The organism is Herbaspirillum sp. FG34, from assembly GCF_057809315.1.
This window is the reverse complement of record NZ_JBMDJS010000003.1, coordinates 113,791-340,876: the sequence shown is the minus strand read 5'-3', so window position 1 is coordinate 340,876 and position 227,086 is coordinate 113,791. Positions and strand designations below refer to the sequence as shown.

The window sequence follows — 227,086 nt, the reverse complement described above, 5'->3', positions numbered from 1 at the left end:
TCGACCTGCCTGCGCTGGTGGTAGTGCCGACCTCGCTGTTGTTCAACTGGCAGCAGGAAGCGCAGCGCATCGCCCCCACCCTGCGCGTGAGGGTGCTGCATGGCCAGCAGCGTGCGCAGCATGTCAGCGCCGTTGCCCAAGGACAGGCTGACCTGGTCCTGACCACCTATCCCTTGCTGTGGCGCGACCTCGACCTGTTGCTGTCGCTGCGCTTTCATCTGCTGGTGCTGGACGAGGCGCAGACCATCAAGAATGCCTCCGCCCGCAGCACCGCCGCCGCGCGTCGTCTGCATGCGCGCCATCGTCTGTGCATGACCGGCACACCACTGGAAAATCACCTGGGCGAATTGTGGAGCCAGTTCCATTTCCTCATGCCGGGCTTTCTCGGCGATGCACGCAGCTTTGCGCGACTGTGGCGCAAGCCCATCGAGCAACAGGGAGAAACCGTGCGCGCGCGCCTGCTGGCCCAGCGCGTACGTCCCTTCATCCTGCGTCGGCGCAAGCAGGATGTGTTGCAGGAGCTGCCCGCCCGCATCGAGATCGTCGAGCGCCTGCAATTGCAGGGGCGCCAGCGCGACTTGTACGAGAGCGTACGCATTGCCGCCGACAAGCAGGTACGCCGCGCGCTGGAGCGGCGCGGTCTGGGCAGTAGCCAGGTCACGGTGATGGATGCGCTGCTCAAGTTGCGGCAGGTCTGCTGCGATCCCTATCTGTTGAAGCAGGGCCGCATGCCGCGCGGACTGGAACGCGCCAAGATCGAGTGGCTGTGCGATACCCTGCCGTCCTTGGTGGAGCAGGGGCGGCGCATCCTGGTCTTCTCGCAATTCACCAGCATGCTGACATTGATCGAGGCGCAACTGCAGACGCTGCAACTGCCTTGCCTGATGCTCACCGGTGACACCGAGCCGGCCGCCCGCAGCGGTGTGATCGCCCGCTTCCAGCGCGGTGAGGTGCCGCTGATGCTGGTGAGCCTGAAGGTCGGCGGGGTCGGCCTGAACCTGACTGCCGCCGATACGGTGGTGCTGGTCGATCCGTGGTGGAATCCTGCCGTCGAAGAGCAGGCCATTGCCCGCGCGCACCGGCTCGGGCAGACGCGCCAGGTCGTGGTCTACAAGCTGGTCATCGAGGGCAGCATCGAAGAACGCCTGCTCGAACTGCAAACGCGCAAGTCCGCCTTGGCCGATGGCATGCTGGGCCGCGATGACACCGCCACCATCAAGTTCGGTGAAGAGGAATTGCAGGCCTTGCTGGCACCGCTGGGAGCGGGCATTGCGGAAAAAATCCTGTCATAAGCTCGGCTGATGACAGGATGGCTTTCTCATCAGCTCAGGTTTTCCATTCCGCCACCTCTTCGAGCGTGCGCCTTTCCGCATCCACCGCAAAGCGCAGCGCGCACCCCCCGGCCAGCAGCGCCAGACATGCGCCCAGCGCATAGCCTGCGGCCACCGCATGGCGGTCTCCACTGGCGATGAGCCAGCCCAGCAGCACCGGGGCAAGGAATCCGCCTACGCCGGTGCCGATGGCGTAGAAGATCGAGATGGCCATGGCACGCATGCGCAGCGGGAATACCTCGCTGGCGGTGAGGTAGGCCGAACTGGCCGCCGCCGAGGCGACGAAAAACACCGCACTCCAGCACAGCGCCAACGAGCGCGCATCCAGCAGCCCGGCATTGAAGGCCCAGGCCGTGGCGGCCAGTCCGGCACCGGAGAGCAGATAGGTGGCCGCGATCATGCGGCGACGGCCGATGCTGTCGAACAGATGGCCCAGCAACAGCGGCCCGAGCACATTGCCCAGTGCAAAGGGAAAGATGTAGAGCGCCACGCGATGGTCCGGCACCTGGAAGAAGCGCGTGAGCACCAGCGAATATGTAAAGAAAATGGCGTTGTAGACGAAGGCCTGGGCCACCATCATCAGCGCCACCATCACGCTGCGTTGGCGATAGCGATGCAGCAGCACGTGGGCGATCTCGCGCCAGGGCAGCATGCCGCTGCCTGCCGCGCCACCTTGGGCTGCTGCGCCGGGCGCGTGGTCCACGGCGGGCAGGGCTCCGTGTTGCTGCTCGACCTGCGCTTCGATGCTGCGCACCACGGCTTCGGCTTCGGCGTGGCGGCCGTGCATGAGCAGCCAGCGCGGGCTTTCCGGTACATGCCGGCGCACCAGCAGTACCGCCACCGCCAGCACCGCGCCCAGCAGGAAGCATGCGCGCCAGCCCAGTGCGGGGCCCATCACCTGCGGATCCAGGATCACCAGCGACAAGCCTGCACCCAGCGCCGCCCCGATCCAGAAACTGGCGTTGATGATGAGGTTCACCCGTCCACGCACACGCGCGGGCACCAGCTCATCGATAGCCGAGTTGATGGCCGCATATTCGCCGCCGATGCCCAGGCCGGTCACGAAGCGGCACAGTGCCAGGAACAGAAAATCCTGCGCAAAGGCGGTGGCCAGGGTGGCCGCCATGTACAGCATGAGCGTGAGCATGAAGAGCCGCTTGCGTCCCAGGCGGTCGGTGAGGCGGCCGAAGATGAGTGCTCCCAGCACGGTACCGGCGATGTAGAGCGAGCCGGTCCAGCCGACCTGGGCCGCATCCAGCGCCAGGGTATCGCTGCGCTCCAGCACGCTGCCCAGCGAGCCGACCAGGGTCACTTCCAGCCCGTCCAGCACCCAGGCCACACCCAGGGCGATGACCACGCGCCAGTGCCAGCGCGACCACGGCAGGCGGTCGAGGCGGGCAGGGATGTTGGCGGACGGGGTGGCAATCATCGGGGGCTCCGTGGACGGGGAATACGGGTCGGGTGCATCCTGCAGCCCGGGCCTGAACGGCAGACCGTGTGCCGGCGGCGCCGGTTCCTGTGGATGAGCTTGGCCGCCTGTCGCGCCGGGTGTCTCAGACATTTCCTGATGGGCACCTGCGAGGCCGCGCGCTACCATCGCCGCATGACCTGAGACAACGACGACGGGGAGGACATGGACTGGTTCGACGACATCATGCAGTACGCCATCTATGCCGCCCTGGCGCTGTGTTCGCTCGGGCTGGTCGCGGCCATTGCGCTGTTCATCGCGCTGGAACGCCGCTGGCAGGAGCGCGTGACGCAGGATGTGGAGGACCTTGCCGCCCGCTTGCAGTCCGGGCCCCGCGATGACAACCTGCCCATTCATCCCTGGGAGGAGTTGCGCAACCGCATCGGCGAGATGCAGATCGTGGACGAAGAGGCTGACCGGCCCAGTCCCTACAAGAACGTCGCCTGACGCTCCCGCGCTTTCTTTCCCGGCACCGCCCGGGCCCTAAGGCGTCCCTTTCTGCTGGCGGTAAGCCAGCTGTGCCCGCGTGATTCCCAACAGACGTGCCGCCGCAGAGAGGTTGCCTCCGGCGCGGGCGATGGCCTCGGCGATCAGGGTTTGCTCCAGTGCGGGCAGGGACAGTGGCGCATCGGTCTCCTTCTGTGTGCCGCGCCATTGCTGCACCGTCTCCAGCAGGCTGCCTGCGGGAGACGCTGAGGTCGATGCCGGATCGCGGCCCCGGCCATGCCGTCCCGCCAGCGTGCCCCGCTCGCTTTCGCCCTCACCCTGCAGGGCCAGGGACAGCACCTCGTCATTGAGCGTTTCGCCGCTGATGAACATGTGCGGCAAATCCAGTGGATGCCCTTGGGCCAGGATCACGCCGCGCTCGATCAGGTTCTGCAATTCCCGGATGTTGCCGGGAAAGCTGTAGTTGAGCAGGGCCTGCACTGCGCGTTGCGTGAAACCGCGCACTGCCACGGCATGGCGCTGACCGTAGAACTTGAGGAAGTGATTCATCAACAGCGGAATGTCGTCGCGTCGCTCGCGCAGCGGGGGCAGGTGGATCGGGAACACGTTGAGCCGGAAGAACAGATCCTGGCGGAAGCGTCCCTCACGTACCGCCAGCGCCAGGTCTTCGTTGGTGGCGGCCACCACGCGCACCTTGACCTTGAGTGGACGGCTCGAGCCGACGCGCTCGAATTCTCCCTCCTGCAACACGCGCAACAGCTTGCCTTGCGCCACCAGGCTCAAGGTCCCCACTTCATCGAGGAAGAGCGTACCGCCATCGGCCAGTTCGAAGCGGCCAGCGCGTGACTGCGTGGCCCCGGTGTAGGCGCCGCGTTCCACACCGAACAGTTCGGTTTCGATCAGAGTCTCGGGAATGGCGGCGCAATTGATGGCGACGAAGGGTTGGCGTTCGCGGCGACCGATCTGGTGCAGCATGCGCGCAAAGCGTTCCTTGCCCACGCCCGACTCCCCCGTGAAGAGCACCGTGGCATCGGTGGCGGCTACGCGATTGAGCAGGTGGCAGGCGGCGTTGAAGGCCGAGGACGTGCCCACCAGCGCGCGGGTCAGATCAGCCTCCATGGCCTCGATATCGGGCCCGGCTGTACCTTCGCCAGCCATCTCGCCATCGGTGGCCAGCATCCCGCTGCCGACGAAGTCCTGGGCATTGAGGTAGCGCAGGTCATCCTCTGCATCGCTCCACAGTTCGGCCGATTTGCCGATCACGCGGCAATGCGGCGTGCCCATGGCGCGACATTCGACCTCCCGGAAGATCACCAGATGCCCCAGCAGCGTGCTGACGTAGCCGATGGCATAGCCGATCTGCTGCCAGCAGGAGGGTGCGGTGGCTACACCATAGGCGGCCAGGTGTTCATCGGCTTCGCTGGAGTTGTGCCAGAGGAACTGGCCCTCGTAGCGGCCAGTCTCGGGGTCGTAGCTGAAGCTGACCGGGACCACCTTCACCACGCCCTCCAGGGTATGCAGCCGCGTCCCGGCCATGAGGATGGTGGAGGGGTCAGCCTCGGGCCAGCGTTCGCGCACCAGTTGCGCATCCCGCGCCCCCGAGATGTAGCCGGCGCGGGTCAGCAGGCCGCGCGCCTTGTCGATGCCGAGATTGTCGATCAGCTCGCGCCGCAGCGTGCCCATGCTGCGACTGTGGATGAGCAGCATGCGCTGGTCATTGAGCCAGATGCGGCCATCGCCCGGAGAGAAGAACAGGCATTCGCTCAGGTCCGACAGGGTCGGATGGGCATCCACGCTCCAGCGGTCGGTACTGGCCGAACTCAGCTGGACCGGGGACGCGGCCGTGCCCTGGCTGCGCACCATCTCGGCAAGGGAAATACGCTGGGATGGCGGCATGGACGGGCTCCTGGCAAGGGTTCGGCAAGCGCGCGCCGCGATGGCGCAGTTCATCAAATGATGAAATTCAGTGGGCTGATGGTTGGTGAATTTGTGCAAATGCGCAAGCTGCAGTGCATCAAGAAACCGCTTCCGACGCAGCAATTTTCCGCCCCGAAAAACCCATCCGACAGCAAGGGGTGCGGATGGATGAGCTTGCTGCAAAGCCGCATGCAGTGGCGTATCGCGCGGTGGCACAGGCTTTGCAGAATGGCCGCTGATCCGGATTGACCGGCCATTACCAAGGAGACCTGCATGTCCAAGCCATCCACCCCTTTGCTTGATCCTGCCCGCTGGCAGCGCCACCTGTTTCGTGGTCGCTGGGAAGAAACCGCCCACGGCACCACCGTCATCGAACCCGCGACCGGCGCGCCGCTGACCGACGTCGGCCTGGCCGGTGCCGACGATGTGGCCGTCTCGGTGCAGGCTGCCGTGGCGGCCCAGGCCGACTGGCTGGCGCGGCCGCCACGTGAGCGCGCCGAGATCTTCCGGCGTGCCGCTGCGCTGTTCCAGCAGCACTTCGATGAGCTGGCGCGCATGGTCGCGCGCGAGACCGGCGGCGTGCTCTTCAAGGGCGAGCACGAGGTACGCGAGGCCATCACCCTGTGCCATCTTGCCGCCGCCATGCCCTTGCAGGCCCAGGGCCAGCTGCTGCCCGGCAGTCCCGGACGACTGAGCATCGCGCGGCGCGCGCCGCTGGGCGTGATCGGGGTGATCTCGCCCTTCAATTTCCCGCTGATCCTGACCTTGCGCACGGTCGCGCCGGCGCTGGCGGCGGGCAACGCGGTGGTGGTCAAGCCGGATGTGCGTACGCCGATTTCCGGCGGTTTCATGCTGGCCCGCGTCTTCGAGGAAGCGGGTTTGCCCGCCGGACTGCTGCACGTTCTGCCCGGTGGCGCACAGGCGGGCGAGGCGCTGGTGACGGCGCCCCAGGTGGCGATGATCGCCTTCACCGGTTCGCCCGCCGTGGGCCGTCGCATCGGCGAACTGGCGGGGCGACATCTCAAGAAGGTCTCGCTGGAACTGGGCGGCGCCAATGCGCTGGTGATCCTCGACGACGCCGACCTCGATATCGCAGCCAGCAACGCCGCCTGGGGCGCCTGGCTGCACCAGGGCCAGATCTGCATGGCGGCCAATCGCATCCTGGTCCATGCCTCGCTGGCCCCGGCTTTGCTGGAGCGACTGGTAGACAAGGCGCGCCACCTGCCCGTGGGCGATGGCGCCGGCGGCCAGGTGGCCCTGGGTCCGCTGATCGATGCGCGCCAGCTGCAGCGCGTGCATGGACTGGTGCAGGACAGCGTGGCGGCAGGCGCGCGCTTGCTGGCTGGAGGCGCATATGAAGGTTTGTTCTATCAACCGACCGTCCTCTCCGGCGTACGACCGGGCATGCGCGTATTTGATGAAGAAATCTTTGGTCCGGTGGCCAGCGTCATCACCGTCGGTTCCGAGGACGAGGCCATCACCCTGGCCAACCAGAACCAGGGCGGACTGGCCGCCGGCGTGATCTCCGGTTCGCTGGCGCGGGCCATGCGGGTGGCCGCGCGGCTGCGCCAGGGCATGGTCCACGTCAACGATCAGACCGTCAACGACGAATGCGTCAATCCCTTCGGTGGCCCCGGCATCGCCGGCAACGGCACCAGCGTGGGCGGACCGGCGGACTGGGAAGAATACACGCAATGGAAGTGGATCACGGTCAAGGAGCAGGCCACGCCGTATCCCTTCTGAAGCCATTGCATGGATGCAGCAGCAAGAAGTTGAACGATATAAATCATTATCCAAGGAGACCAGCATGACACTGCAAGACAAGACCATCGTCGTCACCGGCGTTTCTTCCGGCATCGGTGCCGAGACCGCCCGGCTGCTGCGGGGACAGGGCGCCCGCGTGATCGGGGTAGATCGCAATGCGCCCATGATCAGCATGGCAGCCTTCGTGCAGGCCGATCTCTCCAGCGCCGATGCCATCCATGACGTCGTCGCGCAACTGCCCGAGCAGATCGATGGCCTGTGCAACGTGGCCGGCGTGCCCGGCACCGCGCCGGTGGACTTGGTTGCGCGCGTGAACTATCTCGGCTTGCGTCATTTCACCGAACTGCTGATCCGTCGCATGCCGCCCGGCAGTGCCATCGTCAACGTGGCCTCCATCCTTGGTGCCGAGTGGCCCAAGCGGCTGGAACAGCACAAGGCGCTGGCCCAGACCGCTGGTTTTGCGGCGGGCGCCGAATGGCTGGCGCAGCATCCGGTCGCGCAGGAGAACTGCTACCAGTATTTCAAGGAGGCGCTCATCGTCTGGAGCATGGCTCAGGCCCAGCCCTGGTTCCTCCAGCATGCGATCCGCATGAACAGTGTCGCCCCCGGTCCGGTGCTCACCCCCATCCTGGGTGACTTCGTGACCATGCTCGGGCAGGAGCGCGTGCAGAAGGATGCCCACCGCATGAAGCGCCCGGCCTATCCGGACGAGATCGCCGCGGCCATCGTCTGGCTGTGCGATGACGGCAGCCGCTGGATCAATGGCGTGAACCTGCCGGTCGATGGCGGGTTGGCGTCGACCTATCTGTGAGTCGCTGCAACGGGGCCCGAACGACAACAACACAACAACACAAGGAGACAACATGAGCAACAAGCGACAACCCGCCCGCCGACGTGCGGCGTGGCTGGCACTGACCTTGAGCCTGCTGCCCGCGCTGGCCAGCGCCTACGACCAGCCCGCCGTCAACCTGGGCGGCACCAGCTTCTTCGATGGCGCACCGCTGCCCGGCGGTCCCGGTTTTTATTTCGTCGAATACCTCACCTACACCAAGGCCACCAGACTGCTGGACAACAACGGCAAGCGGCTGGGCCTTCCTGCCACCCAGGACATCAGCGTCTTCGCGCCCATCAGCCAGTTCATCTACGTGCCACCGGGAGCGAAATTCGGCAACAAGCAACTTGGCTTCCAGGTACTGGTGCCGTGGGTGGCCCATGCCAAGGTCGACGATGGCGCCAGCAATGCCATCCTTCGCGGCAATACCGGCGTGGGCGACATCAGCGCCGGCGTGTCCGTGCAGTTCGACCCCGTCATGGGGGCGCAAGGGCCGCGCTATGCGCAGCGTTTCGAACTCCAGTTCATCTTGCCGACCGGTGCCTATGACCGCAATGCCTCCGTCAATCCGGGCAGCAATGCCTGGTCCTTCGATCCTTACTGGGCCGGCACGCTGTGGGCCAGCCAGAACCTGAGTTTCAGCTGGCGCCTGCACTATCTCTGGAACGCCCGCAACAACTCGCCCAATGCGGCCTTTGGCAACAACGTCAGTTCCACCCAGGCGGGGCAGGCGGTGCATGCCAACTTCTCCGCCGAGTACGTGCTCAATCCGAATCTGACCATCGGTGCGGCGGGCTACTGGCTGCAGCAGATCACCGATACCCAGGTCAACGGCAGCGATGTGGCGGGGCGTCGCGAGCGCGTAGTCGGACTGGGGCCGGCAGCGATGGTGAAATTGTCTGATCGCGATCTGCTGTTCTTCAACGTGTACCAGGAATTTGCCGTACGCAACCGGGCCGAGAACAGCAAGTTCCAGATCCGTTACGATCACCATTTCTGATCCGGCGCATCTGGCTCCCTGGTCCGCTGCGGCTCTGCCTGCTTTCCTACAGCAGGCAGAGCCGTTGTCCGCTTAACGGCAAGCCTTTCCGGCGTGATACTGGTCTCGACAATGACAACGCGGCACGCTTGCTTGCCGCGACAAGACGGGAGATCCGCACCATGCCAGCCACCACCCCATCCACTACCGACCAGCCCGCGCGCCTGCGCAAGTCTCTCGGGGGTGGACGCCTGCCGCCGGTGGAGCGTCCGCCGCAGCTGCCCATGCCCCCTGCGCGGATATCCTCGCAGCCTGGCTCACCGACGTCCCGTACTGCGGCCGAGGCCGATCATGCCAAGCCCGTAGTCAGGCAAGCGCAGCACGAGGAATACACCCGGCCCCTGCGCGCAAGCCAGCGTCAGTGGACCTGATGTCGCGGCTTTGTTTCATTTCCGGACTATCGCTCTGATAGGCAATGACGATTGTTCCAGAACCCGGAACACTCAATTCTCTCCAGCATGGTTTTTCTCCTTCGCGCTCTTCCGTAGACTTCAGTCCATCGATGAACCACATCGCAACGCAAGAAACGATGCGCTTCTAGAGAGTGGTATCGGCCGACCGACATCCCGGCCAGGTGCTCACTGAACTGTAATGAACCTGACTCAAGTCCACTTAACGCATTCAAGGAGAAACATCATGTCCGCAAAGACCATCATCGCCGCTGTCCTGGCCCTGTCCGCTTCGTCGGTCGCTTTCGCTGAAGCCCAATACCCGGTCGACCAGCCTTTCGTTTCGCACACCACCCGCGCTGCAGTGAAGGCTGACCTGGCCCGCGCCCAGGCACAAGGCATCGCCAACCAGCCTGACTCGGTGTTCCCGGTTCTCGGCAACGGTCCCGTCAAGAGTGAAGTGCAGACTGCTGACAGCACCGCCGATTCGACCTACGCTGGTGCCTGATGCAGGGCCATCCGATGCGTGGGCCGGCTTGATCGGCCACGCATCGCGGTTCGCTGCATCGTCACTGGTGTGACGCAGGAACCCCGGCACGTAAAACAAGAAAGAGGAATTCATCATGCTGCATCAACTGTTCTCGCGTAGCCTCTCCGTGTATCCACGGATCTACCTGCAATTTGCCGCTCTGGTCGGTTTGCTCATTGCCGCCGAGTTCAGCTTGAGTACGCTATCCATGATGCTGACCCAGCGCGCCGTCTATCGCGTCTCGCAGCGCGTGCGCCACCGCCGTGAATTGCAGCGTCGTGAACGCTGTGCCGATACCGGCGGCAATTGCTGTGCCTGAGCCTGGCTCAAGAATTTCGCTATGAAAAAAGCGGCGCACCTGTTGTGGGTGCGCCGCTTTGTTTTTTGGCGCCGATGCCGATGGCGGTTTTCGGGGGGAGGGCTGTTGTCGATGGATGGGTTCTGGACATTCGCTCAGTGTGATTCGTCCCAATGCGGAGGCGGCGGCATTGACGAATGGCTGCATGTTCAAGAATCGAGCAACTTTTCAATATCGATTCCCGCGAATGGCAGTTCCGGCTCTGCGAACTGGCGGAGAATCGTCAGGTGCACGTTGGCATTCACCTTGACCAAATTTTCGAGGAGGATTTTTCCTCCTAGCACGATGGCAGGCTCGAATCCATAGATCTCATGCGGCTCAAGCGGGCCTAATTTGGATCTGGCGCGTTCGAAGAGCGGCTGTCCGTTCTCGTCTTCCATTTCAAACCGATCTGGATCGCTGAACGCAAAAAAACAGCGGATCGAAAAATCCAGGTCCTCCTTGGTTTTTTCCTTCAATTCATGTTCTAAAGCAGAGATCATATTGACGGCACAATCAATCGTGACGCTACGCCCCGTCTTCTCACCGCATAAATAAAGACCACCAAATGCAGACCTTGCAATCACGTGGAATGCGTCAATCTCGTCCAACCCTGTGTCTGCAAGCCACTCATCAACGAGGTCTTCATAGTCATCAGGGTCAACTGTGAAAAATAGACCATTTGCGTATTCGCACCATCCTTCTTGCTCCCAGTATGTCAATAACTTATCTGGCAGCTTACCGCGCCACTTTTCAAGGCTTGCGGCGGGTACCGGGGAGGTTTTGGTTGCTTCGCCAAAGTTACTAATAAAATATTCGAAGTCTTCGTCTCTCATCATCATCGCCTTGGCTTGATTCACTTCACCGCGGGAGTGGCTACATCTATGAATGGCTGGATGTTGGCTTGCTCTCTCACCACGAGACGTTTCAAGAGTCGAGCAACTTTTCAATATCGAATCCCGCGAATGGCAATTCTGGCTCCGCGAACTGGCGGAGTATCGTCAAGTGCACATTGGCATTCACCTTGGCTAAATTTTCGAGGAGGATTTTTCCTCCTAGCACGATAGCAGGCTCGAATCCATAGATCTCATGCGGCTCAAGTGGACCTAATTTGGATCTGGCACGTTCGAAGAGCGACTGCCCGTTCTCGTCGTCCATGTCAAGATTGGCCCGCTCACTGAACGCAAAGAACGAACGGACTGAAGAATCCTGGCGTTCCTTAGTTTTTGTTCTCAATTCATTCTGGAGAGCAGTGACCATATTGAGCGCACAATGAATCGTGGTGCTGCATCCGGTTTTCTCGCCACACAGGTAGAGTTTGCCAAATGCAGTCCTTGCAATTACGTGGAACGCATCAATTTCGTCCAATCCTGTGTCGGCTAGCCACTCATCAACGAGGTCTTCATAGTCATCGGGATCAACTGTACAAAAGAGGCCATTCGCATATTCGCACCATCCTTCTTGCTCCCAGTATTTCAATAACTGATCTGGCAGCTTCCCGCACCATTTTTCAAGGCTTTCAGGGGGAACCGGTGAGCTCTTGGTAGCCTCGCCAAAGTTACTAATAAAATACTCAAAGTCTTCGTCTCTCATCTCATTCCCTTGCCACGGCAAGGTTCCAATTTGACATTCATTTTTTGATTTCCACGACCGTTATCAATCGCATGCTGGGCTTCTCGATCCATCTCCTGCACCCTGGTTAGCGGCTTCTGCCCTGAATTCCGACTTCCAGGCGGCGTGTAAGCTTGGTTCCAGCTTGCTCCAATTGACTTGTTCACGTCAGCGCGGCCAATATTCGCAGTCTTGTGTTGCATCCAACCCCCGGCGACCATGTCTGGCTCATGTAAAGCGGCTAACTTCTCCATCAATTCTTTTGCACGAGTTCCGGCCCGTGTTTTCGCTTCGGTCGGGTGCATGCCGTCGTCACGCAGGCTGTTGCCAATACTCTGCGACATTTGTTCAAGGAACCCTTTCCGATGAATTTCTTGCGCCGCGCTGGCTGCCGGATTACGCTTCATTTTCTTAAACGCGTCCCTGGCCATCGCGTATTCGCTAACCGTCAGACTATTGATTGCCTCCTCTTGACGTCTAAGTTGCTCCGCCATTTCCTTCAGAAACGCCTTTTGTTCTTCCTTGCTCATCCGCATGAATTGTTTCTTGTCATACGGATGGAAGCAAGGCACTTTGAACGGCCGGGCCTTGACGGTGACATCCTTCTTCGGGTCCTTGGGCTTTTGGGGTCCAGGCGCAGCTTCTCTGGCGACCTTGGCTTCGCGGGCAACCCTGGCGGCTTCCTCTGCTTCCTTTGCCGACTTGGCCGCTTTGGCAAGTTCTTCTGCCTCATGCGCCCCCTTTCCGACTCGGGATGCCGTTCCTGCACCCTTTGCCATACCAACTGCGCGTTTGGCGACCTTGCCAACGGTGGTGACCACCTTCCCGCCCGGTATCATGCTCGCCGCAGCAATCCCGGCTTCAACGTAGTCGCCCTCGGCGGTATAGATGGCGGCATCGATCGCACCCGTGATGATCGACAATCCAGGAACGAAACTGGCAACGCCCAGCACGCCGTGCACCCAAGGACCGGACTTCTGCCAAAACGTTTTCTCGGCCGCAGTCTCTGCCTTGATGGCTGCGTTGGCTCCGCCACCGTGCGGCTCGATGTGCGTGAACGACCTGTCAGCCTGTTCGAGGATGACGTCTTTGGTCGTCATGACACTGCAGCCCGCGTCTTATCGACCGGGTTGCAGGGCAAGTCGTTGAATTCAAGCCAGGTCTGATCGGCCAAGTGCGCAAGAGCAAGCGCGAAGTCGCGTGACAAGCTCTCGCCGTCGCAAGCTGGTTGACTAACGGTTCATTTTGGGAGACGGGGTGATACGGAAAAGCCCGCCGCAGAATGCGGGCGTAAGGATGGTCCGGAAGCAGCTGTTCCAGACCCGGGGATGCTTTGGGCATGCGAAGATCCTGTGCTCATCAAGTATCCCTCCCTGATGCAACACTGGCCCGCATTGTAATGTTTCCTTGTGGAAACGAGCAACTCCCGAATGATGACTGCGGCTACGAACTGCTGAAGATACGACCAATGAGCAGTCCACCCAGCGATGTCCCTGGGCCGCTCACGTTGCGGCTTGCCATCCTCAAAGCCCGCGCTCCAGCAACTGCAACTGTTCACGGAAGGCGGGCTTCAGGCGATACAGCTGCGCCGGACGATGCGCCCCGCTCTCGAACTGGCCATCGACCGGTTCGAGCATGTCCATCTCGGTCATCTTGCGGCGGAAGCTCACCTTGTTGATGCTCTCGCCCATCAGCACTTCATAGACCCGCTGCAACTGCGGCAAGCTGAAGACATCGCCCAGCAGATGGCAGGGCAGGGACGAGTACTGGCTCTTGCTGCGCAGGCGCGAGACCGCCATCTCGATGATGTCCCCATGATCAAAGGGCAGGGGCGGCAGCCGGTCCACGCTGTGCAGGCGAATCTCGTCCCGCTCGGCCTGGGCGATGGTGCTGGCCGGCACCAGCGCGTAATACGCGATCGATATCGACCAGCCGCGCGGATCACGCGCCGCGCCGGAGAAAGTGGCCAGTTGTTCCAGATAGGGCGCGGCGATGCCGGTCTTGTCCAGCAGCACGCGGCGCGCGGCATCGCGCGCATCGACGTCAGTGCGCGCATGGATATAGCCGCCCGGCAGCGCCGCTACCCCCTTGAAGGGCGCATGTTCGCGCTTGAGCAGTGCTACCTCCAGTCCCTCGGCTGTGAGCGTGAGCAATGCCACATCGACTGTACAGATCACCGGATCCATTTTTATCCTCGCCTTGTCCAAGTGGGGGAAGTCTAAAGGTACTTAGTGTCATTGTGAATCTATTTGTTGTAATTCGAATCTTGGATGGCCTGTAAAGGCCATTTAAAGGGAAAATAAAGAAAATTCACGAAATCTTTGTTAGTTGCAAAAGTAAATTAAGTGGTCTACACTGGCCTCACCGTAACCCGACGCACTCCGAAAGGTGGACACCATGAAGCGCTCCCTGCATCTCCTCGTGATCGATCCGCAAAACGATTTCTGCGATCTGCCGGCGCACTGGTTGCCGGTGGACCCGGCCACCGGCGGGGTATTGCAACCAGCGCTGCCGGTGGCAGGCAGCCATGCCGACATGCAACGCGTGGCGCGTCTGATCGACCAGGGCGGTGAGGGCCTCTCGGCCATCAGCATCACCCTCGATGCGCACCACAGGCTGGACATCGCTCACCCCACGTTCTGGCAGCAAGCCGATGGCACGGCGGTCACGCCTTTCACCCAGATCGAGGCCGCGCAGGTGCGTGCCGGCATTTACCTGCCACGCGATCCACAAGCGCTGCCGCGCGCACTGGCCTATCTCGATGCGCTGGAAACCGCCGGACGCTATCGCCTCATGGTCTGGCCGGTGCACTGCGAGATCGGCAGCTGGGGCGGGGCGGTCCACGCCGATGTGCGCGCCGCCTACAACGGCTGGGAAGAACGCACGCTGGGCGTGGTCACCAAGCTGGGCAAGGGCAGCAACCCGTGGACCGAGCACTATTCGGCCGTGATGGCCGAAGTGCCGGATGACGATGATCCCGCCACCCAGCTCAACCGTGGCTTCATCGCCACCCTGGGCGAGGCCGATACCGTCTACATCACCGGCGAGGCGGGCAGCCACTGCGTGCGCGCCACCACCGAGCACATCGCCGCCAACCTCGATGCCGCCGGCCGTGCCCGGCTGGTGCTGGTGACCGATTGCATGAGCCCGGTGGCCGGCTTCGAGGCGCAGTACCAGGATTTCCTGGCCGCCATGTCACTGGCCGGTGTGCGCCTGGCCACTTCCGAGCAGGTGCTGCAGGAACTGCAAGCCAACGCCTGATCCATTCACGTCTGAAAGGAGTGCCCATCATGGCACCCGTCGTTCGCAGTCTGCTGGAAACCGATCTCTACAAGTTCACCATGTGGCAGGCGCTGCTGCACAGCCATCCCGGTGCCCAGGCCGAGTACACCTTCGTGTGCCGCAACCAGCCGCAATTCCCGCTGGCCGAACTCAAGGCGGACGTGGAGCGCGAGCTGGATCACCTCTGCAACCTGCACTTTGGCAGCGATGAACTGGACTACCTCGCCCAGCTGCGCTACATGAAAAGTGACTTCATCGATTTCCTCGCCCTGTTTCGTTTCCAGCGCAAGTTCATCGAGGTCAGCACCGAGGGCGAGCGCCTGTGCATCGTGGCGCGCGGTCCGCAGGTGCATGTGATGGGCTTCGAGATCTTCGTGCTCTACATCGTCAACGAGCTGTATTTCCGCCGCGTCGGATCGGCTGCGGCACTCGGGGAAGCAAGCCGCCGCCTGCGGGACAAGATCGGGCTGCTGCGGGCCTTCGCTGCCGAGCCGCCTCGCCGTCATCCCTTCGAGTTCTTCGACTTCGGCGTGCGCCGCCGCTACAGCGCTGCGTGGCAGGAGGAAGTGGTGGCCACGCTGGCGCGCGAGCTGCCGCAGTATTTCAAGGGCACTTCCAATGTCTGGCTCGCCAAAAAATATCAGCTGGTGCCCATCGGCACCATGGCCCACGAATACCTGCAGTCCTATCAGTCCTTCGGCGTGCGCTTGCGCGATTTCCAGAAGGCTGCGCTGGAAGACTGGGTGCAGGAATACCGCGGCGACCTCGGCGTGGCCCTGACCGACGTGGTCGGCATGGATGCCTTCCTGGCCGACTTCGACCTGTACTTCGCCAAGCTCTTCGACGGCCTGCGGCACGACTCCGGCGATCCCTTCGAATGGGGCGAGAAGGCGCTGGCGCACTATCGCAAGCTACGCCTGGATGCCAATACCAAGCGCCTGGTGTTCTCCGATGGTCTGGACCTGCCGCAGGCGCTGCGTTTGTATCGTCACTTTTCCGACCGTGCCATGACCGGTTTCGGCATCGGCACCAACTTGAGCAACGACACCGGCATCGCGCCGCTGAACATCGTCATGAAGCTCTCGTCCTGCAACGGCCAGGCCGTGGCCAAGCTGTCCGATTCGCCGGGCAAGACCCTGTGCAAGGACGAAACCTTCCTGGCCTATCTGCGCCAGCTGTTCGGCATCGCCGTGCCGGCCACCCCTGCCTGAGCCGCTGCGGCGGCAGAAAGGACACATCATGCTTCGCATTGCCATCGCCCAATGCAATCCCACCATCGGTGACTTCACCGGCAACCTGGCGCTCCATCTCGATGGCCTGCAACGGGCCGCCCAGGCCGGTGCCGACCTGCTGGTCTTTCCCGAACTCTCGATCTGCGGCTACTACCCCGGCGACCTGCTGGAAGAACCGCGCTTTCTGGCGCAGGCCGAACTGGCGCTGCAAGAGCTGACAGACGCTACACGCCAGCTGCCGGGACTGACTGTCGTCATCGGCGCGCCGCGCCGCAATCCCGGCCCCGGCAAGCCGCTCTTCAATGCCTTGCTGGCCGTGCGCGAGGGTGCCATCGTGGCCGAGTATCACAAGCAATTGCTGCCCGTGTATGGCGTCTTCGATGATGGCCGCCATTTCGAGGCCGGTCCCGAGACCGCCTGTGTGTTGCCCATCAAGGGCCTGCGGGTCGGCTTCCTGATCTGTGAAGATGGCTGGAACGACGACCTGCGCAGCTACCGCGTCAATCCCTTCGAAAAGCTGGCCCAGGCCGATGCGCAACTGGTGGTCTCCATCAATGCCAGCCCGTCGGACGTGGGCAAGCGCAGCCAGCGCCACGCCCTGTTCCAGGCCGCCTGCCTGCGCCGTCAGATGGCGCTGCTCTACGTCAACCAGGTCGGCGGGCAGGACCAGCTGGTGTATGACGGCGGCTCCTTCGCCATGTCGCCGCTGCAGGGGCTGGCCTTCGAGGCGGCGCGCCTGGCCGAGGATTTCCAGATCATCGCCTTCGAGAGCGGACGCTTCCTGCGCAGCGACGGTGTGGGCGAACCGATCCGGGAGGACCAGACCCTGGCCACGCCCGAATTCCAGCGCCGCCAGATCCTGCTCGGCCTGCGCGACTACGCGCGCCGCTGCGGCTTCGGCAAGGTAGTGGTCGGTTCTTCCGGTGGCATCGATTCGGCGCTCACCATCGCGCTGGCGGTTGAGGCACTGGGTGCGCAGAACGTGGTGGCGGTGACCATGCCGTCGATGTTCTCCAGCACCGGTTCGGTCGATGACTCCGAAGCGCTGTGCCAGGCCCTGGGCGTGACCCTGTTCCGCCACCCCATTGCCGACCTGGTGCGCGAATTCGAGGATGGCTTCGCCCGGGCCTTCGGCGCACCCCTGCGCGGGCTGCCGCTGGAAAACCTGCAGGCGCGCGTGCGCGGTGCCATCCTGATGGAATACTCCAACGGCTATGACGCCCTGCTGCTGACCACCGGCAACAAGAGCGAGATCTCGGTAGGCTACTGCACCCTGTACGGCGATACCAACGGTGGCCTGGGCCTGATCGGCGATCTCTACAAGACCGAGGTCTATGCCCTGGCGCGCCACCTCAACGCGCAGGCCGGTCGCGAGCTTATCCCTGCTGCCATCATCGACAAGGCGCCCTCGGCAGAACTGGCACCGGACCAGCGCGATACCGACAGCCTGCCGCCTTACGAGGTGCTCGACGAGATTCTCAAGTGGCACATCGAAGGCAGCCGCCTCCCTGTCGAGCAAGCGCAGGCCGCCGCCAGCGCGGTAGAACAGATCAGGGGAACCGACACCGGGGCGGCGCTGGTCGAACGCATCTGTCGCATGGTGGCGCGCAACGAATACAAGCGCCGCCAGTCGCCGCCGGTGATCCGCCTGCGCGCACGGGCCTTTGGCAGCGGGCGGCAGATTCCCATCGCGGTGCGCTATTGACTCGCACCGGCTGCGACGATGATCGGCAGCCTTTGATCCTGTTGTCAGCATCATCAAGGAAAGCACATGCCCATCCTGAATCCGCAATACGACGCCGCCGTGGTCATCGGTCGCTTCCAGCCCGTGCACAACGGCCACCTGCATCTGCTGCATCACGCGCTGGAGTGCGCTGCCACGGTCATCGTGGTACTGGGCTCGGCCTTCCATGCGCGCAACACCAAGAATCCCTTTACCTGGGAGGAACGCGCCGCCATGATCGCCGGGGCCATGCCGCCCGGGCAACGTGAACGCCTGCGCTTTGTCGCCACCCGTGATTACTACGACGACCGCCGCTGGTCAGCCGAGGTGCGCCGCCTGGTCGCCATCCGGACCGATCCCCAGGCCAGGGTGCTGCTGGTCGGTCATTTCAAGGATGCCTCCAGCTACTACCTGCACCACTTCCCGCAATGGCAGCTGGAAACCCTGCCGCGCGCCGGTGACATCGATGCCACCGATATCCGCAAGGTCTGGTTCGAGGCCGAGGACCTGGAGGTCAGCCTCGACGTGCTGGCCCCGCTGGTACCGTCCAGCGTACGCCACTATCTGCGTGCCTGGTCGCTGCTGCCGCATTACGCGGCGCTGGTGGAAGAACATCGCCAGCTGCGCAAGTATCATGCGGCCTGGGCGGCGGCACCCTATCCACCGGTCTCCACTACAGTCGATGCGGTCATCCGGGCGGCGGACCATGTACTGCTGGTGCAGCGCAAGGGCTTTCCGGGGCGCGGCCTGTGGGCCATTCCCGGTGGCTTCCTGGACCAGCGCGAGCGCCTGATGCAGGCGGCCCTGCGCGAACTGGCCGAGGAAACCAACCTGGCCGTGCTGGACGTGACGCTGGAAGAGGCGCTGGTGGACGTCAAGATCTTCGACCATCCTGACCGCAGCGCGCGCGGGCGCACCATCACCCACGCCTACTATTTCGACCTGCGGCTGGAGCACTTGCCGGAAGTGGAGGCCGCCGATGATGCAGCCCAGGCGGTGTGGACGCCCATCGACCAGCTGGCCGCGATGGAGGCGAGCTTCTTCGATGATCACTTCCATATCCTCGATACCTTCCTGGACCTGACCGGCGGGCATTGACCCTGGCGCTCGTTGCGGCAGCCGTTGCGCAGAGGAAAGCATTGCCTTTGCATCTTCATTTTCATCCTGTCGTGGCAGGCTCCATGCCAAAATGGCATGGGGCGCTGTCGATGCCGTTTCGGTATAGTGGCTGGCGTTCCAAGGGAGGGCGACCGCCACGCACAACATGGCCGGCGCCATAGACAAGCCGCCGGACCAGCGCGGCAAGCCAACGGGGTAGGGAAGATGGAAATCAAATGGGTGGAGGACTTCCTCTCGGTCGTCGATACGCTGAACTTCAGCCGTTCAGCCAAGCTGCGCAATGTCACGCAACCGGCCTTTGGCCGCCGCATCCGCTCGCTGGAGACCTGGCTGGGCGCAGAACTGTTCGACCGCTCGTCCTATCCCTGCACGCTCACGCCGGCCGGCGAGTCCTTCGTACCGATCGCCAAGGAAATGCTCAACCAGTCCATGCAGGCGCGGCTGGTACTGCGCGGCCAGCTGGCCGGTGCGCAGTCCTCGGTGCGTTTTGCCATGCCGCATACGCTGCTGCTGACGGTCTTCCCCAAGCTGCTGTCGGAAATCGAAAAGACCATCGGCGCCATCGCCACCACCGTCATGGCGGGCAACGTGCACGATGCCGTCATGGCCCTGGTGGAGCGCAACTGCGACCTGCTGCTGTGCTATGACCATCGCCAGCAGGGCATCGCCCTCGATACCGAGCGCTATGACGTGCTCTCGCTGGGCAAGGAGCCGTTGCGCCCCTACGTCAAGACGCTGCCCGGCGGATTGCCCAAGTACGTCTTGCCGGGCACGCCCAATGATCCGCAACCCTTCCTGAGCTATTCCCCGTATTCCTCGCTCTCGCGCATCGTCGAGAAGGCCCTGCATTCCAGCCCGCGCCGCGTGCATCTGTTCCGTCGCTTCGAGACCGATCTCGCCGAGGGTTTGAAGAGCATGGCCGTCGAAGGCCATGGCATCGCCTGGCTGCCGGCCAGCGCGGTCGCGCGCGAGATCGCCGAGGGCAAGCTGACCCTGGCCATCGCCCCGAACGACAGTGAGGCGCTGGAACAAGGGCTGTGGTGCGACGAGATGGATATCCGCGTCTATCGCCGCCTCGATGGCGCCAATCCGGACATAGACCGGATTTGGAACTATCTCAAGGCCGAGCACGGTACGCCGTAATTACTCCTGCATTTTTTGAAGCCAAGGTCCCCAATGAAATTTCTTGCCAACCAGCAGGTCAGCGAACTGCTGACCACCGAAGACGCCATCGCCTCCATGCGCGAGGCCTTTGCCCACGCCGCCGAGGGCGCGCACCAGGGGCGCGTACGCACCAGTGCCGCCAATGGCGTGATGCTGTCGATGATGGGCGCGGTCATCCCCTCCGCCGGGATTGCCGGGGCCAAGGTCTACACCACCATCAAGGGCCAGTTCAAGTTCGTCATCCAGCTGTTCTCCAGCCAGACCGGCGCACCGCTGTGCACGCTGGAAGGCGATGCCATGACCGGCCTGCGCACTGCGGCCGCCACGGCGGTGGCCTGCGACGCGCTGGCCCGCAAGGATGCCGTCACCCTGGCCGTGATCGGTACCGGTGTGCAGGCGCGCTCGCACATTCCGGCGCTGCTGCAGGTGCGGCCCTTCAAGGAAGTGCTCATTGCCGGCTTGTCGGGCCGCGAAGCCCTGGCCGAGGAGGTCACGCGCAACCACGGTGTGTCGGCGCGCGTGGTGAGCATTGACGAAGCTGCGGCGGCAGCGGATGTGCTGGTCACCGTGACCCGCTCGGCCACGCCGCTCTTTGATGGCAAGCTGCTGCGCCCGGGCGCCTTCGTGGCGGCTGTCGGTGCCTCCAAGGCCAACGTGCGCGAGCTGGACGATACCGCCATCGGTCGTGCCGCCGCCCTGTTCGTGGAATGGAAGCCGCAGGCGCAGCAGGAGGCCGGCGACCTGGTGCAGTGTGCGCCGGGCGTGTTCGACTGGGAGCAGGTGATGGAACTGGCGCAGGCCGTCGATGGCAGCCTGCCCTACCAGCGCCGGGAAGAGGACATCGTCATTTACAAGGCCATCGGTATCGGCCTGGAAGATGTGGCGCTGGCGGGACTGGCGTATCGCAAGGCGTGCGCGCAGTACGGCTGGTAAGCCGGACCCGGGTGGCATGAAAAAAAGGCGCTGCGGATTTCCCCGCAGCGCCTTTTTATTTGGCCCAGCCTGGAATCAGGCCGCCACTTTCTTGTCACTGGCGGCGGCTGCCGGTTTGGCCCGCAAGGCGGTGGCGGTGGCGATGAGCACGATGGCGATGCCCGCCACGGTACCCGGGGTGACCGGTTCGTTCAGCAGCAGCCAGGCCCACAGTGAGGCCGTCATCGGCACCAGGAAGGTCACGGTGATGGCCTTGGTGGCACCTTCGGCGGCAATCAGTTGGAAGAACAGTGCATAAGCGATACCGGTACAGACCACGCCCAGCACCAGTACAGAGAGCAGGGCCGGCAGCGTACCCGCTTGCAAGGCATGCGGCAGCGAGGGTGCGGCCAGCGGCAACAGACAGAGGGCTGCGGCGAACTGGCTGCCGGTGGCCATGGCGATGGGCGGGATGCCACCGGCGCGCATGCGCGTGAAGGTGGCGGCGAAACCATAGCTGACCGCCGCCCCCATGGCCGCCAGCACACCGGCGACCACCAGCGCGTCGACTGGCGCCGGACCGATGCCGACCAGCACTGCCACACCCACCAGACCCAGCACGAAGGCGCCGGTACGCAGCAGGCTCAGACGCTCGCCCAGCAGCAGGAAACCGAACATGGCCGTGAAGATCGGTGCCAGCGAATTCATGGTGGCCATGTAGGCCGAGGGAATGTGCAAGGCCGACCAGGCAAAGAGTGCAAAGGGCAGGGCGGTATTGAAGATGCCGATGACCAGGTAGGGCAGCCAGTTGCGCCGCCATTGCAGCGATACCCCGCGCATGCGCGCAAAGGCCAGCAGCGAGAGCGTGGCCAGCGAGGCGCGGCCGAAGGTGGTCAGCATGGGACCGAAGACCGGCGCGGCAATGCGCATGAGCATGAAGCTGGTGCCCCAGATGGCAGCCAGCAGCAACAGCTTGGCGATGTTGGAGGAGGACATGGAAGTGGGCGGTACCGCAATGCGGTGTCGGGATGGCCAGTCGGATGATGATTGTACGGCCACTTCCGAAAGCCGTCCCGGTACAGTTGGCAGCTTTGTACCGGGCCACTTGGCTGCAGCGCAACAGACACCGGGGAGAATGAGGAAGAACTGTGCATGGCACCGTACCGGGCCACTTGCTAGACTTGCCAGCCTGACACTTACTGTACAGGAGCCTGCATGCTGACGATTTACGGCCGTGACAATTCCATCAACGTACGCAAGGTCCTGTGGGCCTGTAGCGAGCTGGGCATTGCCTTTGAGCGGCAGGACTGGGGCATCGGTTTCAGGGCGACCAGCGAGCCGTCCTTCGTTGCCATGAATCCCAATGCGATGGTGCCGGTGATTGATGATGATGGCTTCGTGCTGTGGGAGTCCAACAGCATCTTGCGCTATCTCGCCGGGCAGTACGGCGGCACCGCGCTGTATCCGCAGGCGCCGCGCCTGCGTGCGCGCATCGACCAGTGGATGGACTGGCAGGCCAGTGACCTCAATCGCAGCTGGAGTTATGCCTTCATGGCGCTGGTGCGCAAGTCGCCCGAGCATGGCGACGCGCAGCAACTGGCGGCCTCCATCGCTGGCTGGACGCGCTTCATGCAGGTGCTGGAGCAACAGTTGCAGCACAGCGGCGCTTTCGTGGCGGGGCCGACATTCACGCTGGCCGATATTCCGGTCGGGTTGTCGGTCAATCGCTGGTTCGGCACGCCCTTGGACCATGCGCCCTTGCCGGCCGTGGCAGCGTATTACGAGCGCCTCAGCGAGCGGCCTGGCTTCCGTGCCTACGGCCGCAACGGCATGGCCTGATGACGGCGGGCGCGGTACACTGCGGCCTTGCGCATGCGCCCATTTCCGTCTTGCAGGTTCACCATGGCCACCCGAAAGAAAAAACTGCTCTTCCTTGCCGCCTTCCTTGGCTGTCTGCTGCTGGCCAGCGTTCCCTTGTGGACTTTGCTGTTTTACTGATTTGTTTTGATCGCTTGCGCCTGCCTCGAAAAGGTATCAGGCGTTACTAAAAATACTTCCATAATTCGCTCTTCTTTTCTGCCCCATGCGGGCCGACGCGTCTTGCCCCGGCATGATGTGCGGCCTTGCTGCGGCACCGGCTGAAGGTTTTTCCGGATTCTCTTCTTCGCGCTGCGGCTGACGTCATCACTGCAGAGGAGGAGCGTATGCCACAAGCCTTCATCACCATCGGGGACAAGACCAGCCACGGCGGCACGGTCATCTCCGGCGATCTCACTTTCATGGTTCATGGCAAGCCGGTGGCACGCGTGGGCGACCAAACGGTCTGCCCCCGGTGCGAGGGGACCTTTGCCATCACTACCGGCGCAGGCGACATGTTCTCGCTCGGCGCGGCCGTTGCACGCCACGGTGACCGCACCGCCTGTGGCGCCACACTCATCGCCAGCCAGGCTACCAGCACGCATGCCGGGCCGCAGCGAGGTAATCCGGCGCATGCGCGAGGCCTATGAGCATGGTTTGTCGCTGGGCTTCGGTGCGCTGTCCCACCTGATCTACATGATGTATCTGTCGGCCGATTGGCCGGGTCTGTTCCGTCGTCCGGGCACCGTGCGCTATCTTCGCCGTCCGGGCGCCACGCCCGAACAAAGGCTCGATGACATGATCGCCGTCCTGCACAAGCTGGCTGCGCCGCAAGATGGGGAGCGCAAATCATGATCGCTCCCGTCGTGGCGGTACCGCTGCTCAGCAGCGAGATTCTTGGATGGATAGGGCTGGGTGCATCGGCGGCTGCAGCCGGTGCCGGGGCGGCCATTTACAGCAGTTCGCGCAGGGCTGAAGAGGCCAAGTCTTCTCCTTTGAGCCAGGCCGATGTGTTGAAGAAAGATCAGTCCTGCAAGCGCTGTCCGCCCGCAGCGGGGACCCTGGTACCGCGCAACTGGAACATGTCTGAAGAGGCGCGGGCCTATCAGGCGCGCGTGACCGGGTTTGCGCCCTATACCGAGTGGGCCTTCGATGACATTGATTTCGATGGATTCCAGCTCGGCCCATGTCTTCTGCAAGAGGCCAAGGCACGGTATGCGCAGTTTTTTGACAGAAAGACGGGTGAGCCCAAGTTCTTCTATGGATTGAAGGGGTACCCGAATCTGTTGAAACAAGCCGCCGCGCAGAGTGCGACGGTATTGAAGTCCAGTCCTGCCCACTTGTGCTGGTACGTGCAGGATCATTTGGTCTTTCGTCATCTGAACGAGGTCTTTCCTGCCAACAAGCTCCCCATCCAACTTTTCCATAAGCCATGATCATGTATCTTGTCATCAACTTTGCCTTTGCTTCAACGCTCGCCACCTTGCCCAGCGCATCCGAACATTTCTCCATACTATGGAAAGTCGCGCTTCTTTTGGACGCCGTGGGCATGCCGCTGGACGACTGGTGCCCTCCAGCTGATACGCCGGAAGATGCCCGGCGCATCCAGGCATTTGAAAGAGACGGTCCTACACGCGCTGCACTGGCCATTGTGGAAGAGGAGGAGCGCTGTGATCCTGCCAACGGCTTTCGTTATCTTGGTATCTGGAACGGCTATGAAGAAGAAGGCGGCTCCGCCATCTTGCTCGGATTGCAGCAGGCCGATGGACCCGGCAATTCCACTTTCCGCCTGCAGGCGCAGGGGGTGCCATCCTTGAGTCGGAAGGCCAATCTGATCAAGGTGCTGACGGGGCTCTCGTTGCAATGGCAGCCTCCCTTCATCGCTGTCGACCCTGACGGATATGGCATGCGCCACAAGGTCTTCGCCGATCGCCCCGGCGCCGGATGGCTGCTGTATCTGCCAGGCAGGATCACGCGCGCCCAAGTCCCCGAGGCTGCCGAGCTGCTGCCGGTATTGAACGAGGACGGACAGCAACGCGGCACCATCATCGTCTCAGTGGCGGGCGATGCGTTTGACGATGAAAACCCCGATCACATCCAGGCCGCCAACGCCATTGAAATTCGCCTCGCCGACCAGGACCTGTTGCCGCGCTACTCTGCCCTGTAAGGCCGGCGCAAAAAAAATCCCCCGGGTCCGACGACCAGGGGGCCAACATCATTTCATCGCGATTCAGGCAGACACACACCAGGCGGCATCCACAGAGGAACCGTCCCGCTCGCTCAATACGGCAGCCGCCGGGGCGGCAGGCTGGCGCTGCGGGCCAGCGGATGATGCCGCCAGCGGGCTTCGGCCAACAGATAGATTCCCGTCGCCGATATCGCGACGACGACCAGGGTAGAGAGAACGGCAGTCAGCAGGAAGGTGGTGAACATGATGATCTCCTCAAGACGACTTCATCTTAGGAGAAAGCACCTTGCCTGGCTCTAGTGATTTTCCCTAGAAAACACACAAGCCGCTCAGGCAATCCCTGAGCGGCTTGCAGGCCGGCAATGCTGTCATGCTGCCAAGGCAGCGAGTCGCCGCATCAGCTCATCAATAACGTTCCAGCCAGTGCGCGTAAGGTGCCGGCAGCGTCCAGGAGGGGCGCTCCACGCCCAGTTCCTTGGCGGCCTGGTAAGTCCAGTGCGGATTGACCAGGTGCGAGCGGCCCACCATCACCAGGTCGAGCTGGCCCTCCTTGACGGCGCGCTCGGCCAGTTCCGGCGTGCCGAAGCCCCAGGCCGACGACACCGGCACGCCAGCTTCCTCGCGCACGCGCTTGGCGATCGGGCCAAGGAAGGCCGGCCCCCAGGGGATCTGCACTTCCGGGATCGTGAAGCCCATGGTCACGCTGATCATGTCCATGCCGATCTCCTTGAACTGGCGCACCACACCGATGGAGTCAACCAGCGTCTGCTCGTCGCGGCCATCGTATTCCAGCACGCCGAAACGCACCGTCAGGGCCAGGTGTTCCGGCCACACTTCACGCACGGCACGCAGGGTTTCCAGCAGGAAGCGGGCACGGTTTTCGACGCTGCCGCCATAGATGTCGTCACGCTGGTTGGAATGCGCCGAGAAGAAACTCTGGCCCAGGTAGCCATGGGCGAAGTGCAGCTCCAGCCATTCGAAGCCGGCGTCGCGGGCGCGGATGGCGGCATCGACGAAGTTCTGGCGCACACGTGCGATGTCGTCCAGGCTCATGGCCTTGGGGACCTTGGGCAAGCCCTTGCCGAAAGCAATCGCGGAGGGGGCGATGGTGTCCCAGCCGCGGGCATCGTCGGCAGCGATATGGTCGTCGCCTTCCCAGGGACGATTGGCGCTGGCCTTGCGGCCGGCGTGACCGATCTGGATGCCCGGCACGGCACCGGCTGCCTTGATGGCTTGCACGACCGGCACGAAGGCTTGCGCCAGCTCGTCCGACCAGATGCCGGTGCAGCCCGGCGTGATGCGGCCTTCCGGGGCAACGGCAGTGGCTTCCACAATCACCAGACCGGCACCGCCACGGGCGATGCTGGCGTAGTGCGACAGATGCCATTCGTTGGCCTTGCCATCCACTGCCATGTACTGGCACATGGGCGGGACGGCGATGCGGTTGCGCAGGTTCAGGTCCTTGAGCTTGAAGGGAGTAAAGAGAGCAGACATGGGTGGCTTCTTGTCAATGATGAAGATGAAATCAACAAGCGCTGCACTGGCACAGCACTCGCTTCGGTTGTTCGTAAATATTCGAACTATGGAAGGATTATAACCCAAGGTGTATCATTCTGCAGATGCGTCCCTACAAACATCCCGAGATTGCCGAGTTCGTGCTGGAGCGCGTGCTCTACGCGCTGAGCGATTCGATCCGCCTGGAGATCGTGCGCCACCTGGCGCGCGTGGAATGTGCGACCTGCGGCGAGCTCGATGGCGGTCGTCCCAAGTCCACCGTCTCGCATCACTTCAAGGTCTTGCGCGAAGCCGGCCTGGTGCGCACCGAGAGCAATGGCACCACCCACATCAACACCTTGCGCAGCGCCGATATCGAGCAACGCTTTCCGGGTTTGCTGTCGGCCATCCTGGCCCAGCACGACAAGCTGCCGAGCCGCCGCAAGAAAGCGGCCTGAAGCTGCCCCATCCGCTCAGAGCTTGCCGGCCTTGACCTCGGCGTCCACTGCCACGAAGGCCGTGGCCATTGCATACTGTTCTGCCTCTACCGAAGTATTGCCACGAAAGTCCTCGCACACCACGCGCCGGAATGCGACCGGGTTGTCATTGCGATGCAGCTGGTAACTGCCGACCCAGGTGCCGTCGATCTGTTCCCTGCTGCTGACCCGGATGAAATAGCCGTGATGCTCGGCCACGTCATTGTCGAGCTGCGTATCGATCACCGCCCGCGCGTAACCCACGCCGGCCACTTGTGCCGATGCCACCGAAGCGAAGGGATTGCCGCGCAGGCCGGGGGCCGGTTCGCCGTCGATCTGCACGGTGCAAAGGACGTCGCCATCACGTTGCTGCGTGCAGGAGACGCTGATGTGCTTGCCGCGATAGGTGGCGCCATAAGTGGGGAGCATGCGTGCTTTCAAGAAGAAGTGCCTGGGCGCTATAGTGGCGCGATCGTTCATCGTGGTCAATCGTCGTGCGGCCGGCATGGCGTGAGCGCGGCGTAAAAAAGGCCCGCATGTTGCCATGCGAGCCTTCTCCTTCACAGCGGCAATGGGCTCAGGAAATCAGGACCCGTGCTTGGCGAGGCCTTCCCGCATCCGCTTCACTTCCTTCTCCGACACCGCCCCTGCCTGGTTGCTCCAGCCCTGGCGCACGAAGCTGGCCAGTTCTGCCGCTTCCTTGTCCGAGAGGCGATGGGCAAAGCCCGGCATGACCAGGATCGACGGTGCCTTCTCGGTGGAGGGCGTGCGCGCGCCAGCCAGGATCACGTGCAGCAATGCGCTGGGATTGTCGGCATTGACCACGGTCGCGCCATCGAGCACCGGGAAGATGCCCGGCGCGCCCTTGCCGTTGACGAAGTGGCAGGCCGCGCAATTGTCCAGGTACAGGCGCTCGCCCAGGCTCAGGTCCTTGGCGGCCGTGAGTTTCTTCGTGGTCGCCTCGGCCCCTTGCGGCGTGACGCGGCCGCTGCTGGCCGAGGCCACCGGCGAGAGCGTCTTGAGGTAAGCCGCGATGGACTGCAGGTCTTCCGGCTTCAGGTGCGCGGTGCTGTGTTCCACCACCAGGCTCATCTCGCCGGCCACCGAGGCGGTCTTGTTGCGGCCGGTCTGCAGGTAGTCGACGATGTCCTGCGCGCTCCAGTGCGGCATGCCGCGCAGCGACGGTACCGCCCAGCCGTTGAGGTCGCCGCCCGAGAGGAACTGCGCCTGGCTGCTGTCGCTGGCCTTCTCGTTCATGGCGAACCCGCGCGGGGTGTGGCAGCTGCCGCAGTGGCCCAGGCCCTCAGCCAGATAGGCGCCGCGCTTGATCTCGGCGCTCCAGCCGTCCTGCTCCTTGAACGGTTTGTCATTGGCGAAGAAGACATTCCACAGCTTCATCCCCCAGCGGATGTTGAAGGGGAAGCTCATGCTGCTGGCCGGCGGCGTGGAGGCCACCGGCTTCACCCCTTGCATGAAGTAGGTGTAAAGGGCATGGATGTCCTCGTCACTCACCTTGGCATAGCTGGGGTAGGGCATGGCCGGATAGAGCTGCGTACCATCGGCACGCACGCCATGGCGCACGGCAGCGGCGAACTGTGCCTCGCTGTAGTTGCCGATGCCGTGTTCCTTGTCCGGCGTGATGTTGGTGGAATAGATGATGCCGTGGCCGCTGTCGATGGCCAGTCCGCCCGAATAGGCCGGCTTGCCGGCGGCGCTGTGGCAGGCCATGCAGTCGCCGGCGCGGGCCAGGTACTGGCCGCGCGCCACCGCGTCCTGGTCGGCCGCGTGCGCCGGATTGAGCGCACCCAGCGTACCCAGCGCAGCCAGCGACAGGACCAGGGCGGCAAACGATGAAGTCAGTTTTTTCATGTTCTCTCCCCCCTTACACCTGGACCAGCGGGCCGGGGTTCTTCAGGTACTGCGTCTTGATGGCTTGCGCCGCCATGAGCGTGATGGCGCCGATGGTGTCGGTCGGATTGGCCTGGAAGTTCTGCGGGAAGGCATTGCCGCCGGGGACGAAGACGTTGTGCACGTCCCAGGATTGCAGGTACTTGTTCAGGGCCGAGTCGCGCGGCGAATCACCCATGATGGCGCCGCCCACGTTGTGGGTGGAGACGTACTTGGTGATGTCCCAGTGCGAATCCAGGGCCAGGAAGCTTTCCGACATGTGATCGGGATTGAGCTCCTTGGCGATCTTGAGCACGATGTCGCGCAGGTAGCGCTGCAGCTTCAGTTCGTTCTGGCGCCAGTCGAAGGTCATGCGCAAGAGCGGCTGGCCCCAGGGGTCCTTGTAGTTCGGATCGAGGTCCAGGAAGTGGCCACGATAGGACATGCAGGTGGTGGTGATGCTGATCTTCATGGAATGGTCGTACCAGTCGATCATGCCCTCCTTCCAGCCGCGCCCCCAGCTCGGCGTACCCGGTGGCAGCGCCGTGCCGATCGGCGCGCCCGAGGCTTGCGAGCTGTGGATCTTGGCGCCGCCGATGAAGCCCAGCTTGATGCCATCGTCGAAGTTGCCCGGGGAGATATCGTTGAACATTTCGCCGCTGGCGCCGGCCGTGGCGAAGGAATTGAAGTGCTTGTCCTTGAAGAACAGCGTCGCGCCACCGTTGGAGAGGAAGGCATAGTTGCGGCCGATGACGCCGGTCTCGGTGATCGGGTCATAGGGCTTGCCGATCCCCGAGAGCAGCATCAGGCGCACGTTGGCAAACTGGAAGCCGGAGAGAATCACGATCTTGGCCGGCTGGAACACTTCCTTCATGTTCTCGTCGATGTAGGTCACCCCGCGCGCGGTCTTCTTGTCGGCGTGCAGATCCACGCGGATGACGTTGGCGTTGACCTTGTAGTCGAAGTTGGGCATGCGCTTGACCACATCCAGGATGGTGGTCTGCGGCGACGCCTTGGAGTAGTTCAGGCAGGGATACTTGCTGCAGAAGCCGCAATAGTTGCAGGGGGCGATCTGCGCGCCATATGGATTGGTCCAGGCCTGCGAAACATTGGCCGAGGGATTGGGAAAGGGGTGGTAACCCATCTTGCGCGCCACGTCGGCGAACAGGCTGCTGTTGTAGGTGTCGTGCAGCGGTGGCAGCGGATAGGGGTTCGAGCGCGGTCCTTCGAAGGGATCACCGCCCGGCTGGATCTGGCCGTGCAGGTTGCCGGTCTTGCCCGACTGGCCGCACACCTTCTCGAAGAAATCGAAGTGCGGCTCGATCTCGTTCCAGGTGAACGGGAAATCCTTGATGCGCATCTCCGGATCGAGCTGGCCGTGCTTGTAGGCCTGGTCGGCGTAGGTCTTGAGCTTGAGGTCGGTGGGCGTGGGACGGATCAATACCGCCGTCCAGTGCAGGCCCGAGCCGCCCACGCCGGTGCCGGGCGCAAAGGCGCCCCACTTGCGGGTCGGCAGCGCCTGTTGCGCGGTGTTGTAGCGCACCGTCAGGGCAGCATCGCGCGGCATGGCGAAGACTTTGTTGCGGGTTGCGTAGCCATACTGGTCGGCTGGCTTGGGATAGGCGAAGTCCTCGGGCGGACGGTCCGGGCCGCGTTCGAGGGCGCGTACCTTCAGGCCGGCCTGGGCCAGTTCGATGGCCATGAGGGAGCCGGCCCAGCCGAGGCCGACGATGACGACGTCGACGTTGTCGTTGGTGATGTCAGGCATGGAGATCAATCAGTAAGAGGTTGCAGGCGAGGGCGTTGAGATGGCGGGCCGCACGCATCAGGCGCGCTTGCCCGACAGGCTCACGGGGCCCAGCGGATATTTCACGTTGTGCTGGTCCACCCATTCGGTATAGGCCGCACGCGCGCCTGGGAAGCCGATGGCGACCCAGGCTTTCATGTCCTTGTTGCCGCCATACATGGGATCGGCCAGATAGCCGTTCTTGGTATCGCCCAGCAACTGACCAAAGAATTGCGATGGCTTCATCGCCTTTTCGCCCAGCGCGCCAAAATCGACAGCGTTCTTTTGCAGTGCCGTCAGCAGGGCATCCTTGTCCCTGGCGTCCAGCTGCTCGAAGCGCTTGCCGTGCTGCTGCTGGCTGAGTTGCTGGGTCAGGTCGATGCCGATGCGATAGACCTGCTGCGGTGTGTAGGGAATCTGGAAACCCAGCGTTGCAGGCGCGTCCGTCTGATGCGGACCTTGCTGGTAGATGTCGTTGCCCAGGCCGGCGTGCAGTTGCTGGTCGATGAAGACCGGCACATTGGTTTCCAGCGCGCCCGGTCCACGCCCTTCGGCGGGGATCAGGCGGTCGCAGGCGGCCAGGATGAAGAGCCATTGCGCGGCATTGAAGAACACCGGCTGGTAGTGCTGCAGCTCGATGCCTTCCAGGCCATCGGCCCGGGCCTGCTTGAGTATTGGCAGCGAGACTAGCGGCACTGCCGCTGCGGTGGCCGCAAGGACGGCACGCCGCGAGGGACTGAACTTGGTGGTCATGATGGGAGCAAAGTGGAGTGGGTGGAAAACAGGCTGCACAAGGCGCCGGAGTCTGCGCGCACCGTGCAGGACCGCGCCCGCCGCCACCGAGGCCACCCCCGCGCGCAGGCACCGGCAGCGCCGGAAGCGGCTTGCGCAAGGTGTGATGTCGGGGCAATGGAATCGGTCATGGGTCGCAATCTCAGAGTGGGTCAACTCGTCTCCGATCTTGCGTCCAGCCTGCGGGGCTGGCATTTCTTGTCATTCCCGGTCCTGGCCATCATCAATCAGGCAAGGCGGGCGCTCTATGGATGAGCGCACGCATTCTAACACTTCTAGTTGTCAGATGTCTTAAGACGCTGCCGCAGGGCAAGATCATCCCGTCGCCGTCTTCGGCTACACTGCTCACCCTGATCGTTGTTGCCGTTGAACTTCATAACCGAGACCTGAGACCCGAGACACCATGCAGATTCGCGACGCCACTCCCGCCGACATCCCCGCCATCACCCTGATCTTCAACGACGCCGTGGTCAACACCACCGCCATCTGGAGCGACACGCTGGTGGACGACAAGAACCGCCAGGACTGGCTCGCTGCGCGGCGCCAGCTGGGCTATCCGGTACTGGTGGCCGTGGAGGATGACAAAGTGCTGGGTTATGCCAGCTTCGGTGACTGGCGGCCCTTCGATGGCTTCCGTCATTCGGTGGAACATTCGGTCTATGTCCACAAGGATCATCGTGGCGCCGGACTGGGCATCGCCTTGATGGAGGCCCTGATCCCCCGTGCCCGCGCTGTCGGCAAGCACGTCATGGTGGCCGCCATCGATGCCAGCAATGTCGGCTCCATCGCCTTGCACAAGAAGCTGGGTTTCGAGCAGGTCGGTCACATGCCGCAGGTCGGTACCAAGTTCGGCAAGTGGCTGGATCTGGTCTTCCTGCAGCTGACGCTGGACCAGCGTACCGATCCGGATCGCATCGGCCGCTGATGGCCGTAGCGTCGAACACCAAGGGCCGCATTGCAGCGGCCCTTGGTGTTGGTGCTCAGCGATGACAGGGGGAGGGGCGACTTCAGCCGTTGTGCTTTTCTCGCTCTTGCTTCTCGCCTTCGTGTTTCTCGTTGGCATGCTTGTCCTGTTCGTGCCTGGCGGGCTCGTGCCTGGGTTCTGCGTGGGCTTGCTGTGCATGCGCCGCCGCTTTTTGCTCGTGCTGCTGCTGTTGCGCGCGGTCTTCATGCCGCGCTGTTGCAGGGGAATGCGCCGGCAGCGGAGGATGCGCATTTTCGTGCTTCATCGCCTCTGCCTTTCTTTCTTCGGCCTGCTCACGTTCATGCGCGGCCTGCTGTTCCTTCTGCACGTGCTGCTCCTGCTGTTGCTGCTGTTCGCGCCGGGCCTGCTGCGCCGCTTCCTGATGCTGGCGGGCGGCCTCGTCCTGCACGGCTTGCTGGTGCGCAGCGGCCCGGTTGGTCAACTCCATTTTTTGCTGCGCGGGCTGCGCGTGCGGTGAGGGCATCGCACCGGGGCGGGCGTCGCTGGTCGTGAAGTGCGGCATGCTCATGGCAGCGGGGGCTACCGCTTCGCGGTGATTGTCGATGCGGGTCTGGTTGTTGACATTGTGTTCGTCGACATTGCGCACGTTATTGACGTTGTTCACATTGTTGTTCACCACCCGCGTATTGTTGACCGTCACATTGTTGTTGGTCACGCGATTGATCACCGTCGTCGAGCGGGAGACATAGGTGGTGTTCTTGTACACCACGGCTGGCCGCTGCCAGTTGCCCGAGGAGCCACCGTCACCACCGGAACCGCCCCAGTGCATGCCCCAGTCATGCCAGCCCCAGCCGGCATGGTGGCTGACGGCTTCACCCACGAACACGCCCACACCGAAGGACAGGGCGCCGACCACGACTTCATTGGCCACCGGGCTGGGCGGACGGTACGCATAGCCCGGATAGACCGGCACCGGCGGACCATAGACCACCGCCGGATTGTAGGCCGGCACATAGACCGTATCGGGCTGGCTGGATTCGATCACGATGGTCTGCGGCGGCGGCGGGATCACCGGAGCGCCGGCATAGACAGTGCGTGGCGCGGGTGCATTCTCCACGCGGACCGTCTCGCTGCTGCGTGCGGTACTCACCACCTTCAGCTGCGAGGACGTCTTGAGATTGCCGGCCTGCTGCGCGCGCAGACGCAGGGCCTGGATGGCATTGAACACATCGTTCGGGTCATTGACGAAGGCCTCGCCCAGCGAGCGGGTCCAGTCCACATTGGTGGCCATCTGCGAGAGCACCGCCGGGAACAGGGTGAGCGACTTCACGCTGACATCCCAGGGCTGCTTGTCCTCGGCCGCCTGCAGGATGTCGCCCTTGAGCGCGCCATTCTGACCCAGCCACTGGTTGGCCGCGACGATCTGGTCCGGATAGGTGGCCCCGGCCAATACCTGCGCCACCAACTTGTCCGGGAAGAGAGCGATGGGTGCCACCATCTGCGAGAGTTGTTGGGCCGTGGGCGGCGTATAGGGTGGGGTGGCCGGCGCCGCCGGCGCGGCCGCTGCCGTGGACGGAGCGGCATCCTGCTTCTGGCAGGCGGAGAGGGCCAGCACTGCGCCCAGCAGCGAGGCGGAGAGGATGATGGCGGAAGATCTGTTTCTTGTTGTCATGATGTAAGTCCTCGATGCGTAGCGCAGCAGGGAAACGACGTGGCGATAGTCTGGCTAACGGCATATCGCGCTGCCCAGTTGACGTCGGAATTGTGATGGGATGTAACTGCGCGATGACTGGCTAGACGTCGTACAGTATTAGGATTCGAGCACGGACCTGCTGAAAGGTTCGAAACGGATGATCCGGCAGTGCGCACATCGCGGTATGCGGGAAGCTGACAAAGTACTGACCGGAAGTCCGCACCACAAAAGCCCATGCGGGCGATAGCCCTTGTCAGCAATTTGCAAGAAAGCGGTGCGCCGTCCGGAAAAGGAGCGCAGAGATTGATCGTCATGAAAAGAAAAAAACTTAGTTTTTAATGCGATGGAGAATGGCCTGACGATCATCCGAATCGACTTGCCAAGGCAAGATGTCGTCCAGATGCACACATGACATAAAATGATGGAATCACCACAAACCATGAGTTTGATTCAACATCATGCTGGACCGCATCCATCTCTCCATCGTGCAGGAAGTCGAGCGTCAGGGCTCGCTCACGGCTGCGGCCGGCGTACTGCATGTCACTCAATCTGCCCTGAGCCATAGCATGAAGAAGCTGGAGCAGCAGCTGGGCACCGACATCTGGCTGCGCGAAGGGCGCCATCTGCGTCTCACGCAGGCGGGCCAATACCTGCTGGCCGTGGCCAACCGCGTGCTGCCGCAACTGAGTCTGGCCGAGGAACGCCTGCGCCAGTTCGCCCAGGGCGAGCGCGGCGCGCTGCGCATCGGCATGGAATGTCACCCCTGTTACCAATGGCTGCTCAAAGTGGTGTCGCCCTATCTGGCTGCGTGGCCGGACGTGGATGTGGACGTGAAGCAGAAATTCCAGTTCGGTGGCATTGGCGCGTTGTTCGGTTACGAGATCGACCTGCTGGTCACGCCCGATCCGCTGGACAAGCCGGGCCTGGTCTTCGAGCCGGTGTTCGATTATGAACAGGTGCTGGTGGTGGCTGCCGATCATCCGCTGGCGCAGGCCGATTACGTCAAGCCCAGGCAGTTGAACAATGAAGTGCTGGTGACCTATCCGGTGCCGGTGGACCGACTGGACATCTATACCCAGTTCCTGGCCCCGGCAGGCGTCGTCCCCCGTCGCCACAAGACCATCGAGACGACCGACATCATGTTGCAGATGGTGGCCAGCGGACGCGGCGTGGCAGCGTTGCCGCGCTGGCTGGTACTGGAATACGCCGAGCAGATGGCGATCGTGCCGGTACGGCTGGGCAAGCACGGCATCGCCAAGCACATCTATCTGGGCGCGCGAGAAAGCGACGTGGAAACTGATTACCTGCGGGCTTTCATCGAAGAGGCGCGCCGGGCGCAGGCATGAGAGCTGCTCGGGCCGCACCGGCGTCAGGATGCCCGTTGCGTCACCACGTCTGTGGACAAGACAGGCAGGCCCAGGCGCAGTCCAGTCGCAAATTGCACAATGACAGTCACCCGGCTATAGTCTGTTCCGGTTTGGAGACAGCATCCCCCATGATAAAAACGAAACGGTCCGCGAATGTACGTGTCGGTCCGGCCCGCTGCGGGCTGGCCGTGCTGTGCCTGTTCGCGCTGACGCTGTGGCTGGGATTGCTGCCGGCCCGCGCGCAGTCGCAGTCGTCGTCGCCGGTGCCGCCCCCCGGTGGCGGCGGGTCGCTGCAGGTGCTGCACTGGTGGACCTCGGCCAGCGAACGCGAGGCCATCAACGTGGTGGTCAATCAGCTGGCCAGACAGGATATCCAGTGGCGCGACGTGGCCATTCCGGGCGGTGCCGGCATGGGGGCGGCCAAGGTCTTGAAGAGCATGGTGCTGGCCAATCGTGCACCCGAAGTGACGCAGTTGAATGGCGTGGTCTTCGGTGAATGGGCCGACCTCGGTCTGTTGCTGGCGCTGGACAATGTGGCCGCGCAGGGCAACTGGGAAAAGCTGATGTTCCCTACAGTCTGGTCGCTGCTCAACAATCACGGTCACGTGGTCGCTGCGCCTCTGGGTATCCACCGCATCAACTCGCTGTTCTACAACACGGCCATCTTCAAGCGCTACAAGCTCACACCGCCCAAGACCTGGGATGATTTCGACCAGATCGTCAAGAAGCTCCAGGGCACCGGCATCGTCCCGCTGGCACAGAGCGCCGAAGCCTGGCAACTGGCGTCCCTGTTCGAGAACCTGACGCTGGCCGAGAGCGGCCCCGCCTATTACCGCCGCCTGTTCGTGGACATGAACCCGGACGCCTATCTCGATGCGCGCATGCTGCACATCCTCCAGCGCCTGCGCAGCCTGGCCGCAGCCATGCCGCAACCCCTGCGCGAGCGACCCTGGACCGAAATGGCGCGCAGCATGGTCAGCGGCGAGGCGGCCATGCTCATCATGGGGGACTGGGCCAAGGGCGAGCTCAATGCCTGGGGCATGGAGGTGGACCAGCAGTTCGGCTGTGCGCCGGCACCGGGCACGGGCGAGTTCCACCTCTACAGTACCGATACCCTGGCCATGTTCGCCGGCAACCATGCGCACCAGTCGATGCAGGAAACGCTGGCGCGGCTGACCATGTCGCCGGCGGTCCAGTCCGAATACAATAGGATCAAGGGCTCGATTTCCGTGTTGCGCGCAGCCGATCCGCACATGGACCGCTGCGCACGCGATTCCTGGCGCACCTTCAGCAAGGGCCCGGCCTGGCAGGCCCCCAGCCTGGTGCATCGCATGGCCACCGACGATACGACCAAGGACGCCATCGTGGCCGAGGTGCAGCGCTTCTTCCTCGACCGCAACATCAGCGAAGAACAGACCCAGAAACGACTTGCGGCGATTGCGCGTACACTCGCCCGCAATCGTAACGATTAAGAATTTCGGAGATGGAGCAGCAACATGACGCGCAAGATATTGATCGTCGACGATGACCTGAAGACCCGTACCCTCTTGAAAGCCTATCTGGAGAAGAACCAGTACGAAGTCCGCCTGGCCGAGGATGGCGCGGCCTTCCTGAGCGAATTCCAGCGCTTTGCCGATGAGCTCTCGCTGGTCATCCTCGACGTGATGCTGCCCGACACCGACGGCTTCGCCCTGTGCAAGGCGGTGCGGCGCAAATCCAACGTCCCCGTCATCATGCTCACGGCCAGTTCGGACGAGACCGACCGGGTGGTGGGGCTGGAGCTGGGCGCGGACGACTACATCGCCAAGCCCTACAGCCCGCGCGAACTGCTGGCGCGGATCAAGGCCATCCATCGCCGCACCGGCATCGACAACAGCGCTGCACCGCGCTACTACCGCTTCGCCGGGTTCGCGCTCGATACGGTCGAACGCACCCTGACCGACAGCGCCGGCCAGATCGTGCCCCTGACCGGCATGGACTATCAGTTGCTGAAGTATTTCGTCGAACATCCCGGCGACGTGCTCGATCGCAACGTGCTCTGTGAAGAAACCCGCGGCCGCGACGCCGGTCCGCTGGACCGCTCGCTGGATGTGCAGATCAGCAAGCTGCGCCTGCGCCTCAATGACGGCGGTCGCCAGCCGCACCTGATCAAGACCGTGCGCGGTGCCGGTTATGTCTTCTCGGCCGACGTCAGTGCCGCAGCCGCCTGATACCGCGGCGCCGCCGCCGGCCCAGGCTGAGGCCAGCCGTCCATCCGGCCTGCGCCATCGCCTGGCGGCCTTGCTGGACTGGATGTTGCCGGATTCCCTGCTGGGTCGCCTGTCGGTGGTGATGATCTTCGGCGTGCTGGTCACGCAGGTGGCCGGTGGCCTGATCTGGTCCGTGCAGCTGCGCATCAAGTCCGAGGCCGAGACCCGCGTGGCCGCGCAGCATCTGGCCCATAGCGCCGCCTCGGCAATCCGCTACTTCATGACCCTGCCGCCCAACTATCGTCCGCTGATGATCCAGCAACTGCGCGAGATGGGCGGGACGCGCTTCTTCATCAACGCCAACAGCAGCGCCGTACCGGTCCGCTCCATCGGCGCCAGTCACCTGGCTGACCTGGCCATCGACGTGACCGCCCAGACCCTGCGCGAAGACCTGCCCTTCCTGCCGCAAGCGCGGCTCGCCTTCGCCTGGCCGGATGGCCTGCCGGTGGCCAGCGACGGTCTCACCGTCAACGACCTGCCCGACAACTGGGTGCAGCACATCCTGCTGACCAAGCCCAACTCGGCCCCGGTCCTGGTGATTCAGATGCCGGTCGAAAGCGGCCGCTGGATCTACCTGGCCGCGCTCATGCCCAACCCGTATTTCCTCGACAGTGACAATCCGTTGTGGCTGGACCGCCTGGTGCTGCAGGGCATGTCGCTGGCCGCCATTCTCTTGCTGACCATCCTCGTGGTGCGCTGGACCACCCGTCCCCTGGCCGCCCTGGCCGATGCCGCCGAAGCCTTCGGCAAGGGCGAGACCGTGCCCAGCCTGCCCGAGACCGGCAGCCGCGAATACGTCAAGACCGCGCGCGCCTTCTCCGGCATGCGCGAGCGCATCAAACGTTATCTGGAAGATCGCGAGCGCCTATTCGTCTCCATCTCGCATGACCTGCGTACGCCCATCACGCGCCTGAAATTGCGCACCGAGCTCATGGATGACGATGCCATGCGCACCGATTTCCATGACGATCTCGATGAGCTCGACATGATGGTCAAGGGCGCCCTGCAATCGGTGAAGGACAGCGACATCCACGAGAACCGTACCGAAGTGCGGCTCGATGCGCTGGTGCTGCGCATGATCCGCGATGCCCGCCTGGCCGGCCACGAGATCGCCTTCACGCCCTGCGGCATCAACGTCATGGCCAAGCCGCTGGCCTTGAAGCGCGCCATCGGCAACCTCTTCGACAACGCCCTCCATTACGGGCAGAAGGTCGAGATCAGTATCCGTCCCTCGGCCGGTGCCGGCGGCGACCTGGTGGAAATCGAGATCCGCGACCACGGCCCCGGTGTGCCCGAAGACGCCATGCGTACGCTGTTCCAGCCCTACGTGCGACTGGAACATGGTCGTGCCAGCAATAGCGGTGGCATGGGCCTGGGGCTGGGCATCTCGCGCAACATCGTGCAAGCCCACGGCGGCGAGCTGCTGTTGCGCAACCATCTGGAAGGCGGCCTGATCGCCACCATCATCCTGCCGGCACGATAAGCCAGTACCGGGAACGGGCCTGACGATTCATCTGTCAGACAGATCAATCGCATCAAAATTTTGCATTTAATGAATCAATGAGAGAAGCGTAGACTTCAGCACACCACCCAGGAAGTGGCTGTTCCAGCAGTTCCCCCTCGATTCTTCCCGCAGAACACTTCTCCAAGGAGACCCATGAGCTATATCGCCGAACCCTCCCGCTACGATGGCCGCATGCCGTATCGCCGCACCGGTCGCAGCGGCCTCTTGCTGCCCGCCGTCTCGCTGGGACTGTGGCAGAACTTCGGTGGCGTCGACAACTTCGAGACCGGCCGCGCCGTCCTGCGCCGCGCCTTCGACCGTGGCGTGACCCACTTTGACCTGGCCAACAACTACGGCCCGCCGGCCGGCTCGGCCGAGGAAAACTTCGGCCGCTGGATGGCCAAGGATTTCCTGCCTTACCGTGACGAGCTGGTCATCTCCAGCAAGGCCGGCTGGCAGATGTGGCCCGGTCCCTATGGCGGCCCCAGCGGCGCGCGCAAGCATCTCATCGCCAGCTGCGAGCAAAGCTTGAAGCGCATGGGCCTGGACTATGTGGATATCTTCTACTCGCACCGCGTCGATGCCGATACCCCGCTGGAAGAAACCATGGGCGCGCTGGCCCACCTGCATCGCCAGGGCAAGGCGCTGTACGTGGGGATCTCTTCCTACTCGCCCGAACTGACGCGCAAGGCGGCGGCCATCCTCAAGAGCGAGGGTGTGCCGCTGCTGATTCACCAGCCCAACTATTCCATGCTCAACCGTGCCATCGAAGGCGGCCTGCTGCCCGCGCTGGAAGAACTCGGTGTGGGCTGCATCGGCTTCTCGCCGCTGGCGCAGGGCCTCTTGACCAGCAAGTACCTGGGCGGCGTACCGGAAGGTGCGCGCGTGACACGGGCGCCGTCGCTGCCGCAGCGCATGCTGTCGGACGACAATCTGGCACGCATCCGTGCATTGAACGAGATTGCCACCCGGCGTGGCCAGACGCTGGCACAGATGGCCATCGCCTGGGTACTGCGCGATGCCCGCGTGACGTCGGCGCTGATCGGTGCGCGCACCGTCGAGCAACTCGATGATTCGCTGGATGCGGTCAGGAAGCTGGACTTCACGCAGGAGGAACTGGCCAGCATCGACAAGTACGCCACCGATGGTGATGTCGATCTGTGGAAGGTGTCATCCTCGATTACCTGAGGTCGCATGGAGGAGAAAGAGCCTGTACCGTGGTTGCCGGTACAGGCTTTTTTCATGAGCGCTCGCCCGGCTCGGCGTCTTCCACCCGCTCCGGGCGCGACCACATCCAGGCCGCACCGGCGGCCATGCCCAGCGTTGCCAGCACGATCACCCAATGGCGCTTGACGGTAAAGAGCATGATGACCAGGCACAGGCTCATCATGAGGGAGGCACTGATCTTGGCGCGTCGTGCCACCACCCTGCCATGGCGCCAGTTGTGGATCATGGGGCCGAACAGGCGGTGCTGTTCCAGCCAGCGCTGCAGGCGCGGCGATCCCTTGCCGGCGGCCCAGGCGGAGAGCAGCACGAATTCGGTCGTGGGCAGGCCGGGAATGAAGATTGCCAGGATGCCGATGCCCAGGCTCGCATAGGCCAGCAGCAGCCACAGCCAGCGCGTGCGGCGCGGCGCCAGGCGGCTGGCTGGCACGTCATTGCACGGGCTCGCCAGGGGCGGCTTGCGTGGACCGTCCGTCATGGTTTCAGTCCAGAGCGAAGTGCCGTTTCAACAGCACCCCGAAGCGATGGAAGGCCGCGCTCGCACCGGCCACTACGGCATCCTGTTCCTGTGTCGACAGGCCGGGAGCGTCGAGGAAGCTGACGAAGCGGCGCCAGACCAGCGCGCGTCCTTCCGGATAGGCCGCCAGGTTGCGCGCACCGAAGGTTTCGGTCAGACCCAGCTTCTCCTTGACCTCCTTGAGCAGGAAGGCCGCGCCCAGCGTCGAGCCTTCCGACACGTAGAGCCAGCCCAGCGCCGCAGGCATGACGACGTCATGGGTCGCGACGGCGATGTCGCCCGGCACCGCATCAAGATCGGCGAAATCAGCGAGATCAACGAGATCGGCCAGGGCAGCGGCTTCGCGGCCACGCACCTGCAGATCGGGCACGGCGGCCTGGATGGCCGGATCGTCGAAGAGATGTTCGACATCGCGCTGGAAGTGATACTGGGCCGTCACGAAGCGCAGGTATTGTGCGCGGCTGGCAAAGGGTTGCGCCTGTTCCATCAGGGCGTGCATCTGCTCGTGCAGGGGCGCCGTCTCATTCTTGAGGCGGGTCGAGAGCAGGGCGGGGGGATGGGGCAGAGGATTCATCATGGTCGGGACGGGTCATCGGGTTGCCACCCTGGAGATCCGGTGGACGCATCATGCAGATGGTCCAGGGGCGGCGCGGCTGGCAGACCCGTCCTGCGGGAGGACGGAAGAGGCTGACTGCGTCGGCCATTTTAACGCAAACGGCCCGGCCCGCTTGCGCGCGGCCGGGCCGTGAAGGTGCGGGGGAGGCCGACTACATCTTGAAGCCGCCGACCAGCACCGACAGGCGGTGTGCCTCGTCCTGCAAGGACTTGGCGGCGGCCGCCGCCTGTTCGACCAGCGCTGCATTCTGTTGCGTGCCTTCGTCGATATGCGTGATGGCCAGGTTCACTTCCTGGATGCCGCCATTCTGTTCGCCACTGGCGTGGGCGATCTCGCTGACGATGACGCTCACGTCACGGATGCTGGAGACGATCTGTTCCATGGTCTGCCCGGCCTTGGCCACCAGCACGCCGCCATCGGCCACCTTGGTGACCGAGTTGTCGATGAGCTGCTTGATTTCCTTGGCGGCCTGGGCGCTGCGCTGGGCCAGCGAACGCACTTCGGAGGCCACCACCGCGAAGCCGCGTCCCTGTTCGCCCGCGCGCGCCGCTTCCACGGCCGCGTTCAGGGCCAGAATGTTGGTCTGGAAGGCGATGCCGTCGATGACCGTGATGATGTCGGCGATCTGGCGCGACGAGGCATTGATGGCTTCCATGGTCGAGACCACGTTGCCCACCACTTCACCGCCCTGGGCCGCGATCCTGGAGGCGTTGCCGGCCAGTTCGTTGGCACGGCGCGCATTTTCCGAGTTCTGCTGCACGGTCGAGGTCAGCTGTTCCATGGCCGAGGCAGTCTCTTCCAGGGCACCGGCCTGCTGCTCGGTACGGGCCGAGAGGTCCTGGTTGCCGGTGGCGATCTCGGTGGACGAGATCTTGACGGTATCGCTGCTGCGGCGCACGTCCTGCAGGATGCCGGTGATCTGGTTGACGAACTGGTTGAAGGAGCGCGAGATCTGGGTCACTTCGTCGTGACCGTCCTCGGCTAGGCGCAGAGTCAGGTCGCCATTGCCGGAGGACAGGCTGTCCATGGCCCGACGCACCCGCGAGAGGCGCTGGAACACGGCCGTGGTGATCACGCTCATGATGCCTGCGGCCACCAGTGCCACCAGCACCAGGGCGATGAGCGCCGAGCGGGTGGCATTGCGCATGCCGGCGGTGACGTCGGCCTTGTCCATGGCCAGCATCAGGGTCCACTCGGTACCCTTGATGGGGATGCCCTTGATGAGCTTGGCTGCACCATCGAGTTCCAGTGCGCTGACCTTGTCATCGGCGCCCAGCGCTTGCAGGCGTTCCGGGGTCAGCTCGGCATTCCACTCCCGGGCCGGCTTGTTGACCCACTTGCCGTCGGGGTGGGCCAGCATCAGGCCGTCACGGTCCACCAGGAAGGCGTAGCTGGCCGGGGTCGGGTGAATGGCACGCACCACGTCGGAGACGCCGTCCAGAAACATGGCCGCCGCCACCACGCCCGCGCGCTGGCCGTTCTGCATCACCGGAGCGGTAAAGGACACCATCGGCTTCTTGGTGGCCACATCGGTATAGGGCTTGGTCAGCACTGGCTTGCCGGCCGCCACCGCCTGTTTGTACCAGGGCCGTGCGGTCGGGTCATAACCGGCCGGCAGACCCTGGGGGTCGGAGGTGAAGGCCGTCTTGTCCTCGCGCCCCAGGGTGGTGACGTAGAAGCCGCCACTCTGTTGCAGCATCTTGATGACGAATACCGGATCGGCACCCTGCACGCCTTCAGCGGCAGCGACCGTCATCGCCGTGCGGGTCGCCACCCATTCATCGATGGTGGAGCCGAAACCGCTTGCCACCGCCTGGGCGTTGCGCTCGATGGTGCTGTCGTTGTCGGTCTTGATGATGAAGAAGGAGACCGTCCCGACCACCGCCAGGCTGGCGACGAGCAGGAGGATCGTATAGAACAGGATGCGGGCCTTGATGGAGTTGAGCATGTGGAATCCCTGAAATCATTCTTGTTGGTGTTCTGTTCCAGCCCTGTTGACCCTGTGTGGACGGCATCCGGACCGGTGCATGAGTGTGGACCGCGCGGGCGTGTGGGAAACCGTCGAATACAGCGGGATTTCACCGTCTGATGCGGGCTTGGCCGATACCTGGGCGGTGGCGGGCCGACATGAAGAAAACTTAGTCCATGTCCGATCAGACCACCCGCTATCCCTTGCAGACAGCAGCTTGATGTGAATGAAAATGAATTTTTACTAAGTTTTTCAAGATCCGGTCAGCGCTTCCTGACGAATTCATGACAGCAGTTCGCGCAGCAGATCCTTGCGCGGGCCGGCCTTGGGTTCGAAGGCCAGCGCCTGTTCCACATGCAGCAGGTGGTGCTCCATCAGTTCCACCGCCCGTTCGACATCACCGGCCCGGGCGGCGGCGATGAAGGCGCCGTGTTCCTCGCTGGAGCAGGCGGCGTCCCGGGTGGACTGGTAGAGCATGGTGATGAGGGCGCTGCGGCCGGCCAGCTTTTCCAGGATGTCGGTGAGCACGTCGTTGCCCACGATGCGCGCCAGCAGGATGTGGAAGTCGCTCAGCAGCGAAGAGCGCATCTGCATGTTGTCGTCCTTGACGGCCTGGCGTTCCTGTTCCAGATGCGCTTCCAGGCGGGCATAGTCCTCTTCGGTGGCACAGGCCACGAACTGGCGCACCATGGCCGCTTCCAGCGCGCGGCGCACGAAGAACAGGTTGCGCGTTTCTTCCACCGTGGGTTTGCTGACGAAGGCGCCCTTGTCGGGGACCAGGTCCACCAGCTTGTCCTTGGCCAGCATCACCAGCGCTGCGCGGATCTTGGTGCGGCTGACCTGGTAGACCCGCGCCAGCGCTTCCTCGGGCAGCTTGGCGCCGGGCGGCAGGCGCTGCGCGGCGATATTGGCCGCGATATCGCTGGCGATGGCGTCGGAACTGTCGGGGGCGGGCGCGGAATCGGTCATGGTGTTGGGGGACGAGTAGCCAGGAAGCCGCCATGCGGCGGCGCCCTATTGTAACCAGTAGCCAGCTCAGCCATCGCCGTTTCCCGCGCGCCAGTGCTGCCGGTCAGGCCCGCCCCGGCTTGCCGGGCACGCCCAGCAGGTCCAGCGTGGGCAATTCCTCCACCAGCGGTGCCACGTGTTCACCATTGAGCACGGCGCGGGCACGTTGCTTGTCGATATCCTTTTCCCAACTGGCGATGACCACCGTGGCCACGCAATTGCCCAGCAGATTGCCCAGCGCGCGGGCGATGCCGATGAACCAGTCGATGGACAGCACCAGTACCAGCCCCACGACCGGAATGGCCGGAATGGTGGTCAGCGTGGCCGCCAGGATCACGATGGCCGACCCCGGCACCCCGTGCGCACCCTTGGAGGTGACCAGGGCGATGGCCAGGATCGCCGCCAGGTCGCCCCAGGACAGATGGGTATTGGTGGCCTGGGCGATGAACAGCGCCGCCATGGTCAGGTAGATCGAGAAGGCATCCAGGTTGAAGGAATAGCCGGTCGGGATCACCAGGCCGACCGTGGATTTCTTGATGCCCATGTGCTCGAGCTTGCGCATGATCTGCGGCAGCACGCTGTCCGAGGAAGTCGTGGCCAGCACCACCACCAGCTCTTCACGCAGGTAGCGGATCAGCTTGAAGATGGACAAGCCGCTGGCGCGCAGGATGCTGCCCAGCACGACCAGTACGAAGAACACCACCGCACCGTAGAACAGCAGTACCAGCAGGGCCAGTTGCTTCAAGGAGCCGATGCCGTACTTGCCGACCGTGAAGGCGATGGCGCCCAGCACGCCCAGCGGCGCCAGGCGGATGAAGAAGGACATGCACTTGAAGAAGGCATCCGACAGCGACGACACCAGCGCCACGACCGGCGCGCCTTTCTCGCCGATGAGCAACAGGGCGCAGCCGAAGGTCACAGAGATCAGCAGTACCTGCAGCACATCCCCGGAGGTAAAGGCGCTCACGGCGGTGGCCGGGATCAGCTTCATGATGAATTCGGCAAAGCCGGCTTCCCTGACCTTGCCGGCATTGGCCATGTAGCCCGACAGACTGCTGGCGTCCAGATTGCTGGGGTCGATGTTCATGCCCGCGCCGGGATGCACCACGATGGCCAGTACCAGGCCCAGCAGCAGGGCGATGGTGGTCACCACCTCGAAATAGATGATCGCCTTCACCCCCACACTGCCGACCTTCTTGAGGTCGCTGGCCCCGCAGATGCCCTGCACCACCACGCAAAAGACGATGACCGGAATGATCATCTTGATCAGCTTGATAAAGCCGTCGCCCAAGGGCTTCAAGCTCTGGCCGAAGTCGGGCCACAGCAGGCCGATGACGATGCCGGCCACCAGCGCCAGTACCACCTGCCCGAACAGGGATTTGAATAGTTTGCTCACCGTTGTCTCCTTGACTTGTCTTATTGAAATGTTGCCAACGCTGGTGATCTTTTTTGTCGCGGTGGCGCCAGATCACTATATTGCATACAATTTTTGAATACAATAAAAAAGACGAAATTTTTCGAGTCCTGCTCCATCCCGGAGCCGGTCGAGCAGAGGAGACGCGATGAAAGCCATGGACCCGTCCAGCCAGCAGGCCGGCCAGCAAGCGATGCAGTGGGCCGAGCTGCTGGCGCAGCACAGCGAGGCGCCCGGCATGCTGACCCGGACCTATCTCACGCCCACGCACCAGGCCGCCGCCGCCGAGCTGATGCGCTGGATGGAGCAATCCGGTCTGCGCGTGCGGCGTGACAACGCCGGCAACGTGATCGGGCGCTACGAGGCCGCGCCCGGCCATGAGCACCGACCGGCCCTGGTGACCGGTTCGCACTTCGATACCGTGCGCAATGCCGGCAAGTACGACGGCAACCTGGGCATCGTGCTGCCGCTGGCCTGCATTGCCCAATGGCATCGCGCGGGGCGGCGCTTTGCGTTTCCCATCGAGGTGATCGGTTTTGCCGAGGAGGAAGGTGTGCGCTTCAAGGCCACCCTGCTGGGCAGCCGCACCGTGGCCGGCACCTTTGACCAGGCCGTGCTGGAGAATCTTGATGCCGGGGGCATCAGCATGCGCCAGGCGATTGCGGCCGCCGGGCTGGACCCGGCGCGCATCGCCGGGGATGCGTGGTCGCCCGCCTCGGTGGCGGCCTTCGTCGAGGTCCACATCGAACAGGGGCCGCTATTGCTCAATGAGGGCTTGCCCGTGGGCGTGGTCACGGCGATTTCGGGTGCCAGTCGCTTCATGGCCGAGGTGCGCGGCCTGGCCGGACATGCCGGGACAGTGCCCATGCACCTGCGGCGTGACGCCGCCATGGCGGCCGCCGAGGTCGGTTTGTACATCGAGCGTCGCTGCGGCATCAAGCCGGGGCTGGTCGGCACCATGGGCATGCTGGAAGTGAACCAGGGCGCAGCCAACGTCGTGCCGGGGCTGGCGACCTTCTCCATCGACATCCGCGCCGAGGAAGATGCAGACCGCCTGGCCGCCGTGGCCGACGTGCGCGCCGAGATCGCGCGCATTGCCGCGCGACGTCAGGTGGAGATCGACCTGCGCCAGACCCACGAGGCCGCCAGCGTCCCCTGTGCCCCGCGTCTGCAGGCGGCGCTGGCCAAGGCCATCGAGAAGGCCGGTTTGCCGGTACGCCACCTGCCTTCCGGAGCCGGTCACGACGCCATGGCCATGGCGCCGCTGGGCGAAGTGGCGATGCTCTTCGTCCGTTGTGGCAACGGCGGCATCAGCCATCACCCCGACGAAACCATGACCGTCGAAGACGCCTGCATCGCCGCCCGGGTCTTCGGCCATCTGGTCGAACAATTCCAGCCCTGAGTCCGCGCTCAGGCTTATCACTGAAGGATTACGGAGTTTCCATGTCACTCATCACCATCGACGGCTTCAACCTCACCGCCGCGCAAGTCCTCAGCGTGGCCCGCGCCCCGCACCTGAAGGTTGCACTGGCCGATTCCTCGCGCAGCGCGCTCAAGCAAAGCCGCGACTACATCGAATCCACCTGGATGCACGATGAAGCCCCCATGATGTACAGCTTCAACACCGGTGTGGGCTTGCTCAAGGACACGCGCATCAAGGTCGAGCACATCGAGCTGTTCCAGACGCAACTGATCCGCGCGCACAGCGCAGGCATCGGCGAGCCCTTCTCCGAAGAAGTCAGCCGCGCCACCATGCTCTTGCGTGCCAATGCCTTCGCGTCGAATTATTCCGCGCCGCGCGTGGAAGTGGTGGATCGCCTGCTGGCCTTCCTCAATGCCGGTATTCATCCGGTCATGCCGCAGAAGGGTTCAGTCGGTGCCTCAGGAGATCTCGCGCCGCTGGCTTATCTGGCGGCGGCCATTGCCGGATTCGATGAGGCCGAAGTGATGTATCGCGGCCAACGCATGCGGGCCACGCAAGCGATTGAGCAAGCCGGTATCGCTCCGGTGAAATTCGACCTCAAGGCCAAGGATGCTTCGGCCCTCATCAATGGTTGCACCGCCTCGCTGGCCGTGGCCATCCTGGCGGCCCACGATGCACGCCACCTGCTCACCGACGCCTGCCTGTCGCTGGGGCTGACGCTGGAAGCGATGCGGGCCGAGATGTCGGCCTTCGATCCGCGCATTCAGATGGCGCGTCCGCATGCGGGGCAGATCAAGACGGCCGAAGTCATCCGCACTCTGCTCAAAGGCTCCACCCGTACCACGCATGAAGCACGTGCGGTGCAATTGCCCGATGAACTGCGTCGCACCGATATCGCTTATACCGCGCGCATCCAGGACGTCTATTCGTTGCGCTGCGCACCGCAAGTGTATGGACCGGTCTTCGATGCACTGGACTACATCGATACCATCATCGGGAAGGAGATCAACTCTGCCACCGACAATCCGCTGATCTTCAACAAGGAAGAGGGCGAAGGTTTCGAAATCATTTCCGGTGGCAACTTCCACGGCCAGTATCTGGCGCAGGCCATGGACTTGCTGGCCATGGCCATCACGGACCTGGGCAGCATCTGCGAGCGCCGTATCGCGCGGCTGATCGATCCCACGCTGTCGTGGGGTCTGCCCCGCAACCTGATGAGCGGCGTGCGTGGTGTCAACACCGGTTATCCGGTGGTGCAATGTTCGATGAGTTCGCTGGTGATGGAAAATCGTACCCTCTGCATGCCGGGCAGCGTCGACAGCATCCCCTCCAAGGGCAATAGCGAAGATCATATTTCCAATTCGACCTGGTGCGCGCGCAAGGCCATGACGGTGGTGCAGAACACGCAATACATCGTCGGCGTGGAAATGCTGTTGGCCGCGCAGGCGCTGACCATGACCGAAGAACTGCTCAAGGACTTCACGCTGGGGCAGGGCACGCAGGCGGCGTATGAGGAGATCCGTCGACAGATTCCGGCCTGCCTGGAGGGCGATCGCTGGTTCCATGATGATGTGCAGGCGGCGCATGACTTCGTGGTCAGCGGGTCGGTGCGGCAGGCGGTCATTGCAGCCATCGGCAACTTTGTGTGAGAAGCTTGCGAGCCAGGGGATGAGAATCCGATGGCGCAGGCTCAAGTCTGAGAAAAAGCTGACGTTCAGGAATACTGAACGGCAGCTTTTTTTTTGCGCGCGACGGCAAGATGCGCTTGCCATGAAGCAATGAAGCCTGGGTGCTGTCAGTCGGGCGCATCAGGATCTGCCTGATGGCGTGGCCGGGGCGGTTACCTCACACTGCTCAGCGAGCATTATCACAATCCATCGGGGGAATAGGAATGAACATCAAGAACATCAGGATCAGCGCGCGCCTGGCGGCCTGCTTCGGCATACTGGTCGCGGTCATGTGCCTGATCACGGGGGTGGGCATGCAAAGCCTGCACAGCATCAGCAAGGCCTCGCGGGTGGTGGTCGAGGATCGCTATGTGAAGATCGCGCTGGTCATGGAGATCCGCGAGAACGTCAATTCGGCCGCGCGCAACCTGCGCAATGCCTTGCTGGCGCGCAATATCGACGAGGCCAGGCGCTATCTCGACCGTGGTGCGGCCAACAGCGCCAAGACCACCGAGGCGCTGGGAAAGGTCGAAAAGCTCATCAGCACACCGCGCGGCAAGGAATTGTTGAAGGCCATCCAGGAGGCGCGCGCCGCCTACAACACCCCGCGTGACAAGTTGCGCGAACTGATCAGCCAGCAAAAGAAGGACGAGGGTACCGAGCTGCTCTTCAATGAAGTCATTCCCAAGCAGGATCGCTACTTCGAGGTGCTCGACAGCTTCGTTGCCTTCCAGAAGTCGCTGATGGATGACAGTGTGGTCGACGGCCAGCAGATCAGCGATTCGGCCATCGCCCTGATGCTGGAACTGTCGGCTGTGGCCATCCTGCTGTGCGTGCTGGCAGCATGGTGGGTCACGCGCTCCATCACCCGTCCGCTCAATGAAGCGGTGGACGTGGCCAGCGCCGTCGCGCAAGGCGATCTGACGATACAGATCGGCGAGACCACCAAGGATGAAACCGGCATGCTGCTGGCTTCGCTCAAGGCCATGAACCAGAACCTGCACCGCATCGTCAGCGAGGTACGTACGGGCAGCGATACCATCAATACCGCCTCTTCCGAAATCGCCACCGGCAATCTGGATCTGTCCTCGCGCACCGAGGAACAGGCCGGTGCCCTGGAAGAAACGGCCTCCGCGATGGAAGAACTGACCTCCACCGTCAAGCAGAATGCCGACAATGCCCGCCAGGCCAACAGTCTGGCCACCACTGCGTCCGAAGTGGCGGCGCAGGGCGGCAACGTGGTGGGGCAGGTGGTGCAGACCATGGGGGAGATCAACGATGCCTCGCGCAAGATTGTCGACATCATCAGCGTCATCGATGGCATCGCCTTCCAGACCAACATCCTGGCCTTGAATGCCGCCGTCGAAGCGGCGCGTGCCGGTGAGCAGGGACGCGGCTTTGCGGTAGTGGCGTCCGAAGTGCGTACCCTGGCCCAGCGCAGTGCTTCGGCCGCCAAGGAGATCAAGGCCCTGATCGATGATTCGGTCAGCCGCGTGGACAACGGCAGCCGTCTGGTGGAACAGGCCGGCGCCACCATGAGTGAAGTGGTGGCCAGCGTGCGCCGCGTCACCGACGTGGTGGCCGAGATCTCGGCGGCCAGCAACGAGCAGAGCGATGGCATTGAGCAGATCAATCACGCCATCGTGCAGATGGATGAGGTCACCCAGCAGAACGCCGCGCTGGTGGAACAGGCCGCTGCTGCCGCGCAGTCGCTGCAGGAGCAGTCGGGTCGTCTGGTGGAAACGGTGAGCATCTTCAAGCTCGGCAGCCACGAGGCCTCGCGCGCGCGGCCCGTGCCCACGCCGGTACCGCCCAAGTCGGCCAGCAAGCCGACGGCGGCTACGCCGGTCATGTCGGCCAAGGCCGCCGTGCCGGCTCCGGGCACCGCAGCCAAGGCCTTGCCGGCCAAACCGGTGCCGGCTTCCAGTGCCAGGAGCGGCAGCAAGGCCATGCCAGCCGATGAAGGCGATTGGGAACAGTTCTGAGACCTGGCGGGCTCAGGCCCGCATTTCCACGACACCCGCAAACGCGATGCGCACCAGCAGCCCGCTGCCTCGCGGCGGGGCTTCCAGCGTCACGGTAGCGCGGTGCAGAGCGGCGATCTCGCGTACGATTGCCAGCCCCAGTCCGGTTCCGCCCGGATTGACGTGCTGGGTGGCACCGGCGCGGTAGAAGGGTTCGAACACTTTTTCGCGTTCGGCCTCGGCGATGCCGGGGCCGTTGTCTTCCACCTCCAGCAGCGCGCTGGTCGGGTGGCCCGGCTGACTCAGGGCCCGTACGCGCAAGGTGATCTGGCCGCCGCGTGGCGTATAGCGGATCGCATTGTCCAGCAGGTTCACCATCAGTTCATGCAGCAGCAGTGCATTGCCCTCGATGGCAAGATCGCCTTCATCCTCGAACGCCAGCCCGATGTCGCGGGCCACGGCTTGCTGTGACAGTTCCAGCGCGACCTGGCGCGCCGCGTCGGTGAGCCGTACGCGCATGGTGCCGCCTTCGGCCGCTCCATGTTCGGCCCGTGCCAGCGTGAGCAGGCGATTGGCCAGGTGCACCGCCGAATCGGTAGTGCGCGCCATGCCTTCCACCAGCTCACGCAGCTCGGCGGGATCGAGCCGCGTGCGGCGCAGTTCGCGCAGGGTCAGCTCGGATTGCGTCTTCAATACCGTCAGGGGGGTACGCAACTGGTGCGAGGCATCGGCGATGAAGCGCCGCTGGGCGCTGATCAGGGCCTGCAGCCGACCCATGTAGCCATTCATGGCCTGCACCAGCGGGCGCATTTCCTTGTGCACCAGCGCCGGATCGAAACCGGAGAGATCGGTGGGCGCGCGCGACTCCACCTCGCCCTTCAACTGCATCACCGGACGCAGCACGAAGCGCACCGCAAACCATACCAGCAGCGCCGCCACCGTCACCAGCGTGCCCTGGCGCCAAAGTGTATCGAAGAGGATCTTGCGCGTCATGCCGTTGCGTGCCTCCATGGTCTCGCCGACCTGGATCAGGGCGATGCCGCGCATGCTGTCGTCATACACCGGCTGCAGCAACGCGGCGATGCGGATGGGCTGGTTGTGATAATCGGCCTGGTAGAAACGCACCAGCGCCGGATAGGCTTCCGAGCGTTTGACATTGGCCGGTACCGGCGGCAGGTCGTCGTAGCCTGAGACCAGCTCGCCATTGAGTCCGGTGACCTTGTAGTAGATGCGGCCCAGGGTATCGGTCTCGAAGCTGTCCAATGCCACGTAGGGCACATCGGCCGTGACATGCCCGTCGACGATGGAGACCCGTTCGGCCAGTGCGCGGGTGGACGCCAGCAGCGAGCGGTCGTAGGCGAGGTCGGCCACCTCCAGTGCATTGGTGTAGACCGAGACCGCATCCAGAGCCACCAGCAGCGTCAGCGGAATGATCAGCCACCGCACCAGCTGGCTGCGCAGGTTGCCCAGTCGCCGCGGGGCTTGCGTCATTACGCCGCCTGCAGCAGATAGCCCAGGCCGCGCAGGGTGGTGATGCCGACCCGGCCCGCCGCCTCGTGTTCCAGTTTCTTGCGCAGACGGTGGATGTAGATTTCGATGGCGTCCACGCTGGCGTTGTCATCCAGCGAAAACACCTGCTGGAACAATTTGTCCTTGGGTACGGTGTGGCCCTGGCGCATGATCAGCACTTCCAGCACCGCATGTTCGCGCGGGGTCAGCGCCAGCAGTTCGCCGTGATAGGTGAAGGTGCGCGAGACGGTATCGAAGCACAGCGCACCGCAGGCCACGGTGACCGCTTCCTGGCTCTGCGAACGGCGCAGCAGGGCCTTCACGCGCGCTTCCAGTTCTTCCAGCTCGAAGGGTTTGGCGAGGTAGTCATCGGCACCCATGTTCAGGCCGCTGACACGATCGGCCAGGCCGCCGCGCGCGGTCAGGATCAGGACCGGTGTGCGGCTGCCGCGCGCGCGCATGCGCTTCAAGACTTCCAGCCCATCCATGCGCGGCAGGGTCAGGTCCAGGATCACCAGAGCATAGTCTTGCGTGAGCAGCAGGCTGTCGGCATCGGCACCGTTGTGCGCACACTCCACCGTGAGGTGGGCGTCGCGCAGGGCCTTGGCCAGCCAGCGGGAAAGTTCGATATGGTCTTCGACCAGCAGGATGCGCATGATGCGGCCTTTATATTTTTTACAGTGCGGTACGGCTTGTCTCCAGCGCGGATGCTAACAGATGGCCCGCCGCCTTTGAAACGTCCGGCCCGGCCATTGTGGAAACTGCGTAGCTTCGATCCCACACTGACAGCCTGGCTGAAAGCCGGCTGAAAGCCTTTTCTTGTACGATGCGCCCATATCAAGAATTCCAAGCTGGAGACACCACATGACTGCCCCCGGGTCCGGCCGCGCCGGTACCGTTGTTCCCATATTGTTGTTGCGCTGCTGCTCTCGGCCATGAAGGCCGGATGCCTGCATCGCTGGTATCACCGTCTGGCCGCATGCCTGCTGGCGTGTGCGCTGCCGTGCGCCGGGGCCACCGAGTGCATCGTTCCGGCCAAGCCGGGCGGCGGCATGGATGCCTCGTGCAAGCTGTTGCGCCGGGTGATGCAGTCCGAAGCGGGCCAGCAGGACTTCAAGGTGGCCTACCTGCCCGGTGGTATCGGTGCGGTGGCCTGGAGTTCGGTGGTCTCGCAGCGGCGCGGCGGGCCGGAAACCCTGGTGGCCTTTTCGGGTGGCTCGCTGCTGAGCCTGGCGCAAGGCAAGTATGGTCGCGCTGACGTGGGCGACGTGCGCTGGGTGGCTGGCATCGGCATCGATCACGGCATGATTGCGGTGCGCGGCGATGCACCCTGGCACAACCTGAAGCAGTTGCTCGAAGCGATCCGCAAGAATCCGTCGGCGGTTACCGTGGGCTTGTCCGGGACCGTGGGCAGCCAGGACTGGCTGAAGATGGCGCTGCTGGCGCAACACGCCGGCTTCACGCCGAGGCAGTTCCGTTTCGTTGCGCTGGAAGGCGGCGGTGATTCCTTTGCCGCATTGCAGGCCGGACATGTGCAGGTGATCTCGGGCGATACCTCGGAGGCCGCCTACTTCATGGCCGATGGCAAGGTGCGGATCCTGGCGGTGCTGTCCGAGCAACGCCTGCCGGGTCCGCTGCATTCGGTGCCGACTGCGCGTGAACAGGGCTATGACGTGGTCTGGCCCATCATTCGCGGCTTCTACATGAGTGCGCATGCGTCGCAGGAGGATTACCGGCGCTGGGTACAGTATTTTGACCGTGCACTGGCCGATCCCGCCTTCGATCGCCAGCGCAGCATTGGTGGCTTGCAACCCTTTGCCATGACCGGCAAGCCGCTCTCGGATTACATCGCGCAGACCGTTGCGCGCTATCGCAGGCAGTCCCAGGAGTTGGGCCTGGTGCGCTGACAAGCCCGGTTGCACACGCCGTCAGGCGTGCTCTGCAACCGGGCCGGCGCAAGGTCCGTTTCATCATCAAGGAGAACCCATGTTGCACAAACGTCGCCTGAGCATTGCGCTCGGCCTGGCCCTCGCTTTGCCCGTCACTTTCAGCAGTGTGGCCCATGCCGACACTCCCGCCGGCTATCCGGCCGATTACGCCAAGGTCATTGAAGGCGCCGGCAAGGAAGGCAAGGTCGTGATCTACAGCACCACCGATTCCAAGGCGGCCGAAGCGCTGATCAAGGATTTCGGCGCGCTCTATCCGGGCGTCAAGGTCGAGTACAACGACATGAATTCCACCGAAGCCTACAACCGCTTCATCTCCGAAGCCGCCGCCGGCGGCGCCACCGCCGACGTGATGTGGTCCTCGTCGATGGACTTGCAGGTCAAGCTGGCCTCCGAAGGCTATGCGGTCGCCTACAAGTCGCCCGAAGCCGCTGCCCTGCCGGCCTGGGCCAACTGGAAGGACACCGCCTACGGCACCACCTTCGAGCCGGCCGCCATCGTCTACAACAAGCGCCTGGTGAGCGAGGCCGAGGTGCCGAGCTCCCATGACGAGTTCACCAGGCTCTTGGTCAGCAAGCAGGACAAGTTCAAGAACAAGGTCACCACCTACGACATCGAGAAGTCCGGCGTGGGCTTCAGCCTGATGACCTATGACCTGAAGCACAATCCGCATTTCTGGGACTTCGCCAAAGCCATGGGCGGCGTGGCCGCACGCGTGCAGTCCTCCACCGGCACCATGCTCGAACGCATCTCCTCGGGTGAAAACCTGATCGGCTACAACATCCTCGGCCCCTATGCCCTGGTGCGCGCCAAGAAGGATCCGTCCATCGGCGTGGCCTTCACCAAGGATTACAACCTGGTGCTCTCGCGCGTGATCTTCATCAACAAGGCCGGCAAGAACCTCAATGCCGCCAAGCTGTGGGTGGACTACATCCTCTCCAAGCGCGGCCAGACCATCATCGCCAACGATGCGCAGCTCTTTGCCATTCGCGGCGATGTCACCGGGACCACCACCTCGGCGGAACTGACCAGGCAACTGGGCGCGTCCTTGAAGCCCATGCCGGTCTCCACCGAACTGCTGGACTATCTGGACCAGAAGAAGCGCCTGGACTTCCTGAAGCAGTGGAAGGAAGCCACCAAGAAGTAAATCATTTCCGTCCCGGGCCGGGTAGCGCGCAGGTCAGAGGCCGTCACGCCTTCGATACGACCCTGCTGGTCTACTCAGTCCGAACGGGGGTGTTCGTTCATTACATCGTGTCATCGCTTTGCGGAGTTCGGCTCTGGCCGTCTCCGTGGGCGGCGCATTGCCGTCGCCCGGCCTGTTCTGTTCCATCTGCCCACTCATGAGGCGCACCATGCAAACCACCACAACGCTGCCGCGCAGCGAGCAAGCCCTGCCGGCCCGCCGTTTCCGGCTGAACTGGCCGCGCGGCCTGGTCGTGCTGCTGGCAGCCCTGGCCATCTTCGTGCCGCTGCTGCTGATCTTCTATCAAAGCTTTCTGTCGGCACCCTTCTTCGCGCCGGTCAAGACGCTGACCCTGGATTCCTATCGTTTCATCTTCGACGATCCCGACTTCCGCCAGGCCTTCATCAACGGCCTGACCCTGGCCACCGGCCTGGCCCTGATCGCCGTCCCGCTGGGGGGCATGCTGGCCTTCCTGATGGTGCGCACCGACCTGCCGGGCCGCAGCTTCATCGCGCCGGCCCTGATGGTGCCGATCTTTGTCTCGCCCATGGTGATCGGTTTCGGCTATGTGGTCTCGATGGGCCCGGTGGGCTTCTACACGGTATGGGTCAAGAACCTGCTGTCGGTGGTCGGCTTCGAGGGCGATCCGTGGAATATCTATTCCTTTACCAGCATCGTCATCATCGCCGGCCTGACCCACGTGCCGCACGTCTACCTGTATGCCTCGGCGGCCCTGCGCAGTCTCGGCTCGGACGTGGAAGAAGCGGCCCGCGTGGCCGGGGCGTCGCCGCTGCAGGTGGCGCTGAACGTGTCGCTGCCGATGATCACGCCCGCACTGGCTTACTCGGGCGTGCTGGTGTTCTTCCTCGGCTTTGAAGTGTTCGGTCTGGTGCTGGTGCTGGGCGATCCGGAAGGCCACCTGGTCCTGCCCACCTATCTCTACAAGCTCACCAACAAGCTGGGTACGCCTTCGTATCACCTGATGGCGGCAGTGGCCGTGTGCCTGGTGGCGGTGACCATGCCGCTGGTGATGCTGCAACGCTGGCTGCTGCGCTCGGCCAACAAGTTTGTCGCCATCAAGGGCAAGGGTGCGCGCCAGAAGGCGCTGCCGCTGGGCAAGTGGCGCTGGGTGGCCTTCGCCCTGATTGCCGGCTGGCTGCTCTTTACCGTCATCATTCCGCTCTCGGGTATCGGCCTGCGCACCTTCGTCTCGCACTGGGGGGATGGCGTCAATCTGCTCGACGTGCTGACTTTCGAGAACCTGTTGAACGTCTGGGACCAGCCCTCGCTGGTGCGCGGCATCATCAATACGGTCTTGATCGGCGTCATCGGCGGCGCCCTGGCGGTGGCCTGCTATACCGCCATTGCCCTGGCCATGCACCGCAAGCAGGATGGCGTGACGCGCTTTCTCGACTACAGCGTGCTGGTGCCGCGTGCGGTGCCGGGCCTGCTGGCCGGCCTGTCCTTCCTGTGGGTGTTCCTGTTTGTGCCCTCGCTGCTGGATTCGGCCTTGAAGGGCATCGACAACCCCGTCGCCCTGTGGCTGGTGGACAGCTTCATCCCCGCCCTGCGCGCCCTGCGCTCGACCATCTTCTCGGTCTGGCTGGCCTACTCGGTGGTGTGGATGGCTTACGGTCTGCGCCTGATCAATACCGCCCTGCTGCAGGTCGGCCCGGAGCTGGAAGAGGCAGCCCGCGCCGTCGGTGCCTCGCGTTCCCGCGTCACCCGCGACGTCACCCTCCCGCTGGTGCGCTATGGCCTGGTGGGGGCCTGGCTGATGGTGTTCCTGATCTTCGAGCGCGAGTACTCCACCGGCGTCTATCTGCTCTCGCCCGGTACCGAGGTGATCGGTTCGATGATCGTCTCCATGTGGGCCGCCGGCGCCGTGGAACTGGTAGCGGCGCTGTCCTTCATCAATATCACGCTGGTGGCCGTGGGCCTGGGCATTGCGCTGCGCTTCGGCGTCAAGCTGCACGACTGAGCGGCACCAGCCTCCCTAAAGAGCATCCTGAGGAATCATCATGACCGAACTTTCCGTCAACGACCTGCACCTGGACTATGGTAGCGGCGCCTCCGCCAATCCCATCCTGAAGGGTGTTTCCATGCAGTTGCAACGCGGTGAAGTGGTGGCCCTGCTGGGCCCCTCCGGCAGCGGCAAGACCACGCTGCTGCGCGCCGTGGCCGGGCTGGAATCGCCCAAGGCCGGCACCATCGACATCGGTACCCGCCGCGTTTTCGAGGGCGCGCGCAACTTCGAGATGCCCGCCGAAGAACGCAATCTGGGCCTGGTGTTCCAGTCCTATGCGCTGTGGCCGCACAAGACCGTGGCTGACAACGTCGCCTATGGCCTCAAGCTGCGCAAGACGCCCTCGACCGAGATCGCCAAGCGCGTCAAGGAAGTGCTGTCGCAGCTGGGCCTGGGCCACCTGGGCGAGCGTTATCCGCACCAGCTTTCCGGTGGCCAGCAACAGCGCGTGGCCATCGCCCGGGCGCTGGTCTACAACCCGCAGGTGATCCTGCTGGACGAGCCGCTCTCCAACCTCGACGCCAAGCTGCGCGAGGAAGCCCGCGCCTTCCTGCGCGAACTGATCGTGCGCCTGGGCCTGTCGGCGCTCATGGTGACTCACGACCAGGGCGAGGCCATGGCCATCTCCGACCGCATCCTGCTGCTCAACAATGGCCGCATCGAACAGCAGGGCACGCCGCAGAGCATGTACCAGACCCCCGATACCCTGTTCACCGCCGAGTTCATGGGCAGCAACAACAAGCTGGCCGCCGAGGTGGTCAGCCGCGAGGGTGAGCGCGTGACCGTGAAGCTCGATGGCGGCATCGCCGTGGCCACCCTGCGCGGACGCGACGACGCCCGCCCCGGCGAGCAGCTCACCGGCATCATTCGCGTGGAGCAGGTGCGCATCTCGGGCGAGCAGACCGGCAATGCGATCCGCCTGCCGCTGTCGACCTGCATGTACCTGGGCGACCGCTGGGAGTGCCTGTTCAAGGTCGAGGGCGGCCCGGCCGGTTCGGTCGGCCTGCGTGCCTACGCGCCGCAGCGCCTGGAGCAGGGCGAATACTGGCTGTCGCTGCCGGAACAGGCCCTGTGGGCATTCTGAAAAACTAAGTTGGCCGTTCCGGACAACTAAGTTTTCCGGACGGCGACACTTAGTTTTTTGACGATTCATCTCATCGATGAAAACCAGTGAGGAAGGCCACCCGCCATCGCCTCGCTCACCCGGAAAACCACATCACGAAAAGACCGGGTGCATGACCAGAAGACGTCGCGCGGCGGGGCCGCGCCGACGCTATCCAACGTTCTCAATCAAGGAGACCTCAGTGCAAAAGACTCATCTGGCGGCCAGCATGCTGGCCGCATTCGCCGCGTTCGCCACGACCTCGGTCCAGGCGCAAACCTCCGTCACCATCTATGGCCTGGTCGATTCGGGCGTGGAATACCTCACCAATGCCAACGCCGCCGGCAACGGCCTGGTGCGCCTGAATTCGGGATCCATGAACACCTCGCGCATCGGCTTTCGCGGTACGGAAGACCTGGGCGGCGGCCTCAAGGCCATCTTCCAGCTGGAAAACGGTTTCAAGCTGGATAACGGCGCCCTCGATGGCGATGCCAACCAGCTCTTCAACCGCCAGTCCAATGTTGGCCTGGAAGGCGGCTTCGGCCGCGTAGTCGTGGGTCGTTCCTTCTCCACCACCTATGACTTCATCCTGCCCTTCGACCCCATGGGCTACTCGGCCAACTATTCGTGGGTGACTTCGGCCGGTGCTACCGGTAGCCGCAAGGATGGCATGCTCACCGGCGTGTCCAACCTGGTCAAGTATCAGGGCCAGTTCGCGGGCGTGAAGCTGGGCGCGACGGTCGGCTTCGGTGAGGTGGCCGGCGAGACCCGCAACGGTGCCAAGTATGCCGTCGGCCTGGGTTGGGGGACCGGCCCATTCAGCGTGGCTGCGACCTATGACCGCAACAACAGCACCAGCACCGCCAATACCCCCTATGACCGTGCCACCAGCGCCCACCTGGCCGCGGGCTACCAGCTCTCCGATGCGTGGAAGTTCAACCTCGGTTATCGCTACTACAAGAAGTCTCTGGCCACCGGCGCGACCGATCTGCGCAGCGACTTCTACTGGGGTGGCGTGACCTGGAAGTTCACGCCGGCCATGAGCGTGATGGGGGCGATCTACTACCAGAACATCAAGAACGTAGCCAACGATGCCGATCCCATCATGTATTCGCTGCGCTTGAAGTATGCGCTGTCCAAGCGCACCGACCTGTACCTGAGCACGGCCTATGCCAAGGCCAGGAACAACCAGCTGGTGGGCCTGTCGCGTGATGATGCCGGCTTCGGCAGCAGCCAGTTCGGTACCACCCTGGGCATGCAGCACCGCTTCTGATGCAACGGTAATGCCCAGGCCCGGCACGCGCGCCAGGCGTGTCGGGCCACGATAGTCTTGAGCCGTCCTTGACCGGCGCACCCCTGCAAGTTGCAGGCGTGCGCCGTTTTTTCATCTGGACCAGGGGGACGGGGCATGCAGTTGCAGGCGATCGAGCAGGTCTTCATCGCAGGCTGCGCGGTTGCAGTCGGTGAGACTGGCCACCAGGTGCGCCCCCACCATCAGCAGGAAGAGGGTGCTCACCACGATCCTGCCCCAGGGGATGCGACGCGGTTCATCTTGCCGTTCCGCGCTTTGCAACAGCAGCAGCGTGGCCGGATATTCCGCGCTCTTGACGCACAGCAGCAAGGCGATCACCAGGATGGACACCAGGGCAAACAGGGCCGTCCAGGTATAGAAGTGCATGCCCTGGAACATCGGTCCTTGCGGCGTCTGCCCGGCCAGGGCCTCCAGCGAGATCTGGCGCAGCGCGATCAGCCCGGTCAGTAGCGCACCCACCAGCGCGACCCCATAGTGCGCGCTCTTGACCCCGAAGCGCAGATTGCGCATGAAGCCGATGCCGGTCAGGATGATGCCGGTGCGCTGCAGCAGGCACAGCGGACAAGGCGCTACCAGCAGTACCCACTGGTAGTACAGCAGCAGGCCCAGGTAGGCAGTGACGGCCAGCAGGCACAGGCAATTGAGAAAGATCCCGCCCGGCAGGACGGGTTCGCGCGGGGTGAAGACGACGGAACGATCCATGAGACGGTGCCATTACAGGACGAAACCCAGGTGACCCTGGGTGGTTTGACTGAACCACCACAGGGTGACGCCGGTGCTTGCCAACCATAGCTTGTTGCTCAATGATTTCCAGCCCAATGCAATGCCGAGGACGGTCAGGAAGGCCAGCAGAAAAGGAAGATAGAGGAACATGGGATGACCCGGAGTTGATCCCGATTCATATCCGGGAGTTTGTCTGTGTGCTTTGATACCAATCGTAGCCGAATGCCCGCGCAAATCTCGCACCGAAACATCGAATAAAATCGAGATTTACCGAGAATATTCAGCTTCAGCGCGATTTCACTGAAGCCCATCAATAGAGGAGACAAGCATGCAGGTATCAGCAAGCGGCCCCTGGTCCGGTCATCAGGAGGTACGGCGGGTGGCGGTGGTGGGGACGGGCGTCATCGGCGCCAGCTGGGTGGCCTATTTCCTGGCGCGGGGGCTGGAGGTGTCGGCCACCGACCCGATGCCGGGCGCGGAGGAAAAGCTGCGGGCCGCCGTGGCGCGCCACTGGCCCAGCCTGGAAGAGCTGGGCCTGGCGCCGGGCGCCTCGCCGGAGCGACTGCGCTTCTCGGCGTCGCTGGAAGAGGCGTTGCAGGGGGCGGACTTCGTGCAGGAAAACGGCCCCGAGCGGGAAGATCTCAAGATCGATCTGTTCCAGCGCATGGATGCCGTCCTGCCGACCCATGTGGTGCTGGCGTCGAGTTCGTCGGGCCTGCTGATGAGCAAGGTGCAGGCGGCCTGCCGCCATCCGGGTCGGGTGGTGCTGGGCCATCCTTTCAATCCCCCGCACCTGATCCCGCTGGTGGAAGTCATCGGTGGCGCGCAGACCTCGCCGGAGGCGGTGCAGGCCGCGCTGGCGTTCTATACCGCCATCGGCAAGAAGGCCATCCATGTACGCAAGGAGGTCAAGGGTCACATCGCCAACCGCCTGCAGGCCGCGTTGTGGCGCGAGGCTTTCCACCTGGTCGAGCAGGGCGTGGCCAGCACCGAGGACATCGATACGGCCATCGCCTATGGCCCCGGCCTGCGCTGGGCGCTGATGGGGCCGTATCTCAACCTGCACATGTCGGGCGGGGAGGGCGGCATCGGGCATATGCTCGATCACCTGGGGCCACCCATCGAGAGCTGGTGGGCCGACCTGGGAGCGCCAGCCATCACGGATGCACTCAAGGCGCAGATTGGTGCGGGCGTGGCACAACAGATGCGCGGCAAGACCTCCACCGACCTGGCCGCCGAGCGTGACCAGTTGCTGGTGCAGTTGCTGGCGGCCAAGAGCAAGACCCAGGTCATTCCTTGAAAACTAAGTATTCGGAATTCTTTCTCTAAGTCGGCTTTCCTTAAAAACTTAAAAAAATTGATCGATGTTCATTCGGTTTTCATTGTGAAAATAACCAACCATTCGGACTGAGTAGCGGCCACGCCGCGTATCGAAGACGCTGTGCAGCGTGATGATGATTTTGCCCCGCGTAGCGCCTTCGAGTCGGCCCTGAGGGACTTGCTCGGTCCGAACGGTTTCCGGTTTCTGATGAGCCCCATTCATTTGTGCGACCGCTTGCGCCGGCTCGGCGCCATTTCCCGCATCAGTGCAATGAAGCGTTGCGCCCCCAGCCCCAGCGGCTGATCCTTGTTCCACACCACATCCACCCACATGCGCTGCTGGTTGCTGATGTTGTCGAAATCGATGACCACCAGCGTACCGGCCTCGATCTGCGCCTGCACCAGGCTGTGCGGTAGATAGGCCCAGCCCAGGCCCTCGCGTACCAGCGAGAGTGTGGCCAGGTGATTGTCGGTGCGCCACAGATGCCGTGCCAGGAAGAAGCGCGGGTCCGAGATGCTGGCATCGCGGCTGGCCACGGCGATCTGACGGATGTCATACAGGTCCTCGTAGCGCAGCTTGCGCTTCTTGCGCAGCCGTGCGGGATGATCAGGCGCGATCACGGCCACCATCATTTCGCTGCTGAATTCCTGGAAGGCTTCGCGATCATTGCCGGCGTGGCGCTCGAAGACCAGCGCCAGCTGCGCCGTATTGTCATAGAGCATGCGCATGGCATCGGCCTGGGGCGAGGACAGCACTTCCACCTCCAGCGAGGGAAACTCCCCGGCCAGCACCGCCAGCGGTTTGGCCCAGGGCACCGACAGCAGTTCCGGGGCGACCGCCAGAGTCAGCTTGCGCTCCAGCCCCTGGTGCATGGCCAGCGCATGCGCATCGAGCTGGCGCAGGGTGCTGGCCAGCAGGCGTGCATCCGGCTCCAGGGCGCGCGCCAGTTCGGTAGGGCGGGCATCGCGCGCGGTACGGTCGAACAAGACCAGGTCCAGCTCGGCTTCCAGCTGGCTGATGGTCATGCTGACCGAGGACGGCACCCGGCCCAGCAGGCGCGCCGCCGCCGAAAACGAGCCACTGTCGAGCACTGCCAGAAAGACCCGGACGTTGTCACTGGAGAAAGCCATGGCATGTTCCTTCTGCAAGCCGGTCGGCCACCTGTCAGAAAAACTGAAAGAAGCCGACTTCATTCATCAAAAACTTCATCATAGAATGCTTTCCATCGCGCGGCCAGTCCGGGTCCGCTTCCGGGGGGCAAAGGGAGCTGGCGCGCTGCTGTTTTCAGGAGCACATCATGCAGGGATTCAAACGCAAGCTGGTCTATGCCTGCCTCTTCGAGGGCCTGGCCATCATTTTCACGACGGTCGGGCTGACCGTCTTCGCCGGCCATGACGGTGCGCATTCATCGGCGGCTGCGGTGGCCTCGTCGACGATAGCCTTCGTCTGGAATTTCATCTTCAACGGTCTGTTCGAGCGCTGGGAAGCCCGCCAGCCGCGCCGTGGCCGCAACTTCGCGCGCCGTGCGGCACACGCCCTCGGTTTCGAAGGCGGCCTGGTGGTGATGCTGGTGCCGCTGTTTGCCTGGTGGCTGGACATGAGCCTGTGGGATGCGCTAGTGCTGGACTTCGGGCTGATCGTCTTCTTCATGATCTACACCTACCTGTTCAACCTGGGCTTTGATCGCGTTTTCGGTCTGCCGAGCTCGGCCATGCCGGTCAACGCGCAGGCCGGTCCGGCACGCTGAGTCGGCGCGCTGCGGCGTTCCCGGCGGGCCTTGCCTTACAATGAGGCAGCTCACCCACTTGCCAGGAAACGCATGTACATCCCCGCCCATTTCGCCGACAACGACACCACCAGCCTGCACCAGCTCATCACCGCCCATCCCTTCGGCGTGCTGGTCTCGCACACCGCCAGCGGACTGGATGCCAATCACCTGCCCTGTCATCTCGATGCTACTCAGGGCGCGCTGGGTACGCTGCATCTGCATGTGGCGCGCGCCAATCCGCTGTGGCGCGAACTGGCCGATGGCGATGCGGTACTGGTGGTGTTCTCGGCCGGCGACGCCTACATCTCGCCGAGCTGGTATCCCAGCAAGCACGAGGCACATCGCCAGGTGCCGACCTGGAACTACAGCGTGGCGCATGCCCACGGGCGCGTCACCATCCGTGACGACGAGCGCTATCTGCGCGGTGTGGTGGCGCGCCTGACGCGCACCCATGAGGCCGGAGAGACAAGGCCGTGGAAGATGTCCGATGCGCCCGCCGACTTTACCGATACCCTGCTCAAGGCCATCGTCGGCATCGAGATCGAGATCACGCGCCTGGAAGGCAAGCGCAAGCTCAGCCAGAACAAGGACGTGCGCGACATCGACGCTGCCGGCCGTACGCTGCTCGAGCGTGGTCAGGCAGAGGTCGGCGAGGCCATGCTGCAGGAGGCTGCCCGCAAGCCATCCTGAGCGGCGGCAATGAAACTGAGCAATCCTCACGTCGTATCGCGCACCTGTGTAGAATCCGGGAACCGGGCCGCTGTGCGCCCTTATCGGATTTTCTGATGTCATCGCGCTCACCCATGACTGCCCTGACCGCTTCCCCCACGTCCTCCTTGCGCAGTGATTCGCTGGGCTGCTCGGCCACTCGCCTCAAGCAGAGCCAGGAACTGCAGGGCAGTTACTTCAGCTTCTATCGCAAGCGGGTCGAGGGTGGCGAGGTCTCCCAGGTCCATACCCCGGCCTCCGATCGTGGTTTCCTGGTGGGTATCTCGATGGCCCCGCAACACCGCCGCAACATCTTCCGCGGCCGCCAGGGGGCGCAGTTCGAGTTCGGGCGCGGTGCCGTCTACATTCGTGATTTTTCCGAAGACTACCGGGCCGACCTGCAGACGCCCTTCGATTTCCTGCTGGTGGAGCTGCCGCTGTCCTGGTTCGCCACGGTCAATGAGGATCTGCGGGCAGGCAAGGCCAGTGGCCTGGCCACCGTCACCGGTCATGACGATCCGGTGCTGGCTCATCTGGCCGCTGCCCTGGCACCGGCACTGGCGCAGCCCGATGCCGACCAGCGCCTGTTCGTGGACCAGCTCGGCCTGGCCATGGGAACCCATCTGCTGCGGCGCTATGGTGGCGTCAGCCCGCCTGGTCAACGCCATATGCGGCTGTCGCGGCTGCATGAAGAGCGCGCCAAGCAGATGCTGTTGCAGAAGTCCAGGGACGCCCTCTCCATTGCGGACATCGCGCGCGAGTGCAACATGTCGGCCAGCTACTTCCTGCGCGCCTTCAAGGCCAGCACCGGTCACACGCCGCACCAGTGGCTGCTGATCCAGCGCGTCGACATGGCGCGCCATTACCTGCGCCTGACCCAGCTCTCGCTGGCCGACATCGCTGTGGCCTGTGGTTTCTACGACCAGAGTCATTTCACCCGTGTGTTCTCACAGATCGTCGGCAGCAGTCCGGGCGCATGGCGCCGTCGGCTGGGCTGACGGCCGGCCCACATCGCATCACGGCACGCGTGGCAGGTCGAAACCGAACGCGCTGCCTTGCGGCGAGGCCGCCGTCACGCGCAAGCGGCCGCGATGGGTCTCGATGATGGAGCGGCAGATGGCCAGACCCATGCCCATGCCGTTTTCCTTGGTGGTGTAGAAGGCGTCGAAGATGCGCGGCATGGCCTCGGGGGCGATGCCTGCACCGCTGTCCTGTATCGTCACCTTGACCCGCTGCTCATTGCAGCAGGTGGTGCTGATGCTCAAGGTGCGCGCGTTTTCCGGCACGCCGGTCATGGCATCGATGGCATTGACCACCAGGTTCAGCAGTACCTGCTGCAACTGCACCGTATCCCCCAGCACATGGACCTCGGCAGGGGAGAGCGAGAGGACCAGATGCACGTCGCGCTGCTCCAGTTCGCTGCGCGAGAGCGTCAGGATATGGCGGATCAGTGCGTGCAGGTCGATACGTTCGAATTGCGTCGCGTGCTTGCGGGTCAGGTTCTGCAGCCCGCTGATGATGCCGGCGGCGCGCTGGCCTTCGCTGATGATGTCGCGCAGGCTGGCACGCGCATGCTCCAGTTCCGGCGCGCTTCGGTCCAGCCAGCGCAGGCTGGCGCCGGCATTGGAGACGATGGACATGAGCGGCTGGTTGATCTCATGGGCGATGGAGGCCGTCAACTGGCCCGCCGTGTTGGCGCGCGCCACGCGCTCCATGTCCACCTGGGCGGCGCGGATGGCGTACTCGGCCTGGCGCCGCACGGTGATATCGGTGGCCGTGCCCATGTATTCGGTAAAGGTGCCGTCGACCCACACCGGCTTGCCGATGCCGGAGAGCGTACGTACTTCGCCGGTATCCTGGCGGCAGATGCGGTGCTCCACGCGGATGGTGCCACCCATGGCGACGGCGGCGTTGACGGTGTCGATCACTTCCTGGCGGTCATCGGGGTGCATGAGCGCTGCGAACTCGTCATAGGTGATGCAGTTGCGGCCGGGCGGCAGGCCATAGATGCGACACAGTTCGTCGGAGCAGAACATCAGGTCTTCGCGCACCAGGTAGCGCATGCTGCCGGCGTGGTTGAAACGTTCGCCCTGCTTGAGCAGTTCCTGGCTGGTGCGCAGCTCGCGCTCGGCGCACAGCAGCATTTCCTTTTCCAGCAAGGCCCGGGCATGGTCGGCGGCATTGCTCAGCAGCACGGCGGCATGTGCTGCGATGTGGCGGGCGCAGCGTGTCATGGCCTGGCCGGGCGCATCGTCATAAAACAGCAGCAGTGCGCCATGCGACTGGCCATGATGACTCAGGATCAGCGTCAGTGCCGCCTGCAGATCATCCGGTCCGGCAATGCAGTAGCGCTGGCTGTTGCAGACCTCCAGTCCGTCACGCCGTGCTTCGGCCTCGATCAGATCCAGGCCTGCTTCATGGCGCACCAGCAGGCAGCGCCGCGCGCCGGCAAGCTGGCAGAGGGCACGTGTGATGGCCGGCTTGAGCAGGACAGGATCGAGCAGCGCCGACAGTTCGCACAGGGTTTGCAGCAGGGCATCGTCGTCGGCGGGACGCGGGTCGGACGGCAAGGGATTCTCCTGGCAAGAATGTGGGCTCAAGGGCGCATTGTGCCGCATTGCCGGTCAGGGTGTCAGGGTGGTCCGTAGAGCCGGGTGGCCGTCAGGAGTACCAGCAGGGTATCGGCATCGACCGGCTTGGCCAGCAGTGCGATCCCCATGGTAGTGGCGCGCTGTTGCTGCAGTGCCGTGGCCTGCGCCGACAGCAACAGCAGCGGCAGGTCCGGTCGCAGCAGGCGCAATTGCTCGGCCAGTTCGAAACCGCTCATCCTCGGCAGGTTCAGATCGACGATGGCGCAGCCCGCCATGGGCAGGCAGGTACTGGAGAGGAAATCCTCGCCGCAATCGAAACTGCAATGACGGTGGCCGGCGGAGTCCAGCAGGTTGCACAGCGCGGTGCGAACGCCGGGATCGTCGTCGATCACGGCGATGGGGCGGTGTGATGCGGGCATGGTCTCCCCCTGGCTCATCATCGTCAGCGCTGTGGCCTGCGATACCTGGCCTACTGCTGGTCCGGCGGTGGCGTGCCGGTGATCTTGGGCATGCACTCGCGGTGGAACCAGGACGCCGTCAGCGCTTCCCCGGCCAGCTTGCGACGCGCGATGGGGACCAGTTGTTCGCCGATGAGCATGCCCAGCAAACCGAGCAGGGCGATGATGGGCGGAGCCGGCGACTGCACGTGCAGGGCGGCATAGATCAGTCCGGCCAGCAGGCCCATCAGGAGGGAGATCAGATAGGGTTTCATGCGTACTCCAGGAATCAATGGCCCAGCAGGGGGCCCAGACCGTTGACCAGGCGCTCGGCCAGCACCATGCCCAGCAGGCCGATCAGGGCGATGCCCGGTGGCGCCGGTGAGCGCACCTTGAAGAGCGCATAGACGACACCGATCAGGATGCCGGCCCCCAGTGAAATCAGATAAGCGGACATGGCCCGGCTCCTCATGAAGGTGGGGCGCCGCCGCCTCCGTCCGATCGACGGCTGCAGGGCGGCGGCGCCAGTGGCTGCGGGCGCTTACTTGGCCGGCACCGGGGCCAGGGTCTGCTGGTTGCCGTGCGGGCGCTGTTCGGCCTTGTGCACCATGGTGTAGGCGTAGTCCACACCCATGCCGTAGGCGCCGGAGTGCTCGCGCACGATGTCCATGACGGCGCTGTAGGTTTCCTTGCGGGCCCAGTCACGCTGCCATTCCAGCATCACCTGTTGCCAGGTCACGGGGATGACGCCGGCCTGGATCATGCGCTGCATGGCGTAGTCATGGGCTTCCTTGGAGGTGCCGCCGGAAGCGTCGGCCACCATGTAGATCTCGTAGTCGCCTTCGGCCATGGCGCACAGGGCGAAGCTGTTGTTGCAGACCTCGGTCCACAGACCCGCCACGACCACCTTCTTCTTGCCGTTGGCCTTGAGGGCGTCGCGCACCTTCTGGTCGTCCCAGGAGTTCATGGAGGTACGCTCCAGGATGTCGTGCTCGGGGAACACCGACAGCAGTTCCGGATAGGTGTAGCCGGAGAAGCCCTGGGTTTCCACGGTGGTGATGACGGTGGGGATGTTGAACACCTTGGCCGACTTGGCCAGGGCGACGACGTTGTTCTTCAGTGCCTGGCGGTCCATCGATTGCACGCCGAAAGCCATCTGCGGCTGATGGTCGATGATGATGAACTGGCAGTTGGTCGGGGTCAGCACGTCGAGCTTGGTATTGGTGGTCATGATGATTCCGTAGGTGGATGATGGTGGAGGAGTGTGCCGGCCTGGTGGCGGGGAGCGGCGAAGCAGACCGGTGGACAGCGGGAGCGAGGCTGCCGGAGGCGATCATAGGCAAGCGGGGGGAGCGCTGCCATTATCTGTTCGTATAGCTAGACGCTGGCTGTACGTTTTTGCACACTGCAAGCACCAATAAAAGCGTCAACAAAAGCGCAGGGGATGAGCAGTCCGCGGCAAGCGGCCTCACTACCTGCGCAATTCGCCCTCTCCATCGCCTTAGTCCATGCCCGGAGCCTCCATGATGACCGCAACCAGCGTGACCCCTGATCTGATCCTGTTGAACGGCAAGATCCACACCGTCGACAAGCAAAACCCCATCGCCGAGGCCCTTGCCATCGGCGGCGGAAAATTCCTCGAAGTCGGCAGCGCCGCCGACGTGATGCGTCTGAAACAAGCCACCACCCAGGTCATCGACCTGGGCGGGCGCACCGTCATCCCCGGCCTGAATGACTCCCACCTGCACCTCATTCGCGGTGGCCTGAACTACAACCTGGAACTGCGCTGGGAAGGCGTGCCCTCGCTGGCCGATGCGCTGCGCATGTTGAAGGACCAGGCCGCGCGTACTCCGCATCCGCAATGGGTGCGCGTGGTGGGCGGCTGGACCGAATTCCAGTTCGCCGAAAAGCGCATGCCCACGCTGGAAGAATTGAACGCCGCCGCGCCCGATACCCCGGTCTTCGTGCTGCACCTGTATGACCGCGCCCTGCTCAACCGTGCCGCGTTGCAGGCCGTCGGCTACACCAGGGACACGCCCAATCCGCCGGGCGGCGAAATCGTGCGCGATGCCTCGGGCAACCCGACCGGCATGCTGATCGCCCGTCCCAATGCCATGATCCTGTATGCCACCCTGGCCAAGGGACCGACCCTGCCTCAGGAATACCAGGTCAACTCGACCCGCCAGTTCATGCGCGAGTTGAACCGCCTGGGCGTGACCAGCGCCATCGATGCCGGCGGCGGTTTTCAGAACTACCCGGATGACTACCAGATCATCAACAAGCTGGCCGCTGACGGCCAGTTGACCATCCGCATTGCCTACAACCTGTTCACGCAGAACAAGGGCGGTGAGCTGGCCGATTTCCAGAAGTGGACCGGCCTGGTCAAGCCGGGTGACGGCGACGATTTCCTGCGCCATAACGGCGCAGGTGAAATGCTGGTGTTTTCCGCCGCCGACTTCGAGGACTTCCTGGAGCCGCGCCCCGACCTGGCCGAGGGCATGGAAGAGGAACTGGAGCGCGTGGTGCGTCATCTGGTGTCCAATCGCTGGCCATTCCGCCTGCATGCCACCTATGACGAATCGATCGCGCGCATGCTCGACGTGTTCGAGAAGGTCAACCGCGACATTCCCTTCGATGGCCTGCACTGGATGTTCGACCACGCCGAGACCATCACCGAGCGCAACATCGAGCGCGTCAAGGCGCTGGGCGGCGGCATCGCCATCCAGCATCGCATGGCCTTCCAGGGCGAGTACTTCATCGACCGCTACGGTAGCGATGCTGCCGAGCACACGCCCCCGATCGCCAAGATGCTGGAGATGGGCGTGCCGGTCGGCGCCGGTACCGATGCCACCCGGGTGGCCAGCTACAACCCCTGGACGGCACTGTACTGGTTGGTCTCCGGCCGTACTGTTGGCGGCACCCAACTGTACCGGTCAACTGGCAGGTTACCTCGCGAAACTGCACTGGAACTGTGGACCGCAGGCAGCGCCTGGTTCTCCAGCGAACAGGCAAAAAAAGGCCGCATCCGGGCCGGCCAGCTGGCCGACCTGGCGGTGCTGTCGGCGGATTTCTTCAGCGTGCATGAAGACCAGATCAAGGCCATCGAATCGCTCATGACCGTGGTCGATGGCAAGGTGGTCTATGGTGCCGGGCCGTTCTCCTCCTACGGACCCGGCGAGATCCCGGTCTTGCCCGAGTGGTCGCCGGTGGCCAAGGTGCCGGGGCACTACCGCGCCGTTGCCGGGGGCGATGCCGCCCGCCAGAAGAAGACCGCGCTGCCGCATGCCTGCGCGGGCTCCTGTGGTGTCCATGGACATGCGCATGACGTGGCGCGCAAGTCCAGCGTTCCGGTGTCCAATTTCGCCGGATTCTGGGGCGCGTTGGGTTGCAGTTGCTTTGCGTTCTGACGGGAGCCGATCATGCAAACGCGCCATCCCGCCCGCCGGCCGGGTTTGCCGGTCCCGCCCCTGGACGTGGGGCTGTTGTTCCTGCGCGTGGCGGGCAGCTTCATGCTCTTCTACGTGCATGGACTGCCCAAGCTCACCCATTACGCCCATGAGCTGACCGTCATCGAAGACCCCTTCGGCCTGGGCCCGACGGTCTCGCTCTGGTCGGCCATCCTGGCCGAGGCGCTGTGCCCGGTGCTCATCGCCCTGGGCCTCGTCACCCGCCTGGCCTGCCTGCCCGTCATCGGGGTACTGCTGGTGGCCATGCTGGCAGTGCATCCTGACTGGAGCATTGCCGAGGGCCAGTTCGGCTGGCTGCTGCTGGTGATCTTCACGGCCATCGCGTTGTGCGGTCCCGGCCAGTGGCGGCTGGGCCAGGCTGCGGCGCAGCCTTAGGGGCTGCCCGGCCACGGCGGTCGGTGTCGTCCCATCCCTGTTCTCAAGCCGCCCTGCATGCAGGGCGGCTGCTGTCCCCCTGCACGCTGGCCGCGCAAGCGGCAACGTCCACATTACTTCACAAGGAGTCACACCATGAGCACCCTCACCACCCGCGACGGTACTGAAATCTATTACAAGGACTGGGGCAGCGGCCAACCGGTCGTCTTCGGCCACGGCTGGCCGCTGGATGGCGACATGTGGGAATACCAGATGAACTTCCTGGCCGAGCGCGGCTATCGCGTCATCGCCTATGACCGCCGTGGTTTCGGCCGTTCCGGCCAGCCCTGGAGCGGCTATGACTACGACACCTTCGCCGACGACCTGGCCGAGCTGATGAACAAGCTGGACCTGCAGGGCGCCACCCTGGTCGGCTTCTCCATGGGCGGTGGCGACGTGGCCCGCTACATTGGTCGCCACGGCAGCCAGCGCGTGGCCAAGGCGGCACTGCTGGGCGCGGTGACGCCGATCTTCGGCCAGGCCCCGGACTTCCCGCAGGGCGTACCGGCCGAGGTCTTCGCCGGTATCAAGGAAGGGCTGTTGAAGGATCGTGCGCAATTCATCAGCGATTTCGCGGCGGTCTTCTTCGGCACCAATCGTCCCGGCAAGGCCAATGCGGTCAGCGCGGGCGTGCTGGCACAGACCTTCAACATCGCCATGCTGGCTTCGCTCAAGGGCACGCTGGATTGCGTGACGGCCTTCTCCGGTACCGATTTCCGGGCAGACATCAAGAAATTCAACTTCCCGACCCTGGTGATCCACGGCGACGACGACCAGGTCGTGCCCTTCCAGACCACCGGCAAGCTGGTGGCCGAGATGGTGCCGGGGGCACAGTTGAAGATCTACGGCGGTGCACCGCACGCCCTGTGCGCCACCCACAAGGATCAGATCAACGAAGACCTGCTGGCCTTCCTGAAGGGGTGAGCACCATGAGCCTGGACGCAACCCAACGCCAGCAGCTGGAAAAGCGCCGGCTGGCGCCGCTGGCCACGCCCGGCGCACTTTCGGCGCTGGCCACGCAGGAAATCGGCGGGGCGCTGACCATGTTGCTGGCGGATATCTTCGCGCTGTACCTGAAGACCAAGAATTTCCACTGGCACATGTCCGGCCCGCACTTCCGTGACTACCACCTGCTGCTGGACGACCAGGCGCAGCAGATCATCGCCATCACCGATGCGGTGGCCGAGCGGGTCCGCAAGATCGGCGCGACCACGCTGCGTTCCACCGGCCATGTCGGCCGGCTGCAGCGACTGGCCGACAACGATGCCGATTTCGTCACGCCCTCCGACATGCTGGCCGAACTGCGCGAAGACAATCTGCGCCTGGTCGGTTTCATGCTGGCCACCCACGCGCTGTGCGACGAGCATGGCGACGTGGCCACGGCCAGCCTGCTGGAGAACTGGATCGACGAGGCCGAGCAGCGGGCCTGGTTCCTGTTCGAATCGGGGCGGACTTCGATGTGAGTCCTGTACGCCGGGACTGGAAAAAGGCAGAGCTTGACGGCTCTGCCTTTTTTGCGTTTTCCTTCACCCAGCTTCGGATGCGCCGGCCTGTGAGCGGCAGCTGGAGCGGACCGTTGCTTTTTTATTCAACTTGACCGTTTTTTCGCGTGATCCAGCCCATCTCCCAGCGATTCATGAAGCGCATTCGTCTGCAGGACGACATTCTCCTGGCACGTGCGACCCAGTCGCCTGCCGGGGGCGTGCCGGCAGGTATCGCGCCGGTGATCGACATTCCCGGCGAGGATGCCTTTTCGGTCATCGTGCAGTTGCAGGATTTTCGCCATCACAAGCTCTGGCGCGCCGGACAGCTGGTGCATGCCGGTGGCCACCGCCTGGGGGAGATGGCCATTACCGACCTGCGCGAGCAGTGGCGTTGCCAGCATCTCTCGGGTTACGACAACGTGCGCCTGCAGTTGCCGCGTACCACGCTGGAGCGCTGGAGCGAGGAGCACGGTCGGCGCATTGGCCTGCTGCAACAGCGGCAGGGCGTACGCGATCCGGTGGTCTGGCATCTGATCCAGGCCATGTTGCCGATGCTGGGGGAGACGGCCGAACAGGTCGAGCAGGGCGAACAGGGTGATACGGTCTTTGTCGACAGCGTCATGCTGGCCCTGCATACCCATCTGGCGCAGCGTTACGGCGGCCAGCCCTTGGCGCGCAGCGGCGGCCGCCTGGCCGGGTGGCAGCAGGTGCGGGTGCGCGACTACATGCTGGCGCATCTGGGGCAGCCGGTGCGCCTGGCCGAGCTGGCGGCGCAATGCGGGCTGTCGCGCGCACATTTCTCGCGCGCCTTCAAGCTCAGCTTCGGCTTGCCCCCGCATGCCTGGCTGCAGCGCCAGCGCATCGCTCTGGCCTGCCGTCTGCTGCGCGAGGGCGACAAGAGCATGTCGCTCGTTGCGCTGGAATGCGGGTTTGCCGACCAGAGTCACTTCAGCCGGGTGTTCAAGCAGGTGATGGGGGTGGGGCCGATGGGGTGGGTGAGGGGACGAGATCGGTCAGAAGCACACCCCCAATGAACTGAGAACGCATCTCATGTCTGTTGACGCAATGGGTTCTCAGTGCGAACAGGCATCAAGGCCTTTCGCGCAGCCTGCAATCTCAACGATGCTGCGCAAGCCATTCACGCAATGCGCCGTTCATCCGGCTTTGCCAGCCTGCGCCCTGGCTCTTGAAAGCCTCCAGTACGTCGATATCGAAGCGCATCGTCACTTGGACCTTCGTCCCGCTGCCGGCGGGGCGGCCGCGGCTGCGTGCCGGCTGCATGGCTGCAAAATCCTTGGCCGTCAGGGGGGGATTGTCGGGATCCGACAAGGCCGCCGCAGTGATCGCGGCATCTTCCGCATCGTCAGGGGGAAGCGCCCCTTGTTTAATTTTCGGCATACAGTTGAAACTCCCTTTGATTGGCCTTGCGCAGGCTGATCATGCGCCGCCGGTCATCGGTCCTGATCAGCGCATCGTCCCAATCCATCTCTGCGGCCAGCGCAAGTGAGACGCCATGTTTGGCAAGGTTGGCCGCATCTTTGCCGGGGTCGAATACGATGTCCATACATATTATCGTAGCTACGATAAATATGCGGGGCAAGGATGATCTGCCGCTACCCATAAAGTCGGCACCATAACGCTGGACGAAGTCGAAGGACTTCGAGCCGTCTCGCCTGAGGTGACCGATGGGTGGCCGGAAGGGGGGAGGCGAACCCTGTTCGCCTAGCGCTGCCGCGCCGATTGAATCTGCAAGCGCTCCGCTGCGCGCACCAGGTCGGCCAGGGTTCTGGTCTGCATCTTGTCCATCACGCGACGCTTGTGGACCTTGACGGTGATTTCACTGATGCCCAGCTCGGTGGCGATCTGCTTGTTGAGCAGCCCGCCGATGGCCAGTTCCAGCACTTCGCGTTCGCGCGGCGTGAGCTTTTCCAGGCGCGAGGTGTTGGCGGCCTGCTCCACCCGTTGATGCAGGTTGCGCCCGGCGATGGTCAGGGCATCCTGCACCGCACCCAGCAGACGTTCGTCTTCGATGGGCTTGGTGAGGAATTCATGCGCGCCCGCCTTCATGGCCTGTACCGTGACGGGGATAGTGCCGTAGCCCGAGATGAAGATGACCGGAATGGCATCACCGCGCTGTTCCAGACGCCGTACCACCTCGAAGCCGTCCGAGCCCGGCATCTTCATGTCCAGCAGCAGGCAGCAGGGTGTGCCCGGCAGGGTTTCCCGCAGGAATTCATCGGCCGAGGCAAAGCCGCGTGCCTTCAGACCGGCCGAGGCCAGCAGTCTCAACAGGGCGGTCCTGACCATGCCATCGTCATCAACGACGTATACGGTGCTTTCCATAGTGCCATCCGTCTTGCCGGTTGCAAAAATCCTGGGCCGAACAGGTGCGCGGACCCGCCCGCATCCGCGGGCGCCACAGGCCATGTCGTGCCGTTGTTCAGTTCGCATCATCGGCATTCCGGCCAGGCTTGGATTGTACAAACGTGCTGTTTTTTGTAGAAAATGCCTTTGCCGCATCCCGGCAGACGACCTTGTTGTCGGTCAGGCAAGGAGTCGGTCCCGGTCAGGCTTGTCTTATCCACAGGGATAATGGGCGCACGGCCGCAGCGGTGCTAAGGTGTGCGGCCTGGCTCCCCGCCTCACCACTGCGAGATCCCCATGCAAGCCGCACAACGCAACCGCCTCCAGTCCTCGGGACTGGCCTTTCTCGCCGCCTATGTCGATACCCTGGGCTTCATCGCGCTGTTCGGCCTGTTCACGGCCCACGTGACGGGCAACTTCATCCTCATCGGTGCCGCCCTGGCCGACAGTGCGCAGATGTCCATCCTGCTCAAGTTCCTGGCCTTCCCGGCCTTCATTGTGGGGGTGGCGGTGGCGCGCCTCTACATCGCCGCCATCCAGCGCCGCGCGGGTCGGGCGCTGGGCTGGTCGCTGCTGCTGCAACTGCTGCTGCTGACAGGCTTCATGCTCTGCGGTATCGCCGCTGCCCCGGTGCAATCGCCCACGGCAGGCTGGGTGATGGCCGCCGGCCTGCTGGGTACGGCGTCCATGGGCGTGCACAGCGCCATCAGTCGCCTGTTGCTGGCGCACCTGGCACCGACTTCGCTGATGACCGGCAATGTCACCCAAGTGGTGATCGATGTGGTGGACATGCTGCGCGGTGCCGCCGATGCCGGGACCACCGAGCGCTGCATCAAGTTCGTGTGGCCGGTACTGTCCTTCGGCGCAGGGGCCATCGCCGCCGCCTTCGCTTATCACGCCATCGGCTTTGCCGGGCTGATGGTGCCGGTGCTTATCCTGGTGGCGCTGGTGGTGTGGGAATTCCGCCAACCGCTGCCGGCCAAGGCGGCAGGGCTGTGAACAAGGCGCGGCTGGAAGCCTTCAGCGATGGCGTCATCGCCATTGCGCTCTCGCTGGCAGCACCGCTGGGCGCCACCGCCATCTACGTGCTGCTGGCCCTGTTGTGGTTCCTGCCGGATCATCACGTGGGGGCGGCGCGTCCCGACTGAGGGCGCGGGATCAGCCGCCGAGCTTGTCCCACAGCGGCTGGCCGTTGAAGTCGCGGATCACCGCATGGGCGCCGGCCGCACGCAGGCGCGCTTCATCCAGCCCGCCCAGCATGCCGAAGGTCCACACCCCGGCGCTGCTGGCGGCTTTCACACCCGAACTCGAATCCTCGAAGGCCACCGCCTGTTGCGGTGTTCCGCCCAGCAGTCGTAACGCGGTCAGGTAGGGCAGCGGATCGGGCTTGGCACGTTCCAGTTCATCGCCAATGACCAGCGTATCGAAACGACCGGCCAGGCCGGTGGCGTTGAGCATCAGCTCGGCATTGGCGCGCGGTGCATTGGTGACCACCGCCGTGCGCGCGCCGATGCGGGCGATATGGTCGAGCAGGCGCTCAATGCCGGCCGTAGGGACGACCTGCCGCTCCAACTGGGAACGGAACAGGTATTCCTTCTCTTCGGCCAGCGGTTGATATTCCGAGGCCGGCATGCCGGGGAACAGGTGACCGAAGATCATGGCATTGGAGGCACCCATGATGTGGGTCTTGTAGTAATCGAGATCCACCGAGCGGTTCCAGCGCGAGAGGATGGTGTTGAAGGCAGCGTGGTGCAGGGCATCGCTGTCCATGAGCGTACCGTCGAGGTCGAACAGGAAGTGGGTGATGGGAGTCGTGATCATGGGATCCGTAGCAGTGTGAAGCGGCTGTGCCGCGCGGGTGAGCCGCCCATTCTATAAGACCCGGCGCGCCCATGCCGTGCAGTTTTTCGTGGCGAGCCCGGTACGCCTGCATGGTCCGTCTCCTGCATGCCGACTACCGGTATGCCTGCTCTCCTACGCCACCTGCCGAACTGCGCCGATGGCGTCACCGCCGCCGCGCCCCTACAGTCTTCCCGTGGCAATGCCGCCCGGCCCTGCGCTCGCCGCAGAGATCAATCCATCCAGAATCCACCGAGAATTGCGAGCAGACTCATGACCACCTCAAGCATTCATTCCCTTCCAGCGGCCAGTGTCGAGGCCGTCAACAACAACGGTTCCGGCGTCTCCTGGGGCGCCATTCTGGCGGGCGCCTTCGCCGCCGCCGCGCTGTCGTTCATCCTGGTGATGCTGGGCTTCGGCCTGGGCTTCTCCTCCATCTCGCCGTGGTCCGGCCAGGGTATTTCGGCCAAGGCCATCGGTTACTCCACCGCCGGCTGGCTGCTCTTTACCCAGATCGCGGCCTCGGCCATCGGCGGTTTCCTGGCGGGCCGCCTGCGCGTGAAATGGGCGGGTCTGCATACCCGTGAAGTCTATTTCCGCGATACCGCGCATGGCCTGCTGGCCTGGGCCGTGGCCTCGCTGGCCACCGCCGCCCTGCTGGGTTCGGCCGTGGGCAGCGTGATCTCGGGCGGTGCCAAGACCCTGGGTGCCGCCGGTGGCGCGCTGGGGACCGGTGCTGTCGCGACTGCGGCGGCCATTGGTCCGGACGGCGCGCAACAGGCAGGCAACCTGGCCGATCGCGCCTCGGGATATTTCATCGACTCCATGTTCCGCACCGATACCAACCCGACCGCTGCCCCCAACGCTGGCGCTGCACCTGCTGCCCCGCTGGTCGCACCGACCCCCGCTGATGGCCGTGAACTGAGCTCGGCCCAGCGCATGGAAGTGGTCCGCGTGTTCGGCTATTCGCTGGCCAACCAGCAACTGGCGGACAACGACAAGCGCTACCTGGGCCAGTTGGTGGCACGCCATACCGGCCTGTCGCAAGCCGATGCCGACAAGCGCGTGGCCGATACCTTCGCCGCCTACCAGCGCAACCTGGAGCAGGCTGCCGCCAAGGGCAAGGAAGCCGCCGATGCCGCCCGCAAGGCGGCGGCCTATGCCTCGCTGTGGATGTTCCTGGCGCTCTTGTGCGGGGCCTTCGTCGCCAGCCTGCTGGCCACTTATGGCGGCCGCCTGCGTGACCGCAACGAACTCTACGGCGAACCGGTCCTGCATCACGAGCGCCATGCTCACCGCGTCGCCGAGCCCGAGCTGCGCTGAAGCGGCGCGACCGGAAACACATCCGCATCCCAACTTTCAAAGGAGACTGACATGGGCGCCATTCTGCTCTGGCTCTTGGGGATTCCCATCCCCATCATCCTGCTGCTGATCCTGTTGTTCTGAGGGTTTCGGCTCGCATGAAGGAAAATGACAAAGGGCGGCCTGGGGCCGCCCTTTGTCGTGGGGTACTACGATTGCCGCTCAGGGCGGGTGAAGCTTTCTGTCAAATTCCCGACCCCGCCCCGACCCGCCTCACAGGCCGAAGATGCTGGCCGTATTGGCGCTGTTGTACATCACGTTCTGCAGCATCAGCGTATAGGTCAGCGTACCCGGTCCGGCCCCGTCCAGATCGATCGTCAGGCGCGTGTCGTTGGCATTGGCACCGGCCGAGGCCGTCACGAATCTGGACAGGTTGGCCAGAGTGAGGGTCTGGTTGAAGACCTCCACCTTGTCCACGCCCAGCGTGAAATCGCCCACGGTCGCGGACAGGTTGTCGTTGCGGCCAAAGGACCCGACGATGATCTTGTCCTGACCGGCGCCGGTCTGCACGAAGGTCGCCGCACCGAGGCGGGTAGCGCCGATGGCGATGTCGTCATTGCCGTTGCCGCCCGCGATATCCCCGGCCGATTGCGCCGCCCAGTACCAGCCCAGCTTCAGACCCTGCACCGCGGTCGTCTGTCCGGGGTCGCTGCCGCCCACGCGCGAGGCCGTGATGGTGAGATCACTGTACAGACCCGGCGCCAGCGACCCGGCCGGCAGCCTGATGGCGAAGTCGCCTGCGGCCACTTCGTCGAAGGCCAGCACCGTGCCGCCCATCGAGATGGTCACCACGTAACGGTCGCCAGCGTTGGCGCCACCGACCTTGCCGGAGAACAACGGCCCCCCCGCGGTATGGCCCGAGGCTTGCGTGGCATCGAGGTCATTGACCACGGCATAGTGGTTCTCCGAGGCATTGAGCGCCTGCGCCGACGCCGGTGCCTGATTGCTGCTGCGTACGGCCAGGTCGGTGAGTGTCACCGCATCGCGACCGGCGGCCACCGAGACATGCTGCGCCGGTCCGCTCACGGTATTGCCCGCCGTATCGGTATAGCGCGCCACGATGTCATGCTCGCCCGGTGCCAGGCTCTGCGCCACCGTCAGGCTCACGGTCTTGTTGCCGGCGCCGACATCGTCACGGGTGAGGACCTTGCGGGCCAGCAGGGTATTGCCCTCGAAGAGCGCCACCACATCGCCTGCGGCAGCACGGCTGCCGTCGTAGCCGACCTGGATGGTCGGGGTCTTGTTGGCCCTGCCGGTATCGATCTGGTACAGCAGGCCGATGTTGGCCAGGTCGATGCCGGTGCTGCTCTTGTCCCGGGCGGTCTCGGAGCGGTAAAGGTCCAGGTTGTTCAGGACGTAGCTGCCCAGATGGTTGATGAACACATCATCGGCCTGCTTGCCCGCTTGCCTGACCAGCGTGAAACTGAGCCAGCTGCCCAGCACGCTGGTGCCCCCGCCCTGCTGCATGACGGCCAGTTCCTGACCGGGGTTGGGCGCCTGGCTGAACATTGTGTAGCTCTTCAGGTTGGGGTTGCTCCGGTTGGGATCGCCCATGATGGCGGTGCCGCCCCATTCAGCCGAGATGCCGCGGATGGCCGCCAGGAAGCTGGCCGCACTGGCAAAGCCCGAGGGCAGGGGAGTTGCGACCCCTTCGGACTTGGACAGGTTGTGCGGGTTGGTCGTGGGGAAGAAGACATTGCCGAAGATATCTTCCATCTTCGCCACCCCGTAGGCTTTCTGCGACCCCGACAGCAAGGTCGTGCTCAGCTGGGTCGGCACGATGTTGTCCAGCGACAGCACCACGTCGCCCCGGCCCACGTTGTTGGCCCGGTCCACCACTTCGATGGGGATGGTGCGTCCCACCGCCGGTGGCACGAAGCTGTACCTGAGCGATTCCAGGATGGCCTTGACCTGCAGGCCATCGAGCGCTGCCCCTCCGGTGCGGCTGATGGTGGCCAGGCGGGTGCCGGCCACGTAATGCAGTTCCACCCCGTCCACACCGCCCAGGCTGCCGCTGAAGTCGATGTTGCTGCGCGTGGTGTAGCGCGTGGTGCCCAGGATCAGGTTGTCGTTGCTGGCGTCGTTGCCGCCAGGCAGGGTCAGGCGCACCATGGCGATGTCGTTGGCCATGGGCGCCGCCATCGCGCCCTTGATCAGCGGCACGCCGCTGGTGGCTTGCTCCAGCGTGACGGACTGGCTGCGCTGCGCCTGGATGCCGGGAGTGTTGGCGTCCAGGTCCAGCACCGGCGCGGCGGTATCGAGTACCAGCGTGGCGCGCGATGTCGTGCCTCCCAATGCAGCTCCGCTCGAGGTGGCACTGACCAGGGTGATGTCCATGCTGCGTTCCAGACCGTTTTCCGGGTTGAGGCTGCGGATCTTGATGGCTTCCAGGATGGCCTTGACTTCCGCACCGGTGAGCGTGGCCCCGGCCTGCTGTTTTCTGATCACGGTCAGTCCGGGTTTGTCGGCCGGCAGGAACCAGAGGATGCCCGTCACCCCGCCGATATCGCCGTAGAAGACATTGGGCCGAGCCGGGCTGGTGGTGGTGGAGTCGGCGAAGATCACGCGATCCGTACTGCTATTGAAGTCGGGGAAACGCAACTGGATCTCGGCCGTATTCGCTGCCGAGGGCGCCACCATGTTCTCCACGAAACGCTCGCCCCCGGCCATATCGGAGAGGAGCTTGGCGCTCGAGTTGACATAGCGGGTCCCAGCCGTCTGCACCCCAGCCTGAAGGGGGTTCAGGTCGACCGACAGTCCGGTGCCATCGGTGCGCACCGTCACCCGGTTCAGGTCCACGCTGCGATGACCGCTGCCGTCACCCAGCGCGATGTCGATGCTGCGGCTCCTCACTTCGTTGCTCAAGCCGATGTTCTGCAAGCGCAGGGCTTGCAGAACATCGTGCACCTGGTCACCGGTGAAGGCGCTGCCATCGGTCTTGGTGATGGTCACCGTGCTCTTGTTGGCGATCGTCACGAACTTGTAGCTCAGGCCCGCTACCCCGCCAATGCTCCTGTTGTCGACCTGTGCCAGGTTGTTGTTGATGCCGACCGGGCGATCCAGGATCAACGAGTCCACCGGCGAGGCACCGGCATTGTCGGAGACCAGCTCGATGAAGCGGATGTCGTTGGCCTTCACGGCGGCCAGTTGCGGCATCAGGGACACGCCGTTGCCGGTGGCCACTTCGGAGCTGGTGACGGTCATGCTGCGGCTGGCCTGTACGCCCTCGGTGAAGGCGTCCAGGTCCAGTTGCGGCGGCAGGTTGGTGACCATGCGCAGCTTGAGGTCGGCCACTTCGCTGCTCCTGCCCTGGGCATCGATCTGCTTGACCTTGTAACCCCAGGCCGCATCGCGCGTGCCGTTGGCATTGACCAGGCTTACCCCGTCGAGCCGGCTCTGGTGGCCGGAGACCCCATTGTTGCGCAGCAGATCGTCGGCCAGCAGAGTGGCAGGGCGATTGAGCGCCAGCCAGGTCGCTACCGTCTCCGGGGTCTGCGCCGACTGGCTGGAGGGCGCTTCGCGGAACCATTCGTTGGCATCATTCCTGCGCGAGATCACGTAGCCACCGCCGATGGCCGACCAGACGAACCAGTCGCCGGCGCCGTTGCCGGTACTGTAGACCGGTCTGCCCGGATCAATGGCAGCCGCACCGGTGGCCAGATAGATCGCGCTGAAGGGTCCGGTACCGCTCTCGCGCAGCGAGCGCACATCGTCCGAAGACAGAAGCGTGTACACGGCATTGGCCGTGGTATTGCCGCCGACGACGGTCTTCAGGCCGCTCACCGTGAGGCTGCGATTGAGATTGAAGCTGGCCTTGCCGAAGTTGTCGACGTTCTTGCGCTCGATCTCGGTGCCATCGTCGCGCGTCAATACCGCCACGCTGCCGCGACGTCCGGCAACCTCCAGCGTCACCGTCTTGTTGGGACCGTTGGCCGCATCCACGATGACCGTACCATCGGCCAGGGTCTTCAATGGCGAGACCACGTTCACCGTGGGCGCTTCGATACGGGTGACGAGATTGAACTGCAGCACGTCGCTCTCGCTGGCGTTGCCGGCCTTGTCGAGCTGCCGCACCTTCACGCTCTTGGCGCCGTCGGTGTTGCCGCTGCCATCGATGCTGCCCTTGACCTTGAAGCTGTCGCCACTGCCGGCGCTCCAGGTGGTGCCGCCATCCACGCTGTATTCCCAGCGCGACCCGGCTTCGAGGTTGGCCACTCTCACCGTGCCGTCATCGGTGCTGCCACCGACCGGGGGTTTGACCATGGCCAGGGTCGCCTTGGGGGGCGGCGTCGTGTCCAGCGTGAAGCTGAAGACATCGCTGGGCTCGCTGACGTTGCCGGCTTTGTCCTTGATGCGCAGGCGCACGTTCTTGAGACCGTCCATGCCGCCGTCCTTGCTGCCCTTGATGGGGTTGGACAGACTGCCCCATTCACCGCCGTCGACGCTGTATTCGAAACTCGCCGTCGGCTCGACCGGACCGCTAGGCACGATCTGGCCATTGCTGGTAATGCCGTCGCTGCTGGAGTCGCCCGTGTCGCTCGCCAGTCTCGGTGCCAGCGGCTTGTCCGGTGCGCGCGTATCGAGCGTGAAGCGGAACACATCGCTGGACACACTGATGTTGCCGGCCGCGTCGCGGCTGCGCAGGAGCACACTCTTCTCGCCATCGTTGCCGCCCTGCTTGACGCCCTTGACAGGCTGGCTGATGTCGCTCCAGGTGAGGCCGCTGTCAACGCTGTATTCATAGCGCAGACCGGCTTCGCTGGGGACCGGTGCCTGCAGGCGACCGTCGTTGGTGAGCAGGTCATTGCCGAGCGTGCCGCTGTCGTTGACCAGCGAAGCTGTGCCCGGTTTGACCGGGGCGACGGTGTCGAGCTTCATGGTCAGCACCGCGCTGGTGCTGGTGTTGCCGGCCACGTCGGTCTGCCGTACCCGCAGCTGCTTGTCGCCATCGCCGCTGACGGTGAAGCTGCTGCCGACGCCATCGCGCCAGGTGGTGCCACCATCGGTGCTGTATTGCCAGGTGCTGCCCGCATCCAGGTCCAGCACGTTGATGGTGCCGTTCCTGGTCAGGCGCAGCAGGTCGTCGCCGCTGGTGTTGTCGGCCAGCACCAGGCGCGGGTTGCGCGGCGGCGTGGTATCGATGGTGAAGTCCAGTTTGGCGCTGGCAGCGCTGACGTTGCCGGCACGGTCGATCTGGCGCGCCAGCAGGCTTCTGCGGGTGCCGTTGTCGGTCAGGCTGAGCGTGTTGTCGCTGGCGATGTCCTGGGAGGACCAGTTCAGGCCCCCGTCCAGGCTGTATTCCCAGGTGGCGCCGTTCTCCAGGCCTTCGATGTGGATGGTGCCATCGTTGGTGATGCCATCGCTGTTGCTGCTGCCGGAATCGGTGCGCAGACGCAGTGTCGGGGCATTGGGCCTGATCGTATCCAGCGTAAAGTTCAAGGCAGCGCTGTCGGTGCGGTTGCCCGCCAGGTCGAACTGACGCACGATGACCGTCTTCTGGCCATCGCCGGCCGGCAGGGTCAGTCGGCTGCCGCTGCCGGCGGTGAAGCTGGCGCCGCCATTGAGCGAATATTCCCAACGGCCCAGCGCTTCCAGACCCTCGATGTCGATGTTGCCGCTATTGCTGAACAGGCCCGTGCCAGCGTCTCCGCGCGCACCGGCCAGTACCAGCCGGGGTGCGGCCGGTGGCGTGGTATCCAGCGTGAAGCTCAGGCGGCTGACATTGCCGGCGTTGCCGGCCTGATCCAGCTGGCGTACTTCCACGTAGAGGTTGCGGTTCTGGTTGGCAGCGGCGCCGCCCGGGTTGAAGCTGTCGCCGGTACCGTTGATCCAGTCCGGATTGTCGGTGAAGTCGTTGCGGTTGACGCGCCATTGCCAGCTGGCATTGGGCTCCAGACCGGTCACGCGGATGGTGTCGCTGTTGGTCACCGGCAGTTCATTGATGGTACCGCCAATGGTGGCCAGGGCGATCGCCGGTGCAGCCGGGGCCGTGGTGTCCAGCGTCATGTGCAGGCTCTGGGCGGTGCTGCGGTTGCCGGCGCTGTCGATCTGCCGCACGCTGATGGTGTGCGGTCCCTGTTGGGTGACCAGGAAGCTGTTGCCCGAACCGGTCTGGAACGGACCATTGTCGATCTGGTACTCCCACTGCGCATCCGCAGCGACGTTGGTGACGGTGACCTTGCCCTGGTTGGTGATGCCATCGGTGGCCGAGCTGCCGGTGTCCTGCTCCAGCCTGACCAGCAGGTTGGCCGGCGGGGCCACGGTGTCGATGCTCAGCTTGTGGGCCACCCTGATCGAATCCACCCCGGTGCTGGTGTTGCGGGCCTGCAGATGCAGGATCTTCTCGACGCCATCGGCGTTGTCGGCATTCAGGCGCGCCCAGTCGCTGCTGGTGAGGCTGTAGCTCCAGATCCAGCGGTTGTTGCCATCGTTGGTTACGGTGATGCCGCTCTTCATGACCGTGCCATCGGGATAGAGCAGCGTGAGCACATCGTTTTGTCCGGCGCTGCCGCTCAAGGTCACGCCGGCCAGGCGTTCGGCCAGGTTGATCACGTCGTCGCCGGCCACCACGTTCCAGGTCGGTACACCGGTCACGCTCAGCACCAGGGTGCGCAACTGGCCGAAGCTGGTGAGGGCGCTGCCGTTGTCGGGCAGGTTCTCCAGCTGCTGGCGGATCGAGGCGAGGGCGGCGGCGTCCACCGTCAGGCCGATCAGGGCGAAGTCGGCCACTTGCAAGGGGTCGGCATTGCGCCCCTGTTCGGCCAGCGCGAGTTTGTTCACCAATGTAACTAACTGCTGGATTTCCTGCGGGGTATCGACCGCACTGGCGGTGCGGCTGTCCACCAGCGAACTGAGCAGTTGCACCGCATTGCCGGTGGTACCGGGGGTGATGGTGTCGAGCGCCTTGAGCGCACTCATGTCCACCCCGATGTGCTCGAAGTCTTCCAGCTTGGCCAGATTGGCCGCAGGGGTGTTGTCGGCCGTGCCATCGGCCTGTTGCAGCAGCAGCCGGTAAGAGTCCACCACGGCTTGCAGGGCATTGAGCCTGGCGATGGTCGTGCCGGTGACGGCGCCCGTGGCCAGCGCGGCATTGACGGCCTCGCGGTGGCCGGCATTGTCGCTGATGCCGGTGATGGCCAGGTCCTGGTAATCGGCCAGGGTGGGGGCTGCGCCGCCATTGTTGTCGGCATAACTGCGCACACGTCCATAGGCGGCGCGGACGCTGGTGGCCAGCGCCTGCAGTTCGCCCAGGGTGTCGAAGTCGGCAACCCCCTTGGTTTGCAGCACGGCCACGAAGGCATCGCGTTCTTCCGTGCTCAGGGTGCGCACGCCGAAGGTATCGAACTCGCTGACGGCGGGCGCGTTCATGACCGGTTGGTTGCGCGGCTGTCCGGCCAGGCCGATCAGCCTGGTCACGCTGGCGCCGAGGGCCTCGAGCCTGGCCGGAGTGGCGACCTCGGCGGCCTGCACGCTGTCGATGAGCGAGGTGAACAGCGAGAACACGGCTGCGTCCTTGGCCTCGCCGCTGCCGCTGGGCTGGGTCACGCCGGCCATGTTGAGGCCGATGTCGCGGAACTGCTGGGCGGTGAGCGCCACGCCGGTGTCGCCGGCGTGGCCATTGGCGCTGTCGAGGATGGCGTTGTAGGCCACGACGACGCGCTTGATCTCGGCCGGGGTATCGGCCTGGGCGGCACTGATGCCGGGACCATGCAGGGCAGCATTGATGGCCCCCACGCGCTCGGCGGTGACCAGGGCGGCACGTACGCCACCGGCATCGGCCTCGCTCTTGACCAGGCCGATGGCGCGATAGTCCTCGGCCGTGGGGGCCGGGGCGCCGGGCTGGCCGGTTTCATCGGCGTAGAGCCGGATCTTTTCCTGTGCTGCACCGGCCCGCGTGGCCAGGCTCTGCAGGCTGCCCAGGCGACTGACTTCGCTGCCGTCGGCGCGGCTGGCGGCGATGGCCGCGAGGATGGCCGGCAGATGGTGACCGGCCACGCCGCTGGCATCGGTGTAGGGCGTCAGGGTCACGCCCAGTTCCTGCAGTTCGGCGGCGTTCAGGCCAGTGCCGACGATGCCGGTGGCTGCCAGCATGCGCAGCGCACCGATCACGTCCAGCAGGTGGCTCAGCTTGGCCGGCAGGGGCAGTGTGGTACCGGCGTGATTGCGGCCCAGGTCGACGAAGGGACGGGCGGTGATGCTGTCGATGAGCAGTTCCATGGCGGCCGGGCCGGCATTGACCACTTCGCTGTGCGGCAGGCCCAGCGCTTCCAGATCGGCGGCGCTCGGGCGAGCGCTGGCCAGCGGCGTGTGACCGGCCGTGTTGTCGACCACGTGCTGGGCGGCATCGATGATGGTCTGCAGCAGCGCCGGGGTGTTGGCGCGGCTGGCATCGATGGCCGTCGATTGCAGGGCCTCGTTGACCAGCTTGAGGTATTCGGCGCTGCTGTTGCTGCCGTTGACCGGCAGGCTCAGGCCGACCGCTTCCAGATCGACGGCACCGAGGGGCTCGCTGCCGTTGTCCTGGGCCACTCTGACGATGCGGTTGCGCGCAGTGGCAGCGGCATCGGCCAGCTGTTGCAACTGACTCAGCGACACCAGGGCGCTGCCGTCATTGGGCGTGCTTTGCAGCTTGTTGAGCAGGAAGGGGAGGTTGTCGGCATTGACCGCGTTGATCCCCAGCCATTGCAGCTCGATGACGCTGAGCGCACTGGCCGGCACCGGGTAATGCGGCGGCGTGCTGCCGGGCAGCGGGCTCACGGCGGCCACCTGCATGAGCTGCTCCACCGTCAGCGCCAGCCGGTTCAGGCCGGCGATCGTGTTGATCTTGACCGAATCGGGCTGGGCGTGGATGACGCTGTTCAGCAGTTGCAGCGCCTGAGGCGCATTGACGGCCGGCAGCTGCACGCCGATGTTGAGGTAATCCTCGCTTTGCGGGGCGGTGCCGGCGGCATTGCGCACATAGGCCATCACTCTGGCATAGCTGCTGGCGATGGCGGCCAGTTCCTCGATACTGTTGACGCCGTTCACGTCGTGGGTGGCGGCGCTGTCCTCCGAGCGCGGTGCGCGGGTGACCGGATCGACGCTGTTGCCCTTGACCCGCACCGCATCCAGGAAGGCCAGCCGGGTGGCCTCATCGGCGATGTCCGCCAGCCCCAGGTTCTGCAGTCGGGCCAGGCTCAGGGTCACGCCCTGCTGCGGCGAGACCGGATCGGTCGCGCTTTCGCGGGCCAGGCGGATCAGGTCGCCCACGGTGGCGGCCAGGCTTTCCAGACGCTCCGGCGTACTCACGCCCAGCCTGGTCTGTGCACCGACCACGCTGTTGAACAGGGCCAGCTTGTCGACATCGATGGGACTGGTCGGGGTGGTGCTGGCCAGGTTGTCGAGGTTCACGCCGATGGCGCGGTAATGGCTGGCCTGCAGTGCCGCGCCCGAGTCATCGCCCCGCACGCCATCGGCAGCGGCCAGGATGGTGTTGTAGGACTGGACCACGGTACGCAGTTTGCTGCGCGTATTGACATCCGGCCCGGTCAGTCTGGCGACCGCGGCATTGATGCTGGACAGATTGTTCGCATCCACCATTACCGCGCCGGTCCCGGCGGTGATGCCGGTGGCGGCATAGTCGGCCAGGGTCGGCGCCGGGTTGGCGGTGTGGTTGTTGGCATAGGCGATGATGGCGGCCAGTGCGTCGTTGCTGCCATCGAGCAGGGCTTGCAGCTCGGCCACCGTATCGATCTGGTCGGTGTTCCTGCTGCGCAGGGCCTGTACCAGCGTCTCCAGATTGCCGCCTTCGGCGCTCACCACCAGATTGCGCAGACCCAGGAGATTTGCGGCCTCGGCCCACTTCTGGCGACCGGCATCATCAAGCGTGCTCACGCCCTGGCCATCCAGGAACAGGGCCACGGCCGCGCCCAGCGCTTGCAGCTTGGAGAGGCTGTCGACCTGGTCGCGGCTCTTGCGCTTGAGGGTGTCGTTGAGCAGGCTCAGGTGTTCGGCCAGCTTGTTGTTGGGACCGTCGGGATCGTTGATGCCCCACAGGGTCAGGCCCAGTGCGTTGTAATGCGCCAGCAGCGGATCTCTGCCCGGCGAGGTATCGGTCACCAGGTCCAGATTGGCCGCTGCCAGACCACCACTGGCCGGGACTTCGTTGGCTTCGGACAGGATGCGGGCGAAGGCATCGACGATGCCCTGCAGCAGTTCCGGAATGGCCACCTGAGCGGCACCGATCTTGTTGCCCGCGAGGATGGAATTGAGCGCGTTCACGCCCACCTGGTCCGCGCCGGTGATGCCCATGCCGGTGTAGTCGGCCAGGGTGGGCGCGGCTTGCGTGGCGTCGTCGGCATAGGCCTTGATGCGGTTTTGCGCGGTACGGGCGGCGTCGGCCAGTGCTTGCACTTCAGCCAGCGTATCGACGCCGCTGCCGTCATCCTTGCTGGCGCGCAGCGCCGCCAGCACCGCCGCCATGCTGTCGCTTTGCAGTCTGCTCACACCCAGTTGCGTCAGCGCGCTCTGCAGAGCGCTCGCGCGTTCGGCGGCCGTGGCCGGCAGGTCGCCGAGGTTGTCGGCGACGATGTGGATGATGGTGTCGCTGGCGCGGATGAGCGGCAGCAGTTTGCTGACCGTGTCAATTTCTTCACGTCGCTTGCCGCCGTTGGCCAGGACCGAATTGAGCAGGCCCAGACTGGCGGGGGTTTGCGGCGCAGTGACGCCAATGGCTTCATAGTGGGCCGCCAGCGGCGCGGACTGGGGGGCATTGCTGTTGCCGATCTGTCCCAATATGACGCGATAGGCATTGACGATGCCCTGCACCTGCGAAGGCAGACGCACCTGGTCGGCACCAATGGCCGACGTGGCCAGGGCGGAATTGATGGCGCCCACCAGCTGGTTGTCGTCCACGCCGGTGACGCCGATGTTCTTGTAGTCGGCCAGGGTGGGGGCGCTGTTGCTGGTGTCATCGGCATACAGGCTGATGCGCTGGGCGCTGCCCAGGGCATTGCCGATGCGGGTCGACAGGGCGGCCAGCGTGGTGACTTCGCTGCCGTCATCGGCGGTGGCGGCGATAGCCGGCAGGACGATGCGCAACTGCTCGGTGTTCAGTTCCGGGTTCACGTGCAGGCGCTTCCACTCGTCGGCGCTGAGGGTGTCGGGCTGGCCGGCGGCAATGCGGATGACGCGACTGACGATGTCGGCCAGGCTGTCGAGCTCGGCGACGGTATCGACTTCCTCGCGGCTGCTGCGGTCGATCACATTGCCCAGCAGGGTGGCGGCGTTCTGCCGTGCTGCCGTATCGGCTACGCCGGGCAGGCGCGCCTGCAGGCTCTTGACGCCGACCTGGCTGTAGTCGGCCTCGGTGGGCAGCGCGGTGGCGTTGCTCACGCCATCGGCGGCCGCCAGGATCAGGTTGTAGGAGCGCACCAGGGCGGCGATCTTGCTCCAGGAATCGACGGCTTCCACACCCACCTTGAAGAGCGCATCGTTGATCGACGCCAGGTTGGCCGGGGTGACCTGGGTCCCGGCGGCCTGCAGCAGCGGATTGTCGTACTGCGCCAGGGTGGGCACCAGCAGCGCCGGGTTGTCCGGATCGATGGGGCTTGCATGCTGGGCGTAGTTCATCAGCACTTGCAGCGTACCCAGGTCGAGGGCGACGACGGCGCGGATCTCGGCCAGGGTATCGACCACGCCCTGCACGGTGGTCGGGCGCAGCGAAGCGGGCACGTCGCGCAGGGCGGCGGCCAGGCGGGCCACGTTGTCGGCGGTGACGCCGCGAATGCCCAGCACGCTGAAGTCCTGCGGCGTGAGCGGGGTGGCCAGGTTGTTGCCGGCGGCATGCTCGGTCACCCGCTGGGCGGCCGCAGCGATGGCTTCCAGCGCGGTCGTGGTGGCCACGTCATTGAGCGGCTTGCCATCGATGACCTGGCCCGTCACGCGGGCGGCGGCCTGGCTCAAGGGCGTGCTCACGCCCAGCACGGTGTAGTCGGCGGCGCTGGGCAGGGCGGCATCGGCCGTGTTGCCGGGGGTGCCATCGGCCAGGGCAGCCACGCGCGCGGCCGCCTCCACAATGGTACGCAGCGCAGCCACGGTATTGGTGCGGCTGGCCGGCAAGCTCTTGAGGGCGGCATTGGTGATGGCAAGTGTGGCTTGCTGATCGGTGCCGGGGATGGCCAGACGTTCGAAGTCGGCGGTGGTCGGGGCCGGGTTGGTGTCGTTGTCGCCATACACCGAGGTCTTGGCCAGGACCGTATTGGCAGCGGTGACGACGTTGCTGACCAGGGTTCTCAGGCTGGCGGCGTCATTGACCTGCTCCGGGTCAGCGGTGGCGGCCACGGCGCGCAGGATGGCCGGCAGCAAGGCCGGATCGACCACGGTGCCGGTCAGATCGGACAGGCGAGTGGTGCCGTTGCTCTTGAGCAGGCCAAGCCGTACCTGTTCCGGCGCCTGGTCGCGCGCGATCTGTGCATCCTGCAGCCTGGTCTGGGCGGCCGTCAGGCTGGCCTGGCGGGCCGGCTTGTCGGCTGCGCTGGCGCTGTCATAGGCTTCCTGGGCGGCGATGACGGCGGCCTTGGCTTGAGTGAGCGCCTGCTCGCGGCTGGCCAGCAAGACCACCTGCTCGATCACGCGGGTGCTGTCGGCCACGAAGCTCTGGGTGCTGTCGGTGAAGTTGCCGGCCGCGTCGATCTGGCGCACCTGCAGGCGCGCCTTGCCGTTGCCTTGCAGGGTCTGGCCAATCAGTCTGAGCTGGTCGCCGCTTTGCCAGCGCACCCAGTTGCCGGGCGTGAGCGCCTCCTGGCTGCCGTTGGCGTGGACCAGTTGCAGCGTGTTGCCATCGGTGCCGCTGCCGGCCAGCAGGCGCAGGTGCACCTCGGCGCCGTTCTCCAGAGGCAGCTGCGGCGAGAGCAGGATGCCGGTCTGGCTGGAGATGCCGTCGGCGCTGCTGATGCCATCATCACCGCTGGCCTCCATGCGCAGTGGCACCTGGGCCGGTGCGGTCTTGTCCAGGGTGAACTTGAGCTCGCTGCCCAGTTCGCGGGTACTGCCCTGGGCAACCCCCGATTGGGCGGCGGTCCGCACGATGCGCGCCTTGAGCCAGACCTGGCCTTCGGTCAGGGGGAGCTTGCTCGAGACGTAGCCCACCTGGCCATTGCTGTCGGGTGCCGTGGCCTTCAGATCGGCGGGGGTGAACCAGTTGCCGTAGACCGGTGCATTGTTGGCGCCGGTGGTGGTGGTGGCGACCTGGAATTCCAGGCGTTCCTCCGGCTTGAGCACACGCGTGAGCAACACGCGTACCGCAGCGTCGTTGGTGACCCTGTCGCTATTGCTGCCCAGCGCGGTGGTGTCGCCGTCTGCGCCGCCATAGAAGCTATCGTTGACCAGCGCGATCTTGTTGTCGGCGAAGTCAGTCAGGCCGGGCGGGGTGACGACGTCGATGTGCACGTCGGCATTGCCCTTCCAGACATTCTGGTTGCTGCGGCTGGTGTCGCCGTCGGTCACGGTCACGCGTGCCGTGACCGGCTGTTCGCGCGTCATCTGCTTGAACAGATCGAGCGCGGCCTGGTTGGCGCGCAGTACGGCAATGCCGTTGCCGTCGGCAATGCTCGCCGGCAGCCTGACGACGATTTCCTGCCCTTGCGCGTTTTGACCGATCAGGGTCACTTCCACTCTGGCCTGGGGCGGCGCCTTCACCGCCAGGCCGCCATTGCTCAGTTCGTTCTCATCGAGTACCAGCTTGCCATCGGCCGGTGCTTGCCAGGGCGAGGCACCGGGCGTCGCATTGCGGATCAGGATGGTGGGTTCGAGGATGCCGATGTGGTTTGTCAGCAGATGGTCGTTGACGGTGCTGCCGTCGGGCAGCTTCTGCAGTGACGCCAGGCGCTCGCGCGCCTGATTGCGCTCGGCTTCGCTCAGCGTGGGGTCGTTGGCGAGGGTGTTGAGGCGCTCGTTGAAGAGGTCGGACTGGGTGACGGTATCGCTCCATTTGGGCTTGGTGGCATCGTCGAATTGCAGGCTGTCGGCCAGTTTCCGGATCGCCGTGCCCTGGTCGGGATAGCGGGCGGGATCGGTCTGTGACAGGTTGGAGATGGCCTTGAGAGCAATGCCATAGTTGCGCGCAGCAGTGCTGCCGCGGGCGAAGTCCGGATTGACCACGGCCGCGCCGTTGCTGTCGGTGATGCTGGTGGCCAGTACTTCGCCGGCCGTGATGTTGACCTTGAACAAGGCGCTCACCGCCGCATTGGCGTCGGTGGCCTTGGTGACGCTGATCTGGCTGGCGGCCAGGTTGGTTTGGCCCGCACTCAGGCCGGCCTTGAGCACGGCCAGCTCGGTCAGCGCGGTGACGTTGATGGTCTGGTTGCTGCCATCGGCCAGCACGACCGAACGCAGCACGGTGTTGCCCAGGTCGGTGATGCGCAGGGTGGCTTCATCGGCGAAGTTGTCGGCCACGCCCGGGGTGTTGTCGCGCACGGCCAGCAGGATCAGGCCCTTGTAGTCGGGTTGGTCCAGCACCAGCGAATAGCGGCCATTGATCACCGGCACCGGCTTGCCGATCACGTTGCCCTGACTGTCGTAGGCGGTGATGGTGGCATTGTTGAGCGGACCCAGTACGGTGGCACCGGAGAGGGTGGTGCCCGCTTTGGGCACTGCGGCCGCCCCCGACTGGCCGCCACCGCCGCCGCCACCACCACCGGCTGCCGCTGCCAGCAGGCCCAGGCCACCGGCAACCACCGGCCAGGAGAAGGACAGGCCGCCGCCATTGTCGGCGGCTTCGGTGCTGCTGCCCTCGGTGAGGGAAGAGGATGGGATGGTCGATTTCTGCGCCACCTCGCTGGCCGCCAGCGGCTGCTTGAGCGCGCCATCACTGCTCAGGGTGGCCACGGGCTTGCCGTCGTCGACCTCCGTTCGGGCCTCGGCTTGTTCTTCGTCCTTGTCTTTGGCGGTGTCCTTGGCCTTGACCACGCGCTTGATGCCATAGCGCTTGACTTCACTGGTCATGAGGGGAGCGGTGGCATCGCTGGCGACTTCAATGTGGTTCAGCTTCTCGAAGACATCGCCCAGGGCGACGTCGCCGTCGGCGAATTCCAGGACCAGCTGCGGTGAGTTCACGGCGGTCACGGCACCACGGCTGATGATGATCTTGTGACCGTTCTCCATCACCAGGGCCAGGTCGTTGTCGATGGCGCGCACATCCTTGATGTCGCGCTTGTTGATCGTGCGCAGCAGGGTGCTGGCTTCGGTCAGATTCAATACGGTAACGCTCATGTTGTCTGCTCAGTCGTAGAAGGCGCACCGGATCGCATCATCCGGCACACATGTTGATCACGACTACGCCAACCGCAGGGCGCACGAGTCCAGGCCGCTCTCCGGGGAGGGCAGCGCGACGTTCATTGCGGTTGAGACAGGACTGTCCGGATCAAAGCTCTGCTCTCGGATCAGTGGGGCGAAGCCTGTCTCGATGGTGGTAGGTGAAGGGGTTTCTGCAGGGGGCGGTCAGCCTTGTCTTGTTCTCTCGTGGCTTGACCGCTTCCTCCTCGCATGACCTGTACTTCCGCCACGGCGTAGATTAACGGCGGAAACTATGCGGCTGCAGTTGGCAGAGAGCTATCGAAATAATTCGATATTTCCTGCCTAGAAGCAGTTGTTCTGACAGCTTCCAAAAACCTGACAAGGCCCGTGGAAATGCGGCAAAACAAAAGGGTATTCGTGCAGAAACAGGTGACCGGAAGGATGCCGATGATCGTTTCCGATGTCCTCGGCAAGAGTGACTGCGCAGCGGGAAAAATCCGTGCACTGCGAACGGGGATCTGCAGGATGAAAAGCCCTTCTCCTGTCCTGCGAAAAGGGGACGCCTGGCGTCCCCTTCGATGTCGGTTCGGGCCTGGGCCGTGGCGGGGATCAGTCTTCTTCGACCCAGTCCACCACCGCGCCCAGCGAGCGCAGGTTTTCCACGAACTTGGGATGAGCGCGCCGGATCGGCAGGGCGTTGCGGATTTCCGAGCGGCCCTCGATGCTGGCGGCCACCATGAACAGGGCAATGGCCACGCGGATGATGTAGGGGCTCTCCACCGAAGCCGGTGACAGCGGCAAGCCGCCGAAGGTGATCAGGCGATGTGGATCGCCCAGGAACACGTGGGCACCGAACTTGGAGAGCTCGCTGCTCCAGCCCATGGCGCCATCGTAGATCTTGTTCCAGAACATGGTGTTGCCCTCGGCCTTGACCCCCAGTGCGATGAAGATGGGCAGCAGGTCCACCGGCAGATAGGGCCAGGGCGCGGCTTCCACCTTGGTCAGGATGTTGCTGGTGAAGGGTTTGACGACCTTCAGCGGCCCGTTCTGGCGCGTGTGCGACCAGCCGTTCTCATGCACCACTTCCACGCCGAACTTGGCGAAGGTACGGTCGATCAGCGGGAACTGTTGCGGGGCGCTGTTGCGCACGCGCACCTGGCCGCCGGTGATGGCGCCCATGGCCAGGAAGGTGGCGATCTCGTGGAAATCCTCATCGAAGCGGAACTCGCCACCGCCCAGCGGCTGGCCGCTGCCGCGCACGCTCACGCGCGAGGTGCCGATGCCATCGATCTGCACGCCCATCATCGCCATGAAACGGCAGAACTCCTGCACGTGCGGCTCGGAGGCGGCATTGGTGAGCACCGATTCCCCGTCGGCGGCAGCCGCGCAGAGCACGAAGTTCTCGGTGGTGGTGACCGAGGCATAGTCCAGCCAGTGATGATTGGCCTGCATGCGGCCGGCGCTGCGGATGATGAGCGAGTCGGGACTGCTCTCCACCTGCGCCCCGAAGCGCTGGAACACCTCGACGTGCGGATCAATCTCGCGCACGCCCAGGGTGCAGCCCTTGACGTCGTTTTCCAGCCGCGCCACACCGAAACGTGCCAGCAGCGGCGGCACCAGCATGATGGACGAGCGCATCTCCTCCGGCAGATGGTGCAGCTTGGGATCGAAACGGGTATCGCGGTGATGCAGCTCCAGCACGCCGCTGGCATAGTCCACCTGCACCTGGCTGCCGAGCACGCGGAAGATCTCCAGGATCTTCTTGACGTCGGTGATCTCGGGAATGCCGATCAGGCGCAGTGGCTGGTCGGTCAGGAGCGTGGCACAGAGAATGGGCAGGACGGCATTCTTGTTGGCGGAGGGGATGATGTCGCCGCGCAGCGGGCGGCCGCCGTGTACGATGAGATTGGACATGAGGAAATCGTTGATTCAGTCGGACGGAGTGCGCCGGGAGCAGCCTGCCCCGGCCAGCAATGGACAGATTATGCGCCGCCGGGTTGCAGCCGGGGAAGTAAATTGTGGCGGCGGGGGGACTTGTCAGTTTGTCATATTGTTCATTTGTCGTTATACACAGCTGAAGGGTGCTGCATCAAAAGCCAAGTTTCCGTATCATGACTGGTCTTGGATGAGCGCCCGACTAAGGTTTTCGACGATGTTTTGCACGCAGCAGTCCCGTTCCGGTAATGATTTCCCCTTTTTTCAGCTGATTCTGCCTGGCCTGCGCCGCGCCGGCGTGCTGGTCCGTTTGCTCATGTGCAGCGTGCTGCTGCTGGCGCTGACGGCCTTGTCGGGCAAGATCAGCGAGGCCCAGGCCGCCGGTTCCACGGCCGGCAAGCATCGGCCTGCCAGTAGCGGCGCCAAGGGGCGCAAGCGCAGCGTACGCAAGAAGGCCGTCGCTCCCGCCAAGGCCCGCGTGCCGGCCCGCAGCCGCCGTCGCAGCCATGCAGCCGCTGCCGCTGTGGCGGGCACGGCGGCTGTTGCGGCCAAGGCTGCCACCCCGGCCATCACCACCAACACCAAGCCCGAGCTGTTGTCGCGCTGCGGCTTCACGGAAGCCTCGCGCCGCCACCTCTTCTCGCGCGGGGTGTATGTACTGGATGAACAGACCAATACGCCGCTCTTTGAGCGCGACGCCGATACGGTCGCGCCCATCGCCTCGGTGACCAAGCTGATGACGGCCATCGTCTGGCTGGACCAGAAATCGCTGCCCATGGCCAATCGCCTGGAGGTGACCGAAGACGACCTGGACACCCTGAAGTTCACCTATTCGCGCCTGAAAGTGGGGGCCAGCCTGTCGCGTGCGGACATGCTGCATATCGCGCTGATGTCCTCGGAGAACCGCGCGGCTGCGGCCATGAGCCGTGACTATCCCGGTGGCCGCCCGGCCTTCATCGCCGCCATGAACGCACGCGCCCAGGCGATGGGCATGACCCATACCCATTTCGAGAATGCCACCGGCCTGTCGCCGGAGAATGTCTCGACCCCGCGCGAGCTGGCCGAACTGGTCAAGGCGGCCAACCGCTACCAGCTCATTCGCAACGATTCACTGGACAAGCAGAAGATCATCAACATCGGTCGCGGGCAGTTGCAGTACATCAATTCCAACCGTCTGATCCGCTACGGCCAGGTCAATGCCACGGTACAGAAGACCGGCTTCATCAACGAGTCCGGCCACAACATGGTGCTGCGCCTGCTGGTGCACGACCGCCGCCCGGTGATTGTCACCATGCTGGGCAGCGGGACGGCCAATGGCTCGCGCCTGGATGGCGTGCGCATCGCCAAGTGGCTCAACTGTTCGCTGAACTGAGCTGCCACGCGGCCGGCACCACTTCGGTGGGCGCCTGGTACAGCACCACGCGGTTGCGGCCGTCCCGCTTGGCCTGGTAGAGCGCCTGGTCGGCCGCCTTGACCACTTCCTCGATGCTGCGATGGACGCCCCGCTCCAGGCAGGCCACGCCGATGCTGATGGTGAGTCGGCCGCAGGGGCTGCGCTCATGCGGGATCTTCTGCGCCTGCAGCGCCGCGATGATGGTCCTGGCCACGTGCAGGGCGCCCTCGGCATCGGCTTCATCGAGCAGCACCACGAATTCCTCCCCGCCATACCGTCCTGCCCGGTCGAAATGGCGCGAGACCGCGCTCCTGATGCAGCGGGCCACGGCCACCAGGGCATAGTCACCGGCCTTGTGGCCATAGGTATCGTTGTAGAGCTTGAAGAAATCCACATCCGCAAACAGCACCGCAAAGCGTGCGGCCTGGTTGCGCTGGCATTTGTGCCAGGCTTCCTGCAGGCCCTCGTCCAGGGCGCGGCGGTTCAACAGCGTCGTGAGCTTGTCGGTGCGGGCCTGTTCTTCCAGTTGCTGATCCAGCTTGCTGCGGCGAAAGAATTCCTCGCGCAGCAAGCTCATGAGATAGACGCTGGCGGTACTGAAGACGGCCAGCAGGAACAGCACCGCGTACAACATGCGCATCCACTCGCGGAACAGCGTCTGCTTGGTCTGGCCGATGAAGACTACCCAGCGCGTCTTCGGCACGCGCACGTAGGAGTACAGACGTTGTACGCCATCCTGCAGGGAACGCGTGAAATAGCTGCCTTCGGCGGGGGACGTCGAGGCCAGCAGTTTTTGCAGCTGTGGGGCATTCTCCAGCACGGAACCGATGAAGGCATCGTCATAGGGCACCCGCATGTAGGCCACACCGTCCACCGAGTAGAGCGACATGACCGCATGCTTTTCCAGCGACATGGCCTCGAACAGCTGCCGGAAGTAATCCAGGTAGAGCACCATGAAGACGATCCCGGCAAAACTGCCATCGGCATGCACCAGACGCTTGGACAGGACGATCACCTGGGCGCGCCGCTCCAGCCTGACGGACTGCGGTGGCGAGATATAGAGGGTGGTCGCCGCATCCTGACGTGCCATGTCGAAGAAATCGCGTCCGGAAAAACTGCCGGGCATGATCTGCTCCAGTATCGGTGAACCGACCACCAGTGTCCCCTCGGCATTGACGATACCCTGGGCGACGATATAACCGGCTTCCACTTTTTCGCCCAGCAGGAATTCCAGTTGCTGCTGCACCGGCATGCTGTGCAGTTGGGTATGCCGGTAGCGCCAGGCCACGCTGTCCAGGTCCAGCGAGAGCAGTTCCATGTTGCGCGAGATCGAGCGCTGCGCGATACGTGCCACGTTGAGGGCATGGTTGATCGAGGTGCGCTCTACCTGCCTGTAACTCTGGTAGAGCACCACACTGGTGACGACCACTGCCATGAGCATCAGCGAGCTCACCAGCAGGGTCATGTTGCGTTTGAGGCGTTTGATTTTTTGTCTCCCCGTACCTTGTCATGACAAAGCGTTCCCTGGCGCAATATCGCACCGTGAAAATCGCTTGGCAATGAAAAGGAATCCGGGAAGAAGCTTATGACATCAGGCCATAAATCCGGGCCGAGGATTCGCCCCACAAGGCGTCCTGGTCAGCAGGCGAAAGGCGACGGGCGGCCCATTCCTGCACCACCGCCACCACCCGCGCATAGGAAGCGGCCAGCAGGCATACCGGCCAGTCCGAACCGAACATGAGGCGCTGCGGACCGAACAGCTCCAGCGCCGTATCGAGGCATTGCACGATGTGATCGAAGTCGCGCGTGCACAGGCCGCGCAGCCAGTCGGCTTCGGTCAGCAGGCCGGAGATCTTGCAGACCACGTGCGGCATGGCGGCCAGTTCGCGCAATTGCTGGCGCCAGCGTTCGTAGGCGGCGCGGCCCTTGCGGAATTCCTTCAGGGCCGGCTTGCCGAGATGATTCAGGACCACCCAGTGCTGGTCATGCAGCGCGCAGAGCTGGCGCAACTGCGGCAGGTGGCGCTCATGGGTGAGCACCTCCAGCACGTAGTCGCGCTCCTGCAACCAGCGCACGCCGTCATTGAATCGCGGGCAGGCCAGCAACTGTGCGGCGTCATCGTCCTCCTGCATGGGGTGACGCAGGCCCAGCATCTTCTGGCGACCCCACTGTTCCATGCGCTCGGCCAGTTGCGGCGCGGCGATGTCATCCCAGGCGATGACGCCGGCGATGCGCGCATCCCGCCGCGCCATCTCCAGCAGGAAGCCGGTTTCCTCGCGGCCCGGACGGGCCTGCACCGTGATGGACGCATGCAGGCCCTGCGCTTCCAGCAGGGGCTGGAACTGGTAGGGCAGGCGGTCTTGCGCCAGCAGGTCCATGCCGGTACCGATCCAGGGATAGTCCTCGGAACGATAGCGCCAGAAGTGCTGGTGCGCGTCGATGCGCATCGGCCCCTTGATCCTTCTCACCGGGGCCGGTGGCATGCGCAACTCACGATGCAGGGTCAGCATGTCAGTGATTGTGTCGCGGCAGGGTTTGCGCCACGCCCTGGTACTTCAGGGCCAGTTCCATGCAGGCGCCGGTCTCGAGCTGGCCGACCGTGCTGCGATAGATTTCCTGCCAGGGTGTCTGGCTGGGCGGTACCGGCGGGATGCCTTCGCTCTTGCGGCGCGCCAGCTCTTGCTCGCTGATGAGCATGTTGCACTCTCCGGTATTGAGGTCGATGCGGACGCGGTCGCCATCGCGCAGGTAGGCCAGGCCACCGCCGACGGCGCTCTCGGGCGAGGCGTTGAGAATGGACGGACTGTCGGAGGTGCCCGACTGGCGGCCATCACCCAACGTGGGCAGGGTCGATACGCCACGCTTGATGAGCGCGTCCGGCGGCTGCATGTTGACCACCTCGGCCGAACCGGGCCAGCCTACCGGACCGGCGCCACGGATGGCCAGCAGGGTGTTTTCGTCGATCTTTAACGCGGGATCGTTGATGCGGGCGTGATAGTCGTCCGAACCATCGAAGACCACGGCGCGGCATTCGAAGATGTTTTCCTGGCCGGGCGTGCTGAGATAGCGCTCGCGGAAGGCTTGCGAAATGACGCTGGTCTTCATGATGGCGAAGTCGAACAGGTTGCCCTTCAACACCAGGAAACCGGCGCGTTCGCGCAGCGGTGCGGAAAATGCGTAAATCATTTCCCTATCCTGCGACTGACGGCCTTGCAGGTTCTCGGCCATGGTCTTGCCGGTGGCGGTGATACGATCGGCACGCAGCTTGCCGGCCTGCTGCAGTTCCCACATGATGGCCGGCACCCCGCCGGCGCGGTGGAAGCGCTCACCCAGGTATTTGCCGGCCGGCTGCATGTTCAGCAGCAGCGGCACGTCATAACCGTATTGCATCCAGTCCTCCGAATGCAGTTCCACGCCCGCATGGCGTGCCATGGCCATGATGTGCGGCTGGGCATTGGTGGAGCCGCCGATGGCGGCATTGACGACGATGGCATCGAGGAAGGCCTCGCGCGTGAGGATGGCCGATGGACGCAGGTCTTCGTAGGCCATGCCGACGATGCGGCGGCCGGTTTCATAGGCCATCTGGCCGCGCTCGCGATAGGGGGCGGGGATGGCCGAGCAGCCTGTCAGCGACATGCCCAGGGCTTCGGCCATGGCGTTCATGGTGGAGGCAGTGCCCATGGTGTTGCAGTGGCCGGAAGAGGGCGCGGAGGCAGCGGCGATCTCCAGGAATTTCTCGTTGTCGATGCTGCCGGCCGAGAGCAGCTTGCGGCCCTTCCAGATAGCCGAACCGGAACCGACCAGTTCGCCATCCATCCAGCCGTCCAGCATGGGGCCGCCCGAGAGCACGATGGCCGGGATATCGACGGTGGCTGCCGCCATGATCTGCGAGGGCGTGGTCTTGTCGCAGCCGGTGGTGAGCACCACGGCATCGATCGGATAGCCATGCAGGATTTCCACCAGGCCCAGGTAGGCCAGGTTGCGGTCGATGGCGGCGGTGGGACGGCGGCAGTTCTCGAAGATGGGATGCAGCGGGAACTCCATGGGAATGCCCCCCGCATCGCGGATACCGTCGCGCACCCGCTTGGCCAGTTCCAGATGAATGCGGTTGCAGGGACTGATATCGCTGCCGCTCTGTGCGATACCGATGATGGGACGGCCCGAGCGCAGCTCCTCGGCGGTGATGCCGTAGTTCATGAAGCGCTCCAGGTAGAGCGCGGTCATGTCGATGTGGTCGGGATTGTCGAACCAGTCCTGGGAGCGGAAGCGACGGGGTGTGGCGTGTGGCTTGTTCATGGATTCCTCCGGGCCGAAAGGCGTGTGGATAAGTTACGCGCCCAGCCAGCCGGCATCGACGTAGTACTCGCGGCCGGTGCACTTGGCGCCGCTGTCGGAAGACAGGAACAGCGCGAGAGCAGCGACATCATGCGGATCGACACGGACAGGCAGGCATTGCGCAGCCAGGATTTTCGCCTCTTCTTCGGGGGTGTGCCACAGCAGGGTCTGGCGCGGGGTGCGGATGGCGCCGGGGATGATGGCGTTGACGCGTACGCCGTCACGGCCGAAGTCGCGTGCCATACCATGCGTCATGCCTTCGATGCCGGCCTTGGCGGTCATGTACAGGGTCAGGTCGGGCAGGCCCAGGTGCCAGGAGATGGAGCCGAAATTGAGGATCACGCCGCTTTTGCGTTCACGCATGTCCGGCAGCACGGCCTGGGCGCAGAAGAACTGGTGGCGCAGGTTGACCGCCAGGCGTTCATCCCAGTAGCCGGGGGTGACGTCGGCGGTCTTGTGGCGGTCATCGTTGGCGGCGTTGTTGATGAGGATATCGACCCCGCCCATGGCGGTCTCGATGTCGGTGAAGGTGGCGCGCAGCGCTTCCAGGTTCATCAGGTTGCAGGGGAAGAAGCGCGGTGCGACAGCGGCGTCCTTGAGCGAGGCCACCAGCGCTTGCGAGGGTTCGACGGCGATATCCAGGAAGCAGACCTGTGCCCCCTGGCCGACGAAGGCTTCCACCAGTGCCGCACCGATGCCGCTGCCGCCGCCGGTAATGACGACCCGCTTGCCGGCGAGGCTGCGATAGAGGGCGTGGTCGAAGACGGGGGTAGTAGCTGCGGTCATGCTTGATTACTCCAGAGGATAGGATGGGACGCTGGTGCGGCCAAGAAACGATATAAATGATTTGCGTGTTACGGTACTCAGCGGCCAGAACGGGTACTCACATCGACCCACACTGCCAGCACCAGGATGCTGCCCTTGACGATCATCTGCCAGTAGGTGCCCACGTCCAGCATGGACATGCCGTTGTCGAGGCTGGCCATCACCAGTGCACCGATCAGTGCGCCATAGATGGTGCCGGAGCCGCCGCGCATGGACGTGCCGCCGATGAAGCAGGCCGCAATCGCATCGAGTTCGCCCATGTTGCCCGCCGAGGGCGAACCGGCCGCCAGGCGCGCCGTATTGACCAGGCCGGCCAGGGCACACATCACGCCCATGATGCCGAATACCCACAGCTTGACCGCCTGCACGTTCACCCCGGAGAGACGGGTGGCTTCCATGTTGCTGCCCACCGAATAGATGCGGCGGCCAAAGACGGTCTGCGTGCTCACGTAGCTGAACAGTCCCAGCAGCCCCAGCAACAGCAGCACCGGTACGGGGATGCCATCGTAGCTGTTGAGCGTACGGATGAAGGCCAGCAGTACCACGCCGATGACCAGCACCTTGAGGCCATCGCGCCAGAGCGCTGCCAGCGGCAGGCCGTGGCGGCTGCGGTTGACGCGGCTCATCCAGGTCAGGGCCAGCGCCAGCACGAACAGGGCGATGCCCAGCGCCATCCCGATCTGCGGCGGCAGGTAGCCCTGGCCCAGATAGACCATGTTGTCGGACACCGGGGCAATGGTCATGCCGCCGGTGACGCCCAGCAGGATGCCACGGAAGGCCAGCATGCCGCCCAGGCCGACGATGAAGGAGGGAATGCCCAGATAAGCGGTCATGTAGCCGTTCAACAGCCCCAGTCCCAGGCCAAAGCCCAGTGCCAGCACCAGGTTCAGCGCCAGCGGCAGGTGATGGCTCACGTCCAGCAGCGCGGCGATGCCGCCCAGCAGACCCAGGAGCGAACCCACAGACAGGTCAATTTCACCGGCGATGATGACCAGCACCATGCCGCAGGCCAGGATGCCGGTCACCGACATCTGGCGCAGCAGGTTGGAGAGATTGCGGGGAGTGAGGAAGCCGCCATCGGTCATGAAGCTGAAGAAGCCCCAGATGATGGTGATGGCGATCAACAGCGCGATGATCTTGTAGCGGCGAAATACCAGCTTGAGATTGGCCATGCCGCCGGCCCCGCCCATGGCGCCACCAGCGGCGCTGCTCAGATTGCTTGTAGTCATACCGAATTCACCTTGTGATTGTTTCAGACGGCCACCGCGCCTGTCGACGCCTGCGGGACAGCCTGGTTGATGGCGGCGGCCAGCACGGTTTCCTGGCTCAGCTTGTCGTTGACGAAGTCGCCGCGCAGTTTGCCTTCGCCGATCACCAGCACGCGATCCGACACGCCCAGCACTTCGGCCAGCTCCGAGGAGACCATGATGATGGCCAGGCCCAGCTTGGCCAGCTCGGAAATGAGCCGGTAGATCTCGGCCTTGGCGCCCACGTCCACCCCGCGTGTGGGTTCGTCCAGGATCAGCACCTTGGGCTGGGCCAGCAGCATCTTGGAGAGCACCGCCTTTTGCTGGTTGCCGCCCGAGAGGCCCGTGATGGGCAGGAAGGGGGTGGCGGTCTTGACGCGCAGACGGCTGATCTCGTCCTGGATGGTCTTGAGCTCGGCACTGCTGTCGATGCGGGTGCCGCGCGAGAAGCGGTTCAGGACCGTCAGGGTGATGTTCTGCCCCACATCCAGATCCGGCACGATGCCATGGTGCTTGCGATCTTCCGGCACCATGCACAGACCCTGACGGATCGACTTCAGGGGCGAGCCGGTATCGGCCGGCTTGCCTTCCAGCAGGACCTGCCCTTCGTAGCGTCCGCGATAGGCGCCAAAGATGGCCGATACCAGTTCGGTGCGACCGGCACCGACCAGCCCGGCAATGCCCAGGATCTCGCCCCGGCGCACCGAGAAGGAGACGTCATCGACGCGCTTGCGGCGCGGATTGTCGATGTCGTAGCAGGTGATGTTGCGCGCCTCCAGCACCACCTCACCGATGGCATGATTGCGCTCGGGATACATGGCGGTGATTTCGCGGCCGACCATCTGCGTGATGATCTTGTCCACATCCATCTCCTGCATGGGCGTGGTGGCGATGTGCCTGCCATCGCGGATGACCGAGATGGTGTCGCAGATCTCGGCGACTTCGTCGAGCTTGTGGGAGATGTAGACGCAGGCCACGCCGCGCGCCTTCAGGTCCTTGATGATCTTCAGCAGCACCGCGATTTCGGAGGCGGTCAGTGACGAAGAGGGTTCGTCCAGGATCAGCAGGCGCGCATCCTTGTTGAGCGCCTTGGCGATTTCCACCAGCTGCTGGTGACCACCGCCATATTGCGAGACCGGCAGGGTGACGTTGATGTCCGGCATGTTCAGTTCGCGCATCAGTTCTTCGGCGCGGCGATACATGGCGGGGTAGTTCATGCGGCCACCCGGCAGGGTGATCTCGTGGCCCATGAAGATGTTCTCGGCCACCGACAGTTCGGGCACCAGCATCAGTTCCTGGTGGATGATGACGATGCCGGCAGCTTCGGTGTCGCGCACCGAATGGGCCTTGAGCGGTTTGCCGTCCCACAGGATCTCGCCATCCCAGGTGCCATGGGGATAGACACCGGAGAGGATCTTCATCAGCGTCGACTTGCCCGCGCCGTTTTCACCGCACAGGCCCACGCATTCACCGGGCCGGATCTTGATGTCGATGCCGTCCAGGGCACGCACACCGCCAAAGCTCTTGACGATGCCTTTCATTTCTAACAGATACTCGGACATGCCTGTTCTTTCCAGTAAGTCTCCGGGGTCTGCGCGCAGGGCGCGCAGACGGCGATGCCGGCTGCCTCGGGGGGAGCAGCCGGCATGCTTGACTCAGGGATCAGCGGCCGTCGATCTGGGCCTGGGTGTAGAAGCCGTCATCGACCAGGACCTTGACGTTTTCCTTGGTCAGCAGGATGGGTTTCAACAGCAGGCTGTCGACCTTCTTGAAGCCGTTGTCATACTGGGCGTTGTAGGTCGGTTTTTCGTTGCGGGCCAGTTGCACGGACAGCTTGGCTGCTTCGGTGGCGATCTGCTTCAGGGGCTTGTAGACGGTCATGGTCTGGGTGCCGGCCACCACGCGCTTGACCGCAGCCAGGTCGGCATCCTGACCCGAGACCGGTACCTTGCCGGCCAGCTTCTGTGCGGCCAGGGCCTGGATCGCACCACCGGCGGTGCCGTCGTTGGAGGCCACGATGGCATCGATCTTGTTGTTGTTGGCGGTGAGCGCATTCTCGACGATGGACAGGGCTTCGGTCGGGCTCCATTCCTTGACCCATTGCTGGCCGACGATCTTGATGTCGCCCTTGTCGATGTAGGGCTTCAAGGCCTTCATCTGGCCTTCACGGAACATCTTGGCGTTGTTGTCGGTGGGCGAGCCGCCCAGGAGGAAGAAGTTGCCCTTGTTCTTGACCTTCAGGATGCCTTCGGCCTGCATTTCACCAACCTTCTCGTTGTCGAAGGAGATGTAGGCATCGACGTCGGCGTTGAGGATCAGGCGGTCATAGGAAAGCACCTTGATGCCGGCCTTCTTGGCTTCCTTGATGGTGTTGGTCAGCACCGTGGCGTTGAAGGGGACGATCACGATCACGTCCACGCCGCGCGAGATCAGGTTCTCGATCTGGGAGATCTGGCGTTGCTCGCTGGCATCGGCCGATTGCACGTAGACCTTGGCGCCCAGCTTCTCGGCAGCGGCGGTGAAGAAGTCGCGGTCGCGCGCCCAGCGCTCCACGCGCAGGTCATCGATGGAAAAACCGATCTTGGGGTTCTTGGCGTCGGCCATGGCGCTGCCGGCCACCATGGACAGGGTGGTTACGGTCATCAGCGCCAATACGGTCTTCTTCAGCATTGCCTTCATAGTCCAGTCTCCGATTTGAATTGAATTTGAATTGATTATGATTTTTGAAGCGGCGTGTCCGGGTGGAACCGCTGGCCCGTTTTGGGGCAATCGCTTCCGGGGGCGCGTGGGGCCGAGCTTGTCAGGGTGGGGTCACGCCGCATGATGGTGCGAGGGGGATACTAGCCCCGGGCCAATCCCCTCTACAATTACGAAATTCACCAAACGGCTTAGTGATTCTTTTTGTTGCAGGAGCACATATCCGTCATTTCGACGATGGCTCGCTACAATTCGACGAACACGAGAACGGCGCGCCTGACGACGTCGGCAAACAGGAGACACAGCGTGGCAAAAGCACCCACGGTGCACCGGATTGCGTTGCTCTTCAATGGCAACAAGATCTTTGATCGGGAAATCATTTCCGGCATCGGCGAATACATCAGCAGCACCCGCGCTTCCTGGGACTTGTACCTGGAGGAGGATTTCCGCTGCCGCCCACAGGGCATCGAACGCTGGGCCGGACACGGCATCATTGCCGACTTCGACGATCCGGTGACGACCGCAGCGCTGGAAGGCGTGCAGCTGCCGGTGGTGGCCATCGGCGGCTCCTACGCCGACCCTTCGCAATATCCCGCCAACCGGCCTTATGTGGCCACCGACAACTACAAGATGGTCAAGCTGGCCTACGACCATCTGATCGAAGCGGGGCTGCAGCATTTCGCCCTGTTCAGCCTGCCCGAGTCGCCCTGCAACCGCTGGGCGCAGGAGCGCGAGCGCATCTTCACCGACCTCACCGGGGCCGACGGCATCACCGGCCACATCTACCGCGGCGTGGGCACCAGTGCGCAATCCTGGGATACCGCCGTGGAGCAGCAGATCGCCTGGGTGCGCAGTCTGCCCAAGCCGGTGGGCATCATCGCGGTCACCGATGCACGGGCGCGGCAGTTGTTGCAGGCATGTCTGTTTGCCGGTATTGCCGTGCCGGAGCAGGTGGCCCTGATCGGCATCGACAATGATCCGCTGGCCCGGGTGTTGACGCGCATTCCCTTGAGTTCGGTGATCCAGGGCAGCGTGGAGATGGGCCGCACTGCAGCCCACCTGCTGCACCAGATGCTGCACGGGGCGCGCTTTCCGGACACGCGCATCATGGTGCCGCCGGTGGGCATCAACGTGCTGGCCTCCAGCCGCCACGAGGTGCGCAATCACCCGCACGTGATGCAGGCGCTGCACTTCATCCGCCAGTACGCCTGCCAGGGCATCAAGACCGACCAGGTGGCTGACTACGTGGGCATCTCGCGCTCTTCGCTGGAATGGTATTTTCGCCGCGAGCTGGGGCGCAGCGTGCATGACGAGATCCTGCGCTTCAAGCTGGAGGCCGCCAAGCGCATGCTGGAGCAGGCCGGCAGCCATGCGGCCGAGATCGCGGTCAGCTGCGGCTTCACCACCGTGCAGTATCTGCACGCCGTCTTCAAGCGCGAACTGGGCTGCACGCCCAGGGAATATCAGGAACAATTCGCCGCCGGACTGGAGCGCTCGGCTGCACCGTCGGCCTCCGCCGTCCGACCCAAGAAGAAAACCACGGGACCCTCCCTTCTTACCACCACAAAATGACGCACTTCACCCTCTCGCACACCACCTCCGCTGACGGCATCCGTCTCTACACCTTGCGCAACCACACCGGCATGCGCGTGACCATCAGCGACCTCGGCGCCACCATGGTCAACTGGTGGGCACCTGATCGCTATGGCCGTGAGGCCGATGTCCTGCTGGGCTTTGAGCGGGTCGAGCAATACGCGCACAACCCGGCGTATTTTGGCGCCATCGTCGGGCGCTGGGGAAACCGCATCGCGGGCGGTCGTTTCGAACTCGACGGCGTGGCGCACCAGGTCGATTGCAATGAAGGCGAGAACCATCTGCATGGCGGCCGCGAAGGTTTCCATGCCCAGCGCTGGCAGGTGCAGCCCGATCCGGAAGGTCTGCGCCTGATGCTGGTCTCGCCGGCCGGGCAGGCGGGTTTTCCCGGCACGGTGATGGCGTCGGTGCTGTACCGCCTGGATGACGAGGGCCAGTTGCGCATCGATTACACTGCCACCAGCGATGCGGCCACGCCCGTCAATCTGACTTCGCATGCGTATTTCAATCTCAATGGCGGAACATCCGACATCCGCGACCACATCATCGCCATCGAGGCCGATGGTTACCTGCAGGTCGATGCCAGGCTGATTCCGGAAGGCCGGGCGGACGTGGCCGGCAGCGCCTTCGACTTCCGCCAGCCTGCCCCCATCGGCCCGCGCCTGGACTGGCCCGATCCGCAACTGAAACTGGCCGGTGGCTTCGACCACTGCTATTGCCTGCGCAGCGAGCACGAACCGGCACCGGGCGAGAGCCGCGTGGCGCAGAGCTTGCGCGAAGTGGCCAGCGTCTACGAGCCGGGGTCGGGGCGTGAATTGCGCGTCTCCACCACCGAGACCGGGTTGCAGTTCTACAGCGGCAATTTTCTCTCCGGCGTACAGGGGCGGGGTGAGCAGCCGTATGCCATCCATGATGGCTTCTGCCTGGAGGCGCAGTCCTATCCGGACCAGGTCAACACGCCGCTGCGCGAAGCGGTGATCCTGCGGCCGGGGCAGGTTTATCGGCAGACTACGGTGTATCGCCTGGGGGTGCGGGACTGACTGCGTTGCGTCGTGCGGCTGGTCGGCATCGATGCCGTAGCGCACCTGTTGCGGCGATCCGGCATGGCCCCGGACTCCATGATGAAGCAGAATCGGCAAGCTCGCAGCAACGCGCCTGCTTTGCGTTGCGCCGGGTCGCGCGGTGGTCGCCGATGGCGCGGGAATGACTCGCCTGGTTCAGCATGGCGCCGGAATTTCAGGCAAGAATCGTCGCGGAATAGGTCTGTCTTTGCGCCTTGCCACACGCCAAAATAGTCCATTTTCATGACAGGTTGCCCACCCCCTGACCTGTTCATTCTCAACGCCAGCTTATTGGCCCGCTTACTGAGGAGATCCCCATGCAAGTCCATGCTTATGGCGCCCACGCCGCCGACAAGCCGATTGAACATCTCGAAATCACCCGCCGCGCCACCGGAGCGCACGACGTGCAGATCGACATCGCCTATTGCGGCATCTGCCATTCCGACCTGCACCAGGTCCGTTCCGAATGGGCCGGCACCCAATATCCGTGCGTGCCCGGCCACGAGATCGTGGGCCGCGTCGCCGCCGTCGGCAATCACGTCAGCAAGTTCAAGGTCGGTGATCTGGTCGGCGTGGGCTGTATCGTCGACAGCTGCCAGACCTGCCCGGACTGCGAAGAAGGCCTGGAAAACTATTGCGACGGCATGGTCGGCACCTACAACGGCCAGACCGATGACGCCCCTGGCTGGACCATGGGCGGCTATTCGCAGCAGATCGTGGTGCATGAGCGCTACGTGCTGACCATCCGCCATCCGGAAGCCGACCTGGCTGCCGTCGCACCGCTGCTGTGTGCCGGCATCACCACCTATTCGCCGCTGCGTCACTGGGGCGCCGGTCCCGGCAAGAAGGTCGGCGTGGTCGGCATCGGCGGTCTCGGCCACATGGGCATCAAGATTGCGCATGCCATGGGCGCCCACGTGGTGGCCTTCACCACCTCGGAATCCAAGCGTGCCGATGCCAAGGCCCTGGGTGCCGACGAAGTCGTGATCTCGCGCAACGCCGAAGAGATGGCCGCACATGCCAACAGCTTCGACTTCATCCTCAACACCGTGGCCGCACCGCATGACCTGGATGCCTTGCTGGGCCTGTTGAAGCGCGACGGCACCATGACCCTGGTCGGTGCGCCGGCCACGCCGCACCCGTCGCCGAATGTCTTCAATCTCATCATGAAGCGCCGCTCGCTGGCCGGCTCCCTCATCGGCGGCATCCCGGAAACCCAGGAAATGCTGGACTTCTGCGCCAGGCACAACATCGTGGCCGACATCGAGCTGATCCGCGCCGAGGACATCAACACCGCCTACGAGCGCATGCTCAAGGGCGACATCAAATATCGCTTCGTGATCGACAATGCCAGCATGGCGGCCTGATGAACTGATGAACTGCTGCTGACGCCATACCGCGTCGAACGCAAACGGGCGGGCACCCACGAGGTGCCCGCCCGTTTTTTGAAGGCAGAGCGAAGTGACCGATGACGGCTCACGCCTTGACGACTTCCCCGCCGAGATAATGCGCTTCGGAGACCGGCTCTATCCCAGGGCTATACGCCACGCAGCGGAGACATTACCTTTTACGCACCCTGAGGCAACATTGCCTTGTTCCACCGCGACTTCGCTTACGGCAGATATCATTTTTACCGATATCGATCATCGGTTTTCAGGATTGGCGTAATAACTGGACGAACCGCATCATGCAGGCCTGTCCAACAATCCGCCAAGCAACATCATGTCTGCCACCGCTACCCAGGCCGCCCGCAACACCTGGCTGTTCGAAGACCTGGCGGGCGCGCGCGTGACGTTGCGTTCGTCGAGCAGGGCGGCCAATGCCTTGAGCAGGTTCAGGTCGAGCGTGCGGAGGTCCGGTTTTTTCATGCGCGCAGAATCAGCAGGGAGAAATGACGCATGGTAGCAAGCCCCTGCGACAAATTGCCACATTCAATAAGTGGTCATACCAGCTTATCCTTGCCGCTCCTGATTTCCCATGCGGCATCCAGGGGACGGCGGCGTGGCTGCCGGGGGAGGCCGCATGTTCTGCCTACTACAAGACCAATGACGCTCCACTCTGCCCGCCGGCCCAGGCCGCTGCATCGCGCCCGACCCATTTTCAAACTCACGGCCTTGTCCGGCCTGCTGGCCCTGGGGGCTGCGCCCCTGGCCACCGCGCAGTCAGCCGGCGCCGACGAGGATTCCTCGCTGACGCTGGGCACCGTGGAAGTAAGCGCGCGCCGCAGCGGTCCGCTGCAGCTCAACAACGTGCTGACTTCGGTCGACCTGATCGGCGCGGATCGTATCCAGCAACAGCAGGTGCAATACAACTGGGAACTGTTCGCGCAGTCGCCGGGTGTGATGCTGACCCAGTTCCGCCAGGGCAACGAGTCCGGCAAGCTGTCCTTTCGCGGCTTCAACGGCGAGGGCGAGGTCAATGCGGTCAAGCTCCTCATCGACGGCATCCCCAGCAACGACAATGCCGGCGGCATGCCCTTCCTGGGGACGCTGTTCCCGCTCGATATCGCCCGCATCGAGGTCGTGCGCGGCACCAACGATGCGCGCTATGGCCTGCACAACATCGCCGGCAACGTCAACATCGTCACCCGGCAAGGCGGCAACTACGATGAAGCGCGTCTGACCTATGGCAGCTTCAATACGCGCCAGGTGCAGGTGGTCAAGGGCGTGGAGAACGGCAACTGGTCGCAGAACTATTTCCTCGGTTACGAAAAGTCGGACGGTTATCGCGATCATGCCCGGGCCGAGAACATCGCCTTCTCCGGCAAGTGGTTCTATACCAGTGATGATGGCCGCTACCGCACCGGCCTGAGCATCCGCCACGCCAACGCCCATGCGCAGGAACCGGGCTACCTGACGGCTCAGGATGCGCGCAGCAATCCGACCTCCTCGTATGCCTATGCTCAGTCCGATGGCGGCAACCGCCAGATGGACCAGGTCAGCCTGCACTTCGATGGCGACATTGATGACCAGCTCTCGGTCGCTGCCAAGCTTTATCTCAATCGCGTGCGTGACCAGCGCTGGCTGCGTTACTCGTCCACCACGTCGCAGCAGGAGCGCCTCATCGACGAGACCCACTACGGGCTGTTGACCAATGCTACCTACCGCCCGCGCTGGAAGGCGTTCGAAGGCATGAGCGACCTGGCGTTGGAAGGCGGCTTCAGCATGGAGCGCCAGGAGGACCAGAGCCCGCGCTACAACACGGTCAACCAGGTACGTGTGTCGCAGACGCGCGATCATCATTTCGTCTTCGATACGGTGGGGGCCTATGTGCAGGCCGTGATCAAGCCCGTGGAGGCGCTGCGCATCATTCCCGGTTATCGGGTGGACCATGTGGGTGGACGTTTCAACGACCCTTCGCGCGGGGTGAGCTATGGCATCCAGGATTACGGCTATATCCGCCAGCCCAAGCTCAGCGTGGTGTATACACCGATCCGCCAGGCCAGCATCTATGCCAACTGGGGGCGTACCTTCCAGGTCGGTGCCGGCGCGGCAGCCTACAAGTCCAACAACAACGACTTGCGTCCTTCCATCAATGAGGGCTGGGAAACCGGCGTCAAGTTCACGCCCGTGGACTGGCTTGATGGCCGCGTGGCGGTGTGGGAGCAGCGGGCCTCGGACGAGGTCAAGCGTCGTCTGAACGATCCCACCGGGGACTCGGAAAACGTGGGACGGACCAAGCGCAATGGTGTCGACCTGCAGATCAACCTGCGCGCCGGCAAGCGCACCACGCTGTGGCTGGCCTATTCGCGCCAGCGATCGGAAATCATCACGCCGGACCCGACCGCACCCAACACCCTCGGCAAGGAAATCGACCACGTGCCGCGCCAGGTGTATTCCGGTGGCATCGACTACCAGGCCACGGCGGACCTGAAGCTGTCGGCCTCGGTCAACGGCCAGGGCAGCTATTACCTGACCACCGCCAATACCGGTGGCAAGTTCGGCGGCTACACGCTCTTCAACGCCAGTGCCACCTATCAGGTCACGCCCAGGCTGAGCCTGGAACTGCAGCTCAAGAACCTGGCCAATCGCTACTATGAATATGTCTGGATCAATGACCAGACCCGGCATGCCCCCGGGGACGGACGGGCGATGTATGTCTCGGCCAATATGAAGTATTGAGCAAAAATGCGGGACAGGCCTGCCACCGCCGTGGCGGCCCGCCTTCTTTGTGGCAGGTCTACTGAGCAGCGACCACCGTCATTTCCACCAGCAGACTGGAGGCGCCCAGCCTGGCCTCGAGCGTGGTCCGGGCCGGGGCGGTGCCGGCGGGCACCCAGGCGTCCCAGACGGCATTCATGGCGGCAAAGTCGCTGATGTCGCGCAGGTAGATGGTGGTCGAGAGGATACGCTCGCGGTGCGATCCCGCTTCGCTGAGCAGGGCATCGATGCGGGCCAGCACTTCCGTGGTCTGGGTGGCGATGTCGGCCTGCGCATGGGGGCCGCCGCTTGCGGTCTGTCCGCACAGGTACACCAGGCCGCCATACTTGACGATCTTGCTCATGCGCGCATTGGTGTGCTTTCTTTCGATGCTGTGGTCGGTGGTGCTCAAGCGATTCTCCTGTCAACGATGGATCATGTCACTGCCATGGCCTTGCGCCGGATCATTCCGAGGCAAGGGGTTCGGTATCGGCCAGCGCGGCCAGCGAGGCCAGCGCGATCGGTTTGAGGGGCGTGCGGATGTGATAGGCACCGACTTCCTCGGGTGGCTTGCCCAGCTCCTGCGCCAGGATCTGCGTCACGCTCAGGCCGCACATGCGTCCCTGGCAGAGACCCATGCCGCAACGACTGAAGAACTTGGTCTGGTTGGGCCCCTGGCAGCCCAGGCGCGCCATCTCGCGGATCTGTCCGGCGCTGACCTCTTCGCAACGGCACACGATGGCCTCATCGGGTGGGCTGGCAAGCCACTGTGGCGGGCGATAGAGCGTATCCAGAAAGGGACGGATCTTCAGATGCCGGGCGCGTTCTGCCCTTGCCTGCGCGATCAGGGCGGCGCATGCCGCCGCGTCGGACTTGCCGATGGCCAGGGCGGCATGGGCCGCAGCGATGATCCCTGCCGATTCCGCCGCCCGCGCACCCGCAATGCCGGCACCGTCGCCAGCGATGCGCAAGCCTTCCAGCGAGGTCTGGCCGCCTTCGTCCACGACGGGTGTCCAGCACAGATTGAGGGCATCCCAGCGGTGATCCAGGCGCAGCTGGCGACTCAGCTGCGTATTGGGGACCACGCCATGGTGCAGCAGCACCACCTTGGCCGCCAGAGTGTGGTCGCGGGCACCGACGCTGAACCGTACCCGTTCGACCTGACCCTTGCCCTCGATGCGCAGCGCGCTGGCGCCCTGGTACAGCGGTACGCCGGCCCGGCGCAAACGCCACAGCATCTTCAGGCCCTTCATCAGGTACTGCGCTGCCCCCAGTGCGGCCGCCAGATGAGGCAGGGCGCGCCTGAGGTTCTCGGGTGGCGAGGTCTGCACCACCGCCGCCACCTCGGCACCGGCCTGCAGCAGTTGGCAGGCCACCAGCAACAGCAGGGGGCCGGCACCGGCCAGTACCACGGGGCCCTGCGGTACCGAGGCCGAGGTCTTCATCGCGATCTGCGCGGCGCCCGCATTGAGCACGCCGGGCAAGGTCCAGCCAGGCAGTGGCGAAGGGCGTTCCATGGCACCGGTGGCGGCGATGATCTGGCGGGCGCGCAAGCGATAGGAACGTTCGTCCTGTTGTACCGTGAGCACCAGATCCTGGGTGATTTCCCATACCAGGGCGCCGCTGCGATAGTCCACACCGCACTGCTGCAGGCGCTCGGCCAGGCCGCGTCCATGCAGGTAATCCGGACCCAGCACGGCGGCCACCCTGGGTGGCACCTGCGTGACATGGCGATAGATCTGCCCGCCCGGATGCGGCTGCTCGTCCAGCAGCAAGGTCTTCAGTCCCAATGCTGCGGCACTGATGGCCGCCGACATGCCGGCCGGGCCGGCGCCGATGATGATGAGATCGTGGGTCGGTGCCATCATGCGGGGTCTCCCACGCGACGCGCGCCGTGCGGCAGCCGCACCTGCATGCCGGCATGCACCGGGACCATGCAGGACTGCACGTTCTGGCGGCCATCGACTTCGACCAGGCAATCGAAACACACGCCCATCAGACAGAAGGGCGCACGCGGGCTTGCTGATACCGGGGTATGCCGCAAGGGGCTGATTCCCGCATTGAGCAGGGCAGTGGCCAGGCTTTCGCCTTCCCTGGCGCTGATGGACTGGCCGTCCACCAGAATGGCAACCTCGGGGCGACGGTCTTCATCGGCCGTCAGCATCGACTTGAACATGGAATCGCTCCGCTTTGAAGGTGGAAATGGCGGCTGGCTCGGCAGCACCCCGGATCCAGTCCGAGAGGGGACCGGCGTGCATGGCCGCCAGCGTGATGCCGCTGTGGCAGGTCACCAGGAAAGCCCCGGGACATTGACGCGACTGCTCGTAGATGGGGAAGCCATCCGGTGTCATCACCCGCAATGCCCCCCAGGTGCGAACGACATTGGCGCCATCGAGCAGCGGAAAATATTTACGTGCGCGGTTGGCGATATGGGCCAGCTGGTCGATCGAGGTGCGGTCATCAAAACCGACGTCCTCCTTGGAGTCACCGATCTGGACCACGCCTTCGCCTGTCTGCCGCACATGGCCCGAGGGGTGGCGCAGAAACGGCTGCATGCGTTCGGTCACCAGCACCTGGCCGCGATTGGGGGCGACCGGCGCGTCCAGTCCGACCAGCGGAGCCAGCGTGCGGTTGCCCAGCCCGGCGGCCAGCACCAGCTTGCCGGCCACGTATTGCTGGCCACCGGCGCGGACCTCGAACTGCCCGGCACGATGGACGATCTGCTCACAGTGCACGCCGTTGCGCAGGACCCCGCCGCGTGCATGAAAGGACTGCACCAGCGAGCGCAGCAGGCGTAACGGACTGACGTGACCATCACGCGGACCATAGACGGCACCGACCACTTCCGGTCCGATGTACGGTGAGAGTTCTTTCAGGGCCACCGGATCGAGTACCTCGAAGGGATAGTCACCGACGGCCTCGCGCAGGCGTTCCAGTTTCTGCACGTAGGCGCGCAGCTCGTCGTCGTTGAGGAAGAATTGCAGTCCGCCGATCTGTTGCAGTTCCAGGTCGATGCCGTTGCCGGCCGTCAGCTCCTGTGCGAAGGACGACCAGCGCAACACCGAGGCCATGCTCCAGCGCGCATAGTCGGGACGTTCCTCTCCCTTGCCCTGTACCCATACCAGACCGAAGTTGCCGCGTGCGGCGCGGAAGGCATCATCGCCTTCGTCCAGTACCAGCACCCTTTCACCGGCCTTGCTCAAGCCGTAGGCGATGGACATGCCTACCACGCCGCCGCCGATGATGAGGGTATCGATATCCGTTGAAATCATGATGTCTTTCCAGAGAGAATCCGGTCCAGTCCGTAGAAGCGTTCCAGCAGTGCCATGAGCACCAGCGTGAGCACGATGAGCACGGTGGAGACCGAGGCCAGCAGCGGATCAATGGTGTTGGCGATGTGGTTGTACATCTTCACCGGCAGCGTCTCGGTGCCGGCCGAGGCGACGAAGATGGACATGGTGAGTTCATCGAAGCTGTTGATGAAGGCGATGATCCAGCCCCCGGCCACACCGGGAATGAGCAGTGGCAGCTCCACCCGCCGGAACACGGTCCAGGCCGAGGCCCCCAGCGACTGGGCGGCCTGCGCAATGGTGCGGTCAAAGCCGGTAGCCGCAGCCACCACCAGGCGCAGCACGTAGGGCAGCACGATGACCGTGTGTGCGACTGTCAGGCCCCAGGCGGTACCGGGCGAACCCAGCAAGGTGAGCAAGCGCAGCAGCGCAATGCCCAGCACGATGTTGGGCACCATCAGGGGCGACAACAGCAGCCCCAGCAGTGCCTCCCGGCCGGGGAAGCGATACCAGGCGATGGCCATGCCGGCCGGTACCGCCAGCAGAGTCGCCAGGGTCGCCGCCGTCACACCCAGCCACAGGCTGCGATAGAAGGCCGTCATGAAGCTGTCGTCGCTCAGGATGGCGCCATACCAGCGCAGCGAGGCGCCGTCGAAGGGCAGCGAGATATATCCCTTGTCGGTGAAGGAGACGCACACCACCATCACCAGCGGCGCCAGCATGAAGGTCGCAAAGGCGAGATGGAACAGCATCAGGGGCAGGGGCACGCGCGTCTTCATTGGAACACCTGCTTGTAACGTCGCTCCACCAGGCGGTTGACGCCCAGCGAGACGGCCAGCACGATCACCAGCAACACCACCGACAGGGCCGCACCCAGAGGCCAGTTGAGATTGCCCAGGAATTCATCGTAGATCGTCGTGGGCACCACCTTGAGCCGCCGTCCGCCGATGATGGCCGGCGTGGCGAAGGCGCTGGCAGCCAGCGAGAACACGATCAGACCACCCGAGAGCACCCCCGGGATGACCTGCGGAAAAACGATGCGCAGCATGATCGTACCCAGCCCCGCGCCCAGCGATTCGGCGGCCTGTTCGGTGGCGGGATCGAGCTTTTGCAGGGATGCCCACACCGCCAATACCATCATCGGCACCAGCACGTGTACCAGCGCGATCACCACACCGGTAAAGGTGAACATGATCTTGACCGGCGTATCGATGAGGCCAACCGCCATGAGCGCCTTGTTGATCACGCCTTCATTGCCCAGCAGGATGGCCCAGCCCAGGGTGCGCACGACCACCGAGATCAGCAGCGGTCCCAGCACGATGACCAGGGAGACGGCGCGCCATCGTTCCGACAGGCGCGAGAGTACGTAGGCTTCCGGTACGCCGATGACGATGCAGATCAGGGTGACCACCAGGGCCAGCCCGAAGGTGCGCAGGAAGATGGTCTGGAAGTAGTCGTCGGTGGCGATATCGAGATAGTGCGACAGCGTGAGATGGTCGCCCGTGCCGCCACCGGCCACGAAGGGGAAGAAACTCAACGACAAGGTAATCACCAGGGGCAACACCACGAAGGCCAGCGTGAGCAGGGCTGCGGGCGTGCCCATCCAGTAAGGTAGTGCGCCGGGACGGGAGCTCATTGTGCCGCTCCGCTACGGGGGACCACGCGCGCATGCTCCGGTGCCCAGCGCAGGCTGACCGGATCGCCTTCGTCCCAGTCGGGAGCGCCCTTGTTGGCCTGGCTGATCTGGACCAGGCCCAGCGGTGTCTGCACCTGGTAAAGCCAATGATTGCCCAGGAATACGCGGGCCTGCACGCGACCGGCCAGCAGCGCCGTCTCGGGCGTGGTGAATTCGAGTTTCTCGGGACGGACGATGTATTCGACCTCGCCGCAGGTGGCCAGGTCTGCTGCCGGCAGACGATAGCCCTCCAGTTCCACGCAATGGTGGCCCTGCACGCGGGTAGCGGCGAACACGTTGGCCTTGCCCAGGAAGGTCGAGGAAAAACGTCCGTTCGGTTGTTCGTACATGTCGTAAGGACGGCCGATCTGTTCGATGCCACCCTTGTTCATCAAGACCACGCGGTCGGAGAGGGTCATGGCTTCTGCCTGGTCATGCGTGACCATGATAGTGGTCACGCCCACCCGATGCTGCAGAGCGCGCAGTTCGATCTGCATTTCCTCGCGCAGCTTGGCGTCCAGTGCTCCCATCGGTTCATCCAGCAGCAATACCGGTGGCTGGACGGCCAGGGCGCGTGCCAGTGCAACACGCTGGCGCTGGCCGCCGGAGAGCTCCTTGGGATAGCGTTGCGCCATCGCGCCCAGGTGAACCAGCTCCAGCGTTTCCGAAACCCGTCGGTTGCGCTCGCCGCCGGGCAGTCCCTGCATTTCCATCCCGAAGGAGACGTTCTGCGCCACCGTCATGTGCGGGAACAAGGCGTAGTTCTGAAACACGATGCCCAGTCCGCGCCGACTCGGCTTGACCTCGGTGATGTCGCGGCCATCCAGCAGGATGCGTCCGCTGCTGGGTTGCACGAAGCCGGCGATCATCTGCAGCGTGGTGGTCTTGCCGCAACCTGACGGTCCCAGCAGGCTGATGAATTCGCCCTTGTCCACCGACAGATCGCACTGTCGGACCGCCACCACGTCGCCATAGTGCCTGGACAGGCCATTCAATTGAAGAAAGCTCATGGAGGGGTCCCCTGGTCTGATCTGGTAAGGGTGCGCGGGCGTTTAGCGCTCGACGGCACGATTCCAGCGGTTGGTCCACTCGGCACGCTGGGCATTGATGACGCCGTAGTTGGGCGCAATCATCTGTCCCACCTTCTCAGGACCATAGACCACGCGCTTGATGACCTCCGGAGAAAGCTTGGTGGTCTTGTTGACCGGCCCCCAGCCCTGGGCATTGGCGAGGATGGCCTGCACGTCGGCCGACAGCACGTATTGCAGGAACTGCTGCGCCAGTTTGGCTTGCGGTGCGCCTTCCACGACGCAGGCGGCCGACATGAGCGCTACTGCACCTTCCTTGGGGTAGACGAATTCCACCGGGGCGCCCTGGTCGATCACGGCCTGCACGCGGCCATTGCCCCACACCGCCAGCGCGGCTTCACCGGTCTGCAGCATCTCGGCCATCTTGCCCGGCGAGGGTTCCCAGGCCAGTACGTTGGGCGCCACCTTCTTGATCATGGCGTCGAAGCCCGGCGCGATTTTCTCTTCGCTGCCGCCGTTGAGGCGAGCCATCATCACCAGCGTGAGCAGGCCGTAGCCGTTGGTGATGGGGGGAATCACCACTTTCTGCTTGTACTTGGGATTGGTCAGGTCCTGCCAGGAGTCGGGCGCTTTCCAGCCGTTCCTGGCAAAGACCTCCTTGTTGTAGGCCAGGCCGGTGGCGATGAAGCCGATGCCGATGGACTTGTCCCCGATCATGCGGGCATTGGGATAGACCTCGCGCGAGCTGCTGCCTTCTTCCATCTTGGCGCACAGGCCCTGTCCGACCGCCTGGTACATCGGGCCGTCATCGATCATGGCCAGCGACATTTCCTGGCGGCCCTTCTGGGCTTGCAGCTTGGCCAGGATGTCGGTGGAGTTGCCCGAGACGTAGACGACCTTGCTGCCGGTGCTGGCCTCGAAGGGCGGAATGATCTTTTCCTTGAAAGCCTGTTCGGTGGAACCGCCATAGCCGCCTACGTACATCGTTTCGGCTGCATGGGAAGTCGCCGTGGCCAGCAAGGCGGCCGTCATCGTTACGCCAAGAATGTTTCGCATCAGGTATTCCTCCAAGTAGGGAGTGCAGTTGAATGGCCAGCAGGAGAATGTGAACAGGCCCTAGGGCCTGTTCACATTAAATCTGCGAGATGCGTTGCCCCCAGAAGGCGTGGTGGCAAGGCGCGCGTCAGGGCTGGTGGTGGTGCCACCAGCCCTGACGTGCAACGCGGCCAGCGCGCCTTCTGGGGGCAACCCTCCGGGAGAGGCCGCCAAGCGTCGCCTGCCGTTGTTGCAGCTCCTTGCCGTGGCACCACCACGGCGCGTCGCTGCGCCTAGGCAGACAACGCTTGGCGACCTCTCGCACTCGCAGATTTAATGTGAACAGGCCCTAGTGTAGGCACTAGGACGCACCGCAAATATTAAATTTTCTGAGGTTGCTTATGCCTATTTGTTATGTGTATTGTTGCAGTGCAAATAGGGGTTTTTAAGAGGTAAAAGGCACTGGAAAGATGCGATACTGCACCTCATTGAGGCATATTTTCCGAGTGATGATAGCGAGTTGGTTATATGAGAAATAGCGTGAATTTGCGCCAGATCGAAGCCTTCTATTCGGTCATGCGCACGGGCACCGTGGTCGGTGCCGCCCAGATGATGAGCGTGACCCAGCCGGCGGTCAGCCGTGCCATTGCCCATCTGGAGATCCGTATCGGTTACGACCTGTTCGAGCGGCGCGGCCGCAAGCTGGTCGCCACCCCCGAGGCGCAAGCCTTGTATGCCGAGCTTGAACCGATCTACGGCAACTTGGATCGCATCGCCCAGGTGGCCCACGATATCGGTCACCAGCGTGCCGGCGCATTGCGCATTGCGACATTGCCGGCGCTCTCGCAAAGCCTGGTGCCGCGCACGGTGGCTCGCTTCGCAGCGGCGCGTCCGCAGGTGTCGGTGTTCGTGCAGACCTTGCCGTCGCGCCAGATTGCCGAGATGGTCGCGACCAAGCAGTTCGATATTGGAATTGTCGAGCTGCCCTTGTCGCAGCCTTCGATTTCGATCGAACCGCTGGAGCCGCTGGAGCGCGCGCTGGTGCTGCCAGCCGGGCACCGGCTGGCGCGCCGCAAGAGGGTGTCGCTCAAGGAGCTGGATGGGGAGCGCATGATTCTGTTGTCGCAGCACAGCTACATGCGCTACCAGATCGATGATGCGCTCTCCAAGCTGCGGGTATCGGTGCAGGTGGCCATGGAAACGCCCAATTCGCTGGTGGCCTGTGCGCTGGTGGCCGAAGGGGCGGGGATCACGCTGGTCTCGCGCATCACGGCCGAGCCGTTCATCAGTGCCGGTGTGGTGATCCGGCCGGTGGTGGAGGAACTCGATACGCGCTGCGCCATCATCTTTCCTTATCCCGGGAAGCGGCTGGCGCTGGCTGAAACCTTTGCTGCCGATTTGCGCGATGAACTGAGGCGTTGCCAGTCGGCCTGAGGCTGCCTGGCCGTCGGGGGGAACCGGTCAGGAGTGCGCAGGCCCCCGGCATCGGCGCATCATTCTCGCCTGGCCCTGTTGGTCTTGCCCAAGCGCACCGGTTTGCGCGCCAACAGTTTCAACAGGGCCTGGTTTTCCGCTTGCATGGTCTGCGACAGTTCCACTGCCAGGAATTCGATGAAGGCGCGCACTGCCGGTACCAGCCCGCGCCGCGACGGAAACACTGCATGCAGCTGATGCGGCGTGCCGCGATACTGCGGCAGCAACACTACCAGCTCGCCGCGTTCGATGGCGCCGTGGCAGACGTTGAAGGGCAGCAGCGCCAGACCGGCACCGCCGATAGCGGTCTGCATGACCAGCTGCATGTCATCCGTCACCATCGCCGAGACGTAATCGATCTCGGCGACCTCACCTTGCGGGCCGTGCAGGCGCCAGCGCTGCGCCTTGCCAGGCATGCCGCCCGGACCGAGCCCGCGCTGCCCCTGCAGTGCTTCCACGCTGTCCAAGGGACCGTGCCGGCGGATGAACGCCGGGCTGGCGGCCAATACCTGCTGGCTGGTGCCGAAGGTGCGCACCACCAGGTTGGAATCCTCCAGCGTACTCCTGACCCGCATGGCCACATCGAAGCCTTCGCCGATGACGTCGACGCGGCGATTGCTCAGTTCCAGTTCCAGCCGCACATCCGGATGGGCGCACAGGAAGCGCGCCAGCAGTGGCGCCAGGAAGATGTGCGCCACGCCCATCGGTGAACTCACGCGCAGCCGGCCTGCCGGTCTGGCACCCGCCTGCTCGCTCACTTCCACGGCCGCGCGCGCAGCGTGAGTCATGGCTTCGCAATGGGTGAAGAAGGCCGCCCCCACGTCGGTGACCCGTACCACGCGGGTGGAACGTTGCAGCAACCGAACGCCCAGCCGCTGCTCCAGTTCGGCTACGCGGCGGCTGATGCGCGACTTGGGGATATCCAGCGCACGGGCTGCGGCCGAGAAGCTGCCGTGTACCACCACGGCCGCAAACAAGGCCAGATCGTTGAGGTCTTCCATGCGCAGTCTGTCAGTGAGGAAAAGCCCGATTATAAAGTCCGGATTGTCCTATGAATGGAACAATCTGATGCGCAGGCGACGACTAGTGGCAGGGCGCCCCGGCCGGTATCTTCCATTGCGTGCCTTCCCTAACCGCTCCCTGAAAGGACCTCGCCATGAAGATTCTCCACCTCGATTCCAGCATCCTGGCCGATGCTTCCGCCTCGCGCGTGCTCAGCGCCGCCGTGGTTGAGCATCTGTGTACCCTGCATCCCGAAGCCCAGGTCAGCGTGCGCGACCTCGCGGGCAGCCCCATTGCCCACCTCGACGGCGCCATTGCGGCGGGCTTCCGCCAGCCCGGTGGCACCGTCACGGACGCGGCCGTGCTGGCCGAGCATGTTCTCTCCGAGACCCTGGTCAGCGAATTCCTCGCCAGCGACGTCATCGTTCTGGGCGTGCCGATGTACAACTTTTCCATTCCCAGCCAGCTCAAGGCCTGGCTGGATCGGTTGGCCCAGCCTGGCCGCACCTTCCGCTATACCGAGCAGGGGCCGCTGGGACTGTCCGGCGACAAGGCGGTAATCGTGGCCTCCACGCGTGGTGGAATGTATTCCAGCGGGCCGGCGACGGTGATGGATCATCAAGAGTCTTACCTGAAGGCCTTCTTCGGTTTCCTCGGCATCCAGCGTGTGCGCTTCGTGCGCGCCGAACGGCTGACCAAGGGCGCCGAGCTGCGCAGCCAGTCCATGCGCGCGGCACTCGACGAGATACCGTCCATGGTGGCGGCTCTGCAATCCAACTGACCGGGAGTCCATCATGATCTTTTCCGTCGTATTGACCTATCTCCGTCCGATCGAGGAAGTGAACCAGCACCTCGATACCCACAAGGCCTGGCTGGCCGCCAACCTCAAGCAAGGCCGCGTGATCTTTGCCGGCCCGCTGGCTGCTGGTGGCGGTGGCCTGGTGCTGGCGGCCTGTGCCGATGAAGAGGAACTGCACGCGATGATGGCGCAGGATTGCTTCGTTACCCACGCCGTGGCCAGCTATCAGGCCTACGGTTGCGCGCCCGCCCTGGCCGCAGCTGGTCTCCCACCGCACTGGGCGCCGCAGGCCAAGTTTGTCGGATGAGGAGGCACCGCTGATGATGTACAACCATGATGGGCATCGGCCCGGCTGGCGTTTGCTGCTGGCGGGCTTGATGGCCCTGCTCTGCTTGATCCCGTTTCTTTCACAGGCACAGACCATGCGCACAGAGACTCCACCTCCCATCGATATCGTGCTGGTCCACGGCGCCTTCGCCGATGGCTCCAGCTGGTCCAGGGTAATCGCCCTGTTGCAGCAGAAGGGCTATCGCGTCACCGCGGTACAGAATCCCCTGAGCAGCCTGGCCGCCGATGTTGAGGCTACCACCCGCGTGATCGCACGCCAGCCGCATCCGGTGCTGCTGGTCGGCCATTCGTGGGGTGGGGCGGTGATTTCTGTGGCAGGCAACCAGGACAAGGTGAAGGGACTGGTCTATCTGTCTGCGCTGGCGCCGGATTCCGGCGAGAGCGTGGCGCAAGCCTTGCAGCGCTTGCAGCTGCCCATGCAGGGCCTGCAAGCGGACGCACAGGGCCTGATCTGGCTGGATGATCCGGAGGTGTTTGCGCAGGTGATGGCCAATGACCTGCCTGCCGATGAGGTGCTTGCGCTGGTGGCCGTGCAGCAGCCCATCGCCGCTGCGGCCTTTGGCGTGGCCATCGGCCATGCAGCCTGGCACGACAAGCCCAGCTGGTATCTGGTCACGCAAGGCGATCACGCCTTGCCAACCGCCGTGCAGCAACAGTTCGCCGCGGCCATGAAGGCGCGCACCGAGACCATCGTATCCAGTCATCTGTCGCTGGTGTCACATCCGCAGCAGGTGGCCGATCTGATCGATCGTGCCGCGCGCAGCCTGCATTGAATGAATGCTGATCGCTCCCGATCAGGGCACCCGCTCCTCCACCGGCCTGGCCGTCTTGCGAATCTTGGCCACATCAGCCGCGCTGACCGTCGCACCACGATTGCCCCAGGCGGTCTGGATGTAGGACGTCACTTCGGCGACCTGCCGGTCGTTGAGCAATTGCGCATACGGTGCCATCACCAGCCCGGCCGTGGCCGAGTCGGTGGAAGGCTGGCGTCCCCCTTGCAGGATGATGCGGATGGCCGAGGTCGCATCCTGGGTTTGCAGCACCGGGTTGCCCGCCAGGGCCGGGAAGGCCTTGCCGTAGCCGGTGCCATTGCTGCGATGGCAGGCGGCGCAGCGGTCCAGATAGAGGGCCGCCCCCGGCGTTTGCGGACGTCCTTCGTAGGCAGCGGTGGCCGTCACTTCGTCATAGCGGTAAGGCTCGGCCCCATTGCGCGGTGCCAGGCTCAACAGGTAGCGCGACATGGCGTTGAGATCAGCTTCGGTCATGTACTGCATGGAATGCTCGATGACATCGTTCATGGCGCCGAAGGAGGCCGTGTATTGGTTGCGACCGGTGCGCAGGAATTCGACCAGATCGGCCTGACTCCAGCCGGCAATGCCGCCACCATGTTCGTTGCGCAAGGACGGTACGCTCCAGCCATCGACTACCTGGCCGCCGGAGAGATACAGACGGCTGCTGTCATCCCGCAGCGATTTCTCCTGCAGGGTGGTCGAGCGCGGCGTGTGGCAGCTGCCGCAGTGACCCAGTCCTTCGACCAGATAGGCCCCGCGCGCCAGCTGCGCATCGGTACCTGCCGGTGCCGCATAGGGCGCCGGGGTAGGCGCGAACAGCTTGCGCCAGATCGCCAGCGGCCAGCGCATCGACAAGGGCCAGGGGATGTCATTGGCGCGATTGGCCTGTGCCGAGGGCGGCACGGCCTTGGTGAAATACGCATACAGCGCCTGCATGTCCTCGTCGGTCAGGCGCGAGTAGGAGGGATAGGGCATGGCCGGATAGACCGTATAGCCGGCCTTGGTGACGCCGGTACGCATGAGGCGCGCGAAGTCCTCATAGCTCCAGTCACCGATGCCGTGTTCCCTGTCGGGCGTGATGTTGGTGGAGTAGATCGCACCGATCGGCGAGGCCAGTGCCAGTCCCCCGGCGAAGGGCGTACCGCCCCTGCTGGTGTGGCAGGCCACGCAATCGCCGGCCCGCGCCAGGTAGGCACCGCGCAGCAGTTGCCGGTCATCGGCACCGGCGCCGCCTTGCTTGGCGATACGTGCCGCCAGTGCCGCATCGGCTGGCGGGATGCTCATGGGACGTTGCGCCGGGATTTCCCGGTTGAGCAGGCGCGCGCCCACGGGTGGTTTGGGCGGGGCCGGTACCGTCAGCGAATCATCGGCATGCGCCAGGTTGCAGGCGGCAGTGGCCGCCAGCGCGGCGGCACCCAGGGCCAGGGTGGCGATCAGGATCATTCGTCTCATCATCGCTCCCGTCTTCACGCGCTGACCAGCGGGCGCGGATCCTTCAGGTACTGCTCACGGATGGCGCGCGCCGACCAGTAAGCCAGCGCCACGGCCGCACCAGTCGGGTTGTAGCCGATACCCTGGGCAAACACGCCCGATCCGACCGCGAAGACGTTGTGCACATCCCAGCTCTGCAGATAGCGGTTCACCACGCTGGTGGACGGGTCCGTGCCCATGGCCACGCCACCGGCCCAGTGCGTGGTCTGGTAGGTACGCAAGTCCGGCGCTGCACCGAAGTCCTTGACGGTCACCTTGATCTCGCGCGCCTTCAGCTCATGCGCGATCTTGACGGCCTGGTCGGTGACATAGCGGCTCATGCGGATGTCGTTGTCCTTCCAGTCGAAGGTAAAGCGCAGCAGCGGCTGGCCGAAGGCATCCTTGTAATTGGGATCGAGATCCACATACACGTCGCGATAGACCATGTTGGCACCATGCACGTCGAAGGACATGGTGTTGAGATAGCTGGCCTTGACTGCACGCTTCCAGTCGCGTCCCCACTTGGGCGTGCCACTGGGCAGGGGGATGCCCGAGATCGGCTTGGCCCCGGCCGGATTGCACCAGATCGGCGAACCACCGACGAAGCCCAGCGGGCCGTGGTCCATATGATCGCCATTGAAGTCATCCACGGCCACGCCATTGCCACCGGCACCGATGAAGCCGTTGATGTTCTTGCCCGGATCGAAGAAGGCATTGATGGAGGACATCATCTGGAAGGCGATATTGCGTCCGACCGCTCCGGTGTTGCTGACCGGGTCGTAGGGCTTGCCGATGCCCGAGAGCAGGAACAGCCGCGCATTGTTGTAGGCAAAGGTACTGGCGATGACGATGTTGGCGGGCTGGAAGACGGTATCGCCATTGACATCTACGTAGGTGACACCAGTGGCTTTCTTGCGCGTGCTGTCCAGTTCGATGCGCAGCACGTTGCAGCTGCTGCGCAATTCGAACAGCGCGCTCTTGCGCAGGGCCGGCATGATGTTGACGTTGGGCGAGGCCTTGGAATAGTTGTAGCAGGCATAGCCGGAGCAATAGCCGCAGAAGGTACAGGGGCCCATCTGGCAACCGTACTGGTTCACGTAAGGGGCCGAGGCATTGGCCGAAGGCAGCGTGAAGGGATGAAAGCCCGCCTGCTGCGCGGCCTTGCGAAACAGCGCCGCCTGGTATTGCTCCTTCTGCGCCGGCAACGGAAAGTTGTCCGAGCGGTTGGCCTCGAAGGGATTGCCGCTGTCGTCGACCACCTTGCCCTGCACCCGGTAGGCAGTGCCGGACGTGCCCATCATCTTTTCGGCGAAATCGAAATACGGTTCCAGTTCTTCGTAGGTCACGCCCCAGTCCTGCAGGGTCATGTCCTTGGGGATGAAACCCTTGCCGTAACGTTCCTCGTAATGGCTGCGCATGCGCAGCTCCTCCGGCAGCACGCGCCAGTGGCAGCCCGACCAGTGCAGCCCGGCCCCGCCCACGCCTTCGCCGGGCTTGAACATGGCGATCTGGCGATAGGGGATGGCGCTGTCGCCGCTCTTGCGGCGGAAGGTGAACGAGGATTTGTTCAGATTCTGGAATAACTTGAAACGCTGCTGGTATTCCAGTTCATCGATGGTCTTGGGATAGGCGCCGTCGGGATAGGTGTCGCGATAGACGCCACGTTCCAGCGCCACCACGCTTTGTCCGGCCTCGGTCATTTCCTTGGCCATGATGGCGCCGGTCCAGCCGAAGCCGACGATGACGACGTCGACTGCTTTCATGTTCTTGTTGGCCATGTGCTTGGGCTTTCGGGGTCAGACGATGCGAAGAGGGGCGGCCATCAGCCGCGCGAGATCGGGGGCAGGGGATAGGTGCGACCGTACTGGTCGACCCAGTCGTAGTAGTCGGCGCGGGCACCGGGGAAGCCGATCATCTTCCACGCACCCATGCCCTTGTTGCCGCCGTCGGCCGGATCGCAGAAATAGCCTTCGTGGACGTTTTGCAGCAACAGGTTGAACAGCGCGGCGGGCGGGATGGTGGCCATCTTCAGGCTGCCCTGCCGGCCCTTCTCCAGCTCGCCCATCATCTTTTCGCGTTGCTGGGCATTGAGCTCCACATAGCCGTGCCTGTATTGCTCACGGATGGCCGCATCGAATTCGGCCAGGCCCTTCTTGTACAGTTCGCGCGGCGGATAGGGCAGCTGGTAGCCGAATTCGGGTGGTGCGTCCGGGGTGAAGGGTCCCTGCATGTACCACAGCTGGCCCTGGCCGTAGGGGGTGTTCATCTGCGCATCGATGAAGGCCGGGACCCCGGCTTCCAAGGCACCGGGACCACTCTCGTCGGCGGGAATGAGGGTATCGGCCAGCGCGCTGAGCAGCGCGAATTCCTCCTGGTTGAAGAAGACCGGTTTGTACGGAGAGTCGGCCGCTTGCCCCTGGGCGCTGACGGCCAGGCTGCCGGTCGTCACGGCCAGTGCGGCAGCAGGTGCGGCGGTGAGAGCGCCACGCAGGAAACGGCGGCGATCGGGAGAGATGCTTATTTTTTTCATGGCGCGTTTCCTTGAGGGAAATCCGGAGCGTGAGCAATGCCTTGCCTTGCTCACGGCCCAGCCATGATGCGCGCGATGATGCCGCAGGGGGATCAGCCATCCTGCGGTTTTGGTGTGGGAAATGTCTGACGCATACGCTGCAGGCCCTAGCGCCCTGCACGGGTTCAAGCCCTGTGATGCGTCAGCGCGACTTCAGAAGCCCCAGCTCAACATGCCGACCAACTGGTTGCCCTGCTTGATGTCAAAGCGGTTGTAGCCACCGAGGATGGCCTGCAGCGACCAGGTGATGGGCGAATTGGGGAAGGGGGCCGACAGGCCCAGCGTCAGGTGACGCAGGCCGCCGCTGCTGGGGCCGTTGCCGGCGTAGCAGCCATTGACGACGAAGGCCTGACCGGCGCCGCAGGCGGTGCCGTTGGCGGTGTCGCGGGTGCCGAGGTACTTGCCTTCACGCTTGTAGGTGTAGGCGCCCAGCGTACTGGTGAAGGTGATGTCGTAGGGCAGGGGTCTGGTGTAGACCAGGGTCCAGTAGGTGTCGCCCTTGTTGCCCCAGATGACATCGTTGAGCAGCGTCTGCGCATTCAAGGACAGCGCGCCCCAGGTCAGGCCGGCCTTGGTTTCCAGTGCATTGGCGTGGCTGCCGTTGGCGTAGTAGTAGCCGGTCATGCCCAGGGTGTAGCCGAGGTCGCCGCTGATGTTGCCGGCGTAGGCGAAGTAGAGATCGTTTTCCACCGAGCGCGGTTTCTGGAACTCGGTGATGCTGCGATCACTGTAGGACTTGCCCAGTTGCTTGTATGAATAGTTGATGGTGGAAGCCCAGTAACCGAAGCTCCAGCCGCTGCTGTGCACGAAATCGATGCCCCATTGCAGCGCTGCCTGGTCCGATTCGGGCGCATCCGCACCGGCATTGCCCAGCGCCTGGCCGTTGCCATAGGTGGTGGTAGCACCGCGCAGCACGTAGCGCGAGGCCAGGTCGATATGCTTGGTGATGGTCCAGGGACCGGCCGGTTCGGCGGTGGCAGCCGCAGCGGCATCGTCGGCCAGCGCCGGTGCGCAGACCAGCAGGGAGGCGAGGGCAGCGGTGCAGGTGCCCAGCGCACAGCGTGCGTGCAGGCGCGACAGGGAAGCGGTGGTGGTAGTCAAGGTTCTCTCCGTTGGGTTGAACTGTATCGTTGTGGAAGCAAGGGACGAGCAGACCCTGGCGGGTCCGTTGCCGGACCCGCGCAAGTCGTTGGTGATGCCGGTACTGTTGGAACTACAGGTGCATGCGCGCGAAAAACTTAGAGTTTTCCGTCAGCCGCCATCTTCATGTAGGTCGGATCGAAACGCAGCTTGACGTTCTTCTTGTCGCCGATGATCACGTTGCCGTCGAAGGCGATGCCGATGCCATCGGCACTCTTGACGTTGGGGCCAAGGATGCCGTGATCAAAGCTGAACTTGGCGATGCGCCCCATGATGGCCGGCAGTTCCTTCTTGGTCGCGAACTCCAGCGCCGCCTTGGGCTGGTAGAACATGGCCGTGGCCGCCAGTTGCGACCGGAAGCCTGCCAGGTCGGTGCCGGAAGCCTTGCCCATGGCGGTCAGCGCACGGGTGGCGCGCTCGTCCTTGGCGGTCATGATGGACATCATCTCGTACCAGGCACCGGTGAGCGCCTTGCCGAAGGCCGGGTTCTCTTGCAGGGTCTTGGTGTTGACCACCATCAGGTCCATGATTTCGCCGGGCAGCTGCCTGGAGGTGTAGACCAGCGAAACATCGGGCGATGCCGCCAGCGAGGACAGCATCGGGTTCCAGGTCACCGTGCTGGTCACGGCCGGGGTGGCGAAGGCGGCGGTGATGTCGGCATCGCTGGTGTTGACCACCTTGACGTCACGTTCGCGCAGGCCCACCGATTCCAGCGCGCGCGCCAGCAGGTAGTGCGAGACCGAGAATTCCACCAGTTGCACCGACTGGCCCTTGATGTCGGCCAGCTTCTTGTTCTTTCCCTTCAACACGATGCCATCGTTGCCGTTGGAATAGTCGCCCACGATCAGGGCCGTGGAGTCCACGCCACCGGCTGCGGGAATGGTGAGCGCATCCATGTTGGTCATGGTGCAGCCGTCGAACTTGCCGGCGGTGTACTGGTTGATCGACTCCACGTAGTCGTTCAACTGCACGGCGCTGATGGTGATGCCGTACTTCTTGCCCCACTTGGCCAGGATGCCTTGTGCCTGGGCTTCGCCCCAGGGCATCCAGCCAGCGTAGATGGAGGTGCAGACCTTGAAATCGGTGCGGGGTGCGGCGTGGGCGGATGAGAGCGCGCCTGCGAAGGCGGCCAGGGCGATGGCAGCGCCACCAAGGATTCGGGAAATGTTGTACACGGCGTAGGGTCCTCGAAGGGTTTATTGGAAAAAAGCCCGGGAGCGGCGCGCTCTTGCGATCGCGTCATCTCCCGGGCTTTTCTCCCGCCGTGTAACCCCTTGCGAGGTCGACTGCTCTCGGACCAGACATCCGCACCAGCGAACCGGAACCCTAGCTGTCCATTGCAAATTGTGCTGACTCAAGACCGGACTCGCCGGCTCCCGCTCGCTTTTCAGCAAGGTTCATGCCAATCCCTTGAGATTGCGTCGAGGCTGCATGAGGCTGCTTTTCGCTATTAATAGCGGCCGCTGAAAAGCAAGCTGCGGCGCGCCAGACATGATCGATGCTGGCGCATTCTCCACGCGCCAAATCGGTGCCGATGTGCACCATGCTTGCGCTCTGACTGTTTGCGAAGAAACCCGCGATGGGCTGCAATCCTTTGCAGGAGCGGGTTTGCGACAGCTGTCTCTGTGCGGAAGGGGCTGGTCTGGATCTTGCATGCAAGATTGTCGTTCTCGCAGTGGGCGAGCCAAGACGACTTGGATCGAAGCAGACCAGGCGCATAGCGCAGACGTTGGCCTCGATAACCATCCTGGACGGCCAGGCCATGTTCGCAGGAGTAGACCATGCCCATGACCCGATCAAGTGACACCCCCGTTTTTTCCATCGCCTTTTCTGATGACGCCGCACAGGCACTGCCGCTGTGTGGTCGCATGCGCAGCTCGCTCGTCCTCATCGAAGCGCTCACGCATGCCGTGCGCTGGCTGCGACGGGCGCGCTAATGGTATGGAATTTGCTGAAATCAACGTACATGCAGAGCAGCCCGCATCGATGAGCTGATCATCCAACGGCTGTAGAAGATGTTCCAATAGCTGGCTAGGGTTCCGGTCTGCCGCAGGCAGATGACTGGTCCGAGAGCCGGCGACCTCGGTCGAGGTTACACGGCGGGACAAAAGCCCGGGAGAGAGTTGCACCACAGGTGCCGCGCTGCTCCTGCTTTTGTTCAACCCCGACCGGAGTTTCTCGTGATCGCTGTCCGTCTTCCCAGGTCCCACCCCGCAGCTGCCGTACTGCTTGCGTCCCAGTCGCAGGGAGGCGCGCCATGCGTTTCCTGAACCGCCACCCCGGTCGCTCCGGGCAGTGGCTGCTCACGCTTCTGCCCTTCCTCATCCTGGTGCTGTTGTATGCCTTCGGCTCGGCTACCCGTCTGGCCGACAATCCCAACGACAAGCTCCTGCCCAGTCTCGCGCAGATGGTCGATGCGGTTCGTCACATGGCCTTCATGGAAGATCCGCGCACCGGCGACTACCTGTTCTGGAGCGATACCCTGGCCAGCCTGCAGCGGGTGCTGCTGGGCCTGGGCATCGCCGCCGCGGTCGGGCTGGTGCTGGGCATTGCCAATGGCCTCTTCCCTGTTCTGCGTGCCGGCTTCTCACCGCTGCTGACGGTGATGTCGATGGTGCCGCCGCTGGCGATCCTGCCGATTCTCTTCATCGTCATGGGGCTGGATGAATTGTCCAAGGTGATGCTCATCGTCATCGGTGTCACCCCTCTGCTGGCGCGCGATCTGGAACACACGGGGCGCGCCCTCCCGGCCGAACTGCTGATCAAGGCGCAGACGCTGGGCGCCAACAGCTGGACGCTGGTGCTGCGGGTAGCCCTGCCGCAGATGCTGGCGCGCCTGCTGGTGTCGCTGCGCTTGTCGCTGGGGGCAGCGTGGCTGTTCCTCATTTCCGCAGAAGCGATTTCGGCCACGGCTGGTCTCGGCTATCGCATCTTCCTCGTGCGCCGTTACCTGGCCATGGACATCATCCTGCCCTACGTAGTCTGGATCACGCTGTTGGCGTGGATGATGGACTGGCTGCTGCGCGCCATCCATCGTCGCTTCTTCCCCTGGGCTGAAGGAGGCCGCGCATGAGCTATATCGAGATTGGCAACGTGTGGCAGCAATACGGCCAGAACGTGGTGCTGGAGCGCCTGAACCTGCGCGTGGACGAAGGCCAGTTCTGCACCCTGGTCGGCGCTTCCGGCTGTGGCAAGTCGACCTTCCTGCGCCTGCTGCTGGGGCAGGAACGACCGAGCAAGGGGCAGCTCCTGCTGCAGGGCCAGCCTTTCCCGGCCGAGCCCGATGCCACGCGTGGCGTGGTGTTCCAACGTTATTCCGTGTTCCCGCACCTGAACGTGCTGGACAACGTGACCATCGGTCTCGAGCTGCCGCAATCCCCGCTCCTGGGACGGCTGTTCGGTGGCGCCAAACGGCGCGCACGCGAGGAGGCGGCGCAGCTGCTGCACCGCGTGGGGCTGGGACATGCGCTGAATCTGTATCCCGGCAGTCTCTCGGGCGGCATGCAGCAGCGGCTGGCCATCGCCCAGGCGCTCATCGTGCGCCCGCGCGTGCTGTTGCTGGATGAACCTTTCGGTGCGCTCGATCCGGGCATCCGCAAGGAGATGCACATCCTGCTGCTGGATCTGTGGAAGGACAGCGGCCTGACCGTCTTCATGGTGACCCACGATCTCTCCGAAGGCTTCACCCTGGGCACCCGCTTGCTGGTCTTCGACAAGGTGCGCGTCGATCCGCAATACCCGCAGGCCTATGGCGCCCACATCACTTACGACATTGCCCTCAACGAGGCGCGTGCCCGCGAACAGGCCGGCAAGCTGGCCTCCCTCCTCACTGCAAAGGAAAGCTGACATGAGCAAGGATCCCCTGGCCCTGCAGGCCAGACTCTATGAAGAACTGCTGCCCGGCGGCGGCCATACCTCCTTCATCCTCAAGCGCGGCCAGTCGCTGCGCATCACCGACATCGAAGGCGGCGCCAACGTCAGCATGATGATGTTGAATGCCCGGCAACCCAGCGAGCGGCTGAACCTGCCCGATACCCTGAAGGGCCAGCACACCGCGCGCCTGCAGGCCGGCCATTGCCTGTACTCCGACATGGGCCGCGTACTGGCCGCCATCACCGAAGACACCTGTGGCTGGCATGACAGCTTCGGCGGCGTCCTCAATGCCGAGGAAGTGCGCGAGAAATACGGCCAGGGCCGCTATCAGGAATTGCGCAACGGTTTCCATCGCAACGGTGTGGACAACCTGCTGGTGGAAATGGGCAAGTGGAACCTCGACCTGCAGGACCTGCTGATGGTGGTGAACCTGTTCTCGCGCGTGAACGTGGATGCCGAAGGGGTGTTCCACTTCGTGCCCGGCAATTCCAGGGCCGGTGACTACATCGAGCTGGCCGCACCGATGGACACGCTCATCATCCTGACCGCCCTGCAGCATCCCATGGACCCGCATCCACAGTACGCGCCGCTGCCGGTCCGGCTGGAATGGCTGCATACGCACAGCGATGACACCACGCACGCCTGCCGCCATTCGCGCCCCGAGAATGAGCGCGCCTTCCACAACACCGAACGCTTCCATCTCTGAAGAGGGAGAATCTCATGCACATCATCGAAAGCCAGCGCACCCCCGAACAAGCCGTGTTCCGTCATGTGATTCCGGCGGGCGAACCGTATCTCTTCAACCTCAGTGCCGGACAGACCGTGCGCCTGCTGGACCTGGAAGGCAACCAGGCCATCGATACGCTGTTCTACAGCGCCGCCAATCCGCGTGAACGTTACGATCCGCAGCGCACGCTGCGTCGCCAGAACCGGGCCTACCTGGGTGCGGGCAGCGTGCTGTATTCCAACCTGGGGCGCGCCCTGGCCACCATCGTGGCCGACACCTGCGGTCGTCATGACACGCTGGGTGGCGCGTGCGCGCAGGAGAGCAATACCGTGCGCTATGCGCTGGAGAAACGCTACATGCACAGCTGCCGCGACAATTTTCTGTGCGCCTGCCTGCATGATGGACGGCTCAACAAGCGCGACATCGGTGCCAACATCAATTTCTTCATGAACGTGCCGGTCACCCCGGAAGGCGGTCTCACCTTCGAGGATGGTATTTCCGCTGCCGGCAAGTACGTGGAGCTGCGCGCCGAGCAGGACCTGATCGTGCTTATTTCCAACTGTCCGCAGCTGAACAATCCCTGCAACGGCTGGAACCCGACCGCCGCCGAAGTACTGGTGTGGGACTGATCCCGAGACCTTGAACGTACGCAGCCCTGCACCCCTCGCGGACGACCGCGAGCCGGTTTTTCGAATCACGGGACGACCCGGATTTCCAGGCCCATTCCATGTTTGACCATCTGCTCATCGCCAATCGTGGCGCCATTGCCTGCCGCATCCTGCGCACCCTGCGCACGCTGGACGTGACCGGCGTGTGTGTCTATTCCGAAGCCGACCTCGGCAGCCTGCACGTCCTGCAGGCCGACCGCGCCATCTCTTTGGGAGAAGGTGCGGCGGCCCAGACCTATCTGGCTGTGGACAAGATATTGGCCGCCGCCCGCGACAGTGGCGCGCAGGCCATCCATCCCGGTTATGGTTTTCTCTCCGAGAATGCCGCCTTTGCCGAAGCCTGCGAAGCCGCCGGCATCGCCTTCGTCGGCCCCACCCCGGCGCAGCTGCGCATCTTCGGACTCAAGCACACCGCGCGCGCACTGGCGCGAGAGCAGGGCGTGCCGATGCTGGAAGGCACCGACCTGCTGGAGAGCCTCGACGATGCGCTCTCGGCTGCGTCGCGCGTGGGTTATCCGGTGATGCTCAAAAGCACGGCGGGCGGTGGCGGCATCGGCATGCGCGTCTGCCGCAGCGATGCGGAATTGACGGACGCCTTTGATTCGGTGCGTCGACTGGGCCAGAACAATTTCAGCGACGCCGGCGTCTTCATCGAGAAATACATCGAACGTGCCCGCCATCTGGAAGTGCAGGTCTTCGGTGACGGGCAGGGCGAGGTGATCGCCCTGGGCGTACGGGACTGCTCGGTGCAACGACGCAACCAGAAAGTGCTGGAAGAAACGCCCGCGCCCCATCTTCCCGAGGGCATGGCCGAGGCCCTGTGCGCGGCAGCCATCCAGCTGGCGCGCGCGGTGAACTATCGCAGTGCCGGTACGGTGGAGTTCGTCTATGACAGTCTGGCCGGGCAGTTCTACTTCCTCGAAGTCAACACGCGCCTGCAGGTGGAACACGGCGTGACCGAACAGGTCTGGGGCGTGGATCTGGTGCGCTGGATGATCGAACTGGCAGCCGGCGACCTGCCACCGCTGTCGCAACTGGCGTCCCGTTTGCAGCCGCGTGGCCATGCGATCCAGGCGCGTCTGTATGCGGAAGATCCGGGGCGCCAGTTCCAGCCCTGCCCGGGCTTGCTGACCGCCGTCGATTTCCCGCCGGCCGATGGGCAGACCTTGCGCATCGATACCTGGGTCGAGGCCGGTTGTGAGATCCCGCCGTATTTCGATCCCATGATCGCCAAGCTGATCAGTTGGCAGCCCACCCGTGAAGCTGCCCGTGTGGCGCTGGATGCGGCGCTGCGCGAGACCCTGCTGTATGGCGTGGAAACCAATCAGCATTACCTGCGCCAGATCCTGGCCGATGCCCCCTTTGCCGACGGCCAGCCATGGACGCGTTGTCTGGAACAACTGGTCTATCACGCCGATACGGTGGAGGTCCTGTCACCCGGTACCCAGACCACGGTGCAGGATCATCCTGGCCGCATCGGTTATTGGGCCGTCGGCGTGCCGCCCTCAGGGCCCATGGATGAGCGCGCACTGCGGCTGGGCAATCGCCTGCTGGGTAATGCCGAGGATGCGGCGGGACTGGAAGTGACCATGATGGGGCCGGTACTGCGTTTCAATACCGCCGCCAGGGTGGTGGTCACCGGTGCCGTGATCCCGGTCTTGCTCGATGGCGTAGCCCAGCCCATGGCCACCGTGTTGCACATCGCCGCCGGCAGCACCCTGAAGCTTGGCACCATCAGCGGCGCCGGTGCGCGCAGCTATCTGGCCGTGCGCGGTGGCGTGCAGGTGCCGGCCTATCTGGGCAGCCGCAGCACCTTCACGCTGGGCCAGTTTGGTGGTCATGCGGGGCGTGCGCTGGCCAGTGGCGACATCCTGCATCTGCTGCCGTTGGCCGAGGGCGACATGCCCGAGGTCGGCCAGGTCTTGCCGGCCAACCTGTATCCCGCCCTCGATGCGGTACGTCAGGTCCGCGTGATCTATGGTCCGCATGGTGCGCCGGAATATTTCACGCCGACCTACATGGCGACCTTCTTCGCCACCGACTGGGAAGTCCATTTCAATTCCAGCCGCACCGGCGTGCGCCTGATCGGACCCAAGCCGGAATGGGTGCGCGACAGCGGTGGCGAAGCCGGCCTGCATCCCTCCAACATTCATGACAATCCCTATGCCGTCGGTGCCGTCGATTTCACGGGCGACATGCCGGTCATCCTCGGACCGGATGGCCCCAGCCTGGGCGGCTTCGTCTGCCCGGTCACGGTGATCGAGGCCGATCTCTGGCAGATTGGCCAGCTCAAGGCCGGTGACAAGCTGCGCTTCGTTCCGGTGGAGGTGAGCACTGCACGCCGCATCGCCCTGGCCGCACAAGCCGGTATCACCAGCCTGCAGCCGCAGCCGGTGGACTGGTCGCCGGCACCGCTGGCCTCGCCCGTCGTGCTTGACCTGGGACAGGATGAACACCGTCTGGTGGCGCGTCTGTCGGGCGATGCCAATCTGCTGCTGGAAGTGGGCAGCCCGCAACTGGACCTGGTGCTGCGCTTCCGCGTGCATGCCCTGATCGCGGCCTTGGAAGAACAGCATCTTCCCGGCGTGATCGACCTCACGCCCGGTATTCGCTCGCTGCAGGTGCACTACCAGCCGGAAGCCTTGCCCTTGCCGACCTTGCTGGAGACCATCGCCGGATTGTGGGATGCCGTCTGCGCCCGCCAGAACCTGACGGTATCCTCGCGTATCGTGCACCTGCCTTTGTCCTGGGACGACCCGGCCTGTCAGCTCGCCATCGAGAAATACATGACCACCGTGCGCAAGGATGCACCGTGGTGCCCCAGCAATCTTGAATTCATCCGCCGCATCAACGACCTCAAGGATATCGGCGCGGTGCGCCAGACCGTGTTCGATGCCAGCTATCTGGTCATGGGACTGGGCGATGTCTATCTGGGCGCGCCGGTGGCTACGCCGCTGGACCCGCGTCATCGCCTGGTCACGACCAAGTACAACCCGGCGCGCACCTGGACTGCCGAGAACTCGGTAGGTATCGGCGGTGCCTATATGTGCATCTATGGCATGGAAGGACCGGGCGGTTACCAGTTCGTGGGCCGCACCCTGCAGATGTGGAACCGCTATCGCGAAGTCGCGGCCTTCCGGGGCAAGCCCTGGCTGCTGCGCTTCTTCGACCAGATCCGTTTCTATCCGGTCACGGCCGAAGAATTGCAGACCATCCGCCGCGACTTCCCGCTGGGCCGCTTCGAGGTCGGCATCGAGGAGACGCGACTGGATCTGGCGCACTACCAGGATTTTCTGCAACGCGAAGCCGAGGGTATCGCTGCCTTCCGCCAGCATCAGCAAGCAGCCTTCGATGCCGAGCGCCAGCGCTGGATCGCCAACGGCCAGGCCGACTACGAGAGCGAGGAAGACAGTGCTCTCATGCAGGAAGACCAACCCCTGCAGGCGGGACAACTGGCCGTGGATGCGCCCATTGCCGGCAACCTGTGGCAGGTCAAGGTCAGTCCCGGCCAGCGGGTGGCGCAAGGTGAACTGCTGATGATTCTGGAATCGATGAAGATGGAAATCAACATCGCCGCCCCCGAAGCCGGCATCGTCGCCGAAGTACGGGTGCAGCCGGGCAGTCCGGTACGTGCGGGACAGTGCGTGCTGGTCATGGAAGAGATTGAACAGGAGGCCACATGATCCATCCTTTCGACTTGCGCATCGATGCGCTCACGGCGGCCTATCGTGATGGCAGCCTGTCCCCGCGCACCGTGATCGGCCGCCTGCGTGAGCGTGCCATCGCACTCAATGCGCAATACCGGCTCTACCTCCACCTGTTGAGCGAGGAAGAGATCGAGCCCTACCTGCAGGCGCTGGAACGGCAATCCCCGCACAGCCTGCCGCTGTATGGTGTGCCCTTCTCGATCAAGGACAACATCGACCTGGCGGGTATTGCGACCACGGCGGCCTGTCCGGCCTTCAGCTACGTACCACGCGAGAGTGCCACCCTGGTAGCGCAACTGATCGCGCTCGGTGCGGTGCCGATGGGCAAATGCAATCTGGATCAGTTCGCCACCGGTCTCAACGGTACCCGCTCGCCCTATGGCGCCTGCCGCAACAGCGTGCATCCGGATTATCCTTCCGGCGGTTCGTCCTCCGGTTCATCGCTGGCGGTGGCATTGGGTTTGAGCAGCTTTGCATTGGGCACTGACACGGCCGGCAGTGGCCGCGTCCCTGCCGCCCTGAACAATCTGGTCGGACTGAAGGCGACCAAGGGACTGCTCTCCACCGCCGGGGTAGTGCCCGCCTGCCGTACGCTGGATTGCGTGACCTTCTTCACCGCCACGGCAGCCGAAGCCAGTCAGCTGCTGGCGCTGTGCACGCAATCAGGACAGCCCGACGAGCGCGACGAATACAGCCGGGCCAACCTGCCGCACAATGATGCAGCGGCCTTCCAGGCGCCACGCGAGGGCTTGCGCGTGGGAGTACCGCGCCAGCTGGAATTCCTCGGCTGCAGCGAGAGTCCGGTCCTGTTCGTGGAAGCGCTGGGACAACTGGAGGCCATCGGCGGCGTACCCGTGACCATCGATTTCAGCCCCTTTCTGGAGGCAGCGCGCCTGCTCTACGAGGGCCCGTGGGTGGCCGAGCGCTACAGCACCATCGAAGCGCTGTTGCAGGAACGGCCTGAGGAGATCCTGCCGGTGATTCGCGACGTGCTGCGCAAGGCACCGCAGTACAGCGCCGTCGATACCTTCCGCGCACAATATCGCCTGCAGCAACTGAAGGTGCAATGCGACCGCATCCTCAGCACTGTCGATTGCGTGGTCACGCCTGCCTATCCGCGTCCGGTGACCCTGGAGGAATTGCACGAGCAGCCGGTGCAGCGCAATTCGGATCTGGGCTGGTACACCAATTTCATGAACATGCTGGACTACGCGGCCGTCGCCACCCCGATGAACTTCATGAAGAACGGCCTGCCCTGGGGCATCACGGTATTCGGCCCGGCCTTCACCGACCAGGCACTGCTGGGCGTGGCCGATGCCTTGCAGCGCGCACATGGACGGCCACTGGTCGGACAGCGGCAGATCGAAAACCGCCTGCTGGCGGCGTGAGTGACCGGGGAGGGCGGACGCCTGGTCAGGCGTCCGGCAGGATTTCGGTCAGCGAGAGAATGGCCTGCGCCACTTCGGCGATGCGCCGGTTCTGGTTCATGGCGTGTTTGCGCAGCAGGCGATAGGCGGCTTCTTCGTTGAGGCCCTGCTTCATCATCAGCACACCCTTGGCCCGCTCGATGAGCTTGCGTTCTTCCAGGCTCTCGCGCACGGTGGCCAGTTCCTGGGTCAGGTTCTGCAGGCGCTCGGACTGGGTGCGCAGGATGTCGACAATGGAGTGGGTCAGGTGCGGCCCCACCCCGGTACGCAGCGATTGGTCCGGCAGCGCCTGGTCTTCCAGGCTGGAGGGGAAGGCGACCAGCGGGGCCAATGGATCGAGTGCATCATCCTGGCTGAAGAGCTGGCCCTGGTGGTCCAGTTCCTTCTGCAATTCGGCGATCTTGTCCCTGCATTGCGACTGCAGGTAGTTGGCCAGATGGATCTCGACCCGGTGCAGGCCATCCATGCGGGTGGAGCAGCACTGGTACCAGGCATCGGCCAGTTCGGGATCAAGCGGACGGCCATGCGCGGTGAGCAGCTTGCGACGCAGCCTTTCCAGATCGGCCAGCGGCAGGGTGGCCTGCATGGCGCTCCACTCGTTGCGGAAACCTTCGGCGAAGGATTCGAAACGACGCAGGGCCTGTTCCTGCATCTCGATCTGGGTTTCGATGGTCTGTTCCTGTTCGCGCGTGATCTTGCCCATGGCAAACGCGGCAGCACCGGCGGCCCGTTCGCGTCCGGCAAATTCCTTGCCCTGCATCAGGTTGAACAGCGCCACCAGCAGACGCGATATCTCGGGGTCCACGGCCACATCGGCCGCTTCAAACACCAGCGCCAGCAGGGCGCCCACCACCGTCTTGAAACGCTCGTAGCTGGCGCTCGGGGTACAGGTGAGGGCCACCACATCGGCGCGCAGCTTGGGCAGCCCGTCCAGTGCATGCAGGGCGAAGGCGATGCGGGTGTAGAGACGCGCGCCATTGGAGAGAGCGTTGTCGTGCTCGGTGGATTCCAGCCAGGCATCGAATTCACACCGTGCCGCCTGGCTCGCCGCTACGCGCTCCTGGCACTCCTGCGCATCCCGCTCGCCGCGCGAGCCGAGATAGATGTTGGAGACCCCGCGTTCCTGCTGCAGGCAATGAATCAGCTTGCCCACGGTGAGTACCAGCTGGCAGGTGCGAGCCAGGCGTTGCAGTTCCTCCACTTCGCAGCGGCGGGCGGTGATCAGGTAGTTCAGGACTTGGCTCATGGACGGCAGGACGAAGAATCAGGGAGACCCTCAGCGCCAGCAAGTTTCATGCAATGGCGCTGCATCCCCGGATTGTAATGGAATCGACTTGCCCGGCATCCGCTCCCTAGCGGGCGATATACCATTCGTAGCGATGATTCCACGCCACGAACAGGTTCATCGTGATGGCGCCGATGAGCGAATAGAACACGCGATCCATCGGCAGGAACAGGGCCGCCGTCGCAAACAGCGCCAGGTCAAATCCCATCAGAAGCCAGCCGGCCTTGAAGCCGGTGCGTTCCTGCACGTAGGTGGCCAGGATGCTCATGCCGCCGCAGCTGGCCTGGTGGCGGAACAGCCCGATCAGGCCGATGCCCACGCACAGTCCGGCCAGCACTGCCCCGACGGCGGGATCGAGGTGGCTGTAGCTGATGTAGTTGCCGGCCACGTTGGTCAGTACCGAGACTGCCGTGACGGCGGCCAGGGTGCGCCAGGTGAAGGCGGCGCCCATGCGCAGGGCGGCCAGCAGGTAGAAGGGCAGGTTGATGAGGGTAAAGGCCATGCCGAAGCTGATGCCGGTGGCATAGGTCACCAGGAAGGCCACACCGGCGATCTGACCGATGATCAGGCCCAGGCTGTGCAGCATGGACATGCCGAAGGCGATCATCACCACACCGAAGAGCTGGCCTTGCAGGTTGTCGATCCAGCTGTGGCGCACGGCAGGCAGGGCCGCGGTACTGGCACGTGCGGCGGGCGCAGCGGCAATGGGCGAGGAGGGCGAGGAATCCGCAGTGGAAGTCGTCATGGCAATACCAATCATCAATCGTGGATAACGAACGCGTCACGTCGCTGGCCAGGTCGGCGGGTAAGCCGGTACAGCCAACGGTGTGCAGCTGCCTTCAATCGTCGACAGCCGCCGCTGGGGCGCATGGTAATGGATTTGTTGCAGTGCGGCGAGAGTCGGATGAGACGGCGCGGCGCCGCTACAACACTTCTCGGCAAGCAGGAAATGTGCCAGAGCCTGAATTTTCGGTTAGGGGAATGTGGGCGGGGCGCGGCCGATAGCGGTTTCGATACGCTTGCAGCGATCAAAGCATCAAAGCATCATGCTCCATACCTTGGCGTGACGGTCTGGCCCGTAATAGTTCTGCATCATGCCGTGACTGGCATCGAAGAGATGATCGTAGAAGCCCCAGCTGGCGCGATAGCGCGGGCCGCTGTTGACCACCAGTTGTCCGGCACAGGCCGCACGGGCCTCGTCACAGGCCGCCTGCAGCAGAGCGCGACCGATGCCCTGTCCGCGCATGGCGTCGCGACGCACGAAGACATTGAGCAATTCCAGCGCGGTCCCTTGTGCTTGTGGATCCAGATTGAGGTGGTTGCTCAGGCGCGTATCCGGGCGTGACAGCGCCATGCAGCCCAGCACCCGGCCATTGCTATCGCGCGCCACCAGATAGCTGCGATAACGTCCCTCGGCATCCATCGCGCCGCTCATGCAGTCACGGATGGCGGCGACCTCGGCTTCGACCACGCTGCCGTCTCGCAGATCACGCACGTGCTGGCGCAGGACCGCATCCAGCGCGCACAGGTCCGTGTGCTCCAGCCAGCGTATGACGCACGCTCCGGACGTGTGGGCCACGCCGGGCGCTGGCGATGCGTGATGTGCGTAATGGATGTCCCATTCTTCCTCGCGGACCTGTATGAAACCATGACGGCGATAGAAGGCATTGGCCGGACTCCCGCGCAATGCTGCCAACTGCACGCTGCAGCCATGGCGGCGGGCATCGGCCAGGATGCGCCTGAGTACCTGCGTACCCAGGCCTTCACGCTGGTAGTCGGGATGGAGATACAGGTGGCGCAGGTGCAGCGCATCTGGTTGGCGTTCCAGCGCAAAGAAGCCAGCAGTCCGGCCCTGGTGCAGGACATGAAAGGTTCTATCCGGCAAGAAGTCGTTGGTGAAACGCTCCCGTGCACGCTGTGGATCGAAGCGCCCGATTTGCTCCAGGCTGGGTCGCATGGCGGTAACACGCAGAGCGATCAGCTTGTCGAGATCCGAGGCGCGGGTTTGCTGGAACAGCGCGAAGGGGGCGTGGCGGGCAGGGGAAGAGCGCGTCATCGTGGTGGACAGGAATGGATATCTGCGTGGGCGGGTTGCGGTTCATCAGCATACGCGTATTGGCGGCGACCTGCGGTGATGGCCAGCTTCCTGACCTTGCAATGTGCTGCACTGTCGACACAATAAGTGGCTGTGCTGAGTCGTCTTGTCGTCATTCACACGATCAAAGGAATGACCATGCCTGGTACGGCCGACGACCTCTCCCTCGCCCCTTCTCTTTCTGCCGATGGCACGTTGACGCGGTTGCTCAAGAAAGTTCTGCTGAAACAGGCGAGGATCTCATCAGTGGAAAGAATCGGCCGGCATTATGTGCGCATTCGCTTGCAGGGCCAGGCGCTGAGGAACCAGAACTGGACACCGGGCGACAAGATACAGGTCAGTCTCGGCAAAGGATTCGAAAACCGGACCTACACGCCCTTGTCCTGGGACCCGGCGCAAGGCTGTGCGGAATTTATCGTTTATCTGCATGGAGGGACGGCAACCTGTGCATTTTTTGACGGGGTTCGGCCTGGCACGAACGTAGCATTCATGGGGCCGCGCAGTTCGATGGATGTGAGCCAGGTGAAACAGCCGCTGCTGTTCGGCGATGAAACCTGCCTCGGACTGGCTGCGGCGCTGGCGCAGCCGGGCACTGAGGCTGCGATGGTATTCGAGGTGGACGATGTCGTGCAGATGCACGAGGTCTTGCAGAGGCTTGGCATTGGCGATGCGGTTCTCGTGCGGCGGCAGCCGGACGATGCGCATCTGGCCGAGATCAACGAAGTGATACTGCGCACGGCAACACCTGATACGAACTTCATTCTTGCCGGACGTGCGGCCGCGATCCAGGCCATCAAGCGTCATCTAAATGGCGCTGGTGTCGGCAATCGCCGCATCAAGGCCAAGGCTTATTGGGCATTGGGGAAGAAGGGGCTGGACTGAACGGAGCCGTTTGGGAAGGTGCTGGCACCGAAGTCGGGCATGATATTCAGATCAAGCCCGGCGTCGGGCAAAATTGCACCCGAGCGGTCGGGCAGGCCGGTATCATGCCTGACCACCCCTATTCCAGTCTTTTCCAAGGAAACCCATGTCGCCAGATATGAGCAAACCTCGGCTGCCCGCCGTCGACATCGCCACCGCCACCCTCGCACAAAAGGAAGTCCTGGACGATATCCTGAAGGGCCCGCGTGGCAACCTGGCCGGTCCCTTCCTGTCCTGGATCCACAGTCCCGAACTGGCGCAGCCTGCCCAGAAGCTGGGCGCATTCTGCCGTTATCACACGCAGCTGCCGTTGCGACTGTCGGAGCTGGCCATCCTGTGCACGGCCGCGAAATGGCAAGCTCAGGCGGAGTGGCAGATTCACTATCCCATCGCCATCGAGGCTGGACTGGACGCGGACAATATCGAGCGGATTCGTCTGGGCAGGCCCCCTGCCTTTGAGGCGCGCGACGAACAGATGATCTGGGAATTCGTGGAAGAACTGTACGAGAACAGACGTATTTCCGAGCCCTTGTATCGGGAGGCGCAAGAGCGCTTCGGTATCGAGGTGCTGGTCAATCTTGTGGGACTGCTGGGCTACTATTCTCTGGTGGCCATGACGCTGAACGTCTTCCATGTGCGCCATGGACAAGCACCGCTGCCCTTTGATGAACCTGCCGGCAGCGCAGCGGAGTGAATGTCGGGTGTGTGTCTGGCAGTGGCATGCCGCCGGCCAGGCTTACGCGATATCGAGCACGATCCTTCCGCGCGGCGCCTTGCCGGACTCCAGCAGCGCGTGCGCGAAGGCAGCCTCTGCGAGGGGGAAGCACTGACCGACCGCGGGTACCAGCACCTGTTGTTGCGCCAGCAGCGCGACCTGTCGCAGGCACTCCGGATCGTCATCGATGATCGAGCGGATCACACGTACCTTGAATTCGTCCCCGCGTTCCCGGATCGGGGCAGCGACCAGCCAGACCAACTGGCCCCCGGGTTTGAGGACGGGATAGGAACGGTCGTGGGTGTCTGCGCCCACCAGGTCGAAGACGACATCGAACCCGCGCAAAGTCGAGAAATCCTCCTTGTCATGGGCGATGACCCCGGTCGCACCCAATGCCAGCACGGCATCCCGGTTGGCACTGCTGCAGGTTGCCCAGACCTCGGCGCCCAGGTGCACCGCCAGCTGGATCATCAGACTGCCTACTGCGCCGGAACCGGCGTGTACCAGTATCTTCATGCCGCTGGATACCTGTGCTGTTCTGACCATGGGAATCCAGGCACTTGCGCCGGGCTGCAACAGCGCCGCTGCCTGTCGCTTCGTCAGCGAAGCGGGCTGCGCGACCACGCGCGCTGCCGGCAGGACGATGCTGTCGGCGTAGGTACCCTGGCCGAACATGTCGGCGATCACGCAGACGGCGTCGCCGACATGGAGACCCTCGGCGCTGGATTCGACGATCACGCCCGCACCGTCGCGGCCGGGGATCTTGGGTAGTCTGAGTGGTACGTGGCGTTCAAGCAGACCGGCCCTGAGTTTGGTATCCAGGGGAGCGACTCCCGCCGCGCACAGGCTGACACGGACCTGGCCCGAGGTCAGGGCGGGCGCCTCGATGGTTTCCAGAACCATGACTTCCGGGGGGCCGTATTGGTGATAGCGGATTGCCTTCGTATTCATCGTGCCTCTTTCGTGGCTGTTTGGTCCTTGTGGAAAACCCTGCTGGCAGACCGTGCGCAGCGTTGGTTTGAAGAGCAGCCGGTCCGCCGTGAGCTACTTCAGGATCGGATCCTAGAGAGAAGCGTCAAGGCAATGCAAATAGACTATCCATATTCCAGTAATAAGCTGGGCTGATGTCTCGATAAGTTTGACTGATGATGCTATAAGCCAGTGTCATTCGGACGTTCTGCCTGCCCTTGCGCGAGTGCGTGACGCTGTTTCCGTGGTGTTATCGTACGTCCGGATTTTGCGGCACTTTTTCTGCGTGCGCGGTGTCGCTGGCGAGCAGGAAAGGCCTGTGCAAATAATTTTCAAGAGGAATTGAATGAACAGAGTTTTGCAATCCATCCACGATAATTTGCCGCAATGGGTGGCTGACTGGTTCGACGTGCTGGTGCCGGCGACGGAGGTGGTGCTGATTTTTCTGCTGGCGCTGGCGATCATGCGGGTGGCCAGGCGCCTCATCGCGAGGGTCGAACGCGATTACGGTTTGCCGGCTACGGCCATCATGCTCACGCAGCGGGTGCTGGGATTTTTCATCTATGGCGGTGCCGTACTGTGGGCGCTGGAGCGGATGGGAGTGTCCGGTACGGTGCTATGGTCTGCGTTTACCGGATTCGCCGCCGTGGGTGCGGTGGCGTTCTTTGCGGTGTGGAGTGTGTTGTCCAATCTGTTTTGCGCCATCCTGATCTTTACTACAGGGCCGTTCCGCGTGGGGGACATGATCGAGGTGCTGGAAGGCGGAGACAAGCCTGGCGTAAAGGGGCGGGTGCTGGATATCAACCTGGTCTATACCACCTTGCTGGAGGAGGGGCAGGAAGAGAAGACGATCCTGCAGTTGCCGAACAGTCTGTTCTTTCAGCGGATAGTGCGCAGGTGGAGTGATGAGCGTGGGACGGGATTTTAGAACGCATCTCACGCCTATTTATGAAATGGGTTCTAGTGATGCGTGGCCACCTTCATTAGCCGTCATTGAGGAAGCACATATTTGAAAAAATGCTGAATCCCCTCCCAAGCCGATTCTTGATTTCATCAGTATGAATGGGCGCTAGAGGAGGGGATTCGTCTTTCTAGTCGATAAGTCCTAGTTGGTAGAGAGAATGGCCTGCTCCATTTTGAATAAAGTCGGCGTAGGATTTTTTAGTCACTTTGCTGATAAAAATTTCGATTACTCGTGCCTGCGCTCTCTCGACTGCAGTAGCCACATCATCGAAGATGACCCAGTCCGTTAGCTCAATTCCAGGAATCTCAGCGTTTCTTCGTTCGTTGATAAAGTCATTCAACATATCAAAACTAAAAGTCTTTTCTCTTTTTTTATTATTGCAGCGAGCGCAAACAGGAAATAAGTTGCCAGAGACATTGTTAGTTTTCAACGTGTAGGTTGTGCCTCTTTTTTTGGCATTTATATGGTCGATTTGGAACGCGGATGGATGGTAAAAGCCCAAACAGTAAAAACAAAGTCGTGCTCCATATCCTATGTGTTGATTGGCAAGTTGCTGTACTTGCAGAGTCGGGTGAACATCCTTGGGACGGAAAGCTGGTCTGCCGCTATTTCCCCCCCATAAGTTCATCCTATTCTCAAGCGCAGTTACACCTGCTTTCTCTAGATTGCTGCCGCCGATAAATCCAAGATCACCGCTCGTCATGTACTTTCGGTGATCGCTTTCTTCCTCGCCATATACCTTGCGAATCGCTACGGCCTGGTCGATCTTGTCTCGTATTTCCCATTTGTCTGGATATTTGTCGGAGTTGAATTTCAGGGTCCGCAATCTCTCCGCTGTCACCAGATTGTCTTGCTTCTTGACATTGCACGATGCACACGACAAGACGAGATTAATGGTCTCGTGCAGGTAATGATCCAGGTAAGTATCTGCGTCGTGATCCCGGAATCTTTCCCCTTTGCTGAAATCTTGAAAGATTCGATAGCGGACATAGATGCGCTTCGCAATCACGTGATCCACATGCATTCCATCAATAGGGATCGAATGCATGCACCACGGGCACCAGTAGATCGGGGTGGTCGGCTCTTTAATATAGAAATATGGCAGGCAATCTATATATTTTGCTCTCACCTCTTTAGCGAAGCCCCTGGCTCTCTTCAAGTTCTCAAATTCCGAGGGGAAATCAGGTAACGTCGCCCCCTCAAAATTTTCAATGCTTGTAGAGATAATGTCTTGGATCTGGTTGTTGGCCAGGGCGCGTGTCAAAGGACTATTGACGGTTCTTCTCTCCTTTGAGATGGGCTTTTTAAGGACAGTCGAACTTTCGCCTTTGTTGCCGTTTTTCGTTGCGAATTTGAACCTGAGATTTTTCAGCTTATCTGTAGGACCGACCATGAAATTTTTCCTGGGGTTACGTTGTTTCATTTGGACCTGAAACATGCACTTCTTGATGAACAAGCGCTATATCGGATATCTGTGGCGATGTAATTACCCGATCATGCGGCGCAAGAACTTTGGTCGAATTCGCTGTGAGTAAGGATCATAATCGAGCGCAATTGCCGTAATCTTGTTGCCGTTCTTTTGCAGATCATCAAATTCCTGATACGCGCCAAGACGGTCCTGCTTAAGCAATTCCATTTTTTCGCTGCAGCTTGATAAGCCATACCAGTCGCCATTGCTGGTTAGCCGATATTCAAACGCAAGTCGACGTCGTTGATCGCCGTCCGTGCTTGTAATCAAACGGATCGAGTAGATGGGTTCATCTGGCAAGAATAAGTAGCGGTTATCGACAAATACATAACCTCCCTCGCTCCAGTCCAGATGATCGCGGTCATTGTCTTTTTCATCTGGCTCGTCTGACAGTTCGACGTCGGATGAGCTCGTGCCATCTTTCCGCTCCACCGACAACATCATTCGAAGGCGATAGTATTCGTTATACGATGCGCGTCCCTTGCCACGCTCTTCAACAATGAATTTGATGCCCGTCAGGTGGCCATCGACGCGGAGTTCTCGCTTGTCAACGGTGGCTATTCGTTCAAATTCCTTGAAATTTGTTTTTGGCACGCCAACCGAATACGCGATAGGCGAGGCGTTGGAGGCGATGCGTTGCAATGTAAGTGCATCGCCGACTTCGTTGGACGTGATAACACGTTGTGCTGACTGCCTCTCTTTTAGTACTGCAACCAGATACGTTACATTCTCCGCACCCTCGAATTTCAGTCGATTTTCTGGGTCAAGCTTGAATGCACTTACCTGCCCGATATTTGCTTGGGCGATGGCGACGCCTCCGGTGCCTGTCGAAAGGCATACCTCTGCTGTGTCCCCGGTGGAATCACGTACGATGGTGATTGCTGAGACAAGGGTTCCATCTGATTTTTGGGTCCAAAGCTGATGTCGACTTCCGATATCGCGTTGCAAGGCAATTCGACGTCTGTCGGCCGTTGTGAATCGACTGTCCGTGTCCTCGCATCCCTCAATTGAAAGTACCAAACCATTTGGAGCTTTCAGAACGAAATACGCTTGTTGTATTTCCGATCTTGTGATGTCGTCTGCTGTTGCCTCTTGAACGTTCCAAATAATGGTGCTGTCGCTTGTGTCGTTCCGCTGTTTCAATACAGGCGTCCCGTTGAGCGGCAAACTCAGAGAATATTTTGGCCCGAGTCCCGCGTTTCGAAGTTCGCCACTCCCTGTCAGTTCCCAAACTTGGCTGCGGTCAATTTCTGCTAATTCAGCCAGACCGACTTTGACCGTGGTAGGGGCTGTCTCGCCTTCCTTCGGTGTTTGAATCAATGCTGTCAGCGCGAATTCAGTGGTCTTGCGGTTGCCGGGAAAGCCGTACGCTACCGGGATAACACTGACAATGTTCCCATTTGGAGTTACACGCCATAGAGCTTGTCGTGTCCACTCAAATTCTTTCCCGGTGACACTGCCTGCTTGTGGCGATTCGCCATGCACCGCAAGGCATTTCTTATCATTCGAATTCTTGAATACCACAATGTCATGTCTAGTGTGGCGCCCAATTTCGTCATCATATTTTCCATAAAAGAGGAAGTAAGCTCGGTATTTGGTCACCAGGTCCATGGCGGAGTGTTTGGTAGCGAACTCTTTCAGAACATTGGCGATGCTTGTTCTTGTGCCTGGGGTGAGCACATTGATACTTGGAATTAGCCGTTCTCGCTGTACAGCTGACCACCGCTGATAATCATAAAGAGATTCAGCCCACTTGCCAGCTTGTTCGATGACTGCACCTTCGCCTCCAACGGCATGTATGGTGAAGGACTGTTTTTCAGCCGTATCTTTGTTTCTGGAATTTTCTTGTTTGCTTTTCTCGAAGCTGGTATCGGATTCGAACGATGCCGTGCCGGTATCTCCGGCTACCTTAAGACGCCCGGCATATCGGTTTACTGCCTCCGACTCGGACTCGCTGCCATCGAAAGTTTTCACGTCTGTCGCAAAAAGTCGTCCGCCCACAAGTGTCTGTGTCGCGACGAATTGCCCAAAGCACCCAAGCACTTTCACGATTGCCTTGAATTTGCTCTCTTCGTTTTCTTCCGCAAGTGCGAGCAAGCAGGCATCTTCAAACTCTTGGCTTGCACAGGGCGAAGTTGTGTCGAACGATAGCTCAACTTTCGGAAGGAAGAAGTTTGCCGTGATGTAGATTTTCTTTTTTATTCCGCCCCCATTGGATCCTTCAGCGTCGTAATAGGCAGCTGAAACGCCAACGCCAACACTGGCTGCTTTACCTGCAGCGACAGTCAATGAGGACTTGATATCGGTAACACCATTTTTCTGAACTTGGTGCATCGCTTCGGTTGATGCAAAGTGATTCTCAAAATAGCCGGTGAAGTTAGGCTTGCGATATAAGAGAGCTGCTACGGAAGTTGGTTTGATCTTTCCCTCTCTTTCAACGTCAACTTCCCGGCGTAGCACTTCTTTGAAACCTGTCTCTACCGGATTGGACATACTGTGGTCGATGATGATGCCCTTGTAAAAACCAATTCGATCCAACAGGTCCTCACGCTGTGCAAGGTTAAGGTCGAAAAAGTCTATTGTGTTTTGCAGTTGCGCATCATTCTGGAATATTCGAGTCAGATGCTTTTCTGCGAACTTGTGGTCTTCCAGGCTGAGTTTCTCGAATGTATCGAGCAGTCTTTTGTTGATCTCCGGTGCCGAAACTTTTACCGCTTCAAGTAGCTGCGACCGATGATCTCGGGCTTCTCGTTCCCGTTGTTCAATCTTGGCTTCGCGTTTGGTGAGTCCATCCTTAAGCTCTCGCTCGGTAAGTGTTATCCCTTGTTCATCCAAATCATCATCATCTTCATATGGATTGGCTGGCACGGGGTAATTTGAATCCAGGCTTGCACCATTCGTATTGATCGATGGCTTAACGGTTTCAATGTTGACCAGATCTTGGTCCTCGCGGACCTTCCGTGGCTTCGTGTTGAAGTTCTGAAGAGTCTTCCGTGTATCTGGCATATCGAATATGGAATTGATGTTTAAAAAAAACGAGGGGCTTGGGCCCCTCGTTCCGTGTCAGTACTTGTAGACTCCGCGCACTATCAGTGTGTTTTCGTGCGTGCTGCTATCCATGCTGGTGCTGCCCTGGTAGCTCAGGCCCAGGGTCCATCCACGGCGCAGGAGAAACTCGATGCCGGCGGAGGCCGATATGGTGTTCTGATCCAGGCCCAGCACCGTTACCGCATAGGTGTCATTGCCAACGTCGGCATAGCCCATCGTGGCCACGCTATCGCCCTTCAGGGACTGACTGTATTCCAGTCGGCCGGTCAGTCTGAGGGCACCCCATGATGTCGGGATGCCGTACTGGCTACGCAAGCCGCCGACAAGTGCCAGCGTGTTGATTCGCTGGTTTGCGTAGGAGAGGTTGTAGTCGCCGCCGCCGGTCTCGGTGTAGTGGCGCAGCAGGGTGGTCGAGAACTGCAGGCGGCCGTAGGGCGACAGCATCAGGTTTTGCCATTGGAATTCATAGCCGCTGCTGAGGGCTCCGAAGAATTGCTGGCCGTTGCGACTACCGTTGGCCGATCCACCGGAGTCGGTAATGTATCGATGGCTGTCGAAGTTCAGGTAACTATAGCCCAGCAGCGTGTCCACAAAGAGCTGTCCAGGATGATAACTGGCGTAGAGCGCCGCGCTGGCGGCATTGCCCTTGCTCTGGGTGCCCGACGAAGCAATATCGCTGACATCACGACCGAAGCCAAGTCCCAGGCCGGCAACGAAGTCCGGCCCAAATCGGTAATCGGCACCGGCGCTGATGCCGACCGTGGTGTGATCGAGGCGCAGGCTATCCTTGTTCGTCGTGCCGAAGTTCACGTAGCCGCCGGTCCACAGCGCCAAATTGGGGTCAGTCACCCAGGGCTGGCCGCCTGCCTTGGCTTTGGCCGGATCTTCGCCGGTGGCCAGACCGCTCGCGTCTTTGGAAGCTGTAGAGCTTGCCAGTCCGTCTTGGTTGCGAGTGTTACGCGGGACCGCGACAGTGATATTGAACAGGCCGCTGCGGCGCTCGGATTCCTTGTGTAGATGCTCCAGGCGGTTGTTGAAGTTGCTGAGTTGAGCGCTGGCGAACTGCACCGCGCTCTGGGCCTGCGCGTTCACCAGCCCGGTTACCTGCTGATCCTTGCTGGGATCTGAGCGCTTGGTGATCTGCACCGTCACGGTTGCCGTATTGGATGTGCCGGTGGCGTTGGTCAGCGAATACTGCAGTGCCAGGGTTCCGCTAGCCTGCGCTGCGGCCGCGAACGTCAGGTAGTAGGTATTGGTGATGGTCGCCGTACCTTGCGACGCACTTGGCGTGTTTAGCAGGGTAGCTCCCGTATATGGGCTACCGGTAGCGCCGTTGGTCAGATTGACAGTAATGGTCTGGCCGGCCATCACGGTTGCGGTCTGATTCACTGCGACCGGCGCACTTGTGGATCCGGCAGCTGCGACAGTCAATGTATAGGCATTTGAGGCTGTGGCAGAGGCGGCATCCGTCACTGTCACGGTGAAAGAATAGCTGCCCGATGTGGTCGGCGTGCCAGACAGGAGACCGGTCGTTGTGTTAAGGGTGAGCCCGGTCGGCAACGTTCCCGACAGGGCATAAGTGTAGGGACTGGTGCCACCACTGGCGCTGAACGTCTGGCTATAAGCGGCATTTACTGTTGCCGAGGCTAGTGCGCCAGCGGTGGGGGACAGTGCAACCGCGGTCGCAGTGACCGTAATGTTGGCCGTCGCGGCAGTTGAGGTGCCGGCGCTGTTGGTGGCAGTATAGGTGAAGCTGTCGGCGCCGGAATAACCTGCCACGGGGGTATAGGTGATGCTGGTGCCGGATGCCGTTGCCGTACCGTGGCTTGGTGCTGAAGCCACCGCGACGGAGGTCGCCGTACCGGTGATCGACAGGGTGACTGTGTTGTTGCTGCTATTGGCGGCGACGGTGGTCGACGTCGCGGCAACAGTCGGCGCCGACACTGAAGAAGCTGAGCAAGTCACAGTGAGGCCAGTGATGTAGGTCCCGACATTGACGACCAGATTCAGGCCAGTGGCTGAGAGTTGGGATGACGTGACCTGATAGGAGTGAGACCCGGAGACATGGCTGCTACTGTAATAGTTATAGCCGTATGCGTTGGTTTGTGCCGCATCTTGGAGGAGCACATAGTCAGTGGCTAGCGCATTAATGCTGGCAGGATCATTGCCGTTATCGCTGTACGAAACGGAGACCGATTCATCGCTGTTAAATGATCCTGCAGCGTATGAGGCACTGTAGGCGCTTCCGCTGAGCGCATTGACGGCTGTACATGACGCGGACAATGCCGCGTATGCCGCATTTGTTCCCAGCACCAGCTGCAATACCAGCAAGACAAGCAACCCCGCAAACCGCTTCAGAGATAACTCCTTGCGCGATTTCCGCTTGACCCTGTTCAAGCGAGAAACCTCTTCCCCATCAAATCTCATGTCAAATTTCCGTAATTGTCCGTGTTACAAAGAATTACGATTTTAGTTGCTTGTCTCTTTGGCTTAAGTCAGGAGTAAGGGAGTTTCTCCTGTCTTTACCTAAGTTAACTCCGTGGAATTAGTAAGGAAACTTCCTGCCGGGATAGGAAGCTCTTCATTGGCGGAGCGCGACGCGGGTCGATCAGGAGGCATTCGCTCCGACGCGCGCAGATGAAATTTGGCAATTCATTGATGAGCTGACTGAGACCGTTAGGAGCACCCTTGCGCACGGTGAAGGAGGGTATGCAAGGTCGGTCGGCGTAGCGTTGCCGTGCATCTTTGTACTCATGGCCACAAGCTTAGCCATGACTTTCTTCCAGACAAAGGGCAACTGCTGCCTTATAGCGATGACGTAATTCCGGTCATGCGTGAAGCCTGAAAATCAGTTGCAAATGATTGATGCAGTGTCAGCTGTGCACTGGGTTTCTGGGGAGTTGGGCCTTCCAAGCGTAGTAGCCGCTGGGATGGACGCACATTACGCGGCACATTGTGCGAACGGCATGCTGGGGTTCGTGAGCCACAATGAACGCGTACTTTACCGAGACTCGTTGGCAAAGAACGCGGCGGCCTTTTTTAGGATGTCGCGCTCCTCGGTGACGCGCTTGAGTTCAGCCTTGAGGCGACGCAGCTCTTCTTGCTGGCTCGCCTGTGCCCGACGCTCCTCAGGCGGCAATGCGTACTTCTTCATCCATTCGTACAGCGTCGGCTGCGATACCCCGAGCCGTTTCGCAACATCAGGGGCTGAGTGGCCCGTTCCGTGACCTGCTTGACTGCCTCAATCTTGAACTCTTCCGGATAACGCTTGTTACTCATGATGACTCCTTGGTTGCCTGATATTTTAGGCTGTGGAGTGTCTAGTAGTTTCGGGGCGATTCAATTCATTAGTCGGACTAAACCTCTCGTACTAAGTCGATGCGCTTGAAGTCGTCTCCCAGGAAGCTGAATTTACGAGTAAAAAGTGCGGCAATACGAGAGTCAGCCGTTGCGAAAAAAACTTGCTTCTTGGATGTGACGGCAAGGTCTCGGAGGTAATCAAGGAATGACAATGCATTCAAATCATCTATATGCGCAACTGGGTCATCGATCAAAATAACCGGCGGGGCTTTAGCAGCAGTCCGGTTCACAGCCAAAAACACGGAAAGCGCAAATGCGGCGCGCTGTCCCGTGCTGACCTTATCCAGCGACCATTTCTCTTGGGATTCTTTCGAACGTAATAACACTCCGTCACTGCCCACATATTCGTATTCACTTGGAGAATGAATGCGCACAAATGCATCGTTGATCTCCTCAGCAATGACGCCAAGTGACTTTGTAGTGGCACTTTCTAGTGAATGCTCCGAGCCTAGTTTGCCGAGTGCGGCAGTTGCCTTTTGAAGGTTTAAATGACGCCGAAGTAGCTCTTCAATATTGTCCTTTTGTTTCTCAATTTGCGCGAGGAGATTGGAAATCTCTTCTGATGCGGTTTGCTCGTGGACCGCAGCCTGAACCGCTTCATTCAATGACCTAAGGACACCAGCTAGTAAAGCTTCGACATCGGATAGCTTTGTTTGACTAGCGATATTAAAATGGAGAAGTAGCTCATCGCGCTGCTTCTGGAGCGTAGCAATCTCTTCGTAAAGATGCACGAAGGCATTTGAACCAGCCGACACTGACGTGCGGGTGCGCCATCCTTCATTAAACAGGGGCGACAATTCAAGAGCGATGCGACTCAGAATCGACGCGGACTCTGCACGCAGAGGCAGAATCTTTTCCCGCGTACTAATTACCGAATCGCTATAGGCTTGGATGTGAGCTTCCACGGCTGTAATATCGTATTGTCGGCCGGCCGCCAGTGACAAGACCTTGTTTGCCGATGAAAGTAAATCGTCATGCTCCTTATCTGACAGACCGAGCTGATGAAGTCTGTTCAACGCTTCTTCCGCAGGCTGGAGATTTGCCTTTGCTTTTTCAAAGTCACGCCGCGCCGAGGACAGCGCATCTACAATTTCGCCACAAGTTTGAGTTTGCGGAAGCGATAACTGAAGGGCAATCTGCTGCAGATTCACCAGATATGCCCTCCAACTCAACCATTGTTTGTGAATATCCCGCGCAGCGCTGAGCTGGAGAGACAACTCAGTAAGCTCGGGTGGTTGAGCTAGCTCAGAAGTTATTCGTTCGATGTGCGCCGCTAGAATGGCTTCACCGTGAACATCCTTACATACAGGGCAAATATTATTGGGAGCGCCACCTTTCAAAACCGCTAGCACGGCAGTTTTAAGGTCTTGAGCAGTGCGAGCCCGTTCCGCCGCCACTTGGTCAAATGAGGCGTACCTTTGCTCCAAGGACACGATCTGGACTGAAACTGCCTCAATTTCCCGAATTGAGTTGTTAAGGGCCTCTACTAGAGGAACTGATGTAATTGTCGAATCAACAGCGGGTATTGCCGCATTTGCGAAGGCACCCAGCTTGGACCCTGCATCGGAAACCAGATCGCGGCATCGGAGGTAATCGGTGCGAACAGGCGCGTAACGGGCTCGTACATACTCTGCCCAACGTTTTAAAAGCTTGGTCCATAAGTCAAGATTAGTGGCCTCATCCTCCAACGCAGAAATTTTAGCGCCTAAGGATTTAGCTTCAGCCTCTAACAGTTCAACCGCCGCATGTGCCTTATCGATCGAGCGCCGCCTCTCCTCCACGTCCGAAAGCGTTGTAAGAGCGGGCCCAGACGAAAGTAAAACTTGCACAGCCGAATATGCGTCTTGTACCGGCTTCCCCTCATTTGCGGAAGCAAAGGGCGTCGATGGCAGAATTCCTCGGTAGCCAATTAGGCCAAGATTCGCGCGGAACGCCTCACTAAGCGCCTTAGCATTTGAGGGCCGTTCTTGTAATTCTCTGAGCTTCGCGTGGGAAATCTCGAAATCTTTTTGGGCATTTTGAAGGTGCAGAAATGCGCGCTCAGTTTCCGTCTGGACTTCCGGAGCAAGCTTTTCGACGTATGACCAAATCAGTGAAGCATCAGGGCCAACAATCAACCGACTTAGATCACCAGGCAAATCTTCGGGGCTCAAGTCGGAGGCGATTCGAAATGCCGCGTCAGTATCTAGGAAGTTATATCTGCCGAATCCATTTACTAGACCGGCGGAGGTCCTTTCGTCGCGGTTGTACCAATTCAGACACCTCGCGCGAAGTCGGGAAGAATCATCAGCTGGGGCCAAGTATTCCTTATCGCTCCCCCAAAGTGTTCCGTACACCTTTGCTGACTTGTTCGCCACGCGTCGGTTTTGCCCGCAGTAGAAGAACTCGATTGCTTCGAGCAACGAGGTTTTTCCAGTGCCATTGGGTCCAGTGATAAGCGTAACTTGTCCAAAGTTAAACCCGTCTTTCCCATCATGTACTTGACGGAAATTCTCAACCCTAAGCCCGGATAGCCAGCTTTCATGAAGATGCTTGTCGAGGGAATGCAGAGTGAGCGCCTTGCGCGGCGGCGCGGCTCGCCGGGCCTTGCCAGTCCCAATACGTTCTAGCATGGAGGTTCTTGCCGGACGCTCAAGAATGCCGTCGATGCTTGCATTAGTCAGAAGCTGGCTCCACTCCTCGACGATGTCAACTCCCTGGGAGTTTGTGCTAGGGGTGAAGTACGTCGCTGCACCTAGAACAGAGGCTAGCTCATCCTCCGATATGACTCGCTTCCTGGCAAAGTCTTCATCAGCTTCAATGAATGCTTTGGCACTTTGGAATTCGGGCCGCTCTACAGATTTGGGTCCTGCAACAATGTAGATGTACTTGTTCCAACGAAGATCGCCCGGAGAGTCAAAGTAGTCCCCACCTAAGATGCGCTCTTGGAATTCACGCAATCCATTTGCCCGCCCAACGACGTCGTCTGCGAGGTCAACATACGCTATCGCGAAGCACTTTCCATCATGGACTCGCTCTCCACGAACCACCGTTTGATCTACGTCCTCCACACTCTGCAATAGGTGTGAGACCTTCTGTCGTACAGTCTCGAGTGTCTGCATAGTCAGGCCTTAGCAAATGAAGTGGGGCTTTTCCCATCGTCGACAATATGAGTTAATTGCCGAATGGGGGCGAACACAGGACCAGCTAATGTCGAGTAACAAACGGCCACGCGATGCCGCCGTCCTGGATTGTCTTCCCGGTGCAGTAATGCGTATGCGGAATCGCACGCATTCTCTATTCGCTTTGGTTCGGGTTGAAATCCAAGGAATGCGACGTGGGCCGGCTCTACGCCGCCCTTGACGACGTTGGTATGCGGCGATTGGCGAGACCAAAAGATTTCAGCTCCCCCGCCGCTTAGGTCACGGATTTGAAGAGGTAGCGCAGTAGTTGCCAGAATTTCGTGTAGCGCAGACACACCCTGGAGCTGATCATGCCTGCCTTTCTCAGACTCCTCATTGCGCTCCAAGCGCACCGTAAGCCGCTTTGTTACTTCGTCGTCGTTCATCACGAGAGACCTCAAGTTACGAACACTATACCAATCGTCCGCCCCCGAAGTGATGCCGCAGCAGATCGCAACGGCTCGCTCAATCCTGAGGCGGCTCTCGTCTTTGGCAAGGGCAGCAAAGGCTGTAGTGACATTTGGATCGCGCTGGAACAGTTGAGCGAGGCCAGTGTCTGCACATTCGCTGTGAGGGCACCAGCCATTCGCGTCGTGCCAGACATAGCGTGCTTCGAGTTTTGGGCCAGTGGAAACGACGTGGAGCTGCAAGCCAGTATGCTCCACCTTTGGAACGCTAAACTCGAATACTGCAGGCGCATAGTGAAAGTGAAGAACATGCCGGTGGCGACGGTGCCAGGAATAGTAGAGACCCTTACGTTCGTTCTGCTCCACCAGTGCGTCATCCGAAGATGCTCTATCGTCAGGTAAATACCACGCCGATCCTGCCTCGTTGTTCCAAGGGTGTTCTTTGCCGCCCTCTTTCTCCAAAAAGACATTGTTTTCGGCCCAATTTAGACAAACAATGTCGCAATTATTCGTTCGGGGGTGACGACGAAAGGTATCTACTCGGTATTTCAGATAGTCAGTGTTCCTCGGTTTAGGATTCAGCTGGATGTGTAGAAGAGTGGAATTCTCAGTGAGTTTCAGGAGAAGAGCGTTGTCAGCCGCAATATTGAACGCATCTGAGCAAATGATGGCTGAAAGTGAGAGGCGCTTATCTAGCCCGCGGAACTGATAGACAACCTTGCCCGTCCGGAGGACGCCATTCTCAAAGTATTGATCGTCCTTAGATGAGATGGTCTTGAACTGTATGAGGATGACGCGCTGATCCTCTCCTGTTTCCTTGTCCTTGGACCGGAAGCAATAGGCCAATGGGTCGAAGTAGATTCCCTGCGCGGCAGCCGCCTCGTCGGCTTCGTAGAAGACCCGGCAATTCCCAGCTTCCTCAGCGCTAGCCTTGAAATCAGCTAGTTGGGCTGGAGTCATACTCTCACAGCCCAAGACCCAGATAGCATCAGGAGCAGGGAATCTATCCCCTTGAACGCAGTCCAGAAGCGTTTTGATGGGTAAGTAGTATTCCGGAGTTACAACTAAATGATGGCCCAGCTTAGTCGCCATTTCAAATAACGCAGAAGCCTGCCGATCAGCGAAATCCAAATCCGCTGGGCCAATTCGTGCCTCGTTGCCGATGAACGGCCCGGCCGGCTGTAACAGCAACGCCCTATAGCTCCTCTCGGTTGCCCTCAAGACCTCGAGGTCCGGGCTTGACAATCCATGCGCGTTGAGAAAATCGCAGACGTCGACAATGTCATCCGCCTTCATCTCCCTCGTCCCCCCGATAAGTATTGGTTATCCCTAGCACTTCATAGCGCCGGTTACGTAAGTAATTTGTCAGCTCATTAATATAATTGGTTTTTTATCATCGTGCGATAAGAAAAGTTGTAGCTGCTCAGGGCTGGGATGTCCGAGGAAATTGACAGATGCCGACGGCGGGCGTAGGACAGCCGACGGCAACAACCTCAATTCCGTTTGCCGCCTACGGAATACAGGCCGGATAAGTCTGCGACGCCCCCTTCATTACGTTCTCGCTTCTTGCCGTTCTCGTCACAAAAATGCCCTTCTTTTAACGTCGTTGGAAACTAGCTAGCTGCTCTAAGGTGCTAGGTGGCGAAGGGATAGCAACAAGTGATAGAGCACGCTCCGTCTTGGGCGATGCGTAAAGTCGTAAATGGGAGCGTGCCTTTCCGGAGGAGTCGCTTTAATGGGAACCACGAAGCGAGTCGAATAGGTCGTCAATGGCACTGTCGGCGCTCATCTGCTCGTACCGTCGCTCCTTCATTTCTTCGTATATTCTGTCCTCGTGTTCTGCCTGACTCTCCTCCAGCTTGGCTTTGGCTTGCATGACTGCGTGAATCTCTCCCTCCAAATCGATTCCCGTATACTTCGCGATGATCCCCAGATCTTCCTCGAGGCCGTCGAACTCGGACTCGTTGTCACAGTGCCGAAGCTCGTCACTGAACCGATGCTGCCGGTAGATGCCTGCAGCGGTCTTAAGCAAAGTGGCCTGTTCCGAGTCAAGCTCCTCCGGCTCTACCATGTGTAGGAGCTCCCGCAGTTCATCGGATCTGCAGCCCGTCGATGCCTCGGTAGCAAGGGCTGTGATAATTCTTTTCCGCATATCGTCTTTCGATTGGAAAATTTGAAGTCTGCTCGTGCTGACACTGGATAACAGCGAGACTCCGTCGGAAATGTCCGCGCCCTCAGTTTTCCAGTCTGAGATAAGCTTTTCAATTCCCTTTACAGCAACCTCAGCAAGCTGAACTGAACCGAGGAGCTCCGCCACTTGGAGCAGCGTGCCGAGCCGCAGCTCGATACTGTCGTCGAGGTAGACAGTCCCACCGTTGGCGGTCGACGCCTTATGGGGTGCGGAAAGGAGCCGTTCGAAGGCAGCTGCCACTCGCTCGACTTCGGTAACAAGGTACTCCAAGACGGCGGGAGCCTCTGAACTGACAAAGGTCCAAACTTGCCGCGCCTGTTCGAACCTGATGGCCCCCTCGATCATGTCAAGTGCGTTTTGTACGTCTTGGCGCACGGCTGAGTTAAGCATGTCTAGTACGGATGGATCGATCACTTCAATCTGGATTCCTGGCCGGATGAACGATCCGTTGAGTTCGCCAAGGGCGCTGCGCCAGTCTGCTGGGCCCGTCTTGAAGCCGTAGCGTTTCGCGCGAAGGGCATGGAGCGAGCCAAAGGTGCGTTCCAGTAGCACAGGGCCACATTTCCCCCCATTGGTGTAGAGCGCCAGAAGCATGCTCCGTGCCGCATCGCTGATCTGTTGCTCGTAGGCGTGCCTCCATATCTCCGTCGGATTGGCGAGTAACGCCCTCACGAATTCCAGATACTGGCCCGGCGGAACCGATTTTAGGCGTCGATAACTAGAAAGCCACTCTACGAGACGCGGATTGAATTTCTTGTGTTTGATAATTTCCTGATAGAAGCGATTTTTGAGCAACTCCACCCGGTATTCTTCTGGTAGGTCGCTGAAGTAGATGTGGTTGTAAAGGATGCCCGCACGCTGGCCTGCGTTATAGTCCCTTATCTCGAGCACGCAGCGATCATCAATGATCCGCGCGTGCTTGAGCTTCTCAGAGGCTGCAACCGCTTGCCTGAGGATGTGCTCACGCGTGGTCATGACGAGCCTTGCCGTCGATGAAGCCCTGATCATTTCGACGAAGTCCAGGATTGCACAGTCCTCGTTCCGCGTGAAAGCTGATGCCCGTTCCCCGAGGAAGGTAGCGCCGATGAAGTCGTCGAAGTAGAAAATCTGCTTCTTACCGCGCTGGAAGCGCTCCCGTCCAGTCTGGAAGTCGGTCATGATTGATACCACCTCATACTCCTCGCAAACGTGCGCATAGAGCAGCATTTTCGCGAGGGAGGTCTTCCCCACTCCCGGCGGGCCGGAAATAATCACCACGTGGCTGTCTCGGAGCATGCCCTGCGCTCGCGGATATGCCGCGCTCGACACGTACCGCTTGATGTCCCGATAGACGCGCTCCACCTCGAATTCACTCTGAACCAACGAAGCGTTATGAAGCGCACGGTCAAGCACGGCGCGGCTTGCCAACCATAGCTTATAGTGCCGCTGCTCGACGTCAGGATGGAGTCCGAGCAGATTGTTGACATCATCTCGGCCGAGAATATCGCTAGATGCTAAAACGGACCCAAATAGTGCCTGGATATGGATTTTGTTGTCAGGTGAGAGACTGACAGACGTCACAAGTAGGTAGCGAGAAGGCTTGAGCCGTGCGACCTTCGGTACTTCCTTCTTCAGATCGCGCATCAGTCCCGCAAGTCCAGTTTCCGCATAGTGTTTGCATTGGACTATCGTAGCGTTCCTGCCAAGCGCGTGACGGAAGTCGATTCCTCCGTCTTTGCCAGTTTTGAAGGACTCTAACACGACATGATCGCGTGCCTGAATTAGGTCGCGGGAGAGTTCCTCGAAGTCGTGCGGTGAAAGTTGCTTAAAGTCATAGTGAGGCATATTTTCAGCTGTGGCTATTTTTGATTTCGTCTCTCCACGGAATATTCCCGTTTCGTGCTTCGCCGGCACTAGGTGTCATTCCTTGGCCTGGACTTTGCCAGCGGCAATCGCTTCACGCGCCTTTTCAAGTGCAGCGGCTTCTGCTTGCTTCGCTGTTTTACCTTCTGCTGAAAATTGCGCGTTAGCGGAGCTGCCGTCACGATAACCCACGAAAACTTCAACCCGATACAGACCGGGACGAATCTTTTCTGGTGGCCTGATCGTCCCGTCGAACATATCGTTAAAAACATGGAGTGCCATTGATATTCCTCTCCCGACTTTGCCGATTATTCCTTTATTTTATGCGGCGGTTGTATTGTCCGCACCAGACAGCGCCTTCAACCGTTTTTTTCATTGCATCAGGTCAAACCGAGCGACCGCGATTAGCATCAGCTGATTGCGCATCACTCCAATCGCTCAGCTTCTTCAGTTCTTCGGGCTTCAGATTGTCAAGCACGGATTTCAGCTGACCAGATGGCCCCCAGCACCACTGTCTGCAATCCATCTGGCTACAGCCAGTAAAGCTGGTCGAGTGTAAATTCAGCCTCTGACCGGCCCCAGACAATCATCAAAATTCGTGGCGTATTCCCCCAAAGAGCAGCTTTCCGATCCACCATATTGCGTTACCAAAGTTACCAATCAACTGCTCACCCTGACGAAGATGGGATAAGCTGGTGTCGACGCCAGCGAGGTCGAGGGCATCTCCGATCTTGGCACTGGTCGGATGCGCGTCACCTAGACGCATATCGTACACTCCAGCGATGACGCCGAAAATCTTCTTCGCCCGCTCCTCTCCAGCCTTCTTGGCCAAAATACTTTGAAGCAACTTGTTGGAGCCCAGCTTGTCCGTGTCGGGATGATCCGACAGCTTTCGAAGTGAGCGCACATCAAGTCGGTCGGAAAAAACACGAACAAGCTCTTTTGCGAGCCTTAACAAAGATGCTTGATCCTTGCTCGCGAATCGCGAGATTTGCTGCATCGAAGACTCATCATCAATGTCATGCGAGAACAAGGCAACGTTAAACTCTTTGTGGAATCCTTCAGCGAGCAACCGCATACATCCGAATAGCAACACCTCTACTGCATTGGTGTCCGCTACCTGAGCCCGTACTTGAGATGACAAGAGTTCACTGGATACTTTGCCTTCGGGGGCGACATTGTTCGCGGCCCAGAGAAACTGCTCCCAAGCGGGAAGTCTCGCTATGTCGTAGGCATAGACCGTGACTAGATCAGAGGAGTTAACGCCAAAATGCGTCGAATATCCGGAGCTAGATGCGAGCGCTCCCGTCTCGGCGGTGTACCACTTTAAGGAGAAACCCCGATGGCTCAGGAGCTCATTGACGACGGCTGGGCGAAAGAACAGCCATCTACCAATGTCCTCGTTGTCTAGTTCAGCCGAAAATTTCCGTGTGCCGTCTGTCTCAACAATGAAGTGAGGGAGATTATGATCGATGTCGCCGCGGACACGGTAGCTTTTCCCTTGATGATCAATCCATTCGTCTCGCCAGAACTCACCCTCGATGCGCACACCAGAGTAACCGCCACGATATCCTTCCGCCTGTTCCGAGGCTGTATTTTCGTCGTGCTCCGGCCCCATAACCGGCGCATCCTCTTCTTCATCGACGTCCGTTCGCCACATTCTGATCGATGCCCAACTGCCTCCAAAGACGGCCTCTAACTCCCGAATTCGGAGTTCGAATCTCCCGCCCTCGCGCTGGTCACGGATCTCAGAAAGCGCCGCATATGGGCTTTCTCTGAGGGTCGCGACGTTCTCGACGCGTTGCCGGTAATAAGACAGACGAAGCGACAGATTTCGTGCGGCGAGGTAGTCCATCAAGAACTCTCGCTTGATTTCTATTAGGCTGTGATCACCGTCGCGTCCCACTATCTCCCTCGCCACCACGGTAAAGTCTTCTTCTGGCCTGACCCAGTTATTTCCTTCCTTAATCAGACGTAACGCAACTACCAAATCCGGATTCAAAATCCACTGTCGGCCGCCGATAACCGGTTGCGGATGCTCGAAAACGAGATTGATTCCGACTGCTTGCTTGTCGTGGTATTGGTATTCGTCGATTGGGGAGTAATGACCGTCTGTGTAAGCGTAAGGAGCAACTGTATGTCCAATGCCAATGTCGCTCCAGCCCAAACTCTCAGCTAGTTCGCGGTGCTGCTGAGGAAATGCGACTGAGCCACAAGCGAACACATCGCTAACATATCCGATGTCTTTAATTCCTAGTTGCTCTTCGTTCTGAGAAGCGCGGAGTGGTATCCACGTTGCGCGTGCAAACGACCGCTTTGTTTCTGCGGTTTGAAGAATCCAGGCTTCGTCCATGGGGCTTTCTTTCGGTTGTCGGAGATTTTGCGGTCTTCGGAAGGATGAGACCTCCTATTTGCTATTTTCAAAGGATTGCAACCCGGCGGCGGCTACTTCTGGCCGATGGCAGATGAGCTTTGATAGTGTCGCAAAAGTTCAGCCACCCGTATAGGTGGCTTTCTTTTCTGCAACAATGCCTCGGGATCAATCTCTGACCAACTTTATTCATTGCTGTCACAGTGCTCGGGCATGTGTCAACTTTAATTGTTTTGTGTCGGACTTAATTGTTTTGTGTCGGACTTAATTGTTTTGTGTCGGACTTAATTATGGATGGACAACACTTGGTCAATTCAGCCCCCCTCTCACTCCACCGTCACCGACTTAGCCAAATTGCGCGGCTTGTCCACATCCGTCCCCCTGGCCAATGCCGTGTGATACGACAGCAACTGCAACGGCACCACGTGCAGAATCGGCGAGAGCACGCCATAGTGCTCCGGCATGCGGATCACGTGCAGACCTTCTGCCGAGGTGATGCGCGAATCGCCATCGGCAAACACATACAGCTGACCGCCACGCGCCCGTACTTCCTGCATGTTGGACTTGAGCTTCTCCACCAGCGCATCATTGGGGGCAATGGTCACCACCGGCATCTGGTCCGTCACCAGCGCCAGCGGACCATGCTTGAGTTCGCCCGCGGCATAAGCTTCAGCGTGGATGTAAGTGATCTCCTTGAGCTTGAGCGCACCTTCCAGGGCGATCGGGTAATGCAGGCCACGTCCCAGGAACAGCGCATTCTCGCGGCGCGCAAAGGCTTCGGCCCAGGCGACGATGGAGGGCTCCAGCGCCAGGACGCTCTGCAGCGCCGCCGGAAGGTGGCGCATGGCCTTGAGGTGCTCGGCCTCCTGCGCTTCACTGAGCAGGCCGCGCGTCTGTGCCAGCGCCAGCGTCAGCAGGAACAGCGCCGCCAGCTGCGTGGTGAACGCCTTGGTCGAGGCCACGCCCACTTCCACACCGGCACGGGTGATGTAGGCCAGTTCGCATTCGCGCACCATGGCACTGGTGGCCACATTGCAAATGGTCAGCGTATGCTGCATGCCCAGGCCACGCGCATGCTTCAAGGCCGCCAGCGTGTCGGCCGTCTCGCCGCTCTGCGAGATGGTCACCACCAGCGACTTCGGATTGGGTACGCTGTCCCGGTAACGATATTCGCTGGCAATCTCGACGTTGACCGGGATCTTCGCGATCGATTCCAGCCAGTACTTGGCCGTCAGCCCGGCGTAATAGCTGGTGCCACAGGCCAGAATCAGGATCGAATCCACTTCCTTGAAGACCTTGTAGGCCTTGTCGCCAAACAGCTCGGGCATGATGCCGACCACCCCCTCCAGCGTGTCGGCGATGGCGCGCGGCTGCTCGAAGATTTCCTTCTGCATGTAGTGCTGATACGGTCCCAGTTCGACCGCGCTGGTGTAGGCCTGTACGGTGCGCACCTCACGCTCGGCCGAACGGCCAGCCGCATCGACGATCCACACCCTCTGCAACTGCAGGTCCACTACGTCGCCTTCCTCAAGATAGATGATCTGGTCGGTCGTGCCGGCCAGCGCCATCGCGTCCGAGGCCACGAAGTTCTGTCCTTCACCCACGCCCACGATCAGCGGCGAACCCTGGCGCGCCGCTACCACACGATGCGGCTCATCCGCGCAGAAAACCGCAATGGCGTAAGCACCGGTCAGGCGACGCACGGCCTGCTGCACGGTCTGGAAAAGATCGCCGTCATACATGTGATCGACCAGATGGGCGATCACCTCGGTATCGGTCTGGCTCTCGAAGACGTAACCGGCAGCCTGCAGTTCGGCACGCAGCTCGTCATGGTTCTCGATGATGCCGTTGTGCACCAGCGCAATGCGGTCGCGCGAGAAGTGCGGGTGCGCATTGTGCGTGGCCGGAGCACCATGGGTGGCCCAGCGGGTATGAGCGATGCCGGTGAAACCGGACAGCCCGCTCTGCGCCACCTGCTGCTGCAACTCGGCTACCCGCGACGTGCTGCGCGAACGCTGCAGCTTGCCATCCACGTGCAGCGCCACGCCGCAGGAGTCATAACCCCGATATTCAAGGCGCTTGAGGCCCTCGAGCAGAATGGGAGTGACGTTTTGCTGCGCTACCGCGCCGACGATGCCGCACATGGAATACCTCGCTGGAAAAGATGTGCCTGCATATTAGGCGAGGCGATGTGAAATAAGATTTCTAAAAAATTAGAGTTTTGAATTATTATTGCTTCATTGCTTGGTGATGAAATATTATTAAATTCATGTAAGTTTTTTGAATTTATATATCATGTGTGCTGGCTTGTACTCAGGCAATGCCAGGCAAATTCACAAGTTTTCCTTTGCGCCCATGAAAGCACCCCTCGATCTGGACGATCTCGACCGCCGTATTCTGCAAGCCTTGCAGAGCGATGCCAGCCAGACCAACCAGGAGTTGGCTGCGCAGGTGCATGCCTCGCCGCCGACCTGCCTGCGTCGGGTCAAGCGGTTGGTGGAGGCGGGGGTGATCGCGCGCCAGGTGGCCTTGCTGGATCCGGCTCAGGTTTCTGCCACGCTCACGGCGCTGGTGGAAATCACGCTGGACCGCCAGGGCGAGGAAGAACAGCAGGCCTTCGAAGCGCTGGTGGCCGGGGAGGCGGCGGTACAGCAGTGTTACCGGGTGTCGCCGGGGCCGGATTTCGTGCTGGTGGTGCTGGTGCGCGACATGCCCGCCTATCACGCCCTGGCGCATCGGCTCTTCGCTTCGCAGCGCAATGTGCGCAACGTGCGCAGCTACTTCTCCATCCACCGCAGCAAGTTCGAGACCGCCATCCCCCTCGAGCTCGGCGCCGCCCCATGAAAAACGGCCGATACCTTCAGGTATCGGCCGTACGGGCTTGTGGACAAGTCAGGAAGCAGCGTATTTCCGGGATTTTTCCTTCATATCGCCCTAAAACCACCCCTCAGTTGGCGTTATCCACAGGGCAGGCTCACTTTCGCCGCGCCTATTTCTTGATCTTGACCGGTCGTTGCCAGCCCGCCAGAGACAGCTGTTTGGCGCGCGACAAGGTCAGTTGCCCGGCCGGGGCGTCCTTGGTCAGCGTGGTGCCCGCGCCGATGGTGGCACCCTTGCCCACGTGCACCGGAGCGACCAGCTGGCTGTCGCTGCCGATGAAGGCGTCGTCTTCGATGATGGTGCGGAATTTGTTGGCGCCGTCGTAGTTGCAGGTAATCACCCCGGCGCCGACATTGACGCCGCTGCCCACGTCGGCATCGCCCACGTAGGCCAGGTGATTGGCTTTGCTGCCCACGCCCACGATGCTGTTCTTGACTTCGACGAAGTTGCCGATGTGCACGTCCTGCGCCAGTTCCGTGCCGGGGCGCAGGCGCGCGTAGGGGCCGATCTGTGCGCCGGCGCCGACCACCGCATCTTCGATATGGGTGAAGGGCTTGATGGTCACGCCGGCACCGATGCGCGCATTGCGGATCACGCAGTGGGCACCGATGCTGCTGCCTTCGCCGATGCTGACCTGGCCTTCGAAGACGCAGTTGACGTCGATGCTCACATCACGTGCACATTCCAGCACGCCGCGCACATCGATGCGGGCCGGGTCGGCCAGGGTCACGCCGGTTTCCAGCAGGCCATGGGCGATGTTGCGCTGGTGGACGCGCTCCAGCTCGGCCAGTTGCACCTTGCTGTTCACGCCCAGGGTCTCGGTTACGTCATCGGGTTGGGCCGAGACCACTTCCACGCCATCGGCCACGGCGGCCGCGATCACGTCGGTCAGGTAGTACTCGCCCTGGGCATTGTTGTTGGAGAGATTGGCGAGCCACTGGCGCAGCCGCGCCGTGGGCGCAACGATGATGCCGGTATTGACTTCGCGGATGGCGCGCTCGGCCGCGCTGGCATCCTTCTGCTCGACGATGCGCTTGATCCGGCCGTCCTCGCGCACGATGCGGCCATAGCCGGTGGGGTCGTCCAGGGTCACGGTCAGCACGCCCAGCTTGTCGTGGCCGGCGGCCTCCAGCAGGCGCCGCAGGGAAGCCGCGGTGGTCAGCGGCACATCGCCATACAGCACCAGGGTAGGTACGTCATCGTCAAGATGCGGCGCGGCCTGCATGACTGCATGCCCGGTACCCAGCTGCGGTTGCTGCAGGGCAAAGGCCAGGCCCTGGCCGGCGAAAGCCTGCGGTACGGCATCGCCGCCATGGCCGTAGATCACGCACAGCTGCGTGGGCGCAAGCTGGCGCGCGGTATCGATGACATGGCCCAGCAGGGGCTTGCCGGCCAGCGGATGCAGGACCTTGGGCAGGGAGGATTGCATGCGTTTGCCCATGCCGGCGGCGAGAATGACGATGTTCATGGCAGTGTGAAGCCAAGGAGGCAAAAGAAAAAAGGACCGAAACTGGAGCGCGGAGTCTACCATGCGCACCATCCATTCCCCAGGGGATTGAGCGCCCGGTATCCCGGTCTGGATGTTGCATTGGTGGCAATTTCATAAATCAGGAATAAACCTCAAAAGTCATATTAATCTCCTGATGTAGTTGCAGACGACCATGATTAAATGACTAAAAACAATGTTGATGCGTCTACCCGTGAGGCATTGCGTCTTCAATGTTTCCTTCTTACGGTTGCGCCCACCTTTGGCGCCCAGGCGACTCCATGGCAACTGAAAAAACTTTTGATCTGCTCTACATGCACAGTCCGATCACCTATTCGATCGGGCGTCATCTTGTCGAGAATGGCTATCTGGAAAACGAGCTGCTCGTGGTCTGCGGGCGCAACACGCAATGGGACGGGCCCTTCATCAGCGTGGAAAACGATGGTGTGTGGTCGATCTCGCGCACCTGCGATTATCTGGAAAAGATCTGCGCAGTCCTGAAGGGCTATGCCGCGATCGGCCTGAACCTCTACGTGCCGCACAGTGGTTTTCTGGTGGGCAAGCTCTTCAGCATGGCCGGGGTGGTGCGCAAGGTGCACTACATCGAGGAAGGGACGGCCGCCTACGATCCCTCCAACGTTCTCACGCCATGGACCAGCCCGGAGATCGATGTCGGTCTGCTCACCGATGAGCTCGAGCGTCGAGGCGTCCTGGATGTGCTCCAGATCGACCGCCAGCGTCTGGCCGGTCTCAATGCGATGGATTCCTGGTTCTTCAATCCGCGCCTGCCCGGTTTTGCCGGCGCCTTCTGCGTCTCGGACAAGGCCTTCCCAACCCTCTCCGAGGTCACGGTGCTGCCGATGAGCACGCGCGAGATCATTCCGGCCAATGAGACCGTCTGGCTGTGTCTGCTGCCGTGCCTGATCAACTTCGTTGCCGAGCACGAGAAGAACAAGCCCCTGCTGGACAAGTTCCTGTATGGCCTGCTGATGATGGTGCGCATGCAGGCGGCCCTGGTGAAAAACGTCGGCGGTGCGCTGGTCATCAAGTTCCACCCGGCCGATGACGCGTATTTCAACGAAGGGTTCAAGAACAATTTCTATGCGATGGGGACCGGCTACCGTGATTTCTTCGACATGAACGATTTCCCGGTCGGCTATGAACCGGCCTTGTACAACTTCACGAAGTTCATCGTGGTCAACGATTCTTCCGCCTTGCTGTATGTCCGCCAGTTCCGCGGGGAGGACAGCGTCGTCCCGGTCAAACTGGACTGAAGACGGATCCCTGATCCACGCGCCCGGCATCGCAGCCATCTCACTTACCGCAACGGCACATCATGCTTACCAACCAGTCCATTCTCGTTACCGGTGGTACCGGGTCATTCGGCCATACCTTTGTTCCGATGACCCTGGCCAAATACAACCCGCGCCGACTCGTGATCTTCTCTCGCGATGAAATGAAGCAGTGGGAAATGGCCAAGCTGTATGCCGACGATAGCCGCGTGCGCTTCTTCATCGGTGATGTGCGCGACAAGGATCGTCTGGGACGCGCCCTCTCCGGCATCGATTACGTTGTCCACGCCGCCGCCACCAAGATCGTGCCGACGGCAGAATACAATCCCTTCGAATGCGTCAAGACCAATGTCATCGGCGCCATGAATCTCATCGACGCCTGCATCGATCACGGCGTCAAGCGCGTGGTGGCGCTTTCTACCGACAAGGCCAGCAGTCCCGCCAATCTCTATGGTGCCACCAAGCTGGCCTCGGACAAACTCTTCGTGGCCGGCAATTCGTATTCGGGTGGCAACGAGACCCGCTTTGCGGTGGTGCGTTACGGTAACGTCATGGGGTCGCGCGGTTCGGTGATTCCTCATTTCATGGCGCTGGCGGAGAGCGGGAAAAAATTTCCCATCACCGATGAGCGCATGACGCGCTTCATGATCACGCTGGAGCAGGGTGTGGAACTGGTATGGCATGCCTTCGAGGACATGGTGGGCGGGGAAATCTACGTCAAGAAAATTCCCTCGATGCGACTGCCGGATATCGCCCGTGCAGTGCGTGCCGATGCCGAGTTCGACATCGTCGGCGTGCGTCCCGGCGAGAAGCTGCATGAGCAGATGATCGGCATCGAGGATGCGCCCTACACCTACGAATATCCCGAGCATTTCAAGATCCTGCCGGCCATTCACAAATGGAGCGAAGATCCGGCCCGGATTCGCGATGGTCACAAGGTCGCTGCCGATTTCGTCTATTCGTCCGACAACAACCAGGAGTGGATGTCCTCGCAAGAGTTGGCAGGGTGGATTGCGGCGCATCGCAATGTCGTCGGAAAACTCTGATGACTCCCATTCCTTACGGCCGACAGGACGTCACGCAGGACGATATCGATGCCGTGGTCGAGATCCTGCGATCGGATTTTCTCACCCAGGGACCTGCCGTCCCTGCCTTTGAGCAGACGCTGCAGGCGCATTGCCAGGCCAGTCATGCCGTGGCTTTCTCCAATGCCACGGCGGCCCTGCACATCGCCTGCCGTGCGCTGGAGGTCGGACCGGGCGACCTGGTCTGGACCTCGCCGATCACCTTTGTGGCCAGCGCCAATTGCGCACTGTATTGCGGTGCCGAGGTCGACTTCGTCGATATCGATCCGCGCACCTGGAACATGGACCCGCAGGCCCTGGCGGCCAAGCTCGAGCAGGCCAGCCGCAGCGGACGACTGCCCAAGGTGGTCATCCCCGTGCACCTGTGTGGCCAGTCTTGCGACATGCGGGCCATCGGCGCGTTGGCTGCGCAATATGGGTTCAAGGTGATCGAAGACGCGTCCCATGCCATCGGTGGAACATACGCGGGCGAGCCCATCGGCAATTGCCGCTACAGTGATATCACCGTCTTCAGCTTTCATCCGGTCAAGATCATCACGACCGGGGAGGGTGGCGCCGCGCTGACCCGGAGCGACCTGCTGGCGAGCCGCCTGCGTCTGCTGCGCAGCCACGGCATTACGCGCGAGGCCGGGCTGATGCAGGAGCCCCCTCACGGCGACTGGTATTACGAGCAGATCGATCTGGGCTTCAACTATCGCATGACCGATATGCAGGCCGCCCTGGGCAGCAGCCAGGCCAAGCGCCTGGAGCAGGTGGTGGCGCAGCGGCACCGTATTGCGCAGCGCTACGATAGCCTGCTGGCCGACTTGCCACTGCAGCTTCCGTGGCAGTTGCCGCAGACCTATTCCGGCATGCACCTCTACGTCGTGCTGGTGGGCGAGCAAGCCGGGCGTGATCGCAAGGCCGTCTTCGATGGCTTGCGCGCGGACGGCATCCTGGTCAACGTGCATTACCTGCCGGTCTACCGGCAGCCTTATTATCGCCAACGGGTGAGTTGCGATCCTGCCCAGTTCCCGCATGCCGAGCACTATTACGCCCATGCGATCTCGTTGCCCATGTATCCGGGTCTCAGTGAGGCGCAGCAGGATTTCATCTGCGAACGACTGGCTTTTTACCTTGCCTAGCGCTGTTATTTTCGCTTCAGTTGAGGTGCTGCAACCCGGCGTGAAGTCTTGCTGAGCGTGGCTTGTGCCGGCAACGATAATGTTGCAGCTGCTGACCGGTGACGAGATGACCACTGCGCCGGGCACGGCAAGCCCACTCAATCTGATACGAATACGGAAACTTCAATGACTTCTTCGTCGCCATTTCCTGACACTTTCCCGGCTGCAACGGACCAGGATGTCTCGATGCAGCCTGGCTATTATTTCGAAGACAGCGTCCAGCAACAGGAGCGCGAACGCATCTTTGCCCGCTGCTGGAATTTCGTCGGTTTTGCCGAACAGGTCGCCGAGCATGGTCAGTTCCTGACGGTGGAGATCGGCGGTACCTCGGTCGTGGTCCAGAACTTTCAGGGCGAGCTGCGCGCGCTGCACAATGTCTGCACGCATCGTTTCGCCAAGATCCAGGAAGAGAAATGCGGCAAGCGTGCGCTGACCTGTCCCTATCATGGCTGGACCTACGACAAGGAGGGCACGCCCTTCATCCCCGGCAATGCCAAGTACTTCCAGCTCGATGACGCCGGCCGCAAGGCCCGTGCGCTGCGCAGTTTCAAGCTGGAGCAGTGCGGTCGCTTCCTGTTCGTACGGCTGGTCGAAGAGGGGCCGTCCCTGCCGCAATACCTGGGCCCTTACGCGGACATCCTGCTGCATCTCTCGGAGATATTCACGGACCAGGTCGATGACCAGCGCAGCCTCTGGCAGGCCAACTGGAAGCTGGGCGTGGAGAGTGTGCTGGAGGTCTACCATGTGGGCCTGGTGCACCCGGAGAGTTTCAAGAATTACGTGCAGGTACGCTGGGAGATCGATGTCGGCGAAGGCTTCAACAACGGTGTGGCCTATCTTTCCGAGAACAGCGCCAAATGGTGGGATGGGGTGCGTCAGCGCCTCAAGCTGCACCAGAGCCAGCGTTTCCCGAACTATGACCACTTCTTCATCTTCCCGAACCTGGCCATCGGTCTGTCCCATGGCTGCCTCATGAGCGTGCAGACCTATACGCCGCTCACACCGCAGACCAATGAGCTGCATTACCGTATCTTCATGGCCGCCAGCGACCTCGAAGCGGGGCGTCAGGCCGCGGTGCGCAAGGCGGTGGTGGAGAACGTGACCACCTTCAACCGGGTCATTCTCGGGGAAGATCAGCACATCATGGAGCAGGTGCAGAAGGGCAACGCGCAGATGAGCATGGCCCCGGTTCACGGCAGCAACGAAGCGCGCATCCGCAAGTTCCATCAACACTGGCATCACTGGATGAGTCTGGCTTCCGGTGAGAATGCCAAGCGCGACTGAGAGCCCGTCATGTCCTCTTCCCTGGTCCTGTTTCGCGTCGATGCAACTGCGGCGATGGGCATGGGCCACCTGATGCGCTGCCGTGCCATTGCCGAAGCCATCACTGAACAGGGCGGCACGGTCGTGTTTGCCATGGTCGATCCGCTGCCGGCGGCGCAGGCGATGATGGCGGCCATCCCCGCCCAGTTGATCGCGCTGCCGGGGCCGGCCAACAGTGAAGAGGACCTGGCCGCTTTGCGGGAATTGATGCGCGTGCTCAGGCCGCGTATCACCGTCGTGGACGGCTATCATCTCGATGACGCCTACCTGCGTGCGGTGGCCCGGGAGGCCCCGCTCGGGGTGCTGTGGGACAGTGCCGAGCATCAGGACGTGGCCGCCGATCTCATCATCGATGCCTCCCCCAACGCGCCCCGGGACGCCTACGCGGCGATCTCGGCGCAAGCCTTGCTGCTGCTGGGGCCGAGGATGGCGCTGATCCGTCGCGACATCCGCCACGCCGCCGCACAGCCGCAGCAGGCGCTGGCTGCGCGTGAGCAGGTGCTCATCAGCTTTGGCGGGTCGGATCCGCTCAATCTCTCGATGGCCTTGCTGCCACTGTTGCGTGAACGCTTGCCGGCCAACGTCGGGTTGACCGTGCTGGCCGGTGCAGCCTATGCGCATCATCAAGATTTGCAGGACCTGGCCGATAAACTAAGTCCGGCAGTACGGGTTGTGGTCAATCCGCCGTCGGTGGTGCCGCTGTTTCTTGGTGCAGGGCTGGTGGTGTCGGCAGCCGGTGGCACCATCGGCGAACTGGTGGCGCTGGGGCTGCCGGCGCTGTCGGTGGTGGTGGCGCAGAATCAGGTGGCCGCCAGTGTCGATGGTCCGTATCCCTGCGTGGATGGCCGCACGGCCGCAGCGCCGGAACACATCGCCACGATGGCGGCGGCAATGTGGCAAGATCTGCCGGGACGGGAACGCCTCGTGCAGGGACTGCGCGGTGTGGTCGATGGCCAGGGTGCCGTGCGTGTGGCCAACGCGCTTCTTACAACACATTTTAGGGAAAGACTTGCGTCATGAATCATGTCAAGATCGCCGATCGCGTGATTGGGCCGGGACATCCTCCGTACATCATTGCGGAGATGTCGGGCAACCATAACGGAGAGATCGCGCGCGCCATCGCGCTCATTGATGCAGCCGCCGATGCGGGGGCCGATGCCGTCAAGATGCAGACCTATACGGCAGACAGCATGACGATCGACTCCACCGCGCCCGGCTTTGTCATCGAGGGCGGGTTGTGGGCCGGGCGCAGCCTGTATGACCTCTACCAGGAAGCGGCCACGCCCTACGAGTGGCACCCTGCGCTGTTCGAACATGCGCGCAAGCGCGGCATTGCTCTGTTCAGCAGTCCGTTTGACCGTGCCGCAGTGAAGATGCTTGATGAGCTTGGGGCGCCAGCCTTCAAGATCGCCTCCTTCGAGCTCAACGACTTACCCCTGATCCGCTATGCGGCCAGTTTCGGCAAGCCGCTGATCATGTCGACCGGTCTGGCCACGCTGGCCGAGATCGAGGAAGCGGTGGAGACAGCCCGCCAGGGAGGCGCCGATGGCGTCATTCTGCTGCATTGTGTGAGCGCTTATCCCAGCGATCCGCGCGAGAGCAATCTGCGCACGATTCCTCATCTGTCGCAAGCCTTCCAGGCACCGGCCGGCCTGTCCGATCATACCCATGGCACTGCCGTGCCGACCGCTGCGGTGGCTCTGGGCGCCAGCGTCATCGAAAAGCACCTGTGCCTGGCGCGCGCTGACGGCGGCGTGGATTCGGCGTTTTCGCTGGAGCCGGAAGAACTGCGTCAACTGGTGGTGGCGGCGCGCACGGCCTTCGATTGCCTGGGCGAAGTGACCTACGGTCCGACGCCGGGCGAAGGAAAGGGACGCGACTATCGCCGTTCGCTCTATGCCGTGCAGGATATCGCCGCCGGTGCCGCCTTCACCGCCGAGAACGTGCGCTCCATCCGCCCGGGACTGGGGCTGCCGCCCAAGCATCTCGACACGGTCATCGGTGCCAGCGCCAGCCGCGACATCAAGCGGGGCGAGCCGTTGGCCTGGCCCATGGTAAGGCTTTCCGAGCAGCGCTGATGAGCCATCGACCCAAGGTCGTCTGCATCACGCAGGCGCGGACTACCTCGACCCGACTGCCGCGCAAGGTCCTGCTCGACGTCATGGGCAAGACCCTGCTGGCGCACCACATCGGGCGCCTGCAACGCAGCGTCACGGTTGATGAGGTGGTGCTGGCCACTACGACCAACGCCAGCGATGATGAAATCGCCGCGCTCGGCGCAAGGCTGGGCGTGAAGGTGGCGCGCGGTCCCGAGCATGACGTCCTGGCCCGTTTCGTCATCGCCGCCAGGATGGCCGAGGCTGAGGTGATCGTGCGCGTGACCTCGGACTGTCCGCTGATCGATCCGGTCTTGCTGGATCAGGTGGTCGCGGCCGTGCTTGAGGATCCGCAGGTGGACTATGCGCATCTGGACATGAATTTCTATCCCCGCGGTCTGGACGTGGAGGTCTTCCGACGTGCATTGCTCGATCAGGCTGACCAGGACAGTGCGACGACTCCCTATGAGCGCGAGCACGTCACGCCCTATATCTATCATCGTCCGGAACGCTATCACCTGCGCGCCGTAGCGGCGGGAGCAAGCGATCCCGCCGGAGCGCCGGGTTGGCGGTGGTGTGTGGATGAGCCGGCCGATTTTGAACTGGTCTCCCGGATCATGGAAGTATTGTTGCCCGGGCATCCGGATTTCTCCTGGCGCGATTGCGATGCGGTGATGCGACAGCATCCCGACTGGGGGCAATTGAACCAGCATGTCCGGCAGAAAGGAGAAAGCGCATGAACAGCATCCGTTGCGTCATCTGTGATGACGATGAATGGGATCGCATTGGTGCGGTCCACGCCGGCGAGACCCGCCGCGAGGGGACCTCACTGCAACGCGTCGAGCAGGAATTCGCCTTGGGTGCGTGTCGCAATTGCGGGCATGTCCGCACGATTGAGCAATACGATGCCGCCGTCTTTTCCAGGCTCTATGCACAGGAGAGTCAGCAACCGGTGTCCTGGGGCGACCTCAAGGGGGCCGATGCCCTGCAGCCCTATGCGGAGATGGTGGAGCTTGCCGGCGGCGCGGCGCTGAAGTCCTCGGCAGGGCTGATCATCGACGTGGGGTGCGGCAATGGTCCGCTGCTGGTCACGCTGGCCGAACGCTTCGACATTGCCTTGCCACGCCTGCTGGGCATTGATTTCAATCGCATGCTGCCGGACCGGTTTGCGTTCCGGCAGGCCGATCTGAACACCACGGATCTCATGGCGCTGGTGCAGGCCGGCACACCCGTCGATGCCGTCATGTCCTCCCATGTCATCGAGCACGTCCTCGATCCGCGTCGCTTCCTGCGGCAGCTCAAGAAGCTGGTGCAACATTGCGGCGGGGTGATTTACATCGAGACGCCGGACTTCTCCGCCGTTGACGTCGGTCGTCCGGATGTGTGCAATCTGATCCATCCGCAGCATATCAACTATTTCACCGCAGACTCGCTGGCAAAACTGATGGCATCGGTCGGCTTGCTGGTCGAGCATGTCGATACACAGGTCACCGGGGGAATCCCGCGCTTGCGCATGCGGGCGCGCGCCGCGCCCGCCGACGAACCGGCGGCCAGGCTGCGCGCCAGTCTGCAAGCGGGTGTCGAGACCAGGGCGCAGATCGCGCGCAGTCTGATGTGCGCCGGTCCGGTCCTGCTGTGGGGCGCCGGTGGTGATCTCTGGCGCATGCTCGAAGAGCACCCGCAGACAGGGGCCCTGCTGGAAAGCGGTCGGGTACGCATTGTCGATCGTGCGCTGGCCGGTGCGACGATCCATGGCCAGCAGATACTGTCCTCGTCCGATATCCGGAATCAGGAGGGGCCGGTGATCCTCATGCCCGCCTATTCCGGTACCCGCCGCAGCATGATTAATTTTGCCCGGTCTGAAGAGTTCGACGCTAGACTTGTCGACCTCTATGCCCAGTAACGTACTCTGATATTCAGGATCGCCGCCATGCACGCCACAGTCCAAGACATCGCTTTCGCAGGGTTCCGGGTCGCCGTCCCGGTCCATCGTCATTCCTACGTCAGGGAACCCGGCATCTTCACTCCCGCCGAGGCGGAAAAGCTGGAGCAGAGTACCGGCATCTACGAGCGCCGCGTGTTGCCGCCGCATCTGTGTGCCTCCGACATGTGCGTGGCCGCAGCGGAGGATCTGCTGAAGTCGCTGCAATGGGATCCGTCGACGGTGGAAGTGCTGATCTTCGTTTCCCAGGACAGCGATTACAACCTCCCCGCCACGGCCTGTCTGATCCAGAATCGCCTGGGTTTGCCAACCAGTTGCGCAGCGCTTGATATCAACCTCGGTTGCTCGGGCTTCATCTATGCGACCTGGATCGCCTCCACCATGCTCTCCGGGGCCAGTGGCAAGCGGGCACTCGTGCTGTGCGGCGATACCAGCACCAGGCATCTGATGCCCGATGACCGCTCCACCCGCCCCCTGTTCGGTGACGCCGGTGCCGCTGTCGCGCTGGAGAAACGGCCGGGCAGTGGCGCCATGCACGTGGTCATGGGCACCGACGGACGGGGTGCACCGCATATCGTCGTCAAGGCCGGTGGCCGTCGCAACCCGCTCATTCCGCAAGAGCAGCCGATGAATGCGGAGCAGCATGAAGCGGCCTATCGCGATGCCCGCTTGAGCCTGAATGGTCCCGAGGTATTTTCCTTCTCCTTGCGTGCAGTGCCGCCCCTGGTCAAGGCCAATCTGGAACTGGCCGGGGTGAGCAGCGAGCAGATCGATCATTTCGTATTGCACCAGGCCAACAAGCTGATGCTCGACCAGATCCGCCGCAAGATCGCCGTCGATGCCGAGCGCTTCATCGTTGATCTTCACGATTACGGCAATACCAGTTCGGCGTCGATTCCACTGGCCATTTGCAGCAGTCTGGCCGAACAACTGGGCAAGGGCACCCGCAAGCTCATGCTGGCCGGCTTCGGGGTCGGTTGGTCGTGGGCCTCATTGGTCGCCGACGTCGGGCCGATCCCGGCACCGGCGGTCATCGAGATCCCTGACGATTTCCCGCCACTGCGGCTCGGCGGACGATGAGCGAGTCAGGGAAATGGCGGGGACAGCGCATCCTGGTCACCGGCGCGTCCGCCGATTCGGCCATCGGGCTGAGCATCTGCCGGGAGCTGGCCGACCTGGGCGCTGCGCTGGTCCTGCTGGGGCGGCGAAGGGATGCGCTGGAACAGACGCGGGATACCATCGCCCATCCTGAGCGTCACACCGTGGAAGTGATGGACCTGGCCGAGCTGGATGCAATCCCGGCACGGATCAAGGCCATCGCCGCTGAGACTGCTCTGAACGGGCTGGTGCATTCGGCGTCGTTCCAGGGATATTCGCCCTTGAGCCGCATCAATGCCGAGCAGTTCGATCGGTATTTTCATGTCAACGTGGCCGCGCCTCTGATGCTGGCCAAGGGCCTGCGTCAGAAGGGCGTCTCTGCGGCCGGTGCCAGCATGGTGCTCATCGGTTCCGTTGCCGGGCTGCGCGGGCAGAAAGCCCGTAGCCTGTATGCGGCGTCCAAGGCCGCGCTGGTGTCGCTGACCCAGTCGCTTGCGCTGGAGCTGGCCGACAAGCCGATTCGCGTCAACTGCCTGGCCCCCGCCGTCGTGCAGGGCCCCAAGGCCGATGAACAGTTCCAGCTGCTGGCCGAGGCGCAGCGTCAGGCGCTGCTGCAGGCCCATCCGCTGGGACTGGTGCGGCCGCTTGATATCGCCAAGGCATGCGCCTTTCTTCTGGGGCCTGACAGTGCCTGGATCACCGGGGCAACGCTGCCCGTGGATGGCGGCTATCTGGCTGGCTGAGCGGGTTTCCGCCCGGCCTGGCCCCGTTAGAATTGGCCGGGAAAACCGGCGTTTCTTACTTGTATGAAGCCGTGATGCGGGTGTTAAGATGCCCTCCAGTCAATTTGCGTACAGAGGCCCATAGTGAACGATCAAGACATCATCAACGCACTCGCCGAAATTCTCGAAGTGGATGCCAGCGAGATTTCCGCTGCCACGCCGCTCGATACCCTCGATACCTGGGATTCGCTGGCGACCATCAGCTTCATCGCCCTGGTCGATGAAAAGGCCGGTCACGTCCTGGCGGGCGACGATCTGCAAAAGGCCAAGACCATCGGTGACCTGGTCGCACTGGCCAAGGCTGGCAACTGAACCGGCTGCTGTTGCGGCGGTGCCATGACTGATCCCTTCGATCTTGCCGGTCGGCGCATCCTCATCGCAGGCGCCTCGGCCGGCATCGGACGTGCTGCCGCCATCCTGGTCGCCAGCCTTGGTGCCAGCGTGATCCTCAACGGCCGTGACGGCGAGCGCCTCGAGGCCGTGCTGCCCGAACTCGCCGGCGAGGGCCATGCCATTGCTCCCTTTGACGTTACCCGCCTCGATGAGGTGCCCGCCTGGTTCAAGAACGAAGTGTGCCGGCAAGGGCCGCTGCATGGCATGGTCTATTGCGTAGGCGTGCAGCAGACGCTTCCCGTACGCAGTTTCAGTACTGCGCATTTCGACAGAATCATGCACACCAACCTGGGCTCGGCCCTGGCCCTGGCCCGAGGCATGCGGCAGAAAGGATGTGCCGCGCCTGCTGCCTCCATGGTCCTGGTGTCGTCGATCGGTGGTTTTCTCGGTCAGCCGGGCAATGTGGTCTACGGTGCCAGCAAGGCCGGCCTGATGTCTGCCGCGCGCGGCCTGGCCATGGAGCTGTTGCGCGATGGTATCCGGGTCAATTCCGTGGCGCCCGCCATGATCGATACGGCCATGTCGCGCAAGGCCTTTGCCGAGATGAACGAGTCCCAGGTCGCCTCCATCCTGCAACGCCATCCCATGGGCATGGGACAGCCCGAGGACGTCGCGGCACCCATCGCCTTCCTGCTCTCGGACGCCAGCAAGTGGATCACCGGCACCAACCTGACCGTAGATGGCGGTCATATGGTCGGCTAGGTCTTTCATGGAAGTCACGACGGTTTCCGGTCGGCGCGCCCGGCATCATGTGCTCACTCATGGCCGGGAGAGCTCCTTGCCGATCGTGATGCTGCACGGTTTTCTGGGCGACATGTTTTCCTGGCAGTACTGCATCGTGCCTCTGGCGCGGTACGGAAGGATCATGGCGCTGGATTTGCCCGGTCATGGGCGCAATCTGGCCTCATGGTCCGGTCATCCGGCCGGCTGGCTGGAGGATGCGCTGGACGCTCTCGAGGTGTCGCGCTGCCATGTCGTGGCCCATTCTTTCGGCGCCTGGATTGCCTTGCAGGGGGCATTGCGTGCGCCGGATCGATTCGCCTCGCTGTCGCTGGTGGCCTGCGCCGGACTGGACAGCCGCTTCAATCTTCCCCTGCTGCGCCAGGCGCTGGCGGCCGATGATCTCGACAAGGCGCTGGCGTATGCACAATCGCTGGCCGGACGGAGCTGCGACAGCGTACCGCGCATGGCGCGTCATCACCTGGAACAGATGGGCAGTGCCCAGCGCAGGACGATACTGACGGCGATGCTGGAGGACATGATCGTGACTGCCGCCTCCGGTGAGGCGCGGACCGTGAACTGGGAGGCGCTGCCCATGCCGCTGCGATTCTTCTGGAGTCGCGATGATCGTATCGTTCCCCTGCCGGAGAGTTCGTCCTTCCCGCCTGCGCCGGACCTCATGCTCAACGAGGATGGCGGCCACATTCCCCACATTCTGCGGCCTGCCTGGCTGACGGCGGGGATCGGCGACTTCCTCGCATCTTTGCAAAGGCAACCCGCATGAGCATCACCTTCCGACGCCCCACCCTGGATGACGCCGCGCTGATCCTGAGCTGGCGCTCGCAGCCACGCATCAACGACATGATGTTTTCGGATGTACAGCCGGACCAGCTCGAACAGCAGCGTCGCTGGCTGGCCGGCTGCGAAGCCCGCAGCGACTACGAACATTTCCTGATCCTGGGCGATGGCGAACCGGTCGGTTTTCTTTCCTATGCCGATATCGATCGTGTCAATGGTCGCTGCAGTTGCGGCTCCTACTTTGGCACCGTCGAGGCTGCCCGCAAGTTCGGGGGACATGTGCATGCCTACTTCATGGATTACCTGTTCTACGTGCTGGGCATGCACAAGAACGTCATCCAGATCATCGACGCCAATCAGCGCGTGCTGAAGCTGCAGAGACTGCTGGGAATGCGGGAAGTCGGTGTACTCAAAGAGCATATAATCAAGAACGGCGTGTATCGGGACGTTCATGTCTTCGAACTGCTCCGCCAGGAGTGGGAGGCACGCCGCTGGAATACCCAAAGCATCGCTGATAGCCTCAGAGCATTCGGCATAGAGGAGAACAAGTGTCAGCCGTAAATTCCGACGTTCTCGACGTCATCATTGAAAGCCTGCGCGAGTTGCTGGCACAGAAGAACTTCCCGGTGCCCGCCACCCTGAGCGCCGATACGGTGTTCCTGCATGGTGAACTGCCGATCGATTCGCTGGACCTTGCGGTATTCCTGCTGGTTCTGGAAGAGAAGATCGGACACGATCCGTTCCGCGAAGGCTTTCGCTCCTTCGTCACGGTCGGTGATCTGGCCGCGATCTATTCCGAGCGTTGAGGCCTGTCGTGGCGTCGTCCAGACTGCACTTTGCGCCAGCATTGGTCCTCCAGGATGACAGGGGCGAGTGTGCTCTGCAGGAACTGCTGGGCCTGGCCGAGCAGGCCGTACAGGCGCTGGGCGACACCGTCAGGCTGACGCTCGATGCCCGCAGTGCGCGCGCAGCTTTGGTGGGGGTGATCATGGCGCAGCTTGCGCCGCTGGATATCGCCCTGGCGCGCGAAGGCACGGTCGAGCAGTATGCCGGCCTGATGTCGCGCGAGCTGGCGCCGGGCGTGCCGGCCTGGATCGATCCTGAGCAGTCCGACGCGCAGCCCGGCTTGCGGCTGTTTACGTCCGGCACGACCGGACGCGCCAAGTCTGCGGTGTATTCGCTGCAACGGCTGCTGGCCGGCGTCCGTCATCATCCGCACGGCAGCCAGGCGGTCTGGCTGCTCAGCTATGAACCCGCATCCTTCGCCGGTCTGCAGGTGCTGTTGACGGCAGCCGTCAACGGCGCCCGTCTGCTGGCACCCGAACGCAGCATCCACGCACTTTGCAGCGCCCTGCAAAGTGGCGCCACCCACGTGAGCGCCACTCCTTCCTTCTGGCGCGCCCTGTTGGCGGCCTTGCCCGCCGATCCGACCTGCACGCTCAAGGTGATTACCCTGGGCGGCGAGGCTTGCTCGCAGCCCCTGCTGGACGCGCTGAGCCAGCGATTCCCGCAGGCGAGCGTGCGACATATCTACGCCTCCACCGAGGCCGGCGTCGGCTTCACCGTTGCCGACGGCAAGGCCGGCTTTCCGGCGCAGTGGCTGACCCATCCGGTGGAAGGGGTGCACTTGCGCATCCATGAAGGAGAACTGGAGATCCGCAGTGCGCGCGGCATGCTGGGCTATGCCGGCGGTACGACGGCAGAGCTTGATGGCTGGCTGCGTACGGGGGATCTGGTGGAGCTGCAGGCCGATCGCGTGCAGTTCGTGGGCCGACGCGATTCGGTCGTCAATATCGGCGGGACCAAGGTCGTACCGGAGAAGGTGGAAGCCTTGCTGGAAGGCGTGGATGGGGTGGCCGACCTGTGCGTGATTGCGCATCCCAATCCCATTCTCGGCCATCTTCTGGTGGTTCAGGTGTGCGCCCGCGAGGGCAGTGATCCAGCCGTCGTGGAAGCGGCACTCAGGGCGCGTGCCGTGGAACTGCTGCCTGCGGTAGCCAGACCGGCGCGCTATCGATTCGTGGACAGTGTGGTCCTGGAGTCCGGAAAGAAAGGTAGAAAACATGTCTCCCAATGAGCAAGGACAGGATGTCCAACTGGTGCTGGTCACCGGTGCCAGCAAGGGCCTGGGCCTGGCGTTTGCCACCGCCCTGCTGGAAGCCGGATATGAGGTCGCTACCTGCGCGCGCAGCGAGGAACCGGGGGCCGGGCTTGACGCGCTGGCGAGCCGTTTCGGCGCGCGCCTCAGCTACAGTCGTCTGGACGTGGCCGATGCAGATGCGGTGCCCGTGTTCGTCAGGCAGGCTTGCACCCGGCACCAGGTCAAGAGCCCCTATGCCCTGATCAACAATGCCGGTGTGGCACGCGATGGCGTGCTGGCCACGCTGCCCAGTGTCGAAATCAGGAAGATGATCGACGTCAACCTGGTCGGCGCCATCGAGATGACGCGTGCGGTCGTGCAGCTGATGTTGCGTCATGGCGGAGCCGGTCGCATCATCAACATCAGTTCCATCATCGGCAGTCATGGCTATAACGGCCTCGGTCCGTATTCCGCGACCAAGGCCGGGCTCGATGGCTTCACCCGTTCGCTGGCGCGCGAAGTGGGCCGACGCGGCATCACGGTCAATTCGGTCGCGCCCGGCTACATGGAAACCGACATGTCCTCATCGCTGCAACCGGAGCGACGCCAGCAGATCGTGCGCAGAACCCCGCTGGGTCGCCTGGGCCGTGTCGATGACGTGGTGCCGATGGTGCGCTTCCTGCTCTCTCCCGAGGCGGCATTCATTACAGGGCAGGTCATCACCATCGATGGTGGCATCAATGCCTGATACCACATCCGCCCTGCACAGCCGTCTGGCCGGCATCCACCTGCGGGGCCTGGTGGCCGCCCTGCCAGCGCAGACCGAAGACGCCGACACGCTCACCCGTCAGTGGGGCTACGAGAATGCGCACAAGGTCGCCGCCGCCACCGGGATCCACACCCGCCACCTGGTCCCGCCCGGCATGACCGCCTGCGATCTTGGCGAGGCCGCGGCACGCAAGTTGCTGGAGGGCCTGCAGTGGCCGGCCGACAGTGTGGATCTGTTGATCGTGGTGACGCAGACCCCTGACTACCCGCTCCCCGGCAATGCGCCTTTGCTGCAGCATCGGCTGGGGTTGCGCAAGCATTGTGGCAGCCTGGATATCACCAGTGGCTGTTCCGGTTTCGTTGACGGCCTGTGGGTTGCGTCCAGTCTGCTGGCCAGCAGCAATGGCCGCCGTGCCCTGCTGGTGGTGGGGGATACCACTACCCAGTTCGTCCCGCCGCAGGATCACAATACCCGTCCCCTGTTCGGTGATGCCGTTTGCGCAATCGCGCTGGAGCGCGGTGACCAGGACAGCGGTTTCCTGGCCGTGGTGCCGGGGGTGGACGGCAGTGGCGCGCCCTATCTGACCGTGCGCGATGGCGCTGCGCGTCATCCGGTAGATGATGCCTGTTTCGGTCATCTGTTCATGGACGGTGCCCAGGTCTTCGCCTTCACCTTGCGCCAGGTCCCGAAAAATATCGCCGCGGCCATGGAGGTGGCCGGCTGGAACAACGCTGACGTCGATTACCTGCTGCTGCACCAGGCCAACGAAACCATGTTGCGGCATCTGGCCAACAAGGTCGGGTTCAGCGAGCAACAGATGGTGCTGGCACTGGACGGCTTCGGCAATACCAGTTCGGCATCGATCCCGCTGGCGATCGCCTCGGCCCTGGCGGGCCCGGCAGTGCAGGCGACGGCGCCGCTCAATCTGCTCATGAGCGGCTTCGGTGTAGGTTGGCGCTGGGCCTCGGCTGCATGGCGGACAGCGCCGTTGCAGTATTGCGAGATCGTGGAAGTCGCCAGTCCGGCGGCTTCACCCTCCTGATCAGGAGCAGAAATGTCACTTCAGTGTCCCATTTGCGTCGGCAGCGCCTTTGATCCTGTTGGCCGCGTTCCTTTCATGCTGGGCAGCAAGATGCACGAGCATCAGATCATGGGATGCCGAACGTGCGGGCATGTCATGGTGGATCTGCGCGTCATCACCGAAGAACTGATCGCCGACCTGTATGCGCGCCCGCTGGACGAGCAGGTCTGGTCGACGGACGGCAGTTCACCTTACGAAGACATGGTGGCGTTTGCCGCCGATGCCCTGGAAACGGTCAGAAAAACTCAGCAATCCCCTCGCATTGCCGACTTCGGTTACGGGCGCGGGGAGGTGCTCAAGGCGCTGCATCAGCGCTTCGGCGTGCCGCGCGAGCAACTGACGGGTTACGACTTTGCGCCATTGCCGCTGGATGGAATCTCTACGAGAACCTTGCGGTTGGATGTGCTGGATGAACATGCAGAGCAAGATGCGCAGTTCGACCTGGGATTCTGCAGCCATGTATTCGAGCACATCATCGACCCGCGTCGTCTCTTGCGCGGCTTGCGCAACCAGGCACGGCCTGGAGCCTATCTCTACCTCGAGACCCCCGACCACAGTTTGCTCAACGATGAGGTACTCAGCATGAGCAACCAGATCTGTCCGCAGCATCTTCATTATTTCACCGTGGACCGGCTGGCGGCCCTGGCGCGTTCCTGTGGCTGGACCGTCATGCGTGAAGAGGTCAGCCTGTTCGGGTTTGTGCCCCGCGCCCGTCTGCTGCTGCATCGGGAGGGCGGCACAGATGCCATCGGCTGTACCCGACGCTTCCTGACGTTCAGGGCAGATCTGAATGCCCGTCTGAGCCAGACCTTGTTGCGGCTCAGCGAGAGCGGGCCGGTGGCAGCCTGGGGAGCGGGTACCGATCTGCTGCTGGCCACGGCTGGCGATACGGTGCTCGCCGAGCGGGTAGGGGCCGGAAGGATCATCCCCCATGATCGCGAACGCGCCGGCGAACGCCTGGCGGGTGCCTTGATACAGAGTTCGGATTTGCTCAGCGCAGCTTCCATTCCGGTGGTCATCACCCCAAGACCGGCGCTGACCCGGCTCAACATGATGAAAATCGCCGGCAAGTCGGGTTTTTCCGCGCGCGTCGTCGACCCTTATCTGTCCTGAGGATGCGCCCGCCGGGCAGGGGGTGAGGCGACTAAGTCAGGCTCTGGTAGAAGGCGATCTGATTCTCGCTCAGGGTGCGCAGGTCTTCGTTGTTGAGATAGCCGGCATACCACTGCGCGGTCAGCTCAAGAGCGGTATAGAGTTCCATGCGCGGGATCCAGTCCAGGCGCTGCCGGGCCTTGGAAATGTCGAGGCGCAGCACGGCTTCCTGCGGCTCTTCCTCCGGTTCCAGCCGCACTTCGATCGGTTCCACATCGTTCTTCTGCAGTGAGTGGTTGAAGGTGGCGCAGATCTGGGCCACGGTCTGCAGGTCGGTTTCGGCCGGTCCGAAATTCCAGGCTTCGGCATAGGCGCTGCCGTGCTCGTAGAGCAACTTGCCAATCTGCAGATAACCCGACAGCGGCTCCAGCACGAATTGCCAGGGGCGTACCGCGCGCGGTTGGCGGATGATGACCGGCTCCTGGCTTTCCAGCGCGCGGATGAAATCGGGGACCAGCCGCTCCGGCGAGAAATCGCCCCCACCGATGACATTGCCGGTGCGCACCGTGGCCACGCCGACCTGGCTGCCCTTCTCGGGCGAGAAGTAGGAGCGGCGATAGGCCGAGGTCACCAGTTCGGCCGCTCCCTTGCTGCTGCTGAAGGGGTCACGTCCGCCCATGGGGTCATCTTCGCGGTATCCCCACAGCCATTCGCGGTTTTCGTAGCACTTGTTGCTGGTGGCGATCACGACGGCGCGCACGCTGGGCGTCAAACGCACAGCCTCCAGCAGATGGGCCGTGCCCATCATGTTGGTGGCGAAGGTATCCAGCGGATTGAGGAAGGCCTGGCTGATCTGCGGTTGTCCGGCCAGATGGAATACCACATCGGGTTGCACGGCCGCCAGCGTGTCGGCCAGATGCTTGGGGTCGCGCACGTCGCCGGTAGTGGTCTGCACGCAGTTCTGCAGACGCGCCAGATGGAACAGGCTGGGATTGGTCGGCGCCGGCAACGCGTAACCGCTCACCCGGGCTCCCATGAGGTGCAGCCACAGGGTCAGCCAGCTTCCCTTGAAGCCGGTATGACCGGTGATGAAAACGCGCTTGTCGCGCCAAAAGTTAGCCATCAGGCAGCCTCTTACACGTATGGCAGAGAGTCGTTCGGGGTGCAGAGGCATGACGGCGGCAAGCCGTTCAATGACGCGGATGGCGATACCACGCAGTCCGGCCGTGACACTGGCCGGGACCACGTTTCCCTGCGAAACCACGACTGCATGGTTATGTTTTTTCTTTCCCTGGCAATGCAGCCTCGCGGCTCGGCATTGCGATGGGACAGATTAGAACATGCGTGTTTTGGCCTTCAAGCGCGGAAGAGGAGGGTATTTGATGCCCAATCCCCGACTATAGCCGCACGACAACAAAAATTTACTTTTGCATCATCTCCCGGGAATCGGCGATGGGCGCGAAAGCCGCGCCGCAGGGGGATTTCGCCCGGATGAGGTGGAACGCAGTGTCTCGTCGAACTAAGTTTTTTGCGAGACGCTGCGATGAGCCGAAGCGTCTCGCCGGCTCACACCAGGTTGATGACAGACTGGCCCTGGTCCAGTTTGTCGTCACGGTCGAAGAGGGTGTCGCCCTGTGCCTCTTTGCCTGCACCGGCGGTGAAGTTCGTGAAATCGAACAGGCTGCGGTCCAGCATGTGCGAGGGCGTGATGTTGGCCATGGCGGTAAACATGCTCTTGATCCACAGGGGATTGGTCTTCTCCCACTGGTTCAGCATCTCGCGCATGGCCTGGCGCTGCAGGTTGGGCTGTGAGCCGCACAGGTTGCAGGGGATGATGGGGAACTCCATGGCCGCCGCATATTTCTTGATGTCGGGCTCGCGCACGTAGGCCAGCGGGCGGATCACCACGTTCTCGCCGTCATCGGCAATCAGCTTGGGCGGCATGGTCTTGATCTTGCCGCCGTAGAACATGTTGAGCATGAAGGTGTGCAGGATGTCATCGCGGTGATGGCCCAGTGCGATCTTGGTCGCGCCCAGTTCCTTGGCTACGCGGTACAGGATGCCGCGACGCAGGCGTGAGCAGAGCGAGCAGGTGGTCTTGCCGGGGGCGATCTTTTCCTTGACGATGCTGTAGGTGTCTTCCTCGACGATGCGATAACGCACGCCGATACGTTCGAAGTATTCCGGCAGGATGTGCTCGGGGAAGCCCGGTTGCTTCTGGTCCAGGTTGACCGCGATGATCTCGAACTTCACCGGTGCTACCGTCTGCAGGTAGCGCAGCGTATCGAGCATGGTGTAGCTGTCGGCACCGCCCGACATGCAGGCCATGATGACGTCGCCGTCGCGGATCATGTCGAAGTCGGCGATGGCACGACCGGTCAGGCGGCGGATGTTCTTTTCCAGCAGCTCGAAGCGGCGCGAACCGCGCGCGGTCACTTCGGGCTGGCCGCGTTCTTCCTGCTCCTGTGCGGAGGAGGCATCGAGGTCGGCGAGGTCGGACAGTTGCACTGCAGCGGCAATGTCGTTCATGGGATATTCCTTCAATCGGTAGGCTGTTGCTGCCGGACGAGCAATGTTGCCGCTCATCCATGTCCGTAGGGGATAGGGGCGGAAGGCTGCGTGCGGGCGGAGGACCGGCATTTTCTCATGCAGCGCCGGATCCTGCCATTTCTGCGTGGCTTGCTGCGCGGCAAGCGTCGCATGGATGCCTCATATCGCTGCTGGGTCCGGCTCATTTGTCGGCTTGCAGCCCGCCCAGTTCGTGGCGGGTACGGATCTGCCGGATCGCCGCCACCAGGAAGTCGATGAAGGCCGCTACCGCCGGCGGCAGCTTGCGTCCAGCCATGGTCTGGACCTGCAGGGTGCGCTGATGCAGTTCGCTCTCGGCCATGGGCACCAGGGCCATGCCGTCTTCCTCGGCGCGTTCCTGTACGGTGAGGAAGCCGCCCAGCGCCACGGTGTCGGGCGAGCGGGCGGTGAAGCGGTAGACCGCGCCCAGCGAGTGGCTGGTGAAGACGGGCGCGAACAGCAACCCGCGCATGCCGCAGGCAATGTCGAACAGCTGGCGTACCGTGGAGCCCTGTTCCGGCAAGGCCAGCGGGTAGGGTGAAAGATCGTTCAGGGCGAGCAGCGTGCGCGCGGCCAGCGGATGGTCGCGTCGCATCAATGCGAAGATTGGTCCCGATTCGCGGTAGGCGATGTTCAGTCCTTCCACCGGGCCCAGGCTGTAGGTGACCGAGATATCGGCCTCGCCATCAATGACCATCTGCGAGGCCTTGGCCGCACCCACCACGTTGAGCTTGAACTGCATGCCCGGATATTGTTCGCGAAAGTGCGCCATCACGTTGGGCAGCAGGTCCCAGGCAAAGCCTTCCGAGCAGGCCAGCGTGACCACGCTCTGGCCCACGGCATGCAGGCCCTTGACCTCGGCCATGACCTGCTCCACCTCCAGCAGGTTGCGCCGCGCGAAGGCCATCAGCACTTCGCCCGCCGGCGTGAGCACCATCCCGCGCGCGCGGCGCTCGAAGAGGGGCACGCCGGTTTCTTCTTCCATCTTGGCGATCTGGCGGCTCACCGCCGAGACCGCCACATGCAGCCGTTCGGCGGCGGCGGTCAGCGAGCCGGTGCGACCAACCTGATAGAAATAGCGCAGAGCGGTACTTTGCATGGCAGAAATGGCTTTCTGATTTTGGCAAGATGAAGAGAAAATCATTGCAAAGCTGCGCAAGACCATCATGGTGCACAACAACAATGATGCACGAAATAATCGGCATACTACTGGATTCGTGCACGCTTCTTGGGCTGAAATGCCGTATACAACACAATAAATTATTTTGCCAATTTGAGAAAGAATCGTTTTAAAAATTGACATTGTTGGAAACCATGGTGGCTTCTAGAATCGTCTCCAATGACAGTTCACCTGGAGTCCTTCATGTCCCGCAGCAGCGCCCTTCGTCTGGCCACAGAGTATTTCGATTCGGGCCGTTTCCAGCGTGATCTGCAACGTCGCATTGCACTGCCAACCGAAAGCCAGAACCCGGCGCGCGCCGACGAGCTGGCCACCTACCTGCGTGAAGAGATCGCACCGGCGCTGGCCGCGTTGGGTTTCGAGACGCGGCAGATCGTCAATCCGGTCGAGGGCGCGCCGCCCCTGCTGCTGGCACGCCGTATCGAATCAGTCGAGGCGGTGACGGTGCTCATGTACGGCCACGGCGATGTGGTCAACGGCCAGGAAGGCCGCTGGCGGCAGGATCGCTCCCCCTGGCAGCTGAGTCCGGACGGCGAGCGCTGGTACGGGCGCGGGACGGCTGACAACAAGGGCCAGCACAGCATCAACCTGGGCGCGCTGGCCTCAGCCATCCAGGCCGCTGATGGCAAGCTGGGCTGCAACCTGAAAATGATTTTCGAAATGGGCGAGGAGGTGGGCTCGCCCGGTCTCTACGAGGCCTGCCGCGATCATGCCGATTATCTGGAGGCCGATCTGTTCCTGGCCTCGGATGGCCCGCGCCTGGCCGCATCCAGTCCGACGCTGTTTCTCGGTTCGCGCGGGGCGCTGCAATTCAAGCTGGTGCTCGATACGGGCAATGGCGCGCACCACGCCGGCAACTGGGGCGGGGTGCTGCGCAATCCGGCCACCGTCCTGGCCAATGCGGCCGCCTCGCTGGTGGATGGGCGCGGCGTGATCCGGGTGCCGGGTCTGCGTCCACGCAATGTGAGCGAGCGCGTGCGCTCGCTGGTGCGCGATTTTGCGGTGGGCAGCGATGCCGGTGATCCGGTGCTCGATGTGCACTGGGGGGAGCCGGGCCTGAGCGCCGGTGAACGCCTGTTTGCCTGGAATACGCTGGAGCTGATTGCCTTCGAGGCCGGCAATGCGCAGCGCCCGGTGGGGGCGATTCCGGCGCGGGCACAGGCGGTGTTCCAGCTGCGCTTCGTGGTCGGCACAGTCTGGGAAGACGTCCAGCAGAGCCTGCGCCGCCATCTCGATGAACACGGCTATGCCGATGTACAGATCGAGATCCAGGCGGCCGCACCCGCCACGCGGCTCGATCCGGACGATGCCTGGGTGCGCCTGGCCACCGGCTCCCTGCAGCAAACCTGTGGCAAGCCCGTGACCATCCTGCCCAACCTGGGCGGCACCATCCCCAATCACTGCTTCTCGGAAGCGCTGGGCCTGCCCACGCTGTGGATGCCGCACTCCTATCCCTCCTGTTCGCAGCATGCGCCGGACGAACACCTGCTCGCACCGGTGGCGCGCGAAGGCCTGCAACTGATGGCGGGCCTGTTGTGGGATATCGGCCAGCAGGGACGGCAGGTGCGCCAGCAGCGGGCGCAGTCTGCGGTTGCCTGAATCCCCCCTTTTTCATTTTCATTTTCGCGAACGCAAGCCAGCGCAGTCCATCTTCCAACGGGAACACGACCATGAACGCAGCGTCACCCTCGGCAACACCGGAAATTTCTCCAGCAGCAGAAGCGTCCCCCGCGCCGATGTCGGCCGCGCGCACGCGGCGACTGATCGTCGCCTCCTCCATCGGCAATGCGCTGGAGTGGTTCGATTTCGTGGCCTACGGCTTCTTTGCGGTGACCATCTCCAAACTCTTCTTTCCCACCGGGGACGATACGGTCTCGCTGCTGGTGACCTTTGCCACCTTCGGCCTGTCCTACCTGTTCCGTCCGCTGGGTGCGATCCTGCTGGGCTGGTATGGCGACAAGGTCGGCCGCAAGCCGGCGCTGCTGGTGTCTCTCTCGATGACGGTGGTCGGTACCCTCATCTGCACCGTCATCCCGACCTACCAAAGTATCGGCGTGGCTGCGCCCATCGGTATCCTGGTGGCGCGCATCCTGCTGGCGCTGTCGGCCGGCGGCGAGTTCGGCTCGGCCACTGCTCTGCTCACCGAGACCGGCTCCAAGCGCCGCGCCTTCATGGCCAGCTGGCAATTCTCCAGCCAGGGCGCCGCCGCGCTGATGGCGGCACTGGCCGGGTTCTTGTTGAATCAGTGGCTCACGCCCGAGCAGATCGCCGCCTGGGGCTGGCGCCTGCCGTTCGCCTTCGGCCTGCTGATCGCGCCGGTGGGTTTGTACATCCGCCGTCATATCGATGAAGTGCCGATGGCGAAGAAGGTGCAAGTGGCTGGCGAGGACGATGCCAGCTGGGACCTGCAACTCACGCGGGTGCTGGTGGCCATGGGCATTCTCTCGGTCTCTACCGCCGCCACCTACCTGATGCTGCTGTACATGCCGACCTTTGCCATCAAGCAACTGTATCTGCCGCAATCGACTGCCTTTGCCGCTGCCGCCGTGACCGGTGCCATCCTGATGATCGGCGCACCCTTCATGGGCATGCTGGCTGACCGCGTGGGCCGGACCCGCATCATGGTGGTGTCCACGGTACTGACGCTGGCCACCATCTACGCATCGTTCGTCTGGGTGATCGCCGTGCCGACGGTGTGGGTGATGATGGCCATCATGATCTGGGCCGGCATCCTCAAGGCGGTGTATTTCGGCTCGCTGGGCGTGGTGCTGTCCTCGATCTTCCCGCCGGCCACGCGGGTGCGCGGCATGGGGATCAGCTATAGCCTGGGGGCCACCATTTTCGGCGGCTTCACCCCCTTCATGGTGACCTGGCTGGTGGGCAGGACCGGCAACCCGGTCTCGCCCAGCTATTACCTGATGATTTGCGCGGCCATCAGCCTGGTGTGCGTGAGCATTTATCACTTCCGCCTGAAAAAATACCTGTGAAAAAACGCACAGGTGGCACACGGCACGGGAATTTTTTCCCGTGCCGCGCTACCATGGCGGTCTTGCCGGACAAGTTCAACGCTGCCGGCACCGGCGTTTTCCCACATTGACGAGGTCCTCATGTTTTCGCATCTCCCGCCGTATGCCGGCGATCCCATCCTGAGCCTGATGGAACAATTCCAGCGCGACGAGCGCAGCAACAAGGTCAACCTGAGCATCGGCATCTACACCGATGGTCGTGGCGTGGTGCCGGTGCTGCCCTCCGTGCGCACCGCTTCGGCTGCGGTGGCCGAGACCGGCGCACCCTACGTCTATCTGCCCATGGAAGGCCATGCCGCCTATCGTCAGGCCGTGGCCAAACTGCTCTTCGGTGCTGATCTGCCGTCCTCCGAGCACCTGGCCATCGTCCAGACGCTGGGCGGGTCGGGCGCATTGAAGGTCGGTGCCGACCTGATCGCGCGCTTCTTCCCGCAGCCCACCATCTGGCTGCCGGACCCGACCTGGGACAACCACGTCGGCATCTTCGAAGGTGCGGGCTTCAAGACCGAGCGTTATCCCTACTACGATGCCCAGACCAAGGGCCTCAATTTCAACGGCATGCTGGACAAGCTGCAAAGCCTGCCCAAGGGCGCTGTGGTACTGCTGCACCCCTGCTGCCACAACCCGACCGGCGTCGACCCGACCCGTGCGCAGTGGGAGCAGATCATCGCCGTGGTCGAGCAGCGCGGCCTGCTGCCCTTCTTCGACCTGGCCTATCAGGGCTTTGCCGAGAGCCTGGACGAGGACATCTGGCCGGTGCGTGAAGCGGTGCGTCGCCAGATTCCCTTCTTCCTCTCCAACTCCTTCTCCAAGATCTTCTCGCTCTACAGCGAGCGCATCGGCGCCTTGTCGGTGTTCTGCCCGCAAGCGGGTCAGGCCGCCAACGTGCTGGGCCAGCTCAAGCTGACCGTGCGCCGCAACTACTCCAGCCCTGCACGCAATGGTGCGCTGCTGGTGGCCCACGTCCTCAATGACGAGAAGCTGGCCACGCAATGGCGCGCCGAAGTCGAGGAGATGCGGGTGCGTGTGCGTGACATGCGCGTCAAGCTGGCCTCGCAATTGAAGAGCGCGGTGCCGGACCAGGACTTCTCCTTCCTGCTGCGCCAGAACGGCATGTTCGGCTACACCGGCCTGACCTCGGCCCAGGTCGATCGCCTGCGTGACGAGTTCGGCGTCTATGCCGTGGGCACCGGCCGCATCTGCGTGGCGGGCTTGAACGACAGCAACGTTGCACGCGTGGCCGAGACCATGGCCGAGGTGCTGCGTGGCTGAAGTGGCAAGCAAGGCCGCCGTTTCTGCGGCCGACCTGCGCCACAAGAGCTATGAAGACGTGCTGGCCCTGGTGGCCGGTACGCTCTTTGTCTCGCTGGCGGTGAACATGTACAGCCAGGTAGGCCTGTTGACCGGCAGCACTGCCGGCCTGGCCTTCCTGACGCATTACTTGACGGGGCTGCCCTTTGGCGTGGTGTTCTTCACCATCAACATCCCGTTCTACTATTTCGCGTTTCGCCGCATGGGCTTGCGCTTCACCGGCAAGACCTTCTGTGCGGTGGCGTTGGTGTCGGGCTTTTCGCTGATGCACCCGCATTTCATCGGCTATGCCAAGCTGGACCTGTTTTACAGTGCGGTGCTGGGTGGACTGCTGATGGGGGTGGGTTTCGTGATGTTGTTCCGCCATGGTGCCAGCCTGGGTGGCATCAATGTGGTGACGCTGTTCCTGCAGGACCGCTACGGCCTGCGCGCGGGCAAGCTGCAGATGGGCGTGGATGTGCTGATCGTTCTGTGTTCGCTGTTCGTGGTGACGCCGCGCGTGCTGCTGGCGTCCATCCTCGGGGCGGTGACGGCCAATCTGGTGATTGCCCTGAATCACCGGGCGGGCAGGTACATGGGAATGTAAGAGGGGAAGGCGGGATCGCCTTGCCGGAATGAATGCCGTTCAGTGCAGACTGGGCGGCATTTTTTTTGATGGTCGGGGCTCTGCTGCGCTACTGCTTTCCGTTCGGACTGAGTAGATCCGAAGGATCGTATCGAAGGCGCATGCACTCATCTGACAGGGGCGCCTTCGATACGCTTCGCTACTCAGTCCGAACGGCCATCTGGATGCGACCTTGATTCAAGCCTTGATCCGGAAAGTCTCCACCCCCACCGAATCACAATCCGGATACACATCCGGCTTCTCGGTCGACACCCGCACCGCGCGCACCTTGGGGTGGGCCAGCATGGCGGTCATGACGTCGTCGCACAGGGTTTCCTGCAGATGGATGTGGCCGCGCGCCATGCGCTCGGCGATGGTGGAGCGGATGAAGTCGTAGTCCACCACTTCGTCCAGGTGGTCGGCGGTCGGGGTGGTCTCGGCCAGCGGGACGTAGAGGTCCACATTGATCAGGATGCGCTGCTCACCCTTCTTTTCGAACTCGTGCACGCCGATGTTGATGAACACCTCGTAGTTGCGCAGGAACAGGCGGCGGCAATCTTGCAGGGAAGGATGGGAGAGAAAGAGCATGATCAGAAAAAATTAAGGTTATTTCGCCACGAACATGACGTCGCGCGAAAGGGGAAGCAAATGCTGGCCGCCATCGACCAGCAGGGTGGTGCCCGTGACGGCCCGCGCCGAAGCGACGTAGCAGACCGCAGCGGCAATGTCCTCGGGCGTGCTGCCACGGCCCAGTGGGGTGACCGTGTGCGCCTTGTCGAACTGCTCCTCGGTCTGGTCGCCCGAAACCATGGTCAGCCCGGGCGCCACGCCGACCACCCGCACCTTGGGCGCCAGTGCCTGTGCCAGCAGCGTGGTTGCGCTGTGCAGGGCGGCCTTGGAGAGGGTGTAGGACAGGAAGTCAGGATTGGGATTGTACAGTTTCTGGTCCAGCAGGTTGATGACCACGGCTTGCTGGCCTTGCGGCGTGGCCTCGAACAAGGCCTGTGCCAAGAGCACGGGAGCGCCGACGTTGGCGCTCATGTGACGCAGCAGGCGTTCGTTGCCGAAGCTGGCGGCGTCATCGTAATCGAACAGCGAGGCGTTGTTGACCACGCAGGTGACGCGGCCCAGCGGTGCAGCCTGGGGCAGCAGGGTGCGCACCTGGGCTTCGTCGCCCAGCTCGCCCTGCACGGCCAGGGCGCGCCGGCCCAGGGCTTCGATCTCGCGCACCAGCGTGTCGGCTTCCTCGCGCGAGCGGTGGTAGTGGACCGCCACGTCCCAGCCAGCGCGCGCCAGGGCCAGGGCGATGTGACGGCCGATACGGCGTGCTGCGCCGGTGACCAGCGCAACGCCTGCAGAAGAGGATGAAGTCATGTTCCTGGTTTCCAATACAATACGGCCCATGCAACTGCAACTACCCGAACCCGGCGCTGACGCACAGTCCGCCTCGCAGACCCTCCAGCACCTGATTGCGGACGAGATCGCCGCAGCCGGCGGCTGGATCTCCTTCGAACGTTACATGGAACTGGCCCTGTATGCGCCGCAGGTCGGCTATTACAGCGGGGGTTCTTCCAAACTGGGCAAGGAAGGGGATTTTACAACCGCCCCGGAAATCTCGCCCTTGTACGGCGCGACCCTGGCCCATCTGGCTGCCGAAGTGATCGCATCCAGTCCGCAGGTGGCCAATGTGCTGCTGGAATTCGGTGCCGGCACCGGCAAGCTGGCGCGCGACATCCTCACCGAATTGCAGACGCGCGGCGCCCTGCCGGAGAAATATTTCATCGTGGAAATCTCGGCCCAGTTGCGCGCCCGCCAGCAGGAAGCCCTGGCCGCCTTCGCACCGCTGGTCGAGTGGCTCGATGCCCTGCCGGAAACATTCTCGGGCGTGGTGGTCGGCAATGAAGTGCTTGATGCCATGCCGGTGCGCCTGGCCATCAAGGCCGAAGATGGCTGGCAGGAACGTGGTGTCACGGTCGATGCCACGGGCCGCCTGCAGTTTGCGGACCGCGCCGCGAGCGATCTGCCGGTGGCGCAGATTCCTGATGCCGACGCATTGCCGACCGGCTATCTCACCGAACTGTCGCCAGTGGCCATCGGCTTCATGCGCACGCTGGGCCGCATGCTGGCCAGCGGTCCCGGCGCGCTGGCGATCCTTCCGGATTACGGATTCCCCGCCGCAGAATATTATCTGCATGATCGCGACCAGGGCACGCTGATGTGCCACTATCGCCATCACGCCCACACCGATCCCTTCTACTGGCCGGGCTTGCAGGACATCACCGCGCACGTGGATTTCACGGCCATGGCGGTGGCCGCCGTGGAAGAGGGTGCTGAAGTGCTGGCCTACACCAGCCAGGGCGCCTTTCTGCTCAATGCCGGTATCGGTGAGCTGCTGCTGCGTACTTCGCCCGAGGACAGCCTGCGTTATCTGCCGCTGGCCAACGGCATGCAGAAACTGATTTCCCCGGCCGAGATGGGCGAGCTCTTCAAGGTGCTGGCCGTCGGCAAGAACGTTGAGTGGCCCACGCGCATGTTGCGCCATGACCGCACTCATCGCCTGTGAGGAGCCACGCATGATTCGCTGGATCGTCGTCATCTTTCTTTCGGTCATCGTGTTCTCGACCTTGCTGCCCTGGCTGGAAAAGCTGGGTATCGGGCGCTTGCCGGGGGACTTGCGTTTCCGTTTGTTCGGCCGCATCTTTTCGCTGCCCTTCGCCTCGACCATCCTCATTTCCATGGTGGTGTTCCTGCTGGCGAAGATTCTCTGAGTCCGATCAGGAGTTGTAGACATGCGCGTATTGCTGGTGGAAGACGATCCCATGGTGGGTGAGGCCGTGCGCAAGGGTTTGCGCCAGGATGGCTTCACCATCGACTGGGTGCAGGATGGCAAGTCGGCCGACGTCGCCCTGCGCGCCGAGGACTACGCCATGTTGCTGCTGGATCTGGGCCTGCCGCAAAAGGATGGCCTGGCCGTGCTGCGCACCCTGCGCGAACGGGGCAGCGTCATTCCCGTCCTCATCACCACGGCCCGCGATGCGGTGGCCGACCGCGTTGCCGGACTCGATGCCGGTGCCGACGATTACCTCATCAAGCCCTTCGACCTGGAAGAACTCTCGGCCCGCATGCGCGCCCTCTCGCGCCGCCAGGCCGGACGCGCCGAAAGCCTGGTGCAGGTGCGCGAGGTGGTCTTGAATCCGGCCACCCATGAAGTGACCGTGAGCGGCAAGCCGGTCAACCTGTCGGCGCGCGAATTCACCCTCCTGCATGCCTTCATGGACCGGCCCGGTGTGGTGCTCTCGCGCGCCCAGCTGGAAGAAAAACTCTACGGCTGGGATGACAGCATCGAGAGCAATGCCGTCGAAGTCCACATTCATGCGCTGCGCAAGAAGGTCGGCAGCGACTTCATCAAGAACGTGCGCGGCGTGGGCTACCTGGTGCCGGCATGAAATCGATCCGCAACAAGCTGTTGCTGTGGCTGGGCTTGGGACTGTTTTCCATCATCGTGATGGCCGGGGTGGCGCTGTACTTCCAGGCGCGCGGCGAAGCCAATCAGATCTTCGATTATCAGATGCGTCAGATCGCGGCCTCGCTGCCGCGCCAGGCATTTTCTCCCATCTCTCCCGGCCAGCAATTTCCCGAGCTGGAAGACGAGATCATGATGCAGATCTGGGACAGTCGCGGCGCAGTCATCTATCACTCCCATGCGCGCGGTGCCATGCCGCGCCAGGCCGAACTGGGCTTTGCCAATGTGCGCGGACCCAATGGCATGTGGCGTGTCTACAGCGCCCAGATCGGCAGTACCGTGGTGCAGGTGGCCCAGCCGCAGAGTGCGCGCGACGAGATCGCGGCGCAGATGGCGATCAAGACGGTGGTGCCCTTGCTGTTGTTGTTCCCGCTGATCGGTGTGCTGTCGTGGGTGGCGGTGAGCCGGGGGCTGGCGCCGGTGCGCAAGGCCGCCGCCGAGGTGGCGGCGCGCGACATGAATTCGCTGCAACCCTTGTCGGACGTGGGCATGCCCCAGGAGATACAGCCGCTCACGCATGCCTTGAATGATCTGCTCACGCGCCTCAAGCACGCCACCGAAACGCAGCGCGCCTTCGTCGCCGACGCCGCCCATGAATTGCGCACGCCGCTGACGGCCCTGCGTCTGCAGGCCCAACTGGCCGAGCGCGCCACCGATGAACAGGAGCGACGCGCAGCCTTCGACGACCTGAAGAACGGATTGGAGCGCGCCACTCATCTGGTGCACCAGCTGCTCACGCTGGCGCGCCAGGAGCCGGATGCCATGGGTTTTGCCGAGGTCGACCTGCGCGCACTACTGGGCAGCGTGGTGGGGGACCTGTCCACGGTAGCCGAGCATGGTGGCATCGATCTGGGTCTGTCGGAACAGGGTGATGATGGTCGTGCGCTGCGGGTACAGGGCAACGCCGACGCCCTGCGCATTCTCTTCAACAATCTGGTGGACAATGCCTTGCGCTACACCCCGACGGGAGGTGTGGTCGATGTCGGCTTCGAGTTTGGCGCGGCCGACCAGTGCACGGTGGTGATCCAGGACAGCGGGCCGGGGATCGCAGAGAGCGAACTGCCGCGCGTGTTCGACCGCTTCTATCGGGCAAGGCGTAGCCAGGAGCAGACCAGCGCGCGGGGTGCTTTCGGTAGCGGGCTGGGGCTGGCCATCGTGCGCCAGATTGCCGATCTGCACCGCTTGCCGGTGGACTTGCGCAATACCGGGCATGGCCTGCAGGCCCGGGTGGTGTTCACGCTGCTGAAGTCCTGAGGGGATGGCAGCCTGCGAGCATTAAGCGCAGATGAATGCTGCTTTTTTCAGCCTTAAGTTTCTCTTAATTTTCACTGCTTAATCTTCACTCCAACGGTTGAGGCCAACAGGCGCTGCAAGCGGCGCTGCCAGGGTTCAGCCATCGATATCCCGTTCGATCAAGGAGAAGAAGATGAGCCGTCGTATCGTTTTTGTTCGTAACACTTTGGCCGTCATGATTGCCGCAGTGGTCGGCGGCAGCTACGTCTATTTTCGCGGCGTCGACCTGCCGTCGGCGCACGCGGCCGCGCTCAACGCCCCGGTGGTGGCCTCCAGCACCGCGTCCGCTGCCCCGGCCGGACCGGTGGTCGCGGCGCCGACCGATTTCTCGGGCATCGTCCAGCGCTATGGCCCGGCCGTGGTCAACATCAGTGTCACCGGCAAGGCCCGCAAGGTGTCCGATGATGAGGACAACGGCCTCGATCCCAACGATCCCTTCTCCGAATTCTTCAAGCGCTTCGGCCCGCAGCTGCAGATGCCGCAGCAGCCGCGCATCATGCACGGGCTCGGTTCCGGTTTCATCATCTCGCCCGATGGCCTGATCCTGACCAATGCCCACGTGGTCGATGGTGCCCAGGAAGTGGTGGTCAAGCTGACCGACCGCCGCGAGTTCAAGGCCAAGGTGCTGGGCATTGACAAGCAGAGCGACATCGCCGTCATCCGCATCGATGCCAAGAACCTGCCGACGGTGCAGATCGGCGATCCTTCCCGGGTCAAGGTCGGTCAGCCGGTCCTGGCCATCGGCTCACCCTACGGTTTCGACAACACCGCCACGGCCGGCATCATCAGCGCCAAGTCGCGCAGCCTGCCGGACGACAACTACGTGCCTTTCATCCAGACCGATGTGGCCGTCAATCCCGGCAACTCCGGGGGGCCGCTGTTTGATCTGAACGGGCAGGTGATCGGTATCAACTCGCAGATCTACAGCCAGACCGGCGGCTTCCAGGGGCTGTCCTTCTCCATCCCCATCGACGTGGCGATGAAGGTCGAGCAGCAACTGGTCACGCACGGCAAGGTGACCCGTGGACGGCTGGGGGTCTCGGTGCAGGATCTGAACCAGGCCTTGTCCGAATCCTTCGGCATGAAGAAGGCCGAAGGTGCACTCATCAGTTCGGTGGAAAAGGGCAGCCCGGCTGACAAGGCGGGTCTGCAGGCGGGTGACGTGATTCTCAGTTTCGATGGTCATGCCATCAATCATTCGGTGGACCTCCCCACTCTGGTGGCCGATACCGCACCGGGCAGCAACAAGCCGATGCAGGTCATGCGTGGCGGCAAGGTGATGACCTTGAACGTGACCGTGGGCGAAATGAAGCAGGCCAAGAACGAGGCCAAGCCCGGCAAGTCCGATGATCAGGGACGCCTGGGTCTGTCGGTACGCCCGCTGACCAAGGATGAGCAGGCCCAGTTGGGCGGACAGAAGGGCTTGCTGGTGGAAGATGCCAGTGGTCCTGCGGCCATCGCCGGCATCGAGAGCGGTGACGTGATCCTGGCGCTCAACGGCAGCCCGGTCTCCAGTGTGGCGCAACTGCGCAAGCTGGCCAGCGAGGCAGGCAAGAACGTGGCCCTGCTGGTGGAACGTGGTGACGAGAAGATATTCGTCCCGCTGACGCTGAATTGATCCGGACGGTTCATGCGATCGACGTCGTTGAAGTCTTGAGGTTTAGCAGTGAGTAGTACCGGTGAGCAGTAAGCAGTGAGTAGTGAGTAGTGAGTAGTAAGTGGTAAGCAGTAAGCAGTGAGGGATTTGGCCGGATGTGCGCAAGCGTGTCCGGCCTTTTTTTATTCTTCCGACGATGGCGGGGTTGCTGCTGGTTTCTCGCGCCACTGGTCATGCGCATGGTCGCGCTCCATGGCCTCGCGGTCACCGGCGAACATGGCCTGCAATTCTTCGCGGGCCTGCACGGCCATCGATACCATCTGTGCCTGGTCCTTGTAGTGCGGGTAGAGCGCTGCCAGGGTTTTCAGATTGTGAGAGCGGAATTTCATGGCGGCCTCGCGCGCACGATAGGCGCCGAAGTCCAGTTGCTGCAACACCTGTCGCCCCATGTGCAGGGCGCTTTCGAAAGTCTCGCGTTCCAGTACCGTAACGCCCCGGTCCATCAGGTCATAGTAGTGCGTGACGTTGCGGGCACGGGCCGCGATCTGCAGGTGCGGGAATTCCTCGCGCACTTTTTCCACCATGTCCAGTGCGGCCTGCGCATCGTCGATGGCGATCACCAGGACCTTGGCCTTGTCGGCACCGGCGGTGCGCAACAGGTCGATGCGGGTGGCGTCGCCATAGAACACCTTGAAGCCGAACTTGCGCAGGAAATCGATCTGGTCCGGATCATGATCCAGCACCGTGGCACCGATGTCGTTGGCTGCCAGCAGACGTCCCACGATCTGGCCAAAGCGTCCGAAGCCGGCGATGATGACGGCATTGTCCTGCGGGCCGATCCGGTCTTCCGGGCGGCGCTTGCCGCCTTCCAGCCAGCGCACCAGCAGGCGGTCATGCACCAGCAACAGCAACGGCGTGACCAGCATCGACAGTGCCACCACGACCACCAGCATGGAGGAGACCTCCGGGGTCAGTACCTTGGCGGTGACGGCGGCGCCAAAGACGATGAAGGCGAATTCCCCGCCCTGCGACAGCAGGAAGGCAAAGAATAATTGCTGTCCTCGCGGGATGCCGAAGCAGCGTCCGAGGAACCACATCACCCCCGTCTTGATGGTCAGGAAGCCCGCCACCATGCCGAGGATGCGCCAGGGCTGGGCGAGGAAGACGCCAAAGTCCACCGACATGCCCACGGCTATGAAGAACAGACCCAGCAGCAAGCCCTTGAAGGGTTCCAGGTCGCTTTCCAGTGCATGGCGGTATTCGGAATCGGCCAGCAGCACGCCGGCCAGGAAAGTGCCCAGGGCCATCGACATGCCCACCGACTGCATCAGCAGGCAGGTGGAGATGACCAGCAGCAGGGCGAAGGCGGTGAAGATCTCGCGCATGTCGGTCTTGGCGATGATGCGCAGGATGGGGCGGATCAGCACGCGCCCGCCGAAGATCAGCAGCGCGATCACCAGTGCTACCTGGCCCGCGTGCAGCCAGCCCTGTCCGCTGCCCTGGCTGGCGGCCACGCCCAGCAGGGGGACGGCGGCCATCATGGGGATGGCGGCGATGTCCTGGAACAGCAGGATGGAAAACCCGGCCGCGCCTGCCGGCGTGGCGGTGAGCTTGCGCTCGCCCAGCGTGGCCAGGGCGATGGCGGTCGACGAGAGCGACATGCCGAGCGCGCCGATGAGCCCGATGCGCCACGGTACCCCCGCCGCCAGCGCAGCGGCGAACAGGGCCAGCGATACGGCGGCTACCTGCACGCTGCCCCAGCCGAAGATGGAACGGCGCAAGGCCCACAAACGTTTGGGGTCCAGTTCGAGACCGATCAGGAACAGCAGCAGTACCACGCCGAATTCAGAAAATTCGAGGATATGCTTGACCTCGGTAATGAGCCCCAGTCCCCACGGGCCGATGACGATGCCGGCCAGCAGGTAGCCCAGTACCGCGCCCAGTCCCAGGCGCTTGGCGATGGGCACGGCCGCCACCGCCGCCAGCAGGTAGACGAGGGCGATCAGCAGTTGTTCATCCATGGTGAGGTCCGGTCAGTTGAAGCAGTCGCGCGGGCATGCGCGAGGATTGGTGAGAAAGCAGCGGCGTGGCTCATGCCTGCAGGCCCTCCAGGTAGCGATCCACATGGTGCTGGAACGCTACCGGCGGGACGTGATGGGCGCCATGCAGGATCAGCGGCTCCACCCACTGCATGCCGCACAGGCGCGCGGTCTGCTGGTAGGGCGGCAGGAAGTCGGCGAAGTGATGGCCGTGGCGGCCGCTGCTCTGGTAGGACGCCGTCTCACCGCCGGTGGAGGCCACCAGCCAGAATCGCTTGCCCTCCAGCGCATGGCCGTCGTGACCGAAGGCCCAGCCGCGCGCCAGTACGCTGTCCAGCCATTGCTTCTGCAGGGGCGGCATGCTGTACCAGTGGATGGGATGCTGCATGACGATCAGTTCGGCCTGACTGAGCAACTGCTGCTCGTATGGCACATCGATGTGGAAGTCGGGGTAGTGCTCGTAGAGGTCATGCACGGTCACGCCGGGCAGGCGCGCGGCGGCCTGGAGCATCAGGCGGTTGGTGCGTGAGAGCTCGGCGGCGGGATGGGCATACAGAATCAGGACCTTGGACATGGTGGCGGTGCGGGCTAGGTAGGTGGCGGGCAGGGCGGACACTTGCGGCTGCGGCGCAAATGGCCGGAACATGCGTGGCCTTTGTGTTGTCTGCCATGATGAGCAAAGGGAGTGTGCCATGAAAGCACATGGGCCGGCTTGTATGAAACTGCTCGCCCACTGTCTGGCGGGCAGGTGTCCAAAGCCGGGCAATGCGCTTATACTCAGCCACTCCCCGGGCCCGTCGCGCCATCGCCGGCTAGCTTGCCGACGATGCCACTGGCCGCAGTTCATTCATCCTGATCACTTATTGCAGCCATGTCCGACATCCAAGATTCCGAAGCCAACCTGCCGCCAGACCGCACCCCGGGTGCGGCGCCGGCCAAGCCAGTCTCCGCCGATGCCTCCGGGGCGCCGGCCGCCTCCCAGACGCCTGCACAGCCTTCCGTCGCACCGGCTACCACGGTGGTAGCCGCAGCGGCAACGGCCGGGACCCCGACCACGCCGGCCCAGCCGGGACCGGGCGCGCAAACCGTTGCCGAGGCGACCGAGGCCCAGGCGACAGGTCAGGCGCAGCAGAGCGTCTACACCTCCTTGCCGCCGCCGCCCCATCATGCGGGCGATGCGCCCTGGGCGCAGACCTGGCGCTTCCTGACGGCGCGCCTGCGCCAGCTGTCGGACAAGGCCGGGCGCCGCGTCATGCAGCGTACCCTCAAGATCGGCGTGTCGGCACGCATCTTCCATCCTGAGAGCGGCGCCAAGGGCTTGCGCAGCAAGACCCTGCAGTACCTGGAAGAATCGATCGCGCAATGGGTGATGTCGCGTGACGTGCTGGTGTTCATGATCCCGACCGTCAATACCAATGGCCTGGTCCACCCCAGCAACATCCGCCTGCGTGACTATGCCAAGCATCTGGATGGCCTGGTATTGCAGGGCGGTGCCGACGTTTCGCCGCAGAGTTATGCGCAGGCCGCGACCCGCCCCGAATGGAGCGGCGACCGCGTGCGCGACATGTACGAGCTGGAACTGCTGCATGAATTCATCGAGGCCGGCAAGCCGGTACTGGGTATCTGCCGTGGCTGCCAGCTGATCAACGTGGCTTTCGGCGGCACGCTCTACCAGGACATTGCCACTGACGTGCCCACCGCCATCCCGCACGTCAACGAGCAGTACGACAGCAATTACCACGCCCTGCATTTCCCGCAGGGTTCGTCCCTGGCGGGCATGGTCAAGACCGAGAATGCGGTCGTCAACTCCATCCACCACCAGGCGGTACACAACCTGGGACGGGATCTGTCGGTGGAGGCCGTGTCGGGGCCGGACCAGATCGTGGAGGCGATCCGCTATCGCAAGGCGCCTTTCGTCATGGGCCTGCAGTGGCACCCGGAATTCCACCGGGCCGGCGGTCCCGAATTGCTGGACTGCACGCCGATTCTGGACAGTTTCCTGCGGGCAGCACGCGAAACCCGTTTCTGATCCTGCCGGATTGGCCGGAACCTAAGCCCGCCGGCGTCATCGAACCCTCTTTGCGCTGGCGCAAGCCAGCTGCATCGCCTTTGCAGCATGGCTGCAATGCGCTATCCGCTTCGTTGCGGACTCTGTAGAATCAAAAGGTCGTCGCAATGCAGCATCTGTCGAGGTGCAGCGTTCAGGGAGCGGCGACTTGCTTGTCTTTTTCATCACCGGCAAAAAAGGAGAATTTACATGCCTCAATCCCCCGCATTGAAGACCGTCCGCAATGACATGAAGACACTGGTCAAGGACGCCCAGGCATTGTTCGCCGAAGCCGCCGCCGCCACCGGCGAAAAGGCTGACGAGCTGCGCGCACGCGGCCTGACCCTGCTGGAGGCCGCTGCCGAAGCCGCCCAGACCGCCCAGACCGCCGCCATCGAGAAGGGCAAGGAAGTCGCTGCCAAGACCGACGACTACGTCCATGAGAATCCGTGGCGTGCCGTGGCCATTTCGGCAGGCCTGGGCCTGCTGGTGGGCCTGGTCATCGGTCGCAGCAAGTAAGCGCCGCGCCGATGGCGACTCCCCACAAGGAAGGCCCGACCGCCCACGCCGCCAACCCAGGTCTGACGGCGGGTTTGCTGGGTCTGGCCAAGAACCTGCTGGGCCTCATCATCAGCCGCATCGAACTGGCTTCGCTGGAGATGTCGGAGATCGGTGCCAACCTGGTCCGCTTCGCCGTCATCTTCGTGTTGGCGGCGGTGGCGCTGTGGTTCGCCATCGCCTTCTGGTCGGTGCTGGTGGTCATGCTGGCCTGGGACACCTGGGGCTGGAAGATCCTGGCACTGCTGGGTGTGGTCTTCAGCGTGGCGACCGTGGGTCTGGTGTACTACGCCAGGTCGGTGCTGATGCAGGGCAAGCTGTCGTTGCCACAGACCATGTCCGAGCTGCGCAAGGATCGCGATGCGCTGTTGTGATGAGACGGCCTGCACGTGATGTCTGTGGCAATTTTCCTAGTTCAATGAGGACTGCATGAGCGATCAGGACCAGGGCATGACCCATGAGGAACGCAAGCGCAAGGTGCTGGCGCAGGGCGCGTTGTACCGGCTGGGCGTGATGGAGGCGCGCGAAGTGGTGCGCGAGAATCTGAGCGCCGAGTCGCTCGCTAAGGGCGCCTTGAGCCGAGTGGGCCATTTCGCCGCCTCGCTGTTTGGTGGCGGCAGAACGGTACAGTCGATCAAGTCGCTGAAATCGCTTGGCGGCGGGCTGGGCAACCTGAACCTGCAGACGGTGACCCCATTGCTGATGACGGGCGCATCGCTGTTGTCGCGCCGCTGGTTGCGCAAGCCGCTGATGATGGGTGCCGTGATCGCCGCGGCGGGCGGGTTGACCTACTACTTCAGCCAGCGTGGCAGCGCCCGCGAGGAGGCCGACGCGGCCGCACTGCAAGGGCCGCCCGAGCAGGAATGATGGCTGCACTACGGGCTGCCGGGCCGTGAGGTTTCCCCGAAGGCATCCGGAGTTCCGGATGCCTTTGTCGTTTATGCGTGGCGCGTTGCCAAGCGCGGCAGGAACATATCGGCCCCGATGCGCTCTGAAGGACACCGGCCCATGGCCTGGACAACAAGACTGAGAAGGCAAGAAAGGACATGACATGAAGAAAATTTCAATTGCAGCGATCGCCGGCGTACTGGCGCTCTCCGGCTGTGCCGACATGAGCCCGACCCAGCGCGGTACGGCCACCGGTGCAGGTATTGGCGCGGGCCTGGGCGGCATCATCGGTGCGGCCACCGGCGGCGGCGGTGGCGGACGTGCACTGGGCGGTGCGGCCATTGGTGGTGCCATTGGTGCGGTGGCCGGCAACATCTGGTCCAACCGCATGGAAAACCAGAAGCGTGCCATGGAGCAGGCGACCCAGGGTACTGGCGTACAAGTCACGCAGACCGCCGACAACCGCCTGAAGCTGGAAATCCCCAGCGATATCTCTTTCGATACCGGCCGTGCCGACATCAAGCCGGAGATGCGTCCGGTGCTGGACCGTTTCGCCGCCACCCTGGTGGAGAACCCGGCCACCACCGTGACCATCGTGGGGCACACCGACAACACCGGCAACGATGCCATCAACGACCCGCTGTCGCAGCAGCGCGCAGCGCGTACCCGCGATTACCTGACCGCGCGTGGCGTGGCCGCCAGCCGCTTCAGCATCATGGGGCGTGGCTCGCATGAGCCGCTGGTGCCCAACACCAGCGATGCCAACCGCGCCAAGAACCGCCGTGTGGAAATCTTCGTGGCCGAGCAGCAGGCCGCCGCACCGGGCAACTATCCACCGCCCCCGCCACCACAGCGGTATTGAGGCGATATGAAGGATGCTTCGGAACGTCCGGTGAGCGGGCGCAGCCGAAGCGGCTGATGTGCGGGGCCGTTTTTCAGCCCCGCATGCAGGTGAATGGAAATGAAAAAATCCCCGACGCCTGGTTCGGGGATTTTTTGTTCAGGCCGACCGCCGGGACGCCGGCGTTGCGGCGACTACTTGGCCGGTGCTTCGGTGGCTGGTGCAGCGCCTTCGGCGGCTGCCGGGGCCTTCACTTCGGGTTCCTTGAACTTGGCGCCGGACTGGTTGGCCATGTAGACCACGGTACGCTGGATTTCGACATCGTCCAGGTCCGGGTTGCCGCCCTTGGCGGGCATGGCGCGCAGGCCGTTGATGGCGTGCGAGACCAGGGTGTCATAGCCTTGTGCGATGCGGGCCTGCCAGGAGGCGGCGTCACCGACCTTGGGGGCACCGGCCACGCCGGCGCTGTGGCAGGCGGCGCAGGTGGTCTTGTAGACTTCTTCACCGGAGAGCAGTTGCTTGGGACCGTTGGCATCACGGAAGGTGAAGCCTTCGTCGGAGACGGGTTTGATGCGTGCCGCGATCATCTCGGGCGTCTGGCCGTCGGAGCCGGCCCCGGTTTTCTGGCCGTTGGTCACGTACTGCACGAGCAGCACGATGCACACGATGGGCACCATGAAACCTGCGACGACGGCTGCGATCAATTGCTTGGGAGTCTTGATTGCCGACTCGTGTTCATGCTGAGCTGAGCTCATGGGCGTCCCTCCGTAATGTTTCCTCGAAATTGGGGCGGAAAACGTCGGTTCCCTTTGTATCGCCTTATCGCCTGGCATTGCGTGGAACTGGGATCAGGCAGGGCTTTCATTGCGCTCTCTCGCCGAACTCTTGATTATAGTCACAATGCTTTCCGTTTGACACGGAAAAACCGCCAGCGCCATGGACGTCCCGCTGGAAAGACGGTATCCTTCAGGCCTTTCCGGGGTTCTCCCCATCAGCGCGGCTGTAGCTCAGTGGATAGAGTATTGGCCTCCGAAGCCAAGGGTCGTGGGTTCGATCCCCGCCAGCCGCGCCACCTTCTTCCTTGCGGTTCAGCTTCTGAACTCCCCGCCGCAACATCGGCGTCCGCCCGCGTCACCCTTCCGGCTCACCGCGACAGGAGCAGGTTTCCACGCTCCAACCCGGCATCAGGATAGATACAAACTTGTAAAAACAGCAACGTATTCTGCTGGGAAACAGTATGCAGGCGTTGCCGGACCGATGCTTTGCGCGATATCAACCCGCAGCCATGCTGCGCGGTCAATGAGATGACGGCAAAGACGCCATCAGGGCAAGGCACTGATCCAGCGCCTCGGCCCAGTGGGGCAGATCCAGATGGAAGGTGTGTCGCAGTTTGTCGGTATGCAGCCGCGAATTGGCCGGGCGTCGGGCCGCCGTCGGGTAGGCCGCGCTGGCAATGCCCTGCACGTCCCGGCTGCTCATGCGCGATACCAGGCCCAGGGAGGGCATGGCGTCGATCAGCTTGCAAGCATAGGCATGCCAGCTGGTCTGGCCGCCGCAGGTGAGGTGATAGATCCCGGTGCTGGCCCGCATGTGCTCCGTGATCCGGCCTTTGCCCGCTTCCAGCATCTGCCTGAGCGTCTGCGCGATCACTTCGTCGAAGGTGGGTGCCCCAAACTGGTCATTGACGACGCAGAGCGCGTCACGTTCTTGCGCCAGCCGCAGGATGGTCTTCATGAAATTGCCCCCATGCCGGCCATACACCCAACTGGTGCGCAGGATCCAGAAGGCGCAGCCGCTGTCGATGATGGCGGATTCCCCGTCCCGTTTGGTGCGTCCATAGACGTTGATCGGGCAGGTCGGGTCGGATTCGAGATAGGCCTCTTCCTTGGTGCCATCGAAGACGTAATCGGTGGAAAAATGTACCAGCCCGATGCCGTGAAGGGCAGCCGCCTGCGCCAGTGCGCGGACCGCTTCGGTGTTGATGAGCCTGGCCAGTTCCGGTTCGGCTTCGGCCTTGTCGACTGCCGTATAGGCGGCCGGATTGATGATCAGATCGGGTGCGATGCGCTCCACGCAGGAAGCGATCCGGTCCGGCCTGGACAAGTCCAGGGCATCACGACCAGGCATCACCAGCGTGTGGCCTCCCAGCGTTTCGGCCAGGGCATGGCCGACCTGGCCGGTCGCGCCGGTGAGCATGATCTTCACGGATACACCTCGGCTTGGGCCAGCGGCTTTCCTTGCTGATCCTTGGCAGACAGGCTGGGCGGGCCGTCCAGCTCCCAATCGATGCCGAGGGCGGGATCATTCCACGCGATACAGCGTTCATGCTCCGGCATCCAGTAGTCCGTCGTCTTGTACTGCACCTCGGCCCACTCGCTCAACACCGCAAAGCCGTGTGCAAAGCCGGGAGGGATCCACAACTGATGCTTGTTCTGCGCTGACAGACGCATGCTTTGCCACTTGCCAAAGGTCGGCGAACTGCGACGGATGTCCAGCATCACGTCGAGTATCTCGCCCACCGTGACCCGCACCAGCTTGCCCTGTGGCCGCCGGATCTGGTAATGCAGGCCACGCAGCACATGGCGCGTGGAACGTGAATGGTTGTCCTGAACGAAGTCCGGATGCAGCCCCGTGAGCTCGGCAAATGTGCGGGCGTTGAAGCTCTCGTAGAAATAGCCGCGTTCATCACCGAACACCTGCGGTGTGATCTGCAGTACGCCATCCAGTGAGGTAGGAAAAATCTGCATGTTCAGATGTCCGGGTCCGAAAGCAGTTGCAGCAGATACCGCCCGTAGGCGTTCTTCTTCAGCGGCATGGCCAGTTGTTCCAGTTGCGCGGCGTCGATGTAGCCACGTCGATAGGCGATCTCCTCCGGACAAGCGACCTTCAGTCCCTGGCGCTTCTCCAGGGTGGCGATGAACTGTCCGGCATCGAGCAGCGACTCGTGGGTGCCGGTGTCGAGCCAGGCGATCCCGCGTCCCATCAGTTCCACCTTGAGCTGGTTACGCATCAGGTAGGCGCGGTTGACGTCGGTGATCTCCAGCTCGCCCCGCGCCGAAGGCTTGATCTCCGAAGCGATGTCGATGACCTGATTGTCGTAGAAATACAGGCCGGTCACCGCATAATTGGAAGCGGGCTTCTGCGGTTTTTCTTCGATGCCGATCACGCGGCGGCGATGATCGAATTCGACCACGCCATAGCGTTCCGGATCTTGCACGTGATAGGCGAAGATGGTGGCCCCCTCCACACGCTCATTGGCCGAGCGCATGGGCCAATCCAGATCACGGCCATAGAAAATGTTGTCGCCCAGGATCAGTGCCGATGGCGCGTTGCCGATGAAGTCGCGACCGATCAGGAAAGCTTGGGCCAGGCCGCCCGGGGAGGGCTGCACCGCGTAGCTGATATGGAGCCCCCACTGCTGGCCGTCGCCCAGCAATTCGGCAAAGCGCGGCGTGTCCTGCGGGGTGGAAATGAGCAGGATGTCGCGGATTCCGGCCAGCATCAGGCTCGATAGCGGGTAATACACCATCGGCTTGTCGTAGATCGGCATGAGCTGCTTGGAGACCACGGCGGTGGCAGGATACAACCGGGTGCCGGAGCCACCGGCCATGATGAGTCCCTTGCGCGCAGGCGCTTGCAAAGTAGCGCCCATCACAGTGCTCCCGGCGGATGATCGCCATATTGTTGTCGCAGCCAGTTCAGGTAGGCCCCCGAACGTACCTGGGCGACCCAGTCGCCATGGGCCAGATACCACCGGACCGTCTTGCCGATGCCGCTCTGGAAGCTCTCGGTGGGCCTCCAGCCCAGTTCGTGCTCCAGCTTGCGGGCATCGATCGCATAGCGCCGGTCGTGACCGGGACGGTCCTTGACGAAGGTGATCAGCTCACGATAGCTGCCCCAGGCGCGGGGGTGCAGTTCGTCCAGCGTGTCACACAGCGTCTGCACCACATGCAGGTTGGTCTGTTCATTCCAGCCGCCGATGTTGTAGGTTTGTCCAATCCGGCCACGCGCCAGTACCGCACGCAGGGCGGTGCAGTGGTCGCTGACGTACAGCCAGTCACGGATCTGCTGGCCATCGCCATAGAGGGGCAGCGGCTTGCCGGAGAGGGCATGGGAGATGACCAGCGGGATCAGCTTCTCCGGAAAGTGATACGGGCCATAGTTGTTGGAACAGTGGGTGGTCAGCGTGGGCAGACCGTAGGTGTGGTGACTGGCACGCACCAGATGATCCGCAGCCGCCTTGGAAGCCGAGTAGGGGCTGTTGGGGCTGTACGGCGAGGTTTCGGAGAAGGGCGGATCGTCGGGGGCGAGGCTGCCATAGACCTCGTCGGTGGAGACGTGCAGGAAGCGGAAATCGGCGCGCTCCCGCTCCGGTAGCGACTGCCAGTAACGCAGTGACTTGTTGAGCAGATTGAAGGTGCCGTTGACGTTGGTCAGTATGAATTCGTCGGAACGATGGATGGAGCGGTCGACATGACTCTCCGCCGCAAAGTGCAGGATGGCCCTTGGCCGGTAACGCGATAGCAGGGTGGCGATCGCCTGTTCGTCGCAGATGTCGGCCTGTACGAAGGCATAGCGAGCATCACCGGCCACGGAGCTGAGGTTGTAGGGATTGCCGGCGTAGGTCAGCTTGTCGATGTTGAGCACTGGCTCGGCGTGCGGATCTGCAAGCCAGTCAAGGATGAAATTGCTGCCGATGAAGCCGGCGCCGCCAGTGACGAAGATCATGATGCAGACGGGCGGATCAGGACCTGAAACCGTTGGGATTCATCTGCTGCCAGCGCCACGAATCGGCACACATGGCGTCCAGCCCCAGCCTGGCTTCCCAGCCGAGCTTGCGGCGCGCTTCGGCCGGATCGGCATAGCAGGAGGCGATGTCGCCCGGGCGGCGTGCAGCAATGATGTAGGGAATCGGCTTGCCCGAGGCTTTCTCGTAGGCCTTGACCACGTCCAGCACGCTGTAGCCGTTGCCGGTGCCCAGGTTGACCGCAAAGCATTGCGGTTCGGTCAGCGCCTGCAGGGCCGCCAGATGGCCGACGGCCAGGTCGACGACGTGGATGAAGTCACGTACGCCCGTACCATCGGGGGTCGCATAATCGCCGCCCCAGATGTTGAGCCTCTCGCGGCGACCCACCGCGACCTGGGCCACGAAGGGCATCAGGTTGTTGGGGATGCCGCCCGGATCTTCACCGATGAGCCCGCTCTCGTGCGCCCCCACCGGATTGAAGTAGCGCAGCAAGGCAATTTTCCAGTCGGGATGGGCACGATGGTAGTCGCGCAGCATGTCCTCGATGACGATCTTGCTGCGGCCATAGGGATTGCTGGCCGACAGCGGATGCGCCTCGGTCAGCGGCAGGTACTGCGGATCGCCATAGACCGTGGCCGAAGAAGAAAAGACGATGGTCTTCACGCCCGTGGCCTCCATGGCCTCCAGCAGGCGCACGGTGCCGACCACGTTGTTGTCGTAGTACATCAGCGGCTGCTCAACCGATTCGCCCACGGCCTTGAGCCCGGCGAAATGGATGACGGCCTCGCACTTGAATTCGCGCAGCACGCTTTCCAGCTGCTCGCGATTGCGGATGTCACCCTTTACCAGCGAGAGCGTGCGCCCGGCAATCTGCTGGACCCGCGCCGCCGACTCCGGGCTGCTGTTGCAGAAATTGTCGAAGACGATGACTTCATGGCCGGCCTTGAGCAATTCCACGCAGGTGTGCGAACCAATGTAGCCGGCACCGCCGGTGACGAGAATGTTCATATGAGCTTCGCTTGATAAGTTGGCAACCTCGTGATTATCTCAGACTCTGCATGATCCTTACGCTTTCTTCGGTCCGGACGCGTCGTTTGGCGCAGTGCACAGGGAGGGGGCGGAAGCCGCTGACCAAGCGTCGATGGACCGTCCATTTTCTTCATTTGCTGCTGTTTCGGCGGCCATCGCATATCGGTGAGCGGACGCCGCCCGGGAGGGGTAGTCCTGACACCGACCCGATGCCGTATTTCTACGGCATCGGCGGTCCGACCACTGCACCGGTCTGGTGAGTCGGCTCACTTTTGGCACGGCTTGCGCTGTGCTGCAACATGAGACACCAAAAGCGAGCCAGGTCGTCTGATCACTTCTGATTTCCTGACAAAATGTCAGCATTGTCCGTCAACGTTTGCGAGCGGCCTGAGAATTTCCGTAAATCATTGAATTTGCGGGATATTTCTCTGGCGTGGCAGGACATTTTTGATTAAATTGGGCGCTGTTTCAAAAACCGGGGCAATTTTCCCGGCCAGGCCGTTGGCCTGCCAGCAAATTCACTGCCTCGCGCACAGATCTGAATAAATTAACAAGAAGGAATGATCCCTCGGGATCCGGAAGGGGTAGTTGACCGGAAACGGAACGAAGGCTCTCATGCTGCACTGCAAAAAATCGAAGTGGCTGCTTATTTGCCACAACTCACCGCGAAGTGCCCCAGATAAGCCCTTGATCTGGCTGTAAAAGGTTTGACTTACCGGAAAACGAACCTTTATAATCGCCGGGCTTTTAAGCTGCCGTCTGCTCGTAAAGAGTGCGGCGCATGCACGATATTGGATAGATATGCTGCGCATCATTCTGTTGCAGCTCGTAGCCACGGTCATCGCCACCTTGGTGGCGGGCATGCTGGGCGGACTTCCGGCGCTTTGGTCCGCATTGTTGGGAGGCGTCTGCTGTGTCGTCCCCAATGCCCTGTTTGCACTGCGACTTCATGTCAGTGCGCAGAAACCCGGTGGTACCAACCCGATGACGTTTTTCTTCGGGGAATTTATCAAGATTGCTACGACTTTTGCGCTCATGGGCGCGATCGTTTGGTTGTACCACGGTGTGCACTGGCTCGCATTTTTGCTGAGCTTCATCGTGGTGCTTAAGAGTTATTTCATTTTACTGTTTAGACACCGACCATGACCGTAGAAGCCGCAGAGCACGCGCTGACAGCCTCTGAATATATTGTCCACCACCTCGGACACCTCTCCACCCATCATCAGACCAAGATCGTCGACTTCTCCGTTCTCAACGTGGACACCATCTTCTGGTCCGTGTTCTGTGGCGTGGTGGGCTGCCTGTTCATGTTCCTGGCTGCCCGCAAGGCGACTTCCGGCGTGCCGGGCCGCTTCCAGGCCTTCGTCGAGATGGTCGTGGAAATGGTGGAAGACCAGTCCAAGGCCATCGTCCATGGCGACCGCACCTTCATCGCCCCGGTGGCGCTGACCGTGTTCGTCTGGGTGGCCCTGATGAACTCGCTGGACTTCCTGCCGGTGGACCTGGCTTCCAGCATCCTGGGCCTGTTCGGTCTGGGTGAAATGCACCACCGCATCGTCCCCACCGCCGACCTCAACGGCACCCTGGGCATCGCCCTGGGCGTGCTGGCCCTGATGCTGTACTACAGCGTCAAGATCAAGGGCGCCGGTGGCTTCATCCACGAACTGTTCGCAGCACCTTTCGGCATCTGGCTTGCGCCGTTCAACCTGCTGCTCAACATCATCGAATTCGCCGCCAAGACCGTGTCCCTGGGCATGCGACTGTTCGGCAACATGTATGCAGGCGAACTGTTGTTCCTGCTGATCGCATTGCTGGGATCGACCGCGACCGCATTCGGCTTCATCGGCCATGTGATCGCCGGTTCTATCTGGGCAATTTTCCACATCCTGATCGTGTTGCTCCAAGCATTCATCTTCATGATGTTGACACTGGTTTACCTGGGCCAGGCGCACGAAGCGCACTAACACAAGGCTTGCAGTACCTGTTTTTCAGTTTGTTTTTTGGTTTTGTATTTAATTTAACTTTTCTTAAGGAATTGTCATGACTGATGTCTCTTTCGTTGCTCTGGCTTGCGGTTTGATCATTGGCCTGGGTGCTATCGGCGCTTGTATCGGTATCGCGATCATGGGCGGTAAGTACCTCGAAGCATCCGCACGTCAGCCTGAACTGATGAACACCCTGCAAACCAAGATGTTCCTGCTGGCTGGCCTGATCGACGCCGCCTTCCTGATCGGCGTTGGTATCGCCATGCTGTTCGCATTCGCAAACCCGTTCATCGCCAAGTAATTCGCGCTTCATAGCCGATTCTCATCTGCCGGACGATTGGTTCCGGCACTCGTTATTCTGAGAAGGAAATTACCGTGAACTTAAATGCAACATTGATTGCACAGTTCGTGGTCTTCTTCATCCTCGCCGGCTTCACGATGAAATTCGTGTGGCCGCCGTTGATTAAGGCGCTCGACGAACGCGCCAAGAAGATTGCGGACGGGCTGGCAGCCGCTGACCGCGGTCGCGCCGATCTGGCCGCCGCCGAAAAGCGTATCCAGGGCGAACTGGCATCGGCTCGTGATGAAGGCCAGAAGCGCATCGGCGAAGCCGAAAAGCGCGCACAGCTGATCATCGAAGAAGCCAAGAAGACGGCTGCTGAAGAAGCTGCCCGCATCATCGCCAACGCTCGTGCAGACGCTCAACAGCAAGTGAACCAGGCGCGCGAAGAACTGCGCGGCCAGGTCGCAACGCTCGCCGTCAAGGGCGCGGAACAGATCCTCAAGCGCGAAGTGAATGCGGCTGCTCATGCCGACTTGCTGAATCAACTGAAGACAGAGCTGTAATATGGCCGAACTCGCAACGATCGCTCGTCCTTACGCCGAAGCCTTGTTCCGTGTGGCCAAGGCAGGCAGCCTGGCAGCCTGGTCCGATCTCATCGACGAGATGGCCCAGGTGGCAGCGCATCCCGAGGTGCAGGCCCTGGCGCAGAATCCTTCCGTAACGCACGACAAGCTGGCTGAAGTGTTTGCCGCCGCCGTGAAGACTCCGCTGTCCGTCGAGGCGAGCAATTTCGTCAAGACGCTGGTCGACAACGGCCGCCTGGTCCTGCTGCCGCAGATCGCCGAACAATTCCACGCGCTCAAGAACGCGTCGGAAGGTTCGGCCGATGCCAACATCGTGAGCGCCTTTGAGCTCAGCGATGCCCAGGTCAAGGATGTGGTCTCGGCACTGGAGAAGAAGTTCGGCCGCAAGCTGAACCCCTCCGTGACGGTCGACAGCAGCCTCATTGGCGGTGTGCGCGTCGTGGTCGGCGACGAAGTGTTCGATACCTCCGTGCGCGCGAAGCTGCAGCAGCTGCAAGCTGCTCTGGCCGCGTAAGTGCCTCTGGCTGGCTAAGCGAAAGAACAATTTTTAGGAGTTAGTATGCAACTCAACGCATCTGAAATCAGCGAGCTGATCAAGAGCCGGATCCAAGGCCTTGGCGATACCGCTGAGATTCGCAATCAGGGCACGGTCATCTCCGTGTCCGACGGTATCTGCCGTATCCATGGTCTGTCCGACGTGATGCAAGGTGAGATGCTGGAATTCCCGGGCAACACCTTCGGCCTGGCGCTGAACCTGGAGCGTGACTCGGTGGGCGCCGTTATCCTGGGCGAATACGAACACATTTCCGAAGGCGACCTGGTCAAGTGCACCGGCCGTATCCTGGAAGTGCCGATCGGCCCTGAACTGAAGGGTCGTGTCGTCAACGCACTGGGCCAGCCGATCGACGGCAAGGGTCCGATCAACGCCAAGCTGACCGCCCCGATCGAAAAGATCGCCCCGGGCGTGATCGCGCGTCAGTCCGTGTCGCAGCCGATGCAGACTGGCCTGAAGTCGATCGACTCCATGGTGCCCGTCGGCCGTGGCCAGCGCGAGCTGATCATCGGTGACCGCCAGACCGGCAAGACCGCTGTCGCCATCGACGCCATCATCAATCAAAAGGGTCAGAACATGACCTGCATCTACGTTGCGATCGGCCAGAAGGCTTCGTCGGTCAAGAACGTGGTGCGCGCACTGGAAGCCCACGGCGCGATGGAATACACCATCGTCGTGGCCGCGACCGCCTCCGAATCGGCAGCGATGCAATACGTGTCGGCCTACTCGGGTTGCGCCATGGGCGAATACTTCCGCGATCGCGGTCAAGACGCCCTGATCGTGTATGACGATCTGTCCAAGCAAGCCGTGGCCTACCGTCAGGTCTCGCTGCTGCTGCGCCGTCCGCCGGGCCGTGAAGCCTATCCTGGCGACGTGTTCTACCTGCACAGCCGCCTGCTGGAACGTGCAGCCCGCGTGAACGCCGACTACGTCGAGAAGTTCACCAACGGCGAAGTCAAGGGCCAGACCGGTTCCCTGACCGCACTGCCGATCATCGAAACCCAGGCGGGCGACGTGTCGGCCTTCGTTCCGACCAACGTGATCTCGATCACCGACGGCCAGATCTTCCTGGAAACTTCGCTCTTCAACGCCGGTATCCGTCCTGCGATCAACGCCGGTATCTCGGTGTCGCGCGTCGGTGGCGCTGCTCAGACCAAGGTCATCAAGGGCCTGTCCGGCGGTATCCGTACCGACCTGGCACAGTACCGTGAACTGGCTGCCTTCGCGCAGTTCGCTTCCGACCTGGACGAAGCCACCCGCAAGCAGCTGGACCGTGGTGCGCGCGTGACCGAACTGTTGAAGCAGGCTCAGTACACCCCGCAATCGATCTCGATCATGGCCGTCACCCTGTTCGCCGTCAACAAGGGCTACATGGACGACGTCGAAGTGAAGAAGATCCTGGCCTTCGAGTCGGGTCTGCACAACTTCATGAAGACCAGCCACGCTGACCTGTTGAAGAAGATCGAAGACACCAAGCAACTGGATAAGGATGCTGAGGCAGCCCTGGCAGCCGCCATCGCTGACTTCAAGAAATCCGGCGCGTACTAATTCTTACTGAAGCTATAAGGAGTCTTACTCATGGCTACAGGTAAAGAGATACGTGGCAAGATCAAGAGCGTAGAAAATACGAAGAAGATCACCAAGGCGATGGAAATGGTCGCGGCATCCAAAATGCGCAAGGCGCAGGACCGGATGCACGCAGCCCGCCCGTACAGCGACAAGATCCGCAACATTGCGGCCAACCTGTCGCAGGCCAATCCGGAGTACGTGCACCCGTTCATGGTCCAGCAAGACACGGCCAAGCGCGTTGGTTTCATCGTCGTCACGACCGACAAGGGTCTGTGCGGCGGCATGAACACCAACTCGCTGCGCCTGATGACCAACAAGTTCCGTGAACTGGAAGGCCAGGGCAAGGCCATCGAAACCGTCGCCATTGGCAACAAGGGTTTGGGTTTTCTGAATCGCATCGGCGCCCGTGTGGCCGCCAACGTGACGCAACTGGGTGATACGCCGCACCTGGAAAAGCTGATCGGCCCCGTCAAGGTGCTGCTCGACGCTTACCAGGAAGGCAAGCTGGACGCGGTGTACCTGGTGTACACCAAGTTCATCAACACGATGAAGCAGGAAGCCACCCTGCAGCAGCTGCTGCCGCTGACCAGCGACAAGCTCAAGGCTGACGAGGGTGCGCACTCCTGGGACTACATCTATGAGCCCGATGTGCAATCCGTGGTGGACGAACTGCTGGTGCGTTACGTCGAAGCGCTGATCTATCAAGCCGTTGCCGAGAACATGGCCTCCGAGCAATCGGCGCGCATGGTCGCGATGAAGGCCGCCAGCGACAACGCAGGTAGCGTGATCGGCGAGTTGAAGTTGGTCTACAACAAGACTCGTCAGGCCGCGATTACCAAAGAGCTGTCGGAAATCGTCTCCGGTGCGGCTGCGGTCGGCTGATCAGCTGGCGTAGCGTAGCGAAACAGAATTTAAATTTTATCTATTGAAGGAACGAAAATGGCTGATGGCAAAATCGTTCAGTGTATCGGCGCTGTGGTGGACGTGGAGTTTCCGCGCGATGCGATGCCCAAGGTTTACGATGCCTTGAAATTGGAAGGTTCGGATCTGACCCTGGAAGTCCAGCAGCAGCTGGGCGACGGCGTGGTTCGTACCATTGCGCTCGGTTCGTCGGACGGTCTGCGCCGCGGCCTGACCATCTCGAACACCGGCAAGCCCATCTCCGTGCCCGTCGGTACCGCGACCCTGGGTCGCATCATGGACGTGCTGGGCAACCCGATCGACGAATGCGGTCCGGTCTCGCACGAGCAAACCGCTTCGATCCACCGCAAGGCCCCTGCGTACGACGAACTGTCGCCCTCGCAAGAGCTGCTGGAAACCGGCATCAAGGTCATTGACCTGGTCTGCCCGTTCGCCAAGGGTGGTAAGGTCGGTCTGTTCGGTGGCGCCGGTGTGGGCAAGACCGTGAACATGATGGAACTGATCAACAACATCGCCAAGGCGCACAGCGGTCTGTCCGTGTTCGCCGGTGTTGGTGAGCGTACCCGTGAAGGTAACGACTTCTACCATGAAATGGCAGAAGCCAAGGTGGTGGACCTGGAAAACCCGACCAACTCCAAGGTCGCCATGGTCTACGGCCAGATGAACGAACCGCCGGGCAACCGTCTGCGCGTGGCGCTGACCGGCCTGACGATTGCGGAAGGTTTCCGTGATGAAGGCAAGGACGTGCTGTTCTTCGTCGACAACATCTACCGTTACACCCTGGCCGGTACCGAAGTGTCCGCGCTGCTGGGCCGTATGCCGTCCGCCGTGGGCTACCAGCCGACGCTGGCCGAAGAAATGGGCCGCCTGCAAGAGCGTATCACCTCGACCAAGACTGGCTCGATCACCTCGATCCAGGCCGTGTACGTCCCTGCGGATGACTTGACCGACCCGTCGCCGGCAACCACCTTCGCCCACTTGGACTCGACCGTCGTTCTGTCGCGTGACATCGCCTCGCTGGGTATCTACCCGGCCGTCGATCCGCTGGACTCGACCTCGCGCCAGCTGGACCCGCAAGTGGTCGGCCAGGAACACTACGAGACCGCCCGTGCGGTCCAGGGCACCCTGCAGCGCTACAAGGAACTGCGTGACATCATCGCCATTCTGGGCATGGACGAACTGGCACCGGAAGACAAGCTGATCGTCGCACGCGCTCGCAAGATGCAGCGTTTCCTGTCGCAGCCCTTCCACGTCGCCGAAGTGTTCACCGGTTCCCCGGGCAAGTACGTTTCGCTGAAGGACACGATCAAGGGCTTCAAGATGATCGCCAGCGGCGAACTGGACCACCTGCCGGAACAAGCGTTCTACATGGTCGGTACCATCGACGAAGCAATCGAAAAGGCCAAGAAGATCAACTAAGACTGACCACGCCGTGGGGCTCCGGTGCAGTACCGGATGCAGCCATGGCAGGTAAGTAATCATTGATTCATTGGCGCCGCTCCTGTTCGCAGGAGCGGTCAATCGACTAGGAAACGACATGGCACATACTATTCACGTGGACGTGGTCTCGGCGGAAGAGGAAATCTTCTCCGGCGAGGCAGAATTCGTCGCGTTGCCGGGCGAAGCGGGTGAGCTGGGTATCTATCCCCGTCACACCCCGCTGATCACGCGCATCAAGCCAGGTGCTGTCCGTATCAAGGTCTCGGGCCAGGCACACGAGGAATTCGTGTTCGTGGCAGGCGGCCTCCTGGAAGTGCAGCCTGACGCCGTGACCGTGCTGGCCGACACCGCCATCCGTGGTGCCGACCTGGACGAAGCCAAGGCCGCCGAAGCCAAGCGTCTGGCCGAGGAAGCGCTGGTGAACCGTGACTCCAAGATCGACCACGCCGCAGCCCAGGCCGAACTGGCCGCCGCAGTGGCACAGCTGGCCGCGATCCAGAAGTTGCGTCAGAAGCGCTGATCGCTGGTAGCGTTCTTTCCGGCGAAGAGCGCTCCGGCACGGCAGCACAGCAGTACAGTAGTACAGCAGTAGATGAAAGGCAGCTTCGGCTGCCTTTTTTCATGCGCGCACAGTTCCTCTCATGCGCGTGGCCAGTTCTTCCGTGCAGATCCTGGGCGCTTCTGCCGCCCCAGGGCTGACCAAATCCCGCGGCTTCCAGGCCGTATGAATCAACCTGGATCAAGTTTGCCCACATGTCGCACACACTGGCGCTGCGGCAACTTTCATCCTCGGGTAAAGTGCGCTGACGTGAAGGATAGAACCAATTCCGTCCGCCCCAATCATTGATAGCATTAGCCTCATTTCCATCAGCCGGACAGGAGCCCCCATGTCGTCAGCTGCACCCGCATCGTCTGCATCGCCTTCTTCGACCACAGCGCGCCAGCATGGCAAGCCCATCATTGCCGTGGTCGGCCTGTCCAACCGACCCGAGCGGGCCAGCTTTGACGTGGCCGCCTATATGCAGTCAGCGGGATACCGCATCGTCGCCGTCAATCCCATGTACGCCGGCCAGACCATCCTGGGCGAGCACTGCCATGCCAGCTTGCAGGAGGCCAGCGCGGCATTGGCGCAGGACGGCCTGCGCATCGCCATCGTCGATTGCTTCCGCAAGTCAGCCGACATCCCGCCCGTCGTCGACGAGGCCATCGCCATCGGCGCCCAATGCGTGTGGATGCAGCTCGATATCGTTCACGAAGAGGCCGCAGCCCGCGCGCGTGCGGCCGGGTTGAAGGTGGTCATGGACAAGTGCATCAAGATCGAACATGCCATGGGGCAGTCGCATGGCGTGTTGTAATGCCAGGCTGGCGAAATCCGTAAATCATTTATAACGAGAAAAGCGAGACAGCATGGCTAAGAAGATCGGGCCGCAATTCATCGTCCATCCCAAGTTCGTCCTCAAGGAAAGCGACGCCTCCACCAAACCGCTCTCCAGCGGCGACAAGGAAACCGACCGTGCCACCGTGCAGCGTCTGGCCGCACAGATCGGCCTGCAGCAGGAGATGCTGTATGCCGGCCACAAGCACAAGGTGCTGGTGATCCTGCAGGGCATGGATACCAGCGGCAAGGATGGCACCGTCAATGACGTCTTTGCCGCCGTCAATCCGCAGGGCATCCGTATCGCCAACTTCAAGGGGCCGACGGCCATCGAACTGGCGCACGACTATCTGTGGCGCGTCCATGCGCAGGTACCGGTGGCCGGGGAGATCGCGGTCTTCAATCGCAGTCACTATGAGGATGTGCTCATCACCCGCGTGCACGACTGGATCGATGAGAAGGAATGCAAACGTCGCTATCGTCAGATCAACGACTTCGAACGCATGCTGTGGGAAACCGGGACCGTGGTGCTGAAATTCTTCCTGCACATCTCGAAGACCGAGCAGAAGTCACGCCTGCAATCGCGCATCGATGATCCCGAGAAGCACTGGAAATTCGATCCGCAAGACCTGGCCGAGCGCAAGTTCTGGGACGCCTACCAGCAGCGCTACCAGGAGGTGCTGCGCCAGACCAGTACCCTGCATGCACCCTGGTACGTGGTACCGGCCGACTCCAAGACCCATCGCAACCTGCTGGTGGCCAATGTGGTCCTGGAGACTCTGCAAAAGCTCAAGCTGCGCTTCCCCGACCCCAAGCCCGAACTCAAGGATCTCAAGTTCGACTGAACAAGAGGGGCGGGGCCGCCGCGCTCTGGCTTATTTCAGCCACTTGTCGAAGATGCGCTGATATTCGCCGGTGGCCTTGGCCAGGTGCAGCCAGGTATCCACATAGGCCTTGAAGGCGACATCACCGCGCGGCAGCAGGTACGCCTTTTCAGCGAACTGCAGCGGCTGGTCAGGCTGTACCGGGCACAGCTCCGGATGCAGCTTGGATTGCCAGCGCGTCTCGCTGGCATCGGTGACCATCACATCGGCCTTGCCGTCGACGATCTGCTGGAAGATGGTGACGTTGTCCGGATGCAGCGTCAGGGTGGCATTCTTGTAGCGGGCCTTGGCAAAGCGCTCGTTGGTGCCGCCGGGGTTGACGATGGCGCGCGTGCCAGGCTGGTCGATCATGTCGAAGTTGCGGAACTTGTCCTTGTCGGCGCAGCGGATGATGGGCGCCTTGCCATCGACCATCACCGGCTCCGAGAAGGCTGCCTTGCGGGCGCGGTCCAGGGTGATCGAGATGCCGCCCATGGCGATGTCGCACTGGGCGACGAAGTCGTTCATCAGGTTGCTCCAGGTGGTCTTGACGAACTGCGCCTCCACGCCCAGCGACTTGGCCAGGGACTGGCCCAGTTCCACATCCATGCCTTCGAAAGTCTGGTCAGGGCGGTAATAGGTGAAGGGCTTGTAGTCACCGGTCATGCAGATGCGCAGCTTGCCAGCCTTGATGACCTGGTCCAGACGCGAAGCGGGGAGCGCCTCGTCGGCCTGTGCCGCCGACAGCGACAGCGAAAATGACAGAACCGCCAGACCCGCCAGCAGGGCGGTACGGATGATGGACTTCATGGAGTCTCCTCGTGGATGTGATGATGGATGATCAATGATGAACGCGGCCCGCTGCTAAATGGGTTCTAGTTGATTGGATGGGCCGCTTAAATACTGCTGCCAGATCATAGCAAAACCGCGCGCCAGGACCTGCATCAATATCAGCGCACGCCGATAGCGACAATTACCCGGAAGCCATGCGCGGAGGATGAGATAATGCCGGATTGTCGTCAGACCGCATTGCAGGCCGACCATGTCCTCTTCCTCTTCCATGTCCACCTTCGCTCCGCTCAAAAACGATACCTTCCTGCGTGCGCTGCTGCGCCAGCCCACCGACTACACGCCGCTGTGGCTGATGCGCCAGGCCGGTCGCTACTTGCCCGAATACCGCGCCACGCGCGCTCGCGCCGGTTCCTTCATGGGTCTGGCCACCAATCCCGACTATGCCACCGAGGTCACGCTGCAGCCGCTGGAACGTTATCCCTTGGATGCCGCCATCCTGTTCTCGGACATCCTCACCGTGCCCGACGCCATGGGCCTGGGCCTGTATTTCGCTGAAGGTGAGGGTCCCAAGTTCGAGCGCCCGCTGCGCGACGAGGCCGCCATCCAGGCCCTGCGGGCGCCGGACCTGGACAAGCTGGACTACGTTTTCAAGGCCGTCACCCAGATCCGCCGCGAACTCGATGGCCGCGTGCCCCTGATCGGCTTCTCCGGCAGTCCCTGGACGCTGGCCTGCTACATGGTCGAGGGCGGCGGCTCGGATGACTTCCGCCTGGTCAAGAGCCTGCTCTACCGTCGTCCGGACCTGATGCACCACATCCTCAAGACCAACGCCGATGCCGTGGCCGCCTACCTGAACGCGCAGATCGCCGCCGGTGCACAGGCCGTGATGATCTTCGATACCTGGGGCGGTGCCCTGGCCGATGGCATCTACCAGCAATTCTCGCTGGCCTACATGGAGCAGGTGGTCAGCCAGTTGCAGCGCCTGCAAGATGGTCAGCAGATTCCGGTGATCGTCTTCACCAAGGGCGGTGGCCTGTGGCTGGAGCAGATCGCCGCCATCGGTGCCGACGCCGTCGGCCTGGACTGGACCGTCAACCTGGGTGAGGCCCGTCGCCGCGTGGGCGACAAGGTGGCACTGCAAGGCAATCTGGATCCCAACGTGCTCTTCGCCGGCGACGACGCCATCCGGGCGGAAGTGCGCAAGCTGCTGGAATCCTTCGGCCGCCCCGGCGCCGGCAGCGGCCATGTCTTCAACCTCGGTCACGGCATCTCCCAGCACACCCCGCCGCAAGCCGTGGCAACCCTCGCCCAGGCCGTCCACGAGATCAGCCGCGCTCTGCGCGGTTGAACGTGCGTATATCTGTCGTTATCTGTTCGTATTTGTGCGGATGGGCAAGTCCCGATGCACATCCTTGCCAGTGCACCGGGACTTATGCACATGGCGGCCCATTTTCTTGTTGAGAATCAAATTTATTTGAATATGAAGGATTGTGCAGAAGGGTGCTGCACAAGTCATTGATTTTATTGGGTTTATTTTTTCGCCGTCTTGACGCGTTTTTGCGGGAAACCGCGCTGGCCGTGGGCTTCGGCCTTGTCAAGAGGCACTTGCCCACAAAGTTATCCACAGCCGCTGTGCATAAGATCGAAAAGCGTTTACAAAACCGCCGCTTATCGAAATCTTTGAAGGTTTACTTTAAGTTTGTAGGACAAGGAGGCGGCAGCCTGCAAGCCAAAGCCGACAAATTTTTGCCGCTCAGGGCTTGACAAACGCCGGCTCCGTGGTGCCGCCGGAAGGACTTATGCACACTGGATGATTTTGGCACCTGCACAATACTTCGCTGCAATTTTTTTTTCTGCAGGATAAGAGATGAGTCCAAGTCATTGATTTTGTTGGCTTTATTTTTTGCCTCGCCGTTGAGCAGTGCGCCGCAGGCCAGAGCCAGTCTGCGTGGGGAAATGTCAAGGGGTACTTGTCCCCAAAGTTATCCACAGCCTGTGTGGATAGGTCCAAAAATGATGATGAAACCGAGGCTTAGCCGGGTTTTTCAGGATTGACTTTAAGTTCGTGGAACAATGTCTGCTTCAGGTGGCGCTCGATACGCCCCTGCATACCGTCTTCGATTACCGCTGGCAACCCGCCACGCCGGACGAGCCCATGCCGGCCATTGGCCAACTGGTGGTGGTACCGTTCGGCCGCCGTGAGGCGGTGGGGGTGGTGGTCGGTCATGCGGCGCAGACCGACCTGCAGGCCGACAAGATCAAGGATGTCATTGCCGTGCGCCATCAGTTACCGCCGATGTCAGCGCACTGGCTGGCGCTGTGCGGCTTTGCTGCCGACTATTACCAGCGCCCGCTGGGCGAGGTGATGCTGCCGGGCCTGCCCAAGAACCTGCGCGCC

The 227,086-nt window shown here is 62.5% G+C and carries 200 protein-coding genes, 1 tRNA gene, 1 pseudogene and 2 riboswitches (2 of these 204 running past the window's edge); of the genes and pseudogenes, 115 read left to right on the top strand and 87 right to left on the bottom strand.

Annotation, left to right across the window (positions count from 1 at the left end; genetic code table 11):
- Positions 1-1,292: the 3' portion of a DEAD/DEAH box helicase gene (locus tag ACODSZ_RS05695; protein ID WP_488927217.1), read on the top strand. The gene continues 1,168 nt to the left of window position 1, outside the view; 1,292 of the gene's 2,460 nt are visible here — the last part of the coding sequence; its start codon lies off the left edge, out of view; it ends in the stop codon at positions 1,290-1,292.
- Between the two features lie 34 nt (positions 1,293-1,326).
- Here the strand turns inward: ACODSZ_RS05695 and ACODSZ_RS05690 are convergent, their stop codons facing one another.
- Positions 1,327-2,760 (bottom strand): MFS transporter, encoded by a 1,434-nt coding sequence (locus tag ACODSZ_RS05690; RefSeq protein ID WP_175343735.1) that lies wholly within the window; start codon positions 2,758-2,760, stop codon positions 1,327-1,329.
- Between the two features lie 204 nt (positions 2,761-2,964).
- Between ACODSZ_RS05690 and ACODSZ_RS05685 the strand changes: the two genes are divergently transcribed.
- Positions 2,965-3,246: a hypothetical protein gene (locus tag ACODSZ_RS05685; protein WP_488927216.1), complete on the top strand. Its 282-nt coding sequence runs from the start codon at positions 2,965-2,967 to the stop codon at positions 3,244-3,246.
- A gap of 36 nt (positions 3,247-3,282) precedes the next feature.
- Here the strand turns inward: ACODSZ_RS05685 and ACODSZ_RS05680 are convergent, their stop codons facing one another.
- The gene (locus ACODSZ_RS05680) at positions 3,283-5,142 is read right to left on the bottom strand and encodes a sigma-54-dependent Fis family transcriptional regulator (protein WP_175343733.1); all 1,860 of its coding nucleotides are present in this window, start codon (positions 5,140-5,142) and stop codon (positions 3,283-3,285) included.
- 57 nt (positions 5,143-5,199) lie between these two features.
- Between ACODSZ_RS05680 and ACODSZ_RS05675 the strand changes: the two genes are divergently transcribed.
- The 7 genes from ACODSZ_RS05675 (at position 5,200) to ACODSZ_RS05645 (ending at position 10,035) form a co-directional block, all read left to right on the top strand.
- The gene (locus tag ACODSZ_RS05675; RefSeq protein ID WP_175343732.1) at positions 5,200-5,412 is read left to right on the top strand and encodes a hypothetical protein; all 213 of its coding nucleotides are present in this window, start codon (positions 5,200-5,202) and stop codon (positions 5,410-5,412) included.
- Between the two features lie 24 nt (positions 5,413-5,436).
- Positions 5,437-6,906, top strand: a complete 1,470-nt coding sequence (locus ACODSZ_RS05670) for a benzaldehyde dehydrogenase (protein ID WP_488927215.1) — start codon at positions 5,437-5,439, stop codon at positions 6,904-6,906.
- A 64-nt stretch (positions 6,907-6,970) separates the two neighbouring features.
- Positions 6,971-7,738, top strand: a complete 768-nt coding sequence (locus ACODSZ_RS05665; protein WP_241821919.1) for a coniferyl-alcohol dehydrogenase — start codon at positions 6,971-6,973, stop codon at positions 7,736-7,738.
- Positions 7,739-7,790: 52 nt separating this feature from the next.
- Entirely contained in the window at positions 7,791-8,759 is a 969-nt protein-coding gene (locus tag ACODSZ_RS05660) for a SphA family protein (protein ID WP_175343729.1), read from the top strand.
- 161 nt (positions 8,760-8,920) lie between these two features.
- Positions 8,921-9,169 carry a hypothetical protein gene (locus ACODSZ_RS05655; protein WP_241821921.1) on the top strand — a complete coding sequence of 83 codons (249 nt, stop codon included), beginning with the start codon at positions 8,921-8,923 and terminating at the stop codon, positions 9,167-9,169.
- 265 nt (positions 9,170-9,434) lie between these two features.
- Entirely contained in the window at positions 9,435-9,695 is a 261-nt protein-coding gene (locus tag ACODSZ_RS05650; RefSeq protein WP_008333395.1) for a DUF4148 domain-containing protein, read from the top strand.
- Positions 9,696-9,810: 115 nt separating this feature from the next.
- Positions 9,811-10,035 (top strand): hypothetical protein, encoded by a 225-nt coding sequence (locus ACODSZ_RS05645; RefSeq protein ID WP_154135013.1) that lies wholly within the window; start codon positions 9,811-9,813, stop codon positions 10,033-10,035.
- A gap of 188 nt (positions 10,036-10,223) precedes the next feature.
- Here ACODSZ_RS05645 and ACODSZ_RS05640 read toward each other — a convergent pair whose 3' ends face one another.
- From ACODSZ_RS05640 to ACODSZ_RS05625, 4 genes are all read right to left on the bottom strand, one after another.
- Complete coding sequence (locus ACODSZ_RS05640; RefSeq protein ID WP_349627558.1) at positions 10,224-10,913, bottom strand: GAD-like domain-containing protein; 690 nt, start codon at positions 10,911-10,913, stop codon at positions 10,224-10,226.
- A gap of 67 nt (positions 10,914-10,980) precedes the next feature.
- Entirely contained in the window at positions 10,981-11,646 is a 666-nt protein-coding gene (locus ACODSZ_RS05635; RefSeq protein ID WP_488927214.1) for a GAD-like domain-containing protein, read from the bottom strand.
- Positions 11,643-12,764 (bottom strand): polymorphic toxin type 15 domain-containing protein, encoded by a 1,122-nt coding sequence (locus ACODSZ_RS05630; RefSeq protein ID WP_488927213.1) that lies wholly within the window; start codon positions 12,762-12,764, stop codon positions 11,643-11,645. The genes ACODSZ_RS05635 and ACODSZ_RS05630 overlap by 4 nt, the downstream gene beginning before the upstream one ends.
- 423 nt (positions 12,765-13,187) lie before the next feature.
- Positions 13,188-13,850, bottom strand: coding sequence for an NUDIX hydrolase (locus ACODSZ_RS05625; protein WP_008333388.1), 663 nt, complete (start codon positions 13,848-13,850; stop codon positions 13,188-13,190).
- A gap of 211 nt (positions 13,851-14,061) precedes the next feature.
- On the opposite strand from ACODSZ_RS05625, the gene ACODSZ_RS05620 reads away from it, so the two are divergent.
- From ACODSZ_RS05620 to ACODSZ_RS05595, 6 genes are all read left to right on the top strand, one after another.
- The gene (locus ACODSZ_RS05620; RefSeq protein ID WP_488927212.1) at positions 14,062-14,925 is read left to right on the top strand and encodes a cysteine hydrolase family protein; all 864 of its coding nucleotides are present in this window, start codon (positions 14,062-14,064) and stop codon (positions 14,923-14,925) included.
- 29 nt (positions 14,926-14,954) lie between these two features.
- A complete protein-coding gene (pncB, locus tag ACODSZ_RS05615; RefSeq protein ID WP_488927211.1) occupies positions 14,955-16,157 on the top strand; it encodes a nicotinate phosphoribosyltransferase in 1,203 nt (400 codons plus the stop codon).
- A 28-nt stretch (positions 16,158-16,185) separates the two neighbouring features.
- Positions 16,186-17,883 (top strand): NAD+ synthase, encoded by a 1,698-nt coding sequence (locus ACODSZ_RS05610; RefSeq protein WP_488927210.1) that lies wholly within the window; start codon positions 16,186-16,188, stop codon positions 17,881-17,883.
- 66 nt (positions 17,884-17,949) lie between these two features.
- Positions 17,950-18,999 (top strand): bifunctional nicotinamide-nucleotide adenylyltransferase/Nudix hydroxylase, encoded by a 1,050-nt coding sequence (locus tag ACODSZ_RS05605; RefSeq protein ID WP_488927209.1) that lies wholly within the window; start codon positions 17,950-17,952, stop codon positions 18,997-18,999.
- A gap of 225 nt (positions 19,000-19,224) precedes the next feature.
- The gene (locus ACODSZ_RS05600; RefSeq protein ID WP_008333379.1) at positions 19,225-20,163 is read left to right on the top strand and encodes a LysR family transcriptional regulator; all 939 of its coding nucleotides are present in this window, start codon (positions 19,225-19,227) and stop codon (positions 20,161-20,163) included.
- Positions 20,164-20,196: 33 nt separating this feature from the next.
- The gene (locus tag ACODSZ_RS05595; RefSeq protein ID WP_175343720.1) at positions 20,197-21,117 is read left to right on the top strand and encodes an ornithine cyclodeaminase family protein; all 921 of its coding nucleotides are present in this window, start codon (positions 20,197-20,199) and stop codon (positions 21,115-21,117) included.
- 75 nt (positions 21,118-21,192) lie between these two features.
- Here the strand turns inward: ACODSZ_RS05595 and ACODSZ_RS05590 are convergent, their stop codons facing one another.
- A complete protein-coding gene (locus ACODSZ_RS05590) occupies positions 21,193-22,092 on the bottom strand; it encodes a DMT family transporter (RefSeq protein ID WP_008333375.1) in 900 nt (299 codons plus the stop codon).
- 219 nt (positions 22,093-22,311) lie between these two features.
- Here ACODSZ_RS05590 and ACODSZ_RS05585 point away from each other — a divergent pair, with 219 nt between their 5' ends.
- The 5 genes from ACODSZ_RS05585 to ACODSZ_RS05565 all read left to right on the top strand — a co-directional run bounded on the left by ACODSZ_RS05585 (position 22,312) and on the right by ACODSZ_RS05565 (position 25,120).
- Positions 22,312-22,935 carry a glutathione S-transferase family protein gene (locus tag ACODSZ_RS05585; RefSeq protein ID WP_175343718.1) on the top strand — a complete coding sequence of 208 codons (624 nt, stop codon included), beginning with the start codon at positions 22,312-22,314 and terminating at the stop codon, positions 22,933-22,935.
- Between the two features lie 365 nt (positions 22,936-23,300).
- The gene (locus ACODSZ_RS05580) at positions 23,301-23,603 is read left to right on the top strand and encodes a PAAR domain-containing protein (protein ID WP_488927208.1); all 303 of its coding nucleotides are present in this window, start codon (positions 23,301-23,303) and stop codon (positions 23,601-23,603) included.
- Entirely contained in the window at positions 23,587-23,808 is a 222-nt protein-coding gene (locus tag ACODSZ_RS05575) for a hypothetical protein (protein WP_299536719.1), read from the top strand. Before ACODSZ_RS05580 ends, ACODSZ_RS05575 begins: the two co-directional genes overlap by 17 nt.
- On the top strand, positions 23,805-24,389 hold the full coding sequence (locus tag ACODSZ_RS05570; RefSeq protein ID WP_488927207.1) for a restriction endonuclease fold toxin 5 domain-containing protein: 585 nt from the start codon (positions 23,805-23,807) through the stop codon (positions 24,387-24,389). The genes ACODSZ_RS05575 and ACODSZ_RS05570 overlap by 4 nt, the downstream gene beginning before the upstream one ends.
- A gap of 2 nt (positions 24,390-24,391) precedes the next feature.
- A complete protein-coding gene (locus ACODSZ_RS05565; RefSeq protein ID WP_299536713.1) occupies positions 24,392-25,120 on the top strand; it encodes an Imm52 family immunity protein in 729 nt (242 codons plus the stop codon).
- A 113-nt stretch (positions 25,121-25,233) separates the two neighbouring features.
- Here ACODSZ_RS05565 and ACODSZ_RS05560 read toward each other — a convergent pair whose 3' ends face one another.
- A complete protein-coding gene (locus tag ACODSZ_RS05560; protein WP_008333357.1) occupies positions 25,234-25,386 on the bottom strand; it encodes a hypothetical protein in 153 nt (50 codons plus the stop codon).
- Between the two features lie 160 nt (positions 25,387-25,546).
- Positions 25,547-26,635, bottom strand: coding sequence for an NADH:flavin oxidoreductase/NADH oxidase (locus ACODSZ_RS05555; protein WP_488927206.1), 1,089 nt, complete (start codon positions 26,633-26,635; stop codon positions 25,547-25,549).
- Positions 26,636-26,760: 125 nt separating this feature from the next.
- Between ACODSZ_RS05555 and ACODSZ_RS05550 the strand changes: the two genes are divergently transcribed.
- On the top strand, positions 26,761-27,093 hold the full coding sequence (locus ACODSZ_RS05550; RefSeq protein ID WP_008333354.1) for an ArsR/SmtB family transcription factor: 333 nt from the start codon (positions 26,761-26,763) through the stop codon (positions 27,091-27,093).
- 15 nt (positions 27,094-27,108) lie between these two features.
- Here the strand turns inward: ACODSZ_RS05550 and ACODSZ_RS05545 are convergent, their stop codons facing one another.
- The 4 genes from ACODSZ_RS05545 to ACODSZ_RS05530 form a co-directional block, all read right to left on the bottom strand.
- Entirely contained in the window at positions 27,109-27,540 is a 432-nt protein-coding gene (locus ACODSZ_RS05545; RefSeq protein ID WP_220406886.1) for a hypothetical protein, read from the bottom strand.
- Between the two features lie 156 nt (positions 27,541-27,696).
- A complete protein-coding gene (locus ACODSZ_RS05540) occupies positions 27,697-28,980 on the bottom strand; it encodes a c-type cytochrome (RefSeq protein WP_488927205.1) in 1,284 nt (427 codons plus the stop codon).
- 13 nt (positions 28,981-28,993) lie between these two features.
- Positions 28,994-30,766 carry a GMC family oxidoreductase gene (locus ACODSZ_RS05535; protein ID WP_488927204.1) on the bottom strand — a complete coding sequence of 591 codons (1,773 nt, stop codon included), beginning with the start codon at positions 30,764-30,766 and terminating at the stop codon, positions 28,994-28,996.
- A gap of 57 nt (positions 30,767-30,823) precedes the next feature.
- Positions 30,824-31,537 carry a gluconate 2-dehydrogenase subunit 3 family protein gene (locus ACODSZ_RS05530; protein WP_008333343.1) on the bottom strand — a complete coding sequence of 238 codons (714 nt, stop codon included), beginning with the start codon at positions 31,535-31,537 and terminating at the stop codon, positions 30,824-30,826.
- A 442-nt stretch (positions 31,538-31,979) separates the two neighbouring features.
- Between ACODSZ_RS05530 and ACODSZ_RS05525 the strand changes: the two genes are divergently transcribed.
- The gene (locus ACODSZ_RS05525) at positions 31,980-32,501 is read left to right on the top strand and encodes a GNAT family N-acetyltransferase (RefSeq protein WP_008333341.1); all 522 of its coding nucleotides are present in this window, start codon (positions 31,980-31,982) and stop codon (positions 32,499-32,501) included.
- Positions 32,502-32,583: 82 nt separating this feature from the next.
- Here the strand turns inward: ACODSZ_RS05525 and ACODSZ_RS05520 are convergent, their stop codons facing one another.
- A complete protein-coding gene (locus tag ACODSZ_RS05520; RefSeq protein ID WP_488927203.1) occupies positions 32,584-34,173 on the bottom strand; it encodes a DUF3300 domain-containing protein in 1,590 nt (529 codons plus the stop codon).
- Between the two features lie 479 nt (positions 34,174-34,652).
- On the opposite strand from ACODSZ_RS05520, the gene ACODSZ_RS05515 reads away from it, so the two are divergent.
- The 5 genes from ACODSZ_RS05515 to mgrA all read left to right on the top strand — a co-directional run bounded on the left by ACODSZ_RS05515 (position 34,653) and on the right by mgrA (position 40,502).
- Positions 34,653-35,540 carry a LysR family transcriptional regulator gene (locus ACODSZ_RS05515; protein WP_175343709.1) on the top strand — a complete coding sequence of 296 codons (888 nt, stop codon included), beginning with the start codon at positions 34,653-34,655 and terminating at the stop codon, positions 35,538-35,540.
- Between the two features lie 149 nt (positions 35,541-35,689).
- Positions 35,690-37,033 (top strand): ABC transporter substrate-binding protein, encoded by a 1,344-nt coding sequence (locus ACODSZ_RS05510; RefSeq protein ID WP_175343708.1) that lies wholly within the window; start codon positions 35,690-35,692, stop codon positions 37,031-37,033.
- Positions 37,034-37,057: 24 nt separating this feature from the next.
- Entirely contained in the window at positions 37,058-37,771 is a 714-nt protein-coding gene (locus ACODSZ_RS05505; RefSeq protein WP_008333332.1) for a response regulator, read from the top strand.
- Positions 37,734-39,293: an ATP-binding protein gene (locus tag ACODSZ_RS05500; protein ID WP_488927202.1), complete on the top strand. Its 1,560-nt coding sequence runs from the start codon at positions 37,734-37,736 to the stop codon at positions 39,291-39,293. The genes ACODSZ_RS05505 and ACODSZ_RS05500 overlap by 38 nt, the downstream gene beginning before the upstream one ends.
- A gap of 174 nt (positions 39,294-39,467) precedes the next feature.
- Positions 39,468-40,502, top strand: coding sequence for an L-glyceraldehyde 3-phosphate reductase (gene mgrA / locus ACODSZ_RS05495; RefSeq protein ID WP_008333329.1), 1,035 nt, complete (start codon positions 39,468-39,470; stop codon positions 40,500-40,502).
- A gap of 52 nt (positions 40,503-40,554) precedes the next feature.
- Here mgrA and ACODSZ_RS05490 read toward each other — a convergent pair whose 3' ends face one another.
- The 5 genes from ACODSZ_RS05490 to ACODSZ_RS05470 form a co-directional block, all read right to left on the bottom strand.
- The gene (locus ACODSZ_RS05490) at positions 40,555-41,016 is read right to left on the bottom strand and encodes a YbaN family protein (protein ID WP_034351473.1); all 462 of its coding nucleotides are present in this window, start codon (positions 41,014-41,016) and stop codon (positions 40,555-40,557) included.
- Positions 41,017-41,020: 4 nt separating this feature from the next.
- On the bottom strand, positions 41,021-41,632 hold the full coding sequence (locus tag ACODSZ_RS05485) for a biliverdin-producing heme oxygenase (protein ID WP_488927201.1): 612 nt from the start codon (positions 41,630-41,632) through the stop codon (positions 41,021-41,023).
- A gap of 190 nt (positions 41,633-41,822) precedes the next feature.
- Positions 41,823-43,619: a methyl-accepting chemotaxis protein gene (locus ACODSZ_RS05480; RefSeq protein ID WP_175343706.1), complete on the bottom strand. Its 1,797-nt coding sequence runs from the start codon at positions 43,617-43,619 to the stop codon at positions 41,823-41,825.
- A 303-nt stretch (positions 43,620-43,922) separates the two neighbouring features.
- Complete coding sequence (locus ACODSZ_RS05475; protein WP_008333317.1) at positions 43,923-44,609, bottom strand: GntR family transcriptional regulator; 687 nt, start codon at positions 44,607-44,609, stop codon at positions 43,923-43,925.
- A gap of 103 nt (positions 44,610-44,712) precedes the next feature.
- Positions 44,713-46,044 carry a C4-dicarboxylate transporter DctA gene (locus ACODSZ_RS05470; protein WP_008333315.1) on the bottom strand — a complete coding sequence of 444 codons (1,332 nt, stop codon included), beginning with the start codon at positions 46,042-46,044 and terminating at the stop codon, positions 44,713-44,715.
- Between the two features lie 166 nt (positions 46,045-46,210).
- On the opposite strand from ACODSZ_RS05470, the gene ACODSZ_RS05465 reads away from it, so the two are divergent.
- From ACODSZ_RS05465 to ACODSZ_RS05455, 3 genes are all read left to right on the top strand, one after another.
- On the top strand, positions 46,211-47,464 hold the full coding sequence (locus ACODSZ_RS05465; RefSeq protein WP_488927200.1) for an allantoate amidohydrolase: 1,254 nt from the start codon (positions 46,211-46,213) through the stop codon (positions 47,462-47,464).
- Positions 47,465-47,505: 41 nt separating this feature from the next.
- Entirely contained in the window at positions 47,506-49,134 is a 1,629-nt protein-coding gene (locus ACODSZ_RS05460; protein WP_488927199.1) for an HAL/PAL/TAL family ammonia-lyase, read from the top strand.
- A gap of 242 nt (positions 49,135-49,376) precedes the next feature.
- Entirely contained in the window at positions 49,377-51,137 is a 1,761-nt protein-coding gene (locus ACODSZ_RS05455) for a methyl-accepting chemotaxis protein (RefSeq protein WP_488927198.1), read from the top strand.
- 12 nt (positions 51,138-51,149) lie between these two features.
- On the opposite strand, the gene ACODSZ_RS05450 is transcribed toward ACODSZ_RS05455, so the two are convergent.
- Together ACODSZ_RS05450 and ACODSZ_RS05445 are read right to left on the bottom strand one after the other, a co-directional pair.
- On the bottom strand, positions 51,150-52,607 hold the full coding sequence (locus tag ACODSZ_RS05450) for a sensor histidine kinase (protein WP_175345030.1): 1,458 nt from the start codon (positions 52,605-52,607) through the stop codon (positions 51,150-51,152).
- Positions 52,607-53,281, bottom strand: a complete 675-nt coding sequence (locus ACODSZ_RS05445) for a response regulator (protein WP_008333309.1) — start codon at positions 53,279-53,281, stop codon at positions 52,607-52,609. Before ACODSZ_RS05445 ends, ACODSZ_RS05450 begins: the two co-directional genes overlap by 1 nt.
- Before the next feature lie 279 nt (positions 53,282-53,560).
- Between ACODSZ_RS05445 and ACODSZ_RS05440 the strand changes: the two genes are divergently transcribed.
- The 5 genes from ACODSZ_RS05440 (at position 53,561) to ACODSZ_RS05420 (ending at position 60,158) form a co-directional block, all read left to right on the top strand.
- Positions 53,561-54,532 carry a tripartite tricarboxylate transporter substrate binding protein gene (locus ACODSZ_RS05440; protein WP_488927197.1) on the top strand — a complete coding sequence of 324 codons (972 nt, stop codon included), beginning with the start codon at positions 53,561-53,563 and terminating at the stop codon, positions 54,530-54,532.
- Between the two features lie 79 nt (positions 54,533-54,611).
- Positions 54,612-55,718, top strand: coding sequence for an ABC transporter substrate-binding protein (locus ACODSZ_RS05435; RefSeq protein ID WP_008333305.1), 1,107 nt, complete (start codon positions 54,612-54,614; stop codon positions 55,716-55,718).
- Between the two features lie 208 nt (positions 55,719-55,926).
- Entirely contained in the window at positions 55,927-57,738 is a 1,812-nt protein-coding gene (locus tag ACODSZ_RS05430; RefSeq protein WP_008333299.1) for an ABC transporter permease, read from the top strand.
- Between the two features lie 40 nt (positions 57,739-57,778).
- Positions 57,779-58,867 (top strand): ABC transporter ATP-binding protein, encoded by a 1,089-nt coding sequence (locus ACODSZ_RS05425; protein ID WP_488927196.1) that lies wholly within the window; start codon positions 57,779-57,781, stop codon positions 58,865-58,867.
- Positions 58,868-59,087: 220 nt separating this feature from the next.
- Positions 59,088-60,158, top strand: coding sequence for a porin (locus ACODSZ_RS05420; RefSeq protein ID WP_175345033.1), 1,071 nt, complete (start codon positions 59,088-59,090; stop codon positions 60,156-60,158).
- 111 nt (positions 60,159-60,269) lie between these two features.
- Here ACODSZ_RS05420 and ACODSZ_RS05415 read toward each other — a convergent pair whose 3' ends face one another.
- Together ACODSZ_RS05415 and ACODSZ_RS05410 are read right to left on the bottom strand one after the other, a co-directional pair.
- Positions 60,270-60,899, bottom strand: a complete 630-nt coding sequence (locus ACODSZ_RS05415; protein WP_175345034.1) for a disulfide bond formation protein B — start codon at positions 60,897-60,899, stop codon at positions 60,270-60,272.
- Between the two features lie 12 nt (positions 60,900-60,911).
- Entirely contained in the window at positions 60,912-61,070 is a 159-nt protein-coding gene (locus tag ACODSZ_RS05410; RefSeq protein ID WP_008333293.1) for a hypothetical protein, read from the bottom strand.
- Between the two features lie 178 nt (positions 61,071-61,248).
- Between ACODSZ_RS05410 and ACODSZ_RS05405 the strand changes: the two genes are divergently transcribed.
- A complete protein-coding gene (locus ACODSZ_RS05405; protein WP_488927195.1) occupies positions 61,249-62,220 on the top strand; it encodes a 3-hydroxyacyl-CoA dehydrogenase NAD-binding domain-containing protein in 972 nt (323 codons plus the stop codon).
- Between the two features lie 239 nt (positions 62,221-62,459).
- Here the strand turns inward: ACODSZ_RS05405 and ACODSZ_RS05400 are convergent, their stop codons facing one another.
- Positions 62,460-63,371, bottom strand: a complete 912-nt coding sequence (locus ACODSZ_RS05400) for a LysR family transcriptional regulator (protein WP_175345036.1) — start codon at positions 63,369-63,371, stop codon at positions 62,460-62,462.
- A 167-nt stretch (positions 63,372-63,538) separates the two neighbouring features.
- Between ACODSZ_RS05400 and ACODSZ_RS05395 the strand changes: the two genes are divergently transcribed.
- The 3 genes from ACODSZ_RS05395 (at position 63,539) to ACODSZ_RS05385 (ending at position 65,715) form a co-directional block, all read left to right on the top strand.
- Entirely contained in the window at positions 63,539-63,988 is a 450-nt protein-coding gene (locus tag ACODSZ_RS05395) for a PACE efflux transporter (RefSeq protein WP_008333290.1), read from the top strand.
- A 72-nt stretch (positions 63,989-64,060) separates the two neighbouring features.
- Positions 64,061-64,699: an FMN-binding negative transcriptional regulator gene (locus ACODSZ_RS05390; RefSeq protein ID WP_241822865.1), complete on the top strand. Its 639-nt coding sequence runs from the start codon at positions 64,061-64,063 to the stop codon at positions 64,697-64,699.
- Positions 64,700-64,812: 113 nt separating this feature from the next.
- Positions 64,813-65,715, top strand: a complete 903-nt coding sequence (locus tag ACODSZ_RS05385; RefSeq protein ID WP_488927194.1) for an AraC family transcriptional regulator — start codon at positions 64,813-64,815, stop codon at positions 65,713-65,715.
- An 18-nt stretch (positions 65,716-65,733) separates the two neighbouring features.
- On the opposite strand, the gene ACODSZ_RS05380 is transcribed toward ACODSZ_RS05385, so the two are convergent.
- From ACODSZ_RS05380 to ACODSZ_RS05360, 5 genes are all read right to left on the bottom strand, one after another.
- Entirely contained in the window at positions 65,734-67,287 is a 1,554-nt protein-coding gene (locus ACODSZ_RS05380; RefSeq protein ID WP_488927193.1) for a sensor histidine kinase, read from the bottom strand.
- A gap of 62 nt (positions 67,288-67,349) precedes the next feature.
- Positions 67,350-67,727 carry a response regulator gene (locus ACODSZ_RS05375; protein ID WP_488927192.1) on the bottom strand — a complete coding sequence of 126 codons (378 nt, stop codon included), beginning with the start codon at positions 67,725-67,727 and terminating at the stop codon, positions 67,350-67,352.
- 50 nt (positions 67,728-67,777) lie between these two features.
- The gene (locus ACODSZ_RS05370) at positions 67,778-68,020 is read right to left on the bottom strand and encodes a DUF1427 family protein (protein ID WP_008333276.1); all 243 of its coding nucleotides are present in this window, start codon (positions 68,018-68,020) and stop codon (positions 67,778-67,780) included.
- 14 nt (positions 68,021-68,034) lie between these two features.
- On the bottom strand, positions 68,035-68,202 hold the full coding sequence (locus ACODSZ_RS05365; RefSeq protein ID WP_083859654.1) for a DUF1427 family protein: 168 nt from the start codon (positions 68,200-68,202) through the stop codon (positions 68,035-68,037).
- A gap of 84 nt (positions 68,203-68,286) precedes the next feature.
- Entirely contained in the window at positions 68,287-68,976 is a 690-nt protein-coding gene (locus tag ACODSZ_RS05360; protein ID WP_488927191.1) for a hydrolase, read from the bottom strand.
- Between the two features lie 292 nt (positions 68,977-69,268).
- Here ACODSZ_RS05360 and ACODSZ_RS05355 point away from each other — a divergent pair, with 292 nt between their 5' ends.
- The 5 genes from ACODSZ_RS05355 to ACODSZ_RS05335 all read left to right on the top strand — a co-directional run bounded on the left by ACODSZ_RS05355 (position 69,269) and on the right by ACODSZ_RS05335 (position 74,144).
- A complete protein-coding gene (locus tag ACODSZ_RS05355; RefSeq protein WP_175345042.1) occupies positions 69,269-71,152 on the top strand; it encodes an amidohydrolase in 1,884 nt (627 codons plus the stop codon).
- A gap of 12 nt (positions 71,153-71,164) precedes the next feature.
- Positions 71,165-71,587 (top strand): DoxX family protein, encoded by a 423-nt coding sequence (locus ACODSZ_RS05350; protein ID WP_488927190.1) that lies wholly within the window; start codon positions 71,165-71,167, stop codon positions 71,585-71,587.
- Positions 71,588-71,722: 135 nt separating this feature from the next.
- The gene (locus ACODSZ_RS05345; RefSeq protein ID WP_008333269.1) at positions 71,723-72,550 is read left to right on the top strand and encodes an alpha/beta fold hydrolase; all 828 of its coding nucleotides are present in this window, start codon (positions 71,723-71,725) and stop codon (positions 72,548-72,550) included.
- Positions 72,551-72,555: 5 nt separating this feature from the next.
- The gene (locus tag ACODSZ_RS05340) at positions 72,556-73,089 is read left to right on the top strand and encodes a Dps family protein (protein ID WP_034351661.1); all 534 of its coding nucleotides are present in this window, start codon (positions 72,556-72,558) and stop codon (positions 73,087-73,089) included.
- A 173-nt stretch (positions 73,090-73,262) separates the two neighbouring features.
- Complete coding sequence (locus ACODSZ_RS05335; protein WP_488927189.1) at positions 73,263-74,144, top strand: helix-turn-helix domain-containing protein; 882 nt, start codon at positions 73,263-73,265, stop codon at positions 74,142-74,144.
- An 82-nt stretch (positions 74,145-74,226) separates the two neighbouring features.
- On the opposite strand, the gene ACODSZ_RS05330 is transcribed toward ACODSZ_RS05335, so the two are convergent.
- The 3 genes from ACODSZ_RS05330 to ACODSZ_RS05320 form a co-directional block, all read right to left on the bottom strand.
- A complete protein-coding gene (locus ACODSZ_RS05330) occupies positions 74,227-74,508 on the bottom strand; it encodes a BrnA antitoxin family protein (RefSeq protein ID WP_488927188.1) in 282 nt (93 codons plus the stop codon).
- Positions 74,495-74,674 (bottom strand): BrnT family toxin, encoded by a 180-nt coding sequence (locus ACODSZ_RS05325; protein WP_488927187.1) that lies wholly within the window; start codon positions 74,672-74,674, stop codon positions 74,495-74,497. Before ACODSZ_RS05325 ends, ACODSZ_RS05330 begins: the two co-directional genes overlap by 14 nt.
- A gap of 158 nt (positions 74,675-74,832) precedes the next feature.
- The gene (locus ACODSZ_RS05320; RefSeq protein ID WP_488927186.1) at positions 74,833-75,453 is read right to left on the bottom strand and encodes a response regulator transcription factor; all 621 of its coding nucleotides are present in this window, start codon (positions 75,451-75,453) and stop codon (positions 74,833-74,835) included.
- A gap of 318 nt (positions 75,454-75,771) precedes the next feature.
- On the opposite strand from ACODSZ_RS05320, the gene ACODSZ_RS05315 reads away from it, so the two are divergent.
- Entirely contained in the window at positions 75,772-76,473 is a 702-nt protein-coding gene (locus ACODSZ_RS05315) for a YoaK family protein (protein WP_008333262.1), read from the top strand.
- Complete coding sequence (locus tag ACODSZ_RS05310; protein WP_488927185.1) at positions 76,470-76,622, top strand: hypothetical protein; 153 nt, start codon at positions 76,470-76,472, stop codon at positions 76,620-76,622. Before ACODSZ_RS05315 ends, ACODSZ_RS05310 begins: the two co-directional genes overlap by 4 nt.
- 10 nt (positions 76,623-76,632) lie before the next feature.
- Here ACODSZ_RS05310 and ACODSZ_RS05305 read toward each other — a convergent pair whose 3' ends face one another.
- Complete coding sequence (locus ACODSZ_RS05305) at positions 76,633-77,295, bottom strand: HAD family hydrolase (RefSeq protein ID WP_175344957.1); 663 nt, start codon at positions 77,293-77,295, stop codon at positions 76,633-76,635.
- A gap of 291 nt (positions 77,296-77,586) precedes the next feature.
- Here ACODSZ_RS05305 and ACODSZ_RS05300 point away from each other — a divergent pair, with 291 nt between their 5' ends.
- Entirely contained in the window at positions 77,587-78,636 is a 1,050-nt protein-coding gene (locus ACODSZ_RS05300; protein ID WP_488927184.1) for a hypothetical protein, read from the top strand.
- Positions 78,637-78,888: 252 nt separating this feature from the next.
- Here the strand turns inward: ACODSZ_RS05300 and ACODSZ_RS05295 are convergent, their stop codons facing one another.
- Positions 78,889-93,924, bottom strand: coding sequence for an Ig-like domain-containing protein (locus ACODSZ_RS05295; RefSeq protein WP_488927183.1), 15,036 nt, complete (start codon positions 93,922-93,924; stop codon positions 78,889-78,891).
- Positions 93,925-94,557: 633 nt separating this feature from the next.
- Positions 94,558-95,862 carry a UDP-N-acetylglucosamine 1-carboxyvinyltransferase gene (locus tag ACODSZ_RS05290; RefSeq protein ID WP_008333249.1) on the bottom strand — a complete coding sequence of 435 codons (1,305 nt, stop codon included), beginning with the start codon at positions 95,860-95,862 and terminating at the stop codon, positions 94,558-94,560.
- A 238-nt stretch (positions 95,863-96,100) separates the two neighbouring features.
- Here ACODSZ_RS05290 and ACODSZ_RS05285 point away from each other — a divergent pair, with 238 nt between their 5' ends.
- Positions 96,101-97,255, top strand: a complete 1,155-nt coding sequence (locus ACODSZ_RS05285) for a serine hydrolase (RefSeq protein ID WP_175344960.1) — start codon at positions 96,101-96,103, stop codon at positions 97,253-97,255.
- On the opposite strand, the gene ACODSZ_RS05280 is transcribed toward ACODSZ_RS05285, so the two are convergent.
- From ACODSZ_RS05280 to xylF, 7 genes are all read right to left on the bottom strand, one after another.
- On the bottom strand, positions 97,236-98,741 hold the full coding sequence (locus ACODSZ_RS05280) for a GGDEF domain-containing protein (protein ID WP_488927182.1): 1,506 nt from the start codon (positions 98,739-98,741) through the stop codon (positions 97,236-97,238). The two genes, ACODSZ_RS05285 and ACODSZ_RS05280, sit on opposite strands and share 20 nt — an antisense overlap.
- Before the next feature lie 118 nt (positions 98,742-98,859).
- Positions 98,860-99,786: an L-fucono-1,5-lactonase gene (locus ACODSZ_RS05275; protein ID WP_008333243.1), complete on the bottom strand. Its 927-nt coding sequence runs from the start codon at positions 99,784-99,786 to the stop codon at positions 98,860-98,862.
- A 1-nt stretch (position 99,787) separates the two neighbouring features.
- Entirely contained in the window at positions 99,788-101,572 is a 1,785-nt protein-coding gene (locus ACODSZ_RS05270; protein WP_008333241.1) for an IlvD/Edd family dehydratase, read from the bottom strand.
- 33 nt (positions 101,573-101,605) lie between these two features.
- Positions 101,606-102,397: a D-xylose 1-dehydrogenase gene (xylB, locus tag ACODSZ_RS05265; RefSeq protein WP_488927181.1), complete on the bottom strand. Its 792-nt coding sequence runs from the start codon at positions 102,395-102,397 to the stop codon at positions 101,606-101,608.
- Positions 102,398-102,474: 77 nt separating this feature from the next.
- A complete protein-coding gene (locus tag ACODSZ_RS05260; protein ID WP_217509988.1) occupies positions 102,475-103,665 on the bottom strand; it encodes a sugar ABC transporter permease in 1,191 nt (396 codons plus the stop codon).
- A gap of 23 nt (positions 103,666-103,688) precedes the next feature.
- Entirely contained in the window at positions 103,689-105,245 is a 1,557-nt protein-coding gene (gene xylG, locus ACODSZ_RS05255; protein ID WP_488927180.1) for a D-xylose ABC transporter ATP-binding protein, read from the bottom strand.
- 100 nt (positions 105,246-105,345) lie between these two features.
- Positions 105,346-106,362, bottom strand: coding sequence for a D-xylose ABC transporter substrate-binding protein (gene xylF, locus ACODSZ_RS05250; RefSeq protein ID WP_008333237.1), 1,017 nt, complete (start codon positions 106,360-106,362; stop codon positions 105,346-105,348).
- Positions 106,363-106,686: 324 nt separating this feature from the next.
- On the opposite strand from xylF, the gene ACODSZ_RS05245 reads away from it, so the two are divergent.
- The 3 genes from ACODSZ_RS05245 to ACODSZ_RS05235 all read left to right on the top strand — a co-directional run bounded on the left by ACODSZ_RS05245 (position 106,687) and on the right by ACODSZ_RS05235 (position 110,401).
- Positions 106,687-107,952 (top strand): XylR family transcriptional regulator, encoded by a 1,266-nt coding sequence (locus ACODSZ_RS05245; protein WP_008333231.1) that lies wholly within the window; start codon positions 106,687-106,689, stop codon positions 107,950-107,952.
- On the top strand, positions 107,949-109,013 hold the full coding sequence (locus tag ACODSZ_RS05240) for an aldose epimerase family protein (protein ID WP_175344966.1): 1,065 nt from the start codon (positions 107,949-107,951) through the stop codon (positions 109,011-109,013). The genes ACODSZ_RS05245 and ACODSZ_RS05240 overlap by 4 nt, the downstream gene beginning before the upstream one ends.
- A gap of 338 nt (positions 109,014-109,351) precedes the next feature.
- Positions 109,352-110,401 carry an NAD(P)-dependent alcohol dehydrogenase gene (locus ACODSZ_RS05235; RefSeq protein ID WP_488927179.1) on the top strand — a complete coding sequence of 350 codons (1,050 nt, stop codon included), beginning with the start codon at positions 109,352-109,354 and terminating at the stop codon, positions 110,399-110,401.
- A gap of 318 nt (positions 110,402-110,719) precedes the next feature.
- On the opposite strand, the gene ACODSZ_RS05230 is transcribed toward ACODSZ_RS05235, so the two are convergent.
- The gene (locus ACODSZ_RS05230) at positions 110,720-110,902 is read right to left on the bottom strand and encodes a hypothetical protein (protein WP_217509989.1); all 183 of its coding nucleotides are present in this window, start codon (positions 110,900-110,902) and stop codon (positions 110,720-110,722) included.
- Positions 110,903-111,079: 177 nt separating this feature from the next.
- Between ACODSZ_RS05230 and ACODSZ_RS05225 the strand changes: the two genes are divergently transcribed.
- A complete protein-coding gene (locus ACODSZ_RS05225) occupies positions 111,080-113,155 on the top strand; it encodes a TonB-dependent receptor (protein WP_488927178.1) in 2,076 nt (691 codons plus the stop codon).
- A gap of 58 nt (positions 113,156-113,213) precedes the next feature.
- Here ACODSZ_RS05225 and ACODSZ_RS05220 read toward each other — a convergent pair whose 3' ends face one another.
- The 8 genes from ACODSZ_RS05220 to ACODSZ_RS05185 are packed head-to-tail and all read right to left on the bottom strand — an operon-like array spanning position 113,214 to position 120,222.
- Positions 113,214-113,585, bottom strand: coding sequence for a RidA family protein (locus tag ACODSZ_RS05220; protein ID WP_008333223.1), 372 nt, complete (start codon positions 113,583-113,585; stop codon positions 113,214-113,216).
- Between the two features lie 52 nt (positions 113,586-113,637).
- Positions 113,638-115,041, bottom strand: coding sequence for an FAD-dependent oxidoreductase (locus tag ACODSZ_RS05215; protein ID WP_488927177.1), 1,404 nt, complete (start codon positions 115,039-115,041; stop codon positions 113,638-113,640).
- On the bottom strand, positions 115,038-115,349 hold the full coding sequence (locus ACODSZ_RS05210; protein WP_175345130.1) for a (2Fe-2S)-binding protein: 312 nt from the start codon (positions 115,347-115,349) through the stop codon (positions 115,038-115,040). The genes ACODSZ_RS05215 and ACODSZ_RS05210 overlap by 4 nt, the downstream gene beginning before the upstream one ends.
- A complete protein-coding gene (locus ACODSZ_RS05205) occupies positions 115,321-116,445 on the bottom strand; it encodes an NAD(P)/FAD-dependent oxidoreductase (protein WP_241821335.1) in 1,125 nt (374 codons plus the stop codon). The genes ACODSZ_RS05210 and ACODSZ_RS05205 overlap by 29 nt, the downstream gene beginning before the upstream one ends.
- Positions 116,442-117,215, bottom strand: a complete 774-nt coding sequence (locus ACODSZ_RS05200; RefSeq protein ID WP_081486118.1) for an ABC transporter permease — start codon at positions 117,213-117,215, stop codon at positions 116,442-116,444. The genes ACODSZ_RS05205 and ACODSZ_RS05200 overlap by 4 nt, the downstream gene beginning before the upstream one ends.
- Positions 117,216-117,238: 23 nt before the next feature.
- Positions 117,239-118,099 carry an ABC transporter permease gene (locus ACODSZ_RS05195; protein ID WP_008333214.1) on the bottom strand — a complete coding sequence of 287 codons (861 nt, stop codon included), beginning with the start codon at positions 118,097-118,099 and terminating at the stop codon, positions 117,239-117,241.
- On the bottom strand, positions 118,096-119,148 hold the full coding sequence (locus ACODSZ_RS05190; protein ID WP_008333208.1) for an ABC transporter ATP-binding protein: 1,053 nt from the start codon (positions 119,146-119,148) through the stop codon (positions 118,096-118,098). Before ACODSZ_RS05190 ends, ACODSZ_RS05195 begins: the two co-directional genes overlap by 4 nt.
- A 42-nt stretch (positions 119,149-119,190) precedes the next feature.
- On the bottom strand, positions 119,191-120,222 hold the full coding sequence (locus ACODSZ_RS05185) for an ABC transporter substrate-binding protein (protein ID WP_008333207.1): 1,032 nt from the start codon (positions 120,220-120,222) through the stop codon (positions 119,191-119,193).
- 519 nt (positions 120,223-120,741) lie between these two features.
- Here ACODSZ_RS05185 and ACODSZ_RS05180 point away from each other — a divergent pair.
- A complete protein-coding gene (locus ACODSZ_RS05180) occupies positions 120,742-121,635 on the top strand; it encodes a LysR family transcriptional regulator (protein ID WP_008333205.1) in 894 nt (297 codons plus the stop codon).
- A gap of 59 nt (positions 121,636-121,694) precedes the next feature.
- Here ACODSZ_RS05180 and ACODSZ_RS05175 read toward each other — a convergent pair whose 3' ends face one another.
- Positions 121,695-122,675 carry a LysR substrate-binding domain-containing protein gene (locus ACODSZ_RS05175; RefSeq protein ID WP_488927176.1) on the bottom strand — a complete coding sequence of 327 codons (981 nt, stop codon included), beginning with the start codon at positions 122,673-122,675 and terminating at the stop codon, positions 121,695-121,697.
- Positions 122,676-122,830: 155 nt separating this feature from the next.
- On the opposite strand from ACODSZ_RS05175, the gene ACODSZ_RS05170 reads away from it, so the two are divergent.
- The 3 genes from ACODSZ_RS05170 (at position 122,831) to ACODSZ_RS05160 (ending at position 124,596) form a co-directional block, all read left to right on the top strand.
- Complete coding sequence (locus tag ACODSZ_RS05170; RefSeq protein WP_488927175.1) at positions 122,831-123,457, top strand: FMN-dependent NADH-azoreductase; 627 nt, start codon at positions 122,831-122,833, stop codon at positions 123,455-123,457.
- Positions 123,458-123,470: 13 nt separating this feature from the next.
- Positions 123,471-123,782 carry a YciI family protein gene (locus tag ACODSZ_RS05165; RefSeq protein WP_488927174.1) on the top strand — a complete coding sequence of 104 codons (312 nt, stop codon included), beginning with the start codon at positions 123,471-123,473 and terminating at the stop codon, positions 123,780-123,782.
- Positions 123,783-123,897: 115 nt separating this feature from the next.
- Positions 123,898-124,596 (top strand): alpha/beta fold hydrolase, encoded by a 699-nt coding sequence (locus ACODSZ_RS05160; RefSeq protein WP_249776994.1) that lies wholly within the window; start codon positions 123,898-123,900, stop codon positions 124,594-124,596.
- Between the two features lie 21 nt (positions 124,597-124,617).
- On the opposite strand, the gene ACODSZ_RS05155 is transcribed toward ACODSZ_RS05160, so the two are convergent.
- The 6 genes from ACODSZ_RS05155 to ACODSZ_RS05130 form a co-directional block, all read right to left on the bottom strand.
- A complete protein-coding gene (locus ACODSZ_RS05155; protein ID WP_488927173.1) occupies positions 124,618-126,069 on the bottom strand; it encodes a cytochrome c in 1,452 nt (483 codons plus the stop codon).
- A gap of 11 nt (positions 126,070-126,080) precedes the next feature.
- On the bottom strand, positions 126,081-127,862 hold the full coding sequence (locus ACODSZ_RS05150) for a GMC family oxidoreductase (RefSeq protein ID WP_175343908.1): 1,782 nt from the start codon (positions 127,860-127,862) through the stop codon (positions 126,081-126,083).
- Between the two features lie 44 nt (positions 127,863-127,906).
- Positions 127,907-128,614, bottom strand: coding sequence for a gluconate 2-dehydrogenase subunit 3 family protein (locus ACODSZ_RS05145; protein ID WP_008333202.1), 708 nt, complete (start codon positions 128,612-128,614; stop codon positions 127,907-127,909).
- 192 nt (positions 128,615-128,806) lie between these two features.
- Entirely contained in the window at positions 128,807-129,754 is a 948-nt protein-coding gene (locus tag ACODSZ_RS05140; protein ID WP_488927172.1) for a TorF family putative porin, read from the bottom strand.
- Positions 129,755-129,891: 137 nt separating this feature from the next.
- The gene (locus ACODSZ_RS05135) at positions 129,892-130,968 is read right to left on the bottom strand and encodes a putative urea ABC transporter substrate-binding protein (protein ID WP_175343910.1); all 1,077 of its coding nucleotides are present in this window, start codon (positions 130,966-130,968) and stop codon (positions 129,892-129,894) included.
- A gap of 66 nt (positions 130,969-131,034) precedes the next feature.
- Positions 131,035-131,134: riboswitch (guanidine-I (ykkC/yxkD leader) on the bottom strand.
- Positions 131,120-131,338 (bottom strand): hypothetical protein, encoded by a 219-nt coding sequence (locus tag ACODSZ_RS05130; RefSeq protein WP_488927171.1) that lies wholly within the window; start codon positions 131,336-131,338, stop codon positions 131,120-131,122. It overlaps the preceding riboswitch by 15 nt.
- A 236-nt stretch (positions 131,339-131,574) precedes the next feature.
- Here ACODSZ_RS05130 and ACODSZ_RS05125 point away from each other — a divergent pair, with 236 nt between their 5' ends.
- The 7 genes from ACODSZ_RS05125 (at position 131,575) to atzF (ending at position 140,156) form a co-directional block, all read left to right on the top strand.
- A complete protein-coding gene (locus ACODSZ_RS05125) occupies positions 131,575-131,730 on the top strand; it encodes a hypothetical protein (RefSeq protein WP_175343912.1) in 156 nt (51 codons plus the stop codon).
- A gap of 83 nt (positions 131,731-131,813) precedes the next feature.
- Positions 131,814-131,914, top strand: a riboswitch (guanidine-I (ykkC/yxkD leader).
- Between the two features lie 136 nt (positions 131,915-132,050).
- On the top strand, positions 132,051-132,866 hold the full coding sequence (locus ACODSZ_RS05120) for an ABC transporter permease (protein WP_488927170.1): 816 nt from the start codon (positions 132,051-132,053) through the stop codon (positions 132,864-132,866).
- The gene (locus tag ACODSZ_RS05115) at positions 132,863-133,639 is read left to right on the top strand and encodes an ABC transporter ATP-binding protein (RefSeq protein WP_488927169.1); all 777 of its coding nucleotides are present in this window, start codon (positions 132,863-132,865) and stop codon (positions 133,637-133,639) included. The genes ACODSZ_RS05120 and ACODSZ_RS05115 overlap by 4 nt, the downstream gene beginning before the upstream one ends.
- Position 133,640: 1 nt before the next feature.
- Entirely contained in the window at positions 133,641-134,372 is a 732-nt protein-coding gene (locus tag ACODSZ_RS05110; RefSeq protein WP_008333184.1) for an urea amidolyase associated protein UAAP1, read from the top strand.
- Between the two features lie 14 nt (positions 134,373-134,386).
- Positions 134,387-135,022 carry an urea amidolyase associated protein UAAP2 gene (locus ACODSZ_RS05105; protein WP_008333183.1) on the top strand — a complete coding sequence of 212 codons (636 nt, stop codon included), beginning with the start codon at positions 134,387-134,389 and terminating at the stop codon, positions 135,020-135,022.
- Between the two features lie 98 nt (positions 135,023-135,120).
- Positions 135,121-138,744, top strand: coding sequence for an urea carboxylase (gene uca / locus ACODSZ_RS05100; RefSeq protein ID WP_488927168.1), 3,624 nt, complete (start codon positions 135,121-135,123; stop codon positions 138,742-138,744).
- Positions 138,741-140,156 carry an allophanate hydrolase gene (gene atzF / locus ACODSZ_RS05095; RefSeq protein WP_488927167.1) on the top strand — a complete coding sequence of 472 codons (1,416 nt, stop codon included), beginning with the start codon at positions 138,741-138,743 and terminating at the stop codon, positions 140,154-140,156. The genes uca and atzF overlap by 4 nt, the downstream gene beginning before the upstream one ends.
- Positions 140,157-140,181: 25 nt before the next feature.
- Here the strand turns inward: atzF and ACODSZ_RS05090 are convergent, their stop codons facing one another.
- The 3 genes from ACODSZ_RS05090 to ACODSZ_RS05080 all read right to left on the bottom strand — a co-directional run bounded on the left by ACODSZ_RS05090 (position 140,182) and on the right by ACODSZ_RS05080 (position 143,536).
- Positions 140,182-141,441: a nitrate- and nitrite sensing domain-containing protein gene (locus tag ACODSZ_RS05090; RefSeq protein ID WP_488927166.1), complete on the bottom strand. Its 1,260-nt coding sequence runs from the start codon at positions 141,439-141,441 to the stop codon at positions 140,182-140,184.
- A gap of 106 nt (positions 141,442-141,547) precedes the next feature.
- A complete protein-coding gene (locus ACODSZ_RS05085) occupies positions 141,548-142,225 on the bottom strand; it encodes a YitT family protein (protein WP_237713604.1) in 678 nt (225 codons plus the stop codon).
- 291 nt (positions 142,226-142,516) lie between these two features.
- A complete protein-coding gene (locus tag ACODSZ_RS05080) occupies positions 142,517-143,536 on the bottom strand; it encodes a GNAT family N-acetyltransferase (RefSeq protein WP_488927165.1) in 1,020 nt (339 codons plus the stop codon).
- A 177-nt stretch (positions 143,537-143,713) separates the two neighbouring features.
- On the opposite strand from ACODSZ_RS05080, the gene ACODSZ_RS05075 reads away from it, so the two are divergent.
- A complete protein-coding gene (locus ACODSZ_RS05075; RefSeq protein ID WP_488927164.1) occupies positions 143,714-144,457 on the top strand; it encodes a siderophore-interacting protein in 744 nt (247 codons plus the stop codon).
- 145 nt (positions 144,458-144,602) lie between these two features.
- The gene (locus tag ACODSZ_RS05070; protein ID WP_488927163.1) at positions 144,603-145,190 is read left to right on the top strand and encodes a carboxymuconolactone decarboxylase family protein; all 588 of its coding nucleotides are present in this window, start codon (positions 144,603-144,605) and stop codon (positions 145,188-145,190) included.
- Between the two features lie 42 nt (positions 145,191-145,232).
- On the opposite strand, the gene ACODSZ_RS05065 is transcribed toward ACODSZ_RS05070, so the two are convergent.
- Positions 145,233-146,162 (bottom strand): NADP-dependent oxidoreductase, encoded by a 930-nt coding sequence (locus ACODSZ_RS05065; RefSeq protein WP_175343926.1) that lies wholly within the window; start codon positions 146,160-146,162, stop codon positions 145,233-145,235.
- Positions 146,163-146,526: 364 nt separating this feature from the next.
- On the opposite strand from ACODSZ_RS05065, the gene ACODSZ_RS05060 reads away from it, so the two are divergent.
- Positions 146,527-147,108, top strand: coding sequence for a mechanosensitive ion channel family protein (locus tag ACODSZ_RS05060; protein WP_175343927.1), 582 nt, complete (start codon positions 146,527-146,529; stop codon positions 147,106-147,108).
- Between the two features lie 163 nt (positions 147,109-147,271).
- Here ACODSZ_RS05060 and ACODSZ_RS05055 read toward each other — a convergent pair whose 3' ends face one another.
- From ACODSZ_RS05055 to glmS, 10 genes and pseudogenes are all read right to left on the bottom strand, one after another.
- On the bottom strand, positions 147,272-148,567 hold the full coding sequence (locus tag ACODSZ_RS05055) for an HNH endonuclease signature motif containing protein (RefSeq protein ID WP_175343928.1): 1,296 nt from the start codon (positions 148,565-148,567) through the stop codon (positions 147,272-147,274).
- Between the two features lie 63 nt (positions 148,568-148,630).
- Entirely contained in the window at positions 148,631-151,480 is a 2,850-nt protein-coding gene (locus ACODSZ_RS05050; RefSeq protein WP_488927162.1) for a hypothetical protein, read from the bottom strand.
- A 195-nt stretch (positions 151,481-151,675) separates the two neighbouring features.
- Positions 151,676-154,087, bottom strand: coding sequence for an autotransporter domain-containing protein (locus tag ACODSZ_RS05045; RefSeq protein WP_488927161.1), 2,412 nt, complete (start codon positions 154,085-154,087; stop codon positions 151,676-151,678).
- Between the two features lie 473 nt (positions 154,088-154,560).
- Positions 154,561-154,939 (bottom strand): annotated as a pseudogene (locus ACODSZ_RS05040) (transposase); the annotation flags it as partial.
- 77 nt (positions 154,940-155,016) lie between these two features.
- Entirely contained in the window at positions 155,017-157,959 is a 2,943-nt protein-coding gene (locus tag ACODSZ_RS05035; RefSeq protein ID WP_488927160.1) for an AAA family ATPase, read from the bottom strand.
- Positions 157,960-158,123: 164 nt separating this feature from the next.
- Positions 158,124-159,884 carry a hypothetical protein gene (locus ACODSZ_RS05030; RefSeq protein WP_017454964.1) on the bottom strand — a complete coding sequence of 587 codons (1,761 nt, stop codon included), beginning with the start codon at positions 159,882-159,884 and terminating at the stop codon, positions 158,124-158,126.
- A gap of 436 nt (positions 159,885-160,320) precedes the next feature.
- Positions 160,321-162,672, bottom strand: a complete 2,352-nt coding sequence (locus ACODSZ_RS05025) for an nSTAND3 domain-containing NTPase (protein WP_488927159.1) — start codon at positions 162,670-162,672, stop codon at positions 160,321-160,323.
- Positions 162,673-162,678: 6 nt separating this feature from the next.
- Positions 162,679-162,903: a dsRNA-binding motif domain-containing protein gene (locus ACODSZ_RS05020; protein ID WP_488927158.1), complete on the bottom strand. Its 225-nt coding sequence runs from the start codon at positions 162,901-162,903 to the stop codon at positions 162,679-162,681.
- A gap of 307 nt (positions 162,904-163,210) precedes the next feature.
- Complete coding sequence (locus tag ACODSZ_RS05015; RefSeq protein ID WP_488927157.1) at positions 163,211-164,974, bottom strand: hypothetical protein; 1,764 nt, start codon at positions 164,972-164,974, stop codon at positions 163,211-163,213.
- A 344-nt stretch (positions 164,975-165,318) separates the two neighbouring features.
- Positions 165,319-167,136, bottom strand: coding sequence for a glutamine--fructose-6-phosphate transaminase (isomerizing) (gene glmS, locus ACODSZ_RS05010; RefSeq protein WP_008333096.1), 1,818 nt, complete (start codon positions 167,134-167,136; stop codon positions 165,319-165,321).
- A 211-nt stretch (positions 167,137-167,347) separates the two neighbouring features.
- On the opposite strand from glmS, the gene ACODSZ_RS05005 reads away from it, so the two are divergent.
- The gene (locus ACODSZ_RS05005) at positions 167,348-167,836 is read left to right on the top strand and encodes an Lrp/AsnC family transcriptional regulator (RefSeq protein ID WP_008333095.1); all 489 of its coding nucleotides are present in this window, start codon (positions 167,348-167,350) and stop codon (positions 167,834-167,836) included.
- Between the two features lie 145 nt (positions 167,837-167,981).
- On the opposite strand, the gene glmU is transcribed toward ACODSZ_RS05005, so the two are convergent.
- The gene (glmU, locus tag ACODSZ_RS05000) at positions 167,982-169,340 is read right to left on the bottom strand and encodes a bifunctional UDP-N-acetylglucosamine diphosphorylase/glucosamine-1-phosphate N-acetyltransferase GlmU (protein WP_488927156.1); all 1,359 of its coding nucleotides are present in this window, start codon (positions 169,338-169,340) and stop codon (positions 167,982-167,984) included.
- A gap of 299 nt (positions 169,341-169,639) precedes the next feature.
- Here glmU and ACODSZ_RS04995 point away from each other — a divergent pair, with 299 nt between their 5' ends.
- The 19 genes from ACODSZ_RS04995 to ACODSZ_RS04905 all read left to right on the top strand — a co-directional run bounded on the left by ACODSZ_RS04995 (position 169,640) and on the right by ACODSZ_RS04905 (position 187,093).
- The gene (locus ACODSZ_RS04995) at positions 169,640-170,632 is read left to right on the top strand and encodes a hypothetical protein (protein WP_488927155.1); all 993 of its coding nucleotides are present in this window, start codon (positions 169,640-169,642) and stop codon (positions 170,630-170,632) included.
- Between the two features lie 62 nt (positions 170,633-170,694).
- Positions 170,695-171,696: a UDP-N-acetylglucosamine 4,6-dehydratase (inverting) gene (gene pseB, locus ACODSZ_RS04990; protein ID WP_008333091.1), complete on the top strand. Its 1,002-nt coding sequence runs from the start codon at positions 170,695-170,697 to the stop codon at positions 171,694-171,696.
- On the top strand, positions 171,696-172,859 hold the full coding sequence (pseC, locus tag ACODSZ_RS04985; RefSeq protein ID WP_175343941.1) for a UDP-4-amino-4,6-dideoxy-N-acetyl-beta-L-altrosamine transaminase: 1,164 nt from the start codon (positions 171,696-171,698) through the stop codon (positions 172,857-172,859). The genes pseB and pseC overlap by 1 nt, the downstream gene beginning before the upstream one ends.
- Positions 172,860-173,084: 225 nt before the next feature.
- Complete coding sequence (locus ACODSZ_RS04980; RefSeq protein WP_488927154.1) at positions 173,085-174,182, top strand: aromatic ring-hydroxylating oxygenase subunit alpha; 1,098 nt, start codon at positions 173,085-173,087, stop codon at positions 174,180-174,182.
- 9 nt (positions 174,183-174,191) lie between these two features.
- Positions 174,192-175,241, top strand: a complete 1,050-nt coding sequence (gene pseG, locus ACODSZ_RS04975; RefSeq protein WP_488927153.1) for a UDP-2,4-diacetamido-2,4,6-trideoxy-beta-L-altropyranose hydrolase — start codon at positions 174,192-174,194, stop codon at positions 175,239-175,241.
- Entirely contained in the window at positions 175,238-176,299 is a 1,062-nt protein-coding gene (gene pseI / locus ACODSZ_RS04970) for a pseudaminic acid synthase (RefSeq protein WP_175343944.1), read from the top strand. Before pseG ends, pseI begins: the two co-directional genes overlap by 4 nt.
- Positions 176,299-177,057 carry a cytidylyltransferase domain-containing protein gene (locus tag ACODSZ_RS04965; protein WP_175343945.1) on the top strand — a complete coding sequence of 253 codons (759 nt, stop codon included), beginning with the start codon at positions 176,299-176,301 and terminating at the stop codon, positions 177,055-177,057. Before pseI ends, ACODSZ_RS04965 begins: the two co-directional genes overlap by 1 nt.
- Positions 177,054-178,220, top strand: a complete 1,167-nt coding sequence (locus ACODSZ_RS04960) for a class I SAM-dependent methyltransferase (protein ID WP_488927152.1) — start codon at positions 177,054-177,056, stop codon at positions 178,218-178,220. Before ACODSZ_RS04965 ends, ACODSZ_RS04960 begins: the two co-directional genes overlap by 4 nt.
- 27 nt (positions 178,221-178,247) lie before the next feature.
- Positions 178,248-179,339 (top strand): 3-oxoacyl-ACP synthase III family protein, encoded by a 1,092-nt coding sequence (locus tag ACODSZ_RS04955; RefSeq protein WP_008333070.1) that lies wholly within the window; start codon positions 178,248-178,250, stop codon positions 179,337-179,339.
- Complete coding sequence (locus tag ACODSZ_RS04950; RefSeq protein WP_008333068.1) at positions 179,336-180,100, top strand: SDR family NAD(P)-dependent oxidoreductase; 765 nt, start codon at positions 179,336-179,338, stop codon at positions 180,098-180,100. Before ACODSZ_RS04955 ends, ACODSZ_RS04950 begins: the two co-directional genes overlap by 4 nt.
- 123 nt (positions 180,101-180,223) lie before the next feature.
- Positions 180,224-180,451: an acyl carrier protein gene (locus ACODSZ_RS04945; RefSeq protein ID WP_008333067.1), complete on the top strand. Its 228-nt coding sequence runs from the start codon at positions 180,224-180,226 to the stop codon at positions 180,449-180,451.
- Positions 180,452-180,475: 24 nt separating this feature from the next.
- Positions 180,476-181,234 carry an SDR family NAD(P)-dependent oxidoreductase gene (locus tag ACODSZ_RS04940; RefSeq protein ID WP_008333065.1) on the top strand — a complete coding sequence of 253 codons (759 nt, stop codon included), beginning with the start codon at positions 180,476-180,478 and terminating at the stop codon, positions 181,232-181,234.
- Between the two features lie 85 nt (positions 181,235-181,319).
- Positions 181,320-182,036, top strand: a complete 717-nt coding sequence (locus tag ACODSZ_RS04935; RefSeq protein ID WP_349627562.1) for an alpha/beta fold hydrolase — start codon at positions 181,320-181,322, stop codon at positions 182,034-182,036.
- Complete coding sequence (locus ACODSZ_RS04930) at positions 182,033-182,611, top strand: GNAT family N-acetyltransferase (RefSeq protein WP_008333060.1); 579 nt, start codon at positions 182,033-182,035, stop codon at positions 182,609-182,611. The genes ACODSZ_RS04935 and ACODSZ_RS04930 overlap by 4 nt, the downstream gene beginning before the upstream one ends.
- On the top strand, positions 182,599-182,856 hold the full coding sequence (locus tag ACODSZ_RS04925; protein WP_488927151.1) for an acyl carrier protein: 258 nt from the start codon (positions 182,599-182,601) through the stop codon (positions 182,854-182,856). Before ACODSZ_RS04930 ends, ACODSZ_RS04925 begins: the two co-directional genes overlap by 13 nt.
- Positions 182,857-182,864: 8 nt before the next feature.
- Positions 182,865-184,127 (top strand): class I adenylate-forming enzyme family protein, encoded by a 1,263-nt coding sequence (locus ACODSZ_RS04920; protein WP_488927150.1) that lies wholly within the window; start codon positions 182,865-182,867, stop codon positions 184,125-184,127.
- Complete coding sequence (locus ACODSZ_RS04915; protein ID WP_008333053.1) at positions 184,114-184,878, top strand: SDR family NAD(P)-dependent oxidoreductase; 765 nt, start codon at positions 184,114-184,116, stop codon at positions 184,876-184,878. The genes ACODSZ_RS04920 and ACODSZ_RS04915 overlap by 14 nt, the downstream gene beginning before the upstream one ends.
- Positions 184,871-185,941 (top strand): 3-oxoacyl-ACP synthase III family protein, encoded by a 1,071-nt coding sequence (locus ACODSZ_RS04910; protein WP_488927149.1) that lies wholly within the window; start codon positions 184,871-184,873, stop codon positions 185,939-185,941. Before ACODSZ_RS04915 ends, ACODSZ_RS04910 begins: the two co-directional genes overlap by 8 nt.
- Before the next feature lie 108 nt (positions 185,942-186,049).
- Entirely contained in the window at positions 186,050-187,093 is a 1,044-nt protein-coding gene (locus tag ACODSZ_RS04905) for a class I SAM-dependent methyltransferase (protein ID WP_488927148.1), read from the top strand.
- Positions 187,094-187,124: 31 nt separating this feature from the next.
- Here the strand turns inward: ACODSZ_RS04905 and rfbG are convergent, their stop codons facing one another.
- The 3 genes from rfbG to ACODSZ_RS04890 form a co-directional block, all read right to left on the bottom strand.
- Positions 187,125-188,195 (bottom strand): CDP-glucose 4,6-dehydratase, encoded by a 1,071-nt coding sequence (gene rfbG / locus ACODSZ_RS04900; protein WP_008333046.1) that lies wholly within the window; start codon positions 188,193-188,195, stop codon positions 187,125-187,127.
- Positions 188,196-188,638: 443 nt separating this feature from the next.
- Positions 188,639-189,601, bottom strand: coding sequence for a tRNA 2-thiocytidine(32) synthetase TtcA (ttcA, locus tag ACODSZ_RS04895; RefSeq protein WP_085943577.1), 963 nt, complete (start codon positions 189,599-189,601; stop codon positions 188,639-188,641).
- A gap of 202 nt (positions 189,602-189,803) precedes the next feature.
- Complete coding sequence (locus ACODSZ_RS04890) at positions 189,804-190,739, bottom strand: LysR family transcriptional regulator (protein WP_034351412.1); 936 nt, start codon at positions 190,737-190,739, stop codon at positions 189,804-189,806.
- A gap of 264 nt (positions 190,740-191,003) precedes the next feature.
- Here ACODSZ_RS04890 and ACODSZ_RS04885 point away from each other — a divergent pair, with 264 nt between their 5' ends.
- From ACODSZ_RS04885 to ACODSZ_RS04870, 4 genes are all read left to right on the top strand, one after another.
- The gene (locus ACODSZ_RS04885) at positions 191,004-192,419 is read left to right on the top strand and encodes a M20 family metallopeptidase (protein ID WP_488927147.1); all 1,416 of its coding nucleotides are present in this window, start codon (positions 191,004-191,006) and stop codon (positions 192,417-192,419) included.
- Between the two features lie 71 nt (positions 192,420-192,490).
- Positions 192,491-193,807, top strand: coding sequence for an MFS transporter (locus ACODSZ_RS04880; RefSeq protein WP_488927146.1), 1,317 nt, complete (start codon positions 192,491-192,493; stop codon positions 193,805-193,807).
- 120 nt (positions 193,808-193,927) lie between these two features.
- The gene (locus tag ACODSZ_RS04875; protein ID WP_488927145.1) at positions 193,928-195,118 is read left to right on the top strand and encodes an amino acid aminotransferase; all 1,191 of its coding nucleotides are present in this window, start codon (positions 193,928-193,930) and stop codon (positions 195,116-195,118) included.
- Complete coding sequence (locus ACODSZ_RS04870; RefSeq protein WP_488927144.1) at positions 195,111-195,743, top strand: YitT family protein; 633 nt, start codon at positions 195,111-195,113, stop codon at positions 195,741-195,743. The genes ACODSZ_RS04875 and ACODSZ_RS04870 overlap by 8 nt, the downstream gene beginning before the upstream one ends.
- A gap of 216 nt (positions 195,744-195,959) precedes the next feature.
- Here the strand turns inward: ACODSZ_RS04870 and ACODSZ_RS04865 are convergent, their stop codons facing one another.
- A complete protein-coding gene (locus tag ACODSZ_RS04865) occupies positions 195,960-196,349 on the bottom strand; it encodes a dihydroneopterin aldolase (protein WP_008333021.1) in 390 nt (129 codons plus the stop codon).
- Positions 196,350-196,367: 18 nt separating this feature from the next.
- Positions 196,368-197,135 (bottom strand): SDR family oxidoreductase, encoded by a 768-nt coding sequence (locus tag ACODSZ_RS04860; protein WP_488927143.1) that lies wholly within the window; start codon positions 197,133-197,135, stop codon positions 196,368-196,370.
- Positions 197,136-197,163: 28 nt separating this feature from the next.
- Between ACODSZ_RS04860 and ACODSZ_RS04855 the strand changes: the two genes are divergently transcribed.
- The 5 genes from ACODSZ_RS04855 to ACODSZ_RS04835 all read left to right on the top strand — a co-directional run bounded on the left by ACODSZ_RS04855 (position 197,164) and on the right by ACODSZ_RS04835 (position 202,195).
- Positions 197,164-198,324 (top strand): class I SAM-dependent methyltransferase, encoded by a 1,161-nt coding sequence (locus ACODSZ_RS04855; RefSeq protein WP_488927261.1) that lies wholly within the window; start codon positions 197,164-197,166, stop codon positions 198,322-198,324.
- 10 nt (positions 198,325-198,334) lie between these two features.
- Complete coding sequence (locus tag ACODSZ_RS04850) at positions 198,335-198,529, top strand: DUF2905 domain-containing protein (RefSeq protein WP_008333015.1); 195 nt, start codon at positions 198,335-198,337, stop codon at positions 198,527-198,529.
- 21 nt (positions 198,530-198,550) lie between these two features.
- Positions 198,551-199,207, top strand: a complete 657-nt coding sequence (locus tag ACODSZ_RS04845; RefSeq protein ID WP_008333012.1) for a response regulator — start codon at positions 198,551-198,553, stop codon at positions 199,205-199,207.
- Positions 199,204-200,538, top strand: a complete 1,335-nt coding sequence (locus tag ACODSZ_RS04840; protein WP_175343957.1) for an ATP-binding protein — start codon at positions 199,204-199,206, stop codon at positions 200,536-200,538. Before ACODSZ_RS04845 ends, ACODSZ_RS04840 begins: the two co-directional genes overlap by 4 nt.
- 172 nt (positions 200,539-200,710) lie before the next feature.
- Positions 200,711-202,195: a DegQ family serine endoprotease gene (locus ACODSZ_RS04835; protein ID WP_008333008.1), complete on the top strand. Its 1,485-nt coding sequence runs from the start codon at positions 200,711-200,713 to the stop codon at positions 202,193-202,195.
- 161 nt (positions 202,196-202,356) lie between these two features.
- Here the strand turns inward: ACODSZ_RS04835 and kefC are convergent, their stop codons facing one another.
- Entirely contained in the window at positions 202,357-204,195 is a 1,839-nt protein-coding gene (kefC, locus tag ACODSZ_RS04830) for a glutathione-regulated potassium-efflux system protein KefC (RefSeq protein ID WP_175343959.1), read from the bottom strand.
- A 70-nt stretch (positions 204,196-204,265) separates the two neighbouring features.
- Positions 204,266-204,829, bottom strand: coding sequence for a glutathione-regulated potassium-efflux system oxidoreductase KefF (gene kefF, locus ACODSZ_RS04825; RefSeq protein WP_241821306.1), 564 nt, complete (start codon positions 204,827-204,829; stop codon positions 204,266-204,268).
- Between the two features lie 255 nt (positions 204,830-205,084).
- Here kefF and ACODSZ_RS04820 point away from each other — a divergent pair, with 255 nt between their 5' ends.
- The 5 genes from ACODSZ_RS04820 to ACODSZ_RS04800 all read left to right on the top strand — a co-directional run bounded on the left by ACODSZ_RS04820 (position 205,085) and on the right by ACODSZ_RS04800 (position 208,568).
- Positions 205,085-206,242: a gamma-glutamyl-gamma-aminobutyrate hydrolase family protein gene (locus ACODSZ_RS04820; protein WP_488927142.1), complete on the top strand. Its 1,158-nt coding sequence runs from the start codon at positions 205,085-205,087 to the stop codon at positions 206,240-206,242.
- A 228-nt stretch (positions 206,243-206,470) separates the two neighbouring features.
- A complete protein-coding gene (locus ACODSZ_RS04815) occupies positions 206,471-206,779 on the top strand; it encodes an ElaB/YgaM/YqjD family protein (RefSeq protein WP_008333001.1) in 309 nt (102 codons plus the stop codon).
- Positions 206,780-206,790: 11 nt separating this feature from the next.
- Complete coding sequence (locus ACODSZ_RS04810; protein ID WP_008332998.1) at positions 206,791-207,192, top strand: phage holin family protein; 402 nt, start codon at positions 206,791-206,793, stop codon at positions 207,190-207,192.
- A gap of 55 nt (positions 207,193-207,247) precedes the next feature.
- Positions 207,248-207,685, top strand: a complete 438-nt coding sequence (locus ACODSZ_RS04805) for a hypothetical protein (RefSeq protein WP_175343961.1) — start codon at positions 207,248-207,250, stop codon at positions 207,683-207,685.
- Positions 207,686-207,869: 184 nt separating this feature from the next.
- On the top strand, positions 207,870-208,568 hold the full coding sequence (locus ACODSZ_RS04800) for a YiaD family glycine zipper/OmpA-like lipoprotein (protein WP_008332996.1): 699 nt from the start codon (positions 207,870-207,872) through the stop codon (positions 208,566-208,568).
- Between the two features lie 173 nt (positions 208,569-208,741).
- On the opposite strand, the gene ACODSZ_RS04795 is transcribed toward ACODSZ_RS04800, so the two are convergent.
- On the bottom strand, positions 208,742-209,302 hold the full coding sequence (locus tag ACODSZ_RS04795) for a c-type cytochrome (RefSeq protein ID WP_175343962.1): 561 nt from the start codon (positions 209,300-209,302) through the stop codon (positions 208,742-208,744).
- Positions 209,303-209,543: 241 nt separating this feature from the next.
- On the opposite strand from ACODSZ_RS04795, the gene ACODSZ_RS04790 reads away from it, so the two are divergent.
- Positions 209,544-209,619: transfer RNA gene (locus tag ACODSZ_RS04790), tRNA-Arg, on the top strand.
- Between the two features lie 224 nt (positions 209,620-209,843).
- Here the strand turns inward: ACODSZ_RS04790 and rfbD are convergent.
- The 5 genes from rfbD to galE are packed head-to-tail and all read right to left on the bottom strand — an operon-like array spanning position 209,844 to position 214,302.
- On the bottom strand, positions 209,844-210,743 hold the full coding sequence (rfbD, locus tag ACODSZ_RS04785; protein WP_488927260.1) for a dTDP-4-dehydrorhamnose reductase: 900 nt from the start codon (positions 210,741-210,743) through the stop codon (positions 209,844-209,846).
- A 5-nt stretch (positions 210,744-210,748) separates the two neighbouring features.
- Positions 210,749-211,294 (bottom strand): dTDP-4-dehydrorhamnose 3,5-epimerase, encoded by a 546-nt coding sequence (gene rfbC, locus ACODSZ_RS04780; protein WP_299537374.1) that lies wholly within the window; start codon positions 211,292-211,294, stop codon positions 210,749-210,751.
- 2 nt (positions 211,295-211,296) lie between these two features.
- Complete coding sequence (gene rfbA, locus ACODSZ_RS04775; RefSeq protein ID WP_488927141.1) at positions 211,297-212,199, bottom strand: glucose-1-phosphate thymidylyltransferase RfbA; 903 nt, start codon at positions 212,197-212,199, stop codon at positions 211,297-211,299.
- On the bottom strand, positions 212,199-213,275 hold the full coding sequence (gene rfbB, locus ACODSZ_RS04770; protein ID WP_488927140.1) for a dTDP-glucose 4,6-dehydratase: 1,077 nt from the start codon (positions 213,273-213,275) through the stop codon (positions 212,199-212,201). The genes rfbA and rfbB overlap by 1 nt, the downstream gene beginning before the upstream one ends.
- Before the next feature lie 16 nt (positions 213,276-213,291).
- The gene (gene galE / locus ACODSZ_RS04765) at positions 213,292-214,302 is read right to left on the bottom strand and encodes a UDP-glucose 4-epimerase GalE (RefSeq protein ID WP_008332990.1); all 1,011 of its coding nucleotides are present in this window, start codon (positions 214,300-214,302) and stop codon (positions 213,292-213,294) included.
- 822 nt (positions 214,303-215,124) lie between these two features.
- Here galE and ACODSZ_RS04760 point away from each other — a divergent pair.
- The 11 genes from ACODSZ_RS04760 (at position 215,125) to ACODSZ_RS04710 (ending at position 223,878) form a co-directional block, all read left to right on the top strand.
- Positions 215,125-215,469, top strand: a complete 345-nt coding sequence (locus tag ACODSZ_RS04760; protein WP_008332989.1) for an ATP synthase subunit I — start codon at positions 215,125-215,127, stop codon at positions 215,467-215,469.
- The gene (gene atpB, locus ACODSZ_RS04755) at positions 215,466-216,287 is read left to right on the top strand and encodes a F0F1 ATP synthase subunit A (protein ID WP_008332987.1); all 822 of its coding nucleotides are present in this window, start codon (positions 215,466-215,468) and stop codon (positions 216,285-216,287) included. Before ACODSZ_RS04760 ends, atpB begins: the two co-directional genes overlap by 4 nt.
- A 76-nt stretch (positions 216,288-216,363) precedes the next feature.
- Complete coding sequence (gene atpE, locus ACODSZ_RS04750; RefSeq protein ID WP_006461334.1) at positions 216,364-216,609, top strand: F0F1 ATP synthase subunit C; 246 nt, start codon at positions 216,364-216,366, stop codon at positions 216,607-216,609.
- Positions 216,610-216,683: 74 nt separating this feature from the next.
- The gene (locus ACODSZ_RS04745) at positions 216,684-217,154 is read left to right on the top strand and encodes a F0F1 ATP synthase subunit B (RefSeq protein ID WP_008332985.1); all 471 of its coding nucleotides are present in this window, start codon (positions 216,684-216,686) and stop codon (positions 217,152-217,154) included.
- A 1-nt stretch (position 217,155) separates the two neighbouring features.
- A complete protein-coding gene (locus tag ACODSZ_RS04740; protein ID WP_008332984.1) occupies positions 217,156-217,689 on the top strand; it encodes a F0F1 ATP synthase subunit delta in 534 nt (177 codons plus the stop codon).
- Positions 217,690-217,734: 45 nt separating this feature from the next.
- Positions 217,735-219,276 (top strand): F0F1 ATP synthase subunit alpha, encoded by a 1,542-nt coding sequence (gene atpA, locus ACODSZ_RS04735; RefSeq protein WP_034330981.1) that lies wholly within the window; start codon positions 217,735-217,737, stop codon positions 219,274-219,276.
- A 30-nt stretch (positions 219,277-219,306) separates the two neighbouring features.
- Positions 219,307-220,179 carry a F0F1 ATP synthase subunit gamma gene (gene atpG / locus ACODSZ_RS04730; protein ID WP_039783524.1) on the top strand — a complete coding sequence of 291 codons (873 nt, stop codon included), beginning with the start codon at positions 219,307-219,309 and terminating at the stop codon, positions 220,177-220,179.
- Between the two features lie 57 nt (positions 220,180-220,236).
- The gene (gene atpD / locus ACODSZ_RS04725) at positions 220,237-221,637 is read left to right on the top strand and encodes a F0F1 ATP synthase subunit beta (protein ID WP_175343966.1); all 1,401 of its coding nucleotides are present in this window, start codon (positions 220,237-220,239) and stop codon (positions 221,635-221,637) included.
- Positions 221,638-221,755: 118 nt separating this feature from the next.
- Positions 221,756-222,178 carry a F0F1 ATP synthase subunit epsilon gene (locus ACODSZ_RS04720; RefSeq protein WP_006461340.1) on the top strand — a complete coding sequence of 141 codons (423 nt, stop codon included), beginning with the start codon at positions 221,756-221,758 and terminating at the stop codon, positions 222,176-222,178.
- A gap of 367 nt (positions 222,179-222,545) precedes the next feature.
- A complete protein-coding gene (locus ACODSZ_RS04715; protein ID WP_488927139.1) occupies positions 222,546-223,013 on the top strand; it encodes a CoA-binding protein in 468 nt (155 codons plus the stop codon).
- A 52-nt stretch (positions 223,014-223,065) separates the two neighbouring features.
- A complete protein-coding gene (locus tag ACODSZ_RS04710; protein WP_488927138.1) occupies positions 223,066-223,878 on the top strand; it encodes a polyphosphate kinase 2 family protein in 813 nt (270 codons plus the stop codon).
- A gap of 30 nt (positions 223,879-223,908) precedes the next feature.
- On the opposite strand, the gene ACODSZ_RS04705 is transcribed toward ACODSZ_RS04710, so the two are convergent.
- The gene (locus ACODSZ_RS04705) at positions 223,909-224,706 is read right to left on the bottom strand and encodes a transporter substrate-binding domain-containing protein (protein ID WP_008332975.1); all 798 of its coding nucleotides are present in this window, start codon (positions 224,704-224,706) and stop codon (positions 223,909-223,911) included.
- Between the two features lie 232 nt (positions 224,707-224,938).
- On the opposite strand from ACODSZ_RS04705, the gene hemE reads away from it, so the two are divergent.
- The 3 genes from hemE to ACODSZ_RS04690 all read left to right on the top strand — a co-directional run.
- Positions 224,939-226,036: a uroporphyrinogen decarboxylase gene (gene hemE / locus ACODSZ_RS04700; RefSeq protein ID WP_008332974.1), complete on the top strand. Its 1,098-nt coding sequence runs from the start codon at positions 224,939-224,941 to the stop codon at positions 226,034-226,036.
- A gap of 152 nt (positions 226,037-226,188) precedes the next feature.
- Positions 226,189-226,452 carry a hypothetical protein gene (locus ACODSZ_RS04695; protein WP_175343969.1) on the top strand — a complete coding sequence of 88 codons (264 nt, stop codon included), beginning with the start codon at positions 226,189-226,191 and terminating at the stop codon, positions 226,450-226,452.
- Between the two features lie 301 nt (positions 226,453-226,753).
- On the top strand, positions 226,754-227,086 hold the 5' end (the start) of the coding sequence (locus tag ACODSZ_RS04690) for a primosomal protein N' (protein WP_488927137.1). The gene runs 1,830 nt beyond the window's last position; the window shows 333 of its 2,163 coding nt (coding positions 1-333); its start codon is at positions 226,754-226,756; the stop codon falls past the right edge of the window.

Bases quoted from the DNA above. Each gene is read 5' to 3' on its own strand.
- ACODSZ_RS05320 (WP_488927186.1), bottom strand. From the start codon at position 75,453: ATGGAAAGCACCGTATACGTCGTTGATGACGATGGCATGGTCAGGACC.
- ACODSZ_RS05150 (WP_175343908.1), bottom strand. From the start codon at position 127,862: ATGGCCAACAAGAACATGAAAGCAGTCGACGTCGTCATCGTCGGCTTC.
- ACODSZ_RS05585 (WP_175343718.1), top strand. From the start codon at position 22,312: ATGCTGACGATTTACGGCCGTGACAATTCCATCAACGTACGCAAGGTC.
- uca (WP_488927168.1), top strand. From the start codon at position 135,121: ATGTTTGACCATCTGCTCATCGCCAATCGTGGCGCCATTGCCTGCCGC.
- ACODSZ_RS05690 (WP_175343735.1), bottom strand. From the start codon at position 2,760: ATGATTGCCACCCCGTCCGCCAACATCCCTGCCCGCCTCGACCGCCTG.
- ACODSZ_RS04955 (WP_008333070.1), top strand. From the start codon at position 178,248: ATGCACGCCACAGTCCAAGACATCGCTTTCGCAGGGTTCCGGGTCGCC.
- ACODSZ_RS05650 (WP_008333395.1), top strand. From the start codon at position 9,435: ATGTCCGCAAAGACCATCATCGCCGCTGTCCTGGCCCTGTCCGCTTCG.
- ACODSZ_RS05330 (WP_488927188.1), bottom strand. From the start codon at position 74,508: ATGCCGAAAATTAAACAAGGGGCGCTTCCCCCTGACGATGCGGAAGAT.
- ACODSZ_RS05425 (WP_488927196.1), top strand. From the start codon at position 57,779: ATGACCGAACTTTCCGTCAACGACCTGCACCTGGACTATGGTAGCGGC.
- ACODSZ_RS04915 (WP_008333053.1), top strand. From the start codon at position 184,114: ATGTCTCCCAATGAGCAAGGACAGGATGTCCAACTGGTGCTGGTCACC.
- ACODSZ_RS05460 (WP_488927199.1), top strand. From the start codon at position 47,506: ATGTCACTCATCACCATCGACGGCTTCAACCTCACCGCCGCGCAAGTC.
- ACODSZ_RS05570 (WP_488927207.1), top strand. From the start codon at position 23,805: ATGATCGCTCCCGTCGTGGCGGTACCGCTGCTCAGCAGCGAGATTCTT.
- ACODSZ_RS05345 (WP_008333269.1), top strand. From the start codon at position 71,723: ATGAGCACCCTCACCACCCGCGACGGTACTGAAATCTATTACAAGGAC.
- ACODSZ_RS04960 (WP_488927152.1), top strand. From the start codon at position 177,054: ATGAACAGCATCCGTTGCGTCATCTGTGATGACGATGAATGGGATCGC.
- ACODSZ_RS05190 (WP_008333208.1), bottom strand. From the start codon at position 119,148: ATGAGCTTTCTTCAATTGAATGGCCTGTCCAGGCACTATGGCGACGTG.
- ACODSZ_RS04890 (WP_034351412.1), bottom strand. From the start codon at position 190,739: ATGCAAAGTACCGCTCTGCGCTATTTCTATCAGGTTGGTCGCACCGGC.
- ACODSZ_RS05075 (WP_488927164.1), top strand. From the start codon at position 143,714: ATGCCTGGTACGGCCGACGACCTCTCCCTCGCCCCTTCTCTTTCTGCC.
- ACODSZ_RS05005 (WP_008333095.1), top strand. From the start codon at position 167,348: ATGAAAGCACCCCTCGATCTGGACGATCTCGACCGCCGTATTCTGCAA.
- ACODSZ_RS04940 (WP_008333065.1), top strand. From the start codon at position 180,476: ATGACTGATCCCTTCGATCTTGCCGGTCGGCGCATCCTCATCGCAGGC.
- hemE (WP_008332974.1), top strand. From the start codon at position 224,939: ATGTCCTCTTCCTCTTCCATGTCCACCTTCGCTCCGCTCAAAAACGAT.
- ACODSZ_RS05110 (WP_008333184.1), top strand. From the start codon at position 133,641: ATGAGCAAGGATCCCCTGGCCCTGCAGGCCAGACTCTATGAAGAACTG.
- atzF (WP_488927167.1), top strand. From the start codon at position 138,741: ATGATCCATCCTTTCGACTTGCGCATCGATGCGCTCACGGCGGCCTAT.
- ACODSZ_RS05020 (WP_488927158.1), bottom strand. From the start codon at position 162,903: ATGGCACTCCATGTTTTTAACGATATGTTCGACGGGACGATCAGGCCA.
- ACODSZ_RS05270 (WP_008333241.1), bottom strand. From the start codon at position 101,572: ATGAACAAGCCACACGCCACACCCCGTCGCTTCCGCTCCCAGGACTGG.
- pseB (WP_008333091.1), top strand. From the start codon at position 170,695: ATGCTTACCAACCAGTCCATTCTCGTTACCGGTGGTACCGGGTCATTC.
- kefC (WP_175343959.1), bottom strand. From the start codon at position 204,195: ATGGATGAACAACTGCTGATCGCCCTCGTCTACCTGCTGGCGGCGGTG.
- ACODSZ_RS05195 (WP_008333214.1), bottom strand. From the start codon at position 118,099: ATGAGCTCCCGTCCCGGCGCACTACCTTACTGGATGGGCACGCCCGCA.
- ACODSZ_RS05375 (WP_488927192.1), bottom strand. From the start codon at position 67,727: ATGCCCGCATCACACCGCCCCATCGCCGTGATCGACGACGATCCCGGC.
- ACODSZ_RS05510 (WP_175343708.1), top strand. From the start codon at position 35,690: ATGATAAAAACGAAACGGTCCGCGAATGTACGTGTCGGTCCGGCCCGC.
- ACODSZ_RS05430 (WP_008333299.1), top strand. From the start codon at position 55,927: ATGCAAACCACCACAACGCTGCCGCGCAGCGAGCAAGCCCTGCCGGCC.
- pseI (WP_175343944.1), top strand. From the start codon at position 175,238: ATGAATCATGTCAAGATCGCCGATCGCGTGATTGGGCCGGGACATCCT.
- ACODSZ_RS05350 (WP_488927190.1), top strand. From the start codon at position 71,165: ATGCAAACGCGCCATCCCGCCCGCCGGCCGGGTTTGCCGGTCCCGCCC.
- atpG (WP_039783524.1), top strand. From the start codon at position 219,307: ATGGCTACAGGTAAAGAGATACGTGGCAAGATCAAGAGCGTAGAAAAT.
- ACODSZ_RS04905 (WP_488927148.1), top strand. From the start codon at position 186,050: ATGGGATGCCGAACGTGCGGGCATGTCATGGTGGATCTGCGCGTCATC.
- ACODSZ_RS04930 (WP_008333060.1), top strand. From the start codon at position 182,033: ATGAGCATCACCTTCCGACGCCCCACCCTGGATGACGCCGCGCTGATC.
- ACODSZ_RS05145 (WP_008333202.1), bottom strand. From the start codon at position 128,614: ATGAAAAAAATAAGCATCTCTCCCGATCGCCGCCGTTTCCTGCGTGGC.
- mgrA (WP_008333329.1), top strand. From the start codon at position 39,468: ATGAGCTATATCGCCGAACCCTCCCGCTACGATGGCCGCATGCCGTAT.
- pseG (WP_488927153.1), top strand. From the start codon at position 174,192: ATGTCCTCTTCCCTGGTCCTGTTTCGCGTCGATGCAACTGCGGCGATG.
- xylG (WP_488927180.1), bottom strand. From the start codon at position 105,245: ATGTCCGAGTATCTGTTAGAAATGAAAGGCATCGTCAAGAGCTTTGGC.
- ACODSZ_RS05465 (WP_488927200.1), top strand. From the start codon at position 46,211: ATGAAAGCCATGGACCCGTCCAGCCAGCAGGCCGGCCAGCAAGCGATG.
- rfbD (WP_488927260.1), bottom strand. From the start codon at position 210,743: ATGCTCACCGGCGCGACCGGCCAGGTCGGCCATGCCCTGGCCGAAACG.
- ACODSZ_RS05060 (WP_175343927.1), top strand. From the start codon at position 146,527: ATGAACAGAGTTTTGCAATCCATCCACGATAATTTGCCGCAATGGGTG.
- ACODSZ_RS04760 (WP_008332989.1), top strand. From the start codon at position 215,125: ATGCTGCGCATCATTCTGTTGCAGCTCGTAGCCACGGTCATCGCCACC.
- ACODSZ_RS05515 (WP_175343709.1), top strand. From the start codon at position 34,653: ATGCTGGACCGCATCCATCTCTCCATCGTGCAGGAAGTCGAGCGTCAG.
- ACODSZ_RS05625 (WP_008333388.1), bottom strand. From the start codon at position 13,850: ATGGATCCGGTGATCTGTACAGTCGATGTGGCATTGCTCACGCTCACA.
- ACODSZ_RS05405 (WP_488927195.1), top strand. From the start codon at position 61,249: ATGCAGGTATCAGCAAGCGGCCCCTGGTCCGGTCATCAGGAGGTACGG.
- ACODSZ_RS05355 (WP_175345042.1), top strand. From the start codon at position 69,269: ATGATGACCGCAACCAGCGTGACCCCTGATCTGATCCTGTTGAACGGC.
- ACODSZ_RS04715 (WP_488927139.1), top strand. From the start codon at position 222,546: ATGTCGTCAGCTGCACCCGCATCGTCTGCATCGCCTTCTTCGACCACA.
- ACODSZ_RS05530 (WP_008333343.1), bottom strand. From the start codon at position 31,537: ATGACCACCAAGTTCAGTCCCTCGCGGCGTGCCGTCCTTGCGGCCACC.
- ACODSZ_RS05175 (WP_488927176.1), bottom strand. From the start codon at position 122,675: ATGGAAGACCTCAACGATCTGGCCTTGTTTGCGGCCGTGGTGGTACAC.
- atpD (WP_175343966.1), top strand. From the start codon at position 220,237: ATGGCTGATGGCAAAATCGTTCAGTGTATCGGCGCTGTGGTGGACGTG.
- ACODSZ_RS04820 (WP_488927142.1), top strand. From the start codon at position 205,085: ATGTCCGACATCCAAGATTCCGAAGCCAACCTGCCGCCAGACCGCACC.
- ACODSZ_RS04835 (WP_008333008.1), top strand. From the start codon at position 200,711: ATGAGCCGTCGTATCGTTTTTGTTCGTAACACTTTGGCCGTCATGATT.
- rfbG (WP_008333046.1), bottom strand. From the start codon at position 188,195: ATGGCTAACTTTTGGCGCGACAAGCGCGTTTTCATCACCGGTCATACC.
- ACODSZ_RS05225 (WP_488927178.1), top strand. From the start codon at position 111,080: ATGACGCTCCACTCTGCCCGCCGGCCCAGGCCGCTGCATCGCGCCCGA.
- ACODSZ_RS05440 (WP_488927197.1), top strand. From the start codon at position 53,561: ATGAAGGCCGGATGCCTGCATCGCTGGTATCACCGTCTGGCCGCATGC.
- ACODSZ_RS05670 (WP_488927215.1), top strand. From the start codon at position 5,437: ATGTCCAAGCCATCCACCCCTTTGCTTGATCCTGCCCGCTGGCAGCGC.
- pseC (WP_175343941.1), top strand. From the start codon at position 171,696: ATGACTCCCATTCCTTACGGCCGACAGGACGTCACGCAGGACGATATC.
- ACODSZ_RS05385 (WP_488927194.1), top strand. From the start codon at position 64,813: ATGACTGCCCTGACCGCTTCCCCCACGTCCTCCTTGCGCAGTGATTCG.
- ACODSZ_RS05655 (WP_241821921.1), top strand. From the start codon at position 8,921: ATGCCAGCCACCACCCCATCCACTACCGACCAGCCCGCGCGCCTGCGC.
- ACODSZ_RS05435 (WP_008333305.1), top strand. From the start codon at position 54,612: ATGTTGCACAAACGTCGCCTGAGCATTGCGCTCGGCCTGGCCCTCGCT.
- atpE (WP_006461334.1), top strand. From the start codon at position 216,364: ATGACTGATGTCTCTTTCGTTGCTCTGGCTTGCGGTTTGATCATTGGC.
- ACODSZ_RS04950 (WP_008333068.1), top strand. From the start codon at position 179,336: ATGAGCGAGTCAGGGAAATGGCGGGGACAGCGCATCCTGGTCACCGGC.
- ACODSZ_RS05115 (WP_488927169.1), top strand. From the start codon at position 132,863: ATGAGCTATATCGAGATTGGCAACGTGTGGCAGCAATACGGCCAGAAC.
- ACODSZ_RS05575 (WP_299536719.1), top strand. From the start codon at position 23,587: ATGCGCGAGGCCTATGAGCATGGTTTGTCGCTGGGCTTCGGTGCGCTG.
- ACODSZ_RS04845 (WP_008333012.1), top strand. From the start codon at position 198,551: ATGCGCGTATTGCTGGTGGAAGACGATCCCATGGTGGGTGAGGCCGTG.
- ACODSZ_RS05560 (WP_008333357.1), bottom strand. From the start codon at position 25,386: ATGTTCACCACCTTCCTGCTGACTGCCGTTCTCTCTACCCTGGTCGTC.
- ACODSZ_RS05485 (WP_488927201.1), bottom strand. From the start codon at position 41,632: ATGATGAATCCTCTGCCCCATCCCCCCGCCCTGCTCTCGACCCGCCTC.
- ACODSZ_RS05055 (WP_175343928.1), bottom strand. From the start codon at position 148,567: ATGAAACAACGTAACCCCAGGAAAAATTTCATGGTCGGTCCTACAGAT.
- ACODSZ_RS05070 (WP_488927163.1), top strand. From the start codon at position 144,603: ATGTCGCCAGATATGAGCAAACCTCGGCTGCCCGCCGTCGACATCGCC.
- ACODSZ_RS05340 (WP_034351661.1), top strand. From the start codon at position 72,556: ATGAGCCTGGACGCAACCCAACGCCAGCAGCTGGAAAAGCGCCGGCTG.
- ACODSZ_RS04860 (WP_488927143.1), bottom strand. From the start codon at position 197,135: ATGACTTCATCCTCTTCTGCAGGCGTTGCGCTGGTCACCGGCGCAGCA.
- ACODSZ_RS05315 (WP_008333262.1), top strand. From the start codon at position 75,772: ATGCAAGCCGCACAACGCAACCGCCTCCAGTCCTCGGGACTGGCCTTT.
- ACODSZ_RS05155 (WP_488927173.1), bottom strand. From the start codon at position 126,069: ATGATGAGACGAATGATCCTGATCGCCACCCTGGCCCTGGGTGCCGCC.
- ACODSZ_RS05080 (WP_488927165.1), bottom strand. From the start codon at position 143,536: ATGACGCGCTCTTCCCCTGCCCGCCACGCCCCCTTCGCGCTGTTCCAG.
- ACODSZ_RS04705 (WP_008332975.1), bottom strand. From the start codon at position 224,706: ATGAAGTCCATCATCCGTACCGCCCTGCTGGCGGGTCTGGCGGTTCTG.
- ACODSZ_RS05605 (WP_488927209.1), top strand. From the start codon at position 17,950: ATGCCCATCCTGAATCCGCAATACGACGCCGCCGTGGTCATCGGTCGC.
- ACODSZ_RS04910 (WP_488927149.1), top strand. From the start codon at position 184,871: ATGCCTGATACCACATCCGCCCTGCACAGCCGTCTGGCCGGCATCCAC.
- ACODSZ_RS05125 (WP_175343912.1), top strand. From the start codon at position 131,575: ATGCCCATGACCCGATCAAGTGACACCCCCGTTTTTTCCATCGCCTTT.
- ACODSZ_RS04880 (WP_488927146.1), top strand. From the start codon at position 192,491: ATGAACGCAGCGTCACCCTCGGCAACACCGGAAATTTCTCCAGCAGCA.
- ACODSZ_RS05410 (WP_008333293.1), bottom strand. From the start codon at position 61,070: ATGTTCCTCTATCTTCCTTTTCTGCTGGCCTTCCTGACCGTCCTCGGC.
- ACODSZ_RS05185 (WP_008333207.1), bottom strand. From the start codon at position 120,222: ATGCGAAACATTCTTGGCGTAACGATGACGGCCGCCTTGCTGGCCACG.
- ACODSZ_RS05120 (WP_488927170.1), top strand. From the start codon at position 132,051: ATGCGTTTCCTGAACCGCCACCCCGGTCGCTCCGGGCAGTGGCTGCTC.
- ACODSZ_RS05235 (WP_488927179.1), top strand. From the start codon at position 109,352: ATGCAAGTCCATGCTTATGGCGCCCACGCCGCCGACAAGCCGATTGAA.
- ACODSZ_RS05620 (WP_488927212.1), top strand. From the start codon at position 14,062: ATGAAGCGCTCCCTGCATCTCCTCGTGATCGATCCGCAAAACGATTTC.
- ACODSZ_RS05540 (WP_488927205.1), bottom strand. From the start codon at position 28,980: ATGAAAAAACTGACTTCATCGTTTGCCGCCCTGGTCCTGTCGCTGGCT.
- ACODSZ_RS04800 (WP_008332996.1), top strand. From the start codon at position 207,870: ATGAAGAAAATTTCAATTGCAGCGATCGCCGGCGTACTGGCGCTCTCC.
- ACODSZ_RS05365 (WP_083859654.1), bottom strand. From the start codon at position 68,202: ATGTCCGCTTATCTGATTTCACTGGGGGCCGGCATCCTGATCGGTGTC.
- ACODSZ_RS05015 (WP_488927157.1), bottom strand. From the start codon at position 164,974: ATGGACGAAGCCTGGATTCTTCAAACCGCAGAAACAAAGCGGTCGTTT.
- ACODSZ_RS05415 (WP_175345034.1), bottom strand. From the start codon at position 60,899: ATGGATCGTTCCGTCGTCTTCACCCCGCGCGAACCCGTCCTGCCGGGC.
- pncB (WP_488927211.1), top strand. From the start codon at position 14,955: ATGGCACCCGTCGTTCGCAGTCTGCTGGAAACCGATCTCTACAAGTTC.
- ACODSZ_RS05090 (WP_488927166.1), bottom strand. From the start codon at position 141,441: ATGAGCCAAGTCCTGAACTACCTGATCACCGCCCGCCGCTGCGAAGTG.
- ACODSZ_RS05085 (WP_237713604.1), bottom strand. From the start codon at position 142,225: ATGACGACTTCCACTGCGGATTCCTCGCCCTCCTCGCCCATTGCCGCT.
- glmS (WP_008333096.1), bottom strand. From the start codon at position 167,136: ATGTGCGGCATCGTCGGCGCGGTAGCGCAGCAAAACGTCACTCCCATT.
- rfbB (WP_488927140.1), bottom strand. From the start codon at position 213,275: ATGATCTTCGTCACTGGCGGCGCCGGCTTCATCGGCAGCAATTTCATC.
- ACODSZ_RS05680 (WP_175343733.1), bottom strand. From the start codon at position 5,142: ATGCCGCCATCCCAGCGTATTTCCCTTGCCGAGATGGTGCGCAGCCAG.
- ACODSZ_RS05635 (WP_488927214.1), bottom strand. From the start codon at position 11,646: ATGAGAGACGAAGACTTTGAGTATTTTATTAGTAACTTTGGCGAGGCT.
- ACODSZ_RS05105 (WP_008333183.1), top strand. From the start codon at position 134,387: ATGCACATCATCGAAAGCCAGCGCACCCCCGAACAAGCCGTGTTCCGT.
- ACODSZ_RS05130 (WP_488927171.1), bottom strand. From the start codon at position 131,338: ATGGTGCACATCGGCACCGATTTGGCGCGTGGAGAATGCGCCAGCATC.
- ACODSZ_RS04805 (WP_175343961.1), top strand. From the start codon at position 207,248: ATGAGCGATCAGGACCAGGGCATGACCCATGAGGAACGCAAGCGCAAG.
- ACODSZ_RS05455 (WP_488927198.1), top strand. From the start codon at position 49,377: ATGAACATCAAGAACATCAGGATCAGCGCGCGCCTGGCGGCCTGCTTC.
- ACODSZ_RS05500 (WP_488927202.1), top strand. From the start codon at position 37,734: ATGTCTTCTCGGCCGACGTCAGTGCCGCAGCCGCCTGATACCGCGGCG.
- glmU (WP_488927156.1), bottom strand. From the start codon at position 169,340: ATGAACATCGTCATTCTCGCCGCCGGCATGGGCAAACGCATGCAATCC.
- ACODSZ_RS05300 (WP_488927184.1), top strand. From the start codon at position 77,587: ATGACCACCTCAAGCATTCATTCCCTTCCAGCGGCCAGTGTCGAGGCC.
- ACODSZ_RS05545 (WP_220406886.1), bottom strand. From the start codon at position 27,540: ATGCTCCCCACTTATGGCGCCACCTATCGCGGCAAGCACATCAGCGTC.
- xylF (WP_008333237.1), bottom strand. From the start codon at position 106,362: ATGAAGGCAATGCTGAAGAAGACCGTATTGGCGCTGATGACCGTAACC.
- ACODSZ_RS05030 (WP_017454964.1), bottom strand. From the start codon at position 159,884: ATGAAGGCGGATGACATTGTCGACGTCTGCGATTTTCTCAACGCGCAT.
- ACODSZ_RS05565 (WP_299536713.1), top strand. From the start codon at position 24,392: ATGTATCTTGTCATCAACTTTGCCTTTGCTTCAACGCTCGCCACCTTG.
- ACODSZ_RS05160 (WP_249776994.1), top strand. From the start codon at position 123,898: ATGCGCACAGAGACTCCACCTCCCATCGATATCGTGCTGGTCCACGGC.
- ACODSZ_RS05480 (WP_175343706.1), bottom strand. From the start codon at position 43,619: ATGCTCAACTCCATCAAGGCCCGCATCCTGTTCTATACGATCCTCCTG.
- ACODSZ_RS04980 (WP_488927154.1), top strand. From the start codon at position 173,085: ATGCAGCCTGGCTATTATTTCGAAGACAGCGTCCAGCAACAGGAGCGC.
- ACODSZ_RS05555 (WP_488927206.1), bottom strand. From the start codon at position 26,635: ATGTCTGCTCTCTTTACTCCCTTCAAGCTCAAGGACCTGAACCTGCGC.
- ACODSZ_RS04850 (WP_008333015.1), top strand. From the start codon at position 198,335: ATGATTCGCTGGATCGTCGTCATCTTTCTTTCGGTCATCGTGTTCTCG.
- ACODSZ_RS05475 (WP_008333317.1), bottom strand. From the start codon at position 44,609: ATGACCGATTCCGCGCCCGCCCCCGACAGTTCCGACGCCATCGCCAGC.
- ACODSZ_RS05285 (WP_175344960.1), top strand. From the start codon at position 96,101: ATGTTTTGCACGCAGCAGTCCCGTTCCGGTAATGATTTCCCCTTTTTT.
- ACODSZ_RS05370 (WP_008333276.1), bottom strand. From the start codon at position 68,020: ATGAAACCCTATCTGATCTCCCTCCTGATGGGCCTGCTGGCCGGACTG.
- ACODSZ_RS04815 (WP_008333001.1), top strand. From the start codon at position 206,471: ATGCCTCAATCCCCCGCATTGAAGACCGTCCGCAATGACATGAAGACA.
- ACODSZ_RS04795 (WP_175343962.1), bottom strand. From the start codon at position 209,302: ATGAGCTCAGCTCAGCATGAACACGAGTCGGCAATCAAGACTCCCAAG.
- ACODSZ_RS05445 (WP_008333309.1), bottom strand. From the start codon at position 53,281: ATGCGCATCCTGCTGGTCGAAGACCATATCGAACTTTCCCGCTGGCTG.
- ACODSZ_RS05580 (WP_488927208.1), top strand. From the start codon at position 23,301: ATGCCACAAGCCTTCATCACCATCGGGGACAAGACCAGCCACGGCGGC.
- ACODSZ_RS05360 (WP_488927191.1), bottom strand. From the start codon at position 68,976: ATGACCACCAATACCAAGCTCGACGTGCTGACCCCGACCAACTGCCAG.
- ACODSZ_RS05450 (WP_175345030.1), bottom strand. From the start codon at position 52,607: ATGACGCAAGCCCCGCGGCGACTGGGCAACCTGCGCAGCCAGCTGGTG.
- ACODSZ_RS05045 (WP_488927161.1), bottom strand. From the start codon at position 154,087: ATGAGATTTGATGGGGAAGAGGTTTCTCGCTTGAACAGGGTCAAGCGG.
- ACODSZ_RS05645 (WP_154135013.1), top strand. From the start codon at position 9,811: ATGCTGCATCAACTGTTCTCGCGTAGCCTCTCCGTGTATCCACGGATC.
- ACODSZ_RS04740 (WP_008332984.1), top strand. From the start codon at position 217,156: ATGGCCGAACTCGCAACGATCGCTCGTCCTTACGCCGAAGCCTTGTTC.
- xylB (WP_488927181.1), bottom strand. From the start codon at position 102,397: ATGACCGCAGCTACTACCCCCGTCTTCGACCACGCCCTCTATCGCAGC.
- ACODSZ_RS05390 (WP_241822865.1), top strand. From the start codon at position 64,061: ATGTACATCCCCGCCCATTTCGCCGACAACGACACCACCAGCCTGCAC.
- ACODSZ_RS05520 (WP_488927203.1), bottom strand. From the start codon at position 34,173: ATGACAACAAGAAACAGATCTTCCGCCATCATCCTCTCCGCCTCGCTG.
- ACODSZ_RS05205 (WP_241821335.1), bottom strand. From the start codon at position 116,445: ATGATTTCAACGGATATCGATACCCTCATCATCGGCGGCGGCGTGGTA.
- galE (WP_008332990.1), bottom strand. From the start codon at position 214,302: ATGAACATTCTCGTCACCGGCGGTGCCGGCTACATTGGTTCGCACACC.
- ACODSZ_RS05395 (WP_008333290.1), top strand. From the start codon at position 63,539: ATGCAGGGATTCAAACGCAAGCTGGTCTATGCCTGCCTCTTCGAGGGC.
- ACODSZ_RS05675 (WP_175343732.1), top strand. From the start codon at position 5,200: ATGATGAAATTCAGTGGGCTGATGGTTGGTGAATTTGTGCAAATGCGC.
- ACODSZ_RS05305 (WP_175344957.1), bottom strand. From the start codon at position 77,295: ATGATCACGACTCCCATCACCCACTTCCTGTTCGACCTCGACGGTACG.
- ACODSZ_RS04865 (WP_008333021.1), bottom strand. From the start codon at position 196,349: ATGCTCTTTCTCTCCCATCCTTCCCTGCAAGATTGCCGCCGCCTGTTC.
- ACODSZ_RS05505 (WP_008333332.1), top strand. From the start codon at position 37,058: ATGACGCGCAAGATATTGATCGTCGACGATGACCTGAAGACCCGTACC.
- ACODSZ_RS04840 (WP_175343957.1), top strand. From the start codon at position 199,204: ATGAAATCGATCCGCAACAAGCTGTTGCTGTGGCTGGGCTTGGGACTG.
- ACODSZ_RS05230 (WP_217509989.1), bottom strand. From the start codon at position 110,902: ATGAAAAAACCGGACCTCCGCACGCTCGACCTGAACCTGCTCAAGGCA.
- ACODSZ_RS04995 (WP_488927155.1), top strand. From the start codon at position 169,640: ATGGCAACTGAAAAAACTTTTGATCTGCTCTACATGCACAGTCCGATC.
- ACODSZ_RS04885 (WP_488927147.1), top strand. From the start codon at position 191,004: ATGTCCCGCAGCAGCGCCCTTCGTCTGGCCACAGAGTATTTCGATTCG.
- ACODSZ_RS05685 (WP_488927216.1), top strand. From the start codon at position 2,965: ATGGACTGGTTCGACGACATCATGCAGTACGCCATCTATGCCGCCCTG.
- ACODSZ_RS05525 (WP_008333341.1), top strand. From the start codon at position 31,980: ATGCAGATTCGCGACGCCACTCCCGCCGACATCCCCGCCATCACCCTG.
- atpB (WP_008332987.1), top strand. From the start codon at position 215,466: ATGACCGTAGAAGCCGCAGAGCACGCGCTGACAGCCTCTGAATATATT.
- ACODSZ_RS05595 (WP_175343720.1), top strand. From the start codon at position 20,197: ATGAAATTTCTTGCCAACCAGCAGGTCAGCGAACTGCTGACCACCGAA.
- ACODSZ_RS05210 (WP_175345130.1), bottom strand. From the start codon at position 115,349: ATGTTCAAGTCGATGCTGACGGCCGATGAAGACCGTCGCCCCGAGGTT.
- ACODSZ_RS04720 (WP_006461340.1), top strand. From the start codon at position 221,756: ATGGCACATACTATTCACGTGGACGTGGTCTCGGCGGAAGAGGAAATC.
- atpA (WP_034330981.1), top strand. From the start codon at position 217,735: ATGCAACTCAACGCATCTGAAATCAGCGAGCTGATCAAGAGCCGGATC.
- ACODSZ_RS05490 (WP_034351473.1), bottom strand. From the start codon at position 41,016: ATGACGGACGGTCCACGCAAGCCGCCCCTGGCGAGCCCGTGCAATGAC.
- ACODSZ_RS05660 (WP_175343729.1), top strand. From the start codon at position 7,791: ATGAGCAACAAGCGACAACCCGCCCGCCGACGTGCGGCGTGGCTGGCA.
- ACODSZ_RS05325 (WP_488927187.1), bottom strand. From the start codon at position 74,674: ATGGACATCGTATTCGACCCCGGCAAAGATGCGGCCAACCTTGCCAAA.
- ACODSZ_RS05275 (WP_008333243.1), bottom strand. From the start codon at position 99,786: ATGCTGACCCTGCATCGTGAGTTGCGCATGCCACCGGCCCCGGTGAGA.
- ACODSZ_RS05610 (WP_488927210.1), top strand. From the start codon at position 16,186: ATGCTTCGCATTGCCATCGCCCAATGCAATCCCACCATCGGTGACTTC.
- ACODSZ_RS04810 (WP_008332998.1), top strand. From the start codon at position 206,791: ATGGCGACTCCCCACAAGGAAGGCCCGACCGCCCACGCCGCCAACCCA.
- ACODSZ_RS05400 (WP_175345036.1), bottom strand. From the start codon at position 63,371: ATGGCTTTCTCCAGTGACAACGTCCGGGTCTTTCTGGCAGTGCTCGAC.
- ACODSZ_RS05280 (WP_488927182.1), bottom strand. From the start codon at position 98,741: ATGACCCTGCTGGTGAGCTCGCTGATGCTCATGGCAGTGGTCGTCACC.
- ACODSZ_RS05215 (WP_488927177.1), bottom strand. From the start codon at position 115,041: ATGATGGCACCGACCCACGATCTCATCATCATCGGCGCCGGCCCGGCC.
- ACODSZ_RS05590 (WP_008333375.1), bottom strand. From the start codon at position 22,092: ATGTCCTCCTCCAACATCGCCAAGCTGTTGCTGCTGGCTGCCATCTGG.
- rfbA (WP_488927141.1), bottom strand. From the start codon at position 212,199: ATGGGCGCTACTTTGCAAGCGCCTGCGCGCAAGGGACTCATCATGGCC.
- rfbC (WP_299537374.1), bottom strand. From the start codon at position 211,294: ATGCAGATTTTTCCTACCTCACTGGATGGCGTACTGCAGATCACACCG.
- ACODSZ_RS05550 (WP_008333354.1), top strand. From the start codon at position 26,761: ATGCGTCCCTACAAACATCCCGAGATTGCCGAGTTCGTGCTGGAGCGC.
- ACODSZ_RS04875 (WP_488927145.1), top strand. From the start codon at position 193,928: ATGTTTTCGCATCTCCCGCCGTATGCCGGCGATCCCATCCTGAGCCTG.
- ttcA (WP_085943577.1), bottom strand. From the start codon at position 189,601: ATGAACGACATTGCCGCTGCAGTGCAACTGTCCGACCTCGCCGACCTC.
- ACODSZ_RS05600 (WP_008333379.1), top strand. From the start codon at position 19,225: ATGGAAATCAAATGGGTGGAGGACTTCCTCTCGGTCGTCGATACGCTG.
- ACODSZ_RS05290 (WP_008333249.1), bottom strand. From the start codon at position 95,862: ATGTCCAATCTCATCGTACACGGCGGCCGCCCGCTGCGCGGCGACATC.
- ACODSZ_RS05295 (WP_488927183.1), bottom strand. From the start codon at position 93,924: ATGAGCGTTACCGTATTGAATCTGACCGAAGCCAGCACCCTGCTGCGC.
- ACODSZ_RS05065 (WP_175343926.1), bottom strand. From the start codon at position 146,162: ATGAATACGAAGGCAATCCGCTATCACCAATACGGCCCCCCGGAAGTC.
- ACODSZ_RS05260 (WP_217509988.1), bottom strand. From the start codon at position 103,665: ATGACTACAAGCAATCTGAGCAGCGCCGCTGGTGGCGCCATGGGCGGG.
- ACODSZ_RS04710 (WP_488927138.1), top strand. From the start codon at position 223,066: ATGGCTAAGAAGATCGGGCCGCAATTCATCGTCCATCCCAAGTTCGTC.
- ACODSZ_RS05335 (WP_488927189.1), top strand. From the start codon at position 73,263: ATGAAGCGCATTCGTCTGCAGGACGACATTCTCCTGGCACGTGCGACC.
- ACODSZ_RS05240 (WP_175344966.1), top strand. From the start codon at position 107,949: ATGACGCACTTCACCCTCTCGCACACCACCTCCGCTGACGGCATCCGT.
- ACODSZ_RS05170 (WP_488927175.1), top strand. From the start codon at position 122,831: ATGAAGATTCTCCACCTCGATTCCAGCATCCTGGCCGATGCTTCCGCC.
- ACODSZ_RS05200 (WP_081486118.1), bottom strand. From the start codon at position 117,215: ATGCTGTTCCATCTCGCCTTTGCGACCTTCATGCTGGCGCCGCTGGTG.
- ACODSZ_RS04965 (WP_175343945.1), top strand. From the start codon at position 176,299: ATGAGCCATCGACCCAAGGTCGTCTGCATCACGCAGGCGCGGACTACC.
- ACODSZ_RS05630 (WP_488927213.1), bottom strand. From the start codon at position 12,764: ATGACGACCAAAGACGTCATCCTCGAACAGGCTGACAGGTCGTTCACG.
- ACODSZ_RS05535 (WP_488927204.1), bottom strand. From the start codon at position 30,766: ATGCCTGACATCACCAACGACAACGTCGACGTCGTCATCGTCGGCCTC.
- ACODSZ_RS05665 (WP_241821919.1), top strand. From the start codon at position 6,971: ATGACACTGCAAGACAAGACCATCGTCGTCACCGGCGTTTCTTCCGGC.
- ACODSZ_RS04855 (WP_488927261.1), top strand. From the start codon at position 197,164: ATGCAACTGCAACTACCCGAACCCGGCGCTGACGCACAGTCCGCCTCG.
- ACODSZ_RS05165 (WP_488927174.1), top strand. From the start codon at position 123,471: ATGATCTTTTCCGTCGTATTGACCTATCTCCGTCCGATCGAGGAAGTG.